The 230,686-nt window shown below is 70.0% G+C and carries 212 protein-coding genes, 4 tRNA genes, 1 pseudogene and 1 riboswitch (2 of these 218 running past the window's edge); of the genes and pseudogenes, 129 read left to right on the forward strand and 88 right to left on the reverse strand.

Translation table 11 applies throughout. From position 1 onward, the window contains the following. The 3 genes from YWY_RS0111940 to YWY_RS0111950 form a co-directional block, all read right to left on the reverse strand. Positions 1–25, reverse strand: partial view of a DUF6454 family protein gene (locus tag YWY_RS0111940; RefSeq protein ID WP_028847792.1) — the 5' end (the start) only. Its footprint begins 947 nt before the window's first position; 25 of the gene's 972 nt are visible here — the first part of the coding sequence; it begins with the start codon at positions 23–25; its stop codon lies beyond the left edge, outside the window. A 299-nt stretch (positions 26–324) separates the two neighbouring features. Continuing rightward, on the reverse strand, positions 325–585 hold the full coding sequence (locus YWY_RS0111945) for a hypothetical protein (RefSeq protein WP_245566651.1): 261 nt from the start codon (positions 583–585) through the stop codon (positions 325–327). Between the two features lie 157 nt (positions 586–742). Next, positions 743–1,489 carry a S1 family peptidase gene (locus tag YWY_RS0111950; protein ID WP_038045039.1) on the reverse strand — a complete coding sequence of 249 codons (747 nt, stop codon included), beginning with the start codon at positions 1,487–1,489 and terminating at the stop codon, positions 743–745. Positions 1,490–1,707: 218 nt separating this feature from the next. Here YWY_RS0111950 and YWY_RS21690 point away from each other — a divergent pair, with 218 nt between their 5' ends. Next, on the forward strand, positions 1,708–5,559 hold the full coding sequence (locus tag YWY_RS21690; RefSeq protein WP_084609211.1) for a GH92 family glycosyl hydrolase: 3,852 nt from the start codon (positions 1,708–1,710) through the stop codon (positions 5,557–5,559). Between the two features lie 210 nt (positions 5,560–5,769). On the opposite strand, the gene YWY_RS0111960 is transcribed toward YWY_RS21690, so the two are convergent. Then, on the reverse strand, positions 5,770–7,029 hold the full coding sequence (locus YWY_RS0111960; RefSeq protein ID WP_028847795.1) for an NAD(P)/FAD-dependent oxidoreductase: 1,260 nt from the start codon (positions 7,027–7,029) through the stop codon (positions 5,770–5,772). Between the two features lie 162 nt (positions 7,030–7,191). On the opposite strand from YWY_RS0111960, the gene YWY_RS0111965 reads away from it, so the two are divergent. Together YWY_RS0111965 and YWY_RS0111970 are read left to right on the forward strand one after the other, a co-directional pair. Further along, positions 7,192–8,733, forward strand: a complete 1,542-nt coding sequence (locus YWY_RS0111965; RefSeq protein WP_028847796.1) for a PucR family transcriptional regulator — start codon at positions 7,192–7,194, stop codon at positions 8,731–8,733. Positions 8,734–9,085: 352 nt separating this feature from the next. Beyond that, positions 9,086–10,330 carry a YeeE/YedE family protein gene (locus tag YWY_RS0111970; protein WP_028847797.1) on the forward strand — a complete coding sequence of 415 codons (1,245 nt, stop codon included), beginning with the start codon at positions 9,086–9,088 and terminating at the stop codon, positions 10,328–10,330. Positions 10,331–10,592: 262 nt separating this feature from the next. On the opposite strand, the gene YWY_RS0111975 is transcribed toward YWY_RS0111970, so the two are convergent. The 5 genes and pseudogenes from YWY_RS0111975 to YWY_RS0111990 form a co-directional block, all read right to left on the reverse strand. After that, a complete protein-coding gene (locus tag YWY_RS0111975; RefSeq protein ID WP_038045040.1) occupies positions 10,593–10,799 on the reverse strand; it encodes a hypothetical protein in 207 nt (68 codons plus the stop codon). 29 nt (positions 10,800–10,828) lie between these two features. Further along, the gene (locus YWY_RS21695; protein ID WP_038045041.1) at positions 10,829–12,616 is read right to left on the reverse strand and encodes a hypothetical protein; all 1,788 of its coding nucleotides are present in this window, start codon (positions 12,614–12,616) and stop codon (positions 10,829–10,831) included. A gap of 83 nt (positions 12,617–12,699) precedes the next feature. Then, positions 12,700–14,531 (reverse strand): annotated as a pseudogene (locus YWY_RS21700) (hypothetical protein). Positions 14,532–14,669: 138 nt separating this feature from the next. After that, positions 14,670–14,762: a putative leader peptide gene (locus YWY_RS25040; protein WP_425426127.1), complete on the reverse strand. Its 93-nt coding sequence runs from the start codon at positions 14,760–14,762 to the stop codon at positions 14,670–14,672. A gap of 614 nt (positions 14,763–15,376) precedes the next feature. Beyond that, complete coding sequence (locus tag YWY_RS0111990) at positions 15,377–15,697, reverse strand: DUF6343 family protein (protein ID WP_028847799.1); 321 nt, start codon at positions 15,695–15,697, stop codon at positions 15,377–15,379. A 164-nt stretch (positions 15,698–15,861) separates the two neighbouring features. Here YWY_RS0111990 and YWY_RS21705 point away from each other — a divergent pair, with 164 nt between their 5' ends. Further along, a complete protein-coding gene (locus tag YWY_RS21705) occupies positions 15,862–16,590 on the forward strand; it encodes a hypothetical protein (protein WP_156899214.1) in 729 nt (242 codons plus the stop codon). A 6-nt stretch (positions 16,591–16,596) separates the two neighbouring features. Here YWY_RS21705 and YWY_RS21710 read toward each other — a convergent pair whose 3' ends face one another. After that, positions 16,597–17,580, reverse strand: a complete 984-nt coding sequence (locus YWY_RS21710; protein ID WP_051310182.1) for a serine hydrolase — start codon at positions 17,578–17,580, stop codon at positions 16,597–16,599. A 153-nt stretch (positions 17,581–17,733) separates the two neighbouring features. Then, positions 17,734–18,690 (reverse strand): non-homologous end-joining DNA ligase, encoded by a 957-nt coding sequence (gene ligD / locus YWY_RS0112005; RefSeq protein ID WP_028847800.1) that lies wholly within the window; start codon positions 18,688–18,690, stop codon positions 17,734–17,736. A gap of 89 nt (positions 18,691–18,779) precedes the next feature. On the opposite strand from ligD, the gene YWY_RS0112010 reads away from it, so the two are divergent. Together YWY_RS0112010 and YWY_RS21715 are read left to right on the forward strand one after the other, a co-directional pair. Then, entirely contained in the window at positions 18,780–19,163 is a 384-nt protein-coding gene (locus tag YWY_RS0112010) for a YidH family protein (protein ID WP_028847801.1), read from the forward strand. A gap of 3 nt (positions 19,164–19,166) precedes the next feature. Further along, a complete protein-coding gene (locus YWY_RS21715) occupies positions 19,167–19,493 on the forward strand; it encodes a DUF202 domain-containing protein (RefSeq protein WP_038045042.1) in 327 nt (108 codons plus the stop codon). 1 nt (position 19,494) lies between these two features. On the opposite strand, the gene YWY_RS21720 is transcribed toward YWY_RS21715, so the two are convergent. The 3 genes from YWY_RS21720 to YWY_RS0112030 form a co-directional block, all read right to left on the reverse strand. Then, positions 19,495–19,929 carry a DUF6292 family protein gene (locus YWY_RS21720; RefSeq protein WP_084609214.1) on the reverse strand — a complete coding sequence of 145 codons (435 nt, stop codon included), beginning with the start codon at positions 19,927–19,929 and terminating at the stop codon, positions 19,495–19,497. A gap of 64 nt (positions 19,930–19,993) precedes the next feature. Beyond that, positions 19,994–20,881 carry a SigB/SigF/SigG family RNA polymerase sigma factor gene (locus tag YWY_RS21725; RefSeq protein WP_084609215.1) on the reverse strand — a complete coding sequence of 296 codons (888 nt, stop codon included), beginning with the start codon at positions 20,879–20,881 and terminating at the stop codon, positions 19,994–19,996. Positions 20,882–21,257: 376 nt separating this feature from the next. Further along, on the reverse strand, positions 21,258–21,743 hold the full coding sequence (locus YWY_RS0112030; protein WP_028847802.1) for a Dps family protein: 486 nt from the start codon (positions 21,741–21,743) through the stop codon (positions 21,258–21,260). A 309-nt stretch (positions 21,744–22,052) separates the two neighbouring features. On the opposite strand from YWY_RS0112030, the gene YWY_RS0112035 reads away from it, so the two are divergent. From YWY_RS0112035 to YWY_RS21750, 16 genes are all read left to right on the forward strand, one after another. Further along, positions 22,053–22,463 (forward strand): DUF4383 domain-containing protein, encoded by a 411-nt coding sequence (locus tag YWY_RS0112035; protein WP_425426136.1) that lies wholly within the window; start codon positions 22,053–22,055, stop codon positions 22,461–22,463. A 176-nt stretch (positions 22,464–22,639) separates the two neighbouring features. Beyond that, positions 22,640–23,539: a universal stress protein gene (locus YWY_RS21730; RefSeq protein ID WP_038045043.1), complete on the forward strand. Its 900-nt coding sequence runs from the start codon at positions 22,640–22,642 to the stop codon at positions 23,537–23,539. A 120-nt stretch (positions 23,540–23,659) separates the two neighbouring features. Beyond that, positions 23,660–24,628, forward strand: coding sequence for an Acg family FMN-binding oxidoreductase (locus YWY_RS0112045; protein ID WP_028847804.1), 969 nt, complete (start codon positions 23,660–23,662; stop codon positions 24,626–24,628). Positions 24,629–25,141: 513 nt separating this feature from the next. Further along, positions 25,142–26,227, forward strand: coding sequence for an S-(hydroxymethyl)mycothiol dehydrogenase (locus YWY_RS0112050; RefSeq protein WP_028847805.1), 1,086 nt, complete (start codon positions 25,142–25,144; stop codon positions 26,225–26,227). Further along, the gene (locus YWY_RS0112055) at positions 26,224–26,853 is read left to right on the forward strand and encodes an MBL fold metallo-hydrolase (protein ID WP_028847806.1); all 630 of its coding nucleotides are present in this window, start codon (positions 26,224–26,226) and stop codon (positions 26,851–26,853) included. Before YWY_RS0112050 ends, YWY_RS0112055 begins: the two co-directional genes overlap by 4 nt. 322 nt (positions 26,854–27,175) lie before the next feature. Then, positions 27,176–27,856 (forward strand): TetR/AcrR family transcriptional regulator, encoded by a 681-nt coding sequence (locus YWY_RS0112060; RefSeq protein ID WP_028847807.1) that lies wholly within the window; start codon positions 27,176–27,178, stop codon positions 27,854–27,856. Positions 27,857–28,517: 661 nt separating this feature from the next. Continuing rightward, on the forward strand, positions 28,518–29,498 hold the full coding sequence (locus YWY_RS0112065; protein WP_245566652.1) for an NADP-dependent oxidoreductase: 981 nt from the start codon (positions 28,518–28,520) through the stop codon (positions 29,496–29,498). Positions 29,499–29,545: 47 nt separating this feature from the next. Then, positions 29,546–30,163, forward strand: a complete 618-nt coding sequence (locus YWY_RS0112070) for a TetR/AcrR family transcriptional regulator (RefSeq protein ID WP_028847809.1) — start codon at positions 29,546–29,548, stop codon at positions 30,161–30,163. Between the two features lie 552 nt (positions 30,164–30,715). Next, complete coding sequence (locus YWY_RS0112075; RefSeq protein WP_028847810.1) at positions 30,716–31,660, forward strand: MBL fold metallo-hydrolase; 945 nt, start codon at positions 30,716–30,718, stop codon at positions 31,658–31,660. Between the two features lie 5 nt (positions 31,661–31,665). Beyond that, positions 31,666–32,835, forward strand: a complete 1,170-nt coding sequence (locus tag YWY_RS0112080) for a thiolase domain-containing protein (protein ID WP_028847811.1) — start codon at positions 31,666–31,668, stop codon at positions 32,833–32,835. Positions 32,836–32,840: 5 nt separating this feature from the next. Beyond that, on the forward strand, positions 32,841–33,482 hold the full coding sequence (locus YWY_RS21735) for a flavin reductase family protein (protein ID WP_051310264.1): 642 nt from the start codon (positions 32,841–32,843) through the stop codon (positions 33,480–33,482). 99 nt (positions 33,483–33,581) lie between these two features. Further along, entirely contained in the window at positions 33,582–34,739 is a 1,158-nt protein-coding gene (locus YWY_RS0112090) for an iron-containing alcohol dehydrogenase (protein WP_028847812.1), read from the forward strand. A 91-nt stretch (positions 34,740–34,830) separates the two neighbouring features. Continuing rightward, positions 34,831–35,859 carry an enoyl-CoA hydratase/isomerase family protein gene (locus tag YWY_RS21740; RefSeq protein WP_038045044.1) on the forward strand — a complete coding sequence of 343 codons (1,029 nt, stop codon included), beginning with the start codon at positions 34,831–34,833 and terminating at the stop codon, positions 35,857–35,859. A 116-nt stretch (positions 35,860–35,975) separates the two neighbouring features. Then, complete coding sequence (locus YWY_RS21745) at positions 35,976–36,917, forward strand: fumarylacetoacetate hydrolase family protein (RefSeq protein WP_051310183.1); 942 nt, start codon at positions 35,976–35,978, stop codon at positions 36,915–36,917. Next, positions 36,914–38,395 carry an amidohydrolase family protein gene (locus YWY_RS0112105; protein ID WP_028847813.1) on the forward strand — a complete coding sequence of 494 codons (1,482 nt, stop codon included), beginning with the start codon at positions 36,914–36,916 and terminating at the stop codon, positions 38,393–38,395. Before YWY_RS21745 ends, YWY_RS0112105 begins: the two co-directional genes overlap by 4 nt. 43 nt (positions 38,396–38,438) lie before the next feature. Next, positions 38,439–39,785: an MFS transporter gene (locus YWY_RS21750; RefSeq protein WP_084609217.1), complete on the forward strand. Its 1,347-nt coding sequence runs from the start codon at positions 38,439–38,441 to the stop codon at positions 39,783–39,785. 54 nt (positions 39,786–39,839) lie between these two features. Here YWY_RS21750 and YWY_RS0112115 read toward each other — a convergent pair whose 3' ends face one another. After that, entirely contained in the window at positions 39,840–41,354 is a 1,515-nt protein-coding gene (locus tag YWY_RS0112115) for a class I adenylate-forming enzyme family protein (protein WP_028847814.1), read from the reverse strand. Positions 41,355–41,550: 196 nt separating this feature from the next. Beyond that, a complete protein-coding gene (locus YWY_RS0112120) occupies positions 41,551–43,146 on the reverse strand; it encodes a helix-turn-helix domain-containing protein (protein ID WP_028847815.1) in 1,596 nt (531 codons plus the stop codon). Positions 43,147–43,449: 303 nt separating this feature from the next. On the opposite strand from YWY_RS0112120, the gene YWY_RS21755 reads away from it, so the two are divergent. Further along, positions 43,450–44,076, forward strand: a complete 627-nt coding sequence (locus tag YWY_RS21755) for a TetR/AcrR family transcriptional regulator (RefSeq protein ID WP_156899217.1) — start codon at positions 43,450–43,452, stop codon at positions 44,074–44,076. 21 nt (positions 44,077–44,097) lie between these two features. On the opposite strand, the gene YWY_RS0112130 is transcribed toward YWY_RS21755, so the two are convergent. The 3 genes from YWY_RS0112130 to YWY_RS0112140 form a co-directional block, all read right to left on the reverse strand. Beyond that, entirely contained in the window at positions 44,098–45,624 is a 1,527-nt protein-coding gene (locus YWY_RS0112130) for an aldehyde dehydrogenase family protein (protein ID WP_028847816.1), read from the reverse strand. A 247-nt stretch (positions 45,625–45,871) separates the two neighbouring features. Beyond that, on the reverse strand, positions 45,872–46,684 hold the full coding sequence (locus tag YWY_RS0112135; RefSeq protein WP_028847817.1) for a class I SAM-dependent methyltransferase: 813 nt from the start codon (positions 46,682–46,684) through the stop codon (positions 45,872–45,874). Between the two features lie 231 nt (positions 46,685–46,915). Continuing rightward, positions 46,916–47,707: an SDR family NAD(P)-dependent oxidoreductase gene (locus YWY_RS0112140; protein WP_342665112.1), complete on the reverse strand. Its 792-nt coding sequence runs from the start codon at positions 47,705–47,707 to the stop codon at positions 46,916–46,918. A gap of 20 nt (positions 47,708–47,727) precedes the next feature. Here YWY_RS0112140 and YWY_RS21760 point away from each other — a divergent pair, with 20 nt between their 5' ends. Further along, positions 47,728–48,747 (forward strand): zinc-dependent alcohol dehydrogenase, encoded by a 1,020-nt coding sequence (locus tag YWY_RS21760; protein WP_051310186.1) that lies wholly within the window; start codon positions 47,728–47,730, stop codon positions 48,745–48,747. On the opposite strand, the gene YWY_RS23305 is transcribed toward YWY_RS21760, so the two are convergent. Next, positions 48,738–49,565 carry a TetR/AcrR family transcriptional regulator gene (locus YWY_RS23305; RefSeq protein WP_051310187.1) on the reverse strand — a complete coding sequence of 276 codons (828 nt, stop codon included), beginning with the start codon at positions 49,563–49,565 and terminating at the stop codon, positions 48,738–48,740. The genes YWY_RS21760 and YWY_RS23305 overlap by 10 nt on opposite strands. A 219-nt stretch (positions 49,566–49,784) precedes the next feature. Continuing rightward, positions 49,785–50,972, reverse strand: coding sequence for a CaiB/BaiF CoA transferase family protein (locus tag YWY_RS0112155; RefSeq protein WP_038045045.1), 1,188 nt, complete (start codon positions 50,970–50,972; stop codon positions 49,785–49,787). A gap of 136 nt (positions 50,973–51,108) precedes the next feature. On the opposite strand from YWY_RS0112155, the gene YWY_RS0112160 reads away from it, so the two are divergent. From YWY_RS0112160 to metE, 11 genes are all read left to right on the forward strand, one after another. Continuing rightward, positions 51,109–52,107, forward strand: coding sequence for an ABC transporter permease (locus YWY_RS0112160; protein ID WP_051310188.1), 999 nt, complete (start codon positions 51,109–51,111; stop codon positions 52,105–52,107). Between the two features lie 54 nt (positions 52,108–52,161). After that, positions 52,162–53,241 (forward strand): sugar ABC transporter substrate-binding protein, encoded by a 1,080-nt coding sequence (locus YWY_RS21770; RefSeq protein WP_051310189.1) that lies wholly within the window; start codon positions 52,162–52,164, stop codon positions 53,239–53,241. Positions 53,242–53,458: 217 nt separating this feature from the next. Beyond that, entirely contained in the window at positions 53,459–55,588 is a 2,130-nt protein-coding gene (locus YWY_RS0112170) for an ABC transporter permease (RefSeq protein ID WP_245566653.1), read from the forward strand. A 12-nt stretch (positions 55,589–55,600) separates the two neighbouring features. Beyond that, entirely contained in the window at positions 55,601–56,698 is a 1,098-nt protein-coding gene (locus YWY_RS0112175; RefSeq protein WP_084609219.1) for an SMP-30/gluconolactonase/LRE family protein, read from the forward strand. Then, on the forward strand, positions 56,695–58,245 hold the full coding sequence (locus tag YWY_RS0112180; RefSeq protein WP_084609220.1) for a sugar ABC transporter ATP-binding protein: 1,551 nt from the start codon (positions 56,695–56,697) through the stop codon (positions 58,243–58,245). Before YWY_RS0112175 ends, YWY_RS0112180 begins: the two co-directional genes overlap by 4 nt. 9 nt (positions 58,246–58,254) lie before the next feature. After that, positions 58,255–59,271, forward strand: a complete 1,017-nt coding sequence (locus YWY_RS0112185) for a phosphotransferase family protein (RefSeq protein ID WP_028847824.1) — start codon at positions 58,255–58,257, stop codon at positions 59,269–59,271. A 14-nt stretch (positions 59,272–59,285) separates the two neighbouring features. Beyond that, positions 59,286–59,645: a hypothetical protein gene (locus tag YWY_RS0112190; protein WP_156899218.1), complete on the forward strand. Its 360-nt coding sequence runs from the start codon at positions 59,286–59,288 to the stop codon at positions 59,643–59,645. Positions 59,646–59,663: 18 nt separating this feature from the next. Next, positions 59,664–61,193, forward strand: coding sequence for a class I adenylate-forming enzyme family protein (locus tag YWY_RS0112195; protein WP_028847826.1), 1,530 nt, complete (start codon positions 59,664–59,666; stop codon positions 61,191–61,193). After that, complete coding sequence (locus tag YWY_RS0112200; RefSeq protein WP_028847827.1) at positions 61,190–62,461, forward strand: acyl-CoA dehydrogenase family protein; 1,272 nt, start codon at positions 61,190–61,192, stop codon at positions 62,459–62,461. Before YWY_RS0112195 ends, YWY_RS0112200 begins: the two co-directional genes overlap by 4 nt. A gap of 304 nt (positions 62,462–62,765) precedes the next feature. Beyond that, positions 62,766–63,380 (forward strand): GyrI-like domain-containing protein, encoded by a 615-nt coding sequence (locus YWY_RS0112205; RefSeq protein ID WP_028847828.1) that lies wholly within the window; start codon positions 62,766–62,768, stop codon positions 63,378–63,380. A 219-nt stretch (positions 63,381–63,599) separates the two neighbouring features. Further along, a riboswitch (cobalamin riboswitch) is annotated at positions 63,600–63,819 on the forward strand. Between the two features lie 123 nt (positions 63,820–63,942). Then, positions 63,943–66,213, forward strand: a complete 2,271-nt coding sequence (gene metE / locus YWY_RS0112210) for a 5-methyltetrahydropteroyltriglutamate--homocysteine S-methyltransferase (RefSeq protein WP_028847829.1) — start codon at positions 63,943–63,945, stop codon at positions 66,211–66,213. Between the two features lie 99 nt (positions 66,214–66,312). Here the strand turns inward: metE and YWY_RS21775 are convergent, their stop codons facing one another. After that, entirely contained in the window at positions 66,313–66,954 is a 642-nt protein-coding gene (locus YWY_RS21775) for a zf-HC2 domain-containing protein (RefSeq protein WP_169725245.1), read from the reverse strand. 61 nt (positions 66,955–67,015) lie between these two features. Here YWY_RS21775 and YWY_RS21780 point away from each other — a divergent pair, with 61 nt between their 5' ends. Further along, positions 67,016–67,624, forward strand: a complete 609-nt coding sequence (locus YWY_RS21780; protein ID WP_084609276.1) for a sigma factor-like helix-turn-helix DNA-binding protein — start codon at positions 67,016–67,018, stop codon at positions 67,622–67,624. Here the strand turns inward: YWY_RS21780 and YWY_RS0112225 are convergent. The 3 genes from YWY_RS0112225 to YWY_RS0112235 all read right to left on the reverse strand — a co-directional run bounded on the left by YWY_RS0112225 (position 67,572) and on the right by YWY_RS0112235 (position 69,735). Next, positions 67,572–68,165 carry a vitamin K epoxide reductase family protein gene (locus YWY_RS0112225; protein ID WP_084609222.1) on the reverse strand — a complete coding sequence of 198 codons (594 nt, stop codon included), beginning with the start codon at positions 68,163–68,165 and terminating at the stop codon, positions 67,572–67,574. The genes YWY_RS21780 and YWY_RS0112225 overlap by 53 nt on opposite strands. Beyond that, positions 68,162–68,842, reverse strand: coding sequence for a DsbA family protein (locus tag YWY_RS0112230; RefSeq protein WP_245566654.1), 681 nt, complete (start codon positions 68,840–68,842; stop codon positions 68,162–68,164). Before YWY_RS0112230 ends, YWY_RS0112225 begins: the two co-directional genes overlap by 4 nt. A gap of 236 nt (positions 68,843–69,078) precedes the next feature. Continuing rightward, positions 69,079–69,735, reverse strand: coding sequence for a TetR/AcrR family transcriptional regulator (locus YWY_RS0112235; protein ID WP_028847832.1), 657 nt, complete (start codon positions 69,733–69,735; stop codon positions 69,079–69,081). A gap of 100 nt (positions 69,736–69,835) precedes the next feature. Between YWY_RS0112235 and YWY_RS0112240 the strand changes: the two genes are divergently transcribed. Both YWY_RS0112240 and YWY_RS21785 read left to right on the forward strand, forming a co-directional pair. Next, positions 69,836–70,879: a glycoside hydrolase family 113 protein gene (locus YWY_RS0112240; RefSeq protein WP_028847833.1), complete on the forward strand. Its 1,044-nt coding sequence runs from the start codon at positions 69,836–69,838 to the stop codon at positions 70,877–70,879. 72 nt (positions 70,880–70,951) lie between these two features. After that, positions 70,952–71,596 (forward strand): class I SAM-dependent methyltransferase, encoded by a 645-nt coding sequence (locus YWY_RS21785; RefSeq protein WP_051310192.1) that lies wholly within the window; start codon positions 70,952–70,954, stop codon positions 71,594–71,596. 60 nt (positions 71,597–71,656) lie between these two features. Here the strand turns inward: YWY_RS21785 and YWY_RS0112250 are convergent, their stop codons facing one another. The 4 genes from YWY_RS0112250 to YWY_RS0112265 all read right to left on the reverse strand — a co-directional run bounded on the left by YWY_RS0112250 (position 71,657) and on the right by YWY_RS0112265 (position 75,109). Beyond that, positions 71,657–72,868, reverse strand: coding sequence for a PP2C family protein-serine/threonine phosphatase (locus tag YWY_RS0112250; RefSeq protein WP_028847834.1), 1,212 nt, complete (start codon positions 72,866–72,868; stop codon positions 71,657–71,659). A gap of 92 nt (positions 72,869–72,960) precedes the next feature. Further along, positions 72,961–73,341, reverse strand: coding sequence for a RidA family protein (locus YWY_RS0112255; RefSeq protein ID WP_028847835.1), 381 nt, complete (start codon positions 73,339–73,341; stop codon positions 72,961–72,963). Further along, positions 73,341–74,096, reverse strand: coding sequence for an IclR family transcriptional regulator (locus tag YWY_RS0112260; RefSeq protein ID WP_028847836.1), 756 nt, complete (start codon positions 74,094–74,096; stop codon positions 73,341–73,343). Before YWY_RS0112260 ends, YWY_RS0112255 begins: the two co-directional genes overlap by 1 nt. Then, positions 74,093–75,109 (reverse strand): sugar kinase, encoded by a 1,017-nt coding sequence (locus YWY_RS0112265; protein WP_038045046.1) that lies wholly within the window; start codon positions 75,107–75,109, stop codon positions 74,093–74,095. The genes YWY_RS0112260 and YWY_RS0112265 overlap by 4 nt, the downstream gene beginning before the upstream one ends. A 96-nt stretch (positions 75,110–75,205) precedes the next feature. Between YWY_RS0112265 and YWY_RS0112270 the strand changes: the two genes are divergently transcribed. The 15 genes from YWY_RS0112270 to pstB all read left to right on the forward strand — a co-directional run bounded on the left by YWY_RS0112270 (position 75,206) and on the right by pstB (position 92,286). Beyond that, positions 75,206–76,492 carry an amino acid deaminase gene (locus YWY_RS0112270; protein ID WP_038045047.1) on the forward strand — a complete coding sequence of 429 codons (1,287 nt, stop codon included), beginning with the start codon at positions 75,206–75,208 and terminating at the stop codon, positions 76,490–76,492. A 15-nt stretch (positions 76,493–76,507) separates the two neighbouring features. Beyond that, positions 76,508–78,094, forward strand: coding sequence for an N-acyl-D-amino-acid deacylase family protein (locus YWY_RS0112275; protein WP_028847839.1), 1,587 nt, complete (start codon positions 76,508–76,510; stop codon positions 78,092–78,094). Further along, on the forward strand, positions 78,094–78,747 hold the full coding sequence (locus tag YWY_RS21790) for a bifunctional 4-hydroxy-2-oxoglutarate aldolase/2-dehydro-3-deoxy-phosphogluconate aldolase (RefSeq protein WP_038045048.1): 654 nt from the start codon (positions 78,094–78,096) through the stop codon (positions 78,745–78,747). The genes YWY_RS0112275 and YWY_RS21790 overlap by 1 nt, the downstream gene beginning before the upstream one ends. A 5-nt stretch (positions 78,748–78,752) precedes the next feature. Beyond that, positions 78,753–80,201 (forward strand): GntP family permease, encoded by a 1,449-nt coding sequence (locus YWY_RS0112285; protein WP_028847840.1) that lies wholly within the window; start codon positions 78,753–78,755, stop codon positions 80,199–80,201. A gap of 19 nt (positions 80,202–80,220) precedes the next feature. Continuing rightward, positions 80,221–81,318, forward strand: a complete 1,098-nt coding sequence (locus tag YWY_RS0112290; protein WP_028847841.1) for a lactonase family protein — start codon at positions 80,221–80,223, stop codon at positions 81,316–81,318. Beyond that, positions 81,315–82,607: an extracellular solute-binding protein gene (locus YWY_RS0112295; RefSeq protein ID WP_028847842.1), complete on the forward strand. Its 1,293-nt coding sequence runs from the start codon at positions 81,315–81,317 to the stop codon at positions 82,605–82,607. Before YWY_RS0112290 ends, YWY_RS0112295 begins: the two co-directional genes overlap by 4 nt. Continuing rightward, positions 82,604–83,566, forward strand: a complete 963-nt coding sequence (locus YWY_RS0112300; protein ID WP_084609223.1) for a carbohydrate ABC transporter permease — start codon at positions 82,604–82,606, stop codon at positions 83,564–83,566. The genes YWY_RS0112295 and YWY_RS0112300 overlap by 4 nt, the downstream gene beginning before the upstream one ends. Next, on the forward strand, positions 83,563–84,396 hold the full coding sequence (locus YWY_RS0112305) for a carbohydrate ABC transporter permease (RefSeq protein ID WP_245566655.1): 834 nt from the start codon (positions 83,563–83,565) through the stop codon (positions 84,394–84,396). The genes YWY_RS0112300 and YWY_RS0112305 overlap by 4 nt, the downstream gene beginning before the upstream one ends. A gap of 4 nt (positions 84,397–84,400) precedes the next feature. After that, positions 84,401–85,891 carry a beta-N-acetylhexosaminidase gene (locus YWY_RS0112310; protein WP_028847845.1) on the forward strand — a complete coding sequence of 497 codons (1,491 nt, stop codon included), beginning with the start codon at positions 84,401–84,403 and terminating at the stop codon, positions 85,889–85,891. 167 nt (positions 85,892–86,058) lie between these two features. Continuing rightward, positions 86,059–86,739 carry a DUF4386 domain-containing protein gene (locus YWY_RS0112315; protein WP_211227525.1) on the forward strand — a complete coding sequence of 227 codons (681 nt, stop codon included), beginning with the start codon at positions 86,059–86,061 and terminating at the stop codon, positions 86,737–86,739. A gap of 211 nt (positions 86,740–86,950) precedes the next feature. Then, the gene (locus tag YWY_RS0112320; protein ID WP_051310193.1) at positions 86,951–87,685 is read left to right on the forward strand and encodes a winged helix-turn-helix transcriptional regulator; all 735 of its coding nucleotides are present in this window, start codon (positions 86,951–86,953) and stop codon (positions 87,683–87,685) included. Positions 87,686–88,034: 349 nt separating this feature from the next. Then, complete coding sequence (gene pstS, locus YWY_RS0112325) at positions 88,035–89,129, forward strand: phosphate ABC transporter substrate-binding protein PstS (RefSeq protein WP_028847848.1); 1,095 nt, start codon at positions 88,035–88,037, stop codon at positions 89,127–89,129. A 332-nt stretch (positions 89,130–89,461) separates the two neighbouring features. After that, a complete protein-coding gene (pstC, locus tag YWY_RS0112330) occupies positions 89,462–90,367 on the forward strand; it encodes a phosphate ABC transporter permease subunit PstC (RefSeq protein ID WP_038045049.1) in 906 nt (301 codons plus the stop codon). After that, positions 90,364–91,446 (forward strand): phosphate ABC transporter permease PstA, encoded by a 1,083-nt coding sequence (gene pstA, locus YWY_RS0112335; RefSeq protein ID WP_028847850.1) that lies wholly within the window; start codon positions 90,364–90,366, stop codon positions 91,444–91,446. Before pstC ends, pstA begins: the two co-directional genes overlap by 4 nt. 60 nt (positions 91,447–91,506) lie before the next feature. Continuing rightward, positions 91,507–92,286: a phosphate ABC transporter ATP-binding protein PstB gene (gene pstB, locus YWY_RS0112340; RefSeq protein ID WP_028847851.1), complete on the forward strand. Its 780-nt coding sequence runs from the start codon at positions 91,507–91,509 to the stop codon at positions 92,284–92,286. A gap of 76 nt (positions 92,287–92,362) precedes the next feature. Here the strand turns inward: pstB and YWY_RS0112345 are convergent, their stop codons facing one another. Continuing rightward, entirely contained in the window at positions 92,363–93,403 is a 1,041-nt protein-coding gene (locus YWY_RS0112345) for an MBL fold metallo-hydrolase (protein ID WP_038045050.1), read from the reverse strand. A 1,215-nt stretch (positions 93,404–94,618) separates the two neighbouring features. Here YWY_RS0112345 and YWY_RS0112350 point away from each other — a divergent pair. The 3 genes from YWY_RS0112350 to YWY_RS24680 all read left to right on the forward strand — a co-directional run bounded on the left by YWY_RS0112350 (position 94,619) and on the right by YWY_RS24680 (position 97,392). After that, entirely contained in the window at positions 94,619–95,842 is a 1,224-nt protein-coding gene (locus tag YWY_RS0112350) for a hypothetical protein (RefSeq protein ID WP_156899220.1), read from the forward strand. Positions 95,843–96,498: 656 nt separating this feature from the next. Beyond that, on the forward strand, positions 96,499–96,813 hold the full coding sequence (locus tag YWY_RS24675; RefSeq protein ID WP_156899221.1) for a peptidase inhibitor family I36 protein: 315 nt from the start codon (positions 96,499–96,501) through the stop codon (positions 96,811–96,813). Positions 96,814–96,834: 21 nt separating this feature from the next. After that, positions 96,835–97,392, forward strand: coding sequence for a M23 family metallopeptidase (locus YWY_RS24680; RefSeq protein WP_245566656.1), 558 nt, complete (start codon positions 96,835–96,837; stop codon positions 97,390–97,392). Between the two features lie 475 nt (positions 97,393–97,867). Here the strand turns inward: YWY_RS24680 and YWY_RS0112360 are convergent, their stop codons facing one another. The 8 genes from YWY_RS0112360 to YWY_RS0112395 form a co-directional block, all read right to left on the reverse strand. After that, positions 97,868–98,791, reverse strand: coding sequence for a Rossmann-fold NAD(P)-binding domain-containing protein (locus YWY_RS0112360; RefSeq protein ID WP_028847854.1), 924 nt, complete (start codon positions 98,789–98,791; stop codon positions 97,868–97,870). Between the two features lie 295 nt (positions 98,792–99,086). Then, a complete protein-coding gene (locus YWY_RS21800) occupies positions 99,087–99,485 on the reverse strand; it encodes a nuclear transport factor 2 family protein (RefSeq protein WP_038045051.1) in 399 nt (132 codons plus the stop codon). 207 nt (positions 99,486–99,692) lie between these two features. Continuing rightward, on the reverse strand, positions 99,693–99,926 hold the full coding sequence (locus YWY_RS0112370; RefSeq protein WP_028847855.1) for a hypothetical protein: 234 nt from the start codon (positions 99,924–99,926) through the stop codon (positions 99,693–99,695). A gap of 73 nt (positions 99,927–99,999) precedes the next feature. Then, complete coding sequence (locus tag YWY_RS21805; RefSeq protein WP_211227526.1) at positions 100,000–101,073, reverse strand: hypothetical protein; 1,074 nt, start codon at positions 101,071–101,073, stop codon at positions 100,000–100,002. 930 nt (positions 101,074–102,003) lie between these two features. Next, the gene (locus tag YWY_RS24140) at positions 102,004–102,168 is read right to left on the reverse strand and encodes a hypothetical protein (RefSeq protein WP_156899222.1); all 165 of its coding nucleotides are present in this window, start codon (positions 102,166–102,168) and stop codon (positions 102,004–102,006) included. A gap of 128 nt (positions 102,169–102,296) precedes the next feature. After that, positions 102,297–104,909, reverse strand: a complete 2,613-nt coding sequence (locus tag YWY_RS24685; protein WP_028847856.1) for a multicopper oxidase domain-containing protein — start codon at positions 104,907–104,909, stop codon at positions 102,297–102,299. Next, positions 104,906–106,039 (reverse strand): hypothetical protein, encoded by a 1,134-nt coding sequence (locus YWY_RS21810; protein ID WP_245566657.1) that lies wholly within the window; start codon positions 106,037–106,039, stop codon positions 104,906–104,908. Before YWY_RS21810 ends, YWY_RS24685 begins: the two co-directional genes overlap by 4 nt. Then, positions 106,036–106,686: a helix-turn-helix transcriptional regulator gene (locus tag YWY_RS0112395; protein WP_028847857.1), complete on the reverse strand. Its 651-nt coding sequence runs from the start codon at positions 106,684–106,686 to the stop codon at positions 106,036–106,038. Before YWY_RS0112395 ends, YWY_RS21810 begins: the two co-directional genes overlap by 4 nt. Before the next feature lie 74 nt (positions 106,687–106,760). Here YWY_RS0112395 and YWY_RS0112400 point away from each other — a divergent pair, with 74 nt between their 5' ends. Further along, positions 106,761–107,516, forward strand: coding sequence for a DUF2249 domain-containing protein (locus YWY_RS0112400; RefSeq protein WP_028847858.1), 756 nt, complete (start codon positions 106,761–106,763; stop codon positions 107,514–107,516). A gap of 96 nt (positions 107,517–107,612) precedes the next feature. On the opposite strand, the gene YWY_RS24690 is transcribed toward YWY_RS0112400, so the two are convergent. Next, a complete protein-coding gene (locus YWY_RS24690) occupies positions 107,613–108,620 on the reverse strand; it encodes a lytic polysaccharide monooxygenase (RefSeq protein ID WP_169725246.1) in 1,008 nt (335 codons plus the stop codon). 866 nt (positions 108,621–109,486) lie between these two features. Between YWY_RS24690 and YWY_RS0112410 the strand changes: the two genes are divergently transcribed. Continuing rightward, complete coding sequence (locus YWY_RS0112410) at positions 109,487–110,029, forward strand: DUF3558 family protein (RefSeq protein ID WP_028847859.1); 543 nt, start codon at positions 109,487–109,489, stop codon at positions 110,027–110,029. Between the two features lie 27 nt (positions 110,030–110,056). Here YWY_RS0112410 and crcB (YWY_RS0112415) read toward each other — a convergent pair whose 3' ends face one another. The 5 genes from crcB (YWY_RS0112415) to YWY_RS0112435 form a co-directional block, all read right to left on the reverse strand. Continuing rightward, the gene (crcB, locus tag YWY_RS0112415; RefSeq protein WP_028847860.1) at positions 110,057–110,425 is read right to left on the reverse strand and encodes a fluoride efflux transporter CrcB; all 369 of its coding nucleotides are present in this window, start codon (positions 110,423–110,425) and stop codon (positions 110,057–110,059) included. 121 nt (positions 110,426–110,546) lie between these two features. Further along, positions 110,547–110,756, reverse strand: a complete 210-nt coding sequence (locus tag YWY_RS24920; protein ID WP_342665114.1) for a DUF190 domain-containing protein — start codon at positions 110,754–110,756, stop codon at positions 110,547–110,549. 1 nt (position 110,757) lies between these two features. After that, positions 110,758–111,291 (reverse strand): fluoride efflux transporter CrcB, encoded by a 534-nt coding sequence (gene crcB / locus YWY_RS24695; protein WP_342665115.1) that lies wholly within the window; start codon positions 111,289–111,291, stop codon positions 110,758–110,760. Positions 111,292–111,641: 350 nt separating this feature from the next. Continuing rightward, positions 111,642–111,714: transfer RNA gene (locus YWY_RS0112430), tRNA-Ala, on the reverse strand. Between the two features lie 104 nt (positions 111,715–111,818). Further along, positions 111,819–112,616, reverse strand: a complete 798-nt coding sequence (locus YWY_RS0112435) for a DsbA family protein (protein WP_028847862.1) — start codon at positions 112,614–112,616, stop codon at positions 111,819–111,821. A 159-nt stretch (positions 112,617–112,775) separates the two neighbouring features. Here YWY_RS0112435 and YWY_RS0112440 point away from each other — a divergent pair, with 159 nt between their 5' ends. Further along, complete coding sequence (locus YWY_RS0112440) at positions 112,776–113,609, forward strand: glutamate ABC transporter substrate-binding protein (RefSeq protein WP_028847863.1); 834 nt, start codon at positions 112,776–112,778, stop codon at positions 113,607–113,609. A gap of 266 nt (positions 113,610–113,875) precedes the next feature. On the opposite strand, the gene YWY_RS0112445 is transcribed toward YWY_RS0112440, so the two are convergent. The 4 genes from YWY_RS0112445 to YWY_RS0112460 all read right to left on the reverse strand — a co-directional run bounded on the left by YWY_RS0112445 (position 113,876) and on the right by YWY_RS0112460 (position 119,030). After that, a complete protein-coding gene (locus YWY_RS0112445; RefSeq protein ID WP_028847864.1) occupies positions 113,876–114,289 on the reverse strand; it encodes a hypothetical protein in 414 nt (137 codons plus the stop codon). 1,082 nt (positions 114,290–115,371) lie between these two features. Next, complete coding sequence (locus YWY_RS0112450) at positions 115,372–116,346, reverse strand: hypothetical protein (protein ID WP_156899224.1); 975 nt, start codon at positions 116,344–116,346, stop codon at positions 115,372–115,374. 312 nt (positions 116,347–116,658) lie between these two features. Then, a complete protein-coding gene (locus tag YWY_RS0112455) occupies positions 116,659–118,164 on the reverse strand; it encodes an aldehyde dehydrogenase family protein (protein ID WP_028847866.1) in 1,506 nt (501 codons plus the stop codon). Beyond that, entirely contained in the window at positions 118,161–119,030 is an 870-nt protein-coding gene (locus tag YWY_RS0112460) for an SDR family oxidoreductase (protein WP_028847867.1), read from the reverse strand. The genes YWY_RS0112455 and YWY_RS0112460 overlap by 4 nt, the downstream gene beginning before the upstream one ends. Before the next feature lie 240 nt (positions 119,031–119,270). Between YWY_RS0112460 and YWY_RS23310 the strand changes: the two genes are divergently transcribed. Next, positions 119,271–119,870 (forward strand): TetR/AcrR family transcriptional regulator, encoded by a 600-nt coding sequence (locus YWY_RS23310; RefSeq protein ID WP_051310196.1) that lies wholly within the window; start codon positions 119,271–119,273, stop codon positions 119,868–119,870. A gap of 1 nt (position 119,871) precedes the next feature. Continuing rightward, complete coding sequence (locus tag YWY_RS0112470) at positions 119,872–120,606, forward strand: SDR family oxidoreductase (RefSeq protein WP_028847868.1); 735 nt, start codon at positions 119,872–119,874, stop codon at positions 120,604–120,606. A gap of 320 nt (positions 120,607–120,926) precedes the next feature. Here YWY_RS0112470 and YWY_RS21830 read toward each other — a convergent pair whose 3' ends face one another. Next, on the reverse strand, positions 120,927–121,862 hold the full coding sequence (locus YWY_RS21830; RefSeq protein WP_245566658.1) for a DUF305 domain-containing protein: 936 nt from the start codon (positions 121,860–121,862) through the stop codon (positions 120,927–120,929). Next, positions 121,859–122,689, reverse strand: a complete 831-nt coding sequence (locus YWY_RS0112480; RefSeq protein WP_028847869.1) for a thioredoxin-like domain-containing protein — start codon at positions 122,687–122,689, stop codon at positions 121,859–121,861. The genes YWY_RS21830 and YWY_RS0112480 overlap by 4 nt, the downstream gene beginning before the upstream one ends. A gap of 138 nt (positions 122,690–122,827) precedes the next feature. Between YWY_RS0112480 and argS the strand changes: the two genes are divergently transcribed. From argS to prmC, 9 genes are all read left to right on the forward strand, one after another. Then, positions 122,828–124,492 (forward strand): arginine--tRNA ligase, encoded by a 1,665-nt coding sequence (gene argS / locus YWY_RS0112485; protein ID WP_028847870.1) that lies wholly within the window; start codon positions 122,828–122,830, stop codon positions 124,490–124,492. A gap of 7 nt (positions 124,493–124,499) precedes the next feature. Continuing rightward, positions 124,500–125,939, forward strand: a complete 1,440-nt coding sequence (gene lysA, locus YWY_RS0112490; RefSeq protein WP_028847871.1) for a diaminopimelate decarboxylase — start codon at positions 124,500–124,502, stop codon at positions 125,937–125,939. Continuing rightward, positions 125,936–127,240, forward strand: a complete 1,305-nt coding sequence (locus YWY_RS0112495; RefSeq protein WP_028847872.1) for a homoserine dehydrogenase — start codon at positions 125,936–125,938, stop codon at positions 127,238–127,240. Before lysA ends, YWY_RS0112495 begins: the two co-directional genes overlap by 4 nt. Continuing rightward, on the forward strand, positions 127,237–128,304 hold the full coding sequence (thrC, locus tag YWY_RS0112500; protein ID WP_028847873.1) for a threonine synthase: 1,068 nt from the start codon (positions 127,237–127,239) through the stop codon (positions 128,302–128,304). The genes YWY_RS0112495 and thrC overlap by 4 nt, the downstream gene beginning before the upstream one ends. After that, positions 128,301–129,185, forward strand: a complete 885-nt coding sequence (gene thrB, locus YWY_RS0112505) for a homoserine kinase (protein WP_028847874.1) — start codon at positions 128,301–128,303, stop codon at positions 129,183–129,185. The genes thrC and thrB overlap by 4 nt, the downstream gene beginning before the upstream one ends. A gap of 559 nt (positions 129,186–129,744) precedes the next feature. Continuing rightward, positions 129,745–131,646 (forward strand): transcription termination factor Rho, encoded by a 1,902-nt coding sequence (gene rho, locus YWY_RS0112515; protein ID WP_038045053.1) that lies wholly within the window; start codon positions 129,745–129,747, stop codon positions 131,644–131,646. Between the two features lie 142 nt (positions 131,647–131,788). Continuing rightward, positions 131,789–132,001: a 50S ribosomal protein L31 gene (gene rpmE, locus YWY_RS0112520; protein WP_028847876.1), complete on the forward strand. Its 213-nt coding sequence runs from the start codon at positions 131,789–131,791 to the stop codon at positions 131,999–132,001. Then, on the forward strand, positions 132,002–133,096 hold the full coding sequence (gene prfA / locus YWY_RS0112525) for a peptide chain release factor 1 (protein WP_028847877.1): 1,095 nt from the start codon (positions 132,002–132,004) through the stop codon (positions 133,094–133,096). A gap of 61 nt (positions 133,097–133,157) precedes the next feature. Beyond that, positions 133,158–134,033, forward strand: coding sequence for a peptide chain release factor N(5)-glutamine methyltransferase (gene prmC / locus YWY_RS0112530; protein WP_028847878.1), 876 nt, complete (start codon positions 133,158–133,160; stop codon positions 134,031–134,033). 3 nt (positions 134,034–134,036) lie between these two features. On the opposite strand, the gene YWY_RS0112535 is transcribed toward prmC, so the two are convergent. After that, positions 134,037–135,083 (reverse strand): NAD(P)-binding domain-containing protein, encoded by a 1,047-nt coding sequence (locus YWY_RS0112535; RefSeq protein ID WP_028847879.1) that lies wholly within the window; start codon positions 135,081–135,083, stop codon positions 134,037–134,039. A 301-nt stretch (positions 135,084–135,384) separates the two neighbouring features. Between YWY_RS0112535 and YWY_RS0112540 the strand changes: the two genes are divergently transcribed. The 12 genes from YWY_RS0112540 (at position 135,385) to YWY_RS0112595 (ending at position 145,452) form a co-directional block, all read left to right on the forward strand. After that, a complete protein-coding gene (locus tag YWY_RS0112540; protein ID WP_028847880.1) occupies positions 135,385–136,035 on the forward strand; it encodes an L-threonylcarbamoyladenylate synthase in 651 nt (216 codons plus the stop codon). 5 nt (positions 136,036–136,040) lie between these two features. Beyond that, positions 136,041–137,201, forward strand: coding sequence for a glycosyltransferase family 4 protein (locus tag YWY_RS0112545; RefSeq protein ID WP_084609228.1), 1,161 nt, complete (start codon positions 136,041–136,043; stop codon positions 137,199–137,201). Next, positions 137,198–137,674 carry a Cg1360 family ATP-synthase-associated protein gene (locus YWY_RS0112550; RefSeq protein WP_245566659.1) on the forward strand — a complete coding sequence of 159 codons (477 nt, stop codon included), beginning with the start codon at positions 137,198–137,200 and terminating at the stop codon, positions 137,672–137,674. The genes YWY_RS0112545 and YWY_RS0112550 overlap by 4 nt, the downstream gene beginning before the upstream one ends. A gap of 209 nt (positions 137,675–137,883) precedes the next feature. Next, on the forward strand, positions 137,884–138,663 hold the full coding sequence (gene atpB / locus YWY_RS0112555) for a F0F1 ATP synthase subunit A (RefSeq protein WP_028847883.1): 780 nt from the start codon (positions 137,884–137,886) through the stop codon (positions 138,661–138,663). 98 nt (positions 138,664–138,761) lie between these two features. Next, positions 138,762–139,004: an ATP synthase subunit c family protein gene (locus tag YWY_RS0112560; protein WP_028847884.1), complete on the forward strand. Its 243-nt coding sequence runs from the start codon at positions 138,762–138,764 to the stop codon at positions 139,002–139,004. Positions 139,005–139,039: 35 nt separating this feature from the next. Next, entirely contained in the window at positions 139,040–139,582 is a 543-nt protein-coding gene (locus YWY_RS0112565; protein WP_028847885.1) for a F0F1 ATP synthase subunit B, read from the forward strand. Positions 139,583–139,600: 18 nt separating this feature from the next. Further along, the gene (locus YWY_RS0112570; protein WP_038045054.1) at positions 139,601–140,416 is read left to right on the forward strand and encodes a F0F1 ATP synthase subunit delta; all 816 of its coding nucleotides are present in this window, start codon (positions 139,601–139,603) and stop codon (positions 140,414–140,416) included. Positions 140,417–140,469: 53 nt separating this feature from the next. Beyond that, positions 140,470–142,107: a F0F1 ATP synthase subunit alpha gene (atpA, locus tag YWY_RS0112575; protein WP_028847887.1), complete on the forward strand. Its 1,638-nt coding sequence runs from the start codon at positions 140,470–140,472 to the stop codon at positions 142,105–142,107. A gap of 53 nt (positions 142,108–142,160) precedes the next feature. Next, complete coding sequence (locus YWY_RS0112580) at positions 142,161–143,108, forward strand: F0F1 ATP synthase subunit gamma (protein ID WP_028847888.1); 948 nt, start codon at positions 142,161–142,163, stop codon at positions 143,106–143,108. Between the two features lies 1 nt (position 143,109). Beyond that, positions 143,110–144,549: a F0F1 ATP synthase subunit beta gene (gene atpD / locus YWY_RS0112585; protein ID WP_028847889.1), complete on the forward strand. Its 1,440-nt coding sequence runs from the start codon at positions 143,110–143,112 to the stop codon at positions 144,547–144,549. A gap of 67 nt (positions 144,550–144,616) precedes the next feature. After that, on the forward strand, positions 144,617–144,985 hold the full coding sequence (locus YWY_RS0112590) for a F0F1 ATP synthase subunit epsilon (protein ID WP_028847890.1): 369 nt from the start codon (positions 144,617–144,619) through the stop codon (positions 144,983–144,985). Positions 144,986–145,008: 23 nt separating this feature from the next. Further along, positions 145,009–145,452 (forward strand): DUF2550 domain-containing protein, encoded by a 444-nt coding sequence (locus YWY_RS0112595; RefSeq protein ID WP_028847891.1) that lies wholly within the window; start codon positions 145,009–145,011, stop codon positions 145,450–145,452. Between the two features lie 30 nt (positions 145,453–145,482). Here YWY_RS0112595 and YWY_RS0112600 read toward each other — a convergent pair whose 3' ends face one another. Beyond that, positions 145,483–146,052: a cob(I)yrinic acid a,c-diamide adenosyltransferase gene (locus tag YWY_RS0112600; RefSeq protein ID WP_028847892.1), complete on the reverse strand. Its 570-nt coding sequence runs from the start codon at positions 146,050–146,052 to the stop codon at positions 145,483–145,485. Between the two features lie 190 nt (positions 146,053–146,242). On the opposite strand from YWY_RS0112600, the gene YWY_RS21835 reads away from it, so the two are divergent. Continuing rightward, a complete protein-coding gene (locus YWY_RS21835) occupies positions 146,243–147,181 on the forward strand; it encodes a peptidoglycan-binding protein (protein WP_038045055.1) in 939 nt (312 codons plus the stop codon). A 48-nt stretch (positions 147,182–147,229) separates the two neighbouring features. Further along, positions 147,230–148,501, forward strand: coding sequence for a UDP-N-acetylglucosamine 1-carboxyvinyltransferase (murA, locus tag YWY_RS0112610; protein WP_028847893.1), 1,272 nt, complete (start codon positions 147,230–147,232; stop codon positions 148,499–148,501). Positions 148,502–148,724: 223 nt separating this feature from the next. Here the strand turns inward: murA and YWY_RS0112615 are convergent, their stop codons facing one another. Beyond that, the gene (locus tag YWY_RS0112615; RefSeq protein WP_028847894.1) at positions 148,725–149,345 is read right to left on the reverse strand and encodes a LysE family translocator; all 621 of its coding nucleotides are present in this window, start codon (positions 149,343–149,345) and stop codon (positions 148,725–148,727) included. Between the two features lie 208 nt (positions 149,346–149,553). Further along, entirely contained in the window at positions 149,554–151,674 is a 2,121-nt protein-coding gene (locus tag YWY_RS23315; RefSeq protein ID WP_028847895.1) for an NHL domain-containing protein, read from the reverse strand. Positions 151,675–151,745: 71 nt separating this feature from the next. Here YWY_RS23315 and YWY_RS0112630 point away from each other — a divergent pair, with 71 nt between their 5' ends. Further along, entirely contained in the window at positions 151,746–152,513 is a 768-nt protein-coding gene (locus YWY_RS0112630; RefSeq protein WP_156899226.1) for a hypothetical protein, read from the forward strand. Between the two features lie 515 nt (positions 152,514–153,028). Here the strand turns inward: YWY_RS0112630 and YWY_RS0112635 are convergent. Continuing rightward, on the reverse strand, positions 153,029–155,116 hold the full coding sequence (locus YWY_RS0112635; RefSeq protein ID WP_028847898.1) for an NHL domain-containing protein: 2,088 nt from the start codon (positions 155,114–155,116) through the stop codon (positions 153,029–153,031). A 416-nt stretch (positions 155,117–155,532) separates the two neighbouring features. Between YWY_RS0112635 and YWY_RS0112640 the strand changes: the two genes are divergently transcribed. The 5 genes from YWY_RS0112640 (at position 155,533) to ehuA (ending at position 161,325) form a co-directional block, all read left to right on the forward strand. Beyond that, a complete protein-coding gene (locus tag YWY_RS0112640; RefSeq protein ID WP_084609230.1) occupies positions 155,533–157,551 on the forward strand; it encodes a protein meaA in 2,019 nt (672 codons plus the stop codon). 718 nt (positions 157,552–158,269) lie between these two features. Next, positions 158,270–159,133: an ectoine/hydroxyectoine ABC transporter substrate-binding protein EhuB gene (gene ehuB, locus YWY_RS0112650; RefSeq protein ID WP_245566660.1), complete on the forward strand. Its 864-nt coding sequence runs from the start codon at positions 158,270–158,272 to the stop codon at positions 159,131–159,133. A gap of 14 nt (positions 159,134–159,147) precedes the next feature. Continuing rightward, on the forward strand, positions 159,148–159,870 hold the full coding sequence (locus YWY_RS0112655; protein WP_028847901.1) for an amino acid ABC transporter permease: 723 nt from the start codon (positions 159,148–159,150) through the stop codon (positions 159,868–159,870). Further along, complete coding sequence (gene ehuD, locus YWY_RS0112660) at positions 159,870–160,547, forward strand: ectoine/hydroxyectoine ABC transporter permease subunit EhuD (protein ID WP_028847902.1); 678 nt, start codon at positions 159,870–159,872, stop codon at positions 160,545–160,547. The genes YWY_RS0112655 and ehuD overlap by 1 nt, the downstream gene beginning before the upstream one ends. Positions 160,548–160,560: 13 nt before the next feature. After that, positions 160,561–161,325, forward strand: coding sequence for an ectoine/hydroxyectoine ABC transporter ATP-binding protein EhuA (gene ehuA / locus YWY_RS0112665; protein WP_028847903.1), 765 nt, complete (start codon positions 160,561–160,563; stop codon positions 161,323–161,325). A gap of 28 nt (positions 161,326–161,353) precedes the next feature. On the opposite strand, the gene YWY_RS0112670 is transcribed toward ehuA, so the two are convergent. Together YWY_RS0112670 and YWY_RS24145 are read right to left on the reverse strand one after the other, a co-directional pair. Then, complete coding sequence (locus YWY_RS0112670) at positions 161,354–162,100, reverse strand: hotdog family protein (protein ID WP_038045057.1); 747 nt, start codon at positions 162,098–162,100, stop codon at positions 161,354–161,356. A gap of 10 nt (positions 162,101–162,110) precedes the next feature. Beyond that, entirely contained in the window at positions 162,111–162,284 is a 174-nt protein-coding gene (locus YWY_RS24145) for a hypothetical protein (protein ID WP_156899228.1), read from the reverse strand. A gap of 169 nt (positions 162,285–162,453) precedes the next feature. Here YWY_RS24145 and YWY_RS0112680 point away from each other — a divergent pair, with 169 nt between their 5' ends. From YWY_RS0112680 to YWY_RS0112710, 7 genes are all read left to right on the forward strand, one after another. Then, positions 162,454–163,227, forward strand: coding sequence for an enoyl-CoA hydratase-related protein (locus YWY_RS0112680; RefSeq protein WP_028847905.1), 774 nt, complete (start codon positions 162,454–162,456; stop codon positions 163,225–163,227). Positions 163,228–163,279: 52 nt separating this feature from the next. Then, positions 163,280–164,314, forward strand: a complete 1,035-nt coding sequence (locus YWY_RS0112685; RefSeq protein ID WP_028847906.1) for a sensor histidine kinase — start codon at positions 163,280–163,282, stop codon at positions 164,312–164,314. Next, on the forward strand, positions 164,311–165,093 hold the full coding sequence (locus YWY_RS0112690) for a LytR/AlgR family response regulator transcription factor (protein WP_028847907.1): 783 nt from the start codon (positions 164,311–164,313) through the stop codon (positions 165,091–165,093). The genes YWY_RS0112685 and YWY_RS0112690 overlap by 4 nt, the downstream gene beginning before the upstream one ends. Further along, entirely contained in the window at positions 165,090–165,461 is a 372-nt protein-coding gene (locus YWY_RS0112695; RefSeq protein ID WP_028848237.1) for a hypothetical protein, read from the forward strand. Before YWY_RS0112690 ends, YWY_RS0112695 begins: the two co-directional genes overlap by 4 nt. Beyond that, on the forward strand, positions 165,461–167,164 hold the full coding sequence (locus YWY_RS0112700) for a sodium/solute symporter (RefSeq protein ID WP_028847908.1): 1,704 nt from the start codon (positions 165,461–165,463) through the stop codon (positions 167,162–167,164). Before YWY_RS0112695 ends, YWY_RS0112700 begins: the two co-directional genes overlap by 1 nt. A gap of 67 nt (positions 167,165–167,231) precedes the next feature. Then, the gene (locus YWY_RS0112705; protein WP_028847909.1) at positions 167,232–167,570 is read left to right on the forward strand and encodes a DUF485 domain-containing protein; all 339 of its coding nucleotides are present in this window, start codon (positions 167,232–167,234) and stop codon (positions 167,568–167,570) included. Then, positions 167,567–169,216, forward strand: coding sequence for a solute symporter family protein (locus tag YWY_RS0112710; protein WP_211227527.1), 1,650 nt, complete (start codon positions 167,567–167,569; stop codon positions 169,214–169,216). The genes YWY_RS0112705 and YWY_RS0112710 overlap by 4 nt, the downstream gene beginning before the upstream one ends. Positions 169,217–169,377: 161 nt before the next feature. On the opposite strand, the gene YWY_RS0112715 is transcribed toward YWY_RS0112710, so the two are convergent. Continuing rightward, positions 169,378–169,917: an NUDIX domain-containing protein gene (locus YWY_RS0112715; RefSeq protein ID WP_028847911.1), complete on the reverse strand. Its 540-nt coding sequence runs from the start codon at positions 169,915–169,917 to the stop codon at positions 169,378–169,380. 17 nt (positions 169,918–169,934) lie between these two features. Here YWY_RS0112715 and nucS point away from each other — a divergent pair, with 17 nt between their 5' ends. The 3 genes from nucS (at position 169,935) to YWY_RS0112730 (ending at position 173,669) form a co-directional block, all read left to right on the forward strand. Beyond that, positions 169,935–170,594, forward strand: coding sequence for an endonuclease NucS (nucS, locus tag YWY_RS0112720; RefSeq protein ID WP_028847912.1), 660 nt, complete (start codon positions 169,935–169,937; stop codon positions 170,592–170,594). A gap of 136 nt (positions 170,595–170,730) precedes the next feature. Beyond that, positions 170,731–171,750 (forward strand): hypothetical protein, encoded by a 1,020-nt coding sequence (locus tag YWY_RS0112725; protein WP_156899229.1) that lies wholly within the window; start codon positions 170,731–170,733, stop codon positions 171,748–171,750. Between the two features lie 140 nt (positions 171,751–171,890). Then, positions 171,891–173,669, forward strand: a complete 1,779-nt coding sequence (locus YWY_RS0112730; protein ID WP_028847914.1) for a 3-hydroxyacyl-CoA dehydrogenase family protein — start codon at positions 171,891–171,893, stop codon at positions 173,667–173,669. A gap of 67 nt (positions 173,670–173,736) precedes the next feature. Here YWY_RS0112730 and YWY_RS0112735 read toward each other — a convergent pair whose 3' ends face one another. Then, on the reverse strand, positions 173,737–173,961 hold the full coding sequence (locus YWY_RS0112735) for an FmdB family zinc ribbon protein (protein WP_028847915.1): 225 nt from the start codon (positions 173,959–173,961) through the stop codon (positions 173,737–173,739). Between the two features lie 160 nt (positions 173,962–174,121). Between YWY_RS0112735 and YWY_RS0112740 the strand changes: the two genes are divergently transcribed. Continuing rightward, on the forward strand, positions 174,122–175,273 hold the full coding sequence (locus tag YWY_RS0112740) for an alkaline phosphatase family protein (protein ID WP_425426128.1): 1,152 nt from the start codon (positions 174,122–174,124) through the stop codon (positions 175,271–175,273). 48 nt (positions 175,274–175,321) lie between these two features. Here the strand turns inward: YWY_RS0112740 and YWY_RS21850 are convergent, their stop codons facing one another. After that, entirely contained in the window at positions 175,322–175,840 is a 519-nt protein-coding gene (locus tag YWY_RS21850; RefSeq protein WP_245566661.1) for a GNAT family N-acetyltransferase, read from the reverse strand. A 51-nt stretch (positions 175,841–175,891) separates the two neighbouring features. Between YWY_RS21850 and YWY_RS0112750 the strand changes: the two genes are divergently transcribed. The 4 genes from YWY_RS0112750 to YWY_RS0112765 all read left to right on the forward strand — a co-directional run bounded on the left by YWY_RS0112750 (position 175,892) and on the right by YWY_RS0112765 (position 180,660). Next, complete coding sequence (locus tag YWY_RS0112750) at positions 175,892–176,635, forward strand: alpha/beta fold hydrolase (RefSeq protein WP_028847917.1); 744 nt, start codon at positions 175,892–175,894, stop codon at positions 176,633–176,635. A gap of 157 nt (positions 176,636–176,792) precedes the next feature. Beyond that, complete coding sequence (gene ctaD, locus YWY_RS21855; RefSeq protein ID WP_084609231.1) at positions 176,793–178,604, forward strand: aa3-type cytochrome oxidase subunit I; 1,812 nt, start codon at positions 176,793–176,795, stop codon at positions 178,602–178,604. Beyond that, entirely contained in the window at positions 178,601–179,875 is a 1,275-nt protein-coding gene (gene serB / locus YWY_RS0112760; protein ID WP_028847918.1) for a phosphoserine phosphatase SerB, read from the forward strand. The genes ctaD and serB overlap by 4 nt, the downstream gene beginning before the upstream one ends. After that, on the forward strand, positions 179,872–180,660 hold the full coding sequence (locus tag YWY_RS0112765) for a peptidyl-tRNA hydrolase (RefSeq protein WP_028847919.1): 789 nt from the start codon (positions 179,872–179,874) through the stop codon (positions 180,658–180,660). Before serB ends, YWY_RS0112765 begins: the two co-directional genes overlap by 4 nt. Before the next feature lie 4 nt (positions 180,661–180,664). Here YWY_RS0112765 and YWY_RS0112770 read toward each other — a convergent pair whose 3' ends face one another. Together YWY_RS0112770 and YWY_RS0112775 are read right to left on the reverse strand one after the other, a co-directional pair. Then, positions 180,665–181,006: a hypothetical protein gene (locus tag YWY_RS0112770; RefSeq protein WP_028847920.1), complete on the reverse strand. Its 342-nt coding sequence runs from the start codon at positions 181,004–181,006 to the stop codon at positions 180,665–180,667. 43 nt (positions 181,007–181,049) lie between these two features. After that, positions 181,050–183,275, reverse strand: a complete 2,226-nt coding sequence (locus YWY_RS0112775; RefSeq protein WP_245566662.1) for an ATP-dependent DNA helicase — start codon at positions 183,273–183,275, stop codon at positions 181,050–181,052. A 129-nt stretch (positions 183,276–183,404) separates the two neighbouring features. Here YWY_RS0112775 and YWY_RS0112780 point away from each other — a divergent pair, with 129 nt between their 5' ends. Beyond that, positions 183,405–184,061: a choice-of-anchor P family protein gene (locus YWY_RS0112780; protein WP_156899230.1), complete on the forward strand. Its 657-nt coding sequence runs from the start codon at positions 183,405–183,407 to the stop codon at positions 184,059–184,061. A 93-nt stretch (positions 184,062–184,154) separates the two neighbouring features. Here the strand turns inward: YWY_RS0112780 and YWY_RS0112785 are convergent, their stop codons facing one another. Together YWY_RS0112785 and YWY_RS0112790 are read right to left on the reverse strand one after the other, a co-directional pair. After that, positions 184,155–184,727 carry a nicotinamidase gene (locus YWY_RS0112785; protein ID WP_028847923.1) on the reverse strand — a complete coding sequence of 191 codons (573 nt, stop codon included), beginning with the start codon at positions 184,725–184,727 and terminating at the stop codon, positions 184,155–184,157. Next, the gene (locus YWY_RS0112790; protein WP_028847924.1) at positions 184,702–186,033 is read right to left on the reverse strand and encodes a nicotinate phosphoribosyltransferase; all 1,332 of its coding nucleotides are present in this window, start codon (positions 186,031–186,033) and stop codon (positions 184,702–184,704) included. Before YWY_RS0112790 ends, YWY_RS0112785 begins: the two co-directional genes overlap by 26 nt. A gap of 84 nt (positions 186,034–186,117) precedes the next feature. On the opposite strand from YWY_RS0112790, the gene clpS reads away from it, so the two are divergent. From clpS to rdgB, 11 genes are all read left to right on the forward strand, one after another. Next, complete coding sequence (gene clpS / locus YWY_RS0112795) at positions 186,118–186,420, forward strand: ATP-dependent Clp protease adapter ClpS (protein WP_028847925.1); 303 nt, start codon at positions 186,118–186,120, stop codon at positions 186,418–186,420. 18 nt (positions 186,421–186,438) lie between these two features. Next, a complete protein-coding gene (locus YWY_RS0112800) occupies positions 186,439–186,993 on the forward strand; it encodes a DUF2017 domain-containing protein (protein ID WP_028847926.1) in 555 nt (184 codons plus the stop codon). Further along, positions 186,990–188,048, forward strand: a complete 1,059-nt coding sequence (locus YWY_RS21860; protein ID WP_051310199.1) for a P1 family peptidase — start codon at positions 186,990–186,992, stop codon at positions 188,046–188,048. The genes YWY_RS0112800 and YWY_RS21860 overlap by 4 nt, the downstream gene beginning before the upstream one ends. Before the next feature lie 63 nt (positions 188,049–188,111). Next, positions 188,112–188,528: a M67 family metallopeptidase gene (locus YWY_RS0112810; RefSeq protein ID WP_028847927.1), complete on the forward strand. Its 417-nt coding sequence runs from the start codon at positions 188,112–188,114 to the stop codon at positions 188,526–188,528. A 30-nt stretch (positions 188,529–188,558) separates the two neighbouring features. After that, positions 188,559–188,831 carry a MoaD/ThiS family protein gene (locus YWY_RS0112815; RefSeq protein WP_028847928.1) on the forward strand — a complete coding sequence of 91 codons (273 nt, stop codon included), beginning with the start codon at positions 188,559–188,561 and terminating at the stop codon, positions 188,829–188,831. A 2-nt stretch (positions 188,832–188,833) separates the two neighbouring features. Next, positions 188,834–189,796, forward strand: coding sequence for a PLP-dependent cysteine synthase family protein (locus YWY_RS0112820; RefSeq protein WP_028847929.1), 963 nt, complete (start codon positions 188,834–188,836; stop codon positions 189,794–189,796). Positions 189,797–189,849: 53 nt separating this feature from the next. Further along, a complete protein-coding gene (locus YWY_RS21865) occupies positions 189,850–190,557 on the forward strand; it encodes a rhomboid family intramembrane serine protease (protein WP_038045058.1) in 708 nt (235 codons plus the stop codon). Beyond that, positions 190,554–191,366: a glutamate racemase gene (murI, locus tag YWY_RS0112830; protein ID WP_028847930.1), complete on the forward strand. Its 813-nt coding sequence runs from the start codon at positions 190,554–190,556 to the stop codon at positions 191,364–191,366. The genes YWY_RS21865 and murI overlap by 4 nt, the downstream gene beginning before the upstream one ends. A 42-nt stretch (positions 191,367–191,408) precedes the next feature. Beyond that, complete coding sequence (locus YWY_RS0112835) at positions 191,409–192,191, forward strand: MBL fold metallo-hydrolase (RefSeq protein ID WP_028847931.1); 783 nt, start codon at positions 191,409–191,411, stop codon at positions 192,189–192,191. 10 nt (positions 192,192–192,201) lie between these two features. Continuing rightward, positions 192,202–193,002, forward strand: a complete 801-nt coding sequence (gene rph / locus YWY_RS0112840; protein WP_028847932.1) for a ribonuclease PH — start codon at positions 192,202–192,204, stop codon at positions 193,000–193,002. Next, positions 192,999–193,613, forward strand: a complete 615-nt coding sequence (rdgB, locus tag YWY_RS0112845) for an RdgB/HAM1 family non-canonical purine NTP pyrophosphatase (RefSeq protein WP_028847933.1) — start codon at positions 192,999–193,001, stop codon at positions 193,611–193,613. Before rph ends, rdgB begins: the two co-directional genes overlap by 4 nt. A 57-nt stretch (positions 193,614–193,670) precedes the next feature. On the opposite strand, the gene bcp is transcribed toward rdgB, so the two are convergent. The 4 genes from bcp to YWY_RS24925 form a co-directional block, all read right to left on the reverse strand. Then, on the reverse strand, positions 193,671–194,147 hold the full coding sequence (gene bcp / locus YWY_RS0112850; RefSeq protein ID WP_028847934.1) for a thioredoxin-dependent thiol peroxidase: 477 nt from the start codon (positions 194,145–194,147) through the stop codon (positions 193,671–193,673). 76 nt (positions 194,148–194,223) lie between these two features. Further along, positions 194,224–194,784: a hypothetical protein gene (locus YWY_RS0112855; RefSeq protein WP_028847935.1), complete on the reverse strand. Its 561-nt coding sequence runs from the start codon at positions 194,782–194,784 to the stop codon at positions 194,224–194,226. Between the two features lie 210 nt (positions 194,785–194,994). Continuing rightward, positions 194,995–195,171: a hypothetical protein gene (locus YWY_RS24310; protein WP_169725247.1), complete on the reverse strand. Its 177-nt coding sequence runs from the start codon at positions 195,169–195,171 to the stop codon at positions 194,995–194,997. A gap of 361 nt (positions 195,172–195,532) precedes the next feature. Further along, the gene (locus YWY_RS24925) at positions 195,533–195,724 is read right to left on the reverse strand and encodes a hypothetical protein (RefSeq protein WP_028847936.1); all 192 of its coding nucleotides are present in this window, start codon (positions 195,722–195,724) and stop codon (positions 195,533–195,535) included. 1,329 nt (positions 195,725–197,053) lie between these two features. Here YWY_RS24925 and YWY_RS0112870 point away from each other — a divergent pair. The 5 genes from YWY_RS0112870 (at position 197,054) to YWY_RS0112900 (ending at position 205,031) form a co-directional block, all read left to right on the forward strand. Then, on the forward strand, positions 197,054–201,067 hold the full coding sequence (locus tag YWY_RS0112870; protein ID WP_051310200.1) for an NACHT and WD repeat domain-containing protein: 4,014 nt from the start codon (positions 197,054–197,056) through the stop codon (positions 201,065–201,067). Between the two features lie 280 nt (positions 201,068–201,347). Then, positions 201,348–201,677 carry a hypothetical protein gene (locus YWY_RS0112875; RefSeq protein ID WP_211227528.1) on the forward strand — a complete coding sequence of 110 codons (330 nt, stop codon included), beginning with the start codon at positions 201,348–201,350 and terminating at the stop codon, positions 201,675–201,677. A gap of 336 nt (positions 201,678–202,013) precedes the next feature. Continuing rightward, positions 202,014–202,379: a beta/gamma crystallin domain-containing protein gene (locus YWY_RS0112885; protein WP_051310274.1), complete on the forward strand. Its 366-nt coding sequence runs from the start codon at positions 202,014–202,016 to the stop codon at positions 202,377–202,379. 684 nt (positions 202,380–203,063) lie between these two features. Further along, on the forward strand, positions 203,064–203,438 hold the full coding sequence (locus YWY_RS0112890) for a beta/gamma crystallin domain-containing protein (protein WP_028847940.1): 375 nt from the start codon (positions 203,064–203,066) through the stop codon (positions 203,436–203,438). Positions 203,439–204,353: 915 nt separating this feature from the next. Beyond that, positions 204,354–205,031, forward strand: coding sequence for a metal-dependent transcriptional regulator (locus YWY_RS0112900; protein ID WP_028847941.1), 678 nt, complete (start codon positions 204,354–204,356; stop codon positions 205,029–205,031). Here the strand turns inward: YWY_RS0112900 and YWY_RS0112905 are convergent. From YWY_RS0112905 to YWY_RS0112925, 5 genes are all read right to left on the reverse strand, one after another. Further along, positions 205,024–205,911: a metal ABC transporter permease gene (locus YWY_RS0112905; protein WP_028847942.1), complete on the reverse strand. Its 888-nt coding sequence runs from the start codon at positions 205,909–205,911 to the stop codon at positions 205,024–205,026. The genes YWY_RS0112900 and YWY_RS0112905 overlap by 8 nt on opposite strands. Next, positions 205,908–206,843: a metal ABC transporter permease gene (locus YWY_RS0112910; RefSeq protein WP_028847943.1), complete on the reverse strand. Its 936-nt coding sequence runs from the start codon at positions 206,841–206,843 to the stop codon at positions 205,908–205,910. The genes YWY_RS0112905 and YWY_RS0112910 overlap by 4 nt, the downstream gene beginning before the upstream one ends. Continuing rightward, positions 206,840–207,637: a metal ABC transporter ATP-binding protein gene (locus tag YWY_RS0112915; protein ID WP_084609232.1), complete on the reverse strand. Its 798-nt coding sequence runs from the start codon at positions 207,635–207,637 to the stop codon at positions 206,840–206,842. The genes YWY_RS0112910 and YWY_RS0112915 overlap by 4 nt, the downstream gene beginning before the upstream one ends. Further along, positions 207,634–208,593 carry a metal ABC transporter substrate-binding protein gene (locus YWY_RS0112920; protein ID WP_028847945.1) on the reverse strand — a complete coding sequence of 320 codons (960 nt, stop codon included), beginning with the start codon at positions 208,591–208,593 and terminating at the stop codon, positions 207,634–207,636. Before YWY_RS0112920 ends, YWY_RS0112915 begins: the two co-directional genes overlap by 4 nt. A 484-nt stretch (positions 208,594–209,077) precedes the next feature. Beyond that, a tRNA-Leu gene (locus tag YWY_RS0112925) sits at positions 209,078–209,160 on the reverse strand. A 142-nt stretch (positions 209,161–209,302) separates the two neighbouring features. Between YWY_RS0112925 and YWY_RS0112930 the strand changes: the two genes are divergently transcribed. Then, positions 209,303–209,530 carry a DUF3618 domain-containing protein gene (locus tag YWY_RS0112930; protein ID WP_028847946.1) on the forward strand — a complete coding sequence of 76 codons (228 nt, stop codon included), beginning with the start codon at positions 209,303–209,305 and terminating at the stop codon, positions 209,528–209,530. Positions 209,531–209,657: 127 nt separating this feature from the next. On the opposite strand, the gene YWY_RS24700 is transcribed toward YWY_RS0112930, so the two are convergent. Beyond that, positions 209,658–210,173: a hypothetical protein gene (locus tag YWY_RS24700; protein ID WP_245566664.1), complete on the reverse strand. Its 516-nt coding sequence runs from the start codon at positions 210,171–210,173 to the stop codon at positions 209,658–209,660. Between the two features lie 126 nt (positions 210,174–210,299). Then, on the reverse strand, positions 210,300–210,959 hold the full coding sequence (locus YWY_RS21880; protein ID WP_245566665.1) for a TetR/AcrR family transcriptional regulator: 660 nt from the start codon (positions 210,957–210,959) through the stop codon (positions 210,300–210,302). Positions 210,960–211,046: 87 nt separating this feature from the next. Here YWY_RS21880 and YWY_RS0112945 point away from each other — a divergent pair, with 87 nt between their 5' ends. Beyond that, complete coding sequence (locus tag YWY_RS0112945) at positions 211,047–212,564, forward strand: flavin-containing monooxygenase (RefSeq protein ID WP_051310202.1); 1,518 nt, start codon at positions 211,047–211,049, stop codon at positions 212,562–212,564. A 40-nt stretch (positions 212,565–212,604) separates the two neighbouring features. Here YWY_RS0112945 and YWY_RS0112950 read toward each other — a convergent pair whose 3' ends face one another. The 6 genes from YWY_RS0112950 to YWY_RS0112980 all read right to left on the reverse strand — a co-directional run bounded on the left by YWY_RS0112950 (position 212,605) and on the right by YWY_RS0112980 (position 220,898). Next, positions 212,605–213,072: a helix-turn-helix domain-containing protein gene (locus YWY_RS0112950; RefSeq protein WP_028847948.1), complete on the reverse strand. Its 468-nt coding sequence runs from the start codon at positions 213,070–213,072 to the stop codon at positions 212,605–212,607. A 729-nt stretch (positions 213,073–213,801) separates the two neighbouring features. Next, the gene (locus YWY_RS0112955) at positions 213,802–215,238 is read right to left on the reverse strand and encodes an LCP family protein (RefSeq protein ID WP_028847949.1); all 1,437 of its coding nucleotides are present in this window, start codon (positions 215,236–215,238) and stop codon (positions 213,802–213,804) included. Between the two features lie 528 nt (positions 215,239–215,766). Continuing rightward, complete coding sequence (locus YWY_RS21885) at positions 215,767–217,173, reverse strand: GGDEF domain-containing protein (protein WP_084609234.1); 1,407 nt, start codon at positions 217,171–217,173, stop codon at positions 215,767–215,769. 353 nt (positions 217,174–217,526) lie between these two features. After that, complete coding sequence (locus YWY_RS21890; protein ID WP_245566666.1) at positions 217,527–218,768, reverse strand: MFS transporter; 1,242 nt, start codon at positions 218,766–218,768, stop codon at positions 217,527–217,529. A 1,160-nt stretch (positions 218,769–219,928) separates the two neighbouring features. After that, positions 219,929–220,384 (reverse strand): VOC family protein, encoded by a 456-nt coding sequence (locus tag YWY_RS0112975; protein ID WP_028847950.1) that lies wholly within the window; start codon positions 220,382–220,384, stop codon positions 219,929–219,931. A 438-nt stretch (positions 220,385–220,822) separates the two neighbouring features. Then, positions 220,823–220,898: transfer RNA gene (locus YWY_RS0112980), tRNA-Lys, on the reverse strand. Positions 220,899–221,140: 242 nt separating this feature from the next. Between YWY_RS0112980 and YWY_RS0112985 the strand changes: the two genes are divergently transcribed. From YWY_RS0112985 to YWY_RS0112995, 3 genes are all read left to right on the forward strand, one after another. Then, positions 221,141–222,358 (forward strand): L,D-transpeptidase, encoded by a 1,218-nt coding sequence (locus tag YWY_RS0112985; RefSeq protein WP_028847951.1) that lies wholly within the window; start codon positions 221,141–221,143, stop codon positions 222,356–222,358. A gap of 73 nt (positions 222,359–222,431) precedes the next feature. Then, positions 222,432–222,507: transfer RNA gene (locus YWY_RS0112990), tRNA-His, on the forward strand. A gap of 198 nt (positions 222,508–222,705) precedes the next feature. Further along, the gene (locus YWY_RS0112995; protein WP_211227529.1) at positions 222,706–223,329 is read left to right on the forward strand and encodes a mycothiol-dependent nitroreductase Rv2466c family protein; all 624 of its coding nucleotides are present in this window, start codon (positions 222,706–222,708) and stop codon (positions 223,327–223,329) included. 15 nt (positions 223,330–223,344) lie between these two features. On the opposite strand, the gene orn is transcribed toward YWY_RS0112995, so the two are convergent. From orn to YWY_RS24710, 3 genes are all read right to left on the reverse strand, one after another. Continuing rightward, a complete protein-coding gene (gene orn, locus YWY_RS0113000) occupies positions 223,345–223,974 on the reverse strand; it encodes an oligoribonuclease (RefSeq protein ID WP_028847953.1) in 630 nt (209 codons plus the stop codon). Positions 223,975–224,131: 157 nt separating this feature from the next. Then, entirely contained in the window at positions 224,132–224,272 is a 141-nt protein-coding gene (locus YWY_RS24705; RefSeq protein ID WP_245566667.1) for an SDR family oxidoreductase, read from the reverse strand. Positions 224,273–224,346: 74 nt separating this feature from the next. Next, entirely contained in the window at positions 224,347–224,856 is a 510-nt protein-coding gene (locus tag YWY_RS24710) for a hypothetical protein (protein ID WP_245566668.1), read from the reverse strand. A 349-nt stretch (positions 224,857–225,205) separates the two neighbouring features. Between YWY_RS24710 and YWY_RS0113010 the strand changes: the two genes are divergently transcribed. After that, positions 225,206–226,432, forward strand: coding sequence for an NAD(P)/FAD-dependent oxidoreductase (locus tag YWY_RS0113010; protein ID WP_028847954.1), 1,227 nt, complete (start codon positions 225,206–225,208; stop codon positions 226,430–226,432). Positions 226,433–226,462: 30 nt separating this feature from the next. On the opposite strand, the gene YWY_RS0113015 is transcribed toward YWY_RS0113010, so the two are convergent. The 4 genes from YWY_RS0113015 to YWY_RS0113030 form a co-directional block, all read right to left on the reverse strand. Next, positions 226,463–226,846, reverse strand: coding sequence for a DUF2784 domain-containing protein (locus YWY_RS0113015; RefSeq protein ID WP_028847955.1), 384 nt, complete (start codon positions 226,844–226,846; stop codon positions 226,463–226,465). Between the two features lie 91 nt (positions 226,847–226,937). Next, positions 226,938–227,267: a hypothetical protein gene (locus YWY_RS0113020; RefSeq protein ID WP_156899231.1), complete on the reverse strand. Its 330-nt coding sequence runs from the start codon at positions 227,265–227,267 to the stop codon at positions 226,938–226,940. A gap of 604 nt (positions 227,268–227,871) precedes the next feature. Continuing rightward, positions 227,872–228,786 carry a diacylglycerol kinase gene (locus YWY_RS0113025; RefSeq protein WP_028847957.1) on the reverse strand — a complete coding sequence of 305 codons (915 nt, stop codon included), beginning with the start codon at positions 228,784–228,786 and terminating at the stop codon, positions 227,872–227,874. Next, positions 228,783–230,408, reverse strand: coding sequence for an FAD-binding oxidoreductase (locus YWY_RS0113030; RefSeq protein WP_245566669.1), 1,626 nt, complete (start codon positions 230,406–230,408; stop codon positions 228,783–228,785). The genes YWY_RS0113025 and YWY_RS0113030 overlap by 4 nt, the downstream gene beginning before the upstream one ends. 20 nt (positions 230,409–230,428) lie before the next feature. Between YWY_RS0113030 and YWY_RS0113035 the strand changes: the two genes are divergently transcribed. Next, positions 230,429–230,686: the start of a TetR/AcrR family transcriptional regulator gene (locus tag YWY_RS0113035; RefSeq protein WP_028847959.1), read on the forward strand. Its footprint extends 321 nt past the window's final position; 258 of the gene's 579 nt are visible here — the first part of the coding sequence; the start codon lies at positions 230,429–230,431; its stop codon lies beyond the right edge, outside the window.

Raw genomic sequence — 230,686 nt, forward strand, 5'->3', positions numbered from 1 at the left:
GGGCCAGAAAGGTACGCGCGCGCATGTTGCTTCTCCTCCGAAGGGGATTTCGATGCACGATCCGTTGCCTATACCCACCCGATGGCGGCAATCAAGACGCGAAGCGACCTTCTTGTGACGCGCGTCTGTCACTGCATGTCTACCAATGAGGGATGATGTGCCATTCGGTCGAGCGATCGTCAACGACGCCTGCCGGGTGTGTCGTGCTCCCGCGCCGGGCACAGGCGGCGGCCACGCACACCGCGGCGACGATCGCCGTAGCGGCATGGCCGTCGACTCGATCTGTTTCGTGCTGGCCGAAGGCGAACCAGAAGCGCCGTACGGCTACTCGCGGCTGCGCCGCTCGGCGCCCGTCTCCCCGGCGTAACCCTCGTCCTGCCCGCTGACCCGGCCGACGAAGGTGTCGTTCTCGCCCGGTCCGGTCGTGCTGGCATCGGTGCCGGAGCGGTCCGGGTCACCGCCGGTTGCCCGGGTGCCCGCCACGGCGGAATCTCCTGGCGCGTCGCTCTCCGGCTTGGGTGTCGGCCGTCCGGACGGCATCAGGGACTGGAAGAAGGACTTGATGGTCTGCAGTGCGGAAGCCATCCCGGCGGCTACCCGTTGTCGTCCACGGTGACACCACGGCTGGCGTCCGCCGGTGCTGACGATCGCGGGTTCGGCCGACCGAGCAAAGTCCGCCTGCCGAACCCGCGATCCGCGCATGTCTTCCGATCTGTTCGGGGCATGCAGCGACCCGGCGGCGTCAGCCGCTGATCACCTGGTTGATCCAGCCGAGGTAAGGCGCGACGTGGGTGTAGGAGGTAGCCGTCTGCCGGTCGCTGGTGGAAGCCACGCCTACCTGCACGTTCCCGGCGAACATCGGCCCACCGGAATCGCCACCGGCCGGGATGCCGTCACCGCGCCGCGCGCACACTGCCTCGCCGCCTCGGTAGTCGGTGCAGCCGTTGCCGACCCGGGTCACGGTCACGTCTGCCACCTTGAGCAGCTGCGACTGGCATTCGATCTCCGGCCGGTCGGTGCACGTGGCGCCCCACCCGTAGACCCGCACGGTGTCGCCTGGGTGCACCGAACCCGGGCCGCCGAGCACGGCGTACTCGGTGTCGACCGGCCGGTCGATCTTCACCAGCGCCAGGTCGGCGGTCGGGTGCTGGTGGATGCCGCCGGGCACTTGGGCGGCTTCGATGCCCTTGGTCTGGTCGACGTCACCGATGCGGAAGGTCAGGTTCCCGCCGGTCACGCAGTGCTGTGCGGTGAGGATCCAGGTGGGCGCGATGATCGTGGCCGAGCAGTTCTCCCGGCCGTTGGTGAACAACCGCGCGGCCCACGGACCGCTCTCGGCCGTGCCGCCGTCGATGATCGTCGGTGCCGGTCCGTCGCCGGCCTGCTGCGCCTGCGCGGCAGGGGCGACGGTCAGCGCGGCGACCGCTCCGGCGGCGGTCACGGTCGCGGCGACGGTGCTGAACAGGGCTGATCTGCGTCGATACAGCATGGGTCCCTCGCTTGTGTCGTGCATCGGTTTCTTCAGCAGGGGTGGAAACCGCTGACGCGGGGGCACGCTAGGGGCCGCATCACCACGCGGGAATCCGTCGATCGTCGTGTCCGGTTGCCACTCGACCGGCCGCCGTGGTGATCACCCGGTAGGGGTTGACAACGTTGTCATACTGAGCACCGAACACTGCGGTACTTCTCGTCGGGGAGGACAACGCGATGGTGCGTCCGCGTGGTTGGTTCCGTTCTTCCTCGGCTCGGCTGACGGCGGTGGCCACCGGTGTGGTGGTGGCGGGGGCGCTGATCGTCCCGCTCGCATCGACCGCGACCGCCGAGCCGGCCGGCAACACCGAGTTCTTCTCCTCGTTCGAACCGGGCGATCCGCGCCCCACGTGGACCGACACCGTCGAGACCGGACCGTCCGGCAAGCCCAAGACGGGCGGCGTCACCTCGGCCGACCCCACCAGGATCGCCGGTGACATCTCCGACCAGATCGTCGAGGTCACCGCCAACGGCGAGAACACCGGCGCAGGCGAGGTGGCGGAGAACCTGGTCGACTTCGACCCGGGCAGCAAGTGGCTGGTGTTCGAGCCGACCGGCTGGGCGCAGTTCCGCTTCGACCAGCCGGTCACGATCACCCGCTACGCGCTGACCTCGGCCAACGACCACCCCGAGCGTGATCCGCGGGACTGGACGCTGCTCGGCTCGGTCGACGGCGAGGACTGGGCCGAGATCGACAGCAGGCAGGGTGAGAGCTTCTCCGACCGGTTCCAGACCAAGGAGTACGCCGTCGACACCGGCACCGCCTACCGCTACTACCGGCTGGACATCACCCGCAACGGCAGCGGCGACATCGTGCAGCTGGCCGAGGTGCAGTTCGCCGGCAAGGACGCCAAGCCGAGCAAGCCGCACATGGGAACGGCGGTCGGCAACGGCCCGACCAGCGCGCCTGCGGCCAAGACCAAAGTCGGTTTCACCGGCACGCATGCGCTGCGCTTCGTCGGCTCCCACTCCGGCAAAGGCCGCGCCTACTCCTACAACAAGGTCTTCGACGTCGACGTCAAGGTGACACCGAAGACAACGTTGTCATACGTGATCTTCCCCGAGCTGCTGGGCGACCTGACCTACCCGAGCACCTACGTCGCGGTGGACCTGGCGTTCACCGACGGGACATACCTGTCGGACCTTTCGGCCAAGGATCGCCGCGGCGTGCCGGTGCACCCGCGGCGCCAGGGCGAGGCCAAGACGCTCTACGCCGACCAGTGGAACAACATCGTGGCCGACATCGGCAAGGTCGCCGCGGGCAAGACCGTGGACCGCATCCTCGTCGGCTACGACAACCCGGCCGCCGGCGACGGCGGGTTCCGCGGCTGGATCGACGACATCCGGCTGACCGCCAAGCAGCCGGAGAAGCGCTACGACAGCGTGGCCGACTACGTCATCACCACCAGGGGGACGCACTCCAGTGGCGCGTTCTCCCGCGGCAACAACTTCCCCGCGACAGCGGTGCCGCACGGCTTCAACTTCTGGTCCCCGATGACCGACGCGGGCTCGATCTCGTGGCTGTACAGCTACCACGCGCACAACAACGCCGAGAACAAGCCGGACATCGAGGCGTTCACGGTCAGCCACGAGCCGAGCCCGTGGATGGGTGACCGGCAGACGTTCCAGGTGATGCCGTCGCCCGCGGAGGGCACGCCGGACGCCGACCGGAAGAAGCGGGCGCTGGCGTTCAGCCACGACGACGAGGTGGCCAAAGCGCACTACTACCGGGTGAAGTTCGACAACGGCATCGTCACCGAGTTCGCGCCGACCGATCACGCGGCGATCTTCCGGTTCCGGTTCCCGGGCGCGGCGAACCTGATCTTCGACAACGTCAACAACGACGGCGGCCTGACCCTGGACCCGGAGAACCGGACCGTCACCGGCTACTCCGACGTCAAGAGCGGACTGTCGGAGGGTGCGGGCCGGATGTTCGTCTACGCGACGTTCGACAAGCCGGTGACCGACAGCGGCATGCTGCCCGGCGGTGGCGGCAAGGACGTGACCGGGTTCTTCAAGTTCGGCGACGCCGACACGGTCACCATGCGCATCGCCACGTCACTGATCAGCGTCGAGCAGGCGCGCAAGAACCTGGAGCTGGAGATCGCGCCGTCCGACACGCTGGAGACGGTGCGGGACCGGGCCAAGCGGGCCTGGGAGGAGAAGCTGGAGGTCGTCGAGGTCGAAGGCGCGACCGAGGACCAGCTGATCACCCTGTACTCCAACCTGTACCGGCTGTTCCTGTACCCGAACTCCGGGTTCGAGAACGTCGGGACCAAGGACAAGCCGAAATACGCCTACGCCAGTCCGTTCGTGCCCAAGGAGGGCAACGACACCCCGACCCACACCGGCTCGAAGATCGTCGACGGCAAGGTGTACGTGAACAACGGCTTCTGGGACACCTACCGGACGACGTGGCCGGCGTATGCGTTGCTCACCCCGAAGCAGGCCGGGGAGATGATCGACGGATTCGTCCAGCAGTACCGGGACGGCGGGTGGATCGCGCGCTGGTCGTCACCGGGCTACGCGAACCTGATGACCGGCACCAGCTCCGACGTGGCGTTCGCCGACGCCTACACCAAGGGCATCGAGAACTTCGACGTCAAGGGCGCCTACGAGGCGGGCATGCGCAACGCCACCGTCACTCCGCCCAACGACAACGTGGGGCGGAAGGGCCTGCGCAAGTCGATCTTCCGCGGCTACACGCCGACCTCGATCCACGAGGGCATGTCGTGGGCCCTGGAGGGCTACCTCAACGACTTCGGGCTGGCCAACATGGCGCAGCTGCTGGCCGACCGGGCGAAGGACCCGGCGGAGAAGAAGAGGTACGCCGAGGAAGCCGAGTACCTGCGCAACCGGGCGCTGAACTACGTGCACATGTTCGACGAGCGGGTCGGCTTCTTCCAGGGCAGGGACGACGACGGCAACTGGCGGCTGTCCCCGGACGAGTACGACCCGCGGGTGTGGGGCTACGACTACACCGAGACCAACGGCTGGAACATGGCCTTCACCGTGCCGCACGACGGCCAGGGGCTGGCCAACCTCTACGGCGGGCGGGACAAGCTGGCCAAGAAGCTGGACGAGTTCTTCGCCACCCCGGAGACGGCGAAGTTCACCGGCTCCTACGGCGGCGTCATCCACGAGATGGTGGAAGCCCGTGACGTGCGGATGGGGCAGTACGGCCACTCGAACCAGCCGTCGCACCACATCCCGTACATGTACAACTACGCCGGTGAGCCGGCCAAGACGCAGAAGCTGGTCCGAGAGATCACCTCGCGGCTGTACTTGGGCAGCGAGATCGGCCAGGGCTATCCGGGCGACGAGGACAACGGTGAGCACTCGGCGTGGTGGGTGTTCAGCGCGCTGGGCTTCTACCCGCTGCAGATGGGCAGCCCGAACTACGCGATCGGCTCGCCGCTGTTCACCAAGGCCACGGTGCACCTGGAGAACGGCAAGAAGCTGGTGATCAAGGCGCGGAACAACAGCCCGCAGAACGTCTACGTGCAGGACCTGAAGGTCGACGGCAAGCCGTACCACAAGACCTATCTGCCGCACTCGCTGCTGGCCGACGGTGCCGTGCTGGAGTTCACCATGGGGCCGAAGCCGTCGAAGTGGGGCACCGGCGCCGCGGCCCTGCCGCCGTCGCTGACCAAGGGCAGCAAGGTACCGCAGCCACTGGCCGACGTGCTGCCGAACTCGTCGGCGGCGACCGACGACGACTCGAACACCGAGGCGGCCGTCACCGAGGTGACCTTCGAGGCGAAGAGGCCGGGCGAGCTGGTCGAGTTCTACACGATCACGTCGGGCAAGTCGGCCGGCAGCGACCCGGGCAGGTGGGTGCTGCGCGGCTCGCGCGACGGCAAGAAGTGGACGGTGCTCGACCAGCGCTCCGACGAGACGTTCACTTGGCGGCAGCAGACCAGGCCGTTCAAGGTCGCCAAGCCGGGCAAGTACACCTACTACCGGCTGGAGTTCGTCGGCGACGCGCGTGTGGCCGAGGTCGAACTGCTCGCCAAGCCTGGACGGTAGTCCGGCAAGCGGCGCGCCAGCCGGCTCTCTCGGGGGGAACCGGCGTGGCGCGCCGCTCATGCCGAGCGCTCGGCTGCCGTCGGCACGACGGGCGAACGGTCGCTGGGCAGGCCTCGCGGCTCCGGCGGATCGGAGCACGCGCAGGCGGGCTCGGCGCGGCGTTCGATGTGCGAGCGCCGACCGCGAGCCGTGGTGTGCTACCGGCGCGGGTCAGCGCAGCGGGTCGCAGTCGATCAGCGCCGCGGGCTGCTTGCCGGTGGTGATCTGCTCGGCCAGCAGGCGACCGGTGGCCGGGCCCTGCGCCAGCCCCCACATGCCGTGCCCGCCCGCGACGTACAGGTTGGGCAGGCGGGTGGCACCGATCAGCGGGCGGCCGTCCGGAGTCACCGGGCGCGGACCGACCCACTCGTCGGTGCGTTCCTCCCAGCGCACGCCCTTCAGCAGCGGCTTGGTGGACGCGATGATCGCCTCCAGGCGCGCGGGCACGAACTTCTCGTCCGGCCCGCGGAACTCCATGGTCCCGGCGACCCGCAGCGCCCCCTGGTACGGCGTGCACGCGACGCGGACCTCGGGCAGGTAGATCGGTCCCGGCACCTCCCCGTCCACCGGCACGGTGAACGAGTAGCCGCGGCCGGCCCGTACCGGCACCCGGACGCCCCACTCGGCGGCCAGGCGGGACAGCCACGCGCCGGTCGCGACCACGGCGGCGTCGGCGCGGAAGGTCTGGCCGCCCCTGGCGTGCACGGTGACCCCGGACGGGGTGGCATCGACGTCGGTGACCTCGGCGATCCTGATCGCGCCGCCGCGCGCGGTGACCGAGTCCGCCAGCGCGTGCACGAAGGTGCCCGGGTCGACGAACCGCTGCTCGTCGATGCGTACACCGGCGGTGAGGGCGTCCGAGGTCAGCGGGACGAGCTCACGCAGCTGGTCGCGTTCCACCGCGGCGTGCGGGACCTGCTGCCCGGCTTCGGCCATCCGGCGCAGTTCCCGCAGCAGGCCGGTGGCCGCCCGCGGGGAGGTGAAGCCTGCGGTGATGGGCGCCGGGTTCGTGGTGGCGGCCACGCCGTTGGCGGTCAGCACGTCGTAGGCCTCGATGGACTCCTCGTTGAGCGGCAGGTTGGTGCGCACCGCTCTGGTCCACGAACCCCAGTGGCAGTTCGCGGCGAACCGGGTGAGGAACGCCCACAGGGCCGGGTCGACCTTGACCGGGATGTGCAGCGGAGCCTTGGGGTTGAACAGCGACTTCACCCCGTAGCGCAGCACGGACGGCTCGTTGAGCGGAATCGCCAGGCCGGGGGCGATCCAGCCCGCGTTGCCCCAGGACGACCCCGCGGCAACGCCCTTGCGGTCGAGGACGGTGACGTCCACACCGCGTTCCTGCAGGAACCAGGCAGTGGACAGGCCGACGATGCCTGCTCCCACCACGATCACCGAACGGGGGCCACCGTCGATGCGCTCGACGCCTGCCATGGGAACCTCCACGCCTTGCCGGCGATGTGTCGTTACGGGGTGATTGGTGCTGAGGTGTCGACCCCATGATGCCGGTCACAGAGCGCGCTGGCTTGTTCGTTTACAACAGTTTCACTAGCTTGACTTGTGGTCTTGCCACAACGCCGGGGAGGGGTTTCGGGCATGGTTCGGCTGGATCGCCTGGTCAACGTGCTCGGCCGGTACGGCGTGCGGTTCTTCCCGTCGTCGGCGTCCCGGGACAGCGAACTGCGCAGCGTCGTGGTGCACGACGACACCGATCCCCGGTTGACCAGCGGTGACGTCTACATCGCCGTGGGGGTGGAGCCGGTGGCCCGTGCGGTCGAGCTCGCCGCAGCCGCGCACTCGGTGGTCGTGCTGGTGCGTGGCCAGGGAAACGCAACCGACGGGCCGGACGCCGACAGCGCGGCGCTGGCGCAACGGTACGGGGTGGCGATCCTCGCCCTGGAGTCGGAGGTGTCGTGGAGCCAGATCACCGGTGTGGTCTACGGGCTGATCCTGGAAGGCAGGGAAACCGAGTCGGGACGTGGCCCCACCGACCTGTTCGCGCTGGCCGACAGCATCGCGGACGCGGTCGGCGGCCCGGTCACCATCGAGGACCAGATGTCCCGAGTGCTGGCCTACTCGGACCTGCAACAAGGGGCCGATCGGGCGCGCCTGGAGACCATCCTGGGCAGGCGGGTGCCCGACGACGTGCGTGCGTTGTTCGAGCGCCAGGGCGTCTTCGCGCATCTGGCGGCCTCCGACGAACCGTTCTACGTGGACGGTGATCCTTCGTTGGGGCTCACCGGCCGCATGGTGGTCGCGGTGCGCGCGGGACGGCAGGTGCTCGGGTCGGTGTGGGTGGAGTGCTCGGGGCCGATCACCGGTGACCGGTACCAGGCGCTGGTCGACGGATCCCGTGCGGTGGCGCTGCACCTGCTGCGTTCCCGGGCGAGCGCCGATCTGGAACGGCAGATCGAGTCGGACCTGGTGATCCGGCTGCTGGAGGGCACCGCGGACACCGCGGTGGCCAGCCAGCTGGGGCTGCAGCACACCCCGGCCAGGGTGATCGCCATGCAGGCGCACGTGCTCCAGGAACGGCACGCCGCGCTGTTGCTGACCTTCGAGCGCGCCACCACCGGTTTCGGCTGGTCCCGGCCGAACCGCAGCGCGCTGATCGGCAACACGCTGTACACGATCTTCGCCGGCGACAGCCTGCCGGCCGCCCGTGCCTGGATCGACGACCTCCGCGGCTCGCTTCCCGAGCACGCGGAGGTCACCGCGGGGATCGGCGGGGTGGCGTCGGTGGCCGAACTGCCCGCCAGCAGGCAGGAAGCCGACGAATGCCTGGCGTTGCACGCCACACGGCCGAAGGGGTCCCCGCCGGTGGCCTACGACGAATCCTGGGACGACATCCTGCTGCAGCGGCTGCGCGTGGTCGCGCAGGCGGGCAGGCGCCCGGAGCGTGGCCCGATCGGGGACCTGCGGGTCTACGACGCCGAGAACGGCACGCACCTGGTCGCCACGTTGCGGGCGTGGCTGGAGACCGGGGGTGACCTGCCGGGGACGGCCAAGCAGCTCGGCGTGCATCCGAACACAGTGCGCAACCGGCTGCGCAAGATGGCCGAGGTGACCACGCTCGAGCTGAACGATCCGCGCAAACGCCGGGCGATGATCATCGCGCTGGCCGTGGACGGCGACTGAGGCCGCAGTGGGCTCGGGCAGGTTCGCGCAGGGTCCGGCGGAGCGGGAACCCGTCGGCTGATTGCGACGTCTTCGCTGGTGCTGCCGGGGTTCCGGCCAGCGGAAGGTTCGCTTGGCTTGAGCGGGCGGTGACGCCGTAGCGCGCCGAAGGGTCGATCCTCGACCAAATACTTCCACACTGTGGAAAAATTTCTCAGATTGTGGCGTGCTGGCTAGCCTGGCCGGGATCTGGTCCGTTCGCACACATCTTCGACGGAGTGTCACCGTGACTGCCCAACCTGACAGTGCCAAGTCCGCGGGCGAACCCGCGGCCGCGCGGCCGGAGGCGACGTCCGAGGCCGCATCGGACGAGGTGAAGACCTTCCTGCTCAGTTCGCCCACGTCGGGTGCTCCGCCGCGGCCCGAGCCAGAGGGACCGGTCGAGGTGCCGTCGCTGGTCGTGGCCGCTGTGCTCGCCGTCGGGGCGAGCATCTACGTCGGGACGCAGTACGGCACCAAGTTCGCCGTCCTGCTGGTGCTCGGGCTCGGCCTCGGCATCGCGCTGTTCCACTCGCGCTTCGGTTTCACCTCGGCATGGCGCCAGTTCATCGCCGTCGGCAACGGCACCGGGTTGCGAGCCCACTCGCTGCTGCTGGGGACGGCCGCGACGCTCATCGCCTTGATCGCGGCATCGGAGTTCACCCTGTTCGATGCGCAGATCCAGCTCAACGCCGGGTCGATCGGCCTGCCGCTGTTCGTCGGCGCGGTGCTGTTCGGCATCGGGATGCAGCTCGGCGGGGCATGCGCGTCCGGCACGCTGTTCGCGGTCGGCGCCGGTCAGGCGACCATCGTGCTCACGCTCGGCGGATTCATCGCCGGCTCGGTCTTCTACACCTGGGCCTACCCGGTGTTCACCGGCTGGCCGGAGGTTCCCGGAGTGCTGCTGTCCGACCACATCGGATGGTTCGGCTCGTGGGCGGTGACCATCGGCGCCTTGCTGCTGATCGTCCTGCTCACCAGGGCGGTGCAGGCGCGCCGCACCCCGCCGCCGGTGGCTCCGCCGCCGACCGCGCACGGCGTGGCGCGGATCGTCCGGGGCTCGTGGCCGCTGCTGACCGGCGCCGTGGTGCTCGGCGTGCTCGCCGCCGCGGTGTTCCTGGTCTCCGGCGGCATCTGGGGCGTCACGTTCGCGTTCGCGTTGTGGGGTGCCAAGCTGCTGCAGCTGGCCGGGGTCGACGTGCAGAGCTGGGAGTTCTGGCAGCAGGCCAAGAACGCGCAGGCCCTGGACGCGTCGATCTTCACCAACTCCACCAGCTTGACGAACATCGGCATCATCGTCGGCGCGGCTGTGGCTGCCTCGGCCGCCGGAGCGTGGACGTTCCGCGCCGAGATCCCGTGGAAGACCGCGCTGGCCGCGGTGCTGGGCGGCATCCTGATGGGGATCGGGGCCCGGCTGGCCGGTGGCTGCAACATCGGTGCCTACCTGGGCGGCATCTCCACCGGCAGCCTGCACGGCTGGCTGTGGGGCGCCGCCGCGCTCGGCGGAACGTGGATCGGGGTGAAGCTGCGGCCGCTGTTCGGCCTCGGCAATCCCAAGCCGTCGGACAGCGTGTGCTGAGCCGGTGTGTCGAGCCGGCCGCCTGATCCTGCCCGGCGCGTCGACCACCGAATTGATCAACCCGATGATCGGGATTCCTAGCGGGGCGAACGTGTACTTGTCGTGGTAGTTCGACGTGTCCGGCTCATCGACCACCTCGGGTTCGTCGGCCAGGGCAGGCGCCGCCGCGGCGGTGAACGCGGCGGCGGCGATCACCGCGGTGACGACACCGCGGGCGAGTGCTCGCTTCATGACGACAACCTTTCTGTGCAGCCGGGCGGAGTCAGCCGGCGATCAGCGTGATGACCTGGTAGACCGGGGCTAGTGCCTGCGTCGGCAGCTGGGAGATCGGACCGACGACGCCGCCGACGTCCACGCCGGGCAGCACCCACACCGGCAGCTCGGCGGCTCCGGCGACACCGTGCGAGAGCCCGAGCAGGCCGAGCATGGCCACCGTCAGCACGGCGACGCGCTGGAGAGCGTTGCGCATGTTTCACCTCCTTTCTGTGTTCGGCCGGATCAGCCGTCGGCATCCGCCAACGGAAGCGACACGGGGACGACCGTGGCGCGCGCGATCCAGTGATCTGGGCCTTCGCCGGGAGGGGCCATGCCGGGGGCGTGTTCGGCGCCCGGCGGCATCGACATGACGCTGACCTGTGCGACGGCGAACACCCGCAGTGGCCCCTGTTCGGGCAGGCCGTTCGCGCGCAGGTACTCCCGGTAAGCGCCGACGGACGGACGCTGCCCGCCGAAGGCATCGCCGATCCGCACGGTGAAGTCGATGGCGGCCGGTTCCCGCGGGTCGAAGCGCAACGGCACCGACGCGCTGGCCACCGACGTGGCGATCGGTTCGTTGAGCAGCCATGGCGCCAGATAGATGCCACGGATGTAGGTCGGTGCCTCGAGTTGTTCCTTGGCGGCGCGCACCGCGGTCTGGTGCGCCGTACGCCAGCCGGACACGATCACCAGGGCGGATTGCCGGGCCGGCCCGGACAGGACGCGGATGCCCGCACGGGCTGCCTCGGACCGGACGACGGTGCCGGCTGCCCGCCCGCGCGGGGTCGCGTCCGCGACGAGAGTGATGGCCCGGACGCCGTGGCTGTCCAGGTATCTCACCAGTTCCCGCAGCGCCGTCTCGTCGGCCGAGGTCAGCACGTCCGGCGGGCAGCGGTCCACGGGAAGCGGGCGTTCGGCGACCAGGCTGCCCAGCGCGGCGGCGGCGCATTCCGGCCCGTCGTCGGCAGGCAACGGGCGCGGGGCCAGTTCACCGGTGTCGACGCCGAGTTCATCGCTGCTCGCACCGCGGGCGAAGATCACATCGCTACGCCCGGGCGGCAGCTGGACCTCGGCCCACAAGCCCTGGGCACCCGGCCGTTTGGTGGCAACCACCTGCTCGCCACCGGCGCTGATCGTGACGTTCGTCCCCGCCGACTCCGGCAGATGCACCAGGTTCGGCCCCGGGCGGTGCGGTGTCACCAGCACCGGGACGTCCCTCCCTTCCAGGTGCACGGTGCCGAGCAACGGTTTGCCCGGCACCGGAAGGTCCGGCGGTGTAGGTACGGCCACCAGCGCCGTCCACGCCAGCAGTGCCCCGGCGACAAGGCCGGCACAGGTGGTGACGATCGCGCCGGGAGAGCGCTTGGCGCGGGCGCGCAGGACGTTGGCGACCGTGGCTGCGGCGGGCAGCACGACCACGGCCACCAGCAGCAGGCCGTAGGCCGACGAGAACAGCCGTCGGTCGATCCCGATGCCGGAGAGCGCGAGCCGAAGCGCGCCGACGCCGGTCAGCAGCGCGGCGAGCGACGTCGCGAGCGGACCGATGCGCGCAGGCACCGGCCGCCGCCGCGCCGCTGGGTCACCGAGCACCAGCGCGGCGATTCCGAACCACGCCGTCGCGGCCACCACATAGCCGGTGTCCAGCGCCAACTCCAGTCCGGACCGGCCCGCCGCGGACTCCACCACCAGCACCAGCAGCAGCGGCGCCGCCGTCCAGCGGGCGGCCACCGGCCACCGCAACAGGGCGGGCACCGCCAGCGACAGCGCGGCGTGCACCCCGCCGCCGACGACGCTGACGTCGTAGATCAGGACGGACGCCACGGCCAGCACGGCCGAGCCCGCACCGGCAGCCCACACCGTCCGGACGAGCCGGCGAGGCATTGCCGCTTGCGCGTGGCGGTGCAGCCACGGCGCCACCAAACCGATCCCGGCGACCACAGCGGCCAGCAGCAACAGCCCCAGCCGCGCGGCGATTTCCGGCCAGCCGGCCCCGACGCTTGCCGCGACGTCGGCGAGGTGATCGTGAACCATCGACGTTCTCCCTGGTCACCAGGCGCGGTGACCGGTGCCGCCGCGCATGGGCGACACCGGTCACGCGCCCGAAGGTGATGCCGCTACCTGAGGTCCCGTTCGGCGATCACGAACAGTTCGGAGTGCGGCTTGGTGTTGCCGAAGTCGCCGTGCGGCCAGGACTTGCGGTTGAAGTTGACACCGACCTGGCCGGTGAACTCGTCCCGGAAGGTGCGGTCGACGGTCGCCGTGCCGTCCTTGCCGAGCTTGACGATGTTCACCTTGTGGTCACCGTCCAGCCCGGAGCGGGCGACGAAGTAGTTCGACACCGCCAGCCGGGTCGGCGACTGGGTCTCGACGTACTTGTCGCTGGACGGGTCGAGGACGAAGTTGTCGTAGGCACCCCAGTGCGGTCCCGCGCCGGAGACGCCGGGGTTGATCGCCGCCGCACCGGCCACCGTCGGGCAGTCGTCTTCCTTGCCGCCGTTCTCCGACTCCCAGCGGGTGTCGATCTTGCACGTGAAGTCGGTGCCCGCGGCGACCAGCTTGCTGATGTCCAGCACGTAGACGCCGCCGGTGGAGCCGGGGTCGTCCGGGCCGAGCGTCTTGGGCTGGCGCCCGGTGATCGCCCGGTACAGGAACCGGTCGTCCGGGCTGGTCTGGATCCAGCCGCCGTTGGAGCTGGCGCCGATCGCATCGTTGCCCGGGAAGATCTTGCCCGCGGCCGCGCCGTCGTCGAACACCTGCGTCCACCGCGGCCGCTTGGCCGTGATGTCCGGGGTGTAGAACACCGCGCCACCCTGCATGGTCTGTGCGAACGCGCCCTTGTGGCCGGGCAGGTTCGTCACGGTGACCTCCATGACCGCGCGGTTCTCGGAGAACAACGGGTCGTAGTCCTTGGCCCGCGGGCCTTCCGGCAGGTAGGACACCGCCCGCAGCTTCGGGTTGTTGCGGTCGGAGATGTCCCACGTGCGCACGGTCGGTCGGCGCAGGTAGGGCGACGGCTGCTTGACCGGGTCGAGGATGATGTTGCGCGGCTCGGCGTAGTCGCTGGTCACCAGCGTGTTCAGGTCCTCGCGGGCCTGGATGCCGTGCGGGTTGGCGCAGGTCGGCTTGCCGAGCGTCGGCAGGTTCTCGCAGATCTTGGCGTTGTCGCCCTGCGGCGTGGCGGCTGAGGTCTCCGACAGCACCTTGCCGTTGCGGTCGAACCGGATCAGGGCGCCCGGGCTGCCCGCGAAGCCGTTGCCGATGACGGTCTGGCCGTTCTTGTAGGTGTAGGGGCCGGGCACTACCGGGCCGCCCATGTAGGTGCCGTACGTGGTGCCGTCCTTGAGTGTCCAGTACGCGTCCGGTACCGAACCGCCCAGGGTCTGCGTCGGCAAGCTGACGCCCTTGAGCTTGATCTTCGGCAGCTCCGACACGTCGAACGCGTAGGTGACGGGGCGAACAGCGCCCCGGCGTAGACAGTGTCGCCCTTGTGCCACACGTACTGCATGTGGTGCGGCTCGTTCTCCACCAGCGGCCCCACGGTGGCCGTGTTGACCACTTTGCCGTAGCTCGGTGAGCCCTCAGTGGCGTCGATGACCGCCAGGAAGTCGGGGCCGGGGAGGGCGTTCTTCACCTTGTTCAGGCCGCCGGCGATCGTGCCCGGGAGGTTCTTGACGTCCTTGACCACGGTGTCGGCGATGTTCTCGTCACCGGCCCACACCAGCAACCACTTCTTCCGCTCGCCGTCGGACTTGGTGACCAAGTCCGGCACCAGGTGGTTGCGCACCCAGTACCGCTTGCCGTCGACGGCGGTGACGGCGCTTTCCAGTACCTGGACGTCCGCGTACGCCGCGGTGGTCGCTCCGGAGGCGCCGAGCAACCCCGCGGACAACACGGCCACCGCCAGGCAACTGCCCAGCTTCCGGCCGCGCCATTTCTTTTTCGCCATGTTTTTCTCCGGTCATTGACGGAAGGATGTGCCTGGCCAACGCGCGCATTTATCCGCATCGAAAATGCGCAGGGCTGATTGACCGAAACGCGCAGGCAAGCGCGTCCGGTCGGCGAACGGCAGGGTGCGCCGGCCCGGTCAGCCGACGTTGGCCTCGGGCCTGGGGGGTGCACTCGAGCTGCGTTGGAGGTCGATGTGAAGCCGCCTCGTCAGGAGCACGCACACCACCATGGGCGCAGATGGTTGCTCCGTTCGGCGCAATGGTCAAAGATGTATTCCACATTACGGGAAAGATTTCCACCGCCCGGCCCCGGCCGCCACATTGCCCGACGCTTCGACCAAACAAGACAATTCTTCCGGCTCGCCAGGCAGGCCGCCTTCAACCGTTTTCGTCAATGCTTTTCGCCATTTCGCTAAGTTCGGCGGCAAGGTCGGGCCCCGGGCAAGCGGCGGAACACACCGGAGTTCCCGGAAACGGCGGCAAGAAGCGGCCCGGGCCTGCCCCGGCCGGGATTCATGGGGCAGGCGGAGGCGGCTGGAGCGGCCGCGGCCCTGGTGTGATGATCCTCCTCGGAGGTGGCGTGGGCTCGGCGGCCGTTTCCGGTGACACGGCGACGCCGCAGTCACAGGACGCCCTCACTTCGATCGGGTAGCCGCTGCTCGGGCTCGACGAATTGCCGGAGGGTGCCGAGGCGGCCGATGACGGTCCCGGCGCGCGCCGTTGCTGGCCGGTTCGTCCGGTGAGTGATCCGGCGGCCGCCGATCGGCTGCGATGTCGCAGCCACCAGCCGACCGTGCCCCGGGGGGATCGGTGCCCAGCGCTGCATCGCGGCGCCGGGCACCGGTCAGCCGGGCTCGCCGCGCCGTTTCCGGTGCGCGACCCACGCCAGGTCGACGACCAGCACGGCGGCCAGGACGAACAGCAGGATCGCCGGCCATATCATGTCGGCGACGACGATCCACAGCACGCCGACCACGATGCTGAGCACGATGCCGATGCTTGCCAGCCACAGGCGCAACGTCAGCGCGCTGTAGGTCGGCGCCGCTCCGGCCCACCCGGCGGTCGGGTCGTGGTAATCGGGCAGGCCGCGTTCGTAATCGGCGCGCGTGCGTGGTCGGTCGTCATCCGCTTGCGTGCGTGGTCGGTCGTCGTCCTCGGAAGTCATGCACGGGGATACCCGGCGGGTGAGGTGATCAACCCGCGCGCGTGTGATCCGTTCTGGACGGACGACCATGACGCCGCCTACGGACACAATCAACTCGCGCGCGTGTGAGCCGCTCCCTGGGCGGGTAGGCAACAGCATCGGCCGACCGACAGGAGCTGGTGACCGTGTCCCCGCAACCGCAGCAATGGCGCAACCTGCTGGACAAGCCACGGCGGATGATGGTCGACGGGCCACTCACCCGGGCAGCCATGAACGCCGCGAAGCGCGTCGGATCGCTGCGCCACGGGCGCGCTTTCCATCCCGCCGGGTGCACGTTCGAGGCCGAATTCGACCTGGTGCGGCCCGGTCCGATCGGCGACGCGCTCAGCGCGGGCGAGTACCGTGCGCAGGCCCGGCTGTCCAAGGCCGCGTCGACGCCCGGCAGGTTCCCGGACGTCCTCGGGCTGGCATTTCGCGTCCACGATGTCGGCGACACGCCCCTGGACGTCGCGCTGGCCACGGCGGGCAAGCGACCAGTCGCCCGCCACGTGCTGATGCCCAGCCGCAGCTTCACGCGTGCCTTCTACTCGTCTCTGTTGCTGTATCGCGCCAGCGAGCGACACGTAGTGATCGGCGCGGAGGCCGAGCCGGGAACGCCGGACGTACCAGCTGACGTCGGCGCGGTGGCACGTGCCGTGCCTGTGACGTTCCGGATCGCCGTAGCTCAGCTGCGCGGCCCCTGGGTCGAGGTCGGATTGCTCACGCTGACCGTGGCGACCGGTGCGGACCCCCACTTCGACGTCGTCCGCAACTCCGTACCCGGCCTGCAGCCGGTCGGCTGGCTCAACCGCCTCCGCGGTCCCGTCTACCGTGCATCCCAACGCGGCCGTGACCACGCAAGCGAAACGAGCTAGCCGGGATCACAGCTCGTCGACGGCGTCGAGCATGGCGCGGCCGATCACCGACCGTGCTTCCACCGCGGGGTGGGTGGCTCCGTAGTTGGCCTGGTCGGACAGCTCGGCAGCGAACAACGAGAAGATCAGCGTGGGTGCGCCGTCCCGGTCGTAGATGACTCCGACCTCGTGCCGCCGGTCCTCGTATGCCCCGTATTTCGCGGCCACTCGGATGCGCTCCTGCGACGACATCAGCCGCCGGATGCCGTCGGTGTACCCCGGTTCGGTCCAGCGCATGATCGACAGCAGGAAGTCGCACGACTCCGCGGACAACAGGGTGTGCTGGGTGAGCCCGGTGAGCAGGCGGTGCATCTCCGCGGGCGTGGTGCTGCCGTGGAAGAACTGGTCCGGGTCCTGGTCGTGCTCGGACACCCGGGTCACGGTGAACCCCTTGGCGGCCAGGATGCCGTTGAGCTCGTCGCGCGGGCACACCCGGGCGATCAGCGGCAGCGCGGAGTTCTCCGACGCCACCAGCAGCGTGACCAGCACGTTGGCCAGCGTCAGCCGGTCCCCGTACACCTTCTGCAGATGCCAGATGCCGCTGGTGTCCGGGTCGATTTCGATGTCCGCCTGGGTCAGCTCGAGGCGCTGATCCAGGCGGAGATCGCCCCGGTCGACCTTGTCCATCACGGCCACCGCCATGGCGAGCTTGTTGACGCTCGCGGCGCGGATCTCGGTGTCGCGGTCCTCGTCGATCACCACGACCGGCTCGGCTTCCCCCGTGTGCAGCGTGACGTAGGAGAGCCACCGGCCTCCCGCGCGGCGTGTCTCGCGCCGATACACGCGCCGGATCTTCTGCACCGGTGAGCCGCCGAGGTCGACCGCCGCAGCAGGTGCCGCGTTCCCGGCAACGGTTGCGCCCGCGATCGCGGCCCCGGCCGCCACGGTGCCCCGCAGCAGCGTGGCTCGGGAAATACCGGACCTGCCACCATCCCGTTGCGACGCAGTCATCGGATGCCCCCTCCCGTGATCGGGTTCCGCCCTGTGGAAACGATGCCGGAAGCTACCACCCGGTGACCGCGCGGGCATCCGGCGAAAGTGTTGCCGCGTTGCCGTTGAAGGTACCTGCGGCCGTGCACCCGTCGCCGACGGCGGCGCCGGTCGTCAGCTGGGCAGCCCGGCGCCCTCGGCGTCGTCGCGGTCCGCCCATTCCAGCAGTGCCTCCAGCGAGAAGGCTTCGTCGTCGATCCCGGCGTGCAGATCGCCGAACTCGGCGAACCGCTTCGGCACCGTCGCCATCGTGCAGTCCCTCGGGTCGACGGCCGCCAGCTCGTCCCACCTGATCGGCGTGGACACGGTGGCCTCCGGCGTGCCACGCACCGAGTAGGCGCTGGCCATGGTGTGGTCGCGGGCGTTCTGGTTGAAGTCGACGAACAGGGCACTCGGGTCGCGGTCCTTCCGCCACCACGCGGTGGTGACCACGTCGGGGTTGCGCCGCTCGAGTTCCTTGGCGAAGGCGTGCGCGGCCCGCCGCACCTGGCCGAACTCCCACTCGGGCCGGATACGGACGTAGATGTGCAGGCCGTGGCCGCCCGAGGTCTTCGGATACCCGGTGATGCCCAGCTCGTCGAGCACCTCGTGGGCGGAGGTGGCCACCCGGCGCACGACGTCGAACGGGCACTCGGGCATCGGATCCAGGTCGATCCGCCACTCGTCCGGCTTCTCGGGGTCGGACCGCCGGGAGTTCCACGGGTGGAACTCCACCGTCGACATCTGCACCGCCCAGATCACGTCGGCGAGCTTCGTCACGCACAGCTCGTCGGCATGCCGGCCGAACCGGGGGAAGTACAGCCGGACGGTCTCCAGCCACGGCGGGGCGCCGCGCGGCACCCGCTTCTGGTGCACCTTCTCGCCTTCGATCCCGTCCGGATACCGGTGCAGCATGCACGGCCGTTCGCGCAGCGCGCGCACGATGCCGTCGCCGACGCTGAGGTAGTACCGCGCCAGGTCGAGCTTGGTCGCGCCGGTCTTCGGGAAGTAGACCCGGTCCGGATGGGAGAGTCGCACGGTGTGCTCGCCGACCGTCAGCTCGGCCGCCGGGGGCTTCCCTTTGCTCGCCATAGGCTCACGGTACGCAAGGTTCCGGCATGTCACCGGCCGCGACGATCGCGCCCCGCGGGCCGGCGGGACGGCAGGCATACTGCTGTGCGATGAGTGCTGACGAACCGGTGGCGGGCGATCGGCGCTGGCCACGCTCGGTGTACGGGCACGGGGACGAGCCCGACCCGCGCTTCTCGTTGGCCAACGAACGGACGTTCTTGGCCTGGATCCGCACGTCGCTCGGGCTGCTCGCCGGGTCGCTGGCGGTGCATCTGGTCGATCTCGGCCGCTACGAAGGCGTTGCCAGGGCGGGCGCCGCGCTGCTGGCCGTCACCGGGCTGCTCTGCGCCGCGCAGGCATGGCGGGGATGGGCGAGGACCGAACGCGCCCTGCGCGAGCGGCGGCCGTTGCCGTCCAGCCGGACCGGCATCGTGGTCGTGACGGTCGTCGTGCTGATCGCCGCCGCGCTGGCCGTGTTGAGCGTGTGGGGGTAGCGCGTGGTCTACCGACCGGACGGCTTGCAGCAGGAGCGCACCATCCTGGCCTGGCGGCGCTGCGCGCTGGGGTTCGTCGTGATCAGCGTGCTGATCACCCGCACGGCTCTGGTCGCCGGCCAGCCGGTGATCGGCGTGGCGGGCCTGGCGACCATCGCGGTCGCAGTGCTGGTCCTCCGGCTGACCATGCGCCGCCGGCCATGGCGGAGGCCGTCCGCGAAGCCGCCGCACGGGCTGGCCGTGCTCGACGACGGCCGCCTCCCGGCGTTGATCGCCGGCGTCGCGATGACCTTGTGCTGCTTGATCGCGGCGCTGGTCTGGCTGGCGTGAGCTACGCGTACGCGGCGAGGCGACCGGCGAGACTCCTGCGGTCGGCAACGCCGCTGGGTGGGTGCTTGCTGCCTGCGATGCCGTGGACCACGCAGCGGACGAACGTGGCCACCGCCCTCGGCGGCGGCAGCAGATCCTCGACGTACCAGGCCAGGATCAACAGGTCCTCGCCCGAGCCGGTTTCCATACCGACCGCCCACCCACGTTCGTCGTCCCAGATCAGCGCCAGGTCGCGGGTCGGCTTGTCCGGCAGCCGGTTCTCCAGCGCGATGTAGGCGTTGGCGGACTCGGCCCATTCGCACCATTGCGCTTCCGGCCCGGCGCCGACCTCGGCGGCGACCTGACGCACGTAGGCGCGCAGCCCGTGTTCTGTCTGGTGCGGCGTCGGTTCGTCGCCCGGCGCGCCTGCGGTCGGAAGGATGGGGGCGGTCGTCATGGGCAGTCCTCGGGCAGGAGCAACGGCAGTGGGTGAACGGAAAGGCCGGCGGCAGCCGGCTCGGTCAGCTCGGCTGGTGCTCGGTGAGCGCCGCGCGCAGCCGGGCCAGTGACGCCGCGAGTAGCCTGCTGACGTGCATCTGGGACACGCCAACGGCCTGCGCGATCTGGCTCTGCGTCATGTCGTGGAAGAACCGCAGGGCGACGATGCGCTGTTCGCGTGGTGCGAGCTGGCTCAGCGCGCGGCGCAGCACGGCGTGGTTCTCCACCGTGGTGAACTCGTGGTCGGCGTCGCCGATCAGCTCGCCGAGTTCGGTGTCGGTGTCGCCCTGGCCGAGCGACCGGTTCAGCGACTCGGGGCGGTAGGCCGCCGACGCGGACAGGCCCTCGTAGACCTCCTCGGTGCTCAGCCCGAGGTGTTCGGCCAGCTCGCTCGGCCGGGGTGACCGGCCGAGCAGCTCGGTGAGCTCGGTGGTGGCCTCGTTGAGCGTCTGCCGCAGCTCCTTCAGCCGCCGCGGCACCCGCAGCGTCCACGTCGAGTCGCGGAAGTGCCGCTGCAGTTCCCCGCGGATGGTCGGGATGGCGAACGGCAGGAAGCCACGGCCGTACTGCGGCTCGTAGCGGTCGACCGCGTTGATCAGTCCGATGGTGGCCACCTGGCGCAGGTCCTGGCTGGGCTCGCCGCGGTGCCGGTAGACCTGTGCGATGTGTTCGGCGACCGGCAGGTGCGCGGCGATCAACCGCTCGCGCAGCTCCTCCCGGCGCGGATCTCCGGCGGGAATGTCCTGCATCTGCCGGAACAGCGGCTCGTACTCGTCGTATTCGCCGTGGCGAGCCGGACGTGCTTCCGTCTCGCCTGCAGTGCTTTCCGCGTCGGTGGGATCGGGCCGTGCCGGTGAGCCCGCGAGCTGGCCGACCACGCCCGCGCTCGGTGCGGTGACGCTGGTAGTCATGGCGTCCCTCCAGCCGGAGGCCGCCGGGTTCCGTGCAGCCTCTAGTCGTCATGAGCGGCTGTCTTCTCAACCGGCGGACCCACCATAGGCGCGGACAGACAGGTTTGTCTACCTGGTGTCCGGCAATCGGCGGAGCGAAACACCCGCCGTGGGGCAGGTGCGTCACACGACCGGGTTCCCTGGTCACAGCGTCGCCAGGACGTGCCGGCCGCCGATCGGCGGAGCCGGTCGTGCTCGGGACGGCATCGGACCAGCTTGCCGGTGGGCGCAGAGACGACAAGCGGGGTCTCGATCATGTTCGGCGCCCTTGTGTGGGCTGGCTGGCGCCCACCGGCAAGCTGGACGAAGGCTCACCCGTCGCGGACGGGCAGGCAGGTCACACCGTGGCCAGCTGCGCCTGCCACATCCAGTGGGCTTCCTCCAGCTTCGAGGCGATCTCGATGACCAGGTCCTGGGTCACCGGGTCCGCCTTGTCCAGCGGGTCGATCGCTTCCCTGGCGTGGCCGATGGCCGTGGCCAGGGCGGAGACGGTGACCTCGATGGCCTTCTTGTCGGTGGTCCAGGCGGCTTCCAGGTCCGCCAGGCCGGACGTCTCGGCCACCGTGCGGGCGCGGCCGTCCGGCACGACGCCGATGGTCGCGGCGCGTTCGGCGACCTGGTCGGCGTACTCGCGGGCCAAGGTCACCAGCTCGTCCAGGTGCAGGTGCACGTCGTGGAAGAACCGGCCGACCACGGTCCAGTGGGCTTGCTTGGCCAGCAGGTGCAGCTGGATGAGGTCGACCAGGATCTGCTGCAGGTACTTGCCGGTCATCTGCTGATCGGCGTCGTTGAGTGGCCCGGTGATCGGGGTGCCCGAGGTCATCGTCGTCCTTTCGACTCGCATGCGTGGTGCTGCCGACGGGCAGCGGGTGGGTTCACGTCAGGCCACGGATACCCATCCGTCCGGACCGCTGAACCTCGGTGTGGTCGTCGCCCGGGCAGGGTGCAGCGAATGCCACGGGAAGAGCACGGACAGGTCGCGCGCGTGTCGAAATTCTCGAGGGTGGGTAATCGCGGTTCACGTCGCGTCGACGTACTTGTTGCGCGCCTATTTGTGTTTGTGGAGGTTCCCATGGCTGAGCGCATCCCCCCTCAGAACGTCACGCCACGAAGCAAGCAAGAACCCGTACGGATGGCGGCCATGGTGGTGGCCGCGGTGTTCCTCCTGGTCGGCATCCTGGGGTTCATTCCGGGAATCACCAGCGACTTCGACACCATGACGTTCGCCGGCCACGAATCCGGCGCCATGCTGCTGGGCCTGTTCAACGTGTCGGTGCTGCACAACCTGGTGCACCTGGCCTTCGGCGTGGTCGGCCTGGCCCTGGCACGCACCGCGGCGGGGGCGAATGCGTTCCTGCTGGTCGGCGGGATCATCTACCTCGGCCTGGTGGTCTACGGGCTGGTCATCAGCGAGGACAGCGCCGCCAACTTCGTGCCGTTGAACGCGGCCGACAACTGGCTGCACCTGGTGCTCGGAGTGGGCATGATCGGCCTGGCGATGGCCCTGCGTCCGCGCTACGCGGGAGGGCACACCACCGCCTGACTCCGGATCCGACACACCGCCGGTGTTGCGTTCACCAGCAGTACCGGCGGTGTGTTTGTGCCGTGTCCCACTTCGTGTGGGTGAATCGGTAACGGCTTCGTCGCCGGACACGAAGCCGGGGTGACTCGAGGCTGACGCGTCCGCAGCGCGGACGCACTACAGCAAGGGGAGGCGGCATGGACGACAAGCGAGCCATCGTGGTCGGGGTCGACGGTTCGGCGGCGGCGATGCGCGCCGTGCGCTGGGCCGCCCGCGAGGCATCGCTACGGGACGTTCCGTTACGGCTGCTGACCGCCAGGGCACTGCCCCGCCCGAACCGGTTCGAGGCGATGCTGGCGCCGGACGCCCGTCATGCGCTGTTGGACCAGGCGCGGGAGACGTTGCGGGAAGCCGAGCAGGAAGCGCTCGCGGTTGCGCCGAACCTCCACGTCGATCACGACCTCCAAGTCACGGCCGCGGCCCCGGCGCTGATCACGGCTTCGCACCAGGCGCAGTTGGTCGTGGTGGGCTCCAGCGGGCTGGGTGGCGTGGCCGGATTGTTCATCGGATCGGTCGCCGTCGGCACCGCGGCACACAGCAGGTGCCCCGTCGTCGTGGTGCGCGGCGACGACGAATCGGCATGGGAGGGCCGGCCGATCGTCGTCGGGGTCGACGGCACGGCATTGTCCGATCCCGCCGTGGACCTGGCCTTCGACACCGCTTCGGTGCGCGCGGCCGATCTGCTGGTGGTGCACGTCCGCGCGGGCCGGGGAGACCGTTCGGCGCAGGAGCGCGAGCAGGCCGAGGAGACCGTGCGGTCGGCGGTCGCCGAACAGCTTCGGCCGTGGCTGGACAAGTACCCGACGGTCGACGTGCGCATCGCGGTGCAGACCGGGCGGCCGGAGCCGGTCCTGGTCGACTTGAGCAACGGTGCCCAGCTGGTGGTGGTCGGCTCGCGCGGCAGGGGAGCGGTGGCCGGGCTGACCCTCGGCTCGGTCGGACACGCCCTGCTGCACCGGGCAAACTGCCCGGTCGCGCTGGTGCGGCAGACGCAGCAGACGGAGCCGGAAGCGGCCGAAGGTCCCTCCGACCGGTGACCTCCAGCCGTGCCGAGAGACCGGTGCGGCTCGGCAGCATCGACGGTGCAGTGGTGCCTGACGTTGAGCCTGGTGTCCGACGGCTAGGCCGACGGTGACGTGCAGCGGGTGGAGGCGACCATGAGTGCTCTGGCACCGGAAGTGACCGAGGCGTTGGGCAAGGCCGTGCAGGCCCCCTCGCCCTACAACACGCAGCCGTGGCGGTTCGTCGTCGACGGGGAACGGATCGACCTGTTCCTGGACCCCGAGCGGGTACTGCGGGTGTCCGACCCGGACGGGCGCCAGGCCCGCCTGGCATGTGGTGCGGCGCTGTTCAACCTCCGGCTCGGCATCCGGGTGCACGGGCGAGCCGTCGTGGTGGACCTCGTTCCGGACCCCGAGCAGCCCGATCTGCTGGCGTCGGTCCGCATCTCCGGCCCGCAGGCCAAGACGCTCACCGAGGACCGGCTGGCCAGGGCGATCGAGCGCAGGCACACCAACCGGCGGCCGTTTCTGAACCGCCAGGTGGAGCTGCCGCTGCGCAGTGGCCTGGTGGCGGCGGCCCGTGCCGAAGGTGCGCTGGTGGAGCTGGTGGACCCGGAGGGCAAGACCGCGCCGCGCTATCGGATCATCGCCGAGCTGGTCCGGCAAGCCGACTCGGTGCAGCAGAACGACCCGGAGTACCAGTGGGAAGCCCGACGCTGGTCCGGCGGGGGGCCGGAGCGGGCCGACGGTGTGCCCGTGTCCGCGTTCGGTCCCGAGCCGGACGACGACCGCGTCCTGCGACTGCGCAGCTTCCCGCGGGATACAGCGCCGCCTCGCCGGGAGTTCGAGCAACAGCCACTGGTCGCCGCGGTGCTGACCTACGGCAAGGGGATCGCGGCGGACGTCGTCGCGGGCATGGCGATGCAACGGGTCTTGCTCACCGCGAGCGACCTCGGGCTGAGCACGTCCTTCCTGACGCAGCCGTTCGAGGTGCCGCAGACCCGCGCCCAGTTGACCGAGCTGTTCCGGCCGCATCAGATCCACACCCTGCTGCGGGTCGGCTACGGCTACCCGGTCGCGCCGACACCGCGCCGGGCGGTGGACGAGGTGACCGTGCGGACCTGACCGTCGCTGGCCGGGCCGGGCTCGCCTGGTTGGTCTGCCGGACCGGCTTTGGCCGCATTCCGCTCGCACCGGTGGTGCGGCAGGTACGCCTGCACCGTGTTCGTATGTCACCCGCGGTCATTCGTACGGTCACCCCTCGGCCGTGATGCCGTTGGTTCGCGCATCGGCGTTCCGGCGGCGGAGCCATGGCCGGATACCTGCGGGCACGGCCGTCGTCGGCGGCGTTGCGGCCGCGGCCGGGGGCTCCCGCGACATTGGCGGGCTGGTCGTCGGGGTGACCGCTGTCCGGTCGGCGCGTTGCCCGCCGCCCCTTGGGCCAGCGGTGCGACGCGAGTGCGCCGGTCGCGACACCACTCTGTCACCTGCTCGCGTGATCCGGCCGGCCGGTCATGGACGTTTGCCCAGCTCGCGGGGGTAGCGCGACTCGTTCGGAGCATCCCGTTGCGGCCGCCGACGACGTAAGGTCGAGCCGAGTTGATCGACACTTCCGCAGCGTCGCGAGGAGGGCCGCCCATGTCGCAGCAGGTTCGAGGCATCGTCGCTCGCCGCAAGGGCGAGCCGGTGACGTTGGAGACCGTCGTGGTGCCGGACCCCGGCCCCGGCGAGGCCGTGGTGCGCGTCCAGTCCTGCGGGGTGTGCCATACGGATCTGCACTACCGGGAAGGCGGGATCAACGACGAGTTCCCGTTCCTGCTCGGCCACGAGGCCGCGGGCGTGGTCGAGGCGGTCGGGGAGGGCGTCAGCACGATCGCCGAGGGCGACTTCGTCATTCTCAACTGGCGCGCGGTGTGTGGTGAGTGCCGGGCATGCCGCAAGGGCAAGCCGCACTACTGCTTCGACACCCACAACGCCGCCCAGCCGATGACGCTGGCGGACGGCACCCCGTTGACGCCCGCGCTGGGTATCGGCGCGTTCGTCGAGAAGACGCTGGTCCACAGCGGGCAGTGCACCAAGGTCGACCCGGCGGCCTCGCCCGCCGCGGCCGGGCTGCTCGGCTGCGGGGTGATGGCCGGGATCGGTGCGGCGATCAACACCGGCGGGGTCGGCCGCGGCGATTCCGTCGCGGTGATCGGCTGTGGCGGGGTCGGCAGCGCGGCGATCGCCGGGTCGGTGCTGGCCGGTGCCACCACGGTGATCGCCGTGGACATCGACGACACCAAGCTGGAGTGGGCGCGCGGATTCGGCGCCACCCACACCGTCGACGCCCGTCAGGCCGATCCGGTCGAGGCCATCCGCGAGCTGACCGGGGGTTTCGGCGCCGACGTCGTGATCGACGCGGTCGGCACGCCGGAAACGTTCCGCCAGGCCTTCTATGCGCGTGATCTGGCGGGCACGGCCGTGCTGGTCGGCGTTCCGACGCCGGACATGAAGATCGAGCTACCGCTGATCGACGTCTTCTCCCGGGGCGGGGCGACGAAGTCGTCCTGGTACGGCGACTGCCTGCCGTCGCGCGACTTCCCGATGCTGATCGATCTGTACTTGCAGGGCAGGCTGGACCTGGACGCGTTCGTCACCGAGAAGATCAAGCTGGACGAAGTCGAACAGGCCTTCGAGAAGATGCACTCCGGTGCCGTGCTGCGTTCGGTGGTGATGCTGTGAGCGTGCGTATCGATCACGCCGTCGTCTCGGGGACGTTCAGCCTGGACGGCCAGACGTTCGACGTCGACAACAACATCTGGGTGCTCGGTGACGACGAGCGGTGCGTGGTGATCGACGCCCCGCACGACGTCGACGCGATCATGCGCGTGGTCGGTGACCGCACGGTGGAGGCGATCCTGCTGACGCACGCACACGACGATCACGTGCGGGTTGCTCCCGCGCTGGCCGAGCGCACCGGTGCCGAGCTGTGGCTGCATCCCGACGACCTGCCGTTGTGGCGGTTGACGCATCCCGATCTGGAACCGGACGCCGACCTGGTGGACGGGGCCAGGCTGGCGCTGGGCGGCACGACCGTGGAGGTGCTGCACACGCCCGGGCATGCGCCGGGTGCGTGTTGCTTCGCGGTGCCCGATCTCGGTGTGGTCTTCACCGGGGACACGCTGTTCAAGGGCGGCCCTGGCGCGACCGGCCGCTCGTTCAGCGACTTCCCCACGATCATCGAGTCGATCACCAGGCGGCTGCTGAGCCTGCCGCCGGAAACCGTGGTGCATCCCGGCCACGGCGAGAGCACCACGGTCGGGGAGGAGGCTCCGCACCGCGAGGAGTGGATCCGTCGGGGCTACTGACCGCTCCGCTCGGGTTCACCAGGTGGACGGTCCGGGATGCCTGTGCTTCGGACGGTCCGTGATGCCGCACCGGACCTTCCACGTGGGAGGAGGGCGAGCGCCCGGATGCCGGGGAGGCGGGCATCCGATGTGCGGAAGGCCGTCCGGGGAGGCCGGGCGGCGGCGAAGGGAGATTCGTCCTGAACACGCAACGGCAGACGATCCGGGAGGCACGGAACGGACGATCTGGAACAGGAAGAGGCGGACGGTTCCCGCGACGACGACCGGGCAAGAATGGAGTGCCCGCATCGAGTGCGGTCGACGGCCGACTGAGGGAGGCGTGGTGAGTGCTGGGGGCGCCAAGCGCCGGGGACGAGCATCCGACATCCTGGCCGCGTTCACCCGCAAGGTGGCTCAGCGGGGCTACGACGCGGCGAACTTCAGCGAGATCGGTGCCGAACTCGGCATCTCCAAAGGCACGATCGTGCACCACTACGGCACCAAGGACCGTCTGCTCGCCACGCTGCACGAGAAGTACATGCAGGCCAGACTGGCCGAGGCCAGGCTGATCTGCCGCCGGCTGGGCACGCCGCAGCGGCAGCTTGCCGGGCTGCTGTTCGCCTCGATCATGTACCAGGTGCACGAGCGCGATGCGACGGTGGCGTTCCAGCGGGAGGTCGCGCGCATCGCGGGCACGGCGGGCAAGCCGCTGCGGGACGAGTACCTGGAGCTGGTGCGGGACGTGCTGCGTCGCGGGGTGCGGGAGGGGGTGTTCCGTCCCGGGCACGTCGACGTGCGCAGCTTGCTGATCTTCGGATCCAGCCACTGGGCGTGGACGTGGTTCCGGCCGGACGGTCAGCTGACCGCGGAGCAGATCGGGGCGACGTTCGTGGATCTGGTGCTGGGCAGCCTGTTGGTGGACAGGTCGGGTTTGCCCGAGCTGGCCGACCCGGGCGGAGATGTCGTGCGCACCGTGCAGCGGTGCTTCGACGACGTGGCCGCGGCACTCGCGCCGGCCAACTAGCGCACGCCGGAACCTTTGCTGGTCAGCGCGCAGTGGGAACGCCCGCTGGTCAGCGCGGGGTACGGCGATGCGGGCTGGCTCGTGCATGTGGCGGGGACTCGTGCCGCTCAGTGGCATGGGTCGGAACGCCCGTCGGCCAACGCCCGTCGGCTGGGCATGCAGTGGGAGCGCCGGTCATTCAGTGGGCGCGGTGGGGATGCGGGTTGGTCGCTGCGGGTCGTGGGGATGCGAGCCTGGCTCGTGCATGTGGCAGGGATACCAGCCGGCTAGCGCACGTGGTGGGAGTCGTGCCGGTAGCGCACGCGGTCGGCACGACCGCCACCCCGTGCAGGCGGTCACAGTGACGGGCGTCCGCCGGACGACCCGCTCCGATCGGCGCTTGCGCCCGTCCGCCGCCTCCCGGTCGATGCACTCCGCACGGTGATCATCTGCACCGGTGAACACCGCACGGGTGAACGCCACACGGGTGAAACTGCGCACGGGTGAAGCTCTCGCGCGCTGAGTCGCCTGAGATCGGCCCCGTCGGTGCTGGTGGCCAGGTGCGCGCAGTGCCACCATCTGCCCGGTGACCTCGCACAAGTGCATGACTCGCACGCCGACCCCGCCGTCCGCCGCACCAGCCGCCGCCAGAATATTTATATCGAAGTGTAAGATCGCGCGTGTGCGAGACGAAACGCGTGTGATGTCGACCGATGCGGGCAAGCGAGTACGGGCCGTTGGTTTCCGTGCCTACGGTGGGCCCGAGGTGCTGGCAGTCGTCTCCCTGGAACCGGAGCCGCTGGGGGCGGACGACGTGCGCATTCAGGTCGCGGCATCCACCGTCAATCCGACGGACGTGGTCCGCCGCGCTGGGCAGCGAGCCACCGGCGGCAGGCCGGAGACGGTGGATGTTCCTGGCATGGAGGTCGCCGGGCTCGTTACCGAAGTCGGCGCGCGCGTGACGTCGGTCGGCGTGGGCGACAGGGTGATGGCGATCGTCGCACCCGCGGGGGAGCACGGCGGACATCGCGCGGACGTGGTGGTGCCCGCCGTCTCGGTCGTCCGTTCGCCGTCCAACCTCAGCGACGTCGAAGCGGCCACGATTCCGATGAACGGCTTGACCGCCCTGCACGCGCTCGACGCGATGAACCTGTCCGCCGGGGACGTGGTCGCCGTGACCGGGGCGGCAGGCGCGGTCGGCGGATACGTCGTCCAGCTCGCCAAGCACGCGGGGTTGCGCGTGGTGGCGGACGCGGCGGAGAACGACCGCGAGCTGGTGGCTTCGCTGGGTGCCGATGTGATCTTGCCGCGTGGCCCGGGATTCGCCGCAGCGGTGCGGGAGCGGTTTCCGCATGGCGTGGACGGGCTGGCGGATGCCGCGATCCAGAACGCAGAGGTGCTGGACGCGGTTCGCGACGGTGGCACCGTCACCACGTTCCGCCGGTACACCGGGGACGGCACGTCGCGCATCCGGGTGGTGCCCATCTCGGTGCTCGAGGTCGCCGAACGCACGGATCTGCTCGAGCGGCTGCGGGAGCATGCCGAGGCGGGTGTGATCACGGCTCGCGTCAACGAGGTCTTCCCGCCCGAGGAAGTGGCGAAAGCGCATAGGCTTCTCGAGGCCGGAGGACTACGTGGTCGGCTGGTGCTGGGCTGGTCATGAAGGCCCACTTGTAGCGCTTGTCGAGGGGAGAGAAAGGATTGCGAGCGATGACCACCCCCGAGGTGGCGAAGCAGGATCGACGTCAGCGGCGATGGCACGAGGCCCACGACCGGCTGTACCAGGCGGCCTGCGAGCTGTTCCTGGAATCCGGCTACGCCAACACGTCGGTCGATGACATCGCCGAACGTGCCGACGTCGCCCGCAAGACCGCGTTCAACCACTACCCGCGCAAGCGCGACTTCATCGCCGAGTGGGGCCGCCGCCGCAGGCAGCGGGTGATCGACGCGATCTCCGCCGAGCTGGCCGACGACCCCAGGCTCGAGCCTGTGCTCCGCCGCTACTTCGCCGAGCTGGCCGCGATCAACGTGGCCGAACGCGCGCTGACCATCCGCATGTCGCTCGGGTGGCGGCAGTCAGGCGGCCCGTTCGACGCCGACCCCCACCAGCTGGTCGACGTGCTGCGCGGGTTCCTCACCGACGCGATCGAGCGCGGCGAGATCTCGTCCAAGGTCAACGCCTCGCATGTGGCCACGATCCTGTACAGCAGCTACTTCGGCCTGCTGTACGACTGGTGTGAGGGGCCGGACGACCAGCCGCCGTTCGATCTGCACGACGCGTTCATGCACCTCATCGACGTCGTGCTGGACGGCATCCGCTCGTTCTAGCCTGGCAGCCGTTCGCGCTGAGCGGGTTCGCTCCGGCCTCGGCGGCGAACCCGGTGAACGCCGCTACATGGCCGGAGGTCGCCTGTTCCCCGGACCGCAGCGGGCAAGTCCGGCACGAAGATCGTCCGCGCGTGCGCTCACACCGGCAGCATGCGTTGCTGGTCCAGGTTCCGACATCCGAGACCGTCCGCGCATGCGCTGACGCTGGCCGCGCGCTTGTGCCCGCTGTGCCGGTTGTGTGGTGTCGGCCAGTTTTGGTTGCCGTCACGCGGTGACGCTCCGGTGGTCGTTGTCCGGCGTGCTGGCCGCCCGGTGATGGCCGGTTGACATCCCCGGCGCTGGCCGCCCGGTCATGGCCGGTTGACACCGCCCAGCGCCCACGCTACACATATTTGCATCCGAGTGTAAATAAGCCGGATGCGGGACGCGCGTCCGGCGTACGCGGAAGGCTCGCCGTCTTGACAGGGCATGACCCTGACCCTAAATTTACATCAGAGTGTAAAAATAGTCTCGAGTGTATCTATCGCTCGTGGTGACCGTGAAGGAGTGCCGATGACAGACGACCACGCGCCCGAGTCGCTCGGCCCCGGTGAGCTGGTGGAAGTTGCCGACGGCGTGCACGCGTGGCTGCAGCAGGACGGATCGTGGTGGATCAACAACGCCGGCGTCGTCGTCGGGGACGCGGCGGCGGTGCTGATCGACACGTGCACCACGGAGCGCCGCACGCGCGAGCTGCTCGACGAGGTCGCGCAGGTCAGTCACGACAAGCCGCTGCGGTACGCGGTGAACACCCACCACCACGGCGACCACACGTTCGGCAATTCGCTGCTGCCGCCGCACACCGTGTTGATCGGTCACCGCGCCATGCGCGAAGCACTGCTGGCCGACCGCACCCTCGAGGCCTTCCCGCCGTACTGGTCGCCCAAGCCGGACTTCGGCAACCTGCACCGCCGGGTGCCCGACCTGACCGTGGAATCGGCCGTCACGGTGCACCTCGGCGGGCGGCACATCGAGTTGATCCACCCCGGGTACGCCGCGCACACCGACGGTGATCTGGTGGCCTGGGTGCCGGACGCGCGCGTGCTGTTCGCCGGCGACCTGCTCTTTCCCGGGCACACGCCGATGATCCTGGCCGGGGCGCCGACCGGGGCGATCCGCGTGCTGGACTGGATCGCGGAGTTCGACGCCGAGGCGATCGTGCCCGGTCACGGTGACGTGGTGTGGCGTGCCGAGATCGACCGGGTGCTGGACGAGCACCGCCGCTACTACGAGTTCGTGCAGGCCGAAGCCAAGCGCGGCCTGGAGGCCGGGCTGAGCCCGCTGGAGGTGGCGCGCACGGCCGACCTGGGCGACTTCGCCGATCTGCTGGATCCGGAGCGGCTGGTGCTCAACCTGCACAGCGCCTACGCCGAGGCGGCCGGTCGCAAGGCCGACCGGACGACGGCCTTCGAGGACGTCCTGGCCTGGCTGGGGGCCCCGATCCGGACGAAGGTGTGATGGTCATGTCGCTGAACGCGCACATCACCGGATGGGCGCACACCCGCTTCGGGAAGCTGTCAGCCACGTTGGAAGAGCTGGTCGTCGAGGTGACGCGAGGCGGCCTGGCGTCGGCGGAACTCGAGGCGTCGGAGATCGACGCGATCTACTACGCCCAGTACAACGCGGGCATGCACCCGCTGACGTTCGGTTCCGCGCTGCCGCTGCAGGCGGACGACCCCCTGTGGGGTGTGCCCGCGACGCGAGTGGAGAATGCCTGCGCATCAGGAGCGACGGCGGTGCACCAAGGACTGCTGGCGCTGCGCTCCGGTGTCGCACGGCACGTGCTGGTCGTCGGCGTGGAGAAGATGACCGAGACCGACGCCGCCGGAGTGCGCAAGGCCCTCATCGGCGCCGATTACGAAAAGGCCGGGACAGACTACCCGTTGGGCTTCGCCGGACGGTTCGCGCTGGTGGCGCAGGAGTATTCCCGCCGGTTCGGCGATTGCGGCGACACCTTGGCCAGGATCGCGGCCAAGAGCCACCGCAACGCGCTGGACAACCCGTATGCGCATCTGCGCAAGGACTTCGACGAGGAGTTCTGCCGCACGGTCTCGGATGCCAATCCGCTGGTGGCCGACCCGTTGCGACGCACGGACTGCTCTCCGGTGTCGGACGGCGCGGCGGCGCTGGTGCTCAGTGCGGGCTCCGCGCCGCACGCCACCGCCGGCGGGGCGGTGAGCGTCGCCGGGGTCGGGCACGCCACGGACTACTTCCCGGCGGCCAAGCGCGATCCGCTCGCTTTCGCCGCCAGTGCCACGGCGTGGCAGCGAGCCATGGACATGGCCGGTGTCGGTGTGGCGGACTTGTCGTTCGTGGAGGTGCACGACTGCTTCACCATCGCCGAGCTGGTGCTGTACGAGACGTTCGGCCTCGCCCCCGCGGGCAAGGGAAGCACGCTGCTGGACGACGGCACGGTCTACCGGGACGGCCGTCTTCCGGTGAACCCGTCCGGCGGGCTGAAGTCCAAAGGCCATCCGGTCGGCGCCACCGGCGTGAGCCAGCTCGTGCTGGCGGCCATGCAGCTGACCGGCAGCGCCGGGGCGATGCAGCTGCCGGAGGCGAGCGTCGCCGCGGTGCACAACATGGGCGGGCTCGGCATCGCCAACTTCGTCACCGTGTTGCGGGCAGGGTGATCGTCATGACCTGGGAGTACGACACGATCCTCACCGACGGCCTCACCGAGCGGGAGGCATACAAGCTGCTCACCGGGATCGTCGTCCCCCGGCCGATCGCCTGGATCACCACGTGCAGCGAGGACGGCGGGGTGAACCTGGCCCCGTTCAGCGCCTACGTCATCCTGTCCAACAACCCGATGATGATCGGCGTGTCGGTCGGCCGCCGCGGCGCCGACGTGAAGGACACCGCGCGCAACATGAAACGCACCGGCGAATTCGTGGTGAACGCGCCGCACGTGTCGCAAGCCGAACAGGTGCATTTCAGCGCCGAAGAACTGCCGCATGGGGTGAGCGAGGTCGAAGTGCTCGGGCTGGCGACGGTGCCGAGCAAGGCGGTGTCCGTGCCCCGGCTGGCCGATGTGGCCGTCGCCATGGAGTGCGTCTTCGACCAGGCCATCGAGTTCGGCCTGTCCAGGACCGAGCTGATCGTCGGCGAGGTGAAGGTCGTGCACGCCAAGCGCGGGCTGGTCCGCGACGGCAAGATCGACACCGCCGAGCTGGAACCCCTGGGACGGGTGGCGGGCCCGCGCTATGCCGGCATCGGACCGGTCCGGTCGTTCCGGCCGCTCACCCACACCCTGTACACCGAGCAGAACGGCGCCTGATCGGCCCTCGGGCGGCGGTGCGGCTTTTCGCTTCTTCGTCCTTTCCCTGCTTGCTGTTCCTTCCTTGGCGATTGCCGATTTTCCCGCGGAGATGGTCGCATGATCTCCACCGTCGCCCAGCCGAGCCGGATCCTGATCGGAGCGGGCGCACGCCACAAGGCCGGCGCCCTGGTGGCCGAGGTGGGCGGGCGGCGCCCGCTCGTGGTCACCGACTCCTTCCTGGCGGGCAACGGGGCCGCGGACGAGCTGGTGCAGACGTTCGCCGACGCGGGCCTGAGCGCCGCGGTGTGGTCCGGCACTGTTCCCGACCCGACCACCGACTCACTGGCCGCCGGCCTGGCGGCGGTGACCGCGCACGACGCCGACGTGCTGGTCGGCTTCGGCGGCGGCAGCCCGATCGACACGGCCAAAGCGCTCGCGCTCCTGGCCGTCAGCGGCGGCGCGATGGCCGAGTACAAGGCGTCGCGCAGCAACGACGGACCCGCATTGCCGATCGTCGCCGTGCCGACCACGGCGGGTACCGGGTCGGAGGTCACCCAGTTCACCGTGATCACCGACAGCCGTACCGACGAGAAGATGCTGTGCATCGGCCCGGCTTTCCTGCCCGCCGCGGCGATCGTCGACTACGAGCTGACGCTGACCATGCCTGCCCGGCTCACCGCGGACACCGGCATCGACGCGCTCACCCACGCCATCGAGGCCTACGTCAGCCGCAAGGCCAACCGCTTCTCGGACGGCATGAGCCTGACGGCGATCCGGACGATCGGATCGGCGCTGCGTCGGGTGTATGCCGACGGCTCGGACCGGCAGGCCAGGGAGGCGATGATGCTGGCCGCCACGCAAGCGGGCATTGCCTTCTCCAACTCCAGCGTCGCGTTGGTGCACGGCATGAGCCGCCCCATCGGCGCGCACTTCCACGTGGCGCACGGCCTGGCGAACGCCATGCTCCTGCCCACGGTGACGCGGTACTCGGTTCCGGCGGCCGAGGCCCGCTATGCCGACTGCGCTCGGGCGCTGGGCTGCGCGGCGGCCGACGACGATGACGCCACGGCCGCCCAGGCGCTGGTCGACGAGCTCGAAGCGCTGTGCAACGACCTGGCCGTGCCGACCCCCCGGTCGTACGGCATCGACGAGCGGGCATGGCGGCAGAAGATCCCGACGATGGTCGAGCAGGCCATCGCCTCCGGCTCGCCCGCCAACAATCCACGCGTCCCCACGCCCGACGACGTGGCCGCCATCTACAGCGAGATCTACTGAGAAGGGTCGTCCGAGATGAGCGAGCGTGCCGATGGTCCGTACGCGGCCGTCGACCGAACCCGGGTGTCCACCGGCTTCGCAGGGCCGGACCATGGCTGAGCACATCGACGGCGTGCGGTTCGCCCGTGACGGCGGTGTCGCGCGCATCCGGCTGCACCGCCCGCAGGCTCGCAACGCGGTGAACCTGCCCATGATCATGGCCATCCGCCGCGCCCTGGAGGAATGGCGGGACGAGCCGCTGCGGGTGATCACCGTGGAAAGCGCGGTCGACGGCGTCTTCTGCGCGGGCGGGGACATCCGGCGCGTCCGGCAGAACTCCCTGGAGGGCGATCCGCGCGCCAGCGACGAGTTCTTCGCCACCGAGTACCGGGTGAACGAGATGCTGGCGTCCTACCCGATCCCCGTCGTCGCGCTGATCGACGGCGTGTGCATGGGCGGCGGGCTGGGCTTGTCGGTGCACGGGCCGTTCCGGGTGGTGACCGAACGGGCAGTGCTGGCCATGCCGGAGACGGCCATCGGCTTCTTCCCCGATGTCGGGGCGTCCTACTTCTTGTCCCGGCTCCCCGGCGGCCTCGGCCTCTATCTGGGGCTGACGGGCGCGCGGCTCAGCCCTGCGGACGCCCTCGACGTGGGGCTGGCTACCCACTACGTGAAGGCCGCGGATCTCCATGCCGTTCGCCAAGCACTGGCGGAGGAGGCTGGCCCCGTCGACGCCGTCTTGCGACGGCACGTCTCGCGGCCTGAACCGTCCGGGCTGGCCCGTCACCGAGACACCATCGATGCGGTGTTCGGGGACGTCACCGACCTGGACGAGGTGTTCCGGCGGCTGCGCCACGACGGGAGCGCGTGGGCGCGTCGGACCCTGGCCACGCTGGAAGCGATGTCGCCGCAAAGCCTGGCCCTCACCTTCGACCTGTTGCTGTGGGGGAGGCAGCGCAGCCTGCGGGAATGCCTCGATGCCGAACGTGCGGCCGCCAGGCGCGTGGTGACCAGTCCCGACTTTCTGGAAGGCGTGCGCGCGGTACTGGTCGACAAGGACCGGTCGCCCAGGTGGGCGGCGTCGGAGTACTTGGGCACCGGCCGTGACGGTGTCGTCCGCTGGGTCGTCGACCGGTCTTGAGTTCCGGCGCCCGCGTGCGGCAAAACGGACGTATTTCCTCTTGACTCCCGGCAGACGCAGGCGCAATATCTACATCACAGTGTAAATGTAGGCTCGAGTGTAGATCTGGAGTGGCGATGAAGCTGGTCCGCGTCCGCGAGCAAGCTCGATCCGCATCCGGCACACCTTCGGCTCGGTTCGCCCTCGTGGTCGACGACAAGGTGCATCGCCTTCCGGAGCACTGGGGCTTCGCCGACGCGGTTCGCGCATTGCACACCGGCCGGCTGGAAGACGCCGAGCCGTCGGCGTCCGCGCTGGACGAGTGGGAATTGCTGGCGCCGGTTCCGACGCCGGCGAGCATGCGCGACTGCGTCGGTTTCCTCCAGCACATCCGCAACACCCGGCGCAGCCGTGGTGATCTGGCACCGCTCGGCGAGGTGTGGCAGCAGCGCCCCGGCTTCTACTTCTCCAACCCGAACTCCGTGCACTCGGCCACCGCTGCGGTGACGATCCCGCCCGGCTGCCAGGCGTTCGACTTCGAGCTGGAGATCGCCGCGGTCCTCGGCGGAGGCGGACGCGACCTGACCGCCGAGGAGGCCGAGCAGCTCATCGCCGGATACGTGCTGTTCTGCGACTGGAGCGCGCGGGACTTCCAAGCCGAGGAACGCGCCATGCAGATCGGCCTCGGCAAGGCCAAGGACGCCGCGATCTCACTCGGGCCGTGGATTCTCTCCGCCGACGAGGCGGCGGCGTTCCGGCGTCCGGGCGGCCTCGACATCCCGGTCAGTGCCTCGGTCAACGGCGAGCGGGTGACGGCGCCGGGCACTCGCTACGTCGGCATGGACTGGTCGTACGGGGAGATCGTCGCCTTCGCCTCGATCGGGGCGGATCTGGTCGCCGGCGACGTCGTTGCGGCGGGCACGGTGCCCACCGGATGCTTGCTGGAACATTCCGCGACCGAAGGTTTCCGCGGCTGGCTCGCCGACGGCGACGTGGTGCGGCTGAATGCCGGGCCGCTCGGCGAGATCGTCAGCCCGGTGGTGGCCAGCCCGACGCGAGCGCAGTGGAGGCAAGCATGAGCAGCACCAGCTCCAGCACCATCTACCGAGGTGCCGAGGTCGTGCTCGGCGACCCGCGCGACAGGGACGTGCGCCGGGTCGACATCGAGGTGCGCGACGGCATCATCAGCCGGATCGGGCCGGACCTGGAGGCGGGTCCCGGTACCGACGTGGTGGACGTCTCCTGGGCCTGGATCATGCCGGGCATGGTGGACAGCCACCACCACCTGTGGCAGGCCACCATGCGGGCGGTGACCGCGAACTTCACCCTCGACGAGTACTTCTGGACCATCCGCCGCAACCACTCGCTCCGGCACCGCGCGGTGGACATCTACAACGGCACGCTGGGCGGCGCGGCCGGCATGCTGGATGCCGGGATCACCGCGACCGTCGACTTCTCGCACTGCATCCTCACCCCGGAGCACGCCGACGCCGGCATCGAGGCCTTCCGTGAGTCGGGCATCCGCGGCGTGTGGTGCTACGGCTTCTACGACCCGCCGCTGGACGAGCCATGGTTCACCACACCGGAGCAGCGGTACGCGGACGCGCGGCGTGTGCGGTCTCAGCACTTCCCGTCCGACGACGACCACGTGCGGTTCGGGGTCGCGCTGACCGAAATGGGCCGTGCGTCCCTGGAACAGGTGGCTGACGAGTTCCGGACCGGCCGGGAGCTGAACGCGTTGGTGCACGCCCACACCAACACCCGCTATCACGCCGGCGGGCAGCCGTCGGACATCCGGCGATGGCACGACGCCGGGTTGATCTGGGAAGGCCAGCTGCACTCGCACTGCAACACCAGCGACGCCGAGGACCTGAAGATCCTGGCCGATGCCGGCTGCGCGGTGAGCTCGACACCGGAAACCGAGCTGGGCATGGGCATCGGGCACATCGTGGTGCGTGCCGCCGACCGGGCCGGAGTCACCACCGGCCTGGGATCGGACATCCAGTCCAACAACGGTCCGGACCTGTTCGCCGTCATGCGGTTGGCGATGTCCGCGGAACGCCACCGGTACCACCAGCCGGTGATCGAGACCGCCGGAACCTCCGGCCTGGACGGCGTCGCGCTGCGTACCGAGGACGTCCTGCACTTCGCGACCCTCGGCAGCGCCCGTGGTCTCGGTCTGGGCGACGTCTGCGGATCCATCGAGGTGGGCAAGGCCGCGGACCTGGTGTTCATCCGCACCGACACGCCACGGTTGCGGGCCGCGGCGCACGTGATCGACGCGATCGTCATGCAGGTGACCGTGGCCGACGTCGACACGGTGTTGGTGGGCGGCCGCCCGGTGAAGACGAACGGCAGGCTCGACCCCCAACTGAGCGCCAAGGCGATCGCCGCGCTGGACGAATCCGCCGCGTGGATCCGCAAGGAGGCCGAGAAGGCGGGCGGGCTGTGGCCGGAGATGCCGTCGTGGATGGGCACGCCCGCCGAGCACCGGCTGAGCAACAGCGGCGTCGAGCGGCGCCCCGTCCGCCAGACGCGGGACAGGCAAGGAGCCTGAAGGTTTTCGCTCACCACTCCGGTTCAACGACGAAGGGAGCCCCATGAGCGACCGTACTGCCCACCCTCCCACTGGGGCCGACGTCTCACCTGCCGAAGCACGACGGGTGATGCGCGCCAGCGTCGTCGGCACCGCCATCGAGTTCTACGACTTCACGCTGTACGGGTTCGCCGCGGTGCTGGTGTTCGGGCCGCAGTTCTTCCCGGCCAGCGACCCGGTGGCCGGCCAGCTCGGCGCCTTGGCCACGTTCGCCGTCGGCTTCGTCGTGCGCCCGCTGGGCGCGGTGGTCGGCGGGCACTTCGGTGACCGGTTCGGCCGCAAACGAGTGCTGATCGCGACCTTCCTGACGATGGGCCTGGCCACGGTGGCGATGGCGCTCGTCCCGACCTACGCCAGCATCGGCCTGGCCGCGCCGGCGATCCTGCTCGTCCTGCGCCTGATCCAGGGCCTGGCCGCGGGTGCCGAATGGGGTGGGGCGGCGCTCATGGCGGTCGAGCACGCACCGCGGAACAAGCGCGGCCTGTACGGGATCGCGCCCGCTCTGGGTACCAACTCGGGCATTCTCCTGGCGGTGCTGGTGATGCTGGCGGCCAGCTACGTCGGCCCGGCCGGGTTCGTCGAGTACGGCTGGCGCCTCGCCTTCGGTTTCAGCGCGGTGCTGGTGGTGTTCGGTTTCGTCGCCCGCCGTAGGCTGACCGAGAGCCCGCTGTTCACCAAGGCCGTGGAGCAGGAACCGCCGCGGGTGCCGCTGGCCACGCTGATCAAGGAACACCCCGGTGCGTTGCTGCGCGGCGTGGTCTACGTGCTGTCCGTGGCGGTGCTGGGCTACACGCTCAGCCCCTACGCCGTCGGCTGGGCGGTGAGCACCCAGGGCTACTCGCAGGACACCATGCTGCTGGCCACCGCGTTCGGCAGCGCCGTGGGCCTGGTGGTGATGGTGCTGACCGGCCTGAACCTGGACGGCAAGCACCGGAGGTACGCGCTGCTGTGGATCGCCATCATGATGATCCCGGCCGCGATCGTGTTCTTCCCGCTGCTGACCATCGGCGGCTTGTTCGGCGCGTCGATCGGCATGATCACCGCCTACGTGTTCGTCACCGCCTACCAGGCGACCGCCGGCTCGGTACTCGCCGAGCTGTTCCCGACCAAGGTGGCCTACACCGGCGTCTCGATGGCCTACTCGCTGGCCTACGTCATCGCCGGGTTCCTGCCGCTGGTGGCGACGTCGATCGTGGCCGCCACCGGCTCGGTGACCTGGGTGGTGGTCATCAACGTGGTGGTGGCACTGCTGTCGCTGACCGTCGCGGTCGGGCACTTCCGCCGGGCCGGAAGGACGGTTGCGCCTGCAGTGGCGGACGAGCCGCTGCCGCAAGGTTCGCCGGCTGCCTGATCACCGTTCCAGCGAGGTGGCGCCGGGCCCCCGGCGCCACCTCGCTGGCGTGCGTCACCAGCCGGGCCACCGGTCCCGCAGCGCCTTCTTGTCGATCTTGCCGACCGCGGTGGTGGGCAGGCGGTCGGTCATGACGACGGCCTTCGGGCGCTTGTAGGAGGTGAGGCGGTCGCGGGCCCCGGCCATGACCTTCTCGGGAGTCAGGTCCGCTTCCGGCTCGGCGACGACGTACGCGACGACCGCCTCGCCCCAGTCCGGATGCGGAACTCCGACCACACAAACCTCGCGCACCCCGGGGATCTGGCTCAGGCCGCGCTCGACCTCGGCGGTGTAGACGTTCAGTCCGCCGGTGATGATCATGTCCTTCTTCCGGTCGACGAGGTAGAGGAAGCCGTCCTCGTCCACGTAGCCGAGGTCTCCGGTGTGCAGCCACCCGTCGCGGAGCGCTTCGCCGGTCTCCTTCGGCCGGTTCAGATAGCCGACGGTCGTGTACGGGGTGCGTGCGGTCACTTCCCCGACCTCCCCGGCCGGGCACTCCGAGCCGTCTTCCCGGTGGATCCGGACCTGGGTCATCAGCACCGGCTGACCGCAGCTGCGCAGGCGGTGTTCCCTGCCTGGATCGACCCGGTGGTCGTCGCGGCGGAGCCGGGTGATGAAGTTCGGCGCCTCCGTCTGCCCGTACAGCTGGACGAACACCGGGCCGAACGTGGCCAGTCCCTGGCGCAGGCGTTCGGTGGTGATGGGGGCTGCGCCGTAGAGGATCGTGCGGACTGACGTCCCGTCGAAGCTCGCGCGCCCGGAGATCTCGTCGAGCAGCCGGTAGATCATGGTCGGCACCAGGAACAGGTAGGTGATCCGGTCCCGCTCGATCCGGTCCACCACCGCCGCGGGGTCGAAGCGCTGCTCCAGGTGCACCGTGGCGCCGCGGGTCAGCGCCGCCTGGGCCAGGAAGCCGGCACTGTGCGGCAGCGGCGAGGTGAGCAGCAGGACGTCGTCGGCGTGCAGGTCCATTTCCAGCAGGTGGCTCAGCAGGTTCATGGCCAGGGACCGCTGGGTGTGCACCACGCCCTTGGGGCGGCCGGTCGTGCCGCCCGTGTACATGATCACGCCGTGGTCGTCGTCCGCCACCGGCCCGGGCTTGTCGATCGGAGCCCCGGAGACGACCGCTTGCCAGGCGCCGTCCTCGACGAGGATCGCGGTCGCATCGAGCGGGCCGTCAGCCGCTTGCTCGGCCGCTGTCCACAGCTCGCGCTCGGCCAGGCAGATGCGTGCGCCGCTGTCGCGCAGCATGTAGGCGTGCTCCTGGGCGGACAACATGGTGTTGAGCGGGACTTTGGCCGCGCCGAGCATCGCGACGGCCAGGTCGGCGACCAGGTACTCGACCCGGTTGTGCATCAGCAGTGCCACCGGCGTGCCCGCCTCGGCGCCGAGGTCCTGCAGATGCCTGGCCGCCGACGCAGCGGCGGCCAGCAGCTCCCGGTACGTCCAGGTCCGGCCGCGGTCCACCACGGCGGGCCGGTCGCCGTGCCGGGACACGGCTTCGACGAGGTATTCGCGCAACACGGTCATCGTGACCACATCCACCGGTGAGTCATGGCACCCCTTCGGTCGCTGGAGTGACGATCGGTACGCACCGAGCGTGCCGGTCGGGCCGGCCGCACCGCGACGGCTTGCCACGCCAGCGTTCCCGTGGATCGTTGTCACGCCATGACAACAACGACGACGCCGCACCCGAACCGGGCGGTGTGACTGTTGCGATGACGTTTCACGGCCCGTCGGTATCGACGGCCTCGATCAGCCGGTGCATGCGCAACGCGGTTTCCAGGCGGAAGCGAACGTCCACGTCACGAAGGTCCGCCCGGAGCAGCTGCTCGATCTTGGCGATGCGGTAGCGCACGGTGTTGTAGTGCACGTGCAGCGCTTCGGCGGTGCGGGCGAGGTGGCGATCGTGTTGCAGGTAGGCCCGAAGCGTGGCGACGTACTCGGTGCCCCGGTCGTTGTCACTGTCCGCCAAGGGGCCGAGGAGATCCCGGACGGTGGTGCGCAGGTGGTCGACGGGCAGGCTGGCCACCCCGAGGATGCCCAGCTCGTAGGCGGAGACCACGGAGGCCGGGCTGCCGTCGTTGATGGCGATTTCGACCGCCGCGCGCGCTTCGTCGTAGGACATCGAGTAGTCGACGATCTCCAGGCACTGCCTGCCGACGCCGGCCACCAGGGGGGGTTTGGTCCCGCGCAACGCCTCGGCGAGCGCCTTGGTCAGGTCGGCTGATGTCGGTTCGCCGACGATGCCGGCCAGCCGGTCGTCCCGCAGGATCGTCGTGCACGAACGGAAGGCCGCCTGCAATGCCCTGGCCACGGCGGTGGCCTGTGCCGGGTCCAGCGCCGATCGGTCGCGCCGGCGCACGACGATCACGTGGGACGGCGGTGCGAGGTCGATCCCGGCCATGGCCGCCTGCCGGGCGAGCGCGGCGGGATCGGTGAACCGGCCGGACAACAGCCGGTCGACCAGGTCACCGGTGATGCGTTCCACGACGCGCTCGCGCTCGGTGACCCGAAGCGCCTGCAGCCGCGCCAGCGCCGCACACAGCTCGACCAGGGCGTGCCCGCTTTCGCCGAGCTCACCGGCGGAGACCACCGTCAGGGTCGTCGCGGGCGAGTCGCTGAGCCGGTCACGCCACGCCGTCGTGCCGTCCGGCCGTTCCTGCCCGGCGGCATGGATGAGCTGGTCGTGGGGGCCATGCAGCTCCACGCGTACGTCGAGGCGGTGCGCCAGGTAATCGACGACAGCGGTCGGCGCGGACACGTCGAGGTTCTTGGCCAGCGCGGCGACTTCTCCGGCCACCCGCAGGAGATCGTCGCGGGCGCCGAGGGCCTGCTCGTGACCGCGGAGCTGGTGCAGCCGCACGGCAAGGTCGTGTGCGGCTTCCAGCGCGATCGCCTTCTCCCGCTCGGTCCAGGAGTGCACGCGGCGCCTGGCCGCGTAGAGGACACCGATGGCCGACTCGGCGACCAGGAGCGGGACGGCGAGCGTGGCGAGGATGCCTTCGTCGTCGATGAGCCGTTTGAGCAGCGGCACCCGGCGGGAGTCGTGCCGGTAGTCCCGGCTGGCGATCGGACGGCGTTCGGCGACGGCCTTCCCGCCGATGCCTTCCCCGACGCCCAGGTGCCAGGTCGACGCCATTTCGGAGGTCACCAACCCGCGGTGGGCGCCCATGACCAGCCGGTCTCCGTCGACCAAGCCGGTCCAGGACACCTCGCAGCCCAGTACCTCGGCCGTGTGATCGACGCACGCCTGCATCGCCTGGGTCTGGTCCCTGGCCGCAAGTAGCCGACGCAGGTATCGCACCGTGGTCGCCGACATGGACGCAGTCTAGGCCGCACGGCGGCGGGGAACGGGAGGTCGCCAGTGCCAGGAGCGTTCCGCCGAGCTCACCGGTACGCCCGGAGTTTTCCCTGGTCACATCGCCTTCGTGCGATCGATGTGCCGATCCGGCGATCGGCGGTGCCGCCGGTGGCGGGTGGTCGGCCCGAGCGCACGGCCGATCCGGATCAGCGCGATCGGCGCTGTCGGCCCACCCCGGGCCGTTCGGCGCGGGGGGAAGGGGCGATCATTGCCTACGGTCAGTGTCGTGCGCTCGTCGCGCTGTCAGCAGGAGGCTGGTTGATGACCGACACGATCCCGCGCAAGCGTCTGCCGGGCTCGGTGCGCAGGGAGGCGATTCTGTCCGCCGCGCTCGACCTGTTCGCCCGGCGCAGTTACGACGCGGTGGGCATGCGCGACGTCGCCGCCGCGTGCAACTTGAGCGCGACCGGCATCTACCGGCACTTCCCGAGTAAGGAAGCGTTGCTCATCGGGTTGTTCGATCGGTTGAGCGACCAGCTCACGGCGGGCATGCGGGATGCGTCGCGGGCCGGGGCACCGCGCCAGGTGCTGGCCGCGCTGGTGCGGTTCCACGTCGGCCTGGCGCTGCGCGAGCCCGCCATGATCCCCATCTACCAGCGCGAGGAGTCGATCCTGCCGCCGCAGGAGCGGCGCCGGTTCCGCCAGGTGCTGCGCGACTACCTGGCGATGTGGTGCGACACGCTGCGGCAGGTGGTTCCCGAGGTGTCCGACGCGGAAGCGCGCACCACGGTGGTGGCCGCGTTCGGCACCATGAACTGCATCGCCTACCACCGCAGCAAGCTCGGCGTCCGGGCGTTGGAGCGGTTGCTGATCGAGCTGGCCGGGCGGACGCTCGGGGTGGACGTCGCCGAGGAGCCCGCGCCCGCACCAATGAGTGCCCACCGCTGAGGTGAACCCCGGCGGCCCGGCTCAGGACCGCGCGCCGGTGTCCTCGGGCACGGAGTAGGTCACGGTGTGCGGCTCGGTGAAGTCGAGCAGGCCCTCCACCCCGAGCTCGCGCCCGGTACCGCTGTGCCGGAAGCCGCCGAACGGAGCGCGGTCGTCCTGCGCCACGGCGTTGTGGTTGTTGACCCACACGGTCCCGGTGCGGAGTCGGTGCGCGGCCGTGGCGGCCCGATCCGGGTCCGCGGTCCACACCGACGAGCACAAACCGGCCCATTCGTCGTTGAGCCGGTCGATCAGGGCGTCTTCGTCGTCGAACGGGATGACCGGCAGCGCGGGTCCGAACTGCTCGGTGGTCACGATGCCGCTGTCGGCGTGCGGATCGAGCACCAGCATGGCGGGCAGGAAATAGCCGCCTGCGGACTCCGCCGCGGGATCGACCGTGCCGAGTTCCCGTACCGGGTGCCCGGCGGCGCGCGCCTGGTCGCACAGCTCGCGCACCTTGTCGCGCTGCCGCGCGTTGTTGAGCGGTCCCATGGACGTGCCGGGGTCGAGCCCGTTCCCGATGCGGTATCCGCCGAGGACGTCCGACATGCCGTCGAGCACCTCGTGGTACCGGCTGCGATGTACGTAGAGGCGTTTGATGCCCATGCACACCTGCCCGGAGGTCAGGAACGCGCCGGTGACCAGCTGTTGCACGGCGGCTTCGTCGAGAGTGGCGTCGTCGAGCACGACGGCGGGGTCGTTGCCGCCCAGTTCCAGCGTGACACGGGTGAGGTTCTTGGCCGCGGTGGTCATCATGTACTGGCCGGCGGCCGTGCTTCCGGTGAAGACGATCTTCTGGACCCGCCGGTCCTCGATCAGCGGCGCCACGGCGTCGTTGTCACCGGTGACCACGTTCAGCACGCCGGGCGGCAGCCCGCGCGCCAGCAGGCGCAGTGTCTCGACCACGGCAAGCGGGCTGGTCGGTGGTGGTTTGACGATCACCGGGTTCCCGGCCACCAGCGCGTAGGGCAGGCTGGCCGCCAAGATCGCCAGCGGCCAGTTGTACGGCACGACGATCGTGGTGACTCCCACCGGCAAGGCGTCCACCCGAGAGCGGAACGGCGGCAGCGACGGGGCCGGAGCTGTCGCGGACTCGGCGTCGTCGGTGGGGACCGGCAGATCCTGACTGGTGCCGAGCTGATCGGCCAGTGACGCGGCGAGCTGACACCGTGCGACGAACACGCCGAGTTCGATCTGCGCTTCCTGGAGCACTTTTCCGTTCTCGCGCGTCAGCAACTCGGCGCGTGCTTGCTCCTGGCCGAGGCCCTGCAGTGCCGAAGTGAGGATCCCGGCACGCTTGGCTGCGGACATCTCGCTCCAGATCGGCCACGCGGCGACCGCGGCGTCGACGGCGGCGGTGGCGTGCTCGCGCGTCGCCGCGGAGATGTACCCGACGACTTCGTCCGGGGCCGCCGGGTTGCGTACCGGCTCTTGGCCGCCTGCCCGGATCTCTGCGCCGTCGATCAGCAGTTCGGTGTGGATCGGCTCGACGCCGGTGGAGGCTGACATGGTCACTCCGTCCCGAAGCGGGTGGAGAAGCGGGTGGAAAGGGCTGTCCCCGCCTACCCGGGTGTGACCATGGGCGAAACGCATCCGAGGTGGCTGGGGTGGAGGGTGCCTGGGGTTGCTGGGGTGGAGGGTGCCTGGGGTTGCTGGGGGTGGAAGGCTTCCGGGGTGGCTCAGGGGGAGGGCGCCCGGGAGTGAGCAGCGGCGGAAGAACGCCCGCGCTCCGAGGCGGGCGCTGGCGGGCCGGGTGTCAGCTCTTGGTGGCGATCGTGATCAAGTACTCCCAGTCGGCTGCCAGCGTGCCGTCTGTGGCCCGGTTCGCCTCGTCGGCCAGCGCAATCATGTCGGTGCGGAAGGCCGCACGCTCGTCCTCGTCCAGGCGGGCCGCGGCCATGTGGGTCGGGCCGTAGTGGGCGAGGAAGAAGTCCGCGAAGAACTCCGCGCTCGGGAAGCGCTGGGTCACCGTGGTCCTGGCGAAGCCGATGTCCGAGACGCGGTCGCCGAGCATCTCCGCCACGGTCGTTTCGTCGCCCCACCGCACGGGCGGCAGTGAGCCCGGGGGCGGTGCGGCGTGGGCGGCCACTGTCTGCAGCAACCGGCCGACGAATCCCGCCGCGGTCCAGTTGGCCAGGCCGATGCGCCCACCGGGTTTGGTGACCCGGACCAGCTCGTCGGCCGTGCGCTGGTGGTCGGCGGTGAACATGACGCCGATGGCCGACAGCGTGTAGTCGAACGAGGCGTCGTCGAACGGAAGGTTCTCGGCGTCGGCTTCCCGGAACTCGACCGCCAGGTCTTCGGCCGCCGCACGGCGCTGGGCGGCTTCGACCAGCACGGGGACGTAGTCGATGCCGGTCACGGCGCAGAACCTGCGCGCGGCGGACAACGCCACGTGTCCGGTGCCCGTCGCGACGTCCAGGACCCGCGCGCCGGGGCGCAGCTCGGTGACTTCGATCAGCGTCTCGGCGACCGGGACGGTGATCCAGGCGATCTTGCCGTAGTCGCCGCTGCTCCAGATCTTCTGTTGCTTGGCCTTGATCTCGTCGAAGGCGGTCGTGCTGGACATGAGGATCCTCCGGCTTCCGCGTCACCCGCGGGGTGCGGGCAACGGCGTTCCCCCTGTGGTTCGCGGTCTGCCGTGCCGGAATTGCGCCTCGTCGTGGCTGGGCCGCTCATTGCTCTGGGTCGGCGCCTGCGGTAGGCCGAATGGGCGCGTGCCGCGTGGCGCGCGGCCGCCGGTCGTGGCCAGTGGCCACCGGCCAGGCAGGAGTCGTCCGATCGGGCGGGCGACGGGGAGTCACAGGCTCCAGCCGCCGTCGACGACCAGCACGGTACCCGTGCAGTACGTGGCGTCCTCGGCCAAGAAGACCGCCGCCGCGGCGATCTCGTCGGCGCTGCCGAACCGGCGCATGACGACGCGCTGGGCGATGCGCCGGCGCGAGGAGTCGGGAACTGCGGCGGTCATGTCGGTCTCCACGTAGCCGGGAGCGAGGACGTTGACGCGGATCCCGTCGCGGCCCAGCTCCTTGGCCAACGACCTGGCGAAGCCGATGAGTGCCGCCTTGGCGCTGCCGTAAGCCGTGTCACCAGCGAAGCCGCGCAACCCCACCACCGACGAGATGAACGTGATGCTGGGGTTGGTGCCTTCGCGGAGCGCGGGAAGGGCCGCGCGGACCAGGTGCGCGTTACCGCCCACATTGGCTTCCAGCACGCCCCACCATTGCGTCGGATCGAGCGTGTCGACGCGGCCGCCTCGCCACATGCCTGCGTTGAGCACCAGGGCGTCCAGTCGCCCCCACTCGCGCAGGACGGAGCCGACGACCGAGTGTGCCGATTCAGGGTCGCCGAGCTGGAACGGCAGCGCCAAAGCTTGTACCGGTAGTTCGGTGCATATCCGCTCGGCCTCGTCCCGGCTAGACCGATAGGTACAGGCGACGCGCAACTGGCGAGCGGACAGGGCCCGTGTGATCGCCGCGCCGATTCCCCGCGAACCGCCGGTGACCAGCGCTGTTCTCGGTGCGGACGACAAAGCTCCTCCAGGTACTGACTGATCGGTACAATCATTTCCCTCGCGAGACTTCGTTGTCAACGTGTCGAAAGGCGGCGGGTATGCGCGCGGTGGTCTTACGCGGACCGGGCAACTACGAACTCGCCGACGTGGTGGAGCCAGGGCCAGGGCCGGGCGAAGTCCTCGTCGCGGTCGAGGCGTGCGGGGTGTGCGGCTCCGACGTGCACCTGGTGGATGGCAGCACCGTCGGCCGATACCCCGTGGTGCTCGGTCATGAAGCCGCGGGCCGGGTGGTGTCGTGTGGGCCAGGCGTCCACGGCGTCACCGAGGGGGTGCGGGTCGCCGTGCTGCCTTATGTCGGTTGTGGCACGTGCCGGCTCTGCTCCCTGGGGCAGGCGCAGGCGTGTGCCCGGCGGGACGTTCTCGGTGTCGATCGTGACGGTGCGCAGGCGGAGCTGGTCGTCGTTCCTGCCGAGTGCCTGGTGCCCCTGCCCGACGACGTACCGAGCGAAATCGGCGCGATCCTCACCGACGCGGTGGCCACACCGTGGCACGCGATCCGGAGGAGTGGGGTCGCGGCGGGGGACCTGGTCGTCGTGCTGGGATTGGGCGGCCTCGGCATGCACACGGTGCAACTGCTGACCGAGATCGTCGGTTGTGCGGTCATCGGGGTGGATCCGCGACCGGAAGCGCGTCGGCGGGCGCTCCAGCTGGGCGCTCAGGCCGTCGTCGCCGATGCGGCGGACGTGGCGGCATCGGCCCGTGACGGCCGCGACGGCGCAGACGCCGCTTTCGACATGGTGGGCTCGCCCGGCCTGATCGACACCGCGTTGCGCTGCTTGCGTCCGCAGGGGCGATGCGTCGTCGTGGGTATCACTCCTGACCGACTGCATCTGCGCATGCGCCAGGAAACCGTCGTCGCCCGCGAGCTGTCGCTGATCGGCAGTTTCGGAGCGACCCGGGCGGAAATCGAGGAACTTGCCGGACTGGTGGCCGTCGGCCGTCTCGACCTTTCCCACAGCGTCAGCGGCCGTTTCCGGCCCGAGGACTTCGGCACCGCGCTCGAGGAAACCCGCGCCAAGCGAGCGGGTTCGGTGCGCGTCGTGATCACCTATTCCTGATCCGCCTCGGCGGAATTCGGCTTGCGCTTTCCGGACCGCCGCTGTGTGGGCAGCAGCTGCCCGTACAGTGCGATGTCGGTGATCTTGTCCGCCACTTGCTCCGGGGTCAGCGGGCCCTTCGTGGCGTCGAACCACACGTAGGTCCAGTTGAGCATGCCGAGCACGCTCATCACGGCGACCGAATCGGCCGACCGGAAAACACCGGCGTCCACGCCTTCCTGCAGCACCTGGGCGAACAGGTCCTGGTGCTGATGGCGCAATTCCGCCAACTGCTTGGCCCGCTTGCCGGTCAGGGCGTGCATTTCCCGCAACACGACGATGACCTCGTCGCGCCGTGCGGCGATCGTCTTGATGTGTTCGCGGGCGAGCGCACGCAGCTTGTCGATCGGGTGCAGATCGGACTCGACCACCCGCTTGCCCCTGGCCAAGGCTTCCTCGACGTGCCGCTTGGACAAGTTGTACAGCAGGTCTTCCTTCGACCCGATGTGGTAGTAGAGCGCGCCGCGCTTGAGGCCCGCCGCATCCCCGAGTTCGGCCACCCCGGTGCCGTGGTAGCCCTTGCGAGCGAACACTTCGGCCGCGACGCGCAGAATGCGCTCGTGCGTGGATTCCTCCGCAGGTGCCTGGTCCTGCGCCCCTGCTTCCGGTGCGTGCCCGTCAGGCTGGGCGGTCGATTCTGCGGACGGTCTGCCCGGTACCGGGTCGGAATCGGCGGGGACGTCGTCGCCGATCGCGGTGTGCGGGAGTTCGGCCGGAGCCTGCGACGATTCGGTCGTGGAGGTGGATCCGGCTGCGCGTACCCCCTGCTGCTTCGGCATGACCCCTCACCTTCTTGCTTTCGGCACCGCTCGTGGCGGCGCCTGGCCGATGCTCTCTCGTGATTTCACGGTACCGACGATGCCGCGTTTGCCTGCGCGGTTCGCACAAACCGCCCACGGCTGTCCGAAGATCGTTCCCGCGCGCCGTCACGCGTCGAAGTGTACCGATCGATCTGTCAGCTTGCCCACTTTGGACGCTTTTTCGGCGGTGGTTGCCTGCTATCCGGACGCGCCGCGGTCGCCGGTGGCCAGTGCCCGCTCGATCTCCTCCTCGGTCAGCCCGATCTCGGCCAGGATCGCCCTGCCGTGCTCGCCCGGGCGCGGCGGCGGCTGGGGGGCTGTCGGCTGATCCTCGCTGAACCTCGGCGCGGGCGCGGGCTGGACGATGCCCGCCACGTCGACGAAGGTCCCCCTGGCCCGGTTGTGCGGATGCTGCACGGCTTCCCCGATGGGCAGCACCGGGGCGACGCAGGTGTCGGTGCCGCCCAGCAGGTCCAGCCAGTACTGGCGCGGCCGGCTGATGAAGACGTCCGCCAGGCGCTTGCGCAGTTTCGGCCAGTGCGCCCGGTCGGTGTGGCCGGCGAGGAACTCCGGGTCGTCGGCGAGCCCGAGCAGGTCGAGCAGCCTGTGGTAGAACTGCGGCTCGATCGCACCCACGCTGAGGTACTTGCCGTCCGCGCACTCGTAGACCGCGTAGAAGTGCGCGCCACCGTCGAGCAGGTTGGATTCGCGTCGGTCGACCCAGCTGCCCTGTGCGCGCAGGCCGTGCAGGATCGTGGTCAGCAGTGCCGTGCCGTCGACGATGGAAGCGTCCACGACCTGGCCTTTTCCGGTTTCCCGCGCCCTCAGCAGCGCCGCGACGACGCCGAACGCCAGCAGCATGCCGCCCCCGCCGAAGTCGCCGACCAGGTTGAGCGGGATCACCGGCGGGCCGTCGCGGTGGCCGATCGGATCCAGGCCGCCTGCCAGCGCGATGTAGTTGATGTCGTGACCGGCGCGCGATGCCAGCGGGCCGTGCTGTCCCCATCCGGTCATCCGGCCGTAGACCAGCCGCGGGTTCCGCTCCAGGCACACGTCCGGTCCGAGTCCCAGGCGTTCGGTGACTCCCGGCCGGAACCCCTCGATGAGCACGTCGGCGCCGTCGACCAGGCGCAGCACCGCGTCCCGGGCGGCGGGGCGTTTCAGGTCGAGTGCCACCGAGCGGCGCCCCCTGGCCAGCAGATCGTGCCGGTGGTCGAGCGGATTGCCCGCCGCGCGGCCCTCGGGCCGGTCGACCCGGATCACGTCTGCGCCCAGGTCGGCCAACAGCATGGCGCCGAACGGTGCCGGGCCCAAGCCGGCCAATTCGATCACCCGGACTCCGCGTAGCGGGCCCGCGGGTCCGGGGCGGTCAGCGGAGCGCGACATGGCGGCCTCCTTCGTCGGGGACTACCGAATCGAGTGAAAGGGTGTCTTGACTCACGTCCGACTTAGTGTACCGTTCGGTCAGTACAAAAGTACGTCACCCGAAACGACCTTCTCCACGGATCGCCTGGGAGTGCGAATGGGAGCGGTTCTGGCGAAAGCTCGGGCCGACGGCCGGTTCCGGTTGTCGCAGGAGCAGATCATTCTCATCGTCGTGGCGTCGCTGTTCGTGGTGTTCAGCGTCCTGCTGGACGGGTTCTTCACCGCGGACAACCTGCTGAACCTGCTCCGCAGCGTTTCCTCACTCGGCATCCTGAGCGTGGCGATGGCGGTCGTGGTGATCGCCCGGGGGATGGATTTGTCTCTGGTGGCGTCGATGGGCGTGAGCACCGCGATCGCCATTCAGCTCATGCGCTCGGAACTGAGCACGCCGGAAGCCCTGCTGATCGGCCTGGGCATCGTGCTGCTGCTCGGTGCGATCAACGGTTTCCTGATCGCGTTCGTGGAGATTCCCGCGCTGTTCGCCACGTTGGCTTCCGGATTGTTGATCTACGGCGTGGCGCGCACGCTGGTACTCGACGGCTTGATCGTCGAGCTGCCGCCGGACCGGGAGTTCGTGCGCTGGCTGGGGCAGGGCGTGGTGTTCGGCATTCCCGCGCCGATCGTGATCTTCGCCGTTGTGGCCCTGGTGGCGCACTTCTTGCTCAGCCGTACCAGGACCGGCCGATTCATCTACGCGCACGGTGACAATGCGGGCGCCGCGGCGCTGACCGGCATTCCGGTCCGCCCGCTCACCTTGATCGAGTACATGATCGCCGGTGCGATCGGCTTCTGCGGCGGGCTGGTCATGGCCGGATCGGTCGGCGGATTCAACACCCAGATCATCGACGGGTCGCTGATCTACGACGTGCTGCTGGTGGTCGTCGTCGGCGGCATCAGCCTGGTGGGTGGCCGCGGCGGGGTGCTGTCCGTACTGGCGGGCACCGCACTGATCGGCGTGATGCTCAACGGAATGACGATCTTGAACATGAACACCCACGAAAAGGACATCGTCAAAGGGCTGATCCTGCTGGCCGCACTGGTCCTGGACAACCGGCTGCACCCCCGAGACGAAGAAACGGTTCGGCAAGGCGACTGAAAGCCTCGATCACCCATCACTCACCCCGGAGGTCATTGCGACAAGGAGGTCGTCATGCGCACGGTCCACCGAAAAGCGCGGCGGTCGGTCGCGTTCGCCGCCGCGGCGCTGATAGCGCTGGCCGGATGTTCGACCGGCGGCGATTCGAACGCGGGCGGGAACGACGGAGGCGAGGGCCTGCCGCCGGACGTTTCCTCGGCGAAATTGCGGCAGCACGCCATCGACAGCCTGAAAGGCAAGACGGCGGCGTTCGTCCCGGTGGGCCTCGGCACACCGTTGACCGAGGAATGGGCGCGCCAGATGAAACGCGGGTTCGAAGCCGCGGGCATGAAGTTCGTCGTCCGCGACCCGAACTGGGACACCGCGCGCCAGGCCGAGGCGGTGCAGTCGTTGATCAACGAAAAGCCCGACGTGCTGGTCGTGCACAACTTCGACGTGCAGGTGCTGGCCAAACTGATCCAGCAGGCGGAGAAGGCGGGCATCTACGTCATCCAGATCAACATGGTGTCCAACTACAAGTCCGATGCGTTCGTCGGCGCGGACACCATCGAGCTGGGCAGGCGGATCGCCACCGACATCGTCAAGGTGTGCGGCAAGGGCACCGACACGTCGCACAAGGTGCAGATCGTGCAGGGTGACGCCACCTCCGGTTTCACGCTCGACGTGATGGCCGGGGCCAAGGAGGTGTTCGACAAGCACCCGGAGATCAAGATCGTGTCCACCCAGGCGGCGAACTGGGACCGGACCAAGGCGCACGACATCACCGCGACGGTCATCCAGCAGCACCCGGACCTGTGCGCCAGCTGGGGCTTCTGGGACCAGATGCAGTACGGCGCGGCGACCGCGATCAAGGAAGCGGGCAAGATCGACCAGGTCAAGGTGTTCACCTCCGACCACAGCTCGATCACCTGCGAGGCGCTCAGGGACAAGCTGTTCTACCAGTCCTACGGCTACTCGGTGCCGACCCAGGGAGCGGACATCGTCGCGATCGCCAAGCAGTTGCTGCAGTCCGGGCGTCCGCCGGGGTCGTCCCGCATCGCCGACTACACCCCGCTGGTGAAGATCGATCGCACCAACTGGGACGAACCGAACATGTGCTACGACGGCAAGACCGACGGCCTGACCGTCTCCTGATCGCCGTCCGGCACGAATCCGCGACTGCGGTCCGGGGCGCTCGTGCATGCCCCCGCGGGCGCCCCGGGCTCCTCACCTTCCGCTAGCCACCTCGTCTGTCAAGGCCGCCGCGCTCGGTGCCATGAAGAGAGCGAGAATTGCCATGACCGCAACCGTGCCACGGCTGCGTCTCGGATCCCGGCCGCCGGAACGGAACGTGCCGGCGAACGAGACCCTCGTGATAAAGCTGCGACACCTGCGCAGGCGCATTGCCCTGCAACAGGTCTTCGCCGAGTTGTTCGAGAAGCGCTGGATGGAGCCGGCCATCCCGCTGGCGCTGTTGATCGGCGTGTTCGTGTTCTTCTCGGCCACCACACCTGGGTTCGCCAGCCAGGAGAACCTGCTGTCCACCTCCGCCGAGCTGGCCGAGCTGTCGCTGGTGTGCCTCGGCATGGCGGTGGTGGTCATCTCGGGCGGGATCGACCTGTCGGTCGGTTCCATGTTCGGCCTGTGCAACATGGCAGTGATCCTGCTGGTCACCCTCAGCGGCCTGCCGGTGCCCGTGGCGATCGCCCTCGGCCTGCTGATCGGCGCCCTGCTCGGCTCGGTCAACGGCAGCATCGTCGCCTACCTCAAGGCACGGCCGTTCCTCACCACGCTGGTCACGCTGATCATCTTCCGCGGCGTGCTCAACCTGCTCGACCTGAATTACTCCGCGCAGACCGCCACCGTGTTCGTGACCGATCCGGTGTGGGAGTGGTTCGGCACCGGCAAGGTGGCGGGCATCCCGTTCAGCTTCGTCACGCTGATCGGTGTGCTGATCGTGGGCCACATCGTGCTCAGCCGCTCCCGGCTCGGCTGGCACATCACCGCGGTCGGCGCCAGCAGGCGGGCCGCGCGGCACGCGGGCATCCGGGTGGAGCGGGTGCTGTTGATCAGCTACGTGTTCTCCGGGCTGCTGTGCGCGCTCGCCGCGATCTTCTACGCATCGCGCCTGTCCAGCGCCAGCGCGCGGGTCGGGGAGGGCATGGAGCTGACCGTGCTCACCGCGGTGATCCTGGGCGGCATCAGCCTGTCCGGCGGCAAGGGCACGGTGTGGCGGGCGTTCATCGGCGCCGCCACGATCAGCCTGCTCGGCAAGGGCCTGCTGCTGATGAACGTCGGCGGCGAGGTGTTCCAGACCGTGCTGGCCGCGGTGCTGATCGTCGCCGTCGGCCTGGACCTGAAGTGGGGCAAGAACCGCGGCAAGGCGATCCAGAAGACCTACGTCAACCCCACCATCGTCGAGTACGGCGAGCTGCAGGACACCCGGCCGGGATCCGGCACGCCGTTCGAGCAGAACGACCGGCTGGTCGGCGCCGAGGCGATCGGCCTCGGGCAGGTCGAGGGTCCCGAGGACGTGATCCTGGACAAGCAGGGCCGCCTGTACTGCGGCACGCGGCAGGGGTGGATTCTCCGCTTCTCCGGGGAGAACTTCGAGCACCGGGAGATCTTCGCCAGGATCGGCGGCCATCCGCTGGGGCTGGCGTTCGATGCGGAGGAGAACCTCGTCGTCTGCGTCGCAGGCATGGGCTTGTACGCGGTGACGCCGCAGGGTGAGGTGCGCAAGCTCACCGACGAGACCAACCGCAACTGGTTGCAGCTGCGCGACGACAGCCGGCTGCGCCTGGCCGACGACTTGGACATCGCGCCCGACGGCAAGATCTACTTCAGCGAGGCGACCACCCGGTTCGAGATGGCCGACTGGATCCTGGACGGGATCGAAGGGCGGCCGAACGGGCGGCTGCTCTGCTACGACCCGGCGACCGGCAAGACCAGGACGGTCATCCGCAACCTGGTGTTCCCCAACGGGGTGTGCGTCAGCCACGACGGCAAGTCGCTGCTCATCGCGCAGACCTGGCTGTGCCGCATCCTGCGGTTCCACATCGACGGCCCGGACAAGGGCCGGCTGGAAGTGTTCATGGAGAACTTCCCCGGCTACCTGGACAACATCAACCGGGCGTCGGACGGCGCGTACTGGGTGGCGCTCAACGGCATGCGTTCCCCCGCCTACGACCTCGCCATGCGGATGCCGACGTTCCGCCGCCGCATGATGAAGCGCATCCCGCGGGACGAGTGGCTGTACCCAAGCATGAATCACGGCTGCGTGGTCAAGGTGTCCGAGCAGGGCGAAGTGCTCGGCACGTGGTGGGACCCGGGCGGTACCGCGCACGCCACGATCACCTCGATGCGCGAGCACGGCGGCTATCTGTACATCGGCGGCCTGGAGAACAACCGCATCGGCCGGATCAAGCTGGACGAGGCCGAGCCGACGGCTTCCTCGTCCGGCCGGGCGGTGCGTTCCGTCGCCGGGTCCGCGGCGAACTGAAAGGAGCCGGCGGTGTCACGATTCGAAGCTCTGCAGCTGATCAAGGAGTTCCTGTTCCCCGGCAGGCACAGTGGGACGGCGATTCCGCCGCTCGACGGCGGGCTGACCCCCAACGACGCGCTGGAGGAAGCGAAGCTGGTCGTGGAGCTTCCCGAGCCGGACGACGTGCTGCTCGACGCCGATCAGCTGTACGTCACCAGCGGGAACACACTGCTGCGCATGCCGGCCGACGGCGGTGACCCGGTCACCGTCGCCGAGTTCGGTGGGGAGGCAGGGGCGCTGGCGCGCCTGGTGGACGGCCGGTTGCTGGTGGCGGTCGCCGGCGTCGGGGTCGTCGCGGTCACCGCGGACGGCCGCACCGAGGTGGTGCTGGACCAGGTGGCCGGACGGCCATTGCGGTGTCCGACCGACTTCGCGGTGGCTGCCGACGGTTCGGTGCTCGTCACCGACGGGTCGAGCAAGCACGCCGGGCAGCAGTGGGTGCACGACCTGATGGAGTGCAACCGGCTGGGCAGGCTGGTGCGTTTCGACCCGGACAGCGGCTCGGCCGACCTGCTCGCCGACGAACTCGGCTACGCCAGCGGGGTGACGCTGACCGAGGACGGCGCCGCCGCGGTGGTCAGTGAGGCTTGGACGCACCGGATCAGCACGTTCCCGCTCGACGGCGGGCAGCCGAGCGTGCTGAAGCAGAACCTGCCCGGTTATCCCGGACGGCTGCAGCCCGCCGCGGGCGGCGGTTACTGGCTGGCGATGTTCGCGCTGCGTACCCAGCTGGTGGAGTTCGTGCTCACGCAGCGCTACTACGTCGAGGAGATGATGCGCACGATCGAGCCGGACCTGTGGATCCGGCCCGCGTTGCGCGGCCTCAACAGCGGCCTGGAGCCGCTGCAAGGCGGCCAGATCCGCAAGCTCGGCGTGGTCAAGCCGTGGGCCCCGCCGCGGTCCTACGGGCTGGCCGTCCGGCTGGACCCGGACGGATATCCGGCGAGCAGCCTGCACAGCAGAGGCGGAGGGAGCAGGCACGGCGTGACGTCGGTGCGGCAGTGCGGGCAGCGAGTGCTGATCGCGTCCCGTGGCGGGGACTGCGTCGTGGAGGTGAGTCACCCATGAGCCAGTCCATGGTCGACCTGCTCGACATCTCCCCGGACCAGCGGGACACCAGGCTGGTCGATCTGCGCAAGGTCACCAAGACCTACCGGGGCGTGCATGCCATCAAGGACATCGACTTCACCCTCGACGCGGGGGAGGTGCACGCCCTGGTCGGCGAGAACGGTGCGGGCAAGTCGACGTTGTGCAAGATCCTTTCCGGCGCGGTGCAGCCCACCTCCGGTGAGATGTTCATCGCCGGCGAGCGGGTGTCGTTCCGCCGGCCGCACGACGCGCTCGAGCACGGCGTGGCGATGGTCTACCAGGAGACCAGCCTGGTGCCGACGATGACGGCCGCGCAGAACATCGAGCTCGGCCACGAGCGGCTGCTGACCCGGTTCCGGTCGCTGAACATCGGTGCCCAGCAGCTGCTGATGTCGATGAACTTCCACGTCAACCCGACGGCCTACGTGTCGACGCTGGGCGCGGCGCAGAAACAAATGGTGGAGATCGCGCGGGCGTTGCGGTCGAACGCGCGCATCGTCATCTTCGACGAGCCCACGGCGACGTTGACGCCGGAAGAGACGCTGCACCTGTTCGACGTCATCAACAAGCTGCGCGAGGCGGGGCTGGGCATCATCTACGTCTCGCACATGCTGGAGGAATCCCTCAAGATCGCCGACCGGGTCACCGTACTGCGCGACGGCGAGCGGATCGTGACCCTCGATGCCAAGAAGACGACGCGCGACGAGCTGGTCAAGCACATGGTCGGCAGGGCGCTGACCGGGACGCAGACCCGGCGGCGGTCCGGCGGCGACGGCAAGCCGCAGCGCAGGCGGAAAGTGCTCGAGGTGGAAAACCTCATCCTCGGCAACGTCGTGCGGAACATGTCGTTCTCCGCCTACGCCGGGGAAGTGCTGGGCATCGCGGGCCTGATCGGCAGCGGCAGGACCGAGACCGCCAAGATCATCGCGGGCGCGCTCAAACGCAACCGGATCCACGGCGGACGGGTCCTGGTGAACGGCAAGCCGGTGCGGTACCGGGTGCCCAAGCAAGCCATCGACGACGGCATCGTCTACATCACCGAAGACCGCAAGGCCGACGGGTTCTTCGAGACGATGACCATCGCGGAGAACCTGTATCTCGGCTACCTGGCGTCGCGCCGCGGCCGCAAGCGATGGCTGCTGTCCCGCAGGCGGCGGGCGGAGATCGCGCGGGAGTGGACCAAGCGGCTGCGGATCAAGGCGATCAACTCCGACGCCAAGATCGTCGAACTGTCCGGCGGCAACCAGCAGAAGGTCGTCGTGGGGAAATCCCTGGTCGCCGACCCGGAAGTGGTGATTTTCGACGAGCCGACCCGCGGGGTCGACGTCGGGGCCATCGAGGAAATCCACCAAATGATCCGTCAGCTGGCCGACGAAGGAAAAGCGGTGATCGTGATCTCGTCCTATCTGCCGGAGATCCTGGCCGTGTCGGATCGCATCCTGGTCACGCGGTTCGGCCGGGCGGTGGCGGAATTCAGCGCCGAAGAGGCCACGCAGGAAAAGATCATGTACGCGGCGATCTTCTGAAGGTGGGCCATGGGCATTCTGGACGCGCCACCACAGGCGATCGAAGAACGGTTCGGCAGGCAGCTCGGCAGGCCGGTACGGCTGGTGGAACGCAAGCTGGCCGGGGAAGGCCTGTCGGACGAGACCGGTGTGCTCGTGCTGGACGACGACGGCGAGCTGCGGAAGGTGGTCGTGCGCCTGTTCCGCCCCGGCGCGATGGCCCGGCACGAGGTCGATCCGCGGCGCCTGCACCGGCTGCTGGTGGCACTGACCGCCACGCCGGTCCCGGTGCCGCAACCGCTGTGGTTCGATGCGGATCGTTCGTTGTTCGGCGAGAGCTACTCGGTCGTGGCGTGGGTACCGGGGATCGCCGTGGTGCCGTGGTCGCCGGAGGGGCGCAAGTACCTCGCCGAGGTCGGCCGGGGGCCGATCGGTGAGGACTTCTGCCGGATCCTTGCCGAGATCCACGCCATCGACCAACACACCGCGGACGTGGGCTTTCTCGGCGTGCCGCCGGCAGGCACGGCGTTCGCCGAGGCGGAGATCGCCCAGCTGGAGGACTACCTGCGGCGGGTCGCCGACGAGCCGGAACCGATCATCGTCGACGGCCTCGGCTGGCTCCGGGCCAACGTGCCTGCCAGCGAACGGATCGGCCTGGTGCACGGCGACTACCGCACCGGCAACGTGCTGTTCGGCGACGACCGGGTCAACGCGGTCATCGACTGGGAGTTCGCGCGGTTGGGGGACCCGCTCTACGACGTCGGGTGGGTGTGCTGTCCGTCCAACCGCGTCGACAGCGACCTGGTGTGCATGATCCTGCCCCAGGAGGAGTTCCTGGCCCGCTACGAGCGGCACGCCGGATGCCGGGTGGACCGGGACGCGCTGCACTTCTGGATCACGTTCCACCAGGTCCGGCACGCGGTCATGTGGCTGGACGCGGGCAAGAAAGTCCGTGACGGCCAGATCGACGATCTTCGCCTCGCGCGAATGCACTACACGATGCCGACCATGCGCGCCATGGTCGCCGACTGTCTCGCATACACATGATCAGCCCGGCACAGATGCTCTTGGCGATCCGCAAGGAACTGACCACCTCCGTGCTGCCGGCCATCACCGACGACCGTGCGCGCTCCTCGGTGATCGCGACGGTCGGCATCCTCGGCGTGCTGGCCCTGCAGGTCAGGGAGGACGACGCGTGGCTGGCCGACTCGGTGCGGGTGCTGTCGGCCGGGGTGCGGCGGTGGCCGGTGGAGGTTCCCGACGAGGTGGCGGACGCGCGCCAGTACCGCAGGCAGTTGCTGGCCGCGATCACGGAGTTGATCAGGCGGATCTGGGACGGGGAAGCGGACAGCGCGCTGCTGCCGGACATCCGCGGAGTGTTGCACGCCGACCTGGAGCTGCAGTTGAAGCGAACTCGGTGACGAGGAACGGAGCGAGGGATGGACCGCTACACGTTGGCGGAGGTGCTGCGCAAGCACCGCACGGCGGGCAGTGTGAACGCCGAGCGGATCGCGGTGACGTTCGAAGGGGCGTCGCTGACCTACGACGAGCTCGACGCGCGCTCGGACCGGGTGGCCGCCGGGTTGCGAGCCCGGGGGTTCGCGCACGGCGACCGGGTCGGGGTGCTGCTGTACAACCGGTTGGAGTGGCTGGAGCTGTTCTTCGCCGTCGCCAAGCTCGGCGGCGTCGTGGTGCCGATCAACTACCTGCTGAAACGCAAGGAAGTCGAGTTCATCCTCGACGACTGCCAAGCGCGCTGGCTGGTGTTCGAGAAGGCGCTGGCCGACGTGGCACCGGTGGACGGATCACGCCGCATCGTCACCATCGACACCTCCGTCGACGGCGGCATCGACTACCAGGAGCTGCTGTCGGCCGATGCGGACGACGCTCCCCGTGACGCCGCGAAGGCCGACGACCTGGTGTTGCTGCAGTACACCTCGGGCACCACCGGCACCCCGAAGGGGGCCATGCACACGCACTCCACGGTGCTGTGGAACAGCTTCCACCAGATCGTCGACTACGAGATCACGGCCAAGGACGTCTACCTGATCGTGCCCGCGCTGTGCTGGGCGGCCGGGCTGCACGACATCGCGCTCGCCACGCTGTGGCGGGGCGGGCGGGTGGTGCTGAGCCCGAGCACCGGGTTCGAACCCACCCGTCTGCTGGCCACCGTGCAGCGCGAGCGGGTCACCGCGACGCTGATGGTGCCGACCGTGCTCAAGCGGGTGCTGGCCGAGCCGACGCTCGGCGACTACGACACCTCGTCGCTGCGGCTGATCGTGTCCGGTGGTGAGCCGGTGCCGGTGACGGCGATCGAGGACGCGCAGCGGAAGCTGCCGAACTGTGCCGTGCTGCAGGTCTACGGCATGAGCGAGTTCCCGACCATGATGAGCTACCTGCCCGCGGAGGACGCGGTTCGCAAGCTCGGGTCCGCCGGGCGGGCGTGCAGCGCGGCCGAGTTGCGGATCGTCGACGACAAAGGCAACGACGTGCCGCCCGGTGTGGTCGGCGAGATCATCTGCCGCTCCCCGGCGAACATGATCGGCTACTACAACCGGCCGGAGGCCACCAAGGCGGCGCTGGCCGGGGGCTGGCTGCACACCGGGGACCTGGCCACTTACGACGAGGAGGGATACATCTTCATCTCCGGCCGGGCCAAGGACATGATCATCTCCGGCGGGCTGAACGTGTACCCGGCCGAGGTGGAACGCGTGCTGGCCCAGCACGACGACGTCATCGAGGCCGCCGTGGTCGGCAAACCGGACGACAAGTGGGGCGAGGTCGGCGACGCCCTGGTGGTCGTCCGGCCGGGGGCGACCGTCACGGAGGACGAACTGCTCGAGCACATGCGCGCCGAGCTGGCCAACTACAAGATCCCCAAGCGCATCACGCTGACCACCGAACCGTTGCCACGCACCACGTCCGGCAAGGTTCAGAAGTTCCGTGTCAAGGAGTTGCTGCAGTCATGACGTGGGAGTTCGCCACCGAGCCGGAATTCGCCGAGAAACTGAAGTGGATGCGTGAGTTCGTCGACGAGCGGGTGTCCCTGCTGGAGACCGTCGACCTCGACGACGACGCCTTCCGCGCCGCCATCGCGCCGCTGCAGGAGGAAGTCAAACGGCGCGGCCTGTGGGCCGCCCACCTCGACCCGGAGCTGGGCGGACAGGGGTTCGGGCAGGTCAAGCTGGGGTTGATGCACGAGATCATCGGCCGCAGCTGGGTCGCCCCCTACGTGTTCGGCAATCAGGCGCCGGACTCGGGCAACTCGGAGATCTTGGCGCGCTACGGCACCGAGGAGCAGCGCAGGACGTACCTCGAGCCCCTGCTGGCCGGAAAGCTGCGATCGGCGTACGCGATGACCGAGCCGGGCGCGGGAGCCGACCCGACCCTGTTGAGCACCCGCGCCGAACTGGACGGCGACCACTGGGTGATCAACGGCCGGAAGTGGTTCATCACGAATGCCTCGGTCGCCGACTTCTTCATCGTCATGGCGGTCACCGACCCCGACGCGCCGCCGCGGGAGCGGGCCTCGCAGTTCATCGTTCCCGCGGGCACACCCGGCCTGGTGGTCGAGCGGGATTTCGGCACGATGGAGGATCCCCGGCCCCGGCCGGGCCGGCTGGACAACCACGCGGAGGTGTCGTTCACCGACGTCCGGTTGCCCGCGTCGGCGATGCTCGGCGAGCGTGGCGCGGGATTCGCCATCGCGCAGAGCAGGCTCGGTCCCGGCCGGATCCACCACTGCATGCGCTGGGTCGGGCAGGCGCAGCGGGCGCTGGACATGCTGTGCGAGCGGGTCAAGTACCGGTTCACCCACGGCTCGCTGCTCGCCGACAAGCAGACCATCCAGAACTGGATCGCCGACTCCTGGACCGAGTTGAACGCGCTGCGCCTGATGACCTTGCAGGCTGCCTGGATCATCGACACCCAGGGGGTGCGGGCGGCACGCGTGCACATCAGCTCCATCAAGTACTGGGGGGCCAAGGTCCTGCACGACGTCATCGACCGGGCCCTGCAGGCCCATGGCTCCCTCGGCTACTCGTCGGACCTGCCGCTGGAGCAGATGTACCGGAAGGCGCGTGCGGCACGGATCTACGACGGTCCGGACGAGGTGCACCGGCAGGTCGTCGCCCGGCATGTCTTGCGGGAGTACTCCGCGCCCGCCGACGAACTTCCCACCGAGTGGGTGCCGCGGCGGCGGGAGAAGGCGATGGAGGTCTTCGCATTGACGGAGTGACGCGGGAAGCGAGCCCCAGGCGCACGGGCGATGATCCGGGCTGGTGGCGCGCGTCGGCCTGTCGCTGAAGCGAGCCCCAGGCGCACGGGCGATGCACGATGAGCTGCGCCACCACCATCGCGGTCTGCAAGCGAGCCCAGGTGCACGGGCGATGCGGTCCCGCGACGGCCGACGGTGCCGCAAAAGCCGCAAGGCGCCACAAAGGCATTGTCGGCCGTCCCACCGCGCCGAGCAGAGCCGTCGCCGGGGGATCGGCACCCTCGTTCGCGTCGTCGGTGTCGGTGGTTCCGGCTAAGGTGCGCGCGTGTCCAAGGCCGATTTCAAGAAGCTCGACTGCTACCGCGCCCGCAGCGGGGAGTTCCGCGTCGTCGACGTTCCGCCGCTGCAGTACCTGATGATCGACGGATACGGCGATCCGAACACCAGCGCGTCCTTCCGGGAAGCGGTCGAGACGCTGTTCCCGCTGGCCTACAAGCTGAAGTTCGCCAGCAAGCAGGAGCTGGGCCTGGACTACGTCGTCATGCCGCTGGAGGGCTTGTGGTGGGCGGACGACATGGACAGCTTCACCACCGCGCGGGACAAGTCCAAGTGGCATTTCACCGTGATGATCATGCAGCCGGAGTGGATCACCGGCGACATGTTGCAGGCCGCGAAACGGAAGGTGGCCGCGGCCGGGCAGGCGCCCCGGCTCGACGAGGTGCGTCTGGAGACCCTGGAGGAGGGCCGGTGTGTGCAGACGCTGCACATCGGGCCGTTCGACGAGGAGGCCGAGACGCTGGCGACGATGCACCACGACGTCATCCCGGCCCAGGGTTTCGCGCTGACCGGCAAGCACCACGAGATCTACCTGTCCGATCTGCGGCGGGCCGCGCCGGACAAGTTGCGCACCATCCTGCGGCAGCCGGTGCGCCCGGCGTGACGGCTGCCGCGGCCCGTGGGTGGGCGCCGCTGGTGGCCGTGGTGTCGGTTGCGTGCCTGTCCTGTGTTGTCTGTGTGGCTGGGCCGTGGCGAGTGCTGGCTGGTGGTCGTGGTGTCGGTTGCGTGCCCGTCCTGTGCTGCCTGCGCGGCTGGGTCGTGGCGAATGCGCCGCTCGGGGGCCGGGCTTTCCACGACGTGGCCGGGCTTGCCCGGCGGGACTAGGCTGACTGTCGCCGATGGTCCGCCTCCGCGCCGCGCGGAGGCGGGGCAAGAGGGAACCCGGTGCGAATCCGGGACTGCCCCGCAGCGGTGAACGAGAACGACCACCGTCATCGAAGCACTGGGCGTGCGCATCGCCTGGGAAGCGACGGCCAGTAGGTCCACCGGTCGCCCGGTGGGTGCTCGTGAGTCCGAAGACCTGCCATCGGCGCGCACGCCGCCGGCGTGCGCTGGTCCGGCGCCACTCGGGTGGGCTTGCGGACACGCCCTCGTGAGCCAAGGGCGCCCTGCCTGCTGCCCGCGCGGCGCCGGCGCGTCCATTCCAGCTCGCGAGGAGAGAGCGAATGACCGAAACCGCCATCGGCGCCACCGTGCTGGGGTACCCGCGGATCGGGCCGAACCGGGAACTCAAACGCGCCGTCGAAAGCTACTGGTCCGGCGACCTGGACGAGCCCGCACTGCAAGCCGTCGCCGCCGAGCTGCGCCACGCGACGTGGCGGGAACTGTCCGATGCCGGTCTGGACAGCGTTCCCGGCAACACCTTCTCCTACTACGACCACGTGCTCGACACCGCGGTGATGGTCGACGCCATCCCGCAGCGGTATCGCGACCTGGGCCTCGGCGATTTCGACACGTACTTCGCGATGGCCAGGGGCACGACCGAGGTGGCGCCGCTCGAGCTGACCAAGTGGTTCGACACCAACTACCACTACCTGGTCCCCGAGCTCGGTCCAGCCACCTCGTTCCGGTTGCGCAACGACGTCCCGGTGCAGGACTACCGGCAGGCCGCGCAGGCCGGGATCACCACCCGCCCGGTGCTGCTGGGACCGGTGACGTTCCTGCTGCTGGCCAAACCGGCGCCGGGTTCCGAGCCGGGGTTCACCACGTTGAGCTTGCTCGAGCCGTTGGTGGAGGCCTACGCCGACCTGCTGACCCAGCTCGCCGCGGCGGGAGCGGAATGGGTCCAGCTCGACGAACCGGCGTTCGCGGCGGACCGTTCCGCCGCCGAACTGGCCGCGCTGCGCCGCGCCTACGACCGGCTTGCGTCCCTGCCGCACCGTCCCAAGCTGCTGGTCACCGGCTACTACGGTGACCTCGGCGACGCGCTGCCGGTGCTGGCCTCGACCGCGGTGGAAGCGATCGCGGTCGATCTCGTGGCGGGGCCAGGGGCGGCGGAACGGATTCCGGCGATTCCCGGGTTGCGGAGCAAGATCGTGGTGGCCGGGCTGGTCGACGGACGCAACATCTGGCGGACGGACCTGCGTGCCGCGCTGGAGCAAGTCGAGCCGATGCGCGACGCAGTGGCGGGCCTGGCGGTGTCCACGTCGTGTTCGCTGCTGCACGTTCCCTACGACCTGGCGAGGGAAACCGACCTGGATCCGGCGTTGCGCGAGCGGCTGGCGTTCGCCAGGCAGAAGCTCGCCGAGGTCGTGGTGCTCGGCCGGGCGCTCCGTGGCGAGGACGTGGCGGCGGAGGTGGAAGACGCCGCGGCGGCCGTCGAGCGCGGGCGGAGCGCCGCACGCCGGGACGAGACCGTTCGCCGGCGCCTGGCCGAGCTTTCCCCAGCGGACCGTGCCAGGCCCCCGTACCACGAACGAGCGGCCGCGCACCGTCAGCGGCTGGACCTGCCGCCGCTGGCGTGCACCACGATCGGTTCCTTCCCGCAGACCCGGCGGGTCCGCAAGGCCAGAGCCGACCTGCGGGCGGGACGCATCGACCAGCAGACCTACCGGCAGCTGATGCGCGCCGAGATCGAGTCGGTCGTGCGCCTGCAGGAGGAGATCGGGCTCGACGTGCTGGTGCACGGTGAACCCGAGCGCAACGACATGGTGCAGTACTTCGCCGAGCGGCTGGAGGGCTTCGCGACCACCCAGCACGGATGGGTCCAGTCCTACGGCACGCGCTGTGTTCGTCCGCCGATCCTGCACGGGGACGTCAGCAGGCCGGGGCCGATCACCGTGGAGTGGAGCAAGTACGCGCAGTCGCTGACCTCCCGTCCGGTCAAGGGCATGCTGACCGGCCCGGTCACCATCCTGGCGTGGTCCTTCGTGCGGGACGACCAGCCGCTGGCCGCCACCGCCGACCAGGTCGCCCTGGCGCTGCGCGACGAGATCGCGGATCTGGAGGCCGCCGGGTTGTCCGTCGTCCAGGTCGACGAGCCCGCGCTGCGCGAGCTGCTACCGCTGCGGGAGCGCGACCGCAAGGCGTATCTGGACTGGGCGGTCGGCGCCTTCCGGCTGGCGACCGGCGGGGCGAGCCCGGGCACGCAGATCCACACCCACCTCTGCTACTCCGAGTTCGGCGACGTGATCACCGCGATCGACGCGCTCGACGCCGACGTCACCACGATCGAGGCGGCGCGCTCCCGTATGGAGGTGCTCGACGACCTGGCGGACGCCGGCTTCGCCCGCGGTGTCGGACCGGGTATGTACGACATCCACTCCCCGCGGGTGCCTAGCGTCGAAGAAGTCGGGGAGCTGCTGGACGCGGCGTTGCGCGTGGTGCCCAGGGAACGGCTGTGGGTCAATCCCGACTGCGGGCTGAAGACCCGCGCGTACGCCGAAGTCGAACCGGCCTTGCGGAATCTGGTGCAGGCAGCCCGAGCCCGTCGCTGACCTCGGCGCGGTCGGTCTTGTGCGGCGGGCGGGCGCCGATCTGTCCGGTGCTCGCCCGCTCCACCACCTGCTGCATGGATGACGACGTGCTTGCCGCCGTCACGGCGCCGGCTCCGGCAGTTGCCCGGGCAAGCCGTCGAAAGCGGCCGCCGGCGCTGCGCAGCGCCGGCTCCGGTAGACCGCGTAAAGCAGGCCGGATGCGACCAGGACAGGCAGGTGGGCCAGCACGTCGGACACGGTGACCAGCCCTGCGGCGAGATCGAGCGCGGCAAGCACCGTCAATACCCCGGTGAAGCACACCATCACCGGGAGCATGGCCGCCGCGTAGCGCGGCCGCGCGGCGGCGACGAACAGCCCGACGGCCAGCGCCAGTGTGCACGTCGCGGTCTCCTGGACCAGGCGGCTGGAGGTCGTGCCTGCCTGGTGCACGGGACCGGGCTCCGCCAGCAGCTCGGCCATCCCCAGCCCGCCGATGACCAGCGCGAGCACCCCCAGTGCCGCGCGGGTTCCGGTGTCGTCCGCCTTGGCCGGGCGGTGGCGGGCCAGCACCGCGGCGGCCAGGTCGGGGCCGGTGGCCACCGGCCGGACGCGCAGCCGCCTGGTCAGCTGAACCGCCTGGGTGTGCCACTGCCTGCACTCGCCGCACTGCGCCAGGTGCCGGTCGACATGCTCACGCAGGGCGGGCTCGGCTTCGCCGTCCAGACGCGCCGACAGAGCCTCACGGGAAGTTTCGCAGTCCACGAAGACATGGTGGGTCGAACGGCGACGCAATTCCAGCCCGTGCCCAATACCATCCGACGCAATGAACGACGATCTCGACGGGGTGACCAGCCTGGCGCTGGATGCGCGCGCCGGTGATCGCGGCGCGCTGGCCCGGTTCGTGCGCGCCACCCAGCACGACGTGTGGTGGTTCGCGGCGCTGCTGGCAGACGTCGGGGTCGCCGGGAAGCTCGCGGTGGAGACTTTCGAGCGGGCGATGGCCGTCCTGCCTCGGTACTCCGGGCGCTTGTCGGCGCGGACCTGGCTGCTCGCCATCGCTCGCCGCGTCGTGCTCGAGCACCTCCGCTGGGGCGGCACGCGTTCGCAGGCCGCGCCCGCCACCCCGCGGCCGGGCGGGGCAGGAGAGCAGCCGCCAGCCGGGGCCGACGATCTCGTCGAGGCGAACCTGCTGCTCGGCACCCTCGATCACGATTGCCGCGAAGCAGTGGTGCTGACGCAGACCCTCGCACTGCCGTATGGGGAAGCCGCCGTGGTCGTGGGCTGTTCGGTGGCCACGATCCGCTCGCGAGTGGCCAGGGCCCGCGCTCAGCTGGTGCGAGCCGCCGGGCATCACGCGGCCGCGGGCGCGGGGTCGCAACTCACACCAGACTGGTCCAGTACGACCAGAATCTCTGCACCACCAGCGCGATGATCACCACGTACCACAACGCGAGGATCGCGCTGTGTACGCGGCGCAGCGGCGCCAGCGCCGGCCAGGCGTCCAGTGCCGAGTACCAGAAGATCGGGATCGTGACCGCCCAGACGACCATGCAGTAGGGGCAGAGCGCGCCGATGTCGTAGAGACTGCTCGCGATCAGCCAGTGGATGAACACCACCGCCACGGTGCTGCCCGCGACCATGCCGGCGCGGTACCACCGCGGCGGGCGGAATCCGGCGAGCATCGCGACGCCGGTGGTGACCACCACGGCGAAGCCGCCGATTCCGAGCAGCGGGTTGGGGAAGCCGAGCACCGCGGCCTGCGAGCTGTCCATCACCGACCCGCAGGACAACACGGGGTTGAACGAGCAGGTCGGGATGTAGTCGGGATCGCGCAGCCTGGCGATCTTCTCCAGAGTCAGCGCGCCCGACGCCAGCAGTCCGATGCCGCCCGCGATGACGTACAGCCACGCCAGCCCGCGGGACGGGGCGGCAGCCTCCGCGGCAGGCCGGCCGGTCTCAGTTCGTGTGCTCATCCCAGCGCCTTGTCCAGTTCCGCGCGCAGCTGACGTTCGACGTCGGCGAAGGTCTCCCCGGACGGCTCGAACCGTTTCCCGTTGATGAAGAACGTCGGCGTCGCCTCCACCCCGAGCTTCTCACCGTCGGCCATGTCGCGCTGCACCTTCTTGCTCACATCGGCCGCCTCGATGTCCGCGCGGAACTGTGCGACGTCCAGGCCGATCTCGCGGGCGTAGCGCTCGAACTGGCGCGCTGCTTCCTTCGGGTCCGATCGCAGGGACTCGCCTTGCACGGCCCAGTCCGTCCAGTTCTGGTACAGCTTCGTGTACATCTCGGCGAACTTGTCCTGCTTGCCCGCGGCCTCGGCGGCGCGTGCGGCCAGGGGGGCCAGCGGGTGAATGTCCAGCGGAAAGTTGCGTGGCACGAACGTGATGCGGCCCGCGTAGTCCTTCTCGATCTTGCTGGTGATGTTGCGGTAGTAGGCCGCGCACGCCGAGCACTGGTAGTCCAGGAACTCGACCAGCGTGACCTGGGGACCGTCGGGGTCCGCCTCGCTCAACGTGTGGGCGTCCTCGGGTACCAGCGTCTCGGACGGGGCGGCCGCGGTCGTGCCGTTGTCGTCATCGCCGCCGAAAAGCAGGATCGTGCCGAAGACGACCAGCGCGAGCACGACCACCACGCTGGTGAGAATCACGTTGATCGACGGTCGGCGGGGGCCGTCCAGCGGGCTCCGCCGGCGGGGCGACTGGGTGGGCATGTGTCTTCCTCACTCCTGACCAATCACGCTCACCGACATCGTCGACAGCAGGGTGCACAGTTCCGGTGAAGTCCCGGTACCGTCACACGGACGGGTTTTCCCATGGACTCGCTCGATGGGCCCGCAAAGACACCGAAGGTGCCCGCTCAGGCGGCCGGCGCGGTGACGCCCGGCTACCCCTCCGAAGAACCCCCGGCACAGGCGTCTTCCGCGGCCTCGAGTGCCGGAGCGAGCTGGCGCAGTGCCTCGGTGAGCAACGTGGCGAGCGAACCGGACGGCACCATCAGCGCGCTGCTCGTGGCGGCCGGCTGCACCCATCTGCGGAGCGCCACCCGCACGGCGGACGCGACACCGGCGGCCAGCACTTCCGCCTTCAGGCGCCGCGTGTCCTCGTCGCCGCCCAGCCTGGCCGCGATCGCGTTGGCCAGTGGCGCCTCGATCGCGGTCGCCGACTCCAGGTAGGCCTGCCGCACGCCGGGGTGGCCGGTGATGGTGAGCAAGGTGTCCCGGTGCCGCTCGGACGGCTCGGTGAATTCGCTGACCACGGCGTTGATCACCGCCTCGGCGAGGCCGGCCGTCGCCGGCTGGTTCGCCAGCGCTTCGGCGACGCGCTGCTCGCGTTCGGCCGTCACCGCGGCCACGATGGCCTGCTCCCGGCTGGCGAAGTAGTTGTTGTAGGTCCGCGGGGAGACCCCGGCGGCGTCGGCGATGTCCTCCACCCGTACCTGGTCCACGCCGCGTTCCAAGGCCAGCCGCAGGGCGGCCTCGCGGAGGGCTTTGCGCGTGGCCTCCTTCTTCCGTTCCCGCAAACCACCGGTTCGGCTCGGCACGTGGCCAGTGTCGCACGAATCTTGCGTGTGCGCAAACTTGCGTGCACGCAACTTTTTCCGTACCGTGGCCGTCGCCCACAGGACTGGAAGGGATCGGGCGATGCGAATCAAGGGAATGACCTACGACACCGGCTTCATCCGGCCGGGCAACTGCTCGCGAGAGCACTTCGACCCGGCCACCGTGCGCCGGGAACTGACCATCATCCGCGACGACCTGCACTGCAACGCCGTGCACATCGTGGGTGGTGACCCGGGCCGGCTCGAGCTCGCCGCGCAGTGCGCCGCCGAGCTCGGCCTCGCCGTCTGGTTCTCGCCGTACCCGCTCGAGCTCGATCGTCACCAGATGCTCGAACTGTTCGCCGACTGTGCCCAGCGGGCCGAGCGGCTGCGGCGACAGGGCGCGGACGTCGTGTTCGTCACCGGGGTGGAGCTCACCGTGATGAACCCGGGGTTCGTGCCGGGAAACGATCCGGCCGAACGCGTCGCAGCACTGGTGAGCGACCCGAAGCTGCGCGCGGAGAACTTCGCCGGGGTCAGTGCCCGGCTCAACGACTTCCTGGCCGAAGCGGTCGCGGTGGTCCGGGAGCACTTCGCCGGGCCGCTCACCTACGCGTGCATTCCGTTCGAGCGGGTCGACTGGTCGCAGTTCGACTACGTCGCGGTCGAGCTCATGCGCACCGCCGAGGTGCAGGACAGGTTCGTCGACGCGGTACGGAACCTCGTCGCCCAGCCCAAGCCCGTGGTGATCACCGGCTTCGGCACGGCCACCTGGAAGGGCTCCGCGGACATCGCGCCGCGCAGCATGGAGATCGTCGACTGCGACGAGCACGGGCGTCCGCTCAGGATCAACGGCGACTACGTCCGCGACGAGGAAGGGCAGGCCACCTACCTGCGGGAGCTGTTGGAGATCTACGACGAGGCAGGGGTCGAGGGGACGTTCCCGTTCCTGTTCGCGCTGGAGTCGTACCCGCATCGTCCCGACGACCCGGAGCGGGACCTGGACCTGGCCGGCGTCGGGATCGTGAAGGTGCTCGAGAACGGGCGCGGCGAGACGTATCCGGACATGGCGTGGGAGCCGAAGGCCGCGTTCACCGCCGTGGCCGACTACTACCGGAAGCAGGACGACCGACGCCGAAGCCGGTGACGGGGGAGCGGGCGGAGGAACATCGGCCGGGGGCGTTCCTCCGCCCGCTGCGGCTGCTGCGATGATCCGAGTGTGGACAGTGTGCAGGAGGCGTATCGCAAGCGGGCCGCGGAGTACATCGAGCGACTGGGCAGCATCGACGCGACCGCGGAGGACGATCGCCGCCTGGTCCGCTCCTGGGCGCGCGGGCTCCCCAAGGGGCTGGTCCTGGACGTCGGATGCGGCCCCGGCCACTGGACGCACTGGCTGCGCCTGCAGGGCGTGAAGGTGGCGGGAATCGACCCGGCCCAGGAGTTCATCGCGCATGCGCGGCAGCACTATCCGGACGCCGACTTCCGGCTCGGGCGCGCCGAGCACCTGGATCACGCCGACGGCAGCCTGGCCGGGATTCTCGCCTGGTACTCGCTCATCCACCTGCCACCGCCCTGCATCCCGGACGTGCTCGCCGAGTTTGCCCGGGCGCTCAAGCCGAACGGCGGGCTGCTGCTCGGCTTCTTCACCGGCGACAAGGTCGAGCCGTTCGACCACCAGGTGACCACGGCGTACTACTGGCCGGTCGACGAGCTGGAGCAGCTGGTCCGCGACGCCGGGTTCGACGTGCTGCGCAAGGAGACCAGGAAGGACACGGATGCCCGGTCGCACGGAGCGATCTCCGCGCGACGCTCGGCCGGATCCGGCAACGGAAGCCGCCGGGCAGGCACGGACGGCGGTTCGTGACGCGGCCGCGTGTCCGGGCGAAGAGACCGATCCGGCGGTGTGCGTGCCCGCGCGGCCCGGCTACTCGGTCCGGCGCAGCACCAACAGCGCCACGTCGTCGTCCGGGGTGCTGTTGCCCACCAGGTCAGCCATGATTCGCGCGCACACGCCTTCCGGATGGTCCGGCGTCACCAGCTGGCACAGCCGGTGGATGCCTTCGTCGATCGACTCGCCCCGGCGTTCCACCAGCCCGTCGGTGTAGCACACCAGCACCGCGCCGGGCTCGAGATCCACCGGGTTGGTGCGGCGGGGGACCGGGCGGAGATCGGAGTGCATCGGCGGGTCCACCGGGATCGCCGCCGGTGCCGCAGGCGAATGCGCCGAGGCCACGATCGGCCGCAGGTGTCCCGCGCTGGACATCCATGCGCGGCCGCCTGCCGCATCCAGCACCGCGTACCCGACGGTGGCCATGCCGTTGGACTCGAAGTGGAAGATGTTGCGGCTCAACCGGATCAGTGTGTCGGCGGGGGCGCTGCTTTCGATCGCGTACGCCCGCAGCGCGCTGCGGATCCGCCCCATCACCGTGGCGGCGCCCAGCCCGTGCCCGGCGACGTCGCCGATGGCGACCCCCCAGCGGCCGTCCAGCAGCTCGAACACGTCGTACCAGTCCCCGCCGACGCCGGTGCGTGAGCCCGGCACGTACCGCGCTGCCAGTTCGAACCCGGGAACGTGCGGCAACCGCGGCGGAAGCAGGCTGCGTTGCAGCGCTAAGGCGGCCGCCCGGTCGATGGCCATCAGCTGGGCCCTGGTGGTCAGCGCGATCCAGTCGGCGGCCAGCTGCAGCACGTGCTCGTCGTTGTCGCTGAACGTGCGCTCGCGCAACGACCCGACGTGCAGCACGCCGATCAGCTTCGAGCCGGCCAGCAGCGGCACGCCGAGCATGGATCGCAGGCCCTTTTCCCACAGCAGCGGATTGGCCACGGTGGTCGGATCGACGTGCCGCAGGTGGATCGGTTTCCGTTCGGCGGCGACTCGCCCGGCGAAGCCCGCCCCGAGTTCCACCCGCACGCCCTGCTGGACTTCTTCCTCCAGCCCGTTGGCCGCCGCGGCCCGCAGGTGCTCGGCGTCGTCGTCCCAGAGCAGGATGACGGCGGCGTCCGCGGACAGCAGCTCCCGCACCCGGCCGAGCAAAGCGCCGAGCGTGCTTTCCAAGTCGAACTGCGACAGCGCGGTATCGGCGACCACCGCGAGCTGTTCAGCGCGGTTGTCCACATCGGGCGCATCACGGGGCATTCCCTAACCGTAGCCCTGGACACCCGATGTCAAGGCCGTACGACGCGATTCACCGCCCGAGGTGACCTGTGGTGATCGGCTGTCGACCGCGCTCAGCCGACCACGGCGAGCGCGTCGATCTCCACCAGCAGGCCAGGGGGCAGCCCCACGTAGACCGTCGTCCGCGCCGGGTAAGGGTCCGACAGGAATTCCTCGTACACGGCGTTCATCTCGGCAAAGTGCGCGACGTCGGTCAGATACACCCGGAACATGATCACGTCGGACTCGCTCGCCCCGGCCGCTTCCAGTGTGGCCAGCACGTTGCGCATCGCCTGCCTGGTCTGCTCGCCGACGGTCGATCCCACCACCTCCCCGGTGGCAGGGTCGGCCGCGATCTGCCCGGAGACCTGCACGAAGGCGCCCTTGCGGACCGCCGGGGACAACGGCGCGGGCGGCTTCTTGGCGCCTTCCGGGTAATAGGCGGTGCGGGACATCAACGCTCCTTTCCCGGCGCCGGGGCGCCGCACTCGATGGATGCCTTCTCCGCCGCGGCCAGCAGGTCGGGCAGCAGCGACATCAGCTCGTCCAGGCCGGCGATGACCTTGGGCACGGACACCGACGCCGCCGCCACCACGCCACGTGGTCCGCTGATCGGGGCGGCGATGCAGTTGATGAAGTCCTCGTGTTCGCCGTTGTCGACCGCGTAGCCGCGCTCGGCGACCTTCTCCAGCTCCGCCAGGTACTCCTCGGCCGAGGTGATGGTGTTCTCGGTCAGTTTCGGGTAGTCCAGGCTCTCCGCGATCACCCGCCGGCGCTGCGGTGGCAGCGCCGCGACCAGCACCTTGCCCACCGCGGTGCAGTGCAGCGGCGCGCGCTTGCCGATCCGCGAGTACATCCGCACGGCGTGCTTGCTTTCGAACTTGTCGATGTAGATCGCCTCGCCGTCCTCGTAGCTGGCCAGGTGCACGGTGTGGCCGGTCCGCTGGTTGAGCTCGCGCAGGGCGGCTTCCGCGCACCGCCGGACGTCCCGGTCCTCCAGCGATCGCTGGGCCAGGTCGAACAGCGCCGTGCCCAGCCGGTAGTGGTGCGGCCCCTCGCGCTGCACGAAGCGATGGGCTTCCAGCGTGCGCAGCAGCCGCAGCACGGTCGACTTGTGCACCCCGACGGCGGCGGCCAGCTCGTCCAGCGTCTTGCGCCCGCCGGCCAGCTGCTCCACCAAGGTCAGTGCGCGGTCAAGGCTCTGGCTCATGAGCTCATCTTCGGCCCTTCGTCCGGGACCGCCAGCCCGTGCTCGGTGATCCGCGCCCGGGTCCAGGTGCTCTCGTCGGCTTCCAGCAGGCAGGCGACCACGTCGTCGGGCAGGGGCAGGCCGAGGTCGCTGGGGGAGCGCAGGGCGCCCGCGGCGCGGAGGTGCCCGGCCCGCAGCCGCCGCTGCGGGGAGGCACCCCGGAGGGTGGCGGAGAGAAAGCCCGCCGCGAAGGCGTCCCCCGCGCCGACCGGTTCCACCACGTCGACGGCGAGCGCGGGCTGGAAGAGCGGAGCGCGATCCCGGCCGCTGGCGGGGTCGCGCTCGATCAGGGTGGCTCCCCGCCCGCCGTGCTTGACGACCAGCGTGTCCGGCCGGGGGAGCAGCCGGCGAATGTCTCGCGGCGACGTCACCCCCCACACTTCGGCGGCTTCGTCGTCGCCGACCAGCACGATGTCCGCCGCGTTCGCCAGTTCGCCGAGCACCGAGACATCGCGGCCCGCCCACAACACGGCCCGCCAGTTCACGTCGAACGACAAGCGGTGCGTGGCCCGTGGGACGGCGACCAGCGCGCGCATCAGTTCCAGGCAGTTGTCGGACAGGGCCGCGGTGATGCCGGTGACGTGCACCAGCCGCACGCCGTCGAGCCGCAACGAGCCCACCAGGTCCGGCCCCATGGCGGAGGCGGCCGAACCGGAGCGGTAGTAGCGCACGGTGCTTCCGGTGACGTGGCATTCCTTCACGTACAGGCCGGTCGGGCGGTGCGGGTCGACCGTCACTTGCGAAACGTCCACGCCCGCCGCGGCGATTTCCGCGGTCACCGCGCGGCCGAACGCGTCGTCGCCGACGGCGCTGACCCAGCTGGTCCGCAGGCCCAGGGCGGCCAGATGGCAGGCCACGTTGGACTCCGCGCCGCCCACCGTCCGGGTCCATGTGCGCACCCGCTCGATCGCGCCGGGTTCGGCGGGCACGAACAGGGCCATCGACTCGCCGAGGCACAGCACCTCGGTACCCATATCCCTCCGATCCGTTGACCTGCCGTCGAGCGGATGGTACACACTTTCTCGCCACATTGTGCAACGGACATTGCAGAATATGCAACGAGGCGGATCATGGACCACCCGGTGGGTATCGATCACCGTCGCGTCGCGGCCATCCGGGACGAGGTGATCGACTGGCGTTTCAAGGGCATGCCGGAGTCGCTGGCCGGCTTGTCGATCGACGAGGCGGTGCGGCGGCGGCCGAACGTGTTCCGGGACGGCTTCCTGGGGCCGTTGCTGGTGCTCGCCGACGACGCGCTGGAGCACAACCTCGCCACGATGGCGCAGTGGTGCGCCCAGCACGGCGTGGCGTTGGCGCCGCACGGCAAGACGACCATGGCCCCGCAGTTGTTCGCCAGGCAGCTGCGGCACGGCGCGTGGGGGATCACCGCCGCCAACGCCAGCCAAGCCCGGGTCTACCGGGCGTTCGGCGTGCAGCGGATCCTGCTGGCCAACCAGCTCGTCGATCCCGCCGCGCTGCGCTGGCTGGCGGCGGAGCTGCGCAGGGACCCGTCCCTGGAGTTCTGCTGCTGGGTGGACACGGTGGCCGGGGTCGAGCTGATGACCGACGTGCTCGACGACGACGTCCAGGTGGACGTTCTGGTCGAGCTCGGCGCCGACGACGGACGCACCGGGGCACGCGGCCTGGACGCCGCCGTCGAGGTCGCCGAAGCCGCTGCCCGGAGCCCGCGGCTGCGGTTGACCGGGGTCGGCGGCTACGAGGGCGCACTGGCGCATGACGCCTCGCCGGAATCCCGCGCGAGAATCGACAGCTACCTGCACGACATCCGCGAGCTGGCCGTCGCGCTGGCCGGCCGGTTCCAGGGGCCGAAGGTGATCGTCACGGTGGGCGGCAGCGCCTACTTCGACCAGGTCACCCGCGCGCTCACCGCGCCGTGGCCGGAGCCGATGGACGTGCTGCCGGTGTTGCGCTCCGGCGCCTACGTCACCCATGACGACGGCTTCTACCGGGGCATCTCGCCGCTCGGCGAGCAGCCGCGCATCACCGGCTTCCCCGGCTTGCGCCCGGCGATGCGCCTGTGGGCTCAGGTCACCTCCCGCCCCTCGCACGATCTGGCGTTGCTCACCGCGGGCAAGCGCGATCTGCCGTTCGACGAAGGACTGCCGGTACCCCAGGTGCTCCGCCGGGACGGCGAGGTGTCCGGCCTGGACGGTTGCGCGGTCGCGAAGGTCAACGATCAGCACGCGTTTCTCCGGCCGGCCGGTGGTGTCCGCGTCGGGGACTGGATCGGCCTCGGGCTGTCGCACCCGTGCACCGCGTTCGACAAGTGGCCGCTGATCCCGGTGGTCGGCGACGACGGCGAGACGGTCGTCGACCTGATCCGCACCTACTTCTGACGAGGCGGGGCAGTCATGGACATCGTTTTCCGCAACGCCCGGGTGGTCGACGGCACCGGTCAGCCGGGTTACCTGGCGGACGTCGGCGTCTCCGACGGCAAGATCGCCGCCATCGAACAGGGCGGGCTCACCGGGCGGCGAGTGGTCGACGCCGACGGGCTGGTCCTCGCCCCGGGCTTCATCGACATGCACTCGCACTCCGACGTGCAGATCCTGGCGAACCCGGACCACCTGGCGAAGGTGTCGCAGGGCGTGACGACCGAGGTGCTCGGCCAGGACGGGCTGTCGTACGCGCCGGTGGACGACACCGTGCTGGACACATTGCGGGCTCAGCTGGCCGGCTGGAACGACGATCCGCCCGGGTTCGACTGGAACTGGCGCACGGTGGGGGAATACCTGGACCGGCTCGACGAGGGCGTGGCGGTCAACGCGGCCTACCTGGTGCCTCAGGGCACGGTGCGGATGCTGGTGGTCGGCTGGGACGACCGGCCGGCCACCCCGGAGGAGCTGGACCGGATGCGCCGGATCGTGGCGACCGGGCTGGCCGAGGGCGCCGTGGGCATGTCGTCCGGCCTGACCTACACGCCCGGCTGCTATGCCGACACCGACGAGCTGGTGGCGCTGTGCGAAGTGGTCGCCGAAGGCGGTGGCTACTACTGCCCGCACCACCGCAGCTACGGCGCGGGCGCGCTGGCTGCCTACGCGGAAATGGTCGAGGTCGCCCGGCGGTCCGGCTGCCCGCTGCACCTGGCACATGCCACGATGAACTTCCCGGTCAACGCGGGCCGCGCGGGCGAGTTGCTGGCGCTGCTGGACGACGCGATCGCCGACGGGGTGGACGTCACGCTGGACACCTACCCCTACCTGCCGGGCGCCACCTACCTGTCCGCGCTGCTGCCCAGCTGGGCGGCCGAGGGCGGGCTGGAGGCGACCCTGGCCCGGCTGTCCGATCCCGCGACACGTGAGCGGATCCGCCGCGACATCGAAGAGACCGGCTCCGACGGATGTCACGGCGTGCCGGTCGACTGGGAATCCATCGAGATCAACGGGGTGCGCGAGGAGGCCAACGCACACCTGGTGGGCCGCAGCGTCGCCGAGTCCGCCCGCATCGCGGGCGTGGCGCCCGCGGACCTGTACTTCGACACCCTGATCGCCGAGCGCCTCGGCACCTCGTGCCTGATGCACGTCGGCCACGAGGACAACGTGCAGGCCATCATGCGGCACCCCGCGCACACCGGCGGCAGCGACGGCCTGCTGGTCGGTGAACGGCCCCACCCGCGCGCCTGGGGCACTTTCCCGCGCTATCTGGCCCGCTACGTCCGTGAACTCGGCGTGCTCGGGCTGGAGGAGTGCGTGGCGCACCTGACCGGGCGGGCGGCCAAGCGGCTGCGGCTGGCCGACCGCGGCATCGTGCGGGCCGGCTACGCCGCCGACCTGGTGCTGTTCGACCCGGACACGGTGGCCGACACCGCGACGTTCGACGAACCGCGCCAGCCCGCGACCGGCATCCCGTACGTGCTGGTCAACGGCGTCCCGGTGATCGACGACGGCAAGCCGACCGGAGCCCTGCCCGGTCATTCGCTGCGCAACCGGAGGAACTGATGGACCTGCTCGCCCAGCTGGCCGCCCACCGCGCGCTGTGCATCGTGCGCGCCGACCATGTTCCGGATCCGGCCGGGTTCACCCGCGCACTGGTGGACGCGGGCTTGCCCCTGGTCGAGTTCGCGCTGATGAACCAGGAGGCCCTGCGGGTCATCGCGCAGGCGTCCACGGTGGACGGCGCGGTGGTCGGCGCCGGGACGGTGATGACGCCCCAGCTGGCGCGCGATGCCGTCGCTGCGGGCGCCCGGTACCTGGTCACCCCGGGGCTGCGTCCGCGGGTCTCGGAGGAAGCGGCCCGGCTCGGCGTGCCCACCGTGCTCGGCGCACTGACCCCCACCGAGGTGGCCGACGCCATCGACTTCGGCGCGGCGGCGGTGAAGGTGTTCCCCGCTTCCCGGATGGGCCCGTCCTACTTCACCGAATTGCTCGGGCCGTACCCGGATACGCCGCTGGTGGCCAGCGGCGGGGTCGACGCGGGCAACGCCGCCGACTATCTCGCCGCGGGAGCGCTCGCGGTGACCGCGGGCTCGGCGGTGGTCGGCAGGGATCCGTCCGACGTGGCGGGGATCCGCGCGCGAGCAGAGCAGTTCGTCGCGGCGGTCAAGCGGGCGGCCGGGCCGGGGGAGCCTGCCGGGCAAGGAGCGGAGTCGTGACCGGGGTGGTGAGCTGGCTGCAGGACACCACGGGCGGTTTGCTGCTGCTCGCCGCCGCCGGTATCGCGCTGCTGCTGGTGCTGATCGTGCGGCTGAAGCTGGAACCGTTCATCGCGTTGCTGATCGTCGGTATGCTCACCGCGCTGGCCGCCGGCGTGCCGGTGGCCGAGCTGACCGGCTCCGCCCAGAACCCCGGTGATTCGCTGCTGGAGTCCGGCTTCGCCGGGATTCTCGGCCACGTCGCCGCGATCATCGGGCTGGGCACGATCCTCGGCGCGATGCTGGAGTCCTCCGGCGGGGCGCAGGTGCTCACCCGGCGGCTGCTGCGGTTGCTCGGCGAGCACCGCGCACCGCTGGCGATGGGCCTGGCCGGGCTGCTCTTCGGCATCCCGGTGTTCTTCGACGTGGGCATCTTCGTGCTGGCCCCGCTGGTGTACGTGGCGGCCGAACAGGGCCGCAGGTCGATCCTGCTGTACTGTCTGCCGCTGCTTGCCGGGCTGTCGGTGACGCACGCCTTCCTGCCGCCCCACCCCGGCCCGGTCGCCGCGGCCGGCCTGCTGCAGGTCGAGCTGGCGTGGGTGATCGTGATGGGCGCCGCCTGCGCCATCCCCGCCTGGTACGTCGGCGGGGTGCTGTTCTCGTCCTGGATCGGCAGGCGCATCCACGTCGCGGTGCCGGAGGAGATGCTGGCGGCCGCCCAGCTGGCCAGGGACAAGGTGCGGCCGGGCGGGACGGCCGGGGACGGCGACGACACCGGCGAGCCCGGCGGCTCCGGCGATGCCGAACCCGCCCTCGGCCTGGTGCTGTTCATCATCGCCATCCCGCTGGTGCTGATCCTCGCCGGGACGTTCGGCAGCATCGTGCTGCCCGAGACGTCGGTGGCCGCGGGTGTGGCCGGTTTCGTCGGCACCCCGGCCATCGCGCTGACCGTCGCGGTGCTGCTGGCCTTCTGGCTGCTCGGGTCCCGGCGGGGCATGACCAGGGAGCAGATCGCCGAGATCGCCGCCGTCGCGCTGCGACCGGTGGCGATGATCCTGCTGGTCGTCGGGGCCGGGGCGTTCTACGGCACGGTGCTCAAGGCCACCGGCATCGGCACCGCGCTGGCCGAGTCGCTTGCCGACGCCGGACTGCCGGTGATCTTCGCCGCGTACGTGATCAGCTGCGGGCTGCGCATCGCCCAGGGCTCGGCCACCGCGGCGATCGCGGCGACCGCGGGCATCATCGGGCCGACGGCGGCCGAGGTGGGCATGTCCCAGCCGCAGCTGGCACTCGTCGTGGCGGCGATCTGCGCCGGATCGATCATCGCCTCGCACGTCAACGACGGCGGGTTCTGGATCGTCTCCCGGTACTTCGGTCTGACGGTCAAGGACACGCTCAAGACCTGGACCGTGCTGGAAACGATCTTGTCCGTGGTCGGGTTCGCGGTGGCCGCGATCCTGATCACCGTGGTGTGAGGGGGACGGCGTGCACGTCATGGCCAGACGACTGTTCTTGGGACTCGCGGCGGCCGGTACCGGGGCGCTGATGGCCGGGGGGTCCGCGGCGGCCCACCACCGGGAGCTCACCGTCTACCTGGGGAGTTACACCTCCGGCGACCGCCCCGGCGCGGGCATGCAGCGCGCGGTGGCCGATCCGGCCACCGGCCGGCTCGCGGTGGCAGGCACCGTGCCAGAGGTGCCGGAGGCGTCGTGGTTCGCCTTCTCCGCCGACCGCCGCATCCTCTACGTCACCAACGAGCTGTCCGAGGGTGCCGTCACGGCGGTGGATGCGGCACGCGGAACCATCCTGACCAGGCAGCCGACCCACGGCTCGGCCCCCACGCACACCAGCGTGCACGGGCGGTTCCTGCTCACGGCAAACTACGGGTCGGGCTCGGTCGTCGTGCACCGGCTGGGCGAGGACGGGCTGATCGGCGAGGTCACCGACGTTCGGACGCACGACGGGCCGGAGCCGCACGCCCATCAGGTGCTCCCCGATCCCAGCGGCCGCTGGGTCGTCGCGGTGGATCTCGGTGCGGACGCGGTCTACGTCTACCGGTTGAACCAGAAGACCGGGAAGCTGCATCCCCACCATCGGCTGCGGATGCCCGGCGGGTACGGGCCGCGCCACTTGGCGTTCCACCCCGACGGCCGCCGCGCCTACATCCTCGGCGAGCTGCGGTCGGAGATCACCGTGGCCGAGTGGCATCCCGCGACCGGAAGGTTCACCGCCGGGCAAGTGATCTCCACGTTGGGTGACGCCCAGCCGCCCGAGAACTACCCCGCCGAGATCGTCGTCTCGCCGGACGGTCGCTACGTGTACGCGTCCAACCGTGGCCACGACAGCATCGCGACCTTCGACGTCACGGCGAACGGCGATCTCGCCTTCGCCGGCACCACACCGTGCGGCGGCTCGTGGCCCCGCCACCTGACCATCGACCCCACCGGTCGCTGGGTCTACGTCGCCAACCAGCGGCAGCACACCGTCGCGTGGCTGCCGCGTGATCCCCGGACCGGCCGGCTCACCGCGCCCGCGGGCAGCACGGCCGTCGACTCCGTCTGTTTCGTGCTGTTCGAAAGGAGCTGGAGATGAGACGTGCGGCCCTGCTCGTGCTGGCCACCGTCGGAGCCATGACGCTTGGCTGCGCGCCGCCCCAGGCCTCCCACAACCAGCCGCAAGGCCCCGGCGAGACCACCGGCGAGCTGCAGGTGTGGCTGTTCGCCGAGCCCAACGACGAGCCGAAACGGCAGGTGGTCGCCGAGGCGAAGAAGGAGTTCGAGGCGGCACACGACGGCGTGACGGTCAAGGTCGAGTACCTGCCGGTCGACGGCAGGGCCAACCGGTTCAACGGTGCGTTCAACGACAGCACCAGCTCACCGGACGTCGCCGAGTTCGGCAACACCGACCTGGCCGGATACGTGGCCTCCAACGGCTTCGCCGACCTGACCGACGAGCTGGCGACATGGCCGGAGGCGGAGGACCTGGTGCCGAGCGTGCTGGAGACCGCCAAGGTCGACGGCAAGGTCTACGGCATCCCGTGGTTCACCGGTACGCGTGCGCTGTTCTACCGCACCGACGTGTTCGACGAGCTGGACCTGGAGCCGCCGGAGACACTGGCCGAGCTGACCGACGTGGCCAGGGCCATCCGCAAGGCCAAGCCGGACATGTACGGCATCGCCACCGGTGGTAAGTCGGTCTACTCCGCCCTGCCCTACATCTGGGCCTACGGCGGTGACGTGGCCGAGCAGCGGGACGGCACGTGGAAAGCCACGCTGACCACCCCGGAGGCCAAGGAGGGGCTGCGCCGCTACGCGGAACTGATCTCCGACGACATCTGCCCGCCCTCGGCGTGTGCGCAGATGACCGGGAGCGACGCGGTGGCCGCGTTCGCCGCGGGGAAAGCGGGCATGGTGATCGGCGGGGACTTCAACCTGCCCGCCGTGGACGCCGGGGCGGTGCAGGGCAAGTACGAGGTGATCCCGCTGCCCGGCGCCGAACGCGGTTCGATCGCGCCGCCGTTCGCCGGCGGCAACCTGATCGGCGTGTTCCGGGCGAGCAAGAAGTCCGGCCTGGCCGTGGAGTTCGCCAAGCTGCTGGCCGGCAAGAAGTACCAGCGGAAGATGTACGACGCGATGGGCACCCTGCCCACGTTCGCCGACGTGCAGGCGAAGCTGGTGAAGTCCGACACCGAGCTCGAGCCGTTCGTCGCCTCGGTGAAGGCGGGCACGAAGTTCGTCCCGGCCACCCCGGCGTGGACCAAGATCGACGCGCAGGGCGTGCTGCCGACCGCGATCCAGCAGATCGCCACCGGCGAGCTGACCGTCGACCAGGCCGCCGAAGCCGCCGCGGCCGAGATGGACGAGGCGTTCGGCGGCCGATGACGCTCGTCGGTGAGCGGCGCCGCGCCGCTGACGTGGCGGTGCGGCGCCCCAAGACGGCTGTGCACCTCGGCGACGGCCGGGCGGCGTTCCGCTACCTGCTGCCCGCCGGGGTGCTGCTGCTGGCCGTGCTGGCGTATCCGCTGTACCAGCTGGTCCAGATCTCGCTGTACGAGTACAACCAGCCGCAGGCCAGCGGGGCGGCGCCGCTGCGATTCCTCGGCCTGGACAACTACGCCGAGCTGGTGGCCGATCCGAAGTTCTGGGACGTGCTGGCCGCCACGGTGGTTTTCGCCGCGGTGTGCGTGATCGGCAGCCTGGTGGTCGGCACGGCGCTGGCGGTGGTGGCCAGCCGGGCGCGGCCGGTGCCGCGCATGCTGCTGTTCCTGGCCGCGCTCGGGGCGTGGGCCACCCCGGCGATGGCAGGCTCCTACGTTTGGTTGTTCCTGTTCGACGCCGATCTGGGCCTGGTCAACGAGGTGCTCAGCGGCATCGGCTTCTCCGGCATGGAGGGCCACGCCTGGCTGTACGACAGGTACTCCACGTTCGCCGTGGTGGCCGCCGAGATCATCTGGTGCTCGTTCCCGTTCGTCATGGTGACCATGTACGCGGGGATCAAGGGCATCCCGGCCGAGGTCGTCGACGCCGCCCAGCTCGACGGCGCTTCGTGGTGGCGCATCGCGACCCGGATCATCCTGCCGATGCTGCGCCCGCTCATCGTGATCGCCACCATCCAGTCGATCATCTGGGACTTCAAGGTGTTCACCCAGATCTACGTGATGACCAACGGCGGCGGGGTGGCCGGGCGCAACCTGGTACTCAACGTCTACGCCTATCAGAAGGCGTTCGCCGGCGAGGAGTACGGCATGGGCGCCGCGATCGGCGTGGTGATGACGGTGCTGTTGCTGATGATCACCGTGCTCTACCTGCGGGCCCAGCGGAAGGCGGGGTGGGCGCCGTGAGATCCCGGATCTCCGACGCCGTCTGCGTGCTGGCGGCGATCCTGGTCGCTGTTCCGCTGTACTGGATGGTGCTGTCCGCGGTGAAGCCGGATGGCGAGATCCGGTCGGCTTCGCCGCGCCCGTGGACGTTCGCGCCGACGCTGGACGCGTTCCGGCGGGTGCTCGACGTGGAGAACTTCGGCCGGTACTTCCTGAACAGCGCGGTCGTGGCGCTGCTGGTCGTGGGCGGGTCGATCGTGCTGTCGTTCGTGTCCGCGGTGGCGCTGACCCGGTTCGCCTTCCGCGGCCGGACCGTGCTGCTGGTGATGCTGCTGGTGGCCCAGATGGTGCCGGTGGAGGCGCTGACCATCCCGCTGTTCTTCATGGTGCAGTCGGCGGGCCAGGTGGCCCCGGCGTTCGGGCTCAACCAGCTCGCCCCGCTGGTGCTGATCAACCTGGCGTTCAGCCTGCCGTTCGCCATCTGGATGCTGCGCGGTTTCGTCGCCGCCGTGCCGCGGGAGCTCGACGAAGCCGCGACGCTGGACGGCGCCACCCGCTTCCAGTACGTGTGGCGGGTGCTGTTCCCCCTGGTCGCGCCCGGTTTGGTGGCCACGAGCGTGCTGTCGTTCATCCACTCGTGGAACGACTTCCTGTTCGCCAAGACGCTGATCTACTCCAGCACGGACAACCGGACGCTGCCGCAGGCGCTGCTGGTGTTCTACCAGCCGGACGAGCAGGACTGGGGCGCGATCATGGCGGGATCGACGCTGATGACCGTGCCGGTGCTGATCTTCTTCGTGCTGGTGCAGCGGCACCTGGTCAGCGGGCTGGCAGGCGCGGTGAAGGGGTGAGCCGGTGACGTCGGCACACGAGCGGCTGCACGGGTTGGTACCGCGACCGGTGCGGGTCGACCCGGCACCGGGCGCGTGCGAACTCGACGACCTGACCATCCCGGTGGTGATCGACCCGCAGGCGGGCCTGCCTGCCGAGGGGTACCGGCTCAGCATCGCGCCGAGCGGGGTGCGGGCCGTGGCGGCCGACGAAGCCGGGAAGCGGCACGCGCAGCAGACGGTGCGGCAACTCGCCGGCCCGGATGCCTTCCGGGCAGCGAGGATCCACCCCGATCCGTGGGTGCTGCCGTGCGGCGAGATCGAGGACCATCCGCGTTTCTCCTGGCGAGGGTGCCTGCTGGACGTCGCGCGGCATTTCCAGCCCAAGGCGGCGGTGCTGCGGTTCGTCGACCTGCTGGCGGTGCACAAGCTCAACGTGCTGCACCTGCATCTGACCGACGATCAGGGATGGCGCGTGGAGGTGCCGGACTATCCGCGGCTGACCGAGGTGGGGGCGTGGCGGGAAGGCTCGTGGGTGGGCAGGCCACCGGACGGCACCCGCGAACACGACGGCCGTCCGCACGGCGGCTACTACACCACCGACGACCTGCGCGAGATCGTCGCGTACGCCCGCGAGCGCGGCGTGACGGTGGTGCCGGAAGTGGACATCCCGGGGCACAGCCAGGCAGCGATCGCCGCCTACCCCGACCTCGGCACCACCGCCGAGCCGGTTCCGGTGCGCACCGCCTGGGGCATCTCCGACCACGTGCTGAACGCCGAGGAATCCACCGTGGCGTTCTACCGCCGCGTGTTCGATCACGTGGCGAGCATCTTCGACAGCCCGGTGATCGCGCTGGGCGGTGACGAAGTGCCGACGGTGCAGTGGCGTGCGCACGCCGCCGCCCGGGCCGCCGAACTGGGGCTGTCGTCGCCGGACGAGCTGCACGGCTGGTGGGTCCGCCAGATCGCCGAGCATCTGTCCGTCCTGGGGCGCCGGGCGCTGGCCTGGGACGACGTGCTGGATGCCGGGACGTTGCCGCCCGGGGTGATCATCGCTTCCTGGCGCGGAGAGCAAGGCGGGATCGCCGCCGCGCTGGCCGGGCACGACGTCGTGATGTGCCCCGAGCAGTACCTCTACCTGGACCATCGGCAGTCGGACCACCCGGACGAGCCGATCCCGGTCGGCTACCTGGTCCGGCTCGAGGACGTCTACCGGTACGAACCCGTCCCGGCCGACCTGCCCGGGTCCGCCAGGCAGCGCGTGCTGGGAGCGCAGGCCCAGGTCTGGACCGAGCACCTGGACAACCCGCGTCGGATCGACTACGCCGCCTTCCCGCGGCTGGCCGCGTTCGCCGAGGTGGTGTGGTCGCCGCCGGAGCGTGATTACGCCGAGTTCGCCCGGCGGCTGGCGCGGCACCACCTGCCCCGGCTGGACGCACTGGGCGTGGAGTACCGGCCGATGGGCGGCCCGCGGCCGTGGCAGACCCGCCCCGGGGTGCCCGGCCGTCCCCGCTAGACCTGCGGTGTCTGCCCGGCACCCCTGCGGTGTTTGCCCCGGCGCAGGTAATCCCCGTGGCCCTTCCGGCGAACTTCCCCCAAGGCTCCCATGCGGTGGGCCGATCGGAGGGCAGGCTCATGGCCCGAGCGGACACGGGACTCGGTAGTGGGCCGTCGACGCGCGATGTGCGTCAGGCAGTCGGCATCGCGGGTGCGCTGTACCTGGTGACATTCCTTGCGGGCATACCACCGGCGCTGTTTCTCTACCGGGACGTGGTGGTCGCCGGGGCCGATGCCCTCACCGCGAGCGCGAACGGCGGCATCCAATGGGGAGCCTTGCTCGACGTCGTCAACGCCTGCGCCTGCGTGGGCACGGCAGTGGTGCTGTTCCCGGTGCTGCGCCGGTGTCGCGTGCGCTTCGGCGAGGCGTTGGCGCTCGGATTCGTCACCGCTCGCGTACTCGAAGCAGCGATCATCTTCGTCGGCGTCGTCAGCTTGCTGTCCCTGGTCGCCCTTCGTACGGGGCCGACGGCCGCGCGCGGCATGGGCGGCATGTTGCTCACCGTCCACGAGTGGACCGTGCTGCTCGGTCCTGGGCTGATCCCGGCGTTCAACGCGGCGCTGCTGGGTTGGCTGCTCTATCGCGCCAACTTGATTCCTCGGATGATCCCCGCGTTGGGACTACTCGGCGCCCCGCTGCTGGCGACATCGGCCGCGTTGTCCGTGCTGGGCGTCAACCGGCCGGGGACGGTCCTGTCCGATCTGGCGGTGGCGCCGATCTTCGTCTGGGAGCTGTCGCTGGGTGTCTACCTGCTGGGCTGGGGATTCCGGCCCGCAGCCGTCGCCGCGCTCACCCCTTCCAGGTGAACCGCCGAGCGCCTGGGTAGACCGCACCGGAACAGCAGGAATTGCAGGCGCTGTTCCGGCGGATGGTGCCGTCCGGCAACCGCCGCGACCCGTCCCACAGCCGGGATTCGCCTGCCGTTCACCTGCGCTCCGGTCACTGGCTACTCCGCCTGTCTAGGGTCCCGCACCGTGGCGGGGTGTCCGTCCCGATGCGAGCCAGTGAGGTGGGCCGATGTCCGAAGCTACGGTTGCCCGGCCACCGCTGCCGCGCGCCCGGTCGGCGAACCAGCTGGTCGTGTTGGTCGTCGAACAGCGCGCGGCGGTGCGGGCCGAGCTCGCAGGCATCTTCGCCGGACAGCCCATCACCGTGGCCACCTGTGACGACGTGCCCAGGGCATTGCTCATGCTGGGGCGACTGAGCCCGGACGCGGTACTGCTGGGTCCGGTCGACGGCAGGCTGGACGCCACCGATTTCCTGCGCATCGTGCGCGCCGACGATCCCGCCTTGCCGGTGGTGGCAGGCGCAGAGGGAGAGGCGGGATTCGCCGCAGCGGCCGCGGCGGCCGGTGCGACGGTGGTGCTCCGGCAGCCGTACCGGGCGGCGGAGTTGCTGGCGCTGCTCGGCGGGCTGACCCGGACCCGCCGCGTGGCCATCGAGCCGCCGGTCGAGGTGGGCAGGCTGCGCATCGACGCCGTGTTGCCACGGATGTGGGTGGACGGGGTGGAGATCGCGCTCCCGCAGCGGGAATACGAGCTGCTGCGCTACCTCGCCGAGCGGTCAGGCCAGGTGGTGCCCCGCGCCGAACTGGTCGAGGCGCTGTGGGGCGGCGACCGGGCGCCCAGCAGCAATGCGCTCACCGTGCACATCATGCGGCTGCGCAAGCGGCTGACCGACTCGGCGAACGGGGAGTGGATCCGCGCGATCCGCGGGCACGGTTACCTGTTCACGGTGCCCGGCTCACGGTGAGCCGTCAGGCCGGGCAGGCACCTCGCTTTCGCCACCGTCGGTGAACTATTGCGGTCGTGACGGCACCCGCAGCGGGAACCGTGCCTGGGGATGGAGCCGGGAATTCCTGATCCCGGCTCTGCTGACAATTGTTTTCACCACTTGTTTCCGCATTCGGGCACCCGGCGTCGAGTACCCCGGAGTGTGGTTCTCTTTTGTCCCGTTCCGTTCACCCTGCATTCATTTCCGTGGTCCTGCTGCTTCATTCATCGCGCTTAGTGTCGGCGGTGCGATCGGCAAGCAGCCGGCGTCCGGTGCCGGCATGCCGAGTGTTCCGGTCAATCGGACCCAACCTTCGAAAGAGGTCAACGTGAAACGCACCACCCTGGGTCGCGCCCTGGTGCTGCCCGCGGTCACCGCGCTCGTCGCCGGTGCCGCTGCGTGCGGTGCCGCCAACGAGCCGTCAGCCGAGGGCAGCGGGCAGTCGAGCCTGTCCGGAACGATCAACGGCGCGGGAGCCAGCTCGCAGGAAGCCGCGCAGCAGGCGTGGATCGCCGGGTTCACCTCGTCCCACCCGGACGTCACGGTCAACTACGACCCGGTCGGGTCCGGTGGTGGTCGTGAGCAGTTCGTCGCGGGTGGCACGGACTTCGGTGGCACCGACGCCTATCTGGACGACGAGGAGCTGGCCAAGGCGAAACAGCGCTGCGGCGGCAAAGTGCTCGAGATACCCGCCTACATCTCGCCGGTGGCCATCATCTACAACATCGAGGGCGTCGACGAGCTGAAGCTGCGGCCGAGCACGATCGCCAAGATCTTCGACCAGAAGATCACCAAGTGGAACGACCCGGAGATCGCCGAGGACAATCCCGGTGTGCAGCTGCCCGCGCTGGACATCACTCCGGTGAACCGCTCCGACGAGTCCGGGACGACGGAGAACTTTCAGGAATATCTGGCCGCCGCGGCGGGCAAGGACTGGCCGCACGAGCCGAGCGGCGACTGGCCGGTGCCGGGTGGCGAGGCCGCGGGCCAGACCGCGGGCGTGGTCAAGGCCGTGCAGAGCGGCAACGGGACCATCGGCTACGCCGACGCCAGCCAGGTCGGAGATCTGGCGACCGTGAAGGTGGGGGTCGGCGACGACTTCGTCGGCTACTCGCCGGAGGCCGCGGCCGCAGTCCTGGATGCCTCCGAGCGGGTGAAGGGTCGTGACGACACCAGCTTCGCGTTCGATATCGCCCGTGACACCACCAAGGAGGGGACGTACCCGATCGTCCTGGTCTCCTACCTGGTGGCGTGTGCCGAGTACGACGACAAGGCCAAGGCGGAGCTGGTGAAGGCGTACCTGTCCTACGTCATCAGCGAAGAGGGGCAGCAGACGGCGGCGAAGAACGCCGGGTCGGCGCCGATCTCCGACGAGTTGCGGTCGCAGTTGCAGTCCGCGATCGACGGTATCTCCGCCAGCTGAGGGTGAGTGACCTCGGCTGCCCGGGCGGGGCGGTTTTCCCAGGTCGCCGCCCCGCCCTCGGCCGGGCCTTTCCGATGATCCGCCCCGATGATTCGCTGGCCACGCGCCGGTCGATGCCCGGCCGGCCGTCGGTGTCGCGGTTCCCCGGCGGCTCCGTCGAGGAACTGCCGAGGTTTGCCGATCCGGCCAATCGACGATTTCCGCTGCGGTTTCCGCCCGGCCCGCCGGGACGACGATCCGCCGTTCTTCCGCCGGTCATTTCGCCGCCGCCGTCCGATGGAAAGGACTGATTGGTGTCCGCACTCGAACAATCGGTGCGCCCACGAGCCCGGATGCGCACCGGCGATCAGATCTTCGCCGGGCTGTCCACCGGCTCCGGCGTGCTGATCTTGGCGATCCTGGCAGGGGTCGCCGCATTTTTGGTGGTCGAAGCGTGGCCGGCGGTCGTCGCCCCGGCCGACGAGGTGCCGGGCGGGGCGGGCGTCACCGTGTACATCTGGCCCCTGCTGTTCGGCACGCTGCTGTCCGCCGCGCTGGCGTTGCTGATCGCGGCCCCGCTGGCGGTGGCGATCGCCCTGTTCATCACGCACTACGCGCCGCGGCGGCTGGCGCACGGCCTGGGCTATGTCGTCGACCTGCTCGCCGCCGTGCCCAGCATCGTCTACGGCCTGTGGGGTATCGCGGTGCTCGCGCCGGCCACGGTGGACGCCGGTGCCTGGCTGTACGAGAACCTCGGCTGGATTCCGCTGTTCGCCGGACCACCGTCGTCGACAGGGCGCACCATGCTGGTCGCCGCGCTCGTGCTGGCGGTCATGGTGTTGCCGATCATCACCGCGGTGGTGCGGGAGGCGTTCCTGCAGACACCCCGCCTGTACGAGGAAGCGGCGCTGGCGCTGGGCGCCACGCACTGGGAAATGATCAAGATGACCGTGCTGCCGTTCGGCCGGTCGGCGATCATCGGCGCGTCCATGCTCGGCCTGGGCAGGGCGCTCGGCGAGACCATGGCAGTGGCCATGGTGCTGTCCGTCTCCGGCGGGGTGAGCATCAACCTGATCAGCCGGAGCAACCCGTCGACCATCGCGGCCACCATCGCGCTCGACTTCCCGGAGTCGACGGGGATCGCGGTGAACACCCTGATCGCAGCGGGGCTGGTGCTGTTCGCCGTCACGTTCGTGGTCAACATGCTCGCCCGGGTCGTGATCAACCGGCGGCGCGACTTCTCCGGAGCCGACCGATGAACAGTCCGCGCACCAGTGTTCAGCCGTCCGATTTGTCTGCCGTCTTGTCCGAGCGACTGTTCACACAAGGCTCGTTGCCGCGCTATGCGCCGGGGGTGACGCTGGCCGCCGCGATCGTCGTCGGCGGCGTCCTGCACCTGTCCGGCGTAGCCAGCGGGCTGGCAGCCGTGGCGGTCGTTGTGCTGTACGCGGTGGCGATCTACGGCTGGTCGTTGGCCGTGGAGGGGGCGCGCAAGGCCAAGAACAGAGTGGTCACCACGGTGGTGACGGCGGCGTTCCTGCTGGCGCTGCTGCCGTTGATCTCGGTGGTGATCACGGTGGTCGGCAACGGCGTCGGCCGGCTGGACGTCGAGTTCTTCACCTACTCGATGCACGGCGTCGTCGGGGAAGGCGGCGGGGTCTACCACGCGATCATGGGCACGCTGCTGATCACCGCGCTGGCCACCGTCATCTCGGTGCCGGTCGGCATGCTGTGCGCGATCTACCTGGTCGAATACGCCAAGGGCAAGCTCGGCCGGGCGATCACGTTCTTCGTCGACGTGATGACCGGCATCCCGTCCATCGTGGCCGGCCTGTTCGCCTACGCGCTGTTCGCGCTGATCTTCGGGCCCGGGGTGCGGATGGGCGTGATGGGTGCCGTCGCGTTGAGCGTGCTGATGATTCCGATCGTGGTGCGCTCCACCGAGGAGATGCTCCGACTGGTGCCTGCCGAGCTGCGCGAGGCCGCCTACGCGCTGGCGGTGCCGAAATGGCGCACGATCGTCAAGGTCGTGCTGCCAACCGCGGGCGCGGGCATCGCCACCGGTGTCACGCTGGCGATCGCCAGGGTGGTGGGGGAGACGGCGCCGCTGCTGGTCACCGTCGGCATCACCACCGGGGTGAACATGAACCCGTTCGACGACCGCATGGCCACCCTGCCGGTGTTCGCCTACCGGCAGTTCATGAGCCCGGGCCTCCCGCCGGAGCCCGCCATCGACCGTGCGTGGACCGCGGCGCTGCTGCTGGTCGCCGTCGTCATGCTGCTCAACCTGGTCGCGCGGCTGATCTCACGGTTGTTCGCCCCGAAGGCCCGTGCCTAAGCGGCCGTCGGCGGCGCACGGAAACCGGCATCAGACACGAACGAAGGACGGGAAGCACAAGTGGCTAAGCGAATCGACGTCGCCGACCTGAACATCTACTACGGCGAGACCTTGGCGGTGCAGGACGTCTCGATGTCCATCGAGCCACGCTCGGTGACCGCCCTGATCGGGCCGTCCGGCTGCGGGAAGTCGACGTTCTTGCGTTCGCTCAACCGCATGCATGAGCTGATCCCCAAGGCGAGGGTGGCAGGCAAGGTCATGGTGGACGGTCAGGACCTGTACGCGCCGGACGTGGACCCGGTCGCCGTGCGCAGTCAGATCGGGATGGTGTTCCAGCGGCCCAACCCGTTTCCCACCATGTCGATCTACGACAACGTGGCGGCGGGGATCAAGCTGAACGCCAAACGCATGCGCACAAGCGAGCTGGACGAGATCGTGGAGCGGTCGCTGCGGCAGGCCAACCTGTGGGACGAGGTCAAGGACCGGCTGGACAAGCCGGGCACCGGCCTGTCCGGCGGGCAACAGCAGCGCCTGTGCATCGCCCGCGCCATCGCGGTGCGGCCGGACGTGCTGCTGATGGACGAGCCGTGCTCGGCGCTCGACCCGATCTCCACCCAGAAGATCGAGGATCTGATCACCGAGCTGAAGGCCGACTACACCATCGTCATCGTCACGCACAACATGCAGCAGGCCGCGCGGGTCAGTGACACCACGGCGTTCTTCAACTTGCGCGGCATCGGGCAGCCCGGGCAGCTGGTGGAGATCGGCGACACTGCCACGATCTTCTCCGCCCCCGCGAACAAGGCCACCGAGGACTACATCTCCGGACGCTTCGGCTGACCGGCCGGTTTGCAGGTGCTGCCCGGCGAGCGGCGGCGCTGTCGCCGGGCCACGGCTGGCACGGACCCTGTCCCGGTCAGGCGGACACCGGCAGGTACCGGCGGGTCGGTTCGCGGTCGTCGACCTTCACCCGGCCCAGCAGGGTGAGCACGTCGAGGTGCGCGTCCACCTCGACGACCGCGGACATCTGATGCTCGGCCGCCAGTTCCTCCAGCCGCCTGCCCTTGCGGGTCCACGGCATGGCCCTGGCGACGTCGTACGCGGTGCGCGCACCCGCCCGCAGCTCGTTGAGCACCACGTCGAGCCGTTCTCGATGGTGGTCGAGCAGTTCCGCGGCCCGCCGGTGCGAGCTTTCCGTGACCGGCCCGTGAGCGGGCAACAGCAGCGCGTCCGGCTGGGCGAGCGTCAATTTCAGCGATCGTAGGAACGACCGCAGCGGCCGTTTCTCCGGGGCCCACTCGAACCCCAGCGACGGCGTGATGTGCGGAAGGATGTGGTCGCCGGAGAACAGCACGCCGGCGTCGGCGTGACGGAAGACGACGTGACCACGGGTGTGGCCGGGCGTGTACACGGCGTGCAACGTGCCCTCGGCCAGCTCGATGGTGTCCCCGTCGTACAGCCATCCGTCGGGGAGGCCGTAGGGCATGTCGGCTTCGCGCTCCGACTGGAAGTCCAGTTCGCGGATTCGCTCGGCCAGCTCGCCGGCGCCGCAGCGCACCAGCCACTCCGCGTGGTTGGGGAACCGGCTCGTGCTGGCGAAGTAGGACTCGATGCTGTGCCGCTCCTCCCAGCCGAGCAGCAGCCGGGATCCGAGCTCGTCGCGCCACTGGTACGCCTGCGTGTAGTGGTCCCAGTGATGGTGGGTCGCCAGGCACAACCGGATGTCGGAGATGCGGTGGCCGAGCTGCCTCAGCGCCGCGGCCATCGCGCGCTCGGTCTCCGGCGAGGCCCAGCCGGGGTCGATCAGCACCAGGCCGTCACGGCCTTCCAGCACGTAGGCGTTGACTGTGGTGAGGCCTTCCATCGGCAGGGGTAACGGCACGCGATGCACGCCGGGGACGACCGGGTGCGCGCCGGGCTCGGTCCAGTCCTCCGGCTGCGGAAGCAGACGTGACATCACCCCTCCTTGACGGAGTCGATTCTAGTGCTGGTTCAGCAACGACCGCTCGCCTCGTGGTCAGCGTCACCGCCGACGTGGTGGTGGTCTCTCGATCGAGCGACACTTTTGAATTTGAATTTAGCGCGCTGGACCGGTGCCGACCTGCCATCGGCCGTACAAGCGTGCCGGTTGGAGGTGGGGGTGACCGGTTTCGGTCACGGTCTGCACGAAGCGGGCGATCCCCGGACGGCGGGGCTGCTCCGACGGCCACTGTGCCGTCGACTACGGCTTCCAGGGCGATCCCCGGACGGCGGGCCGCTCCGTGATGTAGATCGGCTCGCGCGCTTCGGCGGCGGGGCGATTCCCGGACGGCGGGGCTGCTCAGCTCGAGGACATGATCGAGCATCTGCCCGAGCGGGCGATCTCCGGGGCGAGGGGGCTGTTCCGAGCCCGCGGTGGCCACCGAGCGGCTGGTCCAGGGCGGTTCCCGGGCGATGGGGCTGTTCCAGATCGCTGCCGAGCTGAACGTGGCGGCGGCGCGGACGGGCGCCGAATGCGGTGGCCGCCCAGGTGCGGGAGCTGCCCGGACGACACCTGACGGTCGACGCCACCGGCGCGGGCGCGGCAATCCTCCAGCGGCGTCGGCATTCCGTGGCAGTGGCGGCGCGGCTTCGCCGTGACCGGCCGCATCCGCCGGGCTGCCGGCCCGCGTAGGGAAGAGTGCACGCAGCCGGTCCCCGCAGGTGCGGAGGATGCGGAACGCGCCAGGATCGTTACCGAGCAGCTGGACCGCTGTCTCTCCCCGTCCCCGCCGGTGCGGAGATGCCCACTGATCGACGGTGGCGACGTGTGGATCGTGGCCCCCGCCCCCGCAGGTGCGGAGATGCCCATCCGCGGACTGGTCTCCGGCCGTGGCTCGCCTGTCTCCCCCTGCGGGGGCGGAGGATGCGCAGGGGAACCCGCCGGTGAGCACGTCGACGAGTGTCTCCCCCTGCGGGTGCGGAGGATGCCGTTCCACATGATCACTGCTTGGCCGCCGCCTTGTCTCCCCCTGCGGGGCGGAGGATGCCCTGGGGGCGATGACAGTCCGGGCGATGAGCTCTCTCTCCCTCCCCCCCGGCAGGTGCGGAGGATGCTGCGCCGGGCAAGCCGGCTACCGGCGCAGCCGACCTGCGCACAAGGACCGTTTTCCGGACGAAGTGAGCCGATGGGGGCGTTCCGCACGTGTTCGTGGTGGCCAACCGTTCCGGCGACGAGGGAGCGTGCGTCATCGAGGACACCATCATCGCGACGACGGAACCCGACTCGGACCTCCCGCCGTGTGCGGTCCGCGGCTGCCCGTGGCGCGGCGCGTGCCCATGGCACCCGCACGGCGATCTGGAGGTGGACGACTACGTCGACAAGGTGATGCGCATGCGGCCGTTCGGTGCCGGTCGCAAGCTGAAGCGCCTGCGTGCCCGATACGAGACGCGTTACGTCGTGGAGTCCGAGGTCGTCACGACGACGATCGAGCAGCGCAGGCACGAAGAGCCCCGGCGGCGGCGTTCGATCCGGATCGTGCATCCGAAGCCGGAGAGCTACTCGATCTACGACCCGCCCGCTCCCGGGGATCTGGCTCGCGCCCGCCTGCGTATCCGCGACGAGGACACCAGGACCGAACCGCGGTGGAAGCGGTTGCTGGAGCTCGAGGACGAGCTGCGGTCGGCCGAGAACTCCACCACCGAAGATGGACCGGAGGACTGGTGGGAGCTGCCCGGTCTCGACGACGAGGACGAGCACGCCGATCCTGCCCAGCTCCACAAGTCACGTTGGCAAGACGACGAGCACACGGAGGACGCGGCGACCCGGCAGCAGGCGCCGTGCGCGCCGGAGTTCACCGACCGGCCGACGGCTGACCATGCTCGCCCCACGCCCGCGCTGCTGGCCAACATCACGCCCACGGTGCTGTTCGAACAGGCCCAGCGCAAGCGGGCCCAGCGCGCGCAGTCCGGTCATGGGTCGGGCGAACAGGCGAGCAGGAAGACTGCGCAATCGGACCGCAGGCGGGGCGGGGCAAGCGAACGGGCCGCTCCGGCCGAGGATGGGCGGCCGTACGGGCAGGCCAGGCGGGAGCACGGGCGCGAGCCGTGGCCGGTCGAGCGAACGCTGTGGACCCCTGCCGAGCACATCTTCGGCAACGGCCGATGGGGGCTGGTGCGCAAGCCGGGAGACCGGGCGCGGTGGACGCCGCTGGGCAAGATCTTCGGCAACGGCCGATGGACCTTCGCCAGGACCCGGACCGGCGAATTCGAGCAGGCGGGACATGTGCCCGGCCAGGCCAGGCATGCCCGCGGGGTCGAGATCGAACAACCGGACGTCACCGCTTGGGTCGTCACCTACTCGCAGGCCGGGCGGAATCGAACCCGGCAGCGCCGAATCCGCCGTCGAGTGCGTATTCCGGCCGGTATCGCCGGGTGAGGGTGACCCGAGAAAACTGAGGCAGACGAACATGCCAGGGCCCGTCGCCGGCCCGGGCTTTTCCTGTGCGGGCACCGGACGGAGTAGCTGCCTCCCGAGCGAGCCCGACTGCTTCCTTCCGTGTTCCGACGTCGATCACGGTGCCCGTGGATTTCGCCGCACGTCAGGCACGTCAGACGAAGCACTGTATACATCCGATCGGGTGGTGGCTGCGGTCTTGACAGTCGTGGGAAACGCGCTGATCAGCCGCGGTTGACGCCGTTTGACAGTCAACAGTCGCCGCGCGGGGGCTTCTGACGGCGGAGAAATTCGCCAGTCTTGCTCGCGACCACGGCGGTGGTGCGGAAGGGCCTGACCGGAGCGTCGGGCCGGCACCGGAAGCGGGAGGTCCGATGGAAGCCGGCGTGATGACGGGAGCGTGCCACAGGGGCGGTAGCCGGGCCAACGGCTCCGGTGCCGATCACCGCGTTCGTTGTCGTCGCGCCGGAAATCTGGTGACGACCGGCGGCTGGTGTGCGGGAACCGCAAGCAATGCCGTCCGGTTCAATGCCGGCAACGACAGCCGGGCATGCGCTGCCGGGAAAGCTGCCGGCCAGCAGCCGTGAATCGTCCCGAACAGGCGGACGCCAGCTTCCGCCGAGCAGAAAGGAAAACCCATGACGACACCGGCAACACGACAGACGACATTCCCCCGCCGCAAGCCTGCGGCCCTGGTGGGGGCGGTCGCGGTGGCCGCCAGCGCGGTCACCCTGGTGATGGCCGCGCAGCCGGCCGCCGCTGCACAGGAGCGGAACGGCAAATGCGAGACGGGCGAATTCTGCTACTTCTACAACTCGGACCAGAAGGGTTCGGTCTCCGACCACAAGTCTTCGGTGCCCAACCTGGGCGACAAGCAGCCCTCCTGCTACGAGTTCAAGGGCGAGGGCAACGGCAAGGGCCGGTGCATGAAGAACAACGCCGCGTCGGTGTAGAACACCGTCACCGGCAAGCCGGTGACGGTGTTCTACAACAGCAACTACGCGGGGGCGAGCCAGACCATCAAGCCGGGCCAGAAGGTCAACCTGAACGCCACGCTGAAGAACAACAACGCCAGCCACCGCATCGGCGGCTCCAGCAGCCCGTACTGGCTGCCGTTCCCGTGCGGGGAGAAGTGGGACGCGGGCACGCGAACCGGCCACAACCCGCAGAACGCGATCGACTTCAACCACTACCCGCAGGACGACGGCTGGAAGGTGTACGCGTCGGCGCCGGGCACAGTCAGCAAGGTGGCCAACCTGGGCAACACCTCCTACGGCCGGTACATCGTGATCGACCACGGCAATGGCAGGCAGACCCTGTACGCGCACCTGAAGACGCAGAACGTCAAGGTCGGCGACAAGGTGACCGAGAAGACGTTCATCGGCCGGGTCGGCAGCACCGGTGGGTCGACCGGGCCGCACCTGCACTACGAGCAGAAGGTGAACGGCACCGTGGTCAGGGCGACGTTCAAGGACGGCAACCCGGTCTACTGGGGGCACACCACGCTGCAGCGCAAGACGCACTGCCCGTGAGGTGAGAACGCACTCAGCTGGGGCGGATGGCCTGGGGCCGTCCGCCCCTGTGGCGTGTGGTGCGCAGCTTTGCGCAGCGACGAAGCCCGGGGTGCCGGTCGCTGCGGCGCGATGGCGTTTGCGCGCCGGTTGACGGTCGTGGTGACCGGCTTGGCTGGCTGGTCCGTTCGGTGCTGGGAGGGCTGGTTGTGCTGGTTGCGGTGTGCTGGTGGCGTTGCGGTGGGCCGGTGGCGGCTGGTCGCGGTGTGTTGGTGGCGGCGAGCCTGGGATCACCGTGCCCGCGGATGACGCAGCGCTGACATGTGGCAGCCGGATCGCGAGTGTGCGCTGATGATGCAGCGCGGCTGAGCCGACGGCTGCTGAGCACCGTGCGCACCGATGGTGCGGCGGTCGTGTCCGTGGGCTGATCGCCGTGCGCGCCGACGACACAGCGGCCGGGGCGATGCCGGCTCGCCGTCGGCGGCCGCGGGCCGGCCTACTTGCCCTGTTCCAGCAGGTGCAGCAGCAACGCCTGCTGCGCGTACAGGCGGTTCTCCGCCTGCTGGTAGATGATCGACCGCTCGCTGTCCACCAGGTCGGCGGAGATCTCGTAACCGGCGTGGATCGGCATGTCGTGCATGATCCACGGGTCGGCTCCGCCGAGGTTCTGCCTGTTGAGCTGGTACGGGGTCATCACTTCGATCCGCCGGCGCTTCTCCTCCTCGTAGGCCGGGTCGGAAAAGAACTCCATGTCCACCCAGGTGTCGGTGTAGACGAAGTCGGCCTCGGCCGCGGCTTCGGCCAGACTCGCCCGTTCCTCGATCAGCCCGGTGCCCGCCGTGCGCTCCAGCACGCCCGCCGCCATCGCCTGCTCGTTGGCGATCGGGGTCACCAGCAGCAGCCGGACACCCAGCGCGGCGCACCCTTCGATCAGGCTGTTCGCCACGTTGTTGTGCACCCCGACATAGCACAGCGTGGTGCCTTCGAGCTTGCCGTTGACCTCGGCGATGGTAAGGAAGTCGGCCAGCGCCTGCGACGGGTGGTGCTGGTCGTCGCAGCCGTTGATCAGTGGCACCTGGCTGTTGTCGGCCATGGCCTTCAACGTGCGGTTCGAGCGCACCCTGGCCATGATGATGTCGCAGTTGCGCGAGACGTACTGGGTCTCGTACTCGACCGAGGTGATCGCGTAGTTGGTCTTGTGCCAGTCCAGCACCACCGAGTAGCCGCCCATGCGCGCGATCGCTGCCTGGTACGACAGTGACGTCCGGGTCGAGGTCTTCTCGAACAGCAACACCAAGCCGCGACGGTGGGCCGCCGAGTGGTACTGCTCCGGATTCTCCTTGATCCGGCGCGCCAGCTGCAGGATGTGCTGCAGCTCGTCGGGGGTCAGGTCGCTCAGTTTCAGTACGTGCCTCGGCATGTCATCCTCGCGTAGACGGCTGAATCGGCGTTGCGCGCGGTTTGGGGCAACGACAAGCGTAAACGGGAAATCGCGTGGTCGTACAGCGGTTTGCCGGCCACCGTGGCGATCGGCACGCGTTCGGCCAGGCAGATCCGAGGCAGGAACACGAGCGAAGGCGCGGCAGCGTCGGAACTCCTCCGACCGGTGACGTGTGGTTGTGGGCCGGACGCGACACGGGGATCGGACGAACGGTCGTCGTCCGATCCCCGTGTCGTTCAAGCCGTGCCGGTGTGGTGGTGTGTCCTCCTGCGGATCACTCGCCCCCGGCGAGCACCGGGGCCATGTCCGCGTACAGCCGCTGCTCGGTGAACCGGCCGTCGGAGGTGACGGAGGTGAACAGGCACGCGGGGATGCTCACCACGCGACCTCCCTTGAGGTGGTAGGTCACGCGCACCTCGGCCAGGGTGTCCGTACCGCCGTCGTCCTTGGCGGATTCGAACCACGTGACGACGGAGTGCTCGATCTTCTCGCACTGCGCCAGCACCGAGCCGAGCGCCGCCGCCGCGGTGTCCCGGCCGGTGATCGGCTCCTGGTTGCCGAAGGTGAATCTGATGTCGTCGGCCATGAACGACATCGCCTCGTCGAATTGTCCGGAGTCGACGAGGCGCATGAATTTCTCGACCTGCGATCGGGCGGCCGATGTGTCGGTCATGCGTTGCAACCCCCACATAGACGGAATCGGAAATGGTGGGCCCATAGATTACCGACGGGTGTGGCGCCGGATACACCGCCTCCTCGTGAACGAACCTGGCCGTTCGGGCGAATCGTGAGGCGGTATTGACTGCGTTCCGTGATCACCAAGGGAAAGGCCCGCATCGATTCGGTGGCTGTTCCGAAGCAGTGCGCTCGTGCGTGTGAATCAGGCCAACGCGGTCATGGCCTCCCAGCCGCGGTCGGCCACTTCCGGCTTGGCGCACGTTCCGCTGTCGCCGGTGTCCCGGTGGAGCAGTGGCTCGCTGTTGCTGTCTTGTCGACTGTCGCGGTTGGCCACTTCCGGTTCGGTGCACGTTCCGCTGTCGCCGGTGTCCCGGTAGAGCAGCAGCTCGCCCCTGCCGTCTTGCTGACTGACGCCGGGGGAGCAGAGTCTCGTCACCCACGGCGCAGCCGCCTGCTCTGGTCACTGCCACGGGGCGCCGGTCCATGCTCACTGGGCCACCCGCACGACGCTAGGACTGGTCCGCCGGTGCGGTGCTGCCGCGCCTGTCGCCGCTGTCGCCCGTGGTGGGCGGGAGCATCTTCGAGTCGGGCGTGGCTCGATAGGCGTCCAATGCGGACAGGCCCGGCCGGAATCGCGTGCTGACCAGTTCGCTGACCAGCTGCCACATGGCCCGCTCGTCCTCGAGCTTCGTCGGCAGGGACAGCCCGAGGGAAGTGGCCAGCGGCAGGCGGCCAAGATTCACCATGGCGCGCACGGCGCCCGCCCATTCGTCGGTGGCGACGACGGCGAGCCGGTACCAGATCGCGGCGAGCACCGGCAGGACGAGCAGGGCGGGCACCGCAAGCCACGGGCGATCGACGGCGCCGACGGCCAGTGAGACGGCGATCGCCACGGTCACCAGCAAGTGCCCGTAGAGCAGGCTGACGAAGAAGTCGACGCTCATCCTGGCGTCGTCGGTCTGCTTGCGAGCCGGCTCGTCGACGGCGGCGTTCAATTCGTGCCACAACACCTGCGAATCCAGCCGGAACCGGTCGTAGCCGTATTCCTCGAAGCGCCGGATGGCGTTGCCCAGCCTGGTCGGGGCTACCTGCTGGTCGTCGACCGGGTAGCGGTACAGCCGCTCTTCGAGCAGGGCGAGCCACACCGCGCCCTTGCGGATGTCGGTGTCCACATAGCGGCGGGTGACCGGGTGCGCGCGGAATTCCGCCAGGGCGGACCGTTCCGTGTCGGTCAGCACCCCGGCGCGTTCCTTGGCGACGAGTGATGCAGCGTCGAGGCGGTTGCGCAGCAGGTGCTTTTCCGCCAAGTGGCGACGGCGGCCCGCTTGCGCCAGCCGCTCCGGCCAGCCCAGGTAGCCCTCGAGCACGCGGTACAGCGGCGTCTGCAGCGCGGCCAGGACCAGCCCGAGCACGGCGGTGGCGATCAGCACGAACAGCGCGGCCCTCGGGGCGTCGACACCGAGCCCGGTCAGCTCGGGCGCCGCGACGAAACCGAAGATCAGCACGTTGATCAGGCTGGGCAGGATCCAGCCGACCAGCAGCGCGCGCCCGCCACCGAGGGCTCCCTGCAGGATTCCGGTCACGCGGCTACCTCACGTTCCCTCTCTTGCGGCGGAACAGCCTGCGATACCACGGCTCGCGCAGATCGGGGTACGGGCGGGGAACGTCGCCACGTGCGCCCTGCGGATGCGCCTCCGCCGATCCGGCCATGCGCAGCGCCGGCCCGGGCGGTTGGTCTCCGACCCAGGCGGGTGGGTCTGGCGGTGGTGCGGACGGCGGGGGCACTGCGCCGTCGGCTTCAGACTGGTCCGGTACCCGCGGAGTCGCCAGAGCCGGTCCCGGCGGGACGTCGGTGGCCCCGTCCCCAGGACGCCGGTCGACTCCACCTTGCTGGTCCGACCCACGGAAAGCCGGCCCGGACACACCGCCGGGCATCGGCGGTGTGTCCGGCGAAGCAAGGCCGGAAGCGCCGAGCGGTGGCCCTGGCGGAACCCCCCGGGGCGCCGGGGGACGGGTGGTGCGGGGGCCGACCGGAGGCGGCGGATCCGAAGCTTGAAGAGAGGGACCCGGTGGGGGAACCTCGTGCTTTTGCGACGGTGGCCGTGGGTCCTGCCCGGAACCAAGGACGGAGGTGTCGTCGGATGTCTCCGCCGCGCCGTCCGCCCGGTCAGGTGGGGGTGCCAAGCCTTCCGGTTCGGGTGGAGGCGGGATGGTGAGCGCGGGGCCGGGCGACCGCGCCTGTTCCTCGGCCAGAAACTGCAGGAGCTCACGCGCGTCGGGCCTCGCATCCTGCGGGGAATCGCCGGACGCTTGGTCCGTCCCGGTGACGTCCTGCGCAGCGTCCTCCCCGGTTCGGCTGCTCCCCGCGGCCGGCTTCTCGTCCGTGCTGTCGGCTCGACTGCCCTCCTCCATGAGTGCAGACCGTACCGGCCGCGCCCCACCCGCCGCGGAAAACGAGGATGCGTCATGCATTTTTCGCAGTCAGCGGGCCTTCCCGGCGGTCTCGTGGTGATTCATCGGTGGCTGTCCCGCTGGCGTCCGGCCTCCGGCGGCAGTTCGTTCAGCACGTAATGCACCAGCTCGTGCGATACGGCCAGCGTGGTGGCCTTGTGGCCCCCCACGACGGAATCGGTCGCCTCGGCCAGCGGCAGGTGACGGCGAGTGTGCTGGGCGGTCATGGTCGGCTCTTCTCCGGCATTCGGTCATCGTCCGCCGATACAGAGGGCCGGCGGCATCCAGCGGCCTACGTATTTCCAGCCGGATGTGCCGGGGCCGAGAGGGTGCGAACGGCCGAGGTGGTGCCTGGCTACTTGGTGACGCGGATGATCCCGCGCGCGCCACGCTCCGCGTCGGACATGACGTGGTCGACGACGGGGTAGTGGCCCGCTTCCGGGAAGGTGAGCTCGACGAAACCGCCCTGGGCGGGCAGCAGGGGAAGAACCTGGGCTCCGGTGCCGGTCGCCGGTGCCGACGGCGAACCGACCAGCCACCGGCCCTCACTCCACACCCGGTCGAACTGCCCGCCCACGACATGGAAGGACAGCGGCCGGTTGGGGCCTGCGTCGAGCACCCACAGCCGCACTCGCTCGCCGACTTTCGCGGTCAGGGGCCGGTGGGCGTACTGGTGCGGGTACCCGTTGAAGACCACGGCGTCCGGCTTGCCTTCCTGGATGGCAGCCACGTCCGGGGTGCCGCCCTGCGGGCCGAAGTACATCTCCGACTGCACCAGCACATAGGAGCGGTCGACGGGTGGCAGGTCCGGTGGCTCGATGACGACCGCGCCGAACAGCCCGGCCGCGATGTGGGTGGACATGGGTTCGGTCGAGCAGTGGTACATCCACACCCCGGCGCGTTCGGCGGTGAACGTGTAGGTCAGCGACTCGCCGGGGGGAATGGTGCGCATGGGGCGGTCCGGTGCGAGTGCCCCGGCGTGGAAGTCGATCGAGTGCCCGATCGTCCCGTCGTTGACCAGGGTGATCTCGAAGCGGTCGCCGACCCGGCCGCGCAGGATCGGCCCCGGGACGGTGCCGTTGTAGGTCCAGACGGTTTGCCGGACCCCCGGCGCGACTTCCCGCTCGGTCTCGGTGATCACCAACCGCACCCGATGGACGCGACCAGGCGGCAAGGCCGGGAGGCGTGCGTCTCGCGCGCGGAAGTCCTCCGGCGGCGTCGCGCTCGGGTCGACCGTGGCGCGCGGACCGCCGTTGCCGCTTCCGGTGTGCTTGCCGGTGCCATGGGCACCGCCGGGCGACGTCGTGCCGTGCTGCATGCCGGTGACCCGGATGGTCAGCACCATGCCCATCTGGCGGTGCCCCGCCACCGAGCACCATCCCTCGATGTCCCGGCCGGCCACGCCGACGTCGACGACGGCCGTTTCCCCGGGAGCCAGCCTCCCCGACTTGGCCCCGGTGTCCAGTACCAAGTCGTGCACGTCGCCTGCCGAGGCGTTCCGCACGGTGATGACCAGGCGGTCGCCCGCCGGGACCTCGATCGTGTCCGGCGTGAAGCGCATTCCGGCCGCCTTGACTTCGACGGTGGTCGTGTGGCCGGTCGGCGGGACGCCGTTGGCGGCGGACGTGACCGGGCCGTCCAACGCGGCCGGGTCGAGCGCGACACCGGTGGCGGCGGCGACCAGCACCGCGGCCAACCCGGCGATGGCGACCCCGCTCCGCCGGGTGGATGCCCGAACCGGTTCGACCGGCCGGGCAGGCACCACGTCGTCCCGCGCCGCCGCCCTGGCCAGGCGGGAAGCCCGTATGGCGGCGAACAGGATCGGGACGAAACTCACCAAGGCGCCCAGCACCAGCATGGACACCACGACGCGGATCAGGCTGGGTACCGGCAACGCGCAGACGATCGTGCCCACGTTGGTCATGGCCAGGCGCGCTGGGCCACCCGTGTCGACCACCCGGTTCGCGGCGCGTACCGGGGAAGGCCCGCCGCCGAGCACGACCGGGACCAGATACGACAACGCACCGATCAGGATCTGCGCGACGAAGCCGACCGCCAGCAGCGGCGTCACCTCGCCGATGAGCGCGTCCAGCTCGGCGAACCCGGTGGCGGCGGCTCCCACCGTCACCACCACCAAGCACCCCGCCAGCCAGCAGACCGCGCACAGGATGGACCACGCGGCGAACGACGATGGCGGCTTCACCCGTGCCGACCGGATCGCAGGCAGCGCGAGCACGGTGATCCCGGACAGGTAGCCGAGCAGGCCCACGACGATTGCGGGACGCCAGCCGGCTAGCGCGCCGCCGACGAGAACACCGATGGCGGCGATCAGCACCGGGAGCGCGCGTCGTGCCGCTTGCTCGGCGCCCGCGCCGATCCGGGTGCGCAAGACCGTCGGCCACAAGGTGACCAGGGTGCCGAGCACGGTGAGCCCGAGGAAACCGAGTACGTTCACCGCGATGTGCGCCAGGCGCAGCCGCTCGTGCAGGACACCTCCGTCGTCATAGGCCATCCACGTGCCGAGGACGGCACCGGCTGGCAGCAGCAGTCCCGCGGCGACGTAGTACCGGACGGTCGGGGCGAACCGATTGCCCAGCGCCCGGCGGATCTGGCGGGCGAGCAGAACGGCGTGCCACACCACCGCGGTCACGACCAGCGACACGCCGGCAGCGGTGAGCGGCCACACGCCGCTGAGCATGCCGACGACAAGGACCGCGACACCGCCGTTGAACAGAATCAGCCGGGCGGTCTGTTCGCGCCGCGGGGTCGGCGGGCGGCGCAGCAGCGTGTCGGCGAAGTAGCGGCTCCACACCAGAACGGCGTGTCCCGCGGCACCCAGCACCAGCAGGTGGATCATCAGCCAGCGCGGCTCCGGGACGAACGGGTGCACCAGGGTGGCCACCGCCGCCATGACCAGCCAGCCGACGGTCGGCAGATCCCGCATCGGCCAGAACCCACGCACCGTCATGCCGCACCTCGTTTCGTGCCGCCGCGAAGAACCGACCACGCGACCACGGCGAGGAAGCCGACCAAGGACAGCACGGTGACCACCCCGCCGGCCTGCCAGGCGAGCCTGATCCCGAGGGCGTCACCGAGCCACAGCCGCACCACCAGCCCGCCGTGCAGAAGGAGCAACGGCAGATACATGCCGCGATGAAACGGCAGCGGGATCCTCGCCACCGCGGGCAGGACGACCGGCGCGTGGGCCATCACCATCGACATGGCGAACCCGAGGAACACGGCGTGTGCCGTGGCGTCACGGAGTGCTTCGGCCAGGGCGTCGGACACCGTGGACCGGCCCGCCACCAGCCACAGCCCGGCGGCCACCGCCAGCCACGCCTGACCGGCGAGCATGGCCAGGGCCATGAAACGGGCCGGTCCCCGGGCACGCACGGTGCGGCGGGCGACGTCGTGCCGGATCAGCCACACCGCCACACCGGCGAGGGCGATGCCGAAGCAGAACGTGAAGACGGGCCACAGCAGGGCGATCAGGGCACCACAGGCCACGGCTGCGGCCCCGAGCACCAGCATGCGGCCCGCCTGCGGCGGCATGTGCAGTGCGGCCAGCTCGAGCCGTTCCCCGGCGATGGTGAGCACCAGGAAACCGGCCAGCCACGGCACCAGTTGCCCGACGGGTACGCCGCCGAGCAAGCAGATCGCTGCGCCGAGCGCGAGCACCGCGCCGAGGCCCTGCACCTCGACCGCTTGGTCGTGGCGGCGCTGCCACAGCACGACGTAGACGGCGACCAGCACCGCTGCGCCGAGCACGAGCAGGAGCGCACCCGCGTCTCGGGCGTGCGGCGCGAGCATGAGCAGAGCACCCGTGGACAGGAGTGCAGGGGCGCAGAACGCGGCACGTCTGCGGGCCGCGACGGCGCGTTCGAGCGCGATGAGGGTGCCGACGAACCCCACGGTCATGAGCACTCCGTGCGCTTCGGCCGTGCCTTCGCCCGGAATGGGAGACCACACACCGAGCAAGGACAGCGCCCCGTCGAGACCGGTGAACAAGGCGGCTGCGGCAGGAATCGCGAACAACGCTCGCCTGGCTGGCCGGGCGAGCCCGGTGCCCGGTGGCGGCGTGACGGTCTCCGCGGTCATGGGTGGTCTCCGATCCGCAGACGGCAGGCGCCGACTTCGGCGAACGGTTCCAGCTCGACGCCGGTGTCGGCGCCCGCGCGGTGCAGCAGGCCTTCCACCAGGCCTTGATGCACCCCGCACACCACGTCCGGTGCTTCCCGGGCCGCGGCGAGCAGGGGACAGCGGGTGAGCCGCAGCGTGCCCTCGTCGGCCTCGTCCGCTTCGGGGCCGAAGCCCATGCGGTCGAGCACGGACGACACGTCCTTGCGGCGCGCCGGCTGCTCGGCGAGCCGCCGCCCCCAGTCGCGGCCGGCTTGACGGGCGTCCTCGGCCGGGGTGTCGCTGGCCCGCCGGACCGCGCCGGCCAGCGCGATGGCCAGGCCGGTGATCTCGGCCGCAGGCCCGGGGCGCGCCCCCGAAGCCACGTAGCGGTGGGCGGGCCGGCCACGCCCGCGGCCGGGTTCGGTGGTGCGGACCACGGCGCCGCACTCCAGCAGCGGCTCCAAGTGGAAGCGCACGGTGTTCGGGTGCAGCCCGCTCGCCTCGGCCAGCTCGGCCAGGGTCGCCGGTCCCGGCAGCGAGTCCAACGCGCTGAGCAGCTTCGCCTGTCCCGCGGGCAGCGGCTGCTCCGCGGCGGTACGGGGGCCGACCCGGCGATGAATTTTCACGAGAAAACTGTAGTAAATTCGGCCTCGACGGGTCCAGCCGAGGTGACCTGCACGACGACCGAAGGAGAGCGACGATGCCGGATGTCGCCATCGCGACGAACCAGGAAGACGCCGCCGCGGCCGACAGGATCGTGGCGCATCACGCCGAGCTGACGGGGAAGCTGACGGTGCTGGTCACCGCAGCGACGCAGGCTTCTTCCGCGCAGGAGGCCCGTGCCGCTCGCGATCGCCTGGTGACGTGGGCGCGCAGCGAGCTGATGCCGCACGCGGAGGCGGAGGAACGCTCGCTGTACCGGGCAGGTGGCGCGGTGGCCGAGTTGAAGGTGCTGATCCCGGCGATGGTCGCCGAGCATCGAGTGATCGACGAGCTGATCGGGACGTTGTCGAAGGCCGACTCGCCCGGCGCCATCGCGGCCGCGGCCGGTGGGCTCCGCGAGGTCGTGCGGGTGCACGTCGACAAGGAGAACGAGGCCCTGCTGCCGGCACTGGTGGCTTCCGGCGCGCACTCGGTGGCGAAGCTGTTCGACGAGATGCACGAAGCGCTTGCGGACTCTCCGGCGGAGCCCGGCAAGCACGCGTGTTCGTGCGGTCACCAGGACGACGGGGCCGAGCCCGAACTCGATGCGCGCTCCATCCCGCACGCGATCAGGCACGCCACGATCTTCGGGGCGTTGGACACCGTCGAACCCGGTGGGGCGTTGGTGCTGCTCGCCCCGCACGATCCCGTGCCGTTGCTCGCTCAGCTGGAACGACGCAGCCCCGGCGCGTTCGCGGTGGAATACCTGGAGCGCGGTCCCGAGGTGTGGCGGCTGCGCTTCGTACGGCGGTGAGCGCCCGTTCATGACGAAACCGCCCGCGCGAGCCGCGCGCGGGCGGTTTCGTCGAAGGAGCCCGGCTGCTGCCGGAGCGGACGGACCGGTGAGTGGTCAGCTCTCCCGGATCCACAGGGCCGGGGTGTTCTGCGGCTCCCAGTCGGCCTGCGAGGTGTGTGCCTGCCAGCACCGGTAGGTGACGCCATGGTGGGTCACCCGGTCACCGGCCGCGTACGACACACCCGGCTGCCATGCGCTCACCGACCTGCTCGTCGGCTCCGGCCAGATCGGCCGCCACGGTTCGTGGAAGCCGGCAGGAGTGCCGCCGGCCGAGCCGTCGGAAGGCCCGCCAGAGGTGTCGTCACTCGGTGCACCGGTGCTGGGACCGCCACCAGAGTTGTCGTGGCCCTCGGGGTGATCGGGGCTGCCGTCGGTACCGGGCGTTCCGTGGCTGTCGTGCCCGGCGTGCTCGCCGTGTTCGCCGTGGAGTGTGGGCGTGCCGTCGCCGGTGTCGTTCGCGCTCGGCTCGTCCATCTGCCCGTGGGCAGCGCCGCTGAGATGCGACGGGTACGGGATGTAGGATCCGGCGTCCCCGCCGATGCCGCCGTCGCCGCCGATGTCCAGGTCGACGCACGAGTAGAACGCGTTCGAGGTGTCGCCGATGTTCCACACCGCAAGGACCTTCTGCCTGCCGCTGTAGCGGGACAGGTCGATGACGTGCGACACCGTTTCCGCCGGCCGCTCGCCACGCATCTCGATGGTCGCCAGCAGATCGCCACCGATGTAGTACTCGAAGTTGGCCGTGCTGTGCGGGGCGGTGAACCGCCACGTGAACGTGACCTGGTCGCCGACCGGTGTGGCCACCCAGCCCTTGCTGTCGTCGTCCAGTTCCGCCCAGCGGGCATCCCCGGCGCTGCAGTTGCGCTGGCCTTTCGGTCCCTCGACGCTCTGCGGCTCGTAGACGATCGGGCCGCACTCGACCGTGCCGTTACGGCATTGGGCCTGCCTGCTCGGCGGGGATTCGACATGACCGTGCGCTTGCGCAGCCGGCGACGGCATCATGACGAGACCGGCCGTGGTCAACGCGCCAATCCCGCCCAGAGCAAGCAAGGATCGTTTCATTCGCATGGTGAACTCCCTCAGCGCGGCAATAGCCGTACTGGCAATGGGTAAACGGACGTGGCAGTCGACTACACGGGCGCGAACGAGTGAACGGTTCACGGTCGAAGGCGAAATTTGGGGAAGGTCATGCTTCTGGCGCGGCCACGCGCTGCACGCTTCGGCCGCGGCTACCGCCTGGGTGCGGACTCGGCCGAGGCAGATGCCGTTTCCGCAGGCGGAGCGGCGCACGAACGCCTGATCGATGGCACCCTCACGAAAAGCGGAACTTCCCGCGAGGAATCCTCGTCTATTCCGCGAATCAGGTTTTGTCAAGCCGGAGAGTCGTTCGGGCAATCATTCGTGCCCCAGCTGTCATTTTTCGCGCGGACAGTTTGAGCGGACAGCCGTCCGGTGGATTTGCAGGCAGCAGCGGGCCCCGCAATGGCCAAACCGAAAGATTCCAGGCGAGGACGGCCCCTGCGGCTCGTACGTCGACGGCGACTGCGGGCTGCAGAGTCGTCCTGCGCCCGGATGTCGATACTGTCGCGTTCGCTGGTGAGTTGGCTGGAACTGCCCTCGTGGTGACCGGGCGGTGGGGCAGGGCCGTGTACGTGTTGGCCCGCGCCGGATGTCGGCTTCGGCGACGAACGGTGGCCACGTCCTTGGGCGCCGCCAGGGCCCGCACTGACGGACGGCAACGCGCTGATCGTGTCCTCGAAGGGCTCCTGCGGGCCCGGCCGCCATTGGTCACGATCTCCGGAGGGTGGTCTGCTCTCCCGGTGGCCGGTCGTCGGCACCGGCGGCGCGTGGCAGGACTCGGCCCTTCTTGCGTTGCACCTTGGCGCCATCGGCCACCGTGTCGCTCAGTACGGACTTACCGTGACGCAATGCGACGAATCCTGTTCGCCGTGCTGGCCGTCGTCCTGGCGGGCTGCAGTGGGGAGCCGACGGCGACCGGTTCGGCGGCGTCCGCCAGCCGAACGCCGGCCACGACACCGTCGGAGCCGCTACTGAAGACATATCCGGAAGCCGAGCTGCGGCAGCATCCGTGCCGGGCGCTGGACGAGCGCGATCGTGCCGCACTCGGCATCGCCGCCGACGGCAAGCTGGAGACGCATGAGGGACGGCGTTCCTGCCACTGGCTGGCCGGTGATCAGAACGTGAGCCTGCAATTCGGCACGCCGTTGTCCGACGCGCGGACGTTCACCCGGAACGGCCGCGTGACGCAGGTGTCCGTCGGGCAGGTTCGCGGCGAACACCGGATGGCGGTGCAGTCGGAGTTCCACCGCATCTGCTTCCTGTTCTTCGGGCTGAACAGCACCGACCGGCTCGTCAAGGTCACGGCCATTCCGGAGCCGGACGCGCCGCAAGAGGGTGCCTGTGCCGCGGGCGTGGCGGTGCTCAGGGCCGTGCTCACCCACGTGCGGTGACGGGGAGAAGAAGCCGCCGGACAGCGGTCAGCAGACCAGTGCGTGGACAGTGGTGTAGCCGAGCAGGGCGGCACCGAGACCGCCGACGACGCTGACGACGATGTTGGCGACGGCGGAGAAGTAGCTCTTCTGCTCGAGGAGCCGAAGGGTTTCGTAGCCGAACGTGCTGTAGGTGGTCAGTGCGCCGCAGAGGCCGGTGCCGAGCAGCGTGAGTACCGGGGCGGGCAGGGCGGGACCGGCTCCGGCGAGGCCGCCGAGCACGAGGCAGCCGACGACGTTGACGACGAAGGTGCCCCAGGGAAAGGCAGTGTCGTGGCGGGCCTGCACCACGCGGTCCGTGAGGTAGCGCAGGGGCGCGCCGATCATGGCGCCGACGAAGACGAGTACAACGGTCATGCGGTCGGCATTCCTCGGTAGCGGCAGACCCCGGCCTCGTCGATCAGGACGGTGCCGTTGCCGGCGAGTTCGTCGAGTTCGGGCAGGAACGCGCGGATGCGCTCCTCAGTGTCCATGATGATCACGGCAGGGCCTCGGTGACGTCGAGGATACGGTCGGTGCGGAGAGGTGAGTGGGTGCCGTAGCCGTCACGACCTTGCAGGACGGTGGCGTCGCCCAGGCCTGCTTCGCGGGCGCGTCTGACGATCTCGTGGTGGAGGGGTTCGTCGTCCCAGGTGTCGTTCTCGCCAATGAAGATCGCAAGGCGCAGGGCGGGTCCGGTCAGCTGCATTTCACGCCGCCTTGTCCGAGGCGCGGGTGGCTCCGGTGACGGCGCGGGCGAGCCAGACGCCGGTGACGACGGCGAGCATGGCACAGATCACAGTGCCTGCCAGGTAGCCGAAGGCCAGGCCGATCGTGCCGGATCGCAGCAGTTCGCCGGTCTCGACGGCGTAGGTGGAGAAAGTGGTGAAGCCGCCGAGGATGCCGACGCCGAGAAAGGGGCGGACCAGGCGGTGGGCCGACCACACCTCGGTGATCAGCACCATGAGAATCCCGATGAGGAAGCAACCGGCCACGTTGGTGACGAAGGTGGCCCACGGGACATGCCCTGGCCGGGCGGGCAGGAGTTCGGCCAGGCCGTAGCGGGCGAGCGCGCCGAGCCCGCCACCGAGGGCGATGACGGCCAGGACCGCGCCGTGGGAGCTGGCCAGTGCACGTCGCCGGGCGGGGAGCCGGAGATCGGCGTCCGGATCGGCCGGCTCGGACAGGTCGACCTCGCTGGTCACGCGCACCTCCTGCTTGAGCCCGACGAAGTCACTGGTCAAGGAAGGACTGTTGGCGGCGATGCACGCCGCGAGCGTTCCGGGGAGACCGGAGCGGCGAGCCCCACCGCCGCATCGGCCGAGGGTAGCCCGACGTGTCGTCCTGCACGCCGGGGTGTGTGGACCTTCACTTGCGGTGTTCGTCCACCGAGAGCCCTTCGCGGATCCGCACGCGGTCCGGAACGGCTGTCCGAGCGCGCTCGTGCGACCGTGCCGGAGCCAGGCAGCAGGATCCGGCTCCGGAATAGCACGAGGCCGCATCCCGGACGGAAGCGGCCCTCGTGTTACCAAGAAGCTTGAAGTCCTACGACGCGGCGTCACCCGGATGCCGTGCCCCAGTAAGACCCTTGGGGTGGAGCTGACGGGACTCGAACCCGTGACCCCCACACTGCCAGTGTGGTGCGCTACCAGCTGCGCCACAGCCCCTTGCTGGTGTCCATACCGTACAGCACGCCGATTTCCCCGCTGTCGCCGGGGGGCCGAAAATGCTCTTGCCGTCGGACCGCCGGCCGGTGGCTGCCCGGCGTGCGTCAGCCCAGCCGATCCAGCCAGCCCGGCTTGCTTACGTCGATGCGGCCGTCCGGCCCGATCACCGCGGGCGTGGCGAAGTCGTCGATCTGCTTCAGCGCGGTCCGGAACGCCTGGTCCAGCTCGCGGTGATAGGTCCGCTTGGCCACGCACTCGGCGAACGTCTCGCCCAGGCCCAGCTTCCTGCCCAGCTCGGTGAGCTGGGCCTTGTCCCAGCCGCGCGTCCCCTCTTCCGGCTGGCTGGCGAACAGGCTGTCGTGGAACGCGGTGAACTTCCTCTCGTCGGCCGCGCACAGCGCCGCGTTGGCCGCGTCCATGGAGTAACCGGGTGGGTCGGACGCTTCGACGAGCATCGGCACCATGTGCTGCCGCACCCGCAGCTGGCCCTCGCGGATCCGGTTCGCGATGTCCTTGCCGTCGCGTTCGTGGAACTGACCGCACGCCGGGCAGAGGAAGTCGGCGTAGATGTCGATGGTGACCGGGGCCTTGTCGTCGCCGAGCACCACCACGGCGCCGTCCCTGGTCTCGGGAAGTTCCGCTGATCGCACCACCGGGATGGCACGTCCTTCGGTGGCGTTCTTCCGCGCGTCGAACCACAGCACGGCGACGACGATCAGGGCCACCACGATCGCGGCCCCGCCGACGGTGAAGGCGACCTTGCGCAGCCGCGCCCGGTCGACGGGAGGGCGGGGTGCGTCTGCCGATCCCGAGCCGGTCTTGCCTGCCTGCCTGGCCATGGCGGCCCGCTGCTGGGCCAGTTCCCGGCGCCTGCGGCGTTCTGCTCGTTCGGCTCCGCCCATCTCGTCTGCGCTCCTGTCGATGAGATCGCCACCTGCCCCGCGTCGGGCGCGACCGGATCCGGCACTCGCTGGTGGGAAGTTGGTGCCGCGACGGCACGTGAACGCCCCCGGGCTCATCTAGGCTATGGGCCCGCGTGTGTGGCTTGTGTGGGAGGTACGGTGTGGCGTCCAGCGGCGTTGGCGGCGGTGACCGTCTTGCTGGCGAGTGCCTGCCTGACCGGCTGCGCTCCGTCGGCGGCTGAGAACTCCCTGGTCACCAAGGCCGACGAGACCGGAAAGCTGATCATCGGCACCCGGTTCAGCCAGCCGGGGCTGTCCGAGCGCACGCTGGACGGCCGGTTCGTCGGTTTCGACATCGACGTCGGCGAGTTCGTCGCCGCTGAGCTCGGCGTCGAACCGGAAAACATCACCTGGCGCGACGTGGTGGCGGCCGAGCGCGAGGAAGTGCTGCTGTCCGGCGCGGTCGACATGGTGATCAGCGCCTTCACCATCCCCGCGCGCGGCAAGCGGAAGGTGCTGTTCGCCGGGCCCTACTTCGTCACCGGCCAGTCGATCCTGGTGCGCAAGGACACCACGGACATCACCGGGCCGAACTCGCTGGACGGCAAGCGCCTGTGCTCGGTCACCGGGAGCACGGCGGCGGAAGAGGTCAAGAAGCGGTATGCCGAGCGGGTGAAGCTGGTCGAGTACCCGCGTGAGCCGGACTGCGTGACGGCGTTGCTCGCCGACCTGGTCGACGCGGTCACCACCGACGAGGCGATCCTGGCCGGCTACGTCGCCAAGCACCCGGAGCTGCTGAAGCTGGTCGGCGGGCAGTTCACCGTCGCGCGCTACGGCATCGGCCTGCCCCCGCACGACGAGGACGGCAGGCGTGCGGTCAACGCCGCGCTCCAGGAGATGATCGACAGCGGCGCCTGGCGGGAGGCGGTGCAGCGGCACTTCGGTCGCACCGGAATCCGCGTCACCAACCCGCCGCCGATCACCGAGCGCTGACCGTCGTTCCGGCCGCCCGGCGACTTCGAGCGAGGATCGTGCGTGCGTGCGGCGGCTTCGCGCGAGGATCGTGCGTGCGTGCGGCGGCTTCGCGCGAGGATCGTGCGTGCGGCGGCTTCGCGAGGACGTGCGTCCGGTGCCGTCGCCCGAGGTTTGAGCGGTTTGTCAGGCGGTGGCTTCCGTGGGCTGTGTGGTCGCCTGGCGGCGGCTCTCCTGGGCTGCCGCGGTCAGGTGCGCTCGCCTCCGCCTCGGCATGCTCGCGACCGTCATGCGCGCTCGCCCTCAAGGTGCGCCAGCACGGTGGCGCGGATGCGCTCCTGGTTGCGCCTGACCACGTCGGTGACGAACTCGTCGACCCGCGGGTCCGCCAGTACCTCCAGCGTGACCCGCAGTGTGGTTTCGATCATGGCCCGGGTGATCCGCTCGCCGAACACCCGGTAGCCCGCCCGCGCCACCCGCACCAGCACGACGACCACCCTGAGCAGCCGGAATCCGCGCAACGCGGGTTCGGTGACCGGGATCATGCCGATCACCTCGTACCAGTGGGTCAGCGGATAGCGCCGTTGCCAGCCGGTCTTGCGCCACCGCCAGGCGAACTCCACCGCGAAGATCCCGCAGATCGTGGTGTCGACGGCGACCACCCACGTCGCGCCGGCGTTCTCCCGGTCGAAGAATCGCACGAAGATCAGCAGGCCGACGGAGAAGATCGCCAGCAGGCAGCATCACCACGTCGACCAGATCCAGCGGACGGTCCCACGCCACGTCGGCGCGTTTGCGCTCGTCCGCCGCGCGGGCTCGGCGGTGCTCCGCTTCCTGCCGCCCGGCGTCGGACTCCGCGGCGGCCCCCGGGTCCGGGCCGGCCGTCACGGGCAGCCCGCCATGCCGTGTGTTCGCCGGGTGCCCGGTGGCAGGTGTGTCATGTCTCACAGCCTATTGCCGGTCGAGTGGATCGGCGCGCAACGACGGTGGCGACCGTGGTCAGCGTCTCGCCGGAGCCGTGGCGCACGTTGCGGTCGCATCCGGCACGTCGCCACACGGGCGGCCGGCGCGCATGCCGTCGCAGGGCGGAGACATGCGAAAGCCCGCCACCGCAGGCGGCGGGCCGTCGATCGCGATTGCTCGGAGGGTGTGCGCCAGCAACACGGATGTGGGCAGGCGAAAGGTTCAAGCGCGAAATCGGAGGTCGCTGCAGGGAACGACGGACCAAAGTGAAGGCCCGCCGCTGGGAGAGCGAAAGCGGCGGGCCGATGGGGTGGTGGTTGCGTGGTTGTTGCGTGTGGACGTCCCATGCACGGATACCGCCATCGGAAGGGTTCACGCCCGGTCGCAGCTTTCTTTCCACGGTCCGGCGCCGTCGGAGTGCGGAAGCGAGTTCGGCAGGGGATGCCGGTACCGGCGGAGCACAGGCGACGGCCCGCCGCCGGAGGGGTAGGGGGTCGGGGCGGCGGGCCGTCCGAGGCGGTTGTTTCGAGGGTGTTCATCCCTGACACGGTTCGTGCCCAGGGCCGGGTTCACCGCCAGGACGCGAATCCCCGGCTCGCATCGGCGGCCGCGATCGCTGCCAGGACAGGTCAACGGCTCGCATCGCCGCGGTGGCGATCGCCGCCAGGACATATCAACGGCGGCCGCGCCGATCGCGGTCAGGACAGGTCAACGGCCCGCCGCTGGGGTGGGGGAGAGGCGGCGGGCCGTTGGGGGTGGTGCGGGACGGTGGTCCTTGGGGCATGCGCGGAGAACTCTCCGCGCATGCTGCTGGTGCTTGTCAGTTCAGGTCGAGCGTCCCGGACTTCGATCCGGTCGTCGGGTCCGGCTCGTCCGGAGTGCTGGTCGCCGACGTGGTGCCGAGCACACCGCCGAGCAGACCGGTGACGCCCTTGACCGTCTTGCCCACGGTGTCGGTGACCCCACCGACCACACCCCCGACGACCGAGCCCAGCGGGTTGCTCTGCTTGGGCTTGCTCTGCTTGGGCTTGCTCGGCGCGGGCTGTTCGGGCTGCGGCTGGGTCTCCTGCGGCGGGGTGGTCGGCGCGGGAGCTTCCGGCGTCGGCTGGGACGTCCCGGCGCCGCCGCTGCTGCGGTCGGCGGGCTGCTGCTGCTTCGGCTGCGGTGTCCCGGGGTCGTACGTCGAGCCGCCGGAGCCGGACCCGGCCGGGCCGCCACCGCCGGGCTGGTACACGCCGCCGGGGCCGGGCTGGGCGCTGCCTGGGGTGGCGCCACCACGTTGGACCTGGTCGGCGCCCTGGCGCCGGCCGTCGGAGGCCAACGGTGACTTCTCGCTGCTGGCTCGCTTCAGCTGGGTGGAGCTGGGAGCCGAGCTGCCGCCGTCGGCGGCCGTGCTGCCGGGCTGCGCGTCGCTGCCGGGGGCGGCCGAGTTCGAGGTCGGGGCCGAACCGCTCGGGCTCAACGCGATCAGGCCGGCGATGGTCAGCCCGGACAACGCGGCGGCACCGGCCATCGCGGCGAGCTTGCTGCCGCGTTTGCCGTCCGGGCGCCGCTCCTCCTCGGTGTCCGCGGGCCCGGGGGAAGCCGGCGGACGAGACGCGACGACGTCGGCGTCGTCCAGGCCGTCGATGCGAACTCCCTCACGGCGCAACAGATCGGTGACCGGGGTGAGTGCCTGCGGGCGGCGGTCCTGCGCGGCCCACGGGTAGTTCTCGGTCGCGGTGCGCTCACGCTCGAGAAGCTCGGCAACCGTGATGTACTCGCGGCGGGGCATATCGGGCGGGGTGTCCGACACGGTCGAAACCTCTCTCCGGGCCGTCGGGGGCCGGCCCAGTGGCTGTTACCGTTCCGTAGCTCGTCCGCGGCGATACTACCCGTCTGGGTGAGAGAGGGAAGAGGGTTGGGCAACAATTCTCTACGCAAGGTCGTTGTGACTGTCCGTGCTTGCCTCCGTCGGGATGGGTTGATCTTGGCTGTGACGGGAGTGCGAACGGAGCGTAGCGAAAAGATCTCCTGTCATCTTCACTGACGACAGGAGATCTTTCGTCAACCAAGATCGTCTTCTGGTGTCGATCCGGGGTGCTCTCCCCGGTCCCGGCCGAGCGGTTCAGCGCAGCCCGAGCCGTCGGAGGAGTCCGCGCGCCATCGTGAAACGCATCACTTTCCGCACTAGGCGGCTCTTGACCGGCGAGTACGGGTACCAGATCGGCTCGGCGGCCGGCGTCACCCTGGCGGTCACGATCGCCTGCGGGCGGCAGTACTTGCGCAGGCCGGCCGCGCCCCAGTTGCGGTATCCCAGCCCGGACTGCTTCCAGCCCGCCTGCGGAACCGGGAGCGCGAACAGGTTGGCGAACATGTCGTTGACGTTGACCGAACCCGCTTCCAGCCGCCGGGCGACCTGCTCGGCGCGAGCCGTGTCCTTGCCCCACACGCTGGCCGACAACCCGTAGCCGGAATCGTTGGCCAGCCGCACGGCCTCGTCGACGTCGGCGACCTTCATGATCGGCAGAACGGGACCGAACGTCTCCTCGCGCATGCAAGCCATGCCGTGGTGGACGTCCACCAGCACGGTCGGCTCGTAGAACGTGCCGCTCGCTCCGCGCTTGCCACCGGCCAGCACCGTGGCGCCTTTGGCCACTGCGTCCTGCACGTGGCGCTCGACGATCGACAGCTGGTTGTCGTTGGCCAGCGAGCCGACGTCGTAGCGGTAGTTCTGGTCGTCCCGGCCCTGGCGCAGCTTGCGCACGGTGGCGACGACCCGTGAGACGAACTCGTCGTAGACCGGCTCGAGCACGTAGACGCGTTCGACCGACGTGCACATCTGCCCGGAATTGCACATGCCGCCCCACACGGCGGCGTTCGCAGCGCGCTCGACGTCCGCGTCGTCGAGGACCACCATGGCGTCCTTGCCGCCGAGCTCCAGGCTGACCGGCACCAGCCGTTCCGCCGCCCGTGCGGCGATCACCCGCCCGGTCCTGGTCGAGCCGGTGAACTGCACGAAGTCGACCGCGTCCACCACGACCGCACCGGTCGGCCCGCGGCCGGTCAGGCACGCGAGCACGGGCGGGGCGCCGATCTCGGCCCATCCCGCCACCGCCGCCTCGGTCACCAGCGGGGTGAACTCACTCGGCTTCACCATGACCGCGGCCCCTGCGGCCAATGCCGGCACACCGTCCATCAACGCCAGTGCCAGCGGGAAGTTCCACGGCGTGATGATCCCGACCAGCGGATACGGGCGCAGTAGCACCTGCGTCCGCTTGGTCATGGTGATCGCGTTGTGCGGCCGCGGTGTCTCGTCGGCGAGGAAGCGCGCGCCGTGCTTGGTGTAGTAGTTGATCACCTCGACCACGTACGGCACCTCGACGGTGGCCTCGAACCACGGCTTGCCCGTCTCCGACTGCAGTGTCTTCGCCAGCGACGTCTCGTTGTCCAGCAGCCAGTCGCGATACTTCCGCAGCCAGCGCGCCCGCTCGGCGAACCCCATGGCCTCCCACTCCGGCTGCGCCTGGCGCAGGGCTTCGGCGGCCGCAGCGACGTCCTCGGGGCCGTGTTCGGGGACTTCCGCGACGGGGGTGCCGTCCGCGGGCGACAGAACCGTGAACGTCGCGGTCATGACGGCTGCTCCTCGACGGCGATGCGCTGGTGGTAACGGGCACGCGCGCGTGGGTCGGATTCGGTGAACATCACGTCGAGCTTCAGCCAGCGCCCGACGGCGAACTTCGCCCGCGTAGGCAGCAGCGACAGCGACGCCACCATGACGCCCGCCGACTTCGGCACGACGACCTTCGGCCGGTCGTGGATCACCGCATCCACGACCGCTTCGGCGACGTCCTCCGGGTCCACCACGGTGAGGCGTTCCATCGAGCGGGGAATGTTCGCGCCCGCAGACAGCTCCGTGTGCACCACCGCCGGCATGACCGCCGAGACGCCGATCGGGGTGTCGCGCAGCTCACCCCACAGCGCTTCGGTGAACCCGACGACGGCGTGTTTGGTGGCGCAGTAGGTGGCCAGCCCGGGATATCCGGTGAGGCCGGCCAGGGACGCGATGTTGACCAGATGCCCGCGCCCCCGGGTCAGAAACCGGCGCACCGCCAGCTTGCTGCCGGTGAGCACGCCCTGCACGTTGACTTCCAGTTGCCGATCGGTCATCCGGTCGGCCTCGTCCACGTAGTGGCCGGTCGGCATGATCCCGGCGTTGTTCACCAGGACGTCGACCGGCGCGTCGAATGCCGCGTCCGCGGCGTCGAAGAATCTGGCGAACGAATCCCGGTCGGTGACGTCCAGCGGCAGCCCGGTGACCCGTGCCCCCGGGCGCGCGCTGAGCTCGACGGCTGTCTTCCCGGCCAGCTCGTCGTCCAGATCCCCGATGACGACGGCGGCTCCACGGTCGAGGAACGCCGTCGCGGTGGCCTTCCCGATGCCACGCGCACCCCCGGTGATCGCGACCACCTTGCCTGCTAGTGAGACCGGCTGTCCCATGGCTTCTCCTTCTCCCGACGACCCGCCGAGAGCGAGTATGAGCGGGACCACGCCACGGCAGCTTGCGATTTGCGGCCAGATTGCCCGGCGTATGCCGTGCCGTCCGGCGGTGTCGGCCACCGCAGCAGGAAAGACCGGCTGGTCGGGCGCGCAGGCCGCGCAGCCGAGCAGGCCCCGCGGGTGGCCGAGGCCGCGGACGGCTGCCCCCGCACAGGCTGACCTGCCGATACCATTCCGGAGGTGACCAGGCAGCTCAAGGATCCGGCAGCACGACAGCGCATCGTCGACGCAGCATTGCGGCTGGTGTCGTCGAACGGAGTCTCCGGGGCGACCATGCGCGCCATCGCCTTGGAGGCGGGGGTGTCCACCGGAGCGGTCACGCACTACTTCGACGACAAGGCCGACGTGATGACTGCGGTGATCCGGGCCAATACCAAGCGGATCGCCCGCAGGGTCAACGAGGCCAGGCAGGACAAGCGCGGGCTGAGTGCGGTGGAGGCGGTGGCCGAGGCGCTGCTGCCGCTGGACGACGAGATGCGCGAGTGCTGGGCGGTGCTCATCTCGTTCTGGGGGCACCCGGCCGCGCAGCGGTTCCTGGAGCAGGAGGGCGCCTCCCTGGGTTTCGAGGCGATCCGCCAGGTGATGACGACGCTGCTGCAACAGGCCGCCGAGCAGGGGGAGCTGCCTGCCGGGGTGGACGTGGTGCACGAGGCCGAGCGGATCCTGGCCCTGCTGGGTGGCATCGGCCTGATGGCGGGCGGAAACGTGGAGTCACGGGAATCGACCCGCCGCCGGGCCAGGCGCATGCTCAACCAGCTGATCGCCGACATGCGGGCCTGACGTGACGGGCACGGTGGTGATCACCGGCGGCAGCCGGGGGATCGGTGCGGCCACCGCCGTGCTCGCCGCGGAACGCGGGTGGCAGGTCGCGGTGAGTTTCCGCGAGCGGCGGGATGCCGCCGAGCAAGTCGTCCGGCGTTGCCAGGAAGCGGGCGTGCGTGCCGTCGCCGTGCAGGCCGACGTGTCGGCCGAGGACGACGTCCGGCGGCTGCTGGACACCGTGTGCGATCAGCTCGGTGTGCCGACCGGGCTGGTGAACAATGCGGGCATCGTCGCGCCACGGGGCAGGCTGGCGGACTTCACCACCGAACGGATCGCCCGGGTGGTGTCGGTCAACCTCGTCGGCACGCTCCTGTGCACTCGCGAGGCGGTTCGCCGGATGTCGGTGCGGCACGGCGGCAACGGTGGGGCGATCGTCAACGTGTCGTCGCGCGCGGCCGTGCGGGGCAGCCCGAACGAGTACGTCGACTACGCGGCGGCGAAAGCGGGTGTCGACGCCCTGACCGTGGGTCTGGCGCGGGAACTCGCCGACGACGGCATCCGGGTGAACGCGGTCCGTCCCGCCCTGATCGACACCGAGATCCACGAGCCAGGGCGGCTGGCGCAGCTCGGCCACGCGGTGCCGCTGGGCAGGCCCGGCAGGGCGGGGGAAGTCGCCGCGGCGATTCTGTGGCTGCTGTCGGACGAAGCGAGCTTCACCACCGGGACATTCATCGACGTCGCCGGGGGTTGGTGACGGCCCGACGGCAAGCAAACCCCGCAGGCGGCGGGACGATCGTGCTCGTAGGCGGCTTGCTGCTCGTTGGCGACAAGGAAGGCCCCGCAGGCGGCAGGACGATCAGCAGCAAGCGCCGCCACCTGTTCGTGGTCCCCGGTCGTTCAGCCGGCTGATGCCCATCTCGTCGCCCCTGCTCGGCTACCCGGCCCGCCCAATACCTTGCGTCTACCGCAGCCGGAGCCCTGGCTTCCGCAGGCCTCGCCGGGTGCGCATCGGTCGACGAGCAGCAATGACGGCGTTGCGAAGCGCCGGCCGGATCGCGGGGAGGCTGCCCCGGCTCAGAACGGCAGCGGCTCGGCGCCCAGCTGCTCCAGCATGGCCCGCATGACCTTCATCTCCGAGCCCTGCGAGTCGAGCATGCTCTGTGCCAGCGCCCGGACGGCGGGAATCCGGGCGTGTTCGACGGCGTACTCCGCCATCGCCGTGCCGCCTTGGTGGTGGCGCAGCATCAGCTGCAAGAAGAAGACGTCGAACTCGCGGCCGCTGAGCCGGCGCAGCTTGCGCATCTCCTGCTCGGTCGCCATGCCCGGCATCGGCACGTCGTCCGACTGGGCGTGCTGACCGGTCCCGTGCCCGCCGTGACCGCCCTTCATCCAGGTCATCAGCTCGCCGGGGGCCTGCGCCGGGGCGTCCCACAGCGTCAGCCAGCCCTGCATGCGCCCGATCTGCCCGTTCTGGGTGCTGGAGATGTCGTAGCCGAGCACCCGGACCTCGCGCGAGTGGCCGCGCAGCCGGGCGATGTCACCCATTTCCACGGCCTGCCGGTGGTGCACCGACATGTCCTGGCAGAAGCCGATGTCGACCGCGTTCGGCTTGTCCTCCTCGGCCACCGGGGTGCTCTGCCAGCGGCCGATGACCAGCCCCACGGTCGCGCCGACAAGCAGCAACGCCAGCGCCGCGGCGCCGTAGACCAGGGCGCGAGCCCACGCGGGTGTCCGCCGCCCGAACTCCGGTTCGTCGTCTTCGACCGCGTCGAGCTCGTCGTGCTCGCTCGCCGCGTCACCGCCGCCGTCCGCGTCTTCGGCGGCATCGGCTGCGGCGAGGTCGGACTGCTTCCCGTCGCCGGTGTCCGGCGCTGCGTCCTTGCCCGCGTCGCGCCGCTCGGCTGCCGCCTGCTCGTCCGCGTGCCTGCCCGTGTCGCCGGTCTCGGACGTGCCTTGCCCGGTTTGCTGCTCGTCTCGCTCGTCGCCGGTGTCGCGCACCTCGACCGTCACTTCTCCTCGCCGCCGGCGTTGCCTGCAACGCTCGGCATCTGACCCTGCTGACCTTCGAAGTCCATCGGGGCGGCGTCCTTGCCCGGCTTGCTCGGGTCGAACTTGGGCGGGTCGTCCGGGTCGAACTCGCCCGGCACGGTGTCACACGAGCCGTTCGGCTCCGGCGTCAGGTACGGGTTCTGCCGCAGCGCCGCGATGAAGTTGTCGATCCGCTGGTCGTTCGCGTCGGACAGCTTGAGCTGGTGCCCCCACGCCTGCACCGAGATCGGCGTGCTCAGCTTCGGATAGGGGGACATGAGCATGTACGGCTTGTTGCGCACCCGCAGCTCGAGCGCTTCCTTGGCCTCGGCGTCGATCTTGTCCGGGTTGTAGGCGATCCACACCGCGCCGTGCTCCAGGGCGTGCACCATGTGCTCGGTACGGACTGGCTCGTCGTAGATCGTGCCGTTGCACGTGGCCCAGATGACGTCGTGCGGCCCGCCGAACGGAATCTCCTCGTCGTAGGCCACCCGCCGCGGCGAGTTGACGTGGCCGCGGTGCTTGTACTCCTTGATCACCACGCCCGGGATCTTCTTGGCCGGGTCCTGGTTGTTCCTGCTCGGCGTGTACTGCTCGGCGGCGGCTTCCTCGCGGCTCTCCTGCTCGCGCTTCGGGGCGGACTTGACCAGGTAGTAGCCGAACACCGCGGCGGCCAGCGCCAGGACCACGACCACCCCGACGATCGTTCCCCACGGCACCTGCCTGCGGTTGACGACGTTCCCGCGAGCGGCCTTGAGCGCGGAGGCGCCCTTGTCGAGCTTGTTCTTCTTCGTGGTGCCGCTGGCCATAGGTGGTGCGTCCCCGTTCGCTGGTTCTGCCGTGCATAAGGTCGGTTCACCGGCCAGGGTAGCCGGGTGGTGTTCACCCGCTGTGAGGTGGCCGGACCAGGCGCCGGTCGCCACCCGCAGGCCGCATACACTCTGCGAGTGACTCCCGCAGTACTTGCCGACCTGGTTCGTTCCACCGCGTCCGCGGTTCTGACCGAACGCGGGCTGGACACCGCGGTGCTGCCCGAGCGGGTCACCGTGGAGCGCCCGCGTCATCCCGAGCACGGCGACTACGCGACCAACCTCGCGCTGCAGATCGGCAAGCGGGTCGGCATGGCGCCCCGCGACCTGGCCAAGGCGATCGCCGACCGGCTCGCCGAAGCCGACGGCGTGGCCTCCGCCGAGGTGGCCGGGCCCGGCTTCCTCAACGTCCGACTGGCCGCCGCGGCGCAGGGCGAGCTGGTGCGCCGGGTGCTGACCGCGGGCGAGCGCTACGGGCACGGCGACGCGTTCGCGGGGGTGTCGATCAACCTGGAGTTCGTCTCCGCCAACCCGACCGGCCCGCTGCACCTCGGCGGCACGCGCTGGGCCGCCGTCGGTGACGTGCTCGGCCGGGTGCTCGCCGCCCAGGGCGCCAAGGTCACGCGGGAGTACTACTTCAACGACGCCGGTGCGCAGATCGACCGGTTCGTCGCGTCGCTGGTGGCCGCCGCCAAGGGCGAGCCGACGCCGGAGGACGGCTACGCGGGCGCCTACATCGCCGAGCTGGCCGCCGAGGTGCTCCGCCAGGAGCCGGACGTGCTGAGCCTGCCGGACGAGCAGCGGGACGAGACGTTCCGCAGGCTCGGCGTGCAGCTGATGTTCGACGAGATCAAGCGCAGCCTGCACGAGTTCGGCACCGACTTCGACGTGTTCTTCCACGAGGACTCGCTGCACCGCTCCGGCGCGGTGGCCGCGGTGGTGGACCGGCTGAAGTCGTCCAACCTGCTGTACCACGCCGACGGGGCGTGGTGGATCCGGTCCAGCGAGTTCGGCGACGACAAGGACCGGGTGGTGATCAAAAGCGACGGAGCACCCGCCTACATCGCCGCCGACATCGCCTACCTGGAGAACAAGCTGTCCCGCGGATTCGACCTGTGCATCTACATGCTGGGCGCGGACCACCACGGCTACGTCGGGCGGCTGAAGGCGGCGGCGTCCGCGCTGGGCAGCGACCCGGACGTGGTCGAGGTGATGATCGGCCAGATGGTCAACCTGGTCTCCGGGGGCCAGCCGGTGCGGATGAGCAAGCGCGCGGGCACCGTGGTGACGATGGACGACCTGGTCGGTGCGGTCGGGGTGGACGCCGCGCGCTACGAGCTGACCAGGTACTCGGTCGATTCCCCCATCGACATCGACCTCGACCTGCTGCGCAAGCACAGCAACGAGAACCCGGTCTATTACGTGCAGTACGCGCACGCCCGGCTGGCGTCGCTGCTGCGCAACGCCGCCGAGCTGGGCATCGAGCTGGCCGAGCACGCCGAAGGCGTCGATCTGGGTTTGCTGGATCACCCGCGGGAGGGTGACCTCATCAGGACCATCGGGGAATTCCCTACCGTGGTGAGGCGGGCCGCCGAGCTGCGCGAACCGCACCGGATCGCCCGCTACCTGGAAGAACTGGCCAGCGCGTACCACAAGTTCTACGACGCGTGCCGGGTGCTCCCGCAGGGCGACGAGCCGGCGACCCCGCTGACCGCCGCCCGGCTCGCCCTGTGCGCCGCGGCGCGCCAGGTGCTGGCCAACGGCCTCGGTTTGCTCGGCGTCAGCGCCCCGGAACGGATGTAAGGAAGTCATGGCACACCCCGCAGGACCTCGGCACGCCGAGGTGTACCGGCACGCCGACACGGCGGGCGTACGCCCGGCCACCACCGACGAGCTGGACCGGCTGTATCCGAAGGTCTGGCCGCGCAACACCTACCGCGCGCCGGACGGCGTGGTCCGCATCGCCGGTGTCGACGTGCGCGATCTCGCCAAGGAGTACGGCACCCCGCTGTTCGTGGTCGACGAAGCCGACTTCAAGTCACGCTGCGCCGAATACGCCGAGGCGTTCGAGGACCCGGCGTTGGTGCACTACGCGGCCAAGGCGTTCCTGTGCATCGAGGTGGCCAAGTGGGTCGCCGAACGCGGGCTGTCGCTGGACGTGTGCAGCGGCGGCGAGCTGGCCATCGCGTTGCGGGCGGGCTTCCCGCCGGAGCGCATCGCCATGCACGGCAACAACAAGTCGGTCGACGAGCTGCGTGCCGCGGTGCAGGCAGGGGTCGGCACGATCGTGCTGGACTCGTTCCACGAGATCGCCCGGCTGCAGGCCATCGCGTCCGAAGCGGGCGTGGTGCAGGACGTGCTGGTGCGTGCCACGGTCGGCGTGGAGGCGCACACCCACGAGTTCATCGCCACCGCGCACGAGGACCAGAAGTTCGGCTTCTCGCTGCAGGCCGGTGACGCCGCGGAGGCGGTGCGCAGGGTGCTGGCGGCCGATGCGCTGCGGCTGCGCGGCCTGCACAGCCACATCGGCTCGCAGATCTTCGACACCGACGGGTTCGAAGTCGCCGCCAGGCGGGTCGTCGGGCTGATGGCCGAGCTGCGCAAGGAGCACGGCGACGAGATCCTCGAGCAGCTCGAGTTGATCGACCTCGGCGGCGGCTTCGGGGTCGCCTACACCGACCGGGACAACCCGCCGCCCGCCGCCCAGATGGTCACCCAGCTGCGCACCATCGTGGAGCGCGAGTGCCAGTACGCGGGCCTGCCGGTGCCGCGCATCGCCTGCGAACCTGGCCGGGCCATCGCCGCGCCGGGCACCGTCACGCTTTACGAGGTCGGCACCATCAAGGACGTCGTCATCGGCGACAACCAGACCCGGCGGTACGTCAGCGTCGACGGCGGCATGAGCGACAACATCCGCACCGCGCTCTACGACGCGGTCTACGACTGTCGGCTGGTCTCCCGGTCCAGCGGCGACGGCGTGGACGGTGAGGCGGAGGCGGTGCTGTGCCGGGTGGTGGGCAAGCACTGCGAATCGGGTGACATCGTGGTGCGGGACTGCTGGCTGCCGGACAACCTGGCGCCGGGTGACCTGGTGGCGGTGGCCGCCACCGGGGCGTACTGCTACTCGATGGCCAGCAGCTACAACCGGCTGCCCAGGCCCGCGGTGGTGGCGGTGCGCAACGGCAGCGCGCGGCTGCTGCTGCGCCGAGAGACGGTGGACGACATGCTTCGCCTGGAGGCTCAGCCATGAGTGCGAACAAGCCGGTCAGGGTCGCCCTGCTCGGGTGCGGCACGGTCGGCGGGGAAGTGGCCCGGCTGCTCGACGAGCAGTCCGCCGAGCTGGCCGCCCGAGTCGGTGCGCCGATCGAACTGGCGGGCATCGCGGTGCGCAGGCCGGACAAGCACCCGGAAGTACCTGCGGACCTGCTCACCGACGATGCGCAGGCGCTGGTGGACTCCGACGTCGACGTGGTCGTCGAGCTGATCGGCGGCATCGAGCCGGTGCGCACGTGGTTGTTGTCCGCGCTCCGGCAGGGCAAGTCGGTGGTCACGGCGAACAAGGCGCTGCTGGCCGACAGCTCGGCCGACCTGGCCGAGGCGGCCGACGCCACCGGCGCGGACCTCTACTTCGAGGCGGCCGTGGCCGGGGCGATCCCGCTGCTGCGGCCGCTGCGCGAGTCGCTGGCAGGCGACCGCATCACCAGGGTGATGGGCATCGTCAACGGCACGACCAACTTCATCCTGTCCGCGATGGACGCCACGGGCGCCAGCTACGCCGAGACGCTGGAGGAGGCCGTCCGCCTCGGCTACGCCGAAGCGGACCCGACGGCCGACGTGGACGGCTACGACGCGGCGGCGAAGGCGGCCATCCTGGCCTCGCTGGCCTTCCACACCCGGGTGACCGCCGCGGACGTGCATCGCGAGGGCATCGCCGACATCACCGCCACCGACATCGCGGCCGCGAAAGCACAGGGGCGCACGGTGAAACTGCTGGCCATCTGCGAGCGGGTGGTCGACCCGGTGGACGGCTCGGAGTCGGTGTCCGCCCGGGTGTACCCGGCGATGATCCCGCGCACGCATCAGCTGGCCGGGGTCGGCGACGCGTTCAACGCGGTCTACGTGGAGGCCGACGCCGCGGGCGAGCTGATGTTCTTCGGTCAGGGCGCCGGCGGTGCCCCGACCGCGTCGGCGGTGCTCGGCGACCTGGTGGCGGTGGCGCGCAACCGGGTGCTCGGCAGCCGCGGGCCGCGCGAGTCGGCGCATGCCCAGCTGCCGATCCGGCCGATGGCCGACACGCCGACCAGGTACCACGTCAGCCTGGCGGTGCAGGACAAGCCGGGTGTGCTGGCCCAGGTGGCGCAGGTGTTCGCCGAACACGACGTCAGCATCGCCACGGTCCAGCAGCGGGACGCCGACGACACGGCGAGCCTGGTGATCGTCACGCACACGGCCACCGACGCGGCGCTGCGGGCCACGGTGCGGGACATCGAGCAGCTGCCCGTGGTGCACGAGGTGATCAGCGTGATGCGGGTCGAAGGTGAGGATGCATGAGCGCGCTGGGCATCATCGCGGCCTACCGGGACCGGATCACCGTCCCGGACGGCGCGGAGATCGTCACGCTTGGCGAGGGCGGCACACCGCTGGTGCCCGCCCGGCACGTCAGCGAGCTGACCGGGTGTGAGGTGTACCTGAAGGTCGAGGGCCTGAACCCGACCGGGTCGTTCAAGGACCGCGGGATGACCGTGGCCATCACGCACGCGCTGGCCAGCGGCACGCAGGCGGTGCTGTGCGCGTCCACCGGCAACACGTCCGCCTCGGCCGCTGCCTACGCCGCGCGCGCCGGCCTGACCTGTGCGGTGCTGGTGCCGCAGGGCAAGATCGCCATGGGCAAGCTGGCCCAGGCGGTGCTGCACGGGGCGAAGATCCTGCAGATCGACGGCAACTTCGACGACTGCCTGGAGCTGGCGGCGAAGACCACCGCCGAGCACCCGATCATGCTGGTGAACTCGGTCAACCCGGTGCGGCTGATCGGGCAGAAGACCGCGGCGTGGGAGATCTGCGACGTGCTCGGCCGGGCGCCGGATGTGCACTGCCTGCCGGTCGGCAACGCCGGGAACATCACCGCCTACTGGGCAGGCTACACCGAGTACGCCAAGGACGGTGTGGTCACCAGCACCCCGCGGATGTTCGGGTTCCAGGCGGCCGGGGCCGCGCCGCTGGTGCGCGGCGAGCCGGTGTCCAACCCGGACACCGTGGCGACCGCCATCCGGGTGGGCAGCCCGGCGTCGTGGGCGGGCGCGGTGGCCGCGCGCGACGAGTCCGGCGGCCTGTTCGAGGCGGTCACCGACGAGGAGATCCTGGCCGCCTACCGGATGCTGGCCACCAAGGAAGGCGTGTTCGTCGAGCCGGCGTCGGCCACCGGTGTGGCCGGATTGCTGAAGGTGGCCGAGCAGGGGCGGCTCCCGCGCGGATCGCTGGTGGTGTGCACGGTCACCGGGCACGGCCTGAAGGACCCGGACACCGCGCTGACCGGCTGGACGGGTACCGGGGCGGCTCGCGTCGAGGCGCTGCCGGTGGACGCCGACGCCGTCGCGGAAGCGCTGGGACTGTCGTGACCGCGGTCAGGGTGCGGGTGCCCGCGTCCACCGCCAACCTCGGATCGGGCTTCGACACGATGGGAATGGCGCTGGCGCTCTACGACGTGGTCGAGGCCGAGATCGTCGACGACGGCCTGGCGGTGGACATCGTCGACACCGGCGCCGGCGGGGTGGACGCGCTCCCGCGCGACGAGAGCCACCTGGTGGTCCGTGCCGTGCGGCACACCGCGGACAGGATCGGGCTGAAGATCCCCGGGCTGCGGCTGACCTGCGCCAACGCCATCCCGCACGCGCGCGGCCTCGGCTCGTCCGCCGCGGCCGTGGTGGCCGGTGCGGCGGCCGCCTACGGCTTGGCGGGCAGGCCGCTGGACCGGGACGCGGTGCTGCAGCTGGCCGCCGGGTTCGAGGGACATGCGGACAACGCGGGCGCCAGCCTGCTCGGCGGAGTGGTGATCACCTGGATGGAGGGCGCCAGGTGGCAGGCCGCCCGGCTGGAGCCGCACCCGCAGGTGCGGCCGGTGATCGCCATCGCCGAGGAGAAGTCCTCCACCGCGGCCACCCGTGGCCTGCTGCCGGAGACGGTCCCGCACGCCGACGCCGCGCACGCCGCGGCTCGGGCGGCGCTCGGGGTGCACGCGCTCACCACCGATCCGAGCCTGCTGCTGCCCGGCACCGAGGACCGCTTGCACCAGCAGTACCGGGCGCCCGCCTACCCCAGGACGGCCGCGCTGGTCCAGCGGTTGCGAGAGCGGGGCGTGGCCGCCGCGGTGAGCGGTGCCGGGCCGTCGGTGCTGGCGCTGACCAGCGACGGCAGGCTGCCGGACGACGTGGACACCGAAGGCTTCCGGATCAAGGAGCTGCCGGTGGACATGGGCGGCGTGACCGTCGCGGCGGCGTGAGCGGGGCCCGAGCGGGCACCGAGCACGGCCGACGGACGTGTTGCTCACCGGTGACCGCGGGCAGGAACATCACCAGGTCGGGAACAACTCACCGGGGGGTGGTTGTTGCACCGAGTGAAGGGGCAGTCTAGGCTCAGAGGCGTTCGATCACCGTGCGCGCTCATGCCGCACCAGGTGTAAGCCTCTGGTTTTCTGCCGGAGTACATCATCTGTTTCATCCGCGTCCGTTCGAATATCGGGCTCGGTGACAGTCATCCGGTGCGGATGTCGTCACGCGGTGGCCGTTCTCGGCTCGTCCCAGCGGGGGACGGGCACATCCAGTGCGTGCGCCGCCGCAGCGATGTTTTATCTCTGCCGGCCGTTCGCACGGGGGGTGCATGGGCTTGCCCCGTGAGTTACAGATCGCTTTCGGCGCCTTCGGCGCGGGTGGCGTTTGCATCGGTGTCCACCACGCGGGCATCGGTCAGGAAGGACATGCGTGAGCAACACCGATCTTCTCAGCGGTGACGCGGAGAATCAGACTTCATCTTCGCAATCTTCATCTTCGGGGAGCGACAACGTGACGGTCGAGACCGCACCGCAGGCCAGTGGCGAGGCGCCCGCGGCGCCCAAGAAGCGTTCTGGCGGGCTGTCCAGCATGGTGATCGCGGAACTGCGACAGCTCGCCGGAGAGCTGGGCATCACCGGCATCTCGGGTATGCGGAAAGGGGAGCTGATCGCCGCCATCCGCGAGCGGCAGGGCACCCCGGCGCGCACCCGCAAGACCGCCAAGCAGGACGAAACGCTGCCACTGGACGGTGTCGACGGAAAGCCGGAAGGCACGGCGAAGGAGGGCGGGCAGCAGGAGCGCAAGCCCGAGCAGCAGGCCGCCGCCGATCCGGCGCAGCAGGGCGCTGCGCAGCAGGAGCAGGCGCAGCAGCAGGAGGCCAAGCAGCAGGAGGCGAAGCAGACGCGCCGCCGCCGCTCGTCGCGGCAGCAGGCGTCCGCCGACCAGCCGCAGCAGCAGGAGGCGCAGCAGCCGGCGGCGGCAGACCAGCAGGAGCAGCAGGCGGCTGCATCCGGCGACCAGGGCAGCGCCGACCAAGGCGCAGGCACGGCGGAGCGCGCCGAGCAAGGCGGCAAGGGTCAGGGCCAGCAGCAGGAGCAGGCGGTCAGGTCCGGCGAGCAGGGCAACCGCCAGAACGACCAGAACAACCGGCAGGGCGACGACGACCGTGGCAGCCGGCGCAGCCGCCGGTCGCGCGACCGGCGCCGCCGCAACCGGAACAGCGATTCGGGCAGCGGCGGTGACGCCGAGATCCGCGAGGACGACGTGCTGCTGCCGGTCGCCGGGATCGTCGACCTGCTGGACAACTACGCGTTCGTGCGCACCTCCGGTTACCTGCCGGGGCCGAACGACGTGTACGTGTCCATGTCGCTGGTGCGCAAGTACGGCCTGCGGCGCGGGGACGCCATCACCGGTGTGGTGCGGCAGCCGCGCGAGGGCGAGCAGCAGCGGCAGAAGTTCAACCCGCTGGTGCGGGTGGACGCCATCAACGGTCTGGACCCGGAGAAGGCCAAGAACCGGCCGGAGTTCCACAAGCTGACTCCGCTGTACCCGAACGAGCGGCTGCGCCTGGAGACCGAGCCGCACAAGCTGACCACCAGGGTGATCGACCTGATCATGCCGGTCGGCAAGGGCCAGCGGGCGCTGATCGTGTCCCCGCCCAAGGCGGGCAAGACGACGATCCTGCAGGACATCGCCAACGCCATCACCACCAACAACCCGGAGTGCTGGCTGATGGTGGTGCTGGTGGACGAGCGGCCGGAAGAGGTCACCGACATGCAGCGGAACGTCAAGGGCGAGGTGATCGCCTCGACGTTCGACCGCCCGCCGTCGGACCACACCTCGGTGGCCGAGCTGTCCATCGAGCGGGCCAAGCGGCTCACCGAGCTGGGCCACGACGTGGTGGTGTTGCTGGACTCGATCACCCGTCTCGGCCGGGCGTACAACCTGGCCGCGCCGGCCAGCGGCCGCATCCTGTCCGGTGGTGTCGACTCCACCGCGCTGTACCCGCCGAAGCGCTTCCTCGGCGCCGCGCGCAACATCGAGAACGGCGGTTCGCTGACCATCTTCGCCACGGCGATGGTGGAGACCGGCTCGACCATGGACACGGTGATCTTCGAGGAGTTCAAGGGCACCGGCAACGCCGAGCTGAAGCTGGACCGCAAGATCGCCGAGCGGCGGGTCTTCCCCGCGGTGGACGTCAACCCGTCCGGTACCCGCAAGGAGGAGCTGCTGCTGTCGCCGGACGAGCTGGCGGTGACGGTCAAGCTGCACCGGGTGCTGCACGCCCTGGACTCGCAGCAGGCCATCGACCTGCTGCTGAGCAGGCTGCGCAAGACCAAGAACAACGCCGAGTTCCTGATGCAGGTGGCCAAGACCGCGCCGGACGGCAACGGCGTCAACGGCGGCGACTGAGCGGGGCCGGACCGGGAATGCCCGCCGGGCGGGCCGCGTTGAGAGGCATGGCTGCCCGTCTGGCAGAATCGAGCAGCACGAGTCCGGTCCCGCTTCACCTCACCTGTCGGTCGAGGACCCGGGACCATCAAGAGAGGACACCATGAAGAGCGGTATTCACCCCGAGTACGTGCCGACCCAGGTGGTCTGCAGCTGCGGCAACAGCTTCGTCACCCGCAGCACCAAGTCCACCGGTCACATCCACGTCGAGGTTTGCTCCAACTGCCACCCCTTCTACACCGGCAAGCAGAAGATCCTGGACACCGGTGGCCGGGTGGCCAAGTTCGAGGCCCGTTACGGCAAGCGCAAGAAGTAATTGGACGCCTCGTCGCTGCAAGGCTTGCTCGACGAGTACGCCGAGCTGGAACGGCAACTCGCTGACCCAGCGGTGCACGCCGACGCCGCGCGTGCGCGCAAGCTGGGTCGGCGATACGCCGAACTGAAGCCGATCGTCACCACCTGCACCGAGCTGTCGTCGGCCCAGGACGACCTGGCCGCCGCGCGCGAGCTGGCGGCCGAGGACAAAAGCTTCGCCGACGAGGCCGAACAGCTGGCCAAGCGGGTGGAGCAGCTGGAGAACCGGCTCACCGAGCTACTGCTGCCCAGGGACCCGTACGACGCGTCGGACGTGATCCTGGAGGTCAAGTCCGGCGAAGGCGGGGAGGAGTCCGCGCTGTTCGCGGGCGACCTGCTGCGCATGTATCTGCGCTACGCCGAGCGTCAGGGCTGGAAGGCCACGGTGCTCAACGCCACCGACACCGGGCTGGGCGGCTACAAGGACGTCACGCTGTCCATCAAGGGCAAGGGTGACGGCCCGGACGGGGTCTGGGCCCGGTTGAAGTACGAGGGCGGCGTGCACCGCGTGCAGCGCGTGCCGGTCACTGAGGCGCAGGGCCGTATCCACACCTCCGCGGCCGGTGTGCTGGTGTACCCGGAGCCGGAAGAGGTCACCGTCGAGATCGACCCGAACGACCTCAAGATCGACGTGTTCCGGTCGTCCGGGCCGGGCGGGCAGAGCGTGAACACCACCGATTCCGCGGTGCGGGTCACCCACCTGCCCACCGGGCTGGTGGTGACCTGCCAGAACGAGAAGTCGCAGATCCAGAACCGGGCGCGAGCGATCCAGGTGCTGCAAGCCCGCCTGCAGGCCATGGCCGAGGAGGAGGCCGCGGCCAAGGCGGCCGACGCCCGTCGCTCGCAGGTGCGCACGGTCGACCGGTCGGAGCGGATCCGCACCTACAACTTCCCGGAGAACCGCATCTCGGACCACCGGGTCAACTACAAGGCCTACAACCTCGACCAGGTGCTGGACGGCGACCTGGACGCGGTGCTCGACGCACTGGCCGCCGCCGACCGGGCCGAGCGGCTGGCCGAACACGCCAAGGCGCAGGCCGAGCGGACCGGGGCGTGAGCCTGCTCGCCCGCGGCGGTTCTTCCCTGCTCGGGCCGGTCTGCCCGGTTAGGCTGACGACGTGAAGCGGCAACCGTTGCGGTTGGCCATCCTGGAGGCCATCCGGATTTTCGAGCAGGCGGGGGTGCCCTCCCCGCGGGTGGACGCCGAAGTGCTGGCGGCCCACGTGCTCGGGGTCGACCGCAGCAGGCTGCCGCTGATCCCGCTGGTCGATCCCCCGGTGATCGAGGCGCTGCGGGAGCTGGTCGAACAGCGCGCCAAGCGGGTGCCGCTGCAGCACCTGACCGGCGTGGCCACCATGGGCCCCGTCGACGTCGAGGTCGGTCCCGGGGTGTTCGTGCCGAGGCCGGAGACCGAGCTGATCCTGCAGTGGGGCCTGGAGCTGCTGAAGGGCCGGGAAGGCCCGGTGGTGATGGACCTGTGCACCGGGTCCGGCGCGCTCGCCCTGGCGATCCAGCACGAACGCCCGGACGCCCAGGTCTACGCGGTCGACAACGACCCGCAGGCGCTGGCGTGGGCCCGGCACAACGCGAACCGGCGCGCCGAGGCCGGTGACACGCCGATCAAGCTGTACTCCGGTGACGTGACCGATCCGCACCTGTTCAGCGAGCTGGACGGCGTGGTCGACCTGGTCGTGTGCAATCCGCCGTACGTGCCGCGCAACGCCCAGCTGCCACCCGAGGTGGCCGAGCACGATCCGCCGCAAGCGGTGTTCGCCGACGACGGCGGCTTGGCCATCATCCGTCACGTGGTCGCCATCGCCGCCCGGCTGCTGGTACCCGGCGGCGGCGTCGCGATCGAGCACGACGACAGTCACGGCGAAGCGGTGCCCGCGTTGCTGCGCAGCCGCCGTGTGCTCGGTGACGTGCGAGATCACAAGGATCTGGCCGGGCGGCCGCGCTTCGCCACGGCCGTGCGCGGCGCGCCGACCGAGTAGGCGTCACGCCACCTGCAGGTCCTTCGCCGTGAGCAGGTCGCGCACCCCGGTGGCCGCGACGCGGCCGGCCCGTGCCGCTCCGATGGTGCTGGCCGATGGTCCGTAGCCGACGAGGAACAGCCGTGGCTCGCGCACCGCTCGCGTGTTCACCACCGCGATCCCGCCCGCCGGTTCGCGCAGCTTGAGCGGAGCCAGGTGATCGACGGCGGGCCGGAAGCCGGTCGCCCACAGGATCACGTCGGCACGGACGAACCGCCCGTCGTCCCACGCCACGCCGTCCGGGGTGATCCGGTCGAACATCGGCAGCCGGTCGAGAGCGCCGCGCTTCCGCGCCGCCTCCACCTCGGGGGTCAGGCCGAGCCCGGTGTAGCTGACCACGCTGCGCGGTGGGCCGCCGCGAGCGGTGTTGGCCGCGACGGCCGCCTCCACCCGCCGGCCCCACTCCTCGGTGAACGCCCCGGCGGCACGGAACTCCGGCGGCCGCCTTGTCACCCACGTGGTGGTCGTGACCTGGGAGATCTCCGCCAGCTGCTGGGTGGCCGACGCGCCGCCGCCGACCACGACGACATGCTTGCCCGCGAAGGCGTCCGCACCGGGGTAGGCGGAGCTGTGCAGCTGCCATCCGCGGAACGTCTCCCGGCCGGGGTAGTAAGGAACGAACGGTTTGTCCCATGTGCCGGTGGCGTTCACCACGGTGTGGGCCAGCCACACCTCGGCGGAGGATTCGACGACGAGGCGGTCGCCCGAGTCGCGAACCGCGGCGACGTGGACCGGACGTCGCACGTTGAGCTGGAAGGTCCGCTCGTAGCGGGCGAAGTACTCGGAGACCACTTCGGCAGCGGGGCGCGAGGTGTCCTGCTCGCCGAGCGGCATGCCGGGCAGGTCGTGCACCCGATGGGCGGTGGACAGGGTCAGCGACGGCCAGCGGAACTGCCAGGCGCCGCCCGCGGCGGGGGAGTGATCGAGCACCACGTACTCGATGCCGAACTTGCGCAGGAAATAGGCGGTGGACAGCCCGGCCTGCCCGCCGCCGATCACCACGGTGTCGATCGGCGTGCCCGGCTGCGCTCCGCCGGCCGCCGGGTTCACCGGCGTGCCCGTCGCCCGGTCGAGCGGTCCGCTTGCTTGCCTGCTGCCCGGCGGGATCGCCCGGTCGAGCGGTTCACCTGCCTGACGGCCGGCCAGCTCGGTGCCGCCACCCCGGCCGAAGCCGTCGCGCTGAGTGCTCACACCTGGTGCAACACCGTGTGACGTCGCCGTCTTCCGGGCGATCGGCGACGTCACACCGGGCGCGGCGGCGGCGTGAGGGGCTTGGCGTGAGCAGGATCGCGGTCGGTCTAGGCTCACCGGAGTGAGCCAGGTGTACGACTGCGCGATACGTCAGCAGCGCGCCGACGGCATCGCGGCGGCGGCCGCCGCCGTCCGGTCCGCGCAGCTGGTGGTGCTGCCGACCGACACGGTCTACGGGATCGGCTGTGACGCCTTCGACGGTGCCGCGGTGCGCTCGTTGCTGGCGGCCAAGCGGCGCGGTCCGGACATGCCCGTCGGTGTGCTCGTCGGCTCCTGGGAGACCGTCGAAGGCCTGGTGCTCAGCGTGCCGAAGCAGGCATACACGCTCATCGAGGCGTTCTGGCCGGGCGATCTGTCCATCGTGCTGCCGCACGCGCCGAGCCTGTCGTGGGACCTGGGCAACACCCGCGGCACGGTGATGCTGCGGATGCCGTTGCACCCGGTCGCGCTCGAGCTGCTGCGCGAGGTCGGCCCGATGGCGGTGAGCAGCGCCAACCGGTCCGGTGAGCGGCCCGCCACCACCGCGACGGAGGCCGTCGAGCAGTTCGGCGACGACGTCTCGGTCTACCTCGACGGTGGCCCGTCCGGCGATCCCGTCCCGTCCACCATCGTCGACCTGACCGGCGACGAACCGGTGGTGCTGCGCACCGGATCGGTCGGCGTGGACGCGGTGTCCGAAGCGCTCGGCACCCAGGTGCAGGTCGCGGGTTGACGCCCATGACGACGGTCACCGTTCCCATCCGCGAGTACGTGCTCGTGGGCTTGATCACCGCCGCGCTGACGTTCCTGCTCACCGGCGTGGCCAGGGCCTTCGCCATGCGGGTCGGCGCGATGGCCTATCCGCGCGCGCGGGACGTGCACGCCAAGCCCATGCCGTACATGGGCGGCCTGGCCATGTACGCGGGCGTGGTGGGCGGCATGTTCCTGGCTCACCAGCTGCCGGTGCTGCGGGCGTCGTTCGAGTACTCGCTCGACCCGATCGGCGTGCTGGTCGGCGGCGGGCTGATCGTGCTGATCGGCGCGCTGGACGACCGCTTCGACCTGGACGCGTGGACCAAGCTGGCCGGCCAGATCACCTGCGCCGGACTGCTGGTGCTGTTCGGTGTGCAGTGGAACGCGTTCTGGGTGCCGTGGGGCGGCACCGCGGGCGACTTCGGCAGCTACCTGATCCTGGACGAGAACCAGGGCAGCCTGCTGGTGGTGCTGCTGGTCGTCACCATGGTCAACGCGATGAACTTCGTCGACGGCCTGGACGGGCTGGCGGCGGGCCTCGGTTTCATCACCGCCGCGGCCATCTGCGCGTTCTCCCTCGGCCTGCTGGCCAAGCCGGAGAGCAACGTGGACAGCTACCCGCCCGCACTCATCGCCGCCACCCTGGCGGGCGCCTGCCTCGGCTTCCTACCGCACAACTTCCAGCCCGCCCGGCTGTTCATGGGCGACTCCGGATCGATGCTCATCGGGCTGATGCTGGCCGCGGCCAGCACGTCGGCTTCCGGCAGGCTTTCCCCGGAGCAGTACCAGGGCACCGACGTCGTCGCGCTGCTGTCGCCCGCCATCGTGGTGCTGGCCGTGCTGTTCATCCCCCTGCTGGATCTGGGCATGGCCATCATCCGCCGTACCCGGCGCGGGCTGAGCCTGATGCACGCCGACAAGATGCACCTGCACCACCGGCTGCTGCAGCTGGGCCACTCGCACCGCAGGGCGGTGCTGCTGATCTACATGTGGGCGGGGTTGCTGGCCTTCGGCGCGGTGGCGCTGACGTTGTTCGACCCGGTGCTGGTCGCGTGGGTGTTCGTGGCGGGCCTGCTGGTGGCGGTGATCGTCTCGGCGGTGCCTAGACTCAACCCGCGAAGCCGAAGCGAGGGAGTGGGCGAGTGAGCGAGGACGGCGCGACCGACAAGGCCACCGACGAGATCACCGAGGCGGCCGCGCAGGTGCCCAAGACGCACGCCGATTCGGTGCGGAAGCTGGCCGACGCCATGCTGCGCACCGCCGTGTGGCCGTCGGTGGGCGTGGTGGCCGCCGGCGCGCTCGTGGCCTGGCTGGCCGTCGGCCTGCCCGGCGTGTGGGGCGCGCTGCTCGGCGGAGCGATCGCGGTCGCGTCGTCGCTGCTCACCCTGGTGCTGATGAAGCAGTCCGCCGAGCTGCCGCCGCAGGTTGTGATGGCCGTCGCACTTGGCGGTTACGTAGTGAAGCTCGTCGCACTGCTGATCGTGGCCATCACCCTCAAGGGTGTTGCGTGGCTGCACCCGACGTCACTCGCGCTGACCCTGATCGCCGCCGTGGTGGTGTGGACCGGTGCCGAGGTGGTGGCCTTCCGGAGGACGAAAATCCCCACGTTGATCGTGTGACGCGGGGTCACGCGGCGGGAAAAGAGTACGCCCGTACGGCGGGCGAAACCGCAGCTGATAAGGTCGCGCTCACCGGGCGGAGTTGCCAGGCAAGGTGCGGTTCACCCTCGGTCAAGGCCACCCGGACAGGTCAGGTACGTTAACCGCAGATCACGACGATTCCCCCGTCGGCGTGAAGCCGGCTGGGAGAACCGGAAGGAGCCCGTGCGTTGGACGCACAGGTACTGGCACAGGAAGACTTCGTCCCGCCGGGTGTGGCGGACTTCTTCCTCCCGCCGATTTTCGGCGGCGTGGACAAGGCGATGGTGCTGCTGGTGCTGTCGGTGCTGATCATCTCGGTCTTCTTCGTGGTGGCAGCCCGGCGCATGCAGGTCGTCCCGAGCCGCTTCCAGTTCATCGCCGAGTCGATCTACAACTTCCCGCGCAACAACATCGCGCGTGAGCAGCTCGGGTCGGAGCACTTCCGCCCGTTCATCCCGTTCTTCGTGGCGCTGTTCACCTTCATCCTGGTGAACAACCTGTACGGGATCATCCCCTTCATCCAGTTCCCGACGATGTCGCACATCGCCTTCCCGCTGGCGATCTCCGTGCTGATCGTCTACCCGATGTGGAACATCGTCGGCATTCGCAAGCACGGGTTCGTCGGGCACTTCAAGCACCAGCTGATGCCGCCAGGGGCGCCGACGCTGGTCTACTTCCTGCTGGTGCCCATCGAGCTGTTCATCAAGTTCTTCATGAACCCGCTCACGCTGGCGATCCGTGTGTTCGCCGCGATGTTCGCGGGCCACTTGCTGCTGTTGGTGTTCACCCTCGGCGGCGAGTACCTGTTGCTGGAAGCCGCTCCGGCGCTCAAGCCGGTGTCGCTGATGTCATGGGCGGCGGTGATCGCCCTGACCTTCCTGGAGGCGCTGATCCAGGTCATCCAGGCGTACATCTTCGCGCTGCTGGCGGCCAGCTACGTCGGCCAGGCACTTGCCGAGGAGCACTGAGGAACACCGACCACCGAGACCAGGTAAGCAACCGCAAAGCCTGACGATCCGCAGACACGCGGACCGATTGGAAAGGGAAACATCAAGTGAGCACCGCAATGGTTCTGGCACAGGGTGCCCAGGAGGCTGTCGACATCAACCCGGGTCTCGCCGCGATCGGCTACGGCCTCGCCGCGATCGGCTCAGCGCTCGGTGTGGGTCTGATCTGGTCGTCCGTCATCTCGGGCACCGCGCGTCAGCCGGAGGCCCAGGGCAAGCTGATGGGTATCGCGTGGCAGACGTTCGCCCTCGTCGAGGTTCTCGCGCTGATCGGCTTCGTGCTGTTCTTCATGGCCGGTTGATCCCGGTCGCCGACTCGATCCCGTTGGAGTTGTAGATGACGACGGCAATCCTCCTGGCCGCCGCCGAGGAGCACAACCCGGTATTCCCGAAGCCCGCCGAGATCGTGCTCGGCCTGATCGCGTTCGGGATCCTGGTGTTCGTCCTGTGGAAGTTCGCGGTCCCGAAGTTCGAAGAGGCCTACGCCAAGCGGACCGAGGAGATCGAGGGCGGGATCCGCAAGGCCGAGCAGGCGCAGGCGGAAGCCGAGCGGGCGCGTCAGCAGTACACCGCACAGCTGGCCGAGGCGCACAGCGAAGCCGCCAAGATCCGCGACGACGCCCGGCTGGAGGCGGAGCGGATCCGCGAGGAAGCGCGGGCCGAGGCCCAGGCCGAGGCGGAGCGCATCGTCGCGGCAGGCAAGGCCCAGCTGGAGGCCCAGCGCCAGCAGGTGATCGCCGAGCTGCGCGCCGAGTACGGCCGCAACGCTGTCGAGCTGGCGAGCCGCATCGTCGGTGAGGCGCTCGAGGACGAAACCCGCAGGCGCCGGACCGTCGAGCGGTTCCTGGCGGAGCTGGATGCTCAGGGAGCGAGGAACTAGGTGACTGCCGCACCATCCATGCACGCCGCCAGCCGCGAGGCGCTGGCCGCCGCCGAGCACCGGTTGGACGGGGTGCTGAGCGGATCCGATGCCGACGCGAAGACGGTCGGCGCCGAGCTGGCCGCCTTCGCGCAGGTGCTGCGCAGGGAGGTGTCGCTGCGCCGCGCGCTGGCCGACCCGTCGGCCGCAGAGGCGGCCCGCGTCGGGCTGGTGCGCAACCTGGTCGGCGCCAAGCTCAGCGCGGCGACGGTGCAGGTGCTCGAGACGGTGGCGGAAAGCCGCTGGTCCAACCCGCGTGAGCTGGCCGGCGGGGTGCGCACGCTGGCCGCCGATGCGCTGCTGGCGGCCGCCGAGGCCGACGGCAAGCTCGACACCGTCGAGTCGGAGCTGTTCGCCACCGCCCGGCTGCTCGACCGGACCCCCGAGCTCGAGCAGGCACTCGGCGACCCCGCCGCGCCCGCCGAGGCCAAGCGGCAACTCGTCGACTCCGTCTTCGGCGGCAAGGTCTCCCCGCTGACGCTGTCGCTGATCGAGCAGGTCGTGGCCGACCCGGCCGGCCGTTCCGTGGCGCACGGGCTGGACGGCATCGCCGAACTGGCCGCCAAGCGGCGCGAGCGGTCGGTGGCGCACGTCACGACGGCCGTGCCGCTGACCGACGACGAACGCAACCAGCTGGCGGACAAGCTGGAACGGATCTACGGGCGCCCGATCGCGGTGCACGTCGAGGTCCAGCCGAACGTGCTGGGCGGCATCGTGGTCAAGGTCGGTGACGAGGTCATCGACGGCAGCGCGGCGGGCCGCATCGCGGCGCTGCGCGGTCAGCTGGCCGGCTAGCGGCAACACGAACTTTGTCAGTGGATACGAGATAGTGAGAGCGGGAAACTTTCATGGCGGAGCTGACGATCTCCTCGGACGAGATCCGCAGTGCGATCGAGAACTACGTCTCGAGTTACTCCCCGGACACCAGCCGGGAAGAGGTCGGGGTCGTCGTCGACGCGGGTGACGGCATCGCGCACGTCGAGGGCCTGCCCTCGACGATGGCCAACGAGCTGCTGGAGTTCCCCGGCGGCGTGCTCGGCGTCGCGCTGAACCTGGACCCCCGGGAAGTCGGTGTCGCCATCCTCGGTGACTTCGAGTCGATCGAGGAGGGCCAGCAGGTCAAGCGCACCGGTCAGATCCTGTCGGTGCCGGTGGGGGATGCGTTCCTCGGCCGTGTGATCAACCCGCTCGGGCAGCCGATCGACGGTCTCGGCGAGATCGAGGCCACCGGTCGCCGTGCGCTCGAGCTGCAGGCGGCGTCGGTGGTGCAGCGCAAGCCGGTGCACGAGCCGCTGCAGACCGGCATCACCGCGATCGACGCGATGACCCCGATCGGCCGCGGTCAGCGCCAGCTGATCATCGGTGACCGCAAGACCGGCAAGACCTCGGTCTGCGTGGACACGATCATCAACCAGCGGTCCAACTGGAAGACCGGCGACCCGAAGAAGCAGGTGCGCTGCATCTACGTGGCCGTCGGCCAGAAGGGCTCGACCATCGCCAGCGTGAAGAAGACGCTGGAGGACCACGGCGCGATGGAGTACACCACCATCGTGGCCGCCCCGGCGTCCGACTCCGCGGGCTTCAAGTGGATCGCCCCGTACGCCGGCTCGGCGCTCGGCCAGCACTGGATGTACGAGGGCAAGCACGTCCTGATCATCTTCGACGACCTGACCAAGCAGGCGGAGGCCTACCGGGCCATCTCGCTGCTGCTGCGCCGCCCGCCGGGTCGTGAGGCGTTCCCGGGTGACGTGTTCTACCTGCACTCCCGGTTGCTGGAGCGGTGCGCGAAGCTGTCCGACGAGATGGGCGGCGGCTCGCTGACCGGCCTGCCGGTCATCGAGACCAAGGCCAACGACGTGTCGGCCTACATCCCGACCAACGTCATCTCGATCACCGACGGGCAGTGCTTCTTCCAGTCCGACCTGTTCAACTCGGGTCAGCGGCCGGCCATCGACGTCGGTATCTCGGTGTCCCGCGTCGGTGGTGACGCGCAGATCAAGGCGATGAAGAAGGTCGCTGGCTCGCTGCGTATCGACCTGTCGCAGTACCGCGAGCTGGAGGCGTTCGCCGCGTTCGCCTCCGACCTGGACGAGGCCTCCAAGCGCCAGCTGGACCGCGGTGCCCGGCTGTACGAGGTGCTCAAGCAGCGCGAGTACTCGCCGATTCCGGTCGAAGAGCAGGTGGTGACCGTCTACCTGGGCACCAACGGGCACTTCGACGACGTGCCGCTGGAGGACGTGCGCCGGTTCAACGCCGAGATCATCGAGCACATCCGGCACAAGCACGAGGGCATCCTGGCGGAGATCCGGGACACCGGCGACTTCTCCGACGAGCTCGCCAACCGGCTGGTCGAGGTCACCAAGGAGTTCAAGAAGGGCTTCGTGACCTCGGAGGGCACGCCGCTGGTGGAGGCCGAGGCCGAGGCGATGGACGAGGAGAAGGTCGGGCAGGAGACCGTCAAGGTCGCCAAGCCCGCCCCGAAGTGATGACGGTGATGTGCGGAGCATCGACGGTGCGGCGCGTTAGGACGGTGAGCTAGATGGGCGCGCAACTTCGCGAACTTCGGGCCAGGGTCAAGGCGACCAAGTCCATCGGCAAGATCACCAAGGCGATGGAGCTGATCGCCACCTCGCGCATCGCCAAGGCGCAGGCGCGAGTCGAGGCGGCCCGGCCGTACAGCTCGGAGATCACCACGGCGCTGTCCGAGCTGGCCACGGCCGCCACGACGCTGGACAACCCGCTGCTGACCGAACGGGAGAACCCGCGCCGGGCCGCCGTGCTGGTGGTCACCAGCGACAAGGGCCTCTGTGGTGGGTACAACGCCAACGTGCTGCGCACCACCGAGGAGCTGCTGGCGCTGCTGCGGGAGCAGGGCAAGGAGCCGGTGCTGTTCGTCATCGGCGCCAAGGGCGTGAACTACTACCGGTTCCGCAACCGGGAGATCGCGGCCAGCTGGACCGGGTTCAGCGACCAGCCGCAGTACGTGCACGCCCGCGAGGCAGGCGAGACGATGGTCAAGCTGTTCCTCGCAGGCGCGGACGACGTCGGCGACAGCGGCGGGGCGGACGGCATCGTCGGGGTGGACGAGCTGCACATCGTCTACACCGAGTTCCGCTCGATGCTCACCCAGACCCCGCAGGCCAAGCGGATCGCCCCGCTGGAGGTCGAGTACGTCGAGGAGGGTGAAGCGACGTCGGCGCCCCAGCTGCGTTCGGTCTACGATTTCGAACCGGACGCGGACACGCTGCTCGACGCGCTGCTGCCCAAGTACATCAACACCAGGATCTATGCGGCCTTGCTGGAGTCGGCGGCCTCCGAGCTCGCGGCCAGGCGGACTGCGATGAAGGCGGCATCGGACAACGCCAACGAGCTGGTGCAGACCCTGACCAGGGAGATGAACCAGGCTCGCCAGGCCCAGATCACCCAGGAGATCAGCGAAATCGTCGGCGGCGCGGACGCGCTGGCCGCAGCAGGAAGTGATGAGTGAGATGACCACCACTGCAGACACCGCAGCCAAGACCGAAGGCGCCGTCGGGCGGATCGTCTCCGTCACCGGCCCCGTCGTCGACGTCGAGTTCCCGCGCGGGCAGGTCCCGAACATCTACAACGCGCTGAAGGTCGAGGTCGAGTTCGAGGAGCTGCGCAAGACCGTCACGCTCGAGGTGGCCCAGCACCTGGGTGACAACATGGTGCGCACCATTTCGCTGCAGCCGCAGGACGGCCTGGTGCGCGGCGCCCCGGTGCGGGACACCGGCGGCCCGATCACCGTCCCGGTGGGTGACAAGGTCAAGGGCCACGTGTACAACGCGCTCGGTGACTGCCTCGACCAGCCGGGCTACGGCGAGGACCTGGAGCGGTGGAGCATCCACCGTGACCCGCCGGCGTTCGACCAGCTGGAGGGCAGCACCAAGATCCTGGAGACGGGCCTGAAGGTCATCGACCTGCTGACCCCGTACGTGCAGGGTGGCAAGATCGGTCTGTTCGGCGGCGCGGGCGTCGGCAAGACGGTGCTGATCAAGGAAATGATCACCCGTGTGGCCAAGAACTTCGGTGGTACCTCGGTGTTCGCCGGCGTCGGCGAGCGCACCCGTGAGGGCACCGACCTGTTCCTCGAGCTGAGCGAGGACGGCACGATCAACGACACCGCCCTGGTGTTCGGTCAGATGGACGAGCCGCCGGGCACCCGTATGCGGGTGGCGCTGTCCGCGCTGACCATGGCGGAGTACTTCCGCGACGTGCAGGGTCAGGACGTGCTGCTGTTCATCGACAACATCTTCCGGTTCACCCAGGCCGGTTCCGAGGTGTCCACGCTGCTCGGCCGTATGCCGTCGGCGGTGGGTTACCAGCCGACGCTGGCCGACGAGATGGGCGTGCTGCAGGAGCGGATCACCTCGGTGCGCGGCCGGTCGATCACCTCGATGCAGGCCATCTACGTGCCGGCGGACGACTACACCGACCCGGCCCCGGCGACCACGTTCGCCCACCTGGACGCCACCACGGAGCTGTCCCGTGCGGTGTTCCAGAAGGGCATCTTCCCGGCGGTCGACCCGCTGGCGTCCACGTCGACCATCCTCGAGCCGGGCATCGTCGGTGAGGAGCACTACCGGGTCGCCTCCGAGGTCATCCGGATCCTGCAGAAGTACAAGGAGCTGCAGGACATCATCGCCATCCTCGGTATGGACGAGCTGTCCGAAGAGGACAAGATCACGGTGCACCGGGCGCGCCGGATCGAGCGGTTCCTGTCGCAGAACATGCTGGTGGCCGAGACGTTCACCGGCATCCCCGGTTCGACGGTGCCGCTGAGCGAGACCATCGAGGCGTTCGACAAGATCACCAAGGGCGAGTACGACCACTACCCGGAGCAGGCGTTCCTGGGCATCGGTGGTCTGGACGACCTGGAGAAGAAGTACCGCGAGCTGACCAAGTGAGGCTCGAGGTTCACGCCGCACCAAGTACACTCGGCCACTCCGGCCGGACGAGTTGCGAGGAGTTGCAGTGGCGGAGATGACCGTCGAGCTGGTCGCCGTGGAGCGGCGGCTGTGGTCGGGCAAGGCGAACTTCGTCGTGGCCCAGACCACGGAGGGCGAGATCGGTATCCTGCCCGGCCACCAGCCCATGTTCGGCCAGCTGGTGGAAGGCGGCGTGGTGTCCATCACCACCACCGACGGCGAGCACGTGGGCGCCGCGGTGCACGGCGGTTTCTTGTCCGTGACCGCCGACGCGGTCCGCGTGCTGGCGGAGTCGGCCGAGCTGGGTGAGGAGATCGACGTCGAGCAGGCGCGGCAGCAGCTCAGCTCTGCCGAGGACGAAACGGAAAGGGCCAAAGCCCAAGCGCGATTGCGCGCTGCTGGGCAGAAGGCCTGAGCGGACAGCGGGGCGAGGTGGTCGTGAGCATCACAACGGTGGTCATCGGTCTCCTCGCCCTGATCGGCGTCGTCGTCTGCTGGGGTGCATGGCGCTGGCGCAACGTGCGCCGCAACGGTGGCATCACGGTGGCGTTGCGCTGGCGCACGGGTCGGCGCGGCGGTGAGATCGCGGGCTGGCACCTGGGTATCGGCCGGTACCGGGGCGAGCAGTTCCTGTGGTTCCGGGTGCTGAGCCTGCGCAACGGCCCGGACCGGGTGCTCAGTCGCGCCGATCTGCACATCACCGAACGGCGCGAGCCGTCGCGGGAGGAGCAGTACACGCTGCCGGTCGGCGCGAAGGTGCTGCTCTGCACGTCGTCCGCTGGCCCGGACATCGAGATCGCGATGGACCCGGGGGCGCTCACCGGCTTCTTGTCCTGGCTGGAGTCGGCGCCCCCGGGGCACCAGGTCCCGCGCGCTTCCTGACGGCGCCGGGGCCTGTCGTGTTTCCTGGGGCTACTTGCCGCCCGGCTGCCAGAGCACGTCGCCGTCCGGGTTGGCCACCCTGGCCAGGATGAACAGCAGGTCGGACAGCCGGTTCAGGTAGCGGATGGCCAGCGGGTTGGTGGTGTCCTGCTCGGCTTCCCACAACTGCCATGCCGAGCGTTCCGCCCGGCGTGCCGTGGTCCTGGCCTGGTGCAGCAGCGCCGCGCCCGGGGTCCCGCCGGGCAGGATGAACGAGGTGAGCTTGCCGAGCCGTTCGTTGAACTCGTCGCACCACCGCTCCAGCCGCTCGATGTAGCTGTCGGTGATGCGCAGCGGCGGGTGCTTGGGGTTGGCCACGACCGGAGTGCACAGGTCGGCGCCGACGTCGAACAGATCGTTCTGCACGCGCTTGAGCACGGCCACGACGTCGTCGGGCAGCCGGCCGATGGCCAGCGCGACCCCGATGGCCGAGTTCGTTTCGTCCACGTCGGCGTAGGCGCCGATGCGCGGGGACGATTTCGGCACGCGGGTGCCGTCTCCGAGTGCCGTGGTGCCGTTGTCGCCGACGCGGGTGTACACCCGGTTGATCCTCACTGCCATGCATCGACCCTAGCCGGATCGCGGCCCGGCACACCCGGGCTGCGACATAACACACTGCGGCGCATTCGTTCCCAGTGATCGGCCGTCTGCGCAGGTCACCGGCATAGTGGGAAAATCGTGCCCTTGCATTGGCGGCAGCTTGTGCGAAGGTCACCAGCGTCGAGCTGGACCACGCGAGGGGGAGCTGCTCATGACTGTCCGCCGTAAGATCGCTTCGACGTGCGCCGCCCTGACGGTCGCGGTCGCCGTGATCGCGGGGATCGCGGTGGCTGCCTGGCTGCCGTCCGCTTCGGCCGCGCAGTGGCCGCTGGCGCGGGAGGGGCATCGTGGCCCCAACGTCACCACGGTGCAGTACCTGGTGACTGCGCACGGGCATCCGACCGATCCCGACGGCGTGTTCGGGCCGAACACCGCGGCCGCGGTGCGGGCGTTCCAGCAAGCCAAGGGGCTCGGCGTCGACGGCATCGTCGGTGACGAGACCTGGCCCGCGCTGGTGATCGAGGTCGCCGAGGGCGCGAACGCGCCTGCCGCGGTCAACGCGGCGAAGGTGCAGCTGAACAAGCACGGTGCCCAGTTCGCTCTGGACGGTGTCTTCGACGCCGCGATGGCCGATGCGGTGCGCTCCTTCCAGTCCGAGCACGGCTTGCCGGCCACCGGTACCGTCGACACCGCGACCTGGCGGGCCTTGGTGTCGACGTCCTCGATCGACTACTCGTTGCCGGTCGCCAGGGACACGCTGCCGCGCAGCGAGTACGACGACCCGCACCACGACTACCCAGCGATCGACCTGCCGGTCGCCGAGGGCACGCCGGTTCTGGCGATCAGGGGCGGGGAAGCGACCCCGGTCAACGACAGCAGCTGCGGCTACGGCGTGGTCATCCAGGCCACCGACGGCGGCCGCTACAGCTACTGCCACTTCCGCCAGCCCGCCCTGGTGAGCGGCGCGGTCACTACCGGGCAGCACATCGGGTACTCCGGCAACACAGGCAACTCCACCGGACCGCACCTGCACGTCGGCATCCGCCGCAACGGGGTGTCGGTGTGCCCGCAGCCGCTGCTGCTGGCGATCTACGACGGCGTGACCCCGCCGTCGATCGCCGAGCTGCCGACCAGCGGGTGCACGTACTGACCGTGCCCCGTTGCGCGGTCACCGGTGCGCTCCCGGCATGATGGCCTCGTGAGTGAGCACTTCGACGTCTACGGCGGCGCTCGCCTCGAGGGCGAGGTGGAGGTCGTCGGTGCGAAGAACAGCGTGCTGAAGCTGATGGCCGCGGCATTGCTGGCCGAGGGCACCACGACCATCACCAACTGCCCGGAGATCCTGGACGTCCCGCTGATGGCGGACGTCCTGCGCAGCGTCGGCTGCGAGGTCGATCTGCAAGGCGACACGGTGCGCATCACCACGCCCGCGGAACTGTCGTACCGTGCGGACACCCCGGCGATGGGCAAGCTGCGCGCGTCGGTGTGCGTGCTCGGGCCGTTGGTCGGAAGGCTCAAGCGGGCCGTGGTCGCCCTGCCGGGCGGCGACGCGATCGGGTCGCGGCCGCTGGACATGCATCAGAACGGGCTGCGTAAGCTCGGTGCCACCACCGAGATCGCGCACGGGTGCGTGGTGGCGGAAGCCGAAGGGCTGCACGGTGCCCAGATCTGGCTGGACTTCCCCAGCGTGGGTGCCACGGAGAACATCCTGATGGCCGCCGTGCTGGCCAAGGGCACCACGGTGATCGACAACGCCGCGCGCGAGCCGGAGATCGTCGACCTGTGCCGGATGCTGCAGCAGATGGGCGCGCAGATCGAGGGCGCGGGGACCTCCACCCTCACCGTGCACGGCGTCGACGAGCTACGCCCGACGACGCACCGGGTGGTCGGGGACCGGATCGTCGGTGCGACGTGGGGTTTCGCCGCTGCGATCACCCGCGGCGACGTGACGGTGCGCGGAGTCGATCCGCACCACCTCGACCTGGTGCTGGAGAAGCTGCGGCTGGCCGGTGCCGACGTGACCACGTTCGACAACGGCTTCCGGGTGGTGCAGCCGGACCGGCCGAAGGCGGTCGACTTCGTGACCCTGCCGTACCCCGGGTTCGCCACCGACCTGCAGCCGTTCGCCGTGGCGTTGTCGGCGATCTCCGAGGGCACGGCGATGATCACCGAGAACGTCTACGAGGCGCGGTTCCGGTTCATCGACGAGATGAAGCGCCTCGGGGCGGACGCCAGGACCGACGGCCACCACGCGGTGGTGCGCGGCGTCGAACGGCTTTCCAGCGCCCCGGTGTGGGCCTCCGACATCAGGGCGGGTGCCGGGCTGGTGCTCGCCGGGCTGGTCGCCGACGGCGTCACCGAGGTGTGGGACGTCTTCCACATCGACCGCGGCTATCCGCACTTCGTGGAGAACCTGAACCGGTTGGGCGCCCGGGTGGAGCGGATCACGACCTCGCCCGATCGCGGCTGATGCCGTCCGCCCGCCGGGCCGAGCAGGTCACGCGTCGTGCCGGCCTTGCGGACGACATTGTGGGGGTGGCCGCAGTCCCAGCACGGGTCTGCAGGTTCTCGGGTGGCCTGTGGGCAGGCCGAGGATCTGCCCGCGCCTGCGCAGGTCCGCGGGTTCGCGGGTTGATCTGCGTTCTTCCGTCCAGAGGAGCGCGCGGGGCGGGCCCGCGGGTTCGCGCAGCGGCCTACTCGGTGGCGAGTGCGACGCCGAAACCGACCAGCGCCGTGCCGGTGAGGGCGTCGATGGCGCGACGGACTCCGGTGCGGGAGATCCACATGCGCACCTTGTGCACGCCCACCAGCACGGCCAGCTGCCAGATCACACCGGCAGCCACCACCGTGTAGGCGAGCGCCAGCGCGTCCAGCGTGGTGGCCGTGGCCGGATCGAGGAACTGCGGCAGCACCGACAGGAAGAACACCAGCACCTTCGGGTTGGTGATGTTGGTGAGGAACCCTTCGGTGAACCGCCGCCAGAGGCGAGTGTTCTGGCGCTGCATGCCGACCTGGGCGTAGTCGCCGCGCTTGGCCGCGCGGAGCGCCTGGATGCCGAGGTAGCACAGGTAGACCACGCCTGCCCAGCGGATGACCTCGAACACCACCTGATAGCGGACCACGAACGCCCCGAGGCCGAAGCCGACGGCCGTGGCCTGGATGAGGCAGCCGGTGGTGATGCCGCAGATGGTCGTCAGCCCGGCGCGGAAGCCACCGGCCAGGCCGTTCTTGAGCACGACGAGGGTGTCCGGTCCTGGTGCCAGCGCGATGAGCAACGCGAACACCAGGAAGGTGGTGTAGTCGCTCCAGGTCATGGATCCACGTTAACCGGGCAAACGGGGCGGTGGCTGGAGATTGTCGGCCGTCTGCGTCACACCGTGTCCCGACGACCGCGGCGGCGGCCCGCCGGTGGGCATCCCGCGTGGATCGGGTGCCCACCGGCACGGTCGAGACACTGGCCTGCAAGGCCGAGGGGATCCCGCCGTGGATCGGGTGCCCACCGGCAGGTGGGCGGCCGCCGGATCACGGGTTCGACCAGGAATGGCTCCACGGGTCGTACTGACTGCTGGGTTTCGCCTTCGCCAACGCGCGATGACGGAACACCAGGTAGCCGGCACCGGCGAGCACGCCGAGTGCGCCCGCCCAGGCGAGGGTGCTCAGCATGTCCGCCCAGAATCCGATGCCTGCCGGATTGGCGATGACGGCGATGCGTCCATCTTGGCTGAAGTACAGATCGCCGTTGCCGTTCACGCCCCACAGCTGCGTCGGGCCGACGGTACCGTCGGAATCGCTGGAACCTCGGTGGATCGTGGTGATCTCACCGTTCGGGGCGATGCGCCGGATGTCGCCGAAACTGGCGACGTAGATGGTGTGGTCGTCGGCGACCGCGACGTCCGAGGGGGAGGGCAGGACCGCGTCGGTGGCTGCACCGCCGTCGCCGTAGTCGTCCTCGGTAGTGACGTCGCCCTCGCCGTTGCCCGCGACCACGGTTCGCTTGCCGTCCGGGCCGATCCGATAGACGCGGTGCTCGGCCCTGTCGGCGACGTACACGACTCCGTCGGCGGCCGGGGCGATCCGGAACCTGTGCTGCTGGCTCGACCGGTCCAGGATCGCGGTCAGCCGCCCGTCGTCGTTCACGCGGAAGACACCCCAACGATCGACGAAGTACAGGGCTCCGTCCGGGGACACGGCCACCTGGTAGACCTGGCTCAGTGCTGTTTCCCAGGCGATCTTGCCGTCCTCCGGCCGGCCTGCGCCGTAGCCGGCGACGAGGACGGGGCCACCACTGTCCGGAAGCCGCCAGATCGCCTCGTCGGTTGCCACGAACAGGGTGCCGTCGGGACCGATCGCCATCATCGTCGGCGGCCGCGGGGTGTTGTCGAACAGGCTGAGCAACGCAGGCGAGTCGACGGGGTGCATCCGGCCGGCGCGGTCGACGCGGTAGAACCGGCCGGAGTCGGCGAAGTACAGCTCACCGGTGGTGGGATCGACGGCGGCGCTGCTGACGACGTTCAGCTGGACGTCCGTCGCACGGGGAGCCTGCTGGTCGCCCGCTTCGCGCAAGTCGATCAACGTGCTGATCGTGCCGTCGTCGATCACCCTGATCCGCCGGTCGCTCGTGCCCACCACGAGGGCGCCGTCGGAGCCGACGTCGACGGTGATCGGTTCGTGCAGCGCGGCCGCGGTCGCCGGGCCCTTGTCGCCGGAGGTGGTGCGTTCGCCGGTTCCGGCCACGGTGCTGATGCGGCCCGATCGGTCGACGGCCCGGACGCGGTTGTTCTTCGAGTCGGCGATGTACAGCGTGCCGTCCGGCCCCACCGCGAGGTCCGCCGGTGCGTTGAGGCGTGCCGAGGGCGCCTGGCCACCGTCCCCGTCGTAGCCGCCCAGATCGTCGAAGCCGCCCGCAACCGTGAAGATCCGGCCGTCGGGGCGGACCCCTCGGACGGCATGGAGGGGACCGGACGACCATCTCTCGGCGAAGTAGACGGTTCCGTCGTCGGCAACGGCCAGTGCTGTCGGCTGCTCCACGATAGCCTGACGGGCGAGCCGAGCCGCGTAGCTGCCGCCGCCACCGGCGACCGTGGTCACCTTCCCAGCCGGAGACACCTTGACGATGTGCGCGTTGCCCGCGTCGGCGACGTAGAGCTGGCCGTGCCGGTCGAGCTCGACGTCCGTCGGGCTGATGTCGGTGGTCTCGCCCTTCCCGGCAGGCGCCTGCACGTCGACGGTCTTCAGGTAGGTGCCGATGGTCCCGTCGGGGCCGACCCGCCACACCCGCTGCGCTCCGGGGTCGGCGATGAACAGCTCGCCGTCGTCTCCGACGGCGACCGACGACGGAGCCGACAGGTCGGTTTCCCTGGCAGGTTCGCCGTCGGCCGCTGAGAACTCGGTGCCCATGTTTCCGGTCCCGGCGACGACGGTGCGGGTGCCGTCGGGTGCGATCTTGCTGACGACGTGCCGGGCGGGCTCGGCGATGTAGTACGAGCCGTCCGGTCCGACGGCACCCTTGCCGATCGGGGCGAGTCCGTGCTCCGGGATCGTGTCCACCGGTGGCGGGGAGGACTCGAATGTCTCGTCGTCCCGCGACCCCTGGTGTCCGCCGCCTGCCACGGTGCGGACCGTGCCGGTGTCGGCGCCTGCCACCGGGGACCATGTGCTCGGTTGCGTGCGGCGCCCGGCTGGGCGCGGCGGGTGCCGACCCGCACGATCTGGGTGTGGGTGCTGCCGAGGATGTCGCCGTCCGGCCCGATGGCGATGTTCCTGACCGGCCGGTGCAGGTGGATCGCCGGAGCGATCGACGTGATGGTTCCGTCGGCGTCGATGCGCTTGATCGAGGAGTTGCCCGCGTCGACGAAGTAGATGGTGCCCTCGTCGTCGACGGCCACGTCGGTCAGGTGCTGGCTGACCTGTGCCTGGTCCGCCGGGCCGCCGTGGCCGGAGTTGCCCGTGCCGCGCGCGCCGACCAGCCGGGTGACCGTGCCGTCGGGCGTGATGCGCCACAGGCTGGCCGCCCGGGAATCGGCGGCCACCACGTTGCCCGCGTTGTCGGTCGCGATCGCGAAGGCGGGTTCGTCGTCGAAGTGTTCGTCGTCCGGTGTCGACGCCGGGAGGTCCGTGGGCAGATCGTCGGCGGTGACGAGCGTGGTGACTTTGCCGTGTGTGTCGAGCCGTCCGACGAATCGATCCGAGCTGGCCAGGTACACCGTGCCGTGGCGATCGACCGCGATGTCGTCGATGCGGGAGGCAAACGCGTCGGTGGGGAATGCGTCGGCGAGCTGCTTCACGTTGCCGTGTCGATCGGCCACGCACAGGCCTTGCCGGCCGTGAAGTTCGGCGCCGAAGTAGACCTTTCCGTCACCGGATGTGGCGATTGCCTGGCTGACCTTGCCGTACTGGTCGGACTTGCCTGCATCGAACAGCGTCCTGATCGTGCCGTCGGGGTCGACTCGCGGATCCGCCTGCCGTCGGCATCCGCGACGTAGAGCGTCCCGTCCGGACCGGCGGCGATGCTCAGCCCCTTGCCGGACTGAGCTTCCCCGTCGGCGATCCCGTTGCCGTCGTGCCCCGGCTTGGGCAGGGTGGCGACGACCTCGGTCTGACCAACCACCGGTCCGCCGTTTGTTTGCTGTTCGGGTTTGTCGCGGGCCGCATGCTCGTCGTCCGGCATGACGAGCACACTCGCTCCGCCGAGCGTGATCGCGGCCGCGACCCCCGCGATCAGAAGCCGCTGTGCGACTGTGGTCATGACACCTCCCGAAGTTCGCCTGTGGTGCGGCGCCGGTGGACGTCGGAGCGTCCCGTGCGGTTGCCGGGCTCCGTGACCGACCCAGTCGGTCACGGGTCGGCTGCCGTCGTGAGGGCCGACGCTTCGCCGGCCGGAAAGGTTCGCCGTGCCGGGCCGCCGCCATGGGAGACCGTTCGCGGGCTCGGATGGTTGGGATCGTCGCAAGGCACGCCGGGAGCCCAGCACGTGCCGCGGCCGCCGGGTCCGTCTGCGTCAGTCGCCCGAGGTCCGGGTAGCAGCGGCACTGCGGCGCCGGACCAGCAGGAGACCGCAGGCAACAAGCAGGCCAGCCCCGACTGCCCACGCGAGCGGATACCACGATGCGGTGCTGATCTCGCCGGGTCGGGCCATGACTGCGATGCGGCCCAGCTGGCCGAAGTACAGATCGCCGTTGCCGCTCATCTCGAGCATGACCACCGGGCCGAACGTGGCGTTCGTGGATTCGTCGTCGACGTTGACGAAGACCGTGTCGATCGTGCCGTCGGGGTCGACTCGCCGGATGTCTTCCGCAGTGCTCACGTAGAGCGTGCCGTCCTCGGCGACGGTGATGTCTCCGGGATCCGGAAGCGGGGCTTTCGTGGCGGCGTTGCCGTCGCCTCTGTCGCCGCCGTGGTAGGCATAGGAGTCGGCGCCGTTGCCTGCTACGTGGGTCCGCTTCCCATACCGGTCGTAGCGATCCACGCGGTGCCTGTCGGTGTCCGCGACATAGACGACTCCGTCGCGGGCCGGGGCGATGCGATACCTCTGCGCGTTCGCCTGCTTCAGGGCCACGGTGAGCCGCCCGTCTTCCTCGACGCGGAGGACTCCGGCCGCATCGGCGATGTAGAGCGCCCCGTCCGGGGACATCTCGATGGCGTACGGCCGCAAACTCACTGCCCGGGCGAGCTTTCCGGTTGTGACCGGCGCTGCGCCGCGCCCGGCGACGAGGACTGGTGTGGAGTTCTTCGGCAGCTTCCACACCGCGTCGGTGCTTGCGACGTACGGCGTCCCGTCGAGGCCCACAGCCACGGCTTGGACGCTGAACGGCGCTTCGGGTGGTGCCAGGTCGACGGTATGCACCCGGCCCGCGCGGTCGATCCGGCGCAGCTTGCTGTCGAGATCGACGAAGTACAGCTCGCCGGTCATCGGGTCGACGTCCGCGCTGGTGACCAGGCCGACGGCGAAGTCTGCCGCTCGCGGGGCAGCTGCGTCGTCCGGGCTCAAGTCGGCGAACGTGGTGATCTTGCCGCCTTCGACGGAACGGATCACCCGATCGCTCGTCCCGACCAGCAGCGATCCGTCGGGGCGCACGTCGACACTGCCCGGTCCGCGCACAGCGACCGAAAGCGTGGCTGCAATGGAGTTGCGCCCGGGAGAACCGATCGCCTGCACCCGGTGGTTTCCCGCATCGGCGACGTACAGGGTGCCGTCCGGTGCCACGGCGACATCGGTCGGGGCGCTGAGCCTTGCCGATCGCGCATCGGTGCCGGTGACGACGGACGCCCGGCCTTGCGGGCCGAGTCGGCGCACTGCATGGAACCCCCGTGCGTCGCGATCGACGAAGTAGAGGGAGCCGTCGTCGGCGACCGCCAACGCCCTGGGCTCGGACGAGATCACGTCAGCCGGCTCGCTGTCGGATGCGCCTTCGTCGGCGACGATGGTCGCCCGTCTGTCCGGCGCCACCTTGATGATCCGATTGCCGCTCGCATCGGCGATGTACAGGCTTCCTCGCCGATCGACCGCCACGTCGAGCGGTGTGATGTCGCTGGCCCGCGAACTGCCAATGCCGTTTTCCGCCACGCTGCCGACGTAGGTGCTGATGATGCCGTCCGGGCCGACGCGCCGGACACGCCTGTCGTCCGCGATGTAGAGCGTGCCGTCGTGTCCGACCGCAACTGCCTTCGGCCCGTCGAGCCGGGCTGCGCGGGCGGGGCCGCCATCGCCGGAAGACCCCGCCTCGCCCGTGCCCGCCACGACCGTCCGCGTGCCGTCGGGCGAGATCTTGCTGACGACGTGTCTCTGCGGCTCAGCGACGTAGTACGAGCCATCCGGTCCCACATCGCCCAGGCCCACCGCGTCAGCGGGTGAGTTCCAACTGGAATCGGTGGACCGGACGGTGCCGTTGCCCGCCACGGTGCGGACAGTGCCCGCGTCCGCATGCGCATCCGGGGACCACGAGCTGCCCTGGTGATCGTCCCCGATCCGGTAGTGGCCGCTGAGGCCGGGCGTTTCCGGATGCGCTGCGGCGGACGTAGTGGTGTTCGCGAGCACGACGGCAGCGACGAGGCTGGTAAGCAGAAGACGCCCGGCCTTGGTGGACATGGCAGCTCCCCGGATCGGCATGTGTGGGTGACGGCGAGCGCCGCCCGGCGGTCCCGCAAGAACGTGCGGGCGACGCTCACCCGCATGGACCCTCAGCTGACCGGATGGGTTGGGCCGGGCGATGTCGCCGCGGACCACCGGCGGGACCAGAGACAGCGGACACCGGCGGCGACCAGGGCAATCCCACACGCCGCAGTGACCACGGCCACGGGAGCCGTCGTCACCACCGGGCCGGGCGATCATGCCGATCCGCGCTCGGCCCGGCTGGCTGAAGAACACGTCACCGTTGCCGTTGACTTCCAGCGCCGAGGTTGGGTGCGCGGAACGGATCGTTCCGCGGCCGGAGAGTGACCAGCACAACTGCGGGAAACGGTTACTGCTGAGTACGCTGAGCGGAACATCCGGGAGGTCTGACGATGCCGTTTCCTGCCGACCGTGAGCGTGACCGCCCCTGGGTCATGCGGACGTACGCCGGTCATTCCTCGGCTGCCGCGTCCAACGCGCTGTACCGGAAGAACCTGGAAAAGGGCCAGACCGGGCTGTCGGTGGCGTTCGACCTGCCCACCCAGACCGGCTACGACCCGGACCATCCGCTGGCCCGCGGCGAGGTCGGCAAGGTCGGCGTGCCGATCGCGCACATCGGCGACATGCGGCAGCTGTTCGAGGGCATCCCGCTGGCCGAGGCCAACACCTCGATGACGATCAACGCGCCCGCCATGTGGCTGCTGGCGCTGTACGTCACGGTGGCCAGGGAACAGGCCGAGGCGGCAGGCCAGGACCCGGATGCGGTGCTCGCCAAGCTGGCCGGGACGACGCAGAACGACATCATCAAGGAGTACCTGTCCCGCGGCACCTACATCTTCCCGCCGGGTCCGAGCCTGCGACTGATCACCGACGTGATCACCTGGACGGTGCACAACGTCCCCAAGTGGAACCCGATCAACATCTGCAGCTACCACCTGCAGGAGGCGGGAGCCACCCCGACCCAGGAGGTCGCCTACGCGCTGTGCACCGCCATCGCCGTGCTGGACGCGGTGCGCGATTCCGGGCAGGTGTCCGAGGAGGACATGACCCGGGTGGTCTCGCGCATCTCCTTCTTCGTCAACGCGGGCGTGCGGTTCATCGAGGAGATGTGCAAGATGCGGGCGTTCGTCCAGCTGTGGGACGAGCTGACCCGCGAACGGTACGGCATCACCGACCCCAAGGCGCGCCGCTTCCGCTACGGCGTGCAGGTCAACTCGCTCGGGCTGACCGAGGTGCAGCCGGAGAACAACGTGCAGCGCATCGTGCTGGAGATGCTGGCGGTGACGCTGTCCCGCAACGCCCGCGCCCGGGCGGTGCAGCTGCCCGCCTGGAACGAGGCGCTCGGCCTGCCCCGCCCGTGGGACCAGCAGTGGGCGCTGCGCATGCAGCAGGTGCTGGCCTACGAGACCGACCTGCTGGAGTACGAGGACATCTTCGACGGCTCGCGGGTCGTCCAGGCGCGGGTCGACGAGATCGTCGCCGGGGCGCGCGAGGAGATCCAGCGGGTGCAGGACATGGGCGGCGCCGTGGCCGCGGTGGAGAACGGCTACATGAAGAGCCAGCTGGTCGCCTCGCTCGGCGAGCACCGCCGCCGGATGGAGTCCGGCGAGCAGGTACTGGTCGGCGTCAACAAGTTCACCAGCACCGAGCCGTCCCCGTTGCTGGCCGAGGGTGCGCAGGCCATCGAGACTGTCGATCCGATGGTGGAGAAGCAGGCGATCGCCGCGGTGCAGAAGTGGCGCGAGGAACGCGACGACGCCGCGGTCAAGGCCGCGCTGGAGAGGCTGAAGGCCACCGCGCAGACGTCGGAGAACCTGTTCGAGGCGACACTGGAGTGCGCCAGGGTAGGTGTCACGACGGGGGAGTGGGCAGGAGCGTTGCGCGAGGTCTTCGGCGAGTACCGGGCGCCGACCGGAGTGTCGGCCACCGGGGCTGGCGGTGGCGGCGACCTGGCCGAGCTGGCGGCGGTGCGCGAGCGGGTGCGTGCGACCGGGCAGGAGCTCGGTGAGCGGCTGCGCATCCTGGTCGGCAAGCCCGGCTTGGACGGTCACTCCAACGGGGCCGAGCAAGTCGCCGTGCGCGCACGCGACGCCGGGTTCGAGGTCATCTACCAGGGCATCCGGCTGACCCCGCAGCAGATCGTGGCGGCCGCCGTGCAGGAAGGCGTGCACGTGGTGGGGCTGTCGGTGCTGTCCGGCTCGCATCTGGAGGTCGTGCCGGAGGTCATCGACGGGCTGCGCGCCGCAGGAGCCGACGACATCCCGGTGGTGGTGGGCGGCATCATCCCGCCGGACGACGCGGCACTGCTGCGCGAGCGGGGCGTCGCCCGGGTCTTCACGCCGAAGGACTACGAGCTCACCGCCATCATGGACGAAATCGTGACGGTCATTCGCGAATCCCGCGGCCTGTGAAACCGCGGCACGGTGACGATCGGAAAAATCGGCGGAAATCGCACGCCGGTACCGCCATGGTGGTCCCGTGCAATTTCTCCGGCTGCACTGACATCATGTGTGCGGCGCGCGTGAGGATCATGTGTGCGGCGCGCGTGAGGACGGAAACGACCGGTCGTGAAGCAAGCCGATCGGGCTGAGTGCGCGGCGACGCGTGGACGCTGCGGACGGCTGGGTACGGCCGGCACGCGTTGTGGATGATCCACCCGCGATGTCGCGCTTGTCTGTTATGTCCGTTCGACTCGGGTATAACGGCAGCTCCGGTGGGTCCGAAGGTCCTACCCGGCGACCCGCGGCGTCGTTGCGGTGTCTTTTCGAGGTTCGTGAACCTGTCCGATCCGCCGGCTGCGGACGGGAAAACCAGCAGCGGAGCTTCCTGTCGCGATCGGGCTTCTTGTCGTGATCAATGCCCCGAAAAGACGAACGCTGCGCAATCGTGATTTTCCGGACCGTCACGCCTCTTTCCCCAGGTCGCGAAAGGTACTAGCCCGGGTGAGTGAATTGGTGGTTGTTCCGGATCGCTCAGGAATGGTTGAGACGGCATCGAGCTACCCCTAGGTTGGGTGAACCAGTGGCGTGGATCACCCGCGCATGGAGCAGGTTGTGACGAGGGAGCGACACGATGACCGGAGGCTGGACGAGACGGGATTTCTTCCGACGTACGGGGGCAGTGGGTGTCGTGGCTCTCGGTGGCCCTGCCGTGCTGTCCGCATGCGGCGTCGGGGGTAACGGCGGCGCGCCGGAAGGGGTCGGTGCTGCCGCGGTGACGTTCGAAGAGGCGAAAAAGACCAAGAACATGAAGGTCGGATTCGCCAACGAGGCGCCGTGGGCATTCATGGACGAAAAGGGCGAGCTGACCGGCTACGCCCCCGCGGTGGCGCGCGAAGTGCTGAAGAAGCTCGGCATCGATCACATCGAAGGCGAGGTCACCGAATTCGACAGCTTGATCGACAACGCGCGGGCGAAGAAATATGCGTTCGTCGCCGCAGGCATGTCCATCAAACCGGAACGGTGCGAGAACTCCGACTTCGCCATCCCGGACTACCAGGTCGGGTCGGCGTTTCTGGTGCCGAAGGGCAACCCGAAGAACATCAGGCGTTTCGAGGACGTCGCCAAGGCGAAGGTGAAGATCGCCACCCTGGGCGGTGCGGTGGAGAACGCTTTCGCCAAGGAAGCCGGCGTACCGGACAATCTGATCGAACCCATGCCGAAGCAGGACGACATCCTGCGCGCGGTGCGTGCTGGTGACGTCTACGGCGGCGCGATGCTGGACGTGACCGCGGGATGGCTGGTCAAGAACAACCCGGACGCCGGGCTCGAGGTGACCGAGTCGTTCCAGGCGGGGGACAAGCCCGAGGTGGGCACGTTCAACTTCCGCAAGGACGACGACGAGTTCCGCGAGGCCTTCAACCGGGAACTGCTCGAGCTGCACAAGTCCGGGCGCTGGCTGGAGCTGGCCAGGCCGTTCGGGCTGACCGAGGCCAACGACACGTATCCGGACCTGGCCACCGAAGAGAAGGTCGACGAGTACTGCGGTAAGTAGATCGGACACTCGCGGTGGACAACTTCTCCGTCTATCTGGAGCGCATCCTCGAGGGTCTGCCTGCGACGCTGTGGGCCACGGGCGGCGGTATCGCGCTCACCATCGTGATCTCGCTGCTCGCCGGCCTCGGCCTGCTGTCGCCGTCGCGGATCGTGCGGGGCCTCGTCCGGGTCTACGTGGAGGGATTCCGCGGCAGCTCCGAAGTCGTCCAGCTGTTCTTCTTCGCCGTGGCGCTGGCCATCTTCTTCGGGCTGCCGTGGAATCAGACGGCCCAGGGCCTGCTGCTGATCGGCATCATCGTGCTCGGTCTGAACCACGGCGCCTACGGCGCGGAGATCGTCCGCGGCGCGGTGCAGTCGGTGCCGAAGGAGCAGCTTGAAGGTGCCGTCGCGCTGAACTTCACGCCGGTGCAGCGAATGTGGCGGATCATCCTGCCGCAGGCGGTGGTGGAGATGCTGCCGCCGTTCAACAACCTGTTCATCCAGCTGCTGAAGGGCACGGCGCTGCTCAGCTTCATCACCGTCCCGGAGATGTTCCAGAAGGCCGACGAGCTGCGCGCGGTGCCCGCGTTCTCCCGAGACCTGTGGCTGATCTATCTGATCCTGCTGGTCTTCTACATGGTGCTGGCCGTGCTCATCACGGTCGTCATGCGCTGGCTGGAGACGCTGGCCGCACGCCGCGTCGGGCGTTCGGTGCCGAGCAGGGAACGTGCGCTGGCCAGAGGGGCGGCGGCCTGATGGACAAGTGGAACTGGGACCGCTTCCTCGATGCCTGGCCGTACGTGCTGGACGGGCTGTGGGTGACCATCCAGTTCACCGTGCTCGGCTCGATCGTCGCGTACGTGCTCGGGCTGATCTTCGCGATCATCCGCCAGCTGCGCATCCCGGTGGTGGACCAGGTGCTGTGGGGATTCATCGAGTTCGTCCGCAGCACCCCACTGCTGGTGCAGGTGTTCTTCCTGTACTGGGTGATCCGGCCGGAGGTGCTGCAGGGGGTCGACTCGGACACCCAGAAGATCCTGGTCGGCACGTTCGCGCTGGGTGTGCACTACGCGTGCTACACGTCGGAGGTCTACCGCGCGGGCATCGAAGCGGTGCCGAAAGGCCAGTGGGAGGCGGCCACCGCGCTGAGCCTGCCGCGCAGCCGGGTGTGGACCGGCGTGGTCCTGCCGCAGGCGATTCCCCGGGTACTTCCCGCGCTGGGCAACTACACCATCGCCATGTTCAAGGAAGTGCCGTTGCTGTCGGCCATCTCGGTCTTCGACATCGTCTACCAGGTCAAGACCGAGTACGCCGCGAGCCAAGGCGGTGCCGGCCCCGAGGCGTGGGCCGCCGCGGGCCTGACGTTCCTGGCCTTGAGTTATCCGTGTGCAATTCTGGTTCGAAGGTTGGAGCGCCGTGTCGGAACCGTCTGAGACCCCCGCCGAGATGATCCGGTTCGAGAACGTCGTCAAACGCTTCGGCTCGAACACGGTTCTGGAAAATCTGAACTTCACCGTCGCCCCCGGCGAGTTCGTCACATTGATCGGGCCGAGCGGCTCCGGCAAGACCACCATCCTGCGCCTGGTGATGACGCTGGAACGGGTCACCGAAGGCACCATCTACGTGGCGGGCGAGCCGCTGTCGCACATGCCCAAGGGCGGCAAGCTGGTGCCCGCCGACGAGAAGTACCTGCGCCAGGCCCGCAAGCGGATCGGCATGGTGTTCCAGCAGTTCAACCTGTTCCCGAACATGAACGTGCTGCGCAACGTCACCGAGGGCCCGGTGCGCAGCCTGGGCAAGTCGCGGGACGAGGCGGACAAGCGGGCCAGGGAGCTGCTCGAGCTGGTCGGCCTGTCGGACAAGGTCGACGCGCGGCCGACCCAGCTGTCCGGCGGCCAGCAGCAGCGGGTGGCCATCGCCCGTGCCCTGGCCATGGAGCCGGAGGTGCTGCTGCTGGACGAGGTGACCTCGGCGCTGGACCCCGAACTGGTCACCGGCGTGCTGCACCTGCTGAAGGACATCGCCACGACCACCGACATCACGTTCCTGTGCGTGACCCACGAGATGCAGTTCGCGCGGGACGTCTCGGACCGGGTGATGATGTTCGACGGCGGCAAGATCGTGGAGGACGGCCCGCCGGAGAAGATCTTCACCGCGCCGGAGAACGACCGCACCCGCGAGTTCCTGCAGGCGGTGCTCGACCGGGCGTGAGCAGGGCACCGGCCGCCGGGCGCGGGCGTCAGGCGGTGGCCACCCGGAACTGCTCGAACTGCTCCTCGGTCAGCCCGACCCAGGTGGCGTCGGCGTGCGCCAGCACCTCGCCGTCGGCGCCCCAGATCACCGAGCCGGAGTGGCGCTTGCGGCCGTCCACCGCGCGCAGCCAGCCCGCCGCCACCAGGCGCTCTCCTGCCTTGGGCAGCCGCAGGATGCGTGCGGTCAGCTGGCCGAGCACGTGCGGCCCGGCTCGGTGCTCGGTGTCGTGGTACCAGCACAGGCCGCTCGGGCAGTCGAGCGCGGCCCAGACGTACCGCGGGTCGAGTGTGCCCGCGGAGCCGACCAGCGATTCCTCCGGTGTCCACGGCCAGGCGACGAGCAGGTCCCGGGAGGTGCGGCCGGGGAACAGCCGCAGCCCGTCCCCCTCGGCGCGGGCAGGCCCGCAGGTGAAGCAGCCGGGGAAGGGATGCTGGGCCCGGTAGGCCTCGACGTCGAACTCCTCGGCGGCGGCGACTGCCTCGTCGTACGAGACCGGCTCGGGCAGATCGCCGGACGGCTCGCCGGGCCGCGCCCGGGCGATCACCGTCTCGCCGTCGCGCAGCTCGGCCCCGTCACCGGTGGACACCAGGTGCAGCGTGCGGTCCAGCGGCGGCGGCCGGAACAGGCGCACCTGCGCCGGGCCGTCGACGGCCGCGGCGGCGACACCGCACGTGTACCCGCCGTTGCCCGAGGCGTCCGGTCCATGGAATCGCTGTTCGATCCGCACCTGCATGGGCCGGATCCTACCGAGCGGCCGGCCGGCTCTCCGTCAGGTAGCGCTCGCCGGTGCGGATTTCCTGCAGGGCGGCGCACAGCGCGCTGAGCACCCGCAGGTCCTCGGCCCGGTGCCGTTCGATCACGTGCGTGAGCAATTCGGCTGCCAGCGCCAGCTCGCGGCGATCGTCGTCGGTGACCATCGCACTTCCCTTCCGCCGCCGTCGGCCGGCGGCTGCGGGTCCGTCGATCTTCCACCCGGGAGGCGAGACGAACCGGTTCGTCTCCCGATGCTAGATCGCGGCGCCGGCATTCCCGGTGCGACGCGCTGAACCTTCGGCGACGTGCCGGCGAGCCACTAACGTAAGGGGCATGGCGGGCTACGAGCACCTCACCGTCGAGCGCTCCGGCGCCACGGTGACCATCACCATGCGACGTCCGGCGAAACGCAACGCGCTGTCCACACCCCACCTGGAGGAGCTGCTGCGGGCGTTCACCGAGACGGCGCAGACCGACGCGACCGGTGTGATCCTGGCCGGCGAGGGCCCGGTCTTCTCCGCCGGGCACGATTTCGCCGAGGTCGCCTCGCTGGACACCGACGGGGTACGGCAGCTGCTCGACCTGTGCACGCGGCTGATGACCACACTGCACACCGTCCCGCAGGTGGTCATCGCGCGCGTCCACGCGCTGGCGACGGCGGCGGGCTGCCAGCTAGTCGCCTCGTGCGATCTTGCCGTGGCGGCCGAATCGGCGGCGTTCGCGCTCCCCGGCGGCAAGGGCGGCTGGTTCTGCCACACCCCCGCGGTGCCGGTGGCCAGGTCGATCGGCCGCAAGCGGCTGATGGAGATGGCGCTGACCGGCGACCCGATCGACGCCCGCACCGCCGAACGATGGGGCCTGGTCAACCGGGTCGTCCCGGACGACGAGCTGGACGACGCGGTGGCCGGCCTGCTGGCGCGGGCCACCAGGGGCAGCCGGGCCAGCAAGGCGCTGGGCAAGCGAACGTTGTACCAGCAGCTCGACCGGCCCGAGGACGAGGCGTACGAGCTGGCCGTGCGGGTGATGGCGGAGTCGTCCGGGCTGCCCGGCGCGAAGGAGGGCATGGCGGCGTTTCTGGCCAAACGGCCCCCGCAGTGGCCAGACTGAGCGCGGTCGCGCCGACGGTTCGGCGTTCCGAGGGCACCGACGAGGAGGTCGCATGCTGTCGCGCGGACGCTCCGACACCGCCGCCACGCTGCGCCGCGCGCACAAGCTGTCGCGGGCGTTGCGGGACGGCCTGCGGGGCGACGGCGTCTTCACCGCCGCCAGGCAGGCCAGGAAGCTGCTGCACGCCCGCGCCGTCGGCCTCGCCGGACTGGACGGGGCGATCGTCTGGTCCGGTGCGCCGCGGCACGAGGAGCAGGCCCAGGCCATGGTCAACGACGTGCTGCACGACGAGACCCACGGCGGACACGCCGAGCTGACCGTGTTGCCGCTGGACGTGGCCGACGAGATCGCCGGTGCCATCGTGGTGGAAGGCGACGTGAGCAATGCCGACGTGCACGAGGTCGCGGTGCTGGTCTCGGAGGCGCTGGAGCGGGCCAGGCTGGAAGCGTCGGCGGAACAGGCGCTGCAGTCCGAGCTGCGCGCGCTGCGCGCGGAGATCTCCCCGCACTTCGTCTACAACGCTTTGACGGTGATCGCGTCACTGGTGCGTAGCGATCCGGACCGGGCCCGCGATCTGATGCTGGACTTCGCCGACTACATCCGCTACAGCCTGGCCAGGCACGGTGAATACACCACGGTGGCGGACGAGTTCCACGCCATCGAGGCGTATTTGACGCTGCAGCGCGCGGTGCTGGGGGAGCGGCTGCGGGTGCAGGTGCGGGTGGCCCCGGACGTGCTGGCCGTTCCGCTGCCGTGCCTGGTGCTGCAGCCGCTGGTGGAGAACGCCATCCGGCACGGGATCGAGCCGAGCGGCGAGACCGGCACGGTGCAGGTGCAGGGCGAGGCGGAAGGCAACGACTGTGTCATCAGCGTGGAGGACGACGGCGTCGGGATGCAGCCGGAACGGGCCGAGCAGATCCTCGCCGGGAAGGGATCACCGGACAGCGTCGGCCTGTCCAACGTGGACCGCCGGCTGCGCACGGTCTACGGACCGTGGTACGGGCTGGTGGTGGAGACCGCGCCGGGGGAGGGCACGCGGGTGATCGTGCGAGTGCCGCTGTTCCAACCGGGTGTGTTGCCGTCATGAAGCCCTACAGCAAGCCACTGAAAGTGCTGGCCGTCGACGACGTGCCCGCCGCGCTGGCGGACATCTCGCAGCTGCTGCAGGAGGCGCCGGAAGTCGGCGAGGTCAAGGGTGCGGGCGACGCCATCACCGCGCTGAAGATGATCCAGAGCGAGCAGTTCGACGCGGTGTTCCTGGACATCTCCATGCCCGGCCTGGACGGCCTGGAGCTGGCCTCGCTTCTGGCCAAGCTCAACGAGCCGCCGGTGATCGTGTTCGTGACCGCCTACGACGGGCATGCGGTGACCGCCTACGGCATCGGCGCGGTCGACTACCTGCTCAAGCCGGTGCGGGCCGAGCGGTTGTCCGCGGCGCTGGCCAAGGTCGTGCGCATGCTGCCGTCCTCGGCCGAGGAGCCGCCGCCGCAGCCCGACGCGCTGGCCGCGATCCCGGTGGAAAGTGGCGGACGCACTCGCTACGTTCGGCGCAGCGACGTCGCGTTCGTGGAGGCGCACGGCGACCACGTCCGCCTGCACACCCCGAGCGGGGTGCATGCGGTGCGGATGCCGATCTCCCGGCTGGAGGAGTACTGGGAAGGCACCGGTTTCGTGCGCACCCACCGCAGCTTCCTGGTGGCGTTGAAGGCGATCAAGGAGCTGCGCAGCGACGCGGTGGGCGGCTTGCTGGCGCACACCGAGCTGGGCGACGTGCCGGTCAGCCGACGGCACGCGCGGGAACTGCGCGAGCGGCTGCTGCACGCGGCACGGGCCGCCGAACTGGATCAACCACGCGGACGGGACTGACCATGGCCAAACGCGTCGCGGTGATGAGTCCGCAGACCAGGCTGGCCCGATCGCGACGCAGGCTGCGCGGGCGCTGGCGGATGCCCCGGCTGGACCCGGACGACGCCGAGCGCGCGCTGCGCAACTACCGGCTGCAGCGGCGCCGCGGTGTCGCCGCGCTGGTGCTGATCTTCGCCATGCTGCTCGGGCTGCCGCTGCTGCTGAGGGTGGCGCCGGGGCTCACCGACGTGCGGTTGCTCGGCATCCCGGTGTCCTGGCTGGTGCTGGCGGTGCTGCCGTACCCGCTGATGAGCTGGCTGGCCGGCTGGCAGTTGCGCAGGGCCGAGCGGGTGGAGGACGGTACCGGGCACGGGGACGGGGCACGCTGATGGTGCCTGCGCTCGCGGTGGCCGCGGTCATCGGCGTGACGCTGTTCATCGGCTTGCGCGGTGTCGCGGCGATGCGCACGACCTCGGACTTCCTGGTGGCATCGCGCCGGGTGACGCCGCTGCTCAACGCCGGGGCGGTCTCCGGGGAGTACCTGTCCGCCGCGTCGTTCCTCGGCGTGGCCGGGCTGATGCTCAAGGACGGCATGGGCGCGCTGTGGTACCCGGTCGGCTTCACTGCAGGCTACATCCTGATGCTCGTGCTGGTCGCCGCCCCGATGCGCCGCTCGGGGGCGCTGACCGTGCCGGACTTCGCCGAAGCGCGGCTGGCCTCGCCGCCGCTGCGCAAGCTGGCCGCGGTCGTGGTGCTGGTCATCGGGGCGCTGTACCTGGTACCGCAGTTCCGCACCGCCGGGCTGGTCCTGACCGTGGTCAGCGGCACGCCGTACTGGTTCGGCGTGACGGTCGCCGGCGCGGCGGTGGCCGCCACGCTGGCGTTGGGCGGCATGCGCGCGGCGACCTACGTGCAGGCGTTCCAGTTCGTGCTGAAGCTGCTGCTGTTCATCATCCCGGCGGTCTGGCTGCTGGCCACCGTCGGCGAGGACGTCCGGCACCGGGCGCTCAACCCGGAGGAGTTCACCCACTTCGAGCGGGACACCACGGTGACGTTCCGGGTGGACGCCACGTTGGAACCGGGCGGGTTCGTGCCCGCCGGGACCCGGATGGAGTTCCCCGCGGGGGCGCAGGTGCCGCACGTGGTGGGGTCCACCCCGCCCGGTGGTGAGGAGTGGCAGCTGCCGCTGCTGGACTTCGGTCACAGCGGCTACCCGCTGCTGGGCACCCTGGCGGTGCTGGTGGCCACCTCGCTGGGCACGATGGGCCTGCCGCACGTGATCATGCGCTTCCACACCAGCCCGGACGGGCGGGCCGCGCGGCGCACCGCGGCCATCACCGTCGGCCTGCTCGGCGTGTTCTATCTCTTCCCGGGGATCTACGGGGTGCTCGGCAGGGTCCTGGTGCCGCACCTGTACCTGTCCGGCGCCACCGACACGGCGGTCGTCGCGATGCCACTGCAGGTCGACTCCGGGTGGCGGGGGACGCTGTTCACCACGCTGCTCACCGCCGGGGCATTCGCGGCGTTCCTGGCCACCTCGCTGGGGTTGCTGCTCGCCGTGTCCGGCGCCATCGCCCACGACCTGTCCCCTGGGGGGCTCGGACGCCTGCGGGTCACCGTGCTCGCGGCTGCCGCCGTGGTCGTCGTGCTCGCCCTCTTCGCCGCTCACCTGGACGCGGGTCTGCTGGTCACCTGGGGCTTCACCGTGGCGGCCTCGACGTTCTCGCCCCTGCTGGTGCTGGGCATCTGGTGGCCGCGGCTGACCGCACCAGGCGCCATCTGCGGCGTCGCGGCAGGCCTGCTGTCCTCGTCCGGGGCCATCGCCGTGACGCTGTTCGGGCCGCCGCTGCCCGGTGTGCTGGCCATCCTCGTCACCCAGCCCGCGATGTGGACCGTGCCGCTGGCGGCCGTCACCATGGTGCTGGTCTCGCTGCGTGGCCGTCCGCCCGCCTGGGCCATGACCGCCATGCTGCGGCTGCACCTCGACGAAGCGCGCGAACCGATGTTCCAACCCCGCCGGGGGAACCGTTCGGCGTGGTCGTCGCGCCGTTGGTGGACCGTTCGTCGCATGCTGCGACGGTCTGGCCGGTGATCATTCCGCAGCCGCCGTCGGCCTCTTTAACGTGGCGTGCGACACAGTCCCGGTACGGAGGTCGACGATGACTACCACCGAACGCACGCTCGCTCCCGAGGACTGGGAGCGGGTCCATCAGAGTGCGGACTTCGCCCGGTTACGGCGCAAACTCCGATCGTTCGTCTTTCCCATGACCGGCCTGTTCCTGGCCTGGTACCTGCTGTACGTGCTGCTGGCGGACTACGCGCCGGAGTTCATGTCGACCGAGGTCTTAGGCCACGTCAACGTCGGGCTGCTGTTCGGGCTCGGGCAGTTCGTCTCCACGTTCGTCATCACCGGGCTGTACGTGCGGCACGCCAACAAGCACCTGGACCCGGTGGCCGACAAGCTGCGTGACGAGCTCGAGGAGGTGGCCGCCAAATGAGCGCCGAACTGTTCCTGGCCCAGGACACGCTCGAGGGCAACAACCCGGTGCTGAACATGGCCATCTTCGGCCTGTTCGTCGCCGTCACGCTGGTCATCGTGCTGCGGGCCAGCCGCAGCACCAGGACCGCATCGGACTACTACGCCGCGGGCCGTGCGTTCTCCGGTCCGCAAAACGGCATCGCCATCTCCGGCGACTACCTGTCGGCGGCGTCCTTCCTGGGCATCGCGGGCGCCATCGCGGTCTACGGATACGACGGGTTCCTCTACTCGATCGGCTTCCTGGTCGCCTGGCTGGTGGCGCTGCTGCTGGTCGCCGAACTGCTGCGGAACACGGGGAAGTTCACCCTCGGTGACGTGCTGGCGTTCCGCATGCAGCAACGCCCGGTCCGGGCCGCGGCGGCGACGTCGACGCTGGCGGTGAGCTTCTTCTACCTGCTGGCCCAGATGGCCGGTGCGGGCATCCTGGTCGCGCTGCTGCTGGGCATCACCAGCGACGCCGGGCAGGCGCTGGTGATCAGCATCGTCGGTGTCGTGATGATCATCTACGTCCTGGTCGGCGGCATGAAGGGCACCACGTGGGTGCAGATCATCAAGGCGGTGCTGCTGATCGCCGGTGCCGCGGTGATGACCTTCTGGGTGCTCGCCCAGCACGGGTTCAACCTGTCCGACGTGCTCGGTGCGTCGGCCGACCGCAACGGTGACGCGGTGCTGCACCCGGGTGCCAAGTACGGCGCCACCGAACTGTCCAAGATCGACTTCATCTCGCTGAGCCTGGCGCTGGTGCTGGGCACCGCGGGCCTGCCGCACGTGCTGATGCGCTTCTACACCGTGCCGACGGCCAGGGACGCGCGCCGGTCGGTGGTGTGGGCGATCGCGCTGATCGGCCTGTTCTACCTGTTCACGCTGGTGCTGGGCTACGGTGCTGGGGCACTGGTGGGCGCGGACGCGATCTCGTCGGCGCCGGGTGGTGAGAACGCTGCCGCCCCGATGCTGGCGCAGGCCCTCGGCGGTCCGGTGCTGCTGGGCATCATCGCCGCCATCGCCTTCGCCACCATCCTCGCGGTGGTGGCCGGCCTGACCATCACCGCGTCGGCGTCGTTCGCGCACGACATCTACGCCAACGTGATCAAGAAGGGCGAGGTCGACTCGAAGGAGTCCGAGGTGCGGGTCGCCAGGATCACCGCCGTGGTGATCGGCGCGCTGGCCATCGTCGGCGGCATCCTGGCCCGTGAGCAGAACGTCGCCTTCCTGGTCGCGCTGGCGTTCGCGGTGGCCGCGTCGGCGAACCTGCCGACCATCGTGTACTCGCTGTTCTGGCGGCGGTTCAACACCAGGGGCGCGCTGTTCAGCATCTACGGCGGCCTGATCGTGACGATCACGCTGATCGTGTTCTCCCCGGCGGTGTCCGGCAAGGTCAAGGTCGACCCGGAGACCGGGGAGGAAGTCTCGGCGTCGATGCTGCCGCTCGGTGTGGACTTCTCCTGGTTCCCCCTGGAGAACCCCGGGCTGGTGTCGATTCCGGTGTCGTTCTTCCTCGGCTGGCTCGGCACGATGCTGTCCAAGGAGCACGACTCGGAGAAGTTCGCCGAGATGGAGGTGCGCGCGCTCACCGGCGCGGGCGCGGAGAAGGCCACTCAGCACTGACTTCCCGCCTGGTTCTGCACCCCGGCGGTGCGGCGTCACGGTCTCGCAGCCTGCGAGGCGGTGCGCCGCACCGCCTTTCCATGCTCGGCCCTGTCGCGCATGGCGGGCGCGCTCGCCGCACCCGGGAGGTGCTGTTCGGCGCGGTACCGGCGCCGCCGCTGTCACCCCTTGGCGCGTTCGTGCAGCAGCAACAACGCGTAGGCGGCGATGCTCTGGGCGTCGGTCACCAAGCCGGTGCGGATCATCTCCTCGAACTCCGCGCGACCGAACCACGCGGCGCGCATGTCCTGTTCCTCCAGCTCGCGCTCGGGCGGCCCGGCGGTCAGCTCGGTGGCCAGGAACGCCCTGCCGCGTTGGCTGGACAGACCGGGGGCGACGTCCAGCAGGCCCAGCTCCACCAGCCTGCCCGCCCGCAGCCCGGTCTCCTCCCGCAGCTCGCGGGCGGCCAGCTCGGCCGGGTCCAGGTCTTCCCGGTCCGGCGCGGTGCCCTGCGGGAACTCCCACCGCCGCAGCCCGAGCGGATACCGGTACTGCTCGACCAGGTGCATCCGGCCGTCGTCGGCCATCGGGATGATCAACGCGTAGTCCGGCTTGTCCACCACGCCGTAGATGCCGCGGGAGCCGTCCGGGCGCTGGACGGCGTCCTCCCGGACCGTCATCCAGCTGTTGGCGTAGACCTCGCGTGAACCCAGTGTCCGCATGCGGTTAGCCTCGCACGGTGCGTCTTGTCATCGCCCGCTGCCAGGTCGACTACCACGGACGGCTGACCGCGCATCTGCCGATGGCCACCCGGCTGGTGCTGATCAAGGCCGACGGCTCGGTGTCCATCCACTCCGACGACCGCGCCTACAAGCCGCTGAACTGGATGAGCCCGCCGTGCTGGCTCACCGAGGACGACGGCACCTGGACCGTGCGCAACAAGAACGGCGAAGAACTGGTCATCACCGTGGACGAGGTGCTGCACGACTCGTCGCACGAGCTGGGCGCGGAGCCCGGGCTGGTGAAGGACGGGGTGGAAGCGCACCTGCAGCAGCTGCTCGCCGAGCACATCACCACGCTGGGCGAGGGCTACACGCTGATCCGCCGCGAGTACCCCACCGCGATCGGCCCGGTGGACATCCTGTGCAAGGACGCCGACGGCACGACGGTGGCCGTGGAGGTCAAGCGCCGTGGCGAGCTGGAGGGTGTGGAGCAGCTGACCCGCTACCTGGAACTGCTCAACCGGGATCCGTTGCTCGCCCCGGTCACCGGGGTGCTGGCCGCCCAGCAGATCAAGCCGCAGGCGCGCACGCTGGCCGAGGACCGCGGCATCCGGTGCGTCACGCTGGACTACGACGCCTTGCGCGGCGCGGAGAGCGACGATCTGCGGCTGTTCTGACGTCGCCTGCCGGACGTGTCGGCGTTCACCCGGGGCCCGCCGACACCCGCCCGGATCGGTGGCCCCGGCGGGCGCCCGCCGCGCGGATTGCCGGGATCCACCTCCGTGCGATGCACCGTGGCGCTACGGTGCATGCGTGCCTCACTTGCGATCGATGTTCACGGCCCGCCGTGCCGCCGCCGTGCTGGTGGCTCTCGCCGCGCCGGTGATCCTCTCCGGGTGCGGCGGAGACGACCTGGCCAAGGTCACCTACCAGCGGACGACGGTGCCACCGCAGCCGGGCAGCGGCGGCGCCGGGCCGGTGCCGCAGGGCCAGGTCGACGTGCCGGAGCTGGCCGTCGACAAGCTCAGGCTGGTCGACGCGTGCCAGCTGCTGACCGGGGAAGCCGTCACCCAGCTCGGCAAGCCGGACAAACCGCTGCCGCTGTATCAGGAAACCTGCATGGTGGACGTGCGCGACCCGGCGGACAAGCAAGTGAAGCTGAACCTCCGACTGGACCAGAGGGTGTTCCAACCGCGGGAGCAGGCCGCAGGCGGGCTGGACGGGCTGCCGCTGTTCGAGCAGCGCGACGGCGACAAGTGCTCCGACACGGTGCTCACCGACGAGTCGGCGAAGATGGGCATCGGCCTGGACGTCACCTACGAGCAGGGCGAGCCGTGCGGGACCGCGCGCCGGGTGTTGGCCAAGATCATCCAGCGGCTGAAGACCGATCCGCCGCGCATCGACGTCCCGCCGAACTCGTTGCGCCAGGTCGACCCGTGCTCGGTGCTGCCGAAGCAGGAGGTCGCCGACCTGCTCGGTGCCGACGCGGCGGCGTCGCAGGACTCGCTGCACGGCTGCAGCGCGCAGGCCACCGACCCGACCAAGGGCTCGGTCGTGGTCGAGTTCCGCTTCTCCGGCCCGCCGGTCGAGGCGGGCAAGTGGAAGCGGATCACCATCTCCGGCTCGGTACGGGGGGTCCAGAAGTACCTCACCCCGAGCATCGAGCGCTGCGAGGTCGAGTGGGAGCACAAGAAGTACAGCGGGCCGCTGGCCAGGGACGGCGAGACCGTCCGGGTCGAGTTCGCCAACTACCTCGGCGACGGCACCGCGCCGGACGCGTGCCGGAAGGCGCGCCAGGTGGCCAAGCAGGTGTTGAGCGAACTGTCGGGGTGACGCGGGCCTCGGCAGTCCGACCCGGCGCAGCTGGAGCGGTTGCGCCGAACTGCCGGGGTGACGCGGGCCTCTGAGTTGTTGCGTCCCCTCTGGCGCGCCGCGACGATACCCAGGAGTAACCGGAGCACGGGAGGCATGCAGTGGCGCGTGAGTTCTCATCGGTGGGCGTGATCGGGCTGGGCACCATGGGCGCGGGCATCGCGGAGGTGTTCGCCCGCAGCGGGCTGGCGGTGATCGGCGTCGAGGTCGACGACGCGGGCATCCAGCGGGCTCGTGAGCACATGGAGCACTCCACCGGTCGCGCGCTGGCCCGCGGCAAGATCGACGAGGCGACCAGGCAGGAGATCCTCGGCCGGATCCGCTACACCACCCAGCTGGACGACCTGGCCGAGGTCGACCTGGTGGTCGAGGCGATCCCGGAGCACCTGGACGCCAAAGCGGACGTGTTCGCCAAGCTGGACAAGGTCACCAAACCGGACGTGATCCTGGCGTCCAACACCTCGTCGCTGTCCATCACCGAGATCGGCGTGCACACCCAGCGGCCGGGCAAGGTCGTCGGCATGCACTTCTTCAACCCGGCGCCGGTGCTCAAGCTGGTCGAAGTGGTGCGCACCGTGGTCACCGAGCAGGACGTGATCGACGACGTGGTGGCGCTGGCCAAGCGGATCGGCAAGACCCCGGTGGTGATCGGCGACCGGGCCGGGTTCATCGCCAACGCGCTGCTGTTCGGCTACCTCAACCACGCGGTGCGGATGTTCGAATCGCACTACGCCACCCGTGAGGACCTGGACGCGGCCATGCGCTTCGGCTGCGGCTATCCGATGGGGCCGTTGCAGCTGCTCGACCTGATCGGCCTGGACACCGCCTACGAGATCCTCGACTCGATGTACCGGCAGTCGCGCGACCGGCTGCACGCCCCGGCGCCGCTGCTGAAGCAGATGGTCTCCGCCGGCCTGCTCGGCCGGAAGGTCGGCCGTGGCTTCTACACCTACGACCGGCCGGATTCGCCCAACGTGGTCGACGACCACCTGACCCCGCGCAGCAAGGCGGGCGAGGACGGGCCGACCCGCCAGGTGCGCACGGTCGGCGTGGTCGGCACCGGGACGATGGCGACCGGCATCGCCGAGGTGTTCGCCAAGTCCGGCTACGACGTGGTGCTGCGCGGGCGGTCCCAGGAGAAGGCGGAGGCCGCGCTCGGCAAGGTCCGCAAGTCGCTGGAGCGCGCCGTGGCCAAGGGCAAGCTGACCGAGGACGAGGCCGCCGCGGCGGCCGGGCGGATCAGGCCGGTGGCCGAGCTGGCCGAGCTGGCCGATGCCGACCTGGTGGTCGAGGCGGTCGCCGAGGACCTCGAGGTCAAGCGCGGCCTGTTCGCCGAGCTGGACGCGGTGGTCAAGCAGGGCGCCATCCTGGCCACGACAACCTCGTCGCTGCCGGTGGTGGAGTGCGCGGCCGCCACCAAGCGCCCGGCGGACGTGGTGGGCATGCACTTCTTCAACCCGGCGCCGGTGATGAAGCTGGTCGAGGTGGTGCACACCATCAACACCGCCCCGGACGTGGTGGCCACCGTGAACGCGGTGTGCCGCCAGACCGGCAAGGTGGCGGTGAACTGCGCCGACCGGGCCGGCTTCATCGTCAACGCGCTGCTGTTCCCGTACCTGAACGACGCAGTGAAGATGCTGCAGGCGCACTACGCCGAGGCGGCGGACATCGACACTGCGATGAAGGTCGGCTGCAGCCTGCCGATGGGCCCGTTCGAGCTGCTGGACGTGGTCGGCCTGGACGTCGCGCTGGCTATTCAGCGAACGCTGTACAACGAGTTCCGCGAGCCGGGCTTCGCGCCTGCGCCGCTGCTGGAACACCTGGTCACGGCCGGCCGCCTGGGCCGCAAGACCGGAAAGGGTTTCTGGGAGTACAACTGACGCGTGCGGCGCCGACGGCCTGCCGGGCACGCCCCGGTGGGCCGCAGGCGTTCCGGTGCCTTTTCGGTCAGCTGCAGCAGCACCCTCCGCCACAGCACCCTCCACCGGACGGCGGGGGCGGCGCCGGCGACGAGGGACGGGACGCGGTACCGGTCAGCGCCACGGTGGTGAGCAGCTTGACCGTGTCGGTGTGGCCCGCCGGGCACTTCGCGGGCGCGCCGGACTCACTCATCGGCCGGTTGAGTTCGAACGTCTCGGTGCACACCCGGCAGCGGTAGGCGTAGGTCGGCATGGGCTCATTATCCCGCCGCCTGTGCCGTGACCGGCGCATCTCGGTACGGTCCGGCCCGCCACGCCGGGCGGCGGCCCGGCGTGCGAAACGGGGCGGCCGCCTCGGCGAACTTCGGCGCACGGGGTGCCACGACCGGTCGCCGATGTGGCACGCTCGCAGCGTGCTGCCACGACCCGATCACAGCCTTCCCCATCTGGCCGACGTGGTGCCGTCGGTGCTGGCCGCCATGCGGGTGCCCGGGTTCGACGCGATCGTCGACCTGCCCGGCGATCGGAGCGGCGCCTGCGTGCTGCTGATCGACGGGCTCGGCACCGAGCTGCTGGACGCCCATGCCGAGGACGCCCCGGTGCTGACCGAACTGCGCGAAAGGGACCGGAGGGACATCCACGTCGGCTTCCCGTCCACCACGGCCGCCGGGCTGGCCGCGATCGGCACCGGATGCCGGTCCGGCGAGCACGGCATGGTCGGCTACACGTTCCGCCTGCCCGAGGCCGGGGTGATCAACGCCCTGCGCTGGCGCGCGCACCCGGCCAGCCGGGACGAGGGGGACCTGCGGCTGGCGTTCCCGCCGGAGCAGGTGCAACCCAAGCCGACCGCCTTCCAGCGGGCCGTGACCGCGGGGACGACGGTCACGGTCGTCTCCGGCGCCGAGTTCAGTGGCTCCGGGCTGACCAGGGCGGTGCTGCGGGGCGGGCAGTACGTCGGCGTGCACGCGCTGGGCGATCTGGCCGCGGAAGTCCGGCAAGCCGTCGGCGGCGGCGGGTTGTGCTACGGCTACCACGGCCAGCTCGACATGCTCGGGCATCTGCACGGACCGGGCTCGTTGGCGTGGCGGATGCAGTTGCGTCAGGTCGACCGGCTGGTGGAGTCGCTGGTGGAAGCCCTCCCGCCGGGTGGCCTGCTCGCCGTCGTGGCGGACCACGGGATGGTCGCGGTGGATCCGGAAGAGGTCGTGGACGCCGACGCATGCGCGGAACTGACCGAAGGTGTCCGGGAGATCGGCGGGGAGGCCAGGGCCCGCCACGTCTACGTCGAGGACGGGGCCGCCGCGGACGTGCTGGCCGCGTGGCGGGAAACGCTCGGCGACCGGGCCTGGGTGGTCAGCAAGGACGAGGCGATCGCGGCCGGCTGGTTCGGCGAGCGGGTGGAAGACCGCGTGGTGCAACGGATCGGCGACGTCGTTGCGGCCGCCCGCGGCCGGGCCGGGGTGGTGCGCCGGTCGTACGAGCCACTGGAATCCCGGCTGATCGGGCAGCACGGGTCGCTGTCCACCGCCGAGCAGCTGGTGCCGTTGGTGCTGGCCTACCGCTGAGCTCGCCACGCTCGTCGGCCCCGCTGCTGGGGTGGCGACGGGACGAATTCAGCCGTGGGCGTGTCGCCGCAACAGCACCTCGGTGAACCCGTGCTGGGTGCGCTCCCGCCACACCGTGAACCCGAGTTTCTCGGCGACCCGCAACGACGGCGCGTACTCCGGCGTGGTCACGATGGACACCGGGCGGCCGGGCATCTCGCGCTCCGCCCACTCCACCGCCTGCCGGGCGATCTCGGTGGCGTATGCCTTGCCCCAGTGCCTCCGGTGCAGCCGGTACGCCAGGTTCAGCACCGGCTCGCCGTCCTCGACGTGCCTGCGGATGCCGCCCAGGCCGACGACGTCCCCGGACGCCGGGTCCACCGCGATCCAGTACGACAGCCCGTACTCGTCCCAGTCGGCCAGCCATCCGGTGAAGCGCTCGCGCGCCTGCTCCGGCGTCAGCGCCATCGGGTCCCAGCGGTTGGCCTCCGCGTCCCGGTACAGCGCGACGACCTGCTCCCGGTCGGCAGGCCACAACCGGCGCAGCAGCAGCCGCTCGGTGCGGACCTCCGGCAGGACGGGACTCACCCGCACGACAGTAGGCGCGGTTCGGACACAATGGGGCCCATGACGGCCGGTGTGAGGGATTTGCCACTCGTTTTGTTGCACGCGTTCCCGGTCGACGCGCGGATGTGGGACGGCGTGCGTGCGCCGCTTGCCGCCCACACCCGGGTGATCACCCCCGACCAGCGCGGGCTCGGCCGCTCCCCGATGCCGCTGACCGACCGTGCGCCGTCGCTGGAGGACGCCGCCCGCGACGTCGTCGTTCTGCTGGACAAGCTGGGCATCGAGCGGGCTGTCGTCGGAGGCTGCTCGATGGGCGGCTACGTCACCATGGCCCTGCTGCGCATCGCGCCGGAGCGCGTCGGTGGCCTGGTGCTGATCGACACCAAGGCCGCGGCCGACACCGCGGAAGCGCGTGCCGGCCGGCTGGCGATGGCGGACCGGGTGGAGGCCGAAGGGGTGGGGTTCCTGCCCGAGGCGATGTTGGCCAATCTGCTCGGCAGCACCACCCGTGAGCGGCGGCCGGAAGTGGTGCAGCGCGTGCGGGACATGATCCTCGACCAGCCGCCGGCCGGTGTGGCGTGGGCGCAGCGGGCGATGGCGGACCGCCCCGATTCGTTCGACACGCTGCGGTCGGCCGACGTCCCCGCCCTGGTCCTGGTGGGCGAGGAGGACGAGCTGACCCGCGCCGACCAGGCCCGCGCGATGGCCGAGGCGCTGCCGAACGCCCTCTTGGAGGTCATCCGCGCCGCCGGTCACCTCGCTCCGGTGGAGGCGCCGGAGGCGGTGGCGGAGGTCATCGCGAGCCTGTGGCGCTGACCTGCGGATACCGCCGCGTGACGAGCCCAACTGTGATGTGGAGCGAGGTTGTGCGGGATCACAGAAGGCGCCCGGATAGGATCACGGCAGCTTCGTTCCCCGGGTAGGTGGGTTACCCGGAGTCCGAAGGTCCCCGAGTGACTGCAGGAGGCAGGCAGTGACGGCCGTAGCGCCCCAGCCGATCGCGACGCGTCCCCAACCGGCGACCCCCCGGCTCAAGGGTTCGTTCATGCTCAGCATGTTCAAGACCACGGACCCGAAGCAGCTGGGCATCATGTACCTGGTGGCCTCGTTCGCCTTCTTCATGATCGGCGGTGCGATGGCCATGCTGATCCGCAGCGAGCTGGCGGTCCCCGGGCAGCAGTTCCTGTCGTCTGAGCAGTACAACCAGCTGTTCACCATGCACGGCACGGTCATGCTGCTGCTGTACGCGACGCCGAGCGTGTTCGGCTTCGCCAACCTGGTGCTGCCGCTGCAGATCGGCGCCCCGGACGTCGCGTTCCCGCGGCTGAACGCGTTCTCCTTCTGGCTGTTCCTGTTCGGCAGCCTGGTCGCGCTGTCCGGCTTCCTCACCCCTGGCGGGGCCGCGGACTTCGGCTGGTTCGCCTACGCGCCGCTGTCCAACGCCATCCACTCGCCGGGTGTGGGCGCCGACCTGTGGATCGTCGGGCTGATCCTGTCCGGCCTGGGCACCATTCTCGGCGCGGTCAACATGATCACCACCGTGGTGTGCATGCGCGCGCCGGGCATGACCATGTGGCGGATGCCGATCTTCACCTGGAACATCCTGATCACCAGCATCCTGGTGCTGATCGCGTTCCCGATCCTCACCGCGGCGCTGTTCGGGCTGCTGGCCGACCGCCACCTGGACGCGCACGTGTTCGACCCGGCCTACGGCGGGGTAATCCTCTACCAGCACCTGTTCTGGTTCTTCGGCCACCCGGAGGTCTACATCATCGCGCTGCCGTTCTTCGGCATCGTCAGCGAGATCTTCCCGGTGTTCAGCCGCAAGCCGATCTTCGGCTACAAGGGCCTGGTGCTGGCCACCATCGCCATCGCGGCGCTGTCCACCGCGGTCTGGGCGCACCACATGTACGCCACCGGTGCGGTGCTGCTGCCGTTCTTCAGCTTCATGACGTTCCTGATCGCCGTGCCGACCGGCGTGAAGTTCTTCAACTGGATCGGCACGATGTGGAAGGGCAGGCTGACGTTCGAGTCGCCGATGCTGTTCTCCATCGGCTTCATGGCGACGTTCCTGCTCGGCGGCCTGACCGGCATCCTGCTCGCCGCCCCGGCGCTGAACTTCCACGTGTCGGACACCTACTTCGTGGTGGCGCACTTCCACTACGTGCTCTACGGCACGATCGTGTTCGCCACGTTCGCCGGCATCTACTTCTGGTTCCCCAAGTTCACCGGCCGGATGCTGGACGAGTCGCTGGCCAAGTGGCACTTCTGGCTGACCTTCATCGGGTTCCACACCACGTTCCTGGTGCAGCACTGGCTGGGCAACGAGGGCATGCCGCGCCGGTACGTCGACTACCTGGAGTCCGACGGCTTCACGACGCTGAACACCATCTCCACCATCGGTGCCTACATCCTGGGTGCCTCGACGCTGCCGTTCCTGTGGAACGTGTTCAAGTCCTACCGGTTCGGTGAGCGGGTGACGGTGGACGACCCGTGGGGCTACGGCAACTCGCTGGAGTGGGCCACCAGCTGCCCGCCGCCGCGGCACAACTTCACCGAGCTGCCGCGGATCCGGTCCGAGCGGCCCGCGTTCGAGCTGCACTACCCGCACATGACCGAGCGGATGCACGCGGAGAAGGAAATCTCCTTCACCGGCAAACCGCTGCACAACCGCCACCAGGCTCCGTCCGAGCAGATCGCCGAGGCCACTGCGGCCGGGACAGCGACGTTGACGCTGGACGCCGAGCCGGAGCGGCGCGACGACGGCAAGCCTGACGACCGGTGACCGAGGCAGCACCAGGCCAGACTCCGGTCCTCATCACGGTCACCGGTCCGGACAAACCCGGTGTCTCGTCGGTGCTGTTCGCCGCCCTGAGCAAGCACGGCGTGCGCATGCTCGACGTCGAGCAGGTGGTGATCCGCGGGCAGCTGGTGCTCGGTGTGCTGGTCGCCACCGACAAGGACCCGGAGGGCCTGCAGGAGGCCGTCGAGCAGGCGATGGCGACGGTGGCCATGCAGGTCGCCGTCCGCATCGGCGAGGACATCGGGGACGACCCGTTCGCCCAGTCGTCGCGCGGTTCCAGCCACGCCGCGGTGATCCTGGGCCACCCGGTGACGGCGCGGGCGTTCGCCGCGGTCGCCGAGCGGCTGGCGGCCATCGGCGCCAACATCGACGCGATCCGCAGCATTGCCGACTACCCGGTGACCGGCTTCGAGTTGCATCTGTCGGTGAAGGAGAACGGGCCGGACGCCGACGACGAGCTGCGCCGGGCACTGGCCGACGTGGCCCGCTCGGCGGGCGTGGACATCGCTGTGGAGCAGGAGGGCCTGTCCCGCCGGGCCAAGCGCCTGGTGGTGTTCGACGTCGACTCCACGCTGGTGCAGGGCGAGGTCATCGAGATGCTGGCCGCGCACGCCGGGGTGGAACAGGAGGTCGCGGCCATCACCGACGCGGCGATGCGGGGCGAGCTGGACTTCACGCAGTCGCTGCACCAGCGGGTCGCCCTGCTGGCCGGCCTGCCCGCCTCGGTGCTGGACGAGGTGGCCGGCCGGATCGAGCTCACGCCCGGTGCCCGCACCACGGTGCGCACGCTCAAGCGGCTCGGCTTCCGCTGCGGGGTCGTCTCCGGCGGGTTCACCCAGGTGATCGCACCGATCGCGGAAGAACTGGGCCTGGACTTCTGCGCGGCGAACCAGCTCGAGATCGTCGACGGCACGCTGACCGGCAGAGTGGTCGGCGACGTCGTCGATCGCGCCGGGAAGGCGGAGGCACTGAAGCGGTTCGCCGCCGAGTACGACATCCCGCTGGAGCAGTGCGTGGCGGTCGGTGACGGCGCCAACGACATCGACATGCTCTCCACCGCGGGCATGGGCGTGGCGTTCAACGCCAAGCCCGCGTTGCGGGAAGTCGCCGACGCGGCGCTGAACTACCCGTACCTGGATGCGCTGCTGTTCATACTGGGCGTCACCCGCGCCGAGGTGGAGGCCGCCGACATCGCGGACGGCATCGAGCTGCGGAAGCCGCCGACGTATCCACTGCCCCCGTCGCGATCATGACCGGATCGGCATCGGTCCTCGCGCCGCTGCGCGCGCGTTACGCCTCGTGGCTGTCGCTGCCGGAGGACCGGGTGGCGGACACCTCGGACGAGGATCCGGCCACGGTACGGGCGATGCAGCTGGTGATGCGGATCGAACGGCAGGATCCACCGCGGCGAACGGACGTGCTGGAAGCTGCCGCAGCGGCCGCTGTCGCGGTGTGCCTCGATCCGCGCAGCCGTCCCGGCGGCGAGTGGCACGACGAGGTCGCCGCCTGGGTCACCGGACGGATCCGGAAGGTGGCACGGCGAGCGCGTGGCGCGCACTGGGCAGCGGCGCAGGACGTCCCCGGACTGACCGTGACGGTGGGAACCGCGCAGGTGCGCGCCCTGGTGCCGGGGCTGGTGTCCGCCGTGCCGAAGGTGATCTCCCGGCTGCAGATCTCCGGCACGGAACTTCCGGCGGACGATCCCGAGCCGCCGCAGCCGGGTGACGGGCCGGTGTTGTGGATCAATCCCGAAGTCCCCATGACGGTGGGGAAGGCGGCGGCCCAGGTCGGCCACGGCAGCATGCTGCTGGCGTCCGCGCTCGGTCCGCGGCGGCTGGCGGAGTGGGCGGCCACGGGCTTCCGCTGCGTGGTGCGCACGCCGTCGGTCGAGCACTGGCGCCAGCTGCTGCCGGGCGACGATCCCGCGGGTGCGTGGGAGCGGCGGCGGGTGCTGGCGGTGCGGGACGCCGGGTACACCGAGATCGCCCCGGGAACGATCACCGTGCTCGCCGTCGATCCCGGCGGCCGGAGCGGGTGAGCGCCTACCCCTTCGGCGCTTCCCACACCACGTACGCCTCGTCGGCGTCGGTGGTCATGGCCTCGATGAAGCGTTCGTTGTCGAACCCGGGCAGCATCTGCAGCCGCTCGATCAACGCATCGGCCGCCGGATCGCCGCTCGGCACCGCGGTGCCGTTGCCGGAAGCCCCGGCCAGCATCAGGAAGACGTCCTCCTTCCACGGGCTTTCCGGGATCACCCTGATCACCACGGCGGTGAGCTCGTCCCAGGTGACCGCTTCCTGCGAACCATCGGCGAGCGTCCTGCGGACACCGGTGTCGTCGACCGTGATGGACCGCGACTGCGCGGTGCGCGGATCGTGAACCAACAAGAACTCCTTATGCGCGTAGATGTTCCACCGTAACGCCGCGTCACGATCGGGGCCGCTCCGGGGCCCCGGCGCCCTTGGCGGCGGCATCCAGGCGGCGCAGTGCCGCCTTGGCGATCTCCGGGTCGGTGGTCGGCCAGAACGGTGGCAAGGACGCGCGCAGGAAACGGCTGTAGCGGGCGTTGGCCAGCCGCGAGTCGAGCACGGCGACGACCCCGCGGTCGGACGTCGACCGGTGCAGCCGGCCCACGCCCTGGGCGAGCAGCAGGGCGGCGTGCGCGGCCGCGACGGTGAGGAATCCGTTGCCGCCGCGCGCTTCCACCGCCCGTTGCCGCGCCGATTGCACCGGGTCGTCCGGGCGCGGGAACGGGATGCGGTCGACGACGACCAGTTGCAGCGACGGTCCCGGCACGTCGACGCCCTGCCACAGCGAGAGGGTGCCGAACAGGCAGGTCCGGGGATCGTCGGCGAACTGCCTGACCAGCAGTCCGGTGGCGTCGTCGCCCTGGCACAGGATGGGGAAGCCGACGCGCTGACGAAGCTCGTCCGCGGCCTGCTTGGCGGCTCGCATCGAGGAGAACAGGCCAAGCGTGCGGCCACCCGCCGCCTCGACCAGCCCGGTCAGCTCGTCGAGCACGGCGTCGCTCAACCCGTCACGTCCCGGCGGGGGCAGCCGCCGGGCGACGTACAGAATGCCGTTGCGGGCGTAGTCGAACGGGGAACCGACGTCGAGGCTGCGCCAGCGCAGTCCGCTCCGGTCACTCGGCGGCGGCTTGGCCGTCGCGGTGGCGGGGTTGGGCGAAGCCGTCTCCCGGTCGTCACGCGGGTCGGCGGGACCGGGTTCTCCGGCTCGGTCGGGTTCGTCGTCCGCAGGGCCGACCGCTGCGACGCTCGATCCGGCCACCTTGGTCTCGTCCGGCAGCGGCGTCGGCTCGTGGCCGGAGCGGGGGAGCCCCCATTGCATCGCCAGCGTGTCGAACGTGCCGCCAAGCGCCAAGGTCGCCGACGTCAGCACGGTGGTCCTGGTGCCGAACAGCCGCTCCCGCAACAGCCCGGCCACCGACAGCGGAGCCACGTACAGGGCAGGAGGCCGGGAACTGCCACCCGATTCCGCCTGCCGGTCCTGCGACCGCCACACCACGTCGCTGCGTCCCCCGGCTTCCTCGTCGAAGGCCTCGAGCATGCGGACGGCCGTGTCGTGCACGTCGTCGAGCGCGGTGCGGGCCAGCTTCCGGGCGATGGCTTCGCCTGCGTCTTCCCGGCGCTCGGGACCCAAGGCGGTGATGCAGCCGTGGGCGGCATCTCGGACCGTCCGCAGGGCACCCGCCACTGCCGGTGGCAGGCTGTCCAGCCGCCCACCGGGCAGCTCGCCGAGCACCAGGCTCAGCCCCTCGGACGCCTCCATCAGCAGATCCGCCTGCTCGGCGTCGATCAGCCGTCCGCAGCGCCGCGCTGCCGTGGCGACCATGCCCGCGGTGAGCTCGGCCGTGGCCGACGAGGTGACGCGGTCCACCAGGTCGTGCGCCTCGTCCACGATCACCAGGTCGTGCTCGGGCAGGATCTGGCGGCCCTGCAGCGCGTCGATGGCCAGCAGCGCGTGGTTGGTCACCACGACGTCGGCCCGGCCGGCCTCGGCCCTGGCGTGCTCGGCGAAGCAGTCGCCCGCCAGCGGGCACTTGGCGGCGCCCAGGCACTCCTTGGCGGTCACCGACACCTGACGCCATGCCCGGTCCGAAACCCCGGGCACGAGTTCGTCGCGATCCCCGGTGACGGTCTCCGACGCCCACTCGTGCAGCCGTTTGACCTCCTTGCCGGTCCGGCTCAGTGCGGCCGGGTCGAACAGGCCGGCGTCGTCCGGTTCCTCCGGTGCGCCGGAGGACACCCGGTGCACGCACAGGTAGTTGGCACGGCCTTTGAGGATGGCGAACTCCGGCGCGCGGCCCAGCGGGCCCTGCAATGCCTTGGCCAGCCGCGGCAGGTCGCGGTCGACCAGCTGCCGCTGCAACGCGATGGTGGCGGTGGACACCACGACCGTGCGACCGGAAGCCACCGCGTAGCGCACGGCGGGGACCAGGTAAGCCAGTGACTTGCCGGTCCCCGTGCCCGCCTGGACCGCCAGGTGCTCGCCGGTGGCGATCGCCTGGTCGACCGCTTCGGCCATTTGGACCTGGCCCGGCCGGGTGGTGCCGCCGATCGCTTCGACGGCCACGGCGAGCAGGTCGCTGACGCCGGGCAGATCGGTGGCGGTGGTGTCGGTCGCGGATGCCACGGCGATGACGGTACCCGCGCCGGGGCCGCCACACGTCCGGGTGGTGCGGGCGCGCCGCGGTCATTTTTCCCGCCGTTGCGGTCGATGTTCGGTATGACAGCGATCAGGAGGGGGAGCACCATGTCGTCCATGAAGCGTCGCCCGTTGCTTGCGGCTGCCGCAGCAGCGGTCATGATGACCGGCTTGACCAGTGCGAACGCCCACGCCGTCGCGCCGGGGGCGAGTGGTTCCGGCTCGCTGGGCGCGGTGGACGTGATCGTCGGCGGCGAGCCGGTGCACCAGCTGCCGATCGCGCCGTGCGACGTCGACGGCGAGCAGACCGGCGAGTCCGGCAGGGTCACGGTCGGCGATGTCGCGACGTTCTACGGTGGGAAGACCACGTGCGCCGTCGGCGAGGGAGAAGAAGCCGAGGTGACGGTGAGCGGGGATCGGTTCGTCACCGACGTCCTGCGCCAGTGGGGCGGCCCGCGGATCCGGCTCAGCGGCTACGACGTGTCCTGCCGGACCAGCGAGAACGGCAGCTCGGGGTGGTTCGAGCTGCGCGGCATCGGGGGCATCGAGGTCCCCGAGGAGGTGCCGCCGAACTACACCGCGGAGATCGCCGGCGACGACCCGGAGGGCCCGCCCATCGCCAAGGTGGTGCTGAACGAGTTCGTCACCCCGGAGCCGCCGGACGGCTCGATGACCATGACCGCCATGCGGATCGTGCTGTTCCCCGAGGGCGGTGAGCAGGCCGGTGGCGACATCACCGTCGGCACGGTGGCCTGCGACCCGTTCGGCGGCTGACGCGCCTGCCCGTCCGGCGTCGGGCACGGCTGCCGAAGGCGATCCCGCCGGGACGGCGGGGGTGCGGCGGGCGGTGCCGCCGTTTCGGTCTTCTCAGCCCACCCGGGGTGAGCCGGTGAGCTCGACCCCTGCCCGGCGCAGTTCGTCCAGCGCCTTCTCCACCGTCTCCCGGGAGACACCCGCCGTGTAGTCGAGCAGGACACGCGTGGCGAAACCGGCCTTCGCCGCGTCCAGCGAGGTGGCCCGCACACAGTGGTCGGTGGCGATCCCGACGACGTCGACGCGTTCCACGCCGCGTTTCCGGAGCCAGTCCGCCAGCCGCTCGCCGGAGCCGGTCTCGCCTTCGAACCCGGAGTAGCCGTGGGAGTACTGGCCCTTGGAGAACACTTCCTCGATCGGGCCGACGTGCAGCGCCGGGTGGAACGCCGCTCCAGCCGTGCCTGCCCGGCAGTGGGGTGGCCAGGAGCGCACGTAGTCCGGGTTGTCGCTGAAGTGCTCGCCCGGATCGATGTGGTAGTCGCGCGTGGCCACCACGTGCGCGTACTCGCCCTTGGTGGCCAGCTTGGCCGAGATGTCCTCGGCCACCGCGGCGCCGCCGGTCACCGCGAGCGCGCCGCCCTCGCAGAAGTCGTTCTGCACGTCAACGATGATCAACGCCGAACTCATCGCCCGCCGCCTTTCTCGGGAGCACGACCGTCGGGATGGCCGGCTCGCCGTGGGACAGGGTCAGGCCTTCCCACGGCAGGCTGACCAGCGCCCGGCGCAGGTGCTGTCTGCTGTCCTCCAGCGTAGGGAGATCGGGCACCGGGACACCACCGCGCATCAGCGGAATCGGCAGCGTCCGGTCGTGCGGGCCGAGCTCGGGCGGCTCCTGCGCGGGGAAGACGACCTCCTCGACGGCCGTTCCGGTCTCCTTGTACCGGCGCAGCGCGGACTTGCGGCCGCCGTGCGTCTCCTTGTTCAGGCTGCGCTTGGCCACCGGCCGCCCTTCGACCTCGACCAGCTTGTAGACCATGTGCGCGGTCGGCGCGCCGGACCCGGTCACCACGGACGTTCCGACGCCGTAGGCGTCCACCGGCTCGGCCCGCAATGCCGCGATGGCGTGTTCGTCCAGGTCGCCGGACACCACGATGCGGGTGTCGGTGGCGCCGAGGCGGTCCAGCTGCTCACGCACCTGCCTGGCCAGGACACCCACGTCACCGGAGTCGATGCGCACCGCGCCGAGTTCGGTCCCGGCGACGCGCACGGCGGTCTCCACGCCCCGGGTGATGTCGTAGGTGTCGACCAGCAGGGTGGTGTCGGTGCCCTGCGTCTCCAGCTGAGCGCGGAACGCTTCTTCCTCGCTGTCGTGCAGCAGCATGAACGCGTGCGCCACGGTGCCACGGGTCGGGATGCCGTACTGCCTGCCCGCTTCGAGGTTCGACGTGGCCGCGAACCCCGCCAGGTACGCCGCCCGCGCGGCGGCGACGGCGGCCTGCTCGTGGGTGCGCCTGCCGCCCATCTCGATGATCGGCCTGCTGCCTGCCGCGGTGACCATCCTGGCTGCCGCGGACGCCACCGCGCTGTCGTGGTTGAGGATCGACAGCACCACCGTCTCCAGCACCACCGCCTGCGCGAACGGGGCGCGCACGGTGAGGATCGGGGAGCCGGGGAAGTACAGCTCGCCCTCCGGGTAGCCGTCGACGTCACCGGAGAAGCGGTAGTTGGCCAGCCACTCCAATGCGTCGTCGGGAACGATCCCGGTGGCCGCGAGGTGGTCCAGCTCGGTCTCGTCGAACCGGAAGCTGGTCACCGCTTCCAGCACGCGGGCGGTGCCGGCCACCACGCCGTACCGCCGCCCGTCCGGCAGCCGGCGTGCGAACACCTCGAACACGCATTCCCGCTCGGCGCTGCCGTCTCGCAGCGCACTGGCCAGCATGGTCAGTTCGTAGTGGTCGGTCAGCAGCGCGGTGCTGGCGCCAGGGGCTGTCATGGGACCACCCTATGACCACTCGATGATCATCGCCGGGCCTTGCCTCGGTGTTGCCTCTCGCGTGGCGCGTGCCACCATAGAAGTATGTCCACACCAATGCCCGCGGCCGTAGATCCGCAGGTTGACCAGGAGGTCGATGAACTCGGCAAGACCGACAAACCGTGGCAGACCGTCGTGTGGAACGACCCGGTCAACCTGATGTCGTATGTGACGTACGTGTTCCAGAAGCTGTTCGGGTACAGCCGGGAGAAGGCGACCAAGCTGATGCTGGACGTGCACCACAAGGGCAAGGCCGTGGTGTCGTCCGGGTCGAAGGACAAAGTGGAAAGCGACGTCAAGAAGCTGCACGCCGCCGGCCTGTGGGCCACGATGCAGAAGCCGTCGTAGCGAGGTGCGAGCTACGCGGTGAAACCATGGAAGCGGCGCGGTGCCCGGGTGATTGCCGGGTTCGACCAGCAGGAGGCCGCGGTGTTGCGCGGCCTGGTCCGGCAGGTGGAGGACATGTTGCGGGCCCGCGCGGACAGTGCCCCGAAGGACGAGCTGAGCGAGCTGACCGGGATCAGGACCGGACCGTCCAGCGCGCCGGACGACCCGGTGCTGAAACGCCTGCTGCCGGACTTCTACCGGCTGGACGAGCAGGCCGGCCCGCAGGAACGTGCCGAGATGGCCGCCTTGCGCTCGCTGCACGAACCCGAGCTGGTCGACGCCAAGATCGGCGTGGCAGGCGTGGTGCTGGAGACGCTGTCGCCGCAGGGCGGTGAAGTGCGCTTGTCGCTGGAGCAGGCCGATGCGTGGCTGAGCGCGATCAACGACGTGCGGCTGGCGTTGGGCACGGCGCTGGACGTCCAGGAGGACATGCCGGACGAGCTGCCCGAGGACGACCCGCGGGCGCCGCACCTGGCTGTCTACCACTGGCTGACGTACATGCAGGAAAGCCTCGTCCAGGCGATGGCGGCATGACAGCGCCCGGCCCGCACAACGCGATCACCGACGTGCCCGGGGTGCTGGTCGGCCACTTCCACCGGATGGCGGACGGCTGGGCGACCGGGACGACGGTGGTCCTGACACCCGCGGGCGCCACCGGAGGCGTGGATGCGCGCGGCGGCGCGCCCGGCTCGCGGGAAACGGATCTGCTGGCGCCGCAGAACCTCGTGCAGCAGGTGCACGGGGTGTGCCTGTCCGGCGGCAGCGCCTACGGCCTGGCCGCCGCCGACGGCGTGATGCGCTGGCTGGGCGAGCGACAGCACGGCTTCCCGGTCGGCGCGCAGCCGCACGAAGTGGTCCCGATCGTGCCCGCCGCGGTCGTCTTCGACCTGCCCAGGTCGGCGTGGGGCAACCGGCCGGACGCCGAGTTCGGCTACGCGGCGTGCGCCGCGGCGGCCACCGGGCCGGTCGCCGAGGGCTGCGTGGGCGCCGGGACCGGCGCCAAGGTCGGGTCGTTGTCCGGCGGCGTCGGCACGGCCAGCGAGGTCACCTCGTCGGGGTTCACCGTCGGCGCGCTCGCGGTGGTCAACGCCAGTGGAGAGGCGGTCGATTTCGCCACCGGCCGGCCATGGGCGGCCGATCACCAGCTCGCCGGGGAGTTCGGCGTGGCGGCCTGGCCGGACCGGCCGGGGGAGCGGCCCGCAGGCGCAGCCGCACCGTTGAACACCACCATCGGGGTGGTGGCGACCGACGCGGCGCTGACCAAGGCCGAGTGCCGCAGGCTGGCCATGTCCGCGCAGGACGGGCTGGCCCGTGCGATCCGGCCCGCGCATTCCATGTTCGACGGCGACACCGTGTTCGCGCTGGCGACTGCGGAGCGCGAGCTGACCACGGCGCAGGGGCCGTTCGCCGCGCCGATGCGGGCCGCCGCGCTCGACGAGCTCTGCGCGGCCGCCGCCCGGACGTTCGCCCGATCGATCGTCCGGGGCATGCTGCAGGCCACCGCGGTGGCCGGAATGCCTGCCTACCGGGACATTTGGCCTGGTGTGGTCGGCGGCGGCGGGCATCGCCCTGCGCCGGGCACCGCGTGACTCCGGCTACCTTTGCCGTCTCATCATGCGGACTTTCGCTTTCCACGTCCTAGGATCGATGCTGTGTTGCAGATTCGCCGCGAGCTGGTTGACAAGATCGTCGCGCACGCGCGGGCGGATCACCCCGACGAAGCGTGCGGGGTGATCGCCGGGCCTGCCGGGTCGGACGATCCGCAACGGTTCATCCCGATGGTCAACGCCGCCCGGTCGCCGACGTTCTACGAGTTCGACTCCGGCGATCTGCTCAAGCTCTACCGAGAGATGGACGAGCGCGGCGAGGAGCCGGTGGTCATCTACCACTCGCACACCGCGACCGAGGCCTACCCGTCACGCACCGACGTGGCGCTGGCCGCGGAGCCGAACGCGCACTACGTCCTGGTGTCGACCAGGGACCCCGACGAGCACGAATTCCGTTCGTTCCGCATCGTCGACGGTGTCGTCACCGAGGAGCCGGTCAAGATCATCGAGCCCGAGTCGTAACGACTTGAGCACCAACAGCGGAGGTAACCCATGGCCGTCACCGTGTCCATCCCCACCATCCTGCGAACGCACACCGGGGGGCAGAAGTCCGTCGAGGCCAGCGGCAGCACCGTGCTCGAGGTGATCGACGACATCGAGTCGCGGCACAGCGGCATCAAGGCCCGCCTGGTCAAGGACGACAAGCTGCACCGGTTCATCAACATCTACGTCAACGACGAGGACGTCCGGTTCGCCGGCGGGCTGGAGGCCAAGGTCAACGACGGCGACACGGTCACCATCCTGCCCGCGGTGGCGGGCGGCTGATCGTGGGCCGCTACGCCAGCCTGCTCGACACCGTCGGCTCGACACCCCTGGTCGGGCTGCCCAAGTTGTCCCCGGACACGGGGGACGGGCCGCCGGTGCGGCTGTGGGCGAAGCTGGAGGAGTACAACCCGACCGGGTCGATCAAGGACCGGCCTGCGCTGGCGATGATCGAGGCCGCCGAGCGTGACGGCAGGCTCACCCGCGGCGCGACCATCCTGGAACCCACGTCCGGCAACACCGGGATCGCCCTGGCCATGGCCGCCAAGGTGAAGGGTTACGGCCTGGTGTGCGTGATGCCGGAGAACACCTCGGAGGAGCGCAAGCAGCTGCTGCGGGCGTTCGGCGCGCGCATCGTGTACTCGCCCGCCGCGGGCGGCTCCAACGAAGCGGTCCGGGTGGCCAAGGAACTGGCCGAGCAGAACCCGGACTGGGTGCTGCTGTACCAGTACGGCAACCCGGCCAACGTACAGGCGCACTACGAGGGCACCGGCCCCGAGCTGTTGAAGGACCTGCCGGAGATCACCCACTTCGTCGCCGGGCTGGGCACCACCGGCACGCTGGTCGGCGTCGGCAGGTACCTGCGCGAGCACAAGCCGGACGTGCAGATCATCGCGGCCGAGCCCCGGTACGGCGAGCTGGTGTACGGGCTGCGCAACCTCGACGAGGGGTTCGTGCCCGAGCTGTACGACGAGCAGGTGCTGACCGGCCGGTACTCCGTCGGTGCCTACGACGCGCTGCGCCGCACCAGGGAGCTGCTCGAGCTGGAAGGCATCTTCGCAGGCATCTCCACCGGTGCGGTGCTGCACGCCGCGCTGGCCGCGGCGGAGAAGGCGGTGCGGGCCAAGCAGCGGGCGGACATCGCGTTCGTGGTCGCCGACGCGGGCTGGAAGTACCTGTCCACCGGCGCTTACGTGGGTGCGCTGGACGAGGCGGCGGCCAAGCTCGACGGCCAGTTGTGGGCCTGATACCCGGGATTTTCCCCGAGGCGGGCCGCAACGGGCGCTCGTAGCCTGGAGTCATGAGCACACCGCCGCTGCCAGGGACACCGAGCACCACGACCGGTGCGAAGCGGGTCGACAAGTCGCGTCGGGTCCTTCCGCCGAACCCGAAGGCCGCCGCGCTCGTCGCGGTCGGCTTCACCGTGCTGCTGTACCTGATCGAGCTGGTCGACGTCGTCCTGCCCGCCAACCTGGACGCGGGCGGCATCCAGCCGCGGGAGGCCGACGGCCTGCTCGGTGTGCTGTTCGCGCCGCTGCTGCACGGCTCGTGGGAGCACCTGGCGGCCAACTCGATCCCGGTGCTGTTGTTCGCTTTCCTGACCATGGCGGGCGGGATCGGGCAGTGGATCGCCGTGTCGGCGACCATCTGGCTGATCGGCGGGTTGGGCGTGTGGCTGATCGGCCCGCCGGACACCGTGCACATCGGCGCGTCCGGGCTGGCCTTCGGCTGGCTGGCCTTCCTGCTGGTGCGTGGCATCTTCAATCGGGCGCCCGGGCAGCTGGTGCTGGCCGTCGTGCTGTTCCTGGTCTACGGCGGGATGCTGTGGGGCGTCCTGCCCGGTGCGGCGGACATCTCCTGGCAGGGGCACCTGTTCGGCGCGCTCGCCGGCGTGCTGGCCGCCTGGCTGGTGGCCAAGGCCGACCGGTCCATGGGCAAGGCGGGCCCGTCGGCCGGGGCGTCGACGCCGCCGGCGCCGCCGTTGCCGCCGGGTAACCTGGCGGCGTGAACCGAGCCGCTCCGATCGGGATCTTCGACTCCGGCGTCGGCGGGCTGACGGTGGCCCGCGCGGTGATGGATCAGCTGCCCGCCGAGCGGGTGCGCTACATCGGCGACACGGCCAACAGCCCGTACGGCCCGTTGCCCATCGCGCGGGTCCGTGAGCTGGCACTGCGCAGGCTCGACGAGCTGGTGGACAGCGGCGTGAAGGCGCTGGTCATCGCGTGCAACACCGCGTCGGCGGCCTGTCTGCGCGACGCCAGGGAGCGCTACGACGTGCCGGTGGTGGAGGTCGTGCTGCCCGCGGTGCGGCGTGCCGTGGCGGTCACCCACACCGGCCGGATCGGGGTGATCGGTACCGAGGGGACCATCCGCTCGCGCGCCTACGACGACGCGTTCCACGCGGTCAGCCACGTGCAGGTGACCAGCGTGGCCTGTCCCCGGTTCGTCGACTTCGTCGAGCGCGGCATGACGTCCGGCAGGCAGGTGCTCGGGCTGGCCCAGGGCTATCTCGAACCGTTGATCTCCGCGGACGTCGACACGCTGGTCCTCGGCTGCACGCACTACCCGTTCCTGACCGGTGTGCTGCAGATCGTGATGGGGGAGAAGGTCACGCTGGTGTCCAGTGCGGAGGAGACGGCCAAGGACGTCGTGCGGGTGCTCACCGAGCAGGATGCGCTGGCGCCGCCCGGCGACACGCCGCCGGTGCACGAGTTCACCGCGACCGGTCCGCAGGAGCCGTTCCAACGCCTGGCCCGCCGCTTCCTCGGTATTCCGGCCGGGCTGCCCGGCGAGGCGGTGTTCGCACCGTCACCGTGACGGCGCGTTCGCTTTCCGTACCGGCCGTGGCATGGTGTCTGCATGCGGCTGACCATCCTCGGATGCTCGGGGAGCGTTCCGGGGCCCGGCACCAACGCTTCGGGTTACCTGCTCGAGGCCGACGGGTTCCTGCTCGCGCTCGACCTGGGTAACGGCACCGTGTCCGCCCTGCAGCAGCTACGTGATCCGTTCGCACTGGACGCGTTGCTGCTGTCCCACCTGCACCCGGACCACTGCGCGGACTTCGGGGCGCTGACCGTCATCCGGCGCTATCACCCGGAGCGGCTGGCCGCGGGACGGCCGCAGCGGCTGCCGGTGTACGGGCCGGAGGGCACCGAGCAGCGCCTGATCAACCTCTACGCGCCGGACGAGCGGGAACGTGCCGAAACCGACCTGTCCGACGTCTACACGTTCGCACCGCTGCCGACCGAACCGGCGATGATCGGCCCGTTCGAGGTGCGGGCCGTCGAGGTGGCTCATCCCACTCCGGCATACGGCGTGCGGATCAGGCACGGCGGAACCACGTTCGCCTACACCGGTGACACCGGCATGTGCCCGGCGCTGGACGAGCTGGCCGCAGGTGCCGACGTGCTGCTGGCCGAGGCGACCTGGACGCACGCCGACGACCGTCCGCCGGGCATCCACCTGTCCGGGGTCGAGGTCGGCAGGCTGGCCCAGCGTGCAGGGGTCGGCCGGGTGCTGATCACGCACATCGCCCCGTGGACCGACCCGGCACGGATCCACGCCGAGGTCAAAAGCGAGTTCCCGGGACCGTCCGACATCGTCGTGCAGGGTGCGAGCTATGACCTTCGGCCACACGGCTAGGGTGCAACACGTGGCACGAGCAGATGGCAGGGCAGACGACGAACTCCGCCCGGTCACCATCACCCGCGGCTATCAGAAGTGGCCAGCCGGGTCGGTGTTGATCGAGATGGGCAACACACGCGTGCTGTGCGCGGCGAGCGTGCTCGAAGGCGTGCCGAAGTGGCGTGCGGGATCCGGCTCCGGCTGGGTCACCGCCGAGTACTCGATGCTGCCGTCGGCCACCACCACGCGCAGCGACCGGGAGTCGGTCAAGGGCAGGCTCGGCGGCCGCACGCACGAGATCTCCCGGTTGATCGGCCGATCGCTGCGCGCGTGCATCGACCTCGACGCGCTGGGCGAGAACACCATCGTGATCGACTGCGACGTGCTGCAGGCCGACGGCGGGACTCGTACCGCGGCGATCACCGGGGCCTACGTGGCGCTGCACGACGCCATCACCTGGCTGGCCGCTGCCGAGCGCCTGATCGACCCGCAGCCGCTGGCCAGCGGCATCGCCGCGGTCAGCGTCGGCGTGGTGGACGGCCGGATCAGGCTCGATCTGCCGTACGAGGAGGACTCGCGCGCAGAGGTGGACATGAACGTGGTGGCCACCGACTCCGGCACGCTCATCGAGGTGCAGGGCACAGCGGAAGGCGCGACGTTCACCCGCTCGACGCTCGACGGCATGCTGGACCTGGCGCTGGCCGGGTGCGCCGAGTTGAGCCGTATCCAGGCCGAGGCGCTGGCCGAGCCCTACCCGGGTGAGCTGCCCGAGCCGCCGTCGAAGCAGTCCGGCAAAGCGTTGAAGAAGGCGGCGAAGGCGAACAAGTGAGCGAGCAGACGCGGCTGGTGCTGGCGACCCGCAACGCGCACAAGCTCGCCGAGCTGCGGCGCATCCTGGCCGACGAAGGGCTTTCCGGGGTCACCGTGCTCGGCCTGGCCGACGTGCCGGAGTATCCGGAGTCGCCGGAGACGGAGCCCACGTTCGAGGGCAACGCGCTGATCAAGGCGCGTGACGCCGCACGGGCGAGCGGCCTGCCCGCGGTGGCCGACGACTCCGGATTGAGCGTCGACGCGCTCAACGGCATGCCCGGTGTGCTGTCCGCGCGCTGGTGCGGCAGGCACGGGGACGATTGGGCCAACCTCGAGCTGGTGCTCGGCCAGCTGTCCGATGTGCCGGACGAGCGCAGGGGCGCGGCCTTCGTGTGTGCGGCGGCCCTGGTCACGCCCGACGGCCACGAGACGGTGGTGCGCGGTGAGTGGCCGGGCACGATCGCCCGTGCGCCGCGGGGCGCCAACGGTTTCGGCTACGACCCGATCTTCGTGCCCGCCGGATCGACGTCGACGGCCGCCGAGCTGGCACCGGCGGCCAAGGACGCCCAGTCGCACCGCGGGCGGGCGCTGCGGGCCCTGCTGCCGCGGTTGCGCGAGCTGCTGGCCTGAGCGCCGGGAGGCTGCCGTCCTGCGCCGATGGGGCCACGGCACCCGGCGGATGGCGGCTCAGCCGGCCAGATCCAGCTTCTTCAGCAGCGAGGCCACGTGACCGGTGGCGCGCACGTTGTACCGGACCTCGGCGAGCGTTCCGTCCGGCGCCACGACGAACGTGGAGCGGATGACGCCCTGGACGATCTTGCCGTAGTTCTTCTTCTCACCGTAGGCGCCCCACTGGCGCATCACGGTCTTGTCCGCGTCGGACAGCAGCGGGAAGGTCAGTCCTTCCTTCTCCGCGAACGTGGCCAGTGCCTGCTGGCTGTCCGGCGAGATGCCGAGCACCTGGTAGCCCGCGTCGTTGAGCAGCGACAGGTTGTCGCGGAAGTCGCAGGCCTGCTTCGTGCACCCCGTCGTGCCTGCGCGGGGGTAGAAGTAGACGATCACGTGCTGGCCGGCGTAGTCGGACAGGCTGACGTTCTTGCCGGTGCTGTCGGGCAGGGTGAAGTCGGGGGCCTTGTCGCCCACCGCGAGTTTCGCGTCGGTCACGGCCCCACCCTAGCCGTTCCAGGCGGCCGCGGAACGCGACGGCGCCGGTTGTCCACCGGGCAGGACGATGGCCGGGTCAGCTCTCCACCGGGCCGGAGAACTCGACGATGGCGCGCTGCTGCGGGCCGATGCGGACCCGCAGTCCCGCCCTGGACGGCCACTCGTCGCTGCCGTAGGCCAGCAGGACGGTGATGGAGCGCGCGGGCGGCAGCTGGGTGCTGACCCCGCGCAGGCCCGGGTAGCCCTTGGTGGAGTCGATGATCTCCTCACCGGCCGGATGGCCGTTGACCGAGGCCTCCAGCCGCAGACGGGCCATGTCGTAGGGCTTGTCGGTGCCGTTGTGCACGGTGAGCTCGAACGACACCGCGTGCTCGAACTGCGGGCTCGCCGTGGCGCTCGGCGTGAACGCTTGCGGCGCGGAGACCGTCACCGAGACGCCGTTCGGGTAGGTGTAGGCACGGCCGAAGACCGGCGTCTGTGTCGCCGGTGCGGCGGGGCGGCCGCTGTCGCCTGAAGCGGTGGGCGAGGCGCTGCCGCCGTTGGCCGGATCACCCGCAGCGTCCAGCCCGCATGCCGCGAGGGAAATCGTCGCGGCCAGTGCGAGCCAAGCTGCGGCGAGTCTCCGCCGGGTGGTCACAGGGCGCTCCTTCAGCAGCCGCCACGGGGCGGCTCGGCAAGGGTCGGTCGGACGGGCTCGTCACCCGCCGATCCACTTTGCTGCACGTGCAGCTGCGCGCGCGAGCGGATCCGCTGACCGAGTCGGACCTGGTGTGCTGCTGTGGCCAAGCCGTAATCGCCGATGCGCGAAAAGTGAGACCGCTCACCCCGGAACGGGCATGTCCGGCGGTCACGCGGCGAGCGCGAACAACAGGATGAACAGCCCGAGGGCGAAGATCCACCCCACGAAGATCCAGCCGAACGCACGCCACGGCTGCACGACGCCGCTGTCGTCGCCGGGTACGTAGACGCCGCGGTCCTCGAACCATTCGATGAGATCGAGCACCCACCGTAACGGGTTGGCCATGGTGCGTAGCGTACCGACGGCGGCCAGACGGACGCAGCCGACGAAAGCGTGCTGTGACCGGGCGGGAAAGAAACGGGAAAGAAAGAGGCCCCCGGCGCCGAGGGGGGAGGGGGCGCCGGGGGCGAAAGCACCGGCCCTGGGGGTCGACCGGCACCACGAGAGGGTACCCGATCCGGCCGCGGATGCTGCCAAGGATCACCGTTTTTTCGCACAAGCAGGTGCATGTGCAAACGGGCGTGCGGACAGTCTGTCTTGTGAGATGCATCGCGTGTACACCTCTGAGCTGCGGTTTTGTTCCGGCTCGTCATGGGCTCGGTCGACATGGCCGACGTGTCGAGACGAAATTGTGACCAACGTCAACTCAAACCGGCGCGCCGCGGCACGGGCTTTCGTGGGCGCCCAACTCGTCGATGATCGTGGGCCAGTCGAACGCAGCGAGCCCGTCGGAGCCTCGGTGAGTCACGGCGTCGGGGTCGACGAACCGCACTCCGGCACGGGCCAGCCGCTCGATGCTCTCCCGGTACGCCGGATGACGGCGCAAGGCGCTCTTCACACACGGAGCGGCGACGATGGGGACGCCCGCGCCGAGCAGTGCGCACAGGACGCCGACGGCAACCGTGTCGGCGAACCCGCCAGCCCACTTGTTCAGTGAGTTGAAACGTGAGCGGTACGGCGAGCACGGCGTCGGCCTTGTCGAGCGGGTCCGGCTCCGCCGGGCGGATCCAGCCACTGCGCAGCCGTCGGGCTCAGGATGACGGCCACGGTCCATCCCCGTTCCTGCAAAGCCGTGATGGGCCGGGCGAGCTCACGTACTGGCGGGGCGGCGGTCGCAATCAGGTAGACGCAGCGATCGTCGGTCACCTGTCCGCTCCAGCACGTCATGCCAGGCCGCGGTGGCCTGGCATGACGTGACGCCGTTCTCGCCCAAGCAGATCGACGATCATGGATCTCACCTCAGGGCTGTTTCGCACCAGTTCGGGTGCTAGGCGCTCCGCGTCCAGCAGATTGATCACTGCACACGGATCCTCGTTCAGTTGGATTCACCCACGGCGCATGCATGGGCAGAACGATGCGTCCGCGATGCCAGACCATCGTGCAGGACAACGCACGGAAGGCCCGCCGACATTCAGCAGCTCCAGAGCGATGGCCGCATCGTGATCGATGACTGCTCGACAGAGACGAGCAGGGATGAGCAGGATGCTTGTTCCGAGTCAGGCGAGCGGGCGGGCGAAGAACGAAGGCGTGCGGAGAGGTCGCAAGCGTTGACCCAGGCGGCATCGACGACCTGATGCTCGGCTGCGGCCCGCCGGGCGGTGCATGGCCAGTGGTCTCGACGTTCATGGTCTTGGAAGGTCAACTGAAGACTGGTCCGCTGCCGAGTGCTGACGTGCTGCACGCCTACGGGCAGTATGTCGTCCGACTTGGCGCGGCAGTCGTCAGTTACGCCGAGGAGTGCATGGGCGCCCCAGCTGATCAACAGACGAGGACCTTTCCGGCTGCAGGGGACCTCGGTGTGTGGCCGACATGATCTGCTGTGGGAACAACTCCACCCGTCGCGACGTCGATCGCGCTTCACACGAGTGTGTCTGTGGTCTTGCTCGTCGTGCGGTCACGCTGCACCCGGCGCTGGTGCGAGATCAGACCCGGAACAAGGACTGTGGTGCTGGGCAGGCCCCCCAACCCTGCCCAGCACCACAGGCCGACACGCGGCCACTGCCGCTCGGTCGCGCTCCCCATACGACCGGTCGGCGGCCCCCGTCTCGGCCGCAGCACGCAGCCTCGCGCGCGGGCGGTTTCAGCTGAAGTGCACCAACCGCCCGAACGCGTAAAATGCCTGCTTGCAAGCTTGGAAACGTTTTCCGGTCCGGAACGGTAGGGGCAGGTGACAGGTTCGGAACTGGCCACCACGCCCCGCGCACGCTTCGCCGAGCGGTTCGCTCTGCTGTACGCCGAAGCCGGGAACCCGCCGTTGAAACGGGTGACCGAATCGGTGCACCGAGCACGGCGGCTGGACGAACGCGGGCGTCCGGTACGAGTGACCGCGCAGCGCATCAGCGATTGGCGTCGTGGCCGCAACGTGCCCGCGCGCTTCGCCGGCCTGGCGGCGGTGCTGCAGGTGCTCATCGGTGAAGCACGCAAGCGCCGCGCCGAGCCGGTCCTCGACGGTCTCTACGACCTCGCCGCCTGGCAGCAACTGTGGCGGGACGCGCTGGCCACCCCGACCGGCGCCGCTGCGGCGGCCGAGCGCAAGGACGACGGGACCGGGCAAGCGGTTGCGGACGAAGGAGTATGCCCCTATCGAGGCTTGGCGCCGTTTCGGCAGTCCGACAGCGAGTGGTTCTTCGGCCGCGAGCGCAGTACCAAGCAACTGATCGGCAGGCTCCGGCGAGCCGCGGACGACGGCGGGTTCGTCGTCGTGGTCGGTGCGTCCGGCGCGGGCAAGTCGTCGCTGCTGCGTGCCGGACTCGGTCTCGAGCTCGCGCCGGGCACCCTCTCCGACGGGCAAACCGTGGCGTGGCCGGTGGTGACCGTGACGCCGGGACGCGCCCCGCTGAAGGAACTGGCGAACGTCGTCGACGAGCTGGCCGATCCGCTGAAGAAGGCCGACTCGGCCCTGGCTGACGGCGACGACCCGGCCACCGAGCAGTTCGCCGCCGAGGTGCGCTGCGCGGTGCGGGCGTTCGCCGAGCGCAAGGGCGGCCAGGGCGCGGGCGTCGTGCTCGTGGTCGACCAGCTTGAAGAGCTGTTCACGCTGACCGACGACGAGGACGAGCGGGTGCTGTTCCTGCGGGTGCTGCAGGCGATGTGCACGCCGAGCCCGGGATTCCGCGCCGAGCCCGCGCCCGGCTTGGTGGTGCTCGGGGTGCGCGCCGACTTCTACGACCGCTGCCTGCGTTACCCGGCGATCGTCGAAGCCACCCACGACAGGCAGCTGGCGCTCGGCGCGATGACCGTGCAGGAGCTGCGGGACGCGGTGATACGGCCGGCCAAAGCGGTCGGCCTGCAGCTGGAACGGGGCCTGGTCGAGCTGCTGCTGGCCGATCTGGGCGCGCAGGTCGCCCCGGCCACCCCCGGGCGCCGCACCGCGGGCTACGACGCCGGGGCGCTGCCGCTGCTGTCCCACGCGCTGCTGGCGACCTGGCAGCGGCGCAGCGCGGGCAAGCTGACCATCGCGGGCTACCGGGCGGCGGGTGGCATCCACGGCGCGGTCGCCGCGACGGCGGAGCGGACCTGGGATTCCCTGGACGCCGCCGAGCAGGCCGCCGCGCGGCGCATCCTGTTGCGCCTGGTGCAGGTCGGGGAGACCACGCGTGACGTCCGCCGCCGGGCCACCCGCGCCGAGCTGCTGGCCGGAATCGACGACACCGGCACCGCCCGCGCGACCGAGCGTGCGCTGGAGTCGCTCGCGGCCGCCCGCCTGGTGACGCTGGACGCGAACGCGGTGGAGATCAGTCACGAGGCGTTGCTGGAGGCGTGGCCACGGCTGCGCACCTGGATCGACGACAACCGCGCCGAGAACGTGCTGCGGCAGCGGCTGGAGGCCGACGCGCAGGCCTGGGACGACCAGGGACGTGATTCGTCGCTGCTCTACCGCGGGGCCCGGCTGGAGTCGGCCATGCGGTTGTCCGAGGACGAGCATGCGGTCCAGCCCACTCCGGTCGCCAGGGCGTTCCTGGCCGCGTCGGCGCGCACCGCGCGGCGCAGCAGGTGGATCCGGCGCGGCGGTGTCGCCCTGGTCTGCGTGCTGGCGCTGATCGCGGCGACCGCCGCGGCGATCGCGATCGACCAGCGCAACGAAGCCGAGTACCAGCAGCTTGTGTCCGCGTCCGACAACCTGCTGACCACGGACCCGTCGCTGGCCGCTCAGCTGGCGCTGATCGCGCACCGCGAGCGGCCGGACGACCCCGTGGTTAACGGTCGCTTGCTGGCCATGCAGCATGCACCGCTGGCGACCCCGCTTCGTGGCCACAGCGCGGCGGTCTACCTCGGCAAGTTCCGGCCGGACGGGAAGGTGCTGGCCACCGCCAGCGAGGACCGGACGGTGCAACTGTGGCGGCTGCCCGACGACGGCGACCCGGTCCGCCTGGGCGAGCCGTTGACCGGCCATCGAGGCTGGGTGGGTGTCGCGCTGTTCACCCCGGACGGCCGCACGCTGGCCACCGCGGGCGAGGACGGCACGATCCGGCTGTGGGACGTCCGCGACCCGGAACACGCCAAGCAGCTCGGTGAGCCGCTCGACGGCCACCACGGCATCGTCTACATGATCCACTTCAGCCCGGACGGCAAGCTGATGGCGTCCGCGCACGGCGACGGCTCGGTGCGCATCTGGGACGTGTCCGACCCGGCGCACCCGCGCTGGCGGCAGGACCTCACCGGGCACACCAGGGCGGTGCGATCGGTGGCGTTCTCGGCCGACGGAAGCCTGCTGGCCAGCGGGAGCGACGACCACGACGCACGGTTGTGGCGGGTGCGCGACGGCAGGCTGTCGGCGCTGGGCGGGCCGTTGCGCGGCGCGTCGGACAAGGTGCACGCCACGGTGTTCAGTCCGGACGGCGAGACGCTTGCGGTGGGCGTCGAGGACGGCACGGTGCAGCTGTGGGACGTGCGCGACCCGAGCAAGCCCGAACCGATCGGCGGCCCGCTGTCCGGTCACGAAGGCCTGGTGTGGGAGCTGTCGTTCAGCCCGGACGGCCGTATCCTCGCCTCGGCCAGCTCGGACGGGACCGCGCGGTTGTGGAACGTCGCCCGCCCGGAGCGCGCCGGGCCGCTCGGGCGCCCGCTGGCGGCGGCCAGCGGCATCGTCTACGCCGTGGAGTTCAGTCCCGACGGCGAGCACCTGCTGACCGCCAGCGAGGACGGGATCACCAGGCTGTGGGCGCTGCCGCCACGGCTGCTTCCGGCGCATGCCGACGGGGTGGCCTCGGTCGCGGTCAGCCCGGACGGCGGGCTGCTGGCCACCGGGGGCGCGGATCAAGCGGCCCAGCTGTGGCGGGTGGGGCCGGACCGCCGCCCGCGGCCGGTGGGGCCGTCGTTGGCCGGACCGCGCGGCGTGGTCGGCCACCTCCAGTTCGACCCGAGCGGCACGTTGCTGGCGGTCGGCAGCGACGACGAGCAGTTGCAGCTGTGGCGGGTCGCCGACCCGGGCTCGCCGGAGCCGGTCGGCAGGCCGCTGGAGGGCAGCAGCGGATACTTCAGCCGCGACGGCAAGGTGCTCGTCGTGGTGCGGGGCAGCGTCCTGCGTTTCTACGACATCACCGACCCGGCGGACCCGCAGCCGGTGAGCATGCTCGACACGGGGCAGGCGACGTACGTGACGTCGGCGGCGTTCAGCCCGCGCAAGCCGATCCTGGCGACCGCCGCGTTCGACAAGACGGTGATGTTGTGGGACGTCAGCGATCCGGCGAACCCGCGCCGGATCGGCAAGCCGTTGCGGGCGCACAGCGGACCGGTGTGGGCGGTGGCGTTCCGTCCCGACGGTGCGGTGCTGGCGACGGCGAGCGGTGACCGCACCGTGCGGCTGTGGGACGTCCGGAACCCGGACAGTCCGACGGCGATGGGCGCGCCGCTGCGCGGTCATGCCGACGGGGTCACGGCGCTGGCGTTCGGGCCGGACGGGCAGCGGCTGGTCACCGGAAGCTACGACCGGACGGTGCGGATCTGGACGTTGCCGAACCGGGGCGCGATGTCGTTGCCCGGGCACAGCGGCATCATCGAGGACGTCGCGATGACCGGCAGCGGGGAAGCGGTTTCCGTGAGCAGCGACGGGACCGCGCGCCTGTGGGATCTGCGGGTTTCGCGCAGCGTCGCGCGCATTTGTGCGAAGACGGGCTCGGTGCTGACGGAAGCGGCCTGGGCACGGTACGTGCCGTACCAGGACTACGACCCGCCGTGCTGAGGTCGCCCGGGTGAGGGCACGGGGCCGCCGGCGATGTCGTGATCACGTCGCCTCGCGGCGGATGTGGCGGGGGCACAGCGGCACCAGTCAGGACTGTGCAGACCTCTCGTGAGATGGAGGTCGTTCGGGAGGGCTCGGTTCCCGTTCGGCCATGACTGATCGGTAACGCGACTTCGACTCAGTACTTTGAGTAGCCGAAAAGCTACTTCATGTCAGCATTCGATGCTGCTGTGTGGATGGAGTGTGGGTGAAAAACTTCTTTCGGCGTTGTGGAGCGTTGGTGGCTGCGGCGGTGACGGCGGCTGTGGTGAATCCGGGTACGGCCGCCGCGATCGACCAAGTGCCGTGCAACAACAACGAGTTCGTGCGTATCGAGATACATCACAGTCTGTGGCCCCCCCGGGAAACCTACTGGTGTTTTGCCAATGGTGGCGAGGTGACGTGGTCATCGTCCCAATGGTGGGTGACGCAGATCTGGACCGGGAACAATCGTGTTCAATGGTTCGGCGACGGGCGGTGGCAGCCCGCGCAGCCGATCAACAAGTGGACCACGATGCGGTGGCCGAATCATCCCGGCGGAGTGCGCATCAACGGCATCAGAATCGTGTGACGATGTGACTTGCTGACGGCACCCAGGGGCGGCGATGCTGCGCCGGACTCGTGTCCGCGAGTGTGGCGAAGCGCGGGCTGCAGAGCTGGTGCAGCGCCGGCCCTGAGTGGACGCACCTTGCCGCCGGTCGTCGCTCCCGCGCCGGACTCGTCAGGGCACGCCGACGCTCCGCACCGGGTGGGACAGCCGGTGAACGGATGCGGTTGGCGTTCCGGGTCGATGGTTCGATCGTGGCCGGCTGGTTCTCGCCGGCAAGGCTGACCGGCGCGGGGACCTTTCTCAGTATTGCGTGAATTTGGCTGACGGATGGACCTGTTCGGTCCATGGTACTGTGTGATGGAGTTCGGGGTGAAAATTTTCCTTCGGCGTTGTGGTGCGTTGGTGGCTGCGGCGGTGACGGCTACGGTGGTGAATCCGGGGACGGCTGCCGCAATCGACCAAGTGCCGTGCAACAGCGATGAGTTCGTTCGTGTCAGGATGCACTATGAGAACCAAAAGGACAGGGACTACTGCTACGCGAATGGCGGCGAAGAAATTTGGAATGGCCGTTGGTGGGTGACGCGGATCTGGACCGGGAACAACCGCGTTCAGTGGTTCGGTGACAGTCGCTGGCAGCCCTCGCAACCGATCAACAAGTGGACCACGATGCGGTGGCCGAATCACCCCGGCGGAGTGCGCATCAACGGCATCAGGATCGTGTGACCCGCTGATAGGCGGCCGAGGCGGGCGGACCGGGTGAGCCCGCGGCATTGGCTGGGGACTTCACCCGGTTCCTTCCCCTTGGATCCGGTCGGTGATCCGGTGGGCTGACGGTGCTCGATGCGGGAGGCGAGATCCGGAGCCGGACGGCGCGGTGCCGGCCGACGGCCGGCGGTGGCCGCACGCCACCGTCAGGATGCGGAGTGCGATCCGGAGCACTTCTCCGTGCTGATCGTCGGCCGGGGCGCAGCGACGGCATGGTGCCCCGGTGTTCGGTCCGGGTCCGTCGACTGGACACCGGGACGATGACTCGGTGCGCACTCGTTTGCTGTCGACGCGGTGCGCGATGTTCTGCGCGTCATGCCGGGGCCATCCCAGGGCATGGCGGCTTCCCGCAGCCGGTGAGCAGCGACGGCACGGCCAGGCGGTGGGGTCCGGTGTCATGTCGCTTGACTGGCACGATGTCTGCTTTGGCTATTATGTTGTCGATCGAGTGGCATTTGTCGAATCGCGATTGCGGATAGCGAGAATTGACGACTGTTCGCGTTTGCTGTCGCCGGTCGATGGGATTCGACGTTCGTAGGATGCCGGGTCATTCAGTGGTCGTGCTACGCTTTGCCGTGTCGCTCACCATCCGATTCCTGTGTGGGTGGGCGTTACTTCTTTGGTCTGTGACACGGAGATTTCATGAACTTTCTTCGTAAATTGGCAGGTGTGGTTGCCGCCGTGGTGGCTGCCACGTTGCTGAATGCCGGCTCTGCTGCCGCCATCAACACGGTTCCGTGCCCGCCGGGACAGCAGGGAGAGTTCACTCGGGTGTGGATGCACCCGACGGGCCGTCCGGACAGCCAGTGGTGCTTCGCCAACGGCGGGACGTACTGGATCCCGCCCGACGAAGTCGCCGACAGGTATTGGGTGACCAAGATCTGGACGGGCAACAACCGCGTCCAGTGGTACGGCGACGGCAGGTGGCAGCCCGCGCAGCCGATCAACAAGTGGACCACGATGCGGTGGCCGAACCACCCGGGCGGCGTGCGCATCGAAGCGATCCGTATCGTGTGACGTCGGCCTTGTGGTCGTCCGCGGATGATGCCGCGGGTGAGCAGGCGGGGTACCCGGCGATGCCGGAAGTGCCCCGCCTGCTCTTCGTTGCTGGTGCGTTCGTTGGTATGGTCTCCGGGCTTTCCTGAATACCGGCTGACGATCCGGAAACACCTGGTCCAAGTGCCGGGAAGTTCGGGCAAACATGGTGCCCTTTCGGACCTGACTCACCGGTAACCGAGCGACAGTGATATCGGGTGGCGACTGAGTGCGCCGGTCGGCGTGATGAATTTTGTTTCCTGGGCCCGGTCTGCCCGCAGAATGACGATGTCGGAGTTCGAAGCCGGCGACGGTTTCCGGTAATGGATGTGATCGCCGCCTGATCGCTCACGGTGTGCAGGCGGTACCGCTGCCGCAATCAGCCGGGTGCCGTGCAACTACCGAGGCAGCAGTCAGTCGGGTGCCGTAGAACGACCCGATGGTTCGGGGGCGTCGAATCGTGCAGGTCCACCGGCCTTGCGCACCTGTGCTGCTGCCGTGCGAACGGGAGCGATCGCGTGGGGCGGCAATCGGTTGGGTCACCAAACCCAGGCTGCTACCGCGTCATGCGACTCGGTAACGCGGGTAGCGGCCCGGTCGGCCGAGCACCACGGGACGTCCATCTGGCCCGGTCATCCCGGCGCGCACGCAGTGAAACGGGATCGCGATGGCCTGACGTGGACCGGCCGTCGGCCATGCCGCAGACGGATGAGGCCGTCACGAGCCCGGATTCGCGGCTGCACCGGCCGGTCCGCGTTGCTGTCGGCTGCTGCCGCGGAGCGCCTGATCGGTGTGCCGGCTCAGGAGGTGAATGGCGAGGTGAGCGGCGGTCGCGTGCCGTCGACCGGACGTGCTGAGTTCGCCTGGTCGTCATGTGCTGTTGATAGCCTGAAACCCATGTCGGTGTCCGCGCTTTCGGCGAGCAGTCAGAACTACCTGAAAGCGGTGTGGAGCCTCGGGGAATGGTCTGACGAACCCGTCACCGCATCGACCCTGGCTGCGCGTGTCGGTGTCAAGCTGTCGACGGCCTCGGACGCCATTCGCAAGCTCACCGAGCAGGGCCTGCTCGAGCACGCCCGCTACGGCGCGGTGGCCCTGACCCCGGAGGGGCGGGCGCACGCGGTGGCCATGGTGCGCAGGCACCGGCTGATCGAAGCCTTCCTGGTCGAAGTGCTCGGCTACCGGTGGGACCAGGTGCACGACGAGGCCGAGACGCTGGAACACGCGGTGTCCGACTTCCTGATCGAGCGCATCGACGAGCACTTGGGGCACCCGGCCCGCGATCCGCACGGCGACCCGATCCCGCGTGCCGACGGGACGGTGGAGAAAGTGGACGCGGTGTCCCTGAGCGACTTCGGGCCCAACAAGCGGGCCCGGGTGGAACGCATCGCCGACGACGACCCCAAGCTGCTGCAGTACCTGGCCGACAACGGCATCGGCTATCGGACGATCCTGCGCACCCGGCCTGCCGCCCCGTTCTCCGACACCGTCGAGGTCGAGGTGGAAGCCAGCGGCGCCGTCCTGCCGCTGGGCCGCTCGGCCACCGACGCCGTCTGGGTTTCCCAGCTCAGCTGACCGGCGCCGGGGTGCGCCCGGCGCGGCGGCGATGCCGCAGGTGCCGCGCCAAGCGCGACGCGACGTGCACGGCGACGAAGATCAGCCCGAAGAAGACGGCCATCCCGGCGCTGGTTGCGGCGTCGAGCAAGTACGCCAGCCAGAATCCGGCCAGTGCTCCGGTCACGGCGATCACCGCGGTCGACATGATCATCGTCGGCAGCCGCCTGCTGAGCAGATACGCGGTGGCCGGCGGGACGATCATCAGCGCGATGACCAGGATCGCGCCCGCAGCGTGGAAGGCCGCGGTCACGGTCAGCGAGACGACGAACATGAAGGCCGTGTTCACCACCCCGGTGCGGACACCCACGCTGGCGGCGAACTGCGGGTCGAACGTGGTGACCTTCAGCCGCGAGTAGCTCACGGCCAGGAACGCGCAGTCGAACCCCAGCACGGCGAGCATCACGTAGAGGTACGTGGGCCCGATCGAGACTCCGCCGACGGTGAGCTGGTCCCACGCGGCCAGGTTGAGATCGCCGACCAGCACTGCGTGGGTGTCCAGGTGGATGTTGGCGAAGTTGGTCGTCACCAGGATGACGCCTGCGCTGAACAGGGCAGGGAAGACCAGGCCTTGCGGGGCGTCGCCGGTGAGCAGGCCGGTACGGCAGAGCCATTCGCTGCCGACGGCCACCAGCAGCCCGGCGAGTGCGGCACCGACGATCAGCAAGGGGGACTCCAGGTCACGGGTGAGGAAGTACCCGACCACGATGCCGGGGAGCACCGCGTGGCTGATCGCGTCGACGAGCATCGAGTCCTTGCGCAGCACGACGAACACGCCGGGCAGCGCACAGGCGAGCGCGGTGACCACGGCGAGCAGGGCGGTGCCTGCGACGAAGGTCATGTGTTCGCTCCTTCGCCGGTCAGCTCCCGCTTCAGTGCGGCCCGTGCCCGCCGCCTGGACAGCACGGTGACGACGATGCTGCGGCGCGGCGAGGCCAGCAGCGAGACAAGGAAGATCGCGAACAGGGTGAGCACGATCAACGGGCCGGTCGGCACGGTGCCGAGCAGGATGGACAGCCAGGCGCCGACCCCGCTGCCCACCGCGCCGAAGGCCGCCGACAACCACACCATGCCGCGCAGGGTGCGAGTCCACTGGCGAGCGGCGGCAGGCGGGGTGACCACGAAGGCGACCATCAGCACCAGCCCCACGGCCTTCACCCCGATCACGGTGGCGATCACGATCGTGGTGAACATCAGCGTGTCGATCACGCCTGCCCGGAATCCCAGCGCGGTGCTCTGGTCGGGGTCGAAGGTGCGAAGGGCGAACTCCTTCCAGAACAGCACCATCAGCCCGAGCGCGAGCATGCCGACCACGAGGCTGGTGACGAAGTCGGCGGTGGTGATGACCGAGGCGTTGCCGAACAGGTAGTCCTGAATGCCGCCCTTGCCGGGGAACTCGCCGTTGGCGATGATCCGCAACAGCAGCATGCCCGCCCCGAAGAAGACGGTCAGGGCCACGGCCATCGCAGTGTCGATGCCGACCTTGGACGTGCGCGCGACGTGGTTGGCGAACGCCACGGCGATCGTTCCGGCCAGCACCGCGCCCGTGATCAGCACGAGCATGCTGCGCCCTCCGGTGCCGGCCACGGCCACCGCGGCCAGGAAAGCCACGAGCGTGCCGGGCAGCGCGGCGTGTGCGATGACGTCGCTGATCAGCGATTGCTTGCGGAGATAGGCGAAGCTGCCGAGCGCACCGGCGACGAACCCGATGGTCACCGTTCCGGCCAGGACCATCCGGTAGGTGTGGTCGGCGAAGAACTCGAGCACGGTCATGACACGAACGCCAGGGAGTCCAGGAAGCCGTCGTCGTCGGTCACGTCGTAGGTGGTGCGGATGGCCTCCTTGGTGAAGGCGTCCGCAGCCGGCCCGGAGGCGACGACGCGCCGGTTGAGCAGCGTGACGTGGTCGCAGTAGTCGCGCACCGTCATAAGGTCGTGGTGCACGATGACGACCGTCTTGCCCTGTTCGCGGAGCGTGTGCAGGACGCCGACGATGGCTTGCTGGCTTTTGGCGTCGACGCCCTGGAACGGTTCGTCCATGAAGAACAAGTCGGGGGACTGCACCAGCGCGCGGGCGAGGAACACCCGCTGGCGCTGCCCGCCGGACAGCTCGCCGATCTGCCGGGACGCGAGGTCGGCGATGCCGGTCTGGGCCATGGCCGCCATGGCCCTGGCCCGTTCGGCCTTGCCCGGCCTGCGCAGCCAGCCGAGCGAGCCGTACGTGCCCATCAGCACCACGTCCTGGACCGTGGTGGGGAAGTCCCAGTCCACGGTGGCCGACTGCGGCATGTAGCCGACGCGCTGCCGGACCTTGGCCAACGGGCGGCCGAAGAATTCCGTGGTTCCGGTCAGCGGCTTCACCAGGCCCAGCATGGCCTTGATCAACGTCGACTTGCCCGCTCCGTTCGGGCCGACGACGCCCATCACCACGCCGCGCGGAACCCGGAGGTCGACGTTGCGCAGGATCAGCTCGTCTCGGTAGGCCACAGACAGGTTCCTGGTCACGCAGGCGTACTCCGCCTGGCCCTGCGCGAGCACGTCTTCGTGCGACGTCGACGCGATGGTCATGCCTCCCCCTTCGCCAGGGCGTCCGCGATCGCGCGGGCGTTGTGGCGGAACACGCCCAGGTAGGTGTCGACGCCGGGCTCGACGCCGAGCGAGTCGGCATAGAGCTCTTCGCCGGAGATGGTGGTGTGCCAGCCCAGTGCCCGGACGGCCTCCTGCAGGCTGGTGATGGCCTGCGGGTTGGCCTGGTTGTCCTGGAAGATCACCGGAACCCGGTGCGTGGCGATCAGTTCGGCCAGCTGCGACAAGTCCTCGGCGCTGAGCACGGCGGCGGTGGACACGAAGTCGGTGGCGTGGACGCGCAGGCGGTAGGTCCTGCCGAAATAGTTGAACGCGTCATGCGCGGTCACCAGTATCCGTGGTTCGGGCACGCCGGCGAGCAGCTTCTCGGCTTCGGCGGCCGCGTCGGCGATCTCAGCCTGGTATCCGGCGGCGTTCCGCCGGTACTCGCCCGCCCTCGCCGGGTCGATCTCGGCGAGCTTGTCCGCGATGTAGCCGACGACCAGCGACCATGCCTCCGGGCTGTTCCAGACGTGCGGATCGTGCAGCGGATTGCCGTGCGCGTCGGTTTCCGGCAGCCGCAGCAGCAGCCGCTCGGGCAGCAGCTCGGCCACGGCCAGCTGCTTGTCGCCGAGGCTGCGGAGCTGGTCGGCCATGTGTGCTTCCAGGCCGAGCCCGTTCCACAGCACCAGATCGGCGTCCTGGAGCTGCTGGATGTCCCTGGTGGACGGCTGGTAGGTGTGCGGATCGCCGCCCGGGCCGACCATGGTCACCACCTGCGCGCGGGGGGCGACGTTCGCCACCGCGTCGGCGAGGTAGCCCGTTGTCGCGTAGACCGTGAGCCCGCCGTGCCCGGTGCGCCCGTACGCACTCTCCGCGAAAGCCGCGCACCCGGTCAGCGTCAGCACGGCGCAGGCCACCGCGACAAGTGCCGCGATGACTCGGGAACGCCCTGACATGCGACGCCTCTCGGTCCGTAGAACTCGTTTGTTTGACGAGACGTAGTTTTAGAGTTTAGCAAGTGCAACTGAAGCTTCGTGTCGTCGAAATCTCGGTGTGAGCTACAGCGAATTTCCGCGTGCACGGGCGCTGGTCGCGAGCCTGCCGGGAACGAGCGGCATGTGGCCCGTGGCAGCAACCCGCTGGAGACCGTCACGGCAGCCAGGGCAACGCGATGTCCGGTTGCGGCAGCCAGGGCAACGCATGCCCGGTTGCTGTCTCCTCGGCCTCCGCGCGCGGTTGCCCGTCCGGCGAGCTGCACCGTGAGGCGGCCGGCTCACCCAACCCGGCCGCATCCACCAGCGCCGTGACCGGGCGGGCAAACCGCATGCCGCGAGCACGGAGCTGCCACGGCCGCGAACATCCGCGCGGATCGGCCACGATGTGCCGGGAAAGGGAAGGGGCCGGGACAGCGCGCCGGTTGCGGCGCACTCGCTGACCGAGTGCGGGAGGTGGGATTCGAACCCACACGTCCGAAGGACACGGCGACCTAAACGCCGCGCGGCTGCCAATTACGCCACTCCCGCGTACCCTCCTCATGCTAGATCACCGGTCGTGCGGTGGACGCGCCGCCGACACGTGCGTCCCTGCCGAGGCAATGGGGTGCCGGTGATCTAGCCTGTCGGTGACCGGCGACGGCCGGAGGCCGGCACGAGCTGAGGAGGTTACGTGGTCCGCGATCAGGAAGCGATCGAGCGAGACATCGAGAGGGCGCGGGAAGCGCTCGCGGAGACCCTGGACCAGCTCGGCACGAAGGCGAGCCCGAAGCGGCTCGCCGAGAACGCCAAGTCCTCCGTGCGGGCCACGCTGGACCGGCCCGCGGTGAAGTACTCGCTGATCGCGGCCGGCGCCCTGATGGTGCTGCTCGTCATGCGCAAGCTGTTCCGCCGCGGCTGACATCGGCGCGGTGAGCGGCGCCGTGCCGGCATGCTGCCCGCGCACGGTGTGACAGCCGGCCGACGCCGGGTGCTCGGCGGGCCTGGCTGTCGGGGGTCCTGTCGGACCCTGGTGCTCTGTCGTCGCCTCAGGCGTGGTTGACGGCGGCGGACACCGGCGCAGCGCCTTCCGGTTCGCCGGAGTCGGGCTTCGCCTGCGCCTCCTCCTCATGCGTCCGGGCGCCTGGCCGCCCCGCGGATGCCCGCTGGCCCGCCTGCGCGGCAGGCGGCTTGCGCTCGGTGACCTTCGCAGGCTGCTGGGGGACCGATGCCTCGTCGCGCTCGTCGGCCGCCGGCGCCTGGCCCGGCGAGGCGCTCTGCTCGGTGGCGCCACTCGCCTGATCGTCGGCCTGCGCAGCGGTGCCGTTGGCCCGGCCCATGCGCGCCTCGAGATAGGCGGCGGTGAAATGCAGGGCGCTGCCGTTGAGCAAGTGCACGACGGTGCGCTTCTCGGCATCGGGGGCGAGCTGCTCGGCGAGTTGATCGGCCATGTCGCGGGCCGCGATGATGCCTGGTGCGTGTGCGGTGAGCGTCTTCCCCCGCCCGCTCACGGTGATCGTCCAGTCGGCGTCGTCCTGGACGTATGTCGCTGTGATGGCCTCCATGTCCCCACCCCCTTCTCGTGCAGTGTGGGTCACTGACGAGAGAGCTGCCGTCCGAACTCATGACGCGGAACGAGAAACAACCCGGATGGCCGATACCCGGTTACGCCAAGTAGCGGCCCCTGAGCGCTACGCACGGTCACCATCACTGTCCGTGTCCCCAGCGCCCAGGGCGGATAGTCCTCCCCAGATCACGTTCCATGCGTATTGTGTCGCGCGTTCGGGTGAGACGCCATGGTGGCGATCACACCATGCAGCCAGGCGTTCGCATCCGCCCACGATGATCTCGGCCGCGACCTCGATCTCGTCCTCCGTTGTGTACGGAGCGTAGTGACGGAGGTAACGCATGTGCAGCTGAGTTTGCTGGCGGCGGATCGTTTCGACCTCCTCTGCCGCCGCCGGACCGAGGGCGCCAAGCTCCTGGCGGAGCAGCGACCAGGCCTGTCGTCGCTGCGCCATGAACGTGAAGTAGGCCAGCAGCCCCTGCCGCAGTGCATCCTCGGCCGAGGACGCGTCGGCCAGCGCCTGTTCGACGGTCCGGTGCAGCTCGGTCCTGGCGTGGCGCAACGCCGCCACCAGCAAGCCTTCTTTCGAGTCGAAGTACTCGTACAGCATCGGCTTGGAGACGCCGACCCGTGCGGCGATGTCGTCCATCGACGCGGCGAGGAAGCCGTGTTCGGCGAACACTTCCACGGCGACGGCGATCATCTGCTGCTCGCGCTCCGCGCGCGGCATGCGCTTGCGTTTGCCCTCCTGCGAGGACATGCCGTGCTGGGACGAGGAAACCATTCCCGCACTCTATCCGGTACAACTTACTTCCGGTAAGGTGAACCGTCGGTAACACCTTTGGCATGGGATCGAGGACGGAGGCCGGGAATGACCGCACCAGGCGCGATCGAGGAGGCAGGCGCGACCGAACGCGCCACCGTGGTGATCGTCGGCACCGGGTTCTCCGGCCTGGGAATGGCCATCCAGCTGCGCAAGGCGGGCCGGGACGACTTCGTCATCCTCGAGAAGGCAGACGACATCGGCGGCACGTGGCGCGACAACACTTACCCGGGGTGCGCGTGCGACGTGCAGTCGCACATGTACTCGTTCTCGTTCGAGCAGAACCCCGACTGGTCCCGGTGGTTCTCCGGCCAGCAGGAGATCTGGGCCTACCTGAAGCGCCTGGCCGACAAGTACGACCTGTGGCGGTTCATCCGCTTCGGCCGGGAGATGGTGAGCGCGCGCTGGGACGCCGACGAGGGTCTCTGGTCGGTCCAGGACACCGCGGGCCGCACCTACCGGGGTCGCTTCCTGGTCAGCGGGGTCGGGGCGCTGCACATCCCGAACATCCCGCGGCTGCCGGGGATCGAGCACTTCCAGGGCACGGCGTTCCACTCGGCGAACTGGGACCACGACTACGACCTCCGCGGCAAGCGCGTCGCGGTGATCGGCACCGGTGCCAGCGCGGTGCAGTTCGTCCCCGAGATCGCGTCACTGGTGGGCAAGTTGACGGTCTTCCAGCGCACGCCGCCATGGGTGCTGCCGAAGCCGGACCGCCCCGTCCCGCAGTGGATGCGGACGATGTTCCGCACCGTGCCGGGCGTGCAGCGGCTGGTGCGGGCCGGCCTGTACTGGATGCTGGAGGCCAGGGCGGTGGGGTTCAACGGGCACCCGTGGCTGCTCAAGCTCGCGTCCAAGATCGGCGAGCGGCACATCGCGAAGGCCGTCAAGGACCCGCAGCTGCGGGCGAAGCTCACACCGGACTACGTGATGGGCTGCAAGCGGGTGCTGATGTCCAACGACTACTACCCGGCGCTGGCACGGGACAACGTCGAGGTGGTCGACAGCGGCATCGCCGAGGTACGTGCGCACAGCATCGTCGACGGGGCGGGCGTCGAGCACGATGCCGACGCCATCGTCTACGGCACCGGCTTCCACGTGACCGACGCCTTCGACCACCTGTCCATCGTCGGCGAGGACGGCCGCGACCTGGCCAAGCAGTGGGCCACCCACGGCATGCAGACCCATCGCGGCATCTGTGTCGAGGGGTTCCCCAACCTGTTCTTCCTGCTCGGTCCGAACACCGGCCTCGGGCACAACTCCGTGGTGTTCATGATCGAGGCACAGATCCGCTACGTGCTGGACGCCATCCGGCTGGTCGAGTCGAACGGTGCGCTGGCGCTGCGGGTGCGCCCGGAGGCCCAGGAGGCGTTCCAGCGCGACATCCAGCGGAGACTGGCCAAGGGCGTGTGGAGCACCGGCGGCTGCACCAGCTATTACCTGGACGCGCAGGGGGTGAACCGCACCATCTGGCCGGGTTTCACCTGGCGCTACTACCTGCAGACCCGATCGGTCGACCCGAGCGAGTTCGAGCTCGTCCAGCCAGCGGCCGCGGCGGTCCGCTGAGTCGCAGGCGCTTGCGGGCCGCATGCGCCTGCGCCCGTGCCTACCGGCTGTCGCCTACCGTGAACAGCTTCAGGCGGTCCAGCAGTGCGTCCGGGGACAAGCCGCACAACGCGGCCATGTGCTCGATCGCCGCCCGGTTGAGGCGCACCTGGGCGTTCGCATGCGGCTGGGCCAGCCTGTCGGCCGCCCAGCGGCGCAACGGGAGCAGCTCCGGCTCGTCGGTGACGGCCACCTTGGCGAGGTCGACTTGCACGTCGCCGGGCGCGAACACCGCCCGGTCCACCCGCGCCAGCAGTTCGTGCGGCTGCTCGCCGAGCGCCACGCAGATCTCCGTCAAGCGGACGACCGAGCACTGCCTGGTGCCGAGTTCGTACGTCGCCAGCGTCTGGAGCGAGATGTCGCTCTGCAGGCGCTCGTTGAGCTGCTTGCGGGTCCAGCCACGGCGTTTCCGTAGCAGGCGCAGTTCCTTGCCCAACGTCTGCTGATAAAGCTCGCCATTGACGTGCACGGCAGTGAGATGCAGGCGCTGGAAAGGCATGACGCGAAAACGGCGGGGGATCGTGTGCGTTCCGCCATACCGGTGAGGTGTCCTGCGCAGCGCGGGCAGAACAAGGCCTGACGGTAGAGCCAGCCGATCGCGCCGATCCACTGACGCGCGGACTCCGGCCCCGTTCCCGGCGGCACCGGTTACCGCCGGTCATCAGACGCTACGGAGCCCGTCCCTGAGATGTCGGTGCCTGGCTGGCGACGCGCTGGTTGGTGTGGTGTGTCCGGTTGGGTCGTGGGTGTCGGGGGTGGTCGGCTGGTGGGGGCTGGCTGGCCGGGGACGCGGCTGGTTGATGCACTGCGCCTTGTTCGGAGCCGGGTGGTGGCACCGTCCGGCTGGCGGGGCGCGGTGGGGGCGATCGATTGGTGCCGGATCCGACCGGTGGGCCGCGGTGCGTTCAGGCGCCGGGTGTTGGGCTGGACTGTTCGTGGCGCGGCGGTGCCCGAGGCATGGCTGGCGGTCGGATGCGGCATCTTTCGTCTTTCGGTTAATGGGCGCCGCAGACCGGCCGACTCGCCCAGTGCGCCGCCGCCGGAACATCGGAAGCGAGCGGGCAGGGGGTGCGCCAGTCCCGCTGCCACCAGGGGCCGCGAGGTCGGCTGGCTCGTCAGGATCGCCGAGGCCTCGCCGATCGACGGCGAGCGGTGCCGACAGGCGCGCGGTTTCTGGTGGCCAAGCAGGCGAGCCCGATCAGTACACGCAGCGGATGCCGTCGGCCGTGATCGGCTTGTCGTCATCGTCCTGCTGCTGTTGTGCCGGCCGCAGCTGGGCTTGTTGCACGGCGCCCTGCGTCTGGCTGCCGCCGCCCACCGTGTGGCCGCCGCCATCGGTGGGGTAGTCCGCCCCGATCAGAACGTGCACCTGGCCGGGACCGAGCGCCTTGTCCTCCTGCAGCCGAGCGGACACCGGCAGCGCGTCCACCACCATCTGCCCGAACTTCTGCTCGCCCGGCGCGTGCTTGACCACGGTGACGTCCTGCGGCGGGATGTCCCCGGTGGTGCCGGTCTTGAAGCCGAGGCTGCTCAGCTTCTCCAACACGCCGGCGGCCAGGCCGGTGACGCCGACGCCGTTCATGGCGCTGACGGTCACCTGGGCGTGCGCCGGATCCGGCTTGTCCTTGACCTTCTTCTTTCCGACCCCGGACAGGCTGGCGATGAAGTCCTGCACCTCCTGCGGGTCGACCTCGAGCGCCATGCCGTCTTCCGGCGTGGTGATGTCGCCGCGCACCGGGATGGTGGTGAACTGCACCTGGCCGCCGCTGAGGCCGCTCATCTGCTTGGCGAAGTCCAGGATGTCCCAGCCCTCGTTGAGCACCACCGACTTCTTCAGCGCCTCGGCCAGCTTGGACAGCTTCTCCGGGTTGCTGAGCGTGCCTGCCGAGATGACCTTGCGGGCCAGGCCTGCCATGAACACTTGCTGGCGCACCACCCGGTCCAGGTCGCCCCGCGGCAGGCCGTGCCGTTGCCGCACGAAGGCCAGCGCCTTGACGTCGGAGATGATCTGCCTGCCCGCCGGGAAGTCGGCGCCCGACTTGTCGTCCTGCGTGGCCTGCTTCAAGCACACCTCGACGCCGCCGACGGCCTTGGTGATCTCGTAGAAACCCAGCAGGTTCACCGACGCGTAGTTGTCGATCTTCCGGCCGGTGAGCTCCTCCACCGTCTTGATCAGCAGCTTCGCGCCTGCCTGGTTGGACTTGCGGTAGATCACCTTCTCGTCGGTCTCGCCCGCTTCGCGCAGCTCTCTGGCCTTCACCACCTTGGCGCGGCCGTAGGCGGAGTTCAGCTTGTGCATGCCGTAGCCGTCGGCGATCTCCACGTAGGAGTCCCTGGGCAGCGAGATCGCCACCGCCTTGCTGCCGTCGTTGGGAATGTGCAGCAAGATCATCGTGTCGGTGTTGTTCTCGCCTTCGTCCTTGCCCGCCTTGAACTTCTTGAGCAGCTTCTTCGGCAGCGAGTTGCCCTGCGCGTCGGTACGGCTGTCCATGCCGACCAGCAGGATGTCGCGCGAGCCGTCGGCGGGCAGCGGGCCGGGATCCTCGCCGGCGATGACGTCGTAGGACTCCATGTCGGAGAAGTCCTGCAGCCCTTCGTATGCGTAGCCGGTGACGGCGATCAGCAGCACCGACACCAGCCCGACGAGGATCTTCGTGGCCAGTGCGAGTACGTTGGGTCGGCGCTTCTTCGTCGGGCGGCGGGGCGCCGGCCGGCTGGGCGGGCGAAGTGGCGGCTGCCCGGCCGGGCGACCGCTCGTCGGCCTGCTCGACGGGCGCGGTCGTGGTGGCACGGCACGCGGGACAGGGCGCGTCGCGTCGCTGTCCCACGACGGTGACGGTCGGCGCCCGCCGTCCGAACGCGGCCGATACGCCACAACAGCTCCCTTCGCCTTCCCGTTGCCGGGTCCCGTGCGTTAGACGCGCCGGGCCGTACGTGGGTTGCCCGCTCTCGCAGCGTCGCATACGCCCATGCCCCCAGGGCGCAGGGACGCGCGGATGCGGTCACGGTAACGGGTGGGTGGTTGCTGACCGGTGACCCGGGGGTGTGTTTCGGGGTTCGTCCCGGTGGCAAACACAATGCGCCGCAGGCCCGCCGGAAATGTCGGTGATGTCGCTACCGTTCTTGATCGACTGATATGCCCGGACGGTGTGCGACGTCACTATCAGTGCCGGGCCCGAAATGGCGTTTCTCCCGCCAGCCGGACTTGATCGCGTCCTTGTTCCTTGGCCAGATAAACCGCGGCGTCGGCGGCGTGCAGCAACTCGTCGATACTCCGGCCGTGCTGAGGATAGACGGCGACACCTATCGACGTCGTACGGTCGGTGATGGTGACCGGTTCACCGCGTTTCCCGCGGGTGCTGATGGCCGCAGTGGAGACGCGGTGCCGAATCCGTTCCGCGGTGTGATAGGCCTGCAGTGCGTCGACGTCGCTGACCAGCACCAGGAACTCCTCGCCGCCGAACCGGCCGACCACGTCCCCGGGGCGCGTGACCTCGGTGAGCAGCTCGGCGACCCGGCGCAGCACGTCGTCGCCCGCCGGGTGGCCGTAGGTGTCGTTGATCTCCTTGAAGTGGTCGAAGTCGATCATCAGCACGGCCAGCCCGGCCTCCGAGCGCACCGCACGCCGGAACGTCCGCTGTGCCGACTCGGTCCACCCGCGCATGTTCAGCAGCCCGGTCTTGGGGTCGGTCCGGACGTCCGACTGGAGTTGGTCGAGCTCGGCCAGCCGGTTGAACACCACGGTGACCACGGCCATGATCGCCACGGTCGGCGGCATGATCACCAGCAGGATGGCGGTGACCGCGCCTAGCCCGATGGTGACTGCCTCCAGCACGTTGTCGGCCTTGGTGCCCAGCGAGCTCTGCATGGTGGGCCGCGCGCTGTTCAGCGCGATGATGCTGCCGACGTAGACGATCTGCACCGCCTCGTACACCAGTGCCGCGACCACGATGAGGCCGAACTCGACGACGAACTGCCAGCCGTCGAGCAACCCCCAGTCCCGCGGGCCCAGCGCCGTGTACGCCAGGTGAGCGGTGGACGCGGCCAGCGCGTGGGAAATCGAGGAAAACAGGAAGTTGTGCGCAGGGCGCCGGGCGGAAAACCATCTTTGCGCGCGCACCAAAGCGACCAGCGCGATGATCAACGGGATCGGCAGAACGAGTGCGGCGGGAAAGATCCACACCGCGGTCAGATCGATCAGCACGCCGCGCAGTCCGCGGTTTCTCCGGCGGGCTTCCTGGCGGCGGGTCAGCTGAATATGAATTGTTGCGCCCGCGGCCAGAATCAGAAAACGCACGACGTCGGTCAGGTCGGGCCGTGGAGAATACGCCGTGGCCGTGATCAGGACCGTGATCGCAATTGCTTCGCCGACCAGCAAGAACGCAATGAATCGTTTCGGTCGCTGCCACAGCAGCCACTCGCGGGGGCGGCGGGAGTGGCCGCTGCGCTGGGCGGGCACCACCGGCGCCGGCCCGGCCGATGGCGCCGGAGCACGCTCTCGAGCGCCGTTCGCCGGCACCGCGGCGGGCGGTCGCGGATACGGCCTACGCTTCGGTCCAGCCACGCGCATACCTCCAGCCCCCGCCGGCCGGCGAGCGGCGAGCAACCCGGTGGGTCCGTACGAGAAACTCCCGCCGGGCCGTTGTCAGTATGATCTCACTGTGGCCGCACCGGCAGTTCACAGGGCCGTGGCTTTCTGTCATGATGCTTGCCGCGACGCGTTGTTGTCGATCGGAGGTGACAACCTTGTCTGATCGCGACTTCTGATCACCGAGGATGATCAAGAAAAACCCCTTTGTGCGCTGTGGAGGATTTCATGTCCGACCGTGACTTCTGATTACCCGTAACCCCCTGCAAGCGATACCACCCACTCGTGTGGAAAGGACCCCCCGTGAACGACCGTGACTTCTGATCCGGTGCCTGCTAACCGGCGTGTGCGGTGCGGTTGACCGCCCCCGGCCGGGTGCGCTGCCGGGCCCACAGCACGGCGACGTACGAGGCCGCGATGACCCCCAGTGCGCCGGCGAGCGCGACGGTACCGGTTGCCGAACCGATCGCGGTGGCCACCACGCCACCGAGCGCGACCCCGATGCCCTGCGTGACGCGGAGTGCCGTGCGGAACAGGCCCATCACGGACCCGCGGACGTTGTTGGCCACCGCGCTGTTGACCGTCGCCCCGACGGTCAGGATGTACGCGCCGCTGGCGCCCGACATCGCCAGCAGCACCAGTGCCAGCGGGAGTGGCGGCTGCACGGCGAAGCCGATCAGCGCTGCCGACGAGACCACCGCGAGCGGGCCCATCAGCCGCAACCGGGTGTCCGCCGTGGCGTAGTGCGAGAAGACGAACGCGCCGATGACGAAGCCGAGCGGGTCGGCGGCGAGCAGCCACCCGACGGCGACGTCCGGCGCATTCATTTGCGCGGCGATCGGCGCGGCCAGGCCTTCCGGCACGACCGTGAGGCCGACCAGCAGTGCCATGCCGAACAGCACCCGCAGGTGCGGGTCGGACGCGGTGATCCGGATCCCGGCGAACCAGCCGTCCTCCGGGCTGCCCGCGGCCGGCCGCCAGCGCACGGTGGCCGCGATGACGGCGGCTGCCAGCACGAACGTGGCGGCGTCGATGAGCAGCGCCCAGGCGACCCCGATTCCGGTGACCAGCAGCCCGCCGCCGGCCAGGCCGAGCAACATCATGGTGTTGGTGGTGATGCCGCGCAGGTCCTGGCTGCGCAAGTACTCGGCATCGTCGTCGAACGCTTCGCGCGCCGTGGCGTTTTGCGCCGCGTTGGTCGGCGCGGTCAGCATGGCGACCAGGAAGACCAGGCAGCACAGCACCGGAAGGGGAGTGCCGGGGATGGCCATGATCCCCACCAGCACGGCTTGCACCAGCAGGCAGCTGACCAGCAGCGTGCGCCGCGGGAGCCGGTCGGCGAGCTGGGACAGCCCGACCCCGCCGAACAGGGCGGGCAAGAACGTCATCGCGTAGACCACCGCCGACCACAGCGGCGACGAGGTGCGCTGGTAGACCAGGATGGCCAAGGCCACCTTGGCCAGCTGGTCGCCCGCGATCGACAACGCCTCGGCCAGCCACAGGCCGCGGAACTCGCGATTCGCCACGACGCGGCGGAACCGCGGGATGCTCCTCTCCTGGCGCTCAGTCCTGCGCACAGACGCCATGCTCCCCTCGGTGCTGGGTCGCGTTCGGTGTGCACATGAGAGAGGCCTTCTTGTCGCGAGGTATGACGAGCGGAGACGCCGAAGAAATGGTCTCGTTGTCGCGCGGTTTCACATAGTACAAGCCTGATGACAATGTGTCACAAAGTTCGCTGATCCTCATCGACTGTGGCTCCGCCGGGTGATCGGTTCGTGCGTGGTGCTGTCGGCCGTCCGGTCGCCGCGGATTCCGCCCACGGTGCCACCGAGGGTTGACGCGTGGTGCGCGTGAGCGTTCGGCGGCCTTGGTGTGTGCTGCTCGCCTGTGCGAGCTGGGTGGGCGACCGACGCGGTGGGATCCCTCGGATCCCCGCAGATTCGGTTCCGCGCTCAGTTCCGCGCGACAGGCACGTCACCGGTGGCGAGCAGCATATGCAGCACGCGCATGCGCCGGTTGAGCGGGTGTGCACGGGTATGGCGAACCGACACGCGGGATGTGCCCGGATTGTGATGTTGATGTCGTGATGTTCGATGTACCCGGCTCTGCGTGCCGGGGTTGACCGGGAGCAGCGTGCTGCTGCCGACAGTGTGTGGGCAACCGTGATCGTCGGCCGCGCGCGTGTGGTGCAGCGCCGCTCGGACACCTCGGTGGTGCCGTAGGCCTTGTCGTCGGCCGCGCGCGTGTGGTGAGCGGGTCGACGCCGAGACCGGTCTTCGAGCGGGGAGCGAGCCGTGCCGCGTCGTCACTCCGTTCGCCACACCGATGCCAGCGCGTCGGTGCTTGCCGCGTTGTGCGGTATCGCGCCGCGGGCGGTGTGCTCGTGCCCGACCGGGGCATTGGCGGGCCGGTGTGCGTAGGAACGCGGTTCGTAGTTTCGCCGGCGTCTCTGGTGAACTGTCGGCCCGGTGGGAGCCTGCCGCCGATGGATCCATCGTCCTGGCTGTGCGCCCCGCTGGCGACAGGGCAGAAGCCTTGCGTAAGGCGCTTCCGTGGCGCACGCGTGTCGAGCCGCCGTCCGTGCGGTTCGGGCGGCTCACGAGGTCGCGGTCGCGTCACACCCGGGGTCACCCCGGCGTCCGTGCGGTTCGGGCGGCTCAGCAGTGGCCAGTTGCACCGAGCACCGCCGTCGTGGCAACACGTTCGGGTGAGGTGCCGACGAGGAACCTCGTCCTGCTCAGGCGGCGGGGTGCGCCTGTTTGATCTTGTCGATCTCGATCTTCTGCATCGTCAGCATCGCTTCGGTCGCGGCCCGGGCCTTGGCCGGGTCGGGATCGGCCAGCAGGCCCGGCAGCTCGGCGGGGATGACCTGCCAGGACACCCCGTAGCGGTCGCGCAGCCAGCCGCACGCGGCCGGTTCCCCGCCGTCCAGCAGCGCATCCCACAACCGGTCGACGTCTTCCTGGGTCGGCCGCTCGACGTAGATCGACGCGAAGTCGTTGGGTGCGTAGTGCGGGTTGCCGTTGAGCAGGCCGAACCGCTGTCCGTCGAGGTCGATCCGCACCGCCACGACTTGCCCGTCGGGGCCGCGCTGCACGTCGACGATGCGGGAGTCGGGCACGAGTGAGACGTAGAACTCCGCCGCTTCCTCCGCGCCGCTGGCGAACCAGAGGAAGGTCTGCACGCTGCTCATGGCTGTCTCCGATCCGTTCGTGCGGGCCGTACCGGTCCGCCTGGTCGGCGGGGTCTGGTGCGGTGTGGACACTGGTTGGACCGGGCGCGGTCTCCGGATTCATCGGAGGTTTCGCAGCCGGATACGACACCGTCGCCTCGTTCGGGGCTGCTCCAAGCCTGCCGCCTCCCCGGCCCGTTCGGGCGTCGGCGTCGGATGTGTTGCGTGCCGCGCACCGCCGCACCGGCGCCTGTGTGTGGGGCGAGCGCAACCCGCTGCCCCTCGTGGGCTGGGCCGCACCGGCGCCTGTGGGGAGTTAGGCCATTCGCGTGTATTGCAGAACACGGCCGGACTTTGCGTGCGGCCGGGCGCGCACCGGCCGGGGATCGGCGCCGGCCGGGCTCGGCGGCGCAGGCCGCGGCAGCAAAAAAGAACCCCAGGCCCGCTGACCTGGGGTGTTGGTGCGCCATCAGGGACTCGAACCCCGAACCCGCTGGTTAAGAGCCAGCTGCTCTACCAATTGAGCTAATGGCGCTGGTGTCTTCCGGGCCGGTGACCCGGCCTCGCCGTCGACGACAGAAAAGGTAGCACGGCCGGATCACCTCCACGCACGGGGGGTCCGGCAAAGATATTCTCGATGTCGGCAATAGTTACGACTTACGAGTTCGCCCAGGCAGCAAGCAACCTCGGGTACCGGCGAGGCGTCTTCCGAGCGTCAGACCGAGCGTTGTCCTGCCGGGTAATGGCGGGGATACAGACAGGCGGTATTCGATGCTCATGAGGGGTGGTGCAGCCACAGGGCGCGGGCGCGCGATCGTCCGGCGGGCGACGGCGGTGCTGGTGACCGCGGGACTGGTGCTCGCCGGATGTACGTCGAGCCCGCAGGAGGGCGGGTCGTCCGGCGGGGGAAGCGCGCCGTCGGAGGCCAAACCGGAACCGCAACCGATCTCGCTGACGCTCAAGCCGCGGCACAAGGCCACCGACGTCGCGCCCGGCGAGCCGGTGACGGTCAAGGCCACCAACGGCACGCTCACCAGCGTCAGCCTGGTCAACCCGGACGGCAAGAAGGTCAAGGGCAAGCTGTCGGCGGACAAGACCACGTGGCGGTCTGCCGAGCCGCTCGGCTACGGCAAGCAGTACAAGCTCACCGCGCGCGGGGTGGGCGAGGACGGCGAGAAGACCGTCAAGCGGTCGACGTTCACCACGGTGCAGCCCAAGGGGCAGATCAGCGTCTCGATGTCGGTGCCGGAGGGGCAGACCGTCGGGGTCGGCATGCCCATCTCGTTCCAGTTCTCCGCGCCGGTGCCCAACCGCAAGGCGGCCGAACGGGCACTGAAGATCACCACCAGCAACGACACCGAGGGCGGCTTCTACTGGTTCAACGACAGCTGGGTGGTGTGGCGCCCGAAGGAGTACTGGGAGCCGGGCACCAAGGTCACCGTCAAGGCCAACATCTACGGCAAGCACCTGGGTGACGGCATGTACGGCATGGCCGACGTGTCGTCGTGGATGAAGATCGGCCGCAAGCTGGTGGCGGTGGCCGACGGCAAGACCCACCGGCTGGTCGTCTACATCGACGGCAAGCGGGTGAAGAACGTGCCGCAGTCGATGGGCAAGCCGGGGAACGAGACCCCGGAGGGCATCTACACCGTGATGAGCGAGCACACCAACTACACCATGGACTCCAGCACCTACGGTGTGCCCGTGGACTCCCCAGGGGGGTACCGGACCACGGTGGAGATCGCCGTCCGGCTGTCCAACAGCGGCATCTTCTACCACTCCGCCCCGTGGTCGGTGTGGGCGCAGGGCAGCCAGAACGTCAGCCACGGCTGCATCAACCTGTCCACCGAGAACGCGCGCTGGTTGATGAACCAGACCAAGCCGGGCGACATCTTCATCGTCCGGAACTCGGGTGGCCCGAAGCTGGAACCCACCGACGGGTGGAGCTTCTGGCAGATGCCGTGGAAGCAGTGGCAGAAGGGCAGCGCGGACTAGGGGGTCCGGTCGCCGGCGCTGAGACCGGTCGCGCTACGATGTTGCGGCCGGCGCGGACATGCAGCGCCGCACGGTGGGTATAGCTCAGCTGGTAGAGCGCCTGGTTGTGGTCCAGGAGGGCGCGGGTTCGAGTCCCGTTATCCACCCCAGGAATCCGCAGGTCAGCGGCCTGCGGCAGCAGCGACGGCCGCCCGTGAGCTCCGGAGAGCGCATCGCGACGAAAGGCGATGACCCGGCGCAGTCAGGGGCGGGTCCTGGCATCGGCCGGTCCGAGTGACCGGCCGTTTTTCGTGATCGGGCCGGGCCACGACTGGCGCGCGCCCCACCGTGACCGGTTTCATAGCGGCGTGCACACCCCCATCACCAGCTCCGTGGACGGTGCGCGGACCCGGTGGGTCGTGGATTTCTGGCTGGACCCGGCATGCCCGCTCACCCGGCACACCGCCCGGTGGCTCACGCTCGTCGCCGAGCACCGGCCGGTGGAGATCCGGTGGCGTGTGATGAGCCTGGCCGTGCTCAACGAACACCGCGACGACGACCCGGAAGGCGACACCGAGGGCTTCCTCTGGATCCCGGCGCGCGTCGCCGCCGCTGTGCAGACCGAACACGGGCATGCCGCCCTCGGTGCCTTCTACGACGCGTTGTGGACCGACGCCACAGGCGCCGAGCGGGAGTGGATCGACGACCTGTCCGAAGCCCTCGTCCGCGCGGGCTTGCCCGCCGAACTGGCAGACGCGGGCACTTCCACGGAGTACGACGCAGCGCTCCGCGCCTCGCATCGTGCCGGGGTCGACCGCATCGACGCCGAGGTCGGCACTCCGGTGCTGGCCATCACCACGCCGGACGGTCAGCGACACGCGCTGTTCGGGCCGGTGCTCACTGCGGTCCCCGGCCTGGAGGAGGCGCTTCGCATCTGGGACGGCACGCTCATGCTGGCCGGTGCGGCGACATTCCGCGAAATCAAGCGGTGAACGGCGGTGTCGCGCTCAGCCGTTGGCACTCTGCTGGGCTTGCGCGGCACCCCGCATGATGTCCGCGGCCACCGCCTTGGCCTCGTCCGAGCTCGGCCCGGGCTGGCCGACGAACACCGTGCGACGGTAGTAGGCGAGCTCGGCGATGGACTCCTTGATGTCGGCGAGCGCGCGGTGCGCCATGCCCTTCTCCGGCTTGGCGTAGTAGACCCGCGGGTACCAGCGCCGCACCAGTTCCTTCACCGACGAGACGTCGACCATCCGGTAGTGCAGATGCGCGTCGAGCGCTGGCATGTCCCGTGCGATGAACGCGCGGTCGGTGGCGATGGAGTTGCCCGCCAACGGGGTCGTGCGCGGCTCAGGGGCGTACTGACGCACGTAGTCCAGCACCATCCGCTCGGCGTCAGCCACCGAGACGGTGGAGGCCCGAACCTCCTCGGTCAGCCCGGAGGCGTCGTGCATCTCGCGCACCACGTCCGGCATGCCTGCCAGCTTGTCCTCATCGGCGTGAATCACCACGTCGACACCGTCCCCCAGCACGTTGAGGTCGGCATCGGTGACCAAGGCGGCGATCTCGATCAGGGCGTCCTTGGAGAGATCGAGCCCGGTCATCTCGCAATCGATCCACACCAGCCTGTCGTTCACCCGGAGGACATTAGCCGAAGTGGTCCGGCGGCGTGCCGGTACACCACGCGGCGCGATCAAATCGCGACCCGTCGGGGCAATCGCCGGGACCGCCGGACCCGTGCTGAGCTGGCGAAACTCGCGCCGCCGGGGCAACCGGTCAGGTGCCGCGCGGACGTCACCGGCCGAAGCCGCCCTCGCTGTGCATCACCTGCCCGGTGATCCAGCGGGCTTCGTCGGTCATCAGCCATGCCAGGAGCCGGGCCGCGCCGTCGGGCTGCCCGAATCGACCGAACGGGAACATCGGCTCGACCGCCACATGTCGTCGGTGAGGTAGCCGGTGTCGACCGGGCCGGGGGTGAGCTAGCCGGTGTCGACCGGGCCGGGGGTGAGCTAGCCGGTGTCGACCGGGCCGGGACGGGTGTCTTGCGGGGTCCGGATGGACGGTGCCGACCCGGATTCCGCGATCGGCCAGCTGATCCGCGATGGTCGTGGCACCCGGCGATCGCCGCCTTCGTCGCCGCGTACTTCACTTGCCCGGGCACCGGGCCGAGCCCCGGCCCGGACGGTCAGGAAGACGACCGATGCGGAGCGGCCCTCCTCGTGCTGATCGGCGAACGCTTGCGCCAGCAAGATCGTCGCGCGGGCGTCGACCGCCCAGTGCCGGTCCAAATGCTCGACGATCAGTTCGGGGATGGCGCCGTCGGCGCCGGCCAGCGCCTGATTGCAGATCAAGCCGCCGAGGTAGCCGAACTCCCGCACGCCCGCTGCGGTGACCTGCTCCGGCACGCCGGGTTCGGTGAGGTCGGCGCGTGGACCAGCGACCCGTGCGCCGTCGGCGACCCGTTTGTCGTCGGCCAGGTGCGCGCCGTCGGCCAGGCGCGCGTGGACCCCGGCGAGCACCGCCTCGAAGTCGTAGGCGCCCTATTCCCGGCTGGCGTCATGCGGTGCGAAGCGATGGCAGAAGACGCCGGCACCGGAGGCGGCCGGCCCGCACGCAGTGGTGTAGCCGAGTCCCGCGCGACGGCTCACCCCGGTCACCACGACGTGCTTGCCCCGCAGGGGCAGTGGATCACGGGCGAGCAAATCCGCTTGTGCAGGGTTCATGTGGCCAGTGGATCAAGAAGCCCGTCCGCATGGCCGGTCCGTGCGGTCCCCGTTCCGCCACCTCGCAGCTACGATTCGGCCACTTCCGGGCAAGGCTCGTGGACAACTGCTGCGTCCTGGGCCCGGCGCGGATAGTGTGACGGCCATGGCAGAGCCACAGCGGATCGTCATCGTCGGGGCCGGCCTGGCTGGGGCCACCGCGGCTGCCGCGGCGCGAGCGGAAGGATACGACGGCGAGCTTCTCCTCCTGGGTGCCGAGCAGCACCGCCCGTACGAGCTGCCTGCGCTGTCCAAAGGCATCCTGCTGGCCGAGCGCGACGAGCCCGACTGGGTCCACGACGAGAACTTCTACGTGCGCAACGGCATCGACCTGCGCCGCGGTGTCGAGGCGGTACGGATCGAACTGGGTGCCCGCGTGGTCACCGACTCGCACGGCGGCGAGCACCGGTTCGACCGACTGCTGCTGGCCACCGGTTCGCGCCCGCGCACGGTCTCCGTCCCCGGCGCCGACCTGGACGGTGTCCGGACGTTGCGGACGTTGGACGACGCGCTCGACCTTCGCGCGAGCATCGAAGCCGCGCGCCACGTGGTGATCATCGGCGCGGGCTGGATCGGGTGCGAAGCGGCCGCGGCCGCACGAAGCCTGGGGGCCGAGGTCGCCGTCGTGGACGTACGGCCCTTGCCGCTGCTGGACGCTCTCGGCGAAGAGATCGCCAGGGTCTTCCACCAGCTGCACGTCGAGCACGGCGTCCAGTGGCGGCTGGGTTCCGGAATCGCGGCGATCACCGGTGAGGAGAGCGTCACCGGGGTGCGGCTGACCGACGGCACCGAGCTTCCTGCGGATCTCGTGCTGGTCGCCGTGGGCGCCGCACCGCGGGTCGAGCTCGCCCGCGCCGCCGGGCTGGAGATGGCCGACGACGGCGGCGTCACCGTCGATGCGGGGCTGCGTACCGCCGCGCCCGGAGTCTTCGCCGCCGGTGACATCGCCTCCCATTTCCACCCGCGCTACGGCCGCCGCATCCGCATCGAGCACTGGGCCAACGCCAAGGAGCAGGGTGAGCAGGCCGGGAAGAACCTGGTCGGCGAACCTCAGCCGTACGAGGCGACGCCGTACTTCTTCACCGACCAGTACGACCTGGGCTGCGAGTACCGCGGCCTGGCCGATCCGCACAGCGACGAGCTGGTGGTGCGGGGTGATCTCGGCGCCAGGGACTTCACCGCGTTCTGGTTGCGCAACGGCCGGGTCGAGGCGGCGATGAACGTCAACCAGTGGGACGACGGCGACGCGCTGCAGGCCATGGTGGACAAACGGGTGGCCGTCACCGCCGACGAGCTGCGTACCGCGGATCTCGCCGAGCTGGCGCAACGGTGAGCTGCCACGGCCGGGGCCGGGCAGGGGTGCTCACCGGGAAGCCGCCGCCTTCTCGGCCCGCGCCCGCCTGTGGCGCAGCACGGCGAAGCCGATCCACGAGACCAGGACGACCCCGGCCACCAGCGCCCGGACCAAGCCGAGGTACGCCTCGGGATAGATGACGCCGGTCAGGTAGGTGTCGATGAAACCAGTCGCACCCAGGCCTTCCTGCCCTGCCTTGCGCCGGAAGTAGTCCTCCGGGCCGGTCAGTGGGCACTCCAGCGAGAAGACGGTGATGATCACGCCCCAGGCGACCATGAGGGCGTGCGCGTAGATCACGCGGGGCCAGCGCCATGCCAGGAAGCCGCCGATCACCAGGAACACCAGGAAACCGAAGTGCACCACCATGATCGCGTCGGCCAGCACCGCGTACATGGGTCGATTCTAGGCTCGCCGACCGGTCCGGCCCGGCGCTTCGCCGAGCCTCGGTGCGCACGTCGGACGGTTTCGGTGCGCCCCCGGGCGGTTACCGAGCCGGGCCGGGGCAGCGCTTCGACGCGGTGCACCGCGCGCTGAGAAACGTGCTGGCGCGGCACGCCACCGAGCACCGGCGGAGCACCGTCGATCCCGGTTCGCCGGAGCCGTTGCGAACGGCCCGCGCCGCGGAGCGGAGCTTGCTCATCGCGGCAGGCGGAGCCGACTTGAGCTTGCCCACGGCTGCGCCGCCGCGGGTCGCGGACAGCGCGGTGGACTCAGCGGCGCCCGGCCTGTCCTCGAGGTTCACCAGCACGCGCACGACGATCAGTGCGATCAGCACGAACAGCGGCACCCAGTGCAACCACATGATGACCTCCATCAGTGCCGGGTACGCGGCGCTGAGTACACGGCGAAACGCCAGCGGAGGGTTCACTTCGGGGCTCGGCCGGTGCCGAGCCCGCCGAGTCGTTCAACCTCGTCAGTTCACCTCGCACCATGATGCTGGCGGGTGATGCGCGGTGTCGCGGGTGGGCAGCAGGAATTGCCCGAAAGGCTGATTCCTCGTGACGTTCGTCTCGACATCGAGCGCGCCATCGCGCAGCTAGGGGCGGGCTCGGGAGCTGCCGGGGTGGTGGTGTCTCGGTGGTCGCGCGGCTGGGTGGGGCGGTTTCGTAGTCGGCTGGAGCGCCAGGACGGTCGAGGCCGGTGGGCGGTCAGGGCTGGGCGGTGTGGTGGGTTGGATCGTCAGGACAGCCGGGTGTGGGCGGGCTCGGGATCTGCCGGGGTGGTGGTATCTCGGTGGCTGGCGTAGCCGGGGCGGGGTGGTCCGTAGTCGGCGGAGCGCCGGGACAACTGAACGTGGGCGGGGCCGTGGCATGCTGCGGCATCCGCGCACCCCGGGGACGAACCGGCCGGGAGCGGCGGTCGGTAGCCGGCGGGAGCGTCCCGGCAGCCATCACCCGCAACCGCCGTGCAGCCGGGTGTCACCGACCACGCGGCCGCGGGCGCAGCAGCTTCAGGCTCGCGGGAAGCACGTCGACCTCGACGGGCAGCTCCGCGACGAAGTCCCCGTCGGCGTAGGCGGTGATTCCGGGACAGGTCACCCGGATGCTCCGGGCGCGCAGGCACTCGACCTCTTCCCGCTCGACGTGCTTGCCGCTGAACACGGTGGGGAAGAACCGCACCAGCTGTCCTCGCGGCATCGCCTCGACCAGCGTCAGGTCGAGTAGGCCGTCGGCGGGGTCGGCGCCGGGGCAGATACGCATGCCGCCGCCGTAGCTGCGGGTGTTGCCGACCGCGGCCAGGATCAGCTCGCGCTCCACCGTGGTGCCGTCGGCCAGTTCGATCCGGAACGGCAGCGGCCGCAGCGCGGCCAGCTCGGCCAGCATCGCCACGGTGTACCGGGATCTTCCGCGCGGCCAGCGCATCCGGTTCGCCCGGTCGTTGACCAGGGAGTCGAAGCCGCAGGCCATCACGGTGGCGAAGTAGGTGTGCCCGCCGTCGGGCCGCGTGATGCGGGCGAGGTCGATCGGCTGGTGGTGGCCGTCGGCCACCACGTCCGCGGCCGCCTCCGGTGCGCCGCGCGGCAAGCCGAATTCCCTGGCCACGTCGTTGCCGGTGCCCGCGGGGATGACGCCGAGCGGGATGTCCCGGCCGGCCATCACCTGGACGGCCAGGTGGATCATGCCGTCCCCGCCGACCACGACCAGGGCGTCCGGGCCCTGGTCGAGCACCGCCTTGGCGATCCGTCGTGCGTCCTGCGGATCGTTGCCCGCCACGTCCACCACGTCGACGCCGCGTTCTCGCAGCCGGCCGACCGCGCGGCGGGCGGACTTGTCCGCCTGACCCACTCCGGCAGCCGGGTTGGTCAGCACCACGACAGACCGGACGTCGCTCATGGGACGAGCTTCCCGGGATTGAGGATGCCGTGCGGGTCGAGCTCGGCCTTCACCGCGCGCAGGATCCGCACGCCGACGTCCCCGATCTCGTCGGGCAGCCACGGCCGGTGATCGACCCCGACGGCATGGTGGTGGGTAATGGTGCCGCCGTTGGCCATGATCGCGTCGGACGCCGCCCGCTTGGCGCGCTTCCATTGCTCGATGACGTCCTCGACGGTGTCGCCGCGCTGGGCCGCCACCACGGTGAAGTACAGCGAGCACCCGGTCGGATAGATGTGCGAGATATGGCACATGACCAGCGACTGCGTGCCGGTCTCGGCCAATGCCGACTGCAGCGCCGAGGTCACCGCGGCCTTCAACGCGGGCGCGTTGGACCAGCTCGTGGCGGTCTCCAACGTCTCGCACAGGGCGCCGTTGGCCAGGAGGGCGTCACGGAGATACGGCGCGTCGAAGCGCCCGTGTGCCCAGGATTCGGCCGGTTCCGGCCCCAGCGACGTGCCTCCCGCGGCCCGGAGCACCGCGCTGGTCAGCTGATGCCGCATGGCCACCTGCTGTTCGGTGCCCTCGAACACGGTGACCGCCAGGCACCCACCGGTGACCTGCTCGCCGCCGATACGGTCGGTCATGGCCAGGTTGACGCCGGTTTCCGCTTCGTCGGACAGCCGGATGACGGTCGGCTGGGTGCCGTGCTGGGCGACCGCCCGCAAGGCCGCGGCCCCAGCGGCGAAGTCGTCGAACCGCCACGCTTCGTACCGCTTGACCTCGGGGAGCCGGTGCACCCGGAGCCGGACGGCGGTGATGATCCCGAGGGTGCCCTCCGAGCCGAGGAACAGCTCGCGCAGGTCTGGGCCGGCCGCCGACGCGGGCGCCCGGCCCAGCTCGAGCTTCCCGGCTGGGGTGACCACGCGCAGTCCGCACACCATGTCGTCGAAGCGCCCGTAGCCGGACGAGTCCTGTCCGGACGAGCGCGTGGCGGCGAACCCGCCGATGGTCGCGTACTGGAAGCTCTGCGGGTAATGGCCGAGCTCGAACCCGTGCTCGGCCAGCAGCTGCTCCGCCCGTGGCCCCGGCAGGCCCGCGCCGAGCACCGCTTCGCCGGAGGTGGTGTCGAGCGATTCCAGGCGGTCGAACCGCCGGAGGTCCAGGCTGATGACCGCGGAGAAGCCTGCCCGCACCGGGTCGAGTCCGCCGACCACGCTCGTCCCGCCGCCGAACGGAACGACGGCGATCCGCCGTCGGCCGCAGACGTCGAGCACCGCGGCCACTTCGTCGTCGCTGCCCGGAAGCACGACCGCGTCGGGTGCAGCTTGCGGCCGCCGGCTCTTCCGGCGCAGCAGATCCAGGGTGGACTTGCCGCCGGCTCGGGGAAGCCGGTCGGCGTCGGCTCGTGACACGTGCTCCGCGCCGACCACGTCGGTCAGCGCTGCCAGGTCTTCGTCAGCCAGCGTCGAGGGTCGCAGGACGACCTCCGACTTGTCCGGCGCGCGGACGTCGTCGGTCGAGACCCCGAGCGCTTGGCGCAGCAGCGCGCGGATGTTCTCGGACAGGGGCTTGGCCTTGGCTTCGTCGCCCCACGCGTCCCACTTCATGGGCGGGACGGGCACTTGCGGGTCCGCCGTCATGCGTGTCAGTCTTACACATCATGTCAAGATGTAACGCCGTCCGGCGGAGCACCGAGGACGTCATCCTCGACGCGGCCGCGGAGCTCATCCAGCACACCGGTGGGGCGCGCGTCAACATCGCCGAGATCGCCCGGCGTGCCGGTGTCTCCCGGCCGACCATCTACCGGCGCTGGCCGGACGTGCGGGCCATCGTCGCGGCTCTGCTGACCCGTGAGGTACGGGCGATCGCGCGCGCCGTCGTCCCGGCGGGGCAGGATCGGGAAGCGCTGGTGGCAGGC

This window comes from Thermocrispum agreste DSM 44070 (assembly GCF_000427905.1).
In the GTDB taxonomy this organism is placed as follows: domain Bacteria; phylum Actinomycetota; class Actinomycetes; order Mycobacteriales; family Pseudonocardiaceae; genus Thermocrispum; species Thermocrispum agreste.

Coding starts and splice junctions, on each gene's coding strand:
- YWY_RS0112890 (WP_028847940.1), top strand. CDS start 203,064: ATGAACTTTCTTCGTAAATTGGCAGGTGTGGTTGCCGCCGTGGTGGCT.
- YWY_RS21860 (WP_051310199.1), top strand. CDS start 186,990: ATGACAGCGCCCGGCCCGCACAACGCGATCACCGACGTGCCCGGGGTG.
- YWY_RS0112180 (WP_084609220.1), top strand. CDS start 56,695: ATGAGCCAGTCCATGGTCGACCTGCTCGACATCTCCCCGGACCAGCGG.
- YWY_RS0112705 (WP_028847909.1), top strand. CDS start 167,232: ATGACTACCACCGAACGCACGCTCGCTCCCGAGGACTGGGAGCGGGTC.
- YWY_RS0112155 (WP_038045045.1), bottom strand. CDS start 50,972: ATGTCGCGCTCCGCTGACCGCCCCGGACCCGCGGGCCCGCTACGCGGA.
- YWY_RS0112735 (WP_028847915.1), bottom strand. CDS start 173,961: ATGCCGACCTACGCCTACCGCTGCCGGGTGTGCACCGAGACGTTCGAA.
- YWY_RS0112195 (WP_028847826.1), top strand. CDS start 59,664: ATGGACCGCTACACGTTGGCGGAGGTGCTGCGCAAGCACCGCACGGCG.
- YWY_RS0112920 (WP_028847945.1), bottom strand. CDS start 208,593: ATGTCAGGGCGTTCCCGAGTCATCGCGGCACTTGTCGCGGTGGCCTGC.
- YWY_RS0113015 (WP_028847955.1), bottom strand. CDS start 226,846: ATGTACGCGGTGCTGGCCGACGCGATCATGGTGGTGCACTTCGGTTTC.
- YWY_RS0112190 (WP_156899218.1), top strand. CDS start 59,286: ATGCTCTTGGCGATCCGCAAGGAACTGACCACCTCCGTGCTGCCGGCC.
- YWY_RS0112075 (WP_028847810.1), top strand. CDS start 30,716: ATGACAGACGACCACGCGCCCGAGTCGCTCGGCCCCGGTGAGCTGGTG.
- YWY_RS21760 (WP_051310186.1), top strand. CDS start 47,728: ATGCGCGCGGTGGTCTTACGCGGACCGGGCAACTACGAACTCGCCGAC.
- YWY_RS24685 (WP_028847856.1), bottom strand. CDS start 104,909: ATGACGGTGCGTGGGTTCTGGCCGATGCGGGATCTGCCGACCGTCGGC.
- thrC (WP_028847873.1), top strand. CDS start 127,237: ATGAGCGCGCTGGGCATCATCGCGGCCTACCGGGACCGGATCACCGTC.
- YWY_RS21885 (WP_084609234.1), bottom strand. CDS start 217,173: ATGCGCGTGGCTGGACCGAAGCGTAGGCCGTATCCGCGACCGCCCGCC.
- YWY_RS0112685 (WP_028847906.1), top strand. CDS start 163,280: ATGCTGTCGCGCGGACGCTCCGACACCGCCGCCACGCTGCGCCGCGCG.
- YWY_RS0112560 (WP_028847884.1), top strand. CDS start 138,762: ATGGTTCTGGCACAGGGTGCCCAGGAGGCTGTCGACATCAACCCGGGT.
- atpA (WP_028847887.1), top strand. CDS start 140,470: ATGGCGGAGCTGACGATCTCCTCGGACGAGATCCGCAGTGCGATCGAG.
- YWY_RS25040 (WP_425426127.1), bottom strand. CDS start 14,762: ATGGTGGTGTGCGTGCTCCTGACGAGGCGGCTTCACATCGACCTCCAA.
- YWY_RS0112975 (WP_028847950.1), bottom strand. CDS start 220,384: ATGAGCAGCGTGCAGACCTTCCTCTGGTTCGCCAGCGGCGCGGAGGAA.
- YWY_RS0112135 (WP_028847817.1), bottom strand. CDS start 46,684: ATGTCCAGCACGACCGCCTTCGACGAGATCAAGGCCAAGCAACAGAAG.
- YWY_RS0112320 (WP_051310193.1), top strand. CDS start 86,951: ATGTCCGAAGCTACGGTTGCCCGGCCACCGCTGCCGCGCGCCCGGTCG.
- YWY_RS0112780 (WP_156899230.1), top strand. CDS start 183,405: ATGAAGCGTCGCCCGTTGCTTGCGGCTGCCGCAGCAGCGGTCATGATG.
- YWY_RS0112105 (WP_028847813.1), top strand. CDS start 36,914: ATGAGCAGCACCAGCTCCAGCACCATCTACCGAGGTGCCGAGGTCGTG.
- YWY_RS0112570 (WP_038045054.1), top strand. CDS start 139,601: ATGCACGCCGCCAGCCGCGAGGCGCTGGCCGCCGCCGAGCACCGGTTG.
- YWY_RS0112945 (WP_051310202.1), top strand. CDS start 211,047: ATGACCGCACCAGGCGCGATCGAGGAGGCAGGCGCGACCGAACGCGCC.
- YWY_RS0112545 (WP_084609228.1), top strand. CDS start 136,041: ATGACGACGGTCACCGTTCCCATCCGCGAGTACGTGCTCGTGGGCTTG.
- YWY_RS21720 (WP_084609214.1), bottom strand. CDS start 19,929: ATGACGACCGCCCCCATCCTTCCGACCGCAGGCGCGCCGGGCGACGAA.
- YWY_RS0112010 (WP_028847801.1), top strand. CDS start 18,780: ATGAGTGCTGACGAACCGGTGGCGGGCGATCGGCGCTGGCCACGCTCG.
- YWY_RS0112765 (WP_028847919.1), top strand. CDS start 179,872: ATGACCGGATCGGCATCGGTCCTCGCGCCGCTGCGCGCGCGTTACGCC.
- YWY_RS0113020 (WP_156899231.1), bottom strand. CDS start 227,267: ATGGAGGTCATCATGTGGTTGCACTGGGTGCCGCTGTTCGTGCTGATC.
- YWY_RS0113030 (WP_245566669.1), bottom strand. CDS start 230,408: ATGACGGCGGACCCGCAAGTGCCCGTCCCGCCCATGAAGTGGGACGCG.
- clpS (WP_028847925.1), top strand. CDS start 186,118: ATGTCCACACCAATGCCCGCGGCCGTAGATCCGCAGGTTGACCAGGAG.
- YWY_RS0112410 (WP_028847859.1), top strand. CDS start 109,487: ATGCGACGAATCCTGTTCGCCGTGCTGGCCGTCGTCCTGGCGGGCTGC.
- YWY_RS0112080 (WP_028847811.1), top strand. CDS start 31,666: ATGTCGCTGAACGCGCACATCACCGGATGGGCGCACACCCGCTTCGGG.
- metE (WP_028847829.1), top strand. CDS start 63,943: ATGACCGAAACCGCCATCGGCGCCACCGTGCTGGGGTACCCGCGGATC.
- YWY_RS21880 (WP_245566665.1), bottom strand. CDS start 210,959: ATGGTTTCCTCGTCCCAGCACGGCATGTCCTCGCAGGAGGGCAAACGC.
- YWY_RS0112480 (WP_028847869.1), bottom strand. CDS start 122,689: ATGGCCAGCGGCACCACGAAGAAGAACAAGCTCGACAAGGGCGCCTCC.
- YWY_RS21745 (WP_051310183.1), top strand. CDS start 35,976: ATGAAGCTGGTCCGCGTCCGCGAGCAAGCTCGATCCGCATCCGGCACA.
- YWY_RS0113025 (WP_028847957.1), bottom strand. CDS start 228,786: ATGAGCGACGTCCGGTCTGTCGTGGTGCTGACCAACCCGGCTGCCGGA.
- YWY_RS0112910 (WP_028847943.1), bottom strand. CDS start 206,843: ATGACCGTGCTCGAGTTCTTCGCCGACCACACCTACCGGATGGTCCTG.
- pstA (WP_028847850.1), top strand. CDS start 90,364: ATGAACAGTCCGCGCACCAGTGTTCAGCCGTCCGATTTGTCTGCCGTC.
- YWY_RS0112130 (WP_028847816.1), bottom strand. CDS start 45,624: ATGTCAGCCTCCACCGGCGTCGAGCCGATCCACACCGAACTGCTGATC.
- YWY_RS21695 (WP_038045041.1), bottom strand. CDS start 12,616: ATGGTTCACGATCACCTCGCCGACGTCGCGGCAAGCGTCGGGGCCGGC.
- YWY_RS0112070 (WP_028847809.1), top strand. CDS start 29,546: ATGACCACCCCCGAGGTGGCGAAGCAGGATCGACGTCAGCGGCGATGG.
- YWY_RS0111950 (WP_038045039.1), bottom strand. CDS start 1,489: ATGCTGTATCGACGCAGATCAGCCCTGTTCAGCACCGTCGCCGCGACC.
- YWY_RS21690 (WP_084609211.1), top strand. CDS start 1,708: ATGGTGCGTCCGCGTGGTTGGTTCCGTTCTTCCTCGGCTCGGCTGACG.
- YWY_RS0112495 (WP_028847872.1), top strand. CDS start 125,936: ATGAGTGCGAACAAGCCGGTCAGGGTCGCCCTGCTCGGGTGCGGCACG.
- lysA (WP_028847871.1), top strand. CDS start 124,500: ATGGCACACCCCGCAGGACCTCGGCACGCCGAGGTGTACCGGCACGCC.
- YWY_RS21835 (WP_038045055.1), top strand. CDS start 146,243: ATGACTGTCCGCCGTAAGATCGCTTCGACGTGCGCCGCCCTGACGGTC.
- YWY_RS24140 (WP_156899222.1), bottom strand. CDS start 102,168: ATGACCGCCCAGCACACTCGCCGTCACCTGCCGCTGGCCGAGGCGACC.
- YWY_RS0112400 (WP_028847858.1), top strand. CDS start 106,761: ATGCCGGATGTCGCCATCGCGACGAACCAGGAAGACGCCGCCGCGGCC.
- YWY_RS0112455 (WP_028847866.1), bottom strand. CDS start 118,164: ATGACCGCGACGTTCACGGTTCTGTCGCCCGCGGACGGCACCCCCGTC.
- YWY_RS0112790 (WP_028847924.1), bottom strand. CDS start 186,033: ATGACAGCCCCTGGCGCCAGCACCGCGCTGCTGACCGACCACTACGAA.
- YWY_RS23305 (WP_051310187.1), bottom strand. CDS start 49,565: ATGCCGAAGCAGCAGGGGGTACGCGCAGCCGGATCCACCTCCACGACC.
- YWY_RS21865 (WP_038045058.1), top strand. CDS start 189,850: ATGAGCACACCGCCGCTGCCAGGGACACCGAGCACCACGACCGGTGCG.
- YWY_RS24675 (WP_156899221.1), top strand. CDS start 96,499: ATGACGACACCGGCAACACGACAGACGACATTCCCCCGCCGCAAGCCT.
- YWY_RS0112045 (WP_028847804.1), top strand. CDS start 23,660: ATGAGTGCTCTGGCACCGGAAGTGACCGAGGCGTTGGGCAAGGCCGTG.
- YWY_RS0112265 (WP_038045046.1), bottom strand. CDS start 75,109: ATGGGTACCGAGGTGCTGTGCCTCGGCGAGTCGATGGCCCTGTTCGTG.
- YWY_RS21710 (WP_051310182.1), bottom strand. CDS start 17,580: ATGACTGCGTCGCAACGGGATGGTGGCAGGTCCGGTATTTCCCGAGCC.
- YWY_RS24700 (WP_245566664.1), bottom strand. CDS start 210,173: ATGGAGGCCATCACAGCGACATACGTCCAGGACGACGCCGACTGGACG.
- YWY_RS0112715 (WP_028847911.1), bottom strand. CDS start 169,917: ATGCGGACACTGGGTTCACGCGAGGTCTACGCCAACAGCTGGATGACG.
- YWY_RS0112290 (WP_028847841.1), top strand. CDS start 80,221: ATGGCCAGACGACTGTTCTTGGGACTCGCGGCGGCCGGTACCGGGGCG.
- YWY_RS0112200 (WP_028847827.1), top strand. CDS start 61,190: ATGACGTGGGAGTTCGCCACCGAGCCGGAATTCGCCGAGAAACTGAAG.
- rpmE (WP_028847876.1), top strand. CDS start 131,789: ATGAAGAGCGGTATTCACCCCGAGTACGTGCCGACCCAGGTGGTCTGC.
- YWY_RS0112600 (WP_028847892.1), bottom strand. CDS start 146,052: ATGGCAGTGAGGATCAACCGGGTGTACACCCGCGTCGGCGACAACGGC.
- pstC (WP_038045049.1), top strand. CDS start 89,462: ATGCGCACCGGCGATCAGATCTTCGCCGGGCTGTCCACCGGCTCCGGC.
- YWY_RS0112905 (WP_028847942.1), bottom strand. CDS start 205,911: ATGACCTTCGTCGCAGGCACCGCCCTGCTCGCCGTGGTCACCGCGCTC.
- YWY_RS21790 (WP_038045048.1), top strand. CDS start 78,094: ATGGACCTGCTCGCCCAGCTGGCCGCCCACCGCGCGCTGTGCATCGTG.
- YWY_RS0112225 (WP_084609222.1), bottom strand. CDS start 68,165: ATGAGCACACGAACTGAGACCGGCCGGCCTGCCGCGGAGGCTGCCGCC.
- YWY_RS0112690 (WP_028847907.1), top strand. CDS start 164,311: ATGAAGCCCTACAGCAAGCCACTGAAAGTGCTGGCCGTCGACGACGTG.
- YWY_RS0111990 (WP_028847799.1), bottom strand. CDS start 15,697: ATGACTTCCGAGGACGACGACCGACCACGCACGCAAGCGGATGACGAC.
- YWY_RS0112275 (WP_028847839.1), top strand. CDS start 76,508: ATGGACATCGTTTTCCGCAACGCCCGGGTGGTCGACGGCACCGGTCAG.
- YWY_RS0112580 (WP_028847888.1), top strand. CDS start 142,161: ATGGGCGCGCAACTTCGCGAACTTCGGGCCAGGGTCAAGGCGACCAAG.
- YWY_RS0111975 (WP_038045040.1), bottom strand. CDS start 10,799: ATGCGCAACGCTCTCCAGCGCGTCGCCGTGCTGACGGTGGCCATGCTC.
- YWY_RS21730 (WP_038045043.1), top strand. CDS start 22,640: ATGGACGACAAGCGAGCCATCGTGGTCGGGGTCGACGGTTCGGCGGCG.
- YWY_RS0112900 (WP_028847941.1), top strand. CDS start 204,354: ATGTCGGTGTCCGCGCTTTCGGCGAGCAGTCAGAACTACCTGAAAGCG.
- YWY_RS21750 (WP_084609217.1), top strand. CDS start 38,439: ATGAGCGACCGTACTGCCCACCCTCCCACTGGGGCCGACGTCTCACCT.
- YWY_RS0112360 (WP_028847854.1), bottom strand. CDS start 98,791: ATGCCGAGGCACGTACTGAAACTGAGCGACCTGACCCCCGACGAGCTG.
- YWY_RS21735 (WP_051310264.1), top strand. CDS start 32,841: ATGACCTGGGAGTACGACACGATCCTCACCGACGGCCTCACCGAGCGG.
- YWY_RS0112185 (WP_028847824.1), top strand. CDS start 58,255: ATGGGCATTCTGGACGCGCCACCACAGGCGATCGAAGAACGGTTCGGC.
- atpD (WP_028847889.1), top strand. CDS start 143,110: ATGACCACCACTGCAGACACCGCAGCCAAGACCGAAGGCGCCGTCGGG.
- YWY_RS0112260 (WP_028847836.1), bottom strand. CDS start 74,096: ATGAGCCAGAGCCTTGACCGCGCACTGACCTTGGTGGAGCAGCTGGCC.
- YWY_RS0112635 (WP_028847898.1), bottom strand. CDS start 155,116: ATGTCCACCAAGGCCGGGCGTCTTCTGCTTACCAGCCTCGTCGCTGCC.
- YWY_RS0112700 (WP_028847908.1), top strand. CDS start 165,461: ATGGTGCCTGCGCTCGCGGTGGCCGCGGTCATCGGCGTGACGCTGTTC.
- YWY_RS0112565 (WP_028847885.1), top strand. CDS start 139,040: ATGACGACGGCAATCCTCCTGGCCGCCGCCGAGGAGCACAACCCGGTA.
- YWY_RS0112435 (WP_028847862.1), bottom strand. CDS start 112,616: ATGGGCGGAGCCGAACGAGCAGAACGCCGCAGGCGCCGGGAACTGGCC.
- YWY_RS0112835 (WP_028847931.1), top strand. CDS start 191,409: ATGCGGCTGACCATCCTCGGATGCTCGGGGAGCGTTCCGGGGCCCGGC.
- YWY_RS0112345 (WP_038045050.1), bottom strand. CDS start 93,403: ATGTCACGTCTGCTTCCGCAGCCGGAGGACTGGACCGAGCCCGGCGCG.
- YWY_RS0112240 (WP_028847833.1), top strand. CDS start 69,836: ATGCGAATCAAGGGAATGACCTACGACACCGGCTTCATCCGGCCGGGC.
- YWY_RS0112640 (WP_084609230.1), top strand. CDS start 155,533: ATGCCGTTTCCTGCCGACCGTGAGCGTGACCGCCCCTGGGTCATGCGG.
- YWY_RS21800 (WP_038045051.1), bottom strand. CDS start 99,485: ATGACCGACACATCGGCCGCCCGATCGCAGGTCGAGAAATTCATGCGC.
- YWY_RS0112295 (WP_028847842.1), top strand. CDS start 81,315: ATGAGACGTGCGGCCCTGCTCGTGCTGGCCACCGTCGGAGCCATGACG.
- YWY_RS0112300 (WP_084609223.1), top strand. CDS start 82,604: ATGACGCTCGTCGGTGAGCGGCGCCGCGCCGCTGACGTGGCGGTGCGG.
- YWY_RS0111960 (WP_028847795.1), bottom strand. CDS start 7,029: ATGGCAGGCGTCGAGCGCATCGACGGTGGCCCCCGTTCGGTGATCGTG.
- YWY_RS0112885 (WP_051310274.1), top strand. CDS start 202,014: ATGGAGTTCGGGGTGAAAATTTTCCTTCGGCGTTGTGGTGCGTTGGTG.
- YWY_RS21810 (WP_245566657.1), bottom strand. CDS start 106,039: ATGACCGCGGAGACCGTCACGCCGCCACCGGGCACCGGGCTCGCCCGG.
- YWY_RS21770 (WP_051310189.1), top strand. CDS start 52,162: ATGCGCACGGTCCACCGAAAAGCGCGGCGGTCGGTCGCGTTCGCCGCC.
- YWY_RS0112680 (WP_028847905.1), top strand. CDS start 162,454: ATGGCGGGCTACGAGCACCTCACCGTCGAGCGCTCCGGCGCCACGGTG.
- YWY_RS0111945 (WP_245566651.1), bottom strand. CDS start 585: ATGGCTTCCGCACTGCAGACCATCAAGTCCTTCTTCCAGTCCCTGATG.
- YWY_RS0112160 (WP_051310188.1), top strand. CDS start 51,109: ATGGGAGCGGTTCTGGCGAAAGCTCGGGCCGACGGCCGGTTCCGGTTG.
- YWY_RS0112710 (WP_211227527.1), top strand. CDS start 167,567: ATGAGCGCCGAACTGTTCCTGGCCCAGGACACGCTCGAGGGCAACAAC.
- ehuD (WP_028847902.1), top strand. CDS start 159,870: ATGGACAAGTGGAACTGGGACCGCTTCCTCGATGCCTGGCCGTACGTG.
- YWY_RS0112915 (WP_084609232.1), bottom strand. CDS start 207,637: ATGACCATCGCGTCGACGTCGCACGAAGACGTGCTCGCGCAGGGCCAG.
- YWY_RS24690 (WP_169725246.1), bottom strand. CDS start 108,620: ATGAAACGATCCTTGCTTGCTCTGGGCGGGATTGGCGCGTTGACCACG.
- YWY_RS0112030 (WP_028847802.1), bottom strand. CDS start 21,743: ATGACCTCGGGCACCCCGATCACCGGGCCACTCAACGACGCCGATCAG.
- YWY_RS0112255 (WP_028847835.1), bottom strand. CDS start 73,341: ATGTCCCGCACCGCCTATTACCCGGAAGGCGCCAAGAAGCCGCCCGCG.
- crcB (WP_028847860.1), bottom strand. CDS start 110,425: ATGACCGTTGTACTCGTCTTCGTCGGCGCCATGATCGGCGCGCCCCTG.
- YWY_RS24310 (WP_169725247.1), bottom strand. CDS start 195,171: ATGGCCAACCCGTTACGGTGGGTGCTCGATCTCATCGAATGGTTCGAG.
- ehuA (WP_028847903.1), top strand. CDS start 160,561: ATGATCCGGTTCGAGAACGTCGTCAAACGCTTCGGCTCGAACACGGTT.
- YWY_RS0112250 (WP_028847834.1), bottom strand. CDS start 72,868: ATGCCCCGTGATGCGCCCGATGTGGACAACCGCGCTGAACAGCTCGCG.
- YWY_RS21780 (WP_084609276.1), top strand. CDS start 67,016: ATGAACGACGATCTCGACGGGGTGACCAGCCTGGCGCTGGATGCGCGC.
- YWY_RS0112090 (WP_028847812.1), top strand. CDS start 33,582: ATGATCTCCACCGTCGCCCAGCCGAGCCGGATCCTGATCGGAGCGGGC.
- YWY_RS0111965 (WP_028847796.1), top strand. CDS start 7,192: ATGGTTCGGCTGGATCGCCTGGTCAACGTGCTCGGCCGGTACGGCGTG.
- YWY_RS24145 (WP_156899228.1), bottom strand. CDS start 162,284: ATGGTCACCGACGACGATCGCCGCGAGCTGGCGCTGGCAGCCGAATTG.
- YWY_RS24920 (WP_342665114.1), bottom strand. CDS start 110,756: ATGCAGCTGACCGGACCCGCCCTGCGCCTTGCGATCTTCATTGGCGAG.
- YWY_RS21755 (WP_156899217.1), top strand. CDS start 43,450: ATGACCGACACGATCCCGCGCAAGCGTCTGCCGGGCTCGGTGCGCAGG.
- YWY_RS0112785 (WP_028847923.1), bottom strand. CDS start 184,727: ATGAGTTCGGCGTTGATCATCGTTGACGTGCAGAACGACTTCTGCGAG.
- ligD (WP_028847800.1), bottom strand. CDS start 18,690: ATGGCGAGCAAAGGGAAGCCCCCGGCGGCCGAGCTGACGGTCGGCGAG.
- YWY_RS0112615 (WP_028847894.1), bottom strand. CDS start 149,345: ATGACCTGGAGCGACTACACCACCTTCCTGGTGTTCGCGTTGCTCATC.
- YWY_RS0112050 (WP_028847805.1), top strand. CDS start 25,142: ATGTCGCAGCAGGTTCGAGGCATCGTCGCTCGCCGCAAGGGCGAGCCG.
- YWY_RS0112115 (WP_028847814.1), bottom strand. CDS start 41,354: ATGACCGTGTTGCGCGAATACCTCGTCGAAGCCGTGTCCCGGCACGGC.
- YWY_RS0112270 (WP_038045047.1), top strand. CDS start 75,206: ATGGACCACCCGGTGGGTATCGATCACCGTCGCGTCGCGGCCATCCGG.
- YWY_RS21740 (WP_038045044.1), top strand. CDS start 34,831: ATGGCTGAGCACATCGACGGCGTGCGGTTCGCCCGTGACGGCGGTGTC.
- YWY_RS0112460 (WP_028847867.1), bottom strand. CDS start 119,030: ATGGGACAGCCGGTCTCACTAGCAGGCAAGGTGGTCGCGATCACCGGG.
- YWY_RS0112120 (WP_028847815.1), bottom strand. CDS start 43,146: ATGTCGGCGACCACGGTGCGATACCTGCGTCGGCTACTTGCGGCCAGG.
- YWY_RS0112985 (WP_028847951.1), top strand. CDS start 221,141: ATGAGGGGTGGTGCAGCCACAGGGCGCGGGCGCGCGATCGTCCGGCGG.
- YWY_RS21725 (WP_084609215.1), bottom strand. CDS start 20,881: ATGACTACCAGCGTCACCGCACCGAGCGCGGGCGTGGTCGGCCAGCTC.
- YWY_RS0113010 (WP_028847954.1), top strand. CDS start 225,206: ATGGCAGAGCCACAGCGGATCGTCATCGTCGGGGCCGGCCTGGCTGGG.
- YWY_RS0112815 (WP_028847928.1), top strand. CDS start 188,559: ATGGCCGTCACCGTGTCCATCCCCACCATCCTGCGAACGCACACCGGG.
- YWY_RS0112035 (WP_425426136.1), top strand. CDS start 22,053: ATGGCGGCCATGGTGGTGGCCGCGGTGTTCCTCCTGGTCGGCATCCTG.
- YWY_RS0112670 (WP_038045057.1), bottom strand. CDS start 162,100: ATGCAGGTGCGGATCGAACAGCGATTCCATGGACCGGACGCCTCGGGC.